The organism is Comamonas sp. 26, from assembly GCF_002754475.1.
Lineage (GTDB): Bacteria > Pseudomonadota > Gammaproteobacteria > Burkholderiales > Burkholderiaceae_C > Comamonas.
This window is the reverse complement of record NZ_PEFL01000001.1, coordinates 2169217-2399902: the sequence shown is the minus strand read 5'-3', so window position 1 is coordinate 2399902 and position 230686 is coordinate 2169217. Positions and strand designations below refer to the sequence as shown.

Below are 230686 nucleotides of genomic sequence, written 5' to 3'. Positions count from 1 at the left end.
AGACGTTGATTGCATCGCTTGAAACACCGGATGCGCTGTCACTGACCGTGCAGCCCATGCTTTTCACGACAGATACTGGTATGAAAAGGCGTTGTGAGGCATCTCTATCACTGCGCACTGCGACGGGTGAAGCCTTGATGGGCTCGCTGTTTCTTCCCGTAGCCGTGCGCTTGGGCATGTCGGCAGATTGCGACTTGCGTGCGGTGGCACTGGGGCTTGATTGGTTGGAGGAAGGGGATGCTGAACTGGTTGTTCGTGTCTCGTTGCCATCACTGGCGCAGCCAGATTTTCTGGGGCGTTTGAATGAGATTCTGAAAGCCCCAAAGTGGGAGCGGCGACTGCCGTTGCTGTGCCTGGAGCTGGATACGCACGGGTTGATGGCCTATCCTGGTGAGATGACTGACTTTTGCCAATCCATGGCCGAGCTGGGTGTAGGCGTGGGTTTGCGCCGCCTGGATCAGCAGCCTATGGTGCTGGCTAAACTGCACACTTTGCCGGTGCGCTATGTGAAGCTGGGCGGCAGTTTTGCTGAGCAGTCTGTGCAAAGCCCCGGTGCCTTGCATTTGCTGGAAGCCATGGCCGTAACGGCTGCACAGCTAGGCATTCAGGTGGTGGTGACCGACACGGTGAATGCGCAAGCGCAAGAGTTGTTGCGCAAGCATCATGCGTTGACACTTTTTTCTTGAGGCAAGACGTTCTCACAAAAAAGGGGCGCCGATGGCACCCTTTTGTCTGAATTGTGTGAGCGGCATGTTACTGCCAACCCAAAACCGACCAGCTAAAGCGCAAAGAGCCAATTGGACTGCCTAGGGGCAGTCCGGTGATGTACGACTTTATTGCGATTTCTACGAGTTCATTCCCACAGAACACAAGGTGTCTCCTGTGGGTTCGATGTCATCAGGGAAGATGCCGTCTGTTAAATATTGCCACTTGCTTATATTTGTGATGACAAAAGCATTCACAAATAAGGCAAGCGCTAGTGCGGGTCTCACAGGGCCGCTGCATTGGCCGTCAAGCGAGGCAAGGGTATATGGCAAGGACCGATTCAGGATGGGTAAGAGATGCAGTGAGCGTTGCGGTGTGTACAGCACTGATGTGGGTGGGGGCTGCTGCGGCGCATGACGCCAGCGTGCCTGCCAGAGCACAGGCCAGCAAGGCGCAGCCATTTTCCGATGTCTCCGCTATGCGGCTGCAGAAGGTCGCTGCCCATGTGTACTTTGTGCAAGGTGAATCGGCGCTGGGCAGCGCAGCCAATCGCAACTTCATCTCTAACGCGGGTTTTGTGATCACCAAGGACAGTGTGGTGGTGATCGATGCACTGGGTTCACCGGCCCTGGCGGAGGAGCTGGTCAAGCAGATCAAAACGGTCACCAGCAAGCCCATCAGCCATGTGCTGCTGACCCACTATCACGCCGACCATATCTACGGGCTGCAGGTGTTTGAGGCGCTGGGCGCAAAGATTGTGGCCAACGCTCAGGCGCGGGAATACATCAACTCTGAAACAGCGCACCTGCGGCTGGATGCTTCGCGAAAAGACTTGGCTCCTTGGGTCAACGACAGCACACGCATGGTGGCCGCCAGCCAGTGGCTTTCTGCCGATAGCTCACAGTTGACGGTGGGCGGCGTGGACTTTGTGCTGCAGCACATGGGGCCTGCGCATACGCCTGAAGACACGGCAGTCTTTTTGCCGCAAAGCGGAGTGCTTTTCATCGGCGATGTGGTGTTTCGCAACCGCATTCCGTATGTAGGTCAGGCTGACAGTCGCCACTGGATTGCAGCGCTGGATGGGCTGCTCAAGCTGCCCGTCAAAATCATGGTGCCCGGTCATGGCCCGGCTTCAGACAATCCGCGCCAAGACATGCAGTTGACGCGTGACTATTTGCGATTTCTGCGCGATGCCATGGACAAGGCCGCAGCCAATCTGGACCCGTTTGACGAGGCCTACCAGAACACCGACTGGTCAAAGTTTGCAGGCTACCCGCTGTTCAAGGAAGCCAATCGCATGAATGCCTACAACACCTTCTTGCTGATGGAGCAGGAAAAGCCGTGATGCCGTACCTTGAGGCTTTTCACGGCACGCGCAGGCTCTGGCTGCAAGGTCTGGCGGTCATCGCTGGCCCTGCCTTGGCGGCACCTGATGCCTCTGAGCAATGGCTGCCCAGCAGTCAGAGCCTGCAGCGTGATCTGGCTGTCGCACTGGCCAAAAAACAGCCGCTGGTGGTGATGGCGACTTTGCACGGCTGCCCATTCTGCAAGGTGGTGCGAGAGCATCACTTGCTACCGTTGCAACAGGCGGGAGCGTTTGTCACGCAGATTCATTTCTTGTCCGGTGAGCCTTTGCTGGACTGGCAAGGCAAGGTCAGCACGCATGGTGGCCAGGTCAAGCAGCTGGGGATTGACGTGGCACCCACTGTGCTTTTTTATGGCGCGGGAAATAAAGAAGTGGCCGAGCGCTTGGCTGGTAGCTCCATCCCAGACTTCTACGGTGCTTATCTGGATGAGCGTATGAAGACAGCGCGTGCAGCGATTCTGAAGCGCTGAGTTGTGATAAGTGGATGTCGTTGTTCTAAATTTGAATAACGAGGGTTAGCGCCAGATTTCAAATCGTGACCTGTGTCAGATACTTTAAATAACAACATGCTTATATATAAATATAAGGAGACAAAGAGATGAGGCTTGCATCCTGGATGAGTGGTTTGACGGTGGTGCTGGGACTGGTCGCTCCGGCGGTGGCTGCAGCCGATCAGGCACTGGCGCAGAAGAACGCCTGCTTGGCTTGCCATGCGGTGGACAAGAAGCTGGTTGGCCCTGCCTTCCAGGATGTGGCCAAAAAATATGCCGCGCAATCCGATGCGCAGGCACAACTGGCCAAGAGCATCAAGGCCGGCGGCGCAGGCAAGTGGGGCCCTGTACCCATGCCAGCGCAGCCTGCACTCAGTGATGCGGATGCCGGACTGCTGGCTGCCTGGATTCTTAAAGGCTCCAAATGAAAACAGCTTGTAGCGTATATCTGATGTGCGCTTTAAGCTATTAAAAAGGGAGCTTATGCAAGAGCAGATAACAGGGACGGTGCGCAAGGCACCTGAGAATTTTGTACGCCCTGCAGATGTCGGTACTGTGTTTGCCGAAGCCAAGGCGGGCCGCCGCAGCTTTATTCGCGGGGCTTTTGCTGCAGCGACGGCGGCCGCTGGGACGGTTGCCATGCATGCGCAGGCGCAAGCAAAGGGAGACCCCAATATTCTGGAGCTGCCCGCCCACACCAAGGGGCTGGGCCAGGCGGTGGTGACGGATGGCTATGGCAAGCCTTCCCAATACGAGGCCAATGTGCAGCGCCGCCAGAGCCCGGGTCTGACGCAGACCAAGCAGGCATCGGTGTCGTTTGCGCCGCTGCAGTCGCTGTTCGGCATCATCACGCCCAGTGGCCTGCACTTTGAGCGCCACCATCAAGGCTGGTGGGACATTGATCCTTCCAAGCATCGTTTGATGATCAACGGTCTGGTGAAGAGCTCCAAGGTCTTCACCATGGACGAGATCATGCGACTGCCGTCGGTGTCTCGCTTTCATTTCATCGAATGCGGCGCTAACACGGGCATGGAATGGGGCAATGTGGCCGTGCCCACAGTGCAGTACACGCACGGCATGCTGTCTTGCAGCGAGTTTACGGGCGTGCCGCTGATCACCTTGCTGGAGATGGCCGGGGCGGATCTGAAAAAAGGCAAGTTCATTCTGGCCGAAGGGGCGGACGGCTCATCGATGACGCGCACCATCCCCATCGAGCTGATCACCTCGGGTGAAGTGCTGGTAGCCTATGGCCAGAATGGCGAGATGCTGCGGCCCGAGCAGGGCTACCCGCTGCGGCTTGTCGTGCCAGGAGTGCAGGGCGTGAGCTGGGTGAAATATCTGCGCCGCATTGAGGTGGGCGACATGCCTTATGCGGCCAAGGATGAGGCGATTCACTATGTGGATCTGATGCCTGACGGCCAGCACCGCCAGTACTCCAGCATTCAGGAGTGCAAGAGTGTGGTGACCACACCGTCCGGCGGGCAGATGCTGATGGACAAGGGTTTCTACAACATCACGGGCCTGGCGTGGTCGGGGCGCGGCAAGGTCAAGCGTGTGGATGTGAGCGTGGATGGTGGCCGCAACTGGCGTACAGCCCGCCTGGAAGGGCCGGTGATGAGCAAATGCCTGACCCGCTTCAATCTGGACTGGGTCTGGAATGGCGAGGAATGCATTATTCAAAGCCGCGCCATGGATGACACCGGCTACGTGCAGCCCACATCGCAGCAACTGCGCGCCGTGCGTGGCACGCGCTCCATTTATCACAACAACTCCATCCAGTCCTGGGCGGTACACGCTAACGGGGAGGTCGCCAATGTTCAGCTTGCGTAAACCTCTGGCCGTGCTGGCACTGGCCGCGATGAGCACGGCTGCCATGACCTCTGCCGCGCAGACCAAGACCCCGGATCAGCGCTTTCCGGGTGTGGGGCGCAATGCGACCACGCAGGAAGTGCAGGCCTGGGATATTGATGTGCGCCCGGATTTCAAGGGCCTGCCTGCAGGCTCGGGTTCGGTGCAAAAGGGCATGGATGTGTGGGAGGCTAAATGCGCCTCCTGTCACGGCGTGTTTGGTGAGTCCAATGAGGTCTTCAGTCCGCTGGTGGGCGGCACGACGGCCGATGACATCAAGACCGGCCATGCCGCGCGGCTCAAGGACCCGGCCTTTCCCGGCCGCACGACCATGATGAAGGTGGCCACGGTCTCCACCTTGTGGGATTACATCAACCGCGCCATGCCGTGGAATGCGCCCAAGTCGCTCTCCACTGAAGAGGTGTATGCCGTCACCGCCTACTTGCTCAATCTGGGTGGGGTAGTGCCTGAAAACTTCACGCTCAGTGACAAGAACATTGCCGAGGTGCAGCAAAAACTGCCCAACCGCAATGGCATGACGACGCAGCACGCGCTGTGGCCTAGCAATGAATTCAGCAAAAATGCCAAGCCCGATGTGCAGGCCGCTGCCTGCATGAGCAACTGCGGCCCAGTGCCCAAGGTGCGATCAGCCTTGCCCGAGCATGCCAGTAACAACCACGGCAATCTGGCCCAGCAAAACCGATCTGTAGGTGCGCAGCACGGCATTGAAACGGATGGCGGGGCCAGCAAGGCGGCAAAACCTGCCGCCGCAAACCCTAAAGCTGCCGTGCCCACAGCGCTGCTGGAGAAAAACGCCTGTATTGCCTGCCACGGCATGGAGCAAAAAATCGTAGGCCCGGCCTTCAGCGATATCGCCAAAAAATACGGCGGCCAACTGGACTATGTGCTGGGAAAGGTCAAGGCCGGTGGCACGGGTGTCTGGGGTTCTATCCCTATGCCGGCTCAGCCCCAGTTGAGTGATGCTGATGCCAAGGTCATCGCCCAGTGGCTGGCTGGCAGCAAGCCTTAAACAGAAGTGCAAGAAGCAGGCGCGCAGCGCATGTGTGACCGTTAATGAGAAGGAGACAACGATGAAACGTAGAGATGCCCTGAAAAACAGCGCTGCCGTACTCGGCATGCTGATGGCTGCTGGTCTGTTGCCGCAGGCCGCGCATGCTGCCTATAACAAGTCTGCATTTGATGCCAAGACGGTGGCCGAAGTTCTCAAGGCCTTGGGTGCATCAGCCCCGGCTGAGAGCAAGGATGTGACGCTGACAGCTCCCGATATTGCGGAGAACGGCGCTGTCGTGCCCTTGGGCGCAGCAACTACTTTGCCCAATGTGAAGCAGATGCTGGTGCTGGTGGAAAAGAACCCCAACACGCTGGTGGCGTCTTTTGCCGTCAATGACGCGGTGGAGGCCAACTTTCTGACCCGTGCCAAGCTGGGCCAGTCTTCGGATGTATATGCCGTGGCCATCACCAACGATGGCAAGGCCTTCTACGCCAAGAAGGAAGTCAAGGTCACTCTGGGTGGCTGCGGCGGTTAATTCATCAAAGACAAGGAGAAGAACATGGCAGATCCGATGCGAATTCGCGCTCAGGCCGCAGGCGACAAGACAACTGTGCGTGTGCTGATGTCCCACGAGATGGAGACCGGTCAGCGCAAGGATGCGGAAGGCAAGACCGTGCCCGCCTGGTTTATTCAGGAAGTGACGGCTGCCCACAACGGCAAGCAGGTGCTGCAGGCAGAGTGGGGGCCAGCGGTGTCAAAGAATCCGTTTTTGCAGTTTGTCGTCAAGGGGGCCAAGGCGGGCGACAAGATCTCGGTCAGCTGGAAGGACAACAAGGGCGAGACCCGTACTGACGAGGCCACGGTCAGCTGAAACCGTTGATTGGGCGAGGCCGCTGTGAGCCACCTGCCTCGCCAGAATCCAAATCCATAAAGAGAGGTGCCCCATGAGACATAGCCCCTTGAGAGGGTCGCTGGCTGCGGTGCTCGCGCTGTGCGTCAGCGCGCCGGTGCTGGCGCAAAAAAGTACGGCGGACGGCATTGCCGAGTACCGGGAGATGCTGCAGGACGGCAACCCCGCCGAGCTGTTCGAGATGAAGGGCGAGGAGCTGTGGAAGCAAAAGCGTGGCCCTAAGAAAATGTCCATGGAGCAGTGTGATCTGGGTAAGGGCGCTGGCGTGGTCAAGGGCGTGTTTGTCGAGTTGCCGCGCTACTTTGCAGACACGGGCAAGGTGCAGGATCTGGAGTCGCGCCTGCTGACCTGCATGGAAAAGCAGCAGGGGCTGGATGCGCAAAAGATTGCTGCCACGCCTTTTGGCAAGGATGAGCAAAAGAACATGGAAGGCCTGGTGGCCTGGATCTCTTCCCAGTCCAAGGGCATGAAGTTTGACCTGCCCCAGAGCCATGCCCAGGAAAAGCAGATGTACGAAGCGGGCAAGCGCCTGTTTTACATGCGCGGCGGCCCGCACGACTTTGCCTGTGCCTCCTGCCACGGTGCAGATGGCAAGCGCATTCGCATGCAGGACCTACCCAACCTGACCAGAAACCCCGGTGCGGCCGAAGGCTTTGGAGCATGGCCTGCCTACCGCGTGTCTTCGGGCGAGCTGTGGAGCATGCAGCGCCGCTTGAATGACTGCTTCCGCCAGCAGCGCTTTCCGTATCCCGGTTATGCCAGTGATGTGACCGTGGCGCTGAGCGTGTTCATGGGTGTCAATGGCAAGGGCGGCGCTTCTACGGCACCGGCCATCAAGCGATAAGGAGGACAGCATGAAAACACAAAAATATGTGCCTTATCTGGCAGTCGCTGCATCGTTTGCGGTGCTGGGCTGCGCCTCGGTCGATAGCGGTGCGGATATGGACGCTTTGACGGCCAAGATGGTGCAGACCTCTTTTCGTGATCAGGGCATTGCCAAGGTGGACAGGCTGACGCAGGACGAATCGAACGCGGCCTGCAGCGCGTCCGATGCAACTGGTGTGCCGCTTGCGCCTGCACGTGCGCAGGCCATTGAAGCTGCCAATCTTAAAACCGTGCAGTGGCCCAAGGACGGCAAGTGGGTTGGTGACTGGAAAGAGGGTGAAAAAATTGCCCAGAATGGCCGCGGCATGACCTGGAGTGACAAGGCAGGCAGCGCCAATGGTGGCAATTGCTACAACTGCCACCAGATCAGCAAGGAAGAAATCTCTTACGGCACGCTGGGCCCCAGCCTCTACAACTACGGCAAGATTCGCGGCATTCAGAACCCAGACAGTCCTGAATCCAAAGCCATCGTCGAATACACCTGGGGCAAGATCTGGAATGCCAAGGCCTACAACGCCTGCTCGGGCATGCCCCGCTTTGGTCACTCGGGCATCCTGACCGAAGCGCAGACGCGCGATCTGGTTGCATTGCTGGTTGATCCCCAATCGCCCGTAAACAAATAGCTTCACCTGAACGGCTGTGCCGCCTCCCCTCTTACTTTGCTTCGCAGTTGGGGGAGGGGGCGACGCCTGCGCTGCGGGGGCTGCCTTTGTCCGTAGCCACCAGAGCTACATGCGGCGCACAGCACCATGGATAACTGATATTGATATGAGCCTTTCCAAACGCGAATTTTTGCAGGTGCTGGCTGCGGCCAGCGTCACAGGCATGGGGTTGCAGCGTTACGCTTATGCGGACCAAAAGCTGGCTGACAAGGCTTTGTATGAGGTTGCACCCTTCGGTAATGTGTCTTTGCTGCACATGACGGATTGCCATGCCCAGCTCAACCCCATTTACTTCCGCGAGCCCAGTGTCAACTTGGGCGTGGGGGCGATGAAAGATCAGCGCCCGCATTTGGTGGGCGAGCATTTGCTCAAGTCTGTGGGTCTCAAGCCGGGCACAGCATCGGCCTATGCCTTCAGCTATCTGGACTTTGAAGCAGCAGCCAAACGCTACGGCAAGGTGGGTGGCTTTGCGCATCTTTCCACGCTGGTCAAGCGCATGCGAGCTTCACGCCCCGGTGCGCTGTTGCTCGATGGTGGTGATACCTGGCAGGGATCGGCCACATCGCTGTGGACGAATGCTCAGGACATGGTGGATGCCTGCAAGCTGCTGGGCGTGGATGTGATGACCGGCCACTGGGAATTCACCTACGGCATGCAGCGCGTGCAGGAGATCATTGACAAAGATTTCGGCAACAAGCTCGACTTTGTGGCACAGAACGTCAAGACGGCGGACTTTGGTGACCCGGTGTTCAAACCCTATGTGATCCGCGAGATTAACGGCGTGCCCGTGGCCATCATCGGCCAGGCCTTCCCGTACACGCCGATTGCCAACCCACGCTATATGGTGGCGGACTGGAGCTTTGGCATTCAGGATGAGAACCTGCAGAAGATGGTGGACGAGGCCCGTGGCAAGGGCGCCAAGGTCGTGGTCGTGCTTTCGCACAACGGCATGGATGTGGACCTGAAAATGGCCAGCCGCGTGCGCGGAATCGACGCCATTCTGGGCGGTCATACCCATGACGGTATGCCCGTGCCCACGATTGTGCAGAACGCAGGTGGCAAGACCATCGTGACCAATGCGGGCTCCAACGGCAAGTTTCTGGGCGTGCTGGACTTTGACGTCAAAGACGGCAAGGTGCGTGACTTCAAATACCGTCTGCTGCCAGTGTTCTCCAACATTCTTCCGGCTGATGCCGAGATGCAGGCGCTGATTACCAAGGTGCGCGCACCGTATGAGAGCAAGCTGGCCGAGGTGCTGGCGACGACGGATGGCACGCTGTACCGCCGTGGCAACTTCAACGGCACGGGCGATCAACTGCTGCTGGATGCCATGATGGCGGTGCAGGGTGCTCCGATTGCCTTCTCGCCAGGTTTCCGCTGGGGAACTTCACTGCTGGCTGGGCAGGACATCACCCGCGAGTGGCTGATGGACATGACGGCGACGACGTATTCCTACGCCACGGTGACGGAGATGACTGGCACCACCATCAAGACCGTGCTGGAAGATGTTGCCGACAATCTTTTTAACCCTGACCCCTATTACCAGCAGGGCGGCGATATGGTACGCGTGGGTGGTTTGCAGTATCAGTGTGAGCCGACGGCTGGTGCTGGCAAGCGCATCAGCGAGATGCGGCTGAATGGGCAACTGCTGGAGGCCGATAAAAAGTACAAGGTAGCGGGCTGGGCACCTGTGGCAGAAGATGCCAAGAGCGCTGGCCACAAGCAAATCTGGGAAGTGGTTGAGCCCTGGCTTAAGGCACAAAAAACCATCAAGCCACGTCAGCTCAATGTGCCGAAACTGATCAATATCGGCAGCAATTACGGTTTGGCAAAAGCGTGATTAAGACAGCGTTATTGCACGGGCAGGGGTATGTTCCATTGCTCGATTGCAGTGCGCGCCTTCCAATGCGCGCATGAGCCTTGCCGAGTTTGAATCCCTGAAAGCCACCGTTCTGGTGGCCATTTTTTTGCTGGCCGCCGCCCTGGGCTTTGTAATGCGCGAGACGCGCTTTTGCACCATGGGTGCCATCAGTGATGTGGTCTATCTGCAAGATTGGACGCGTGTGCGGCAATGGTGTGCGGCGATTGCCGTAGCCATGCTGGGCTTTGCAGCGCTGGCGTTGTGGGGGCAGTTGCAGGTGGGCGATGCGCTCTATGCCAGCCGCCGGCTGCTGTGGTTGTCTGCCTTGGTGGGTGGCGTCTTGTTTGGTGCGGGCATGGTGCTGGCATCGGGTTGCAGTGCCAGAAATCTGACCCGGCTGGGCGGCGGTAGCCTCAAAGCGCTGGTCGTGCTGCTGGTCATGGCTGTGGCGGCCTTTGCCACGCTCAAAGGCATTACGGCCGTGGCGCGTGTGCGCTGGCTCGATAGCGTACAACTGGAGCTCACCACGCTGGCCTTGCTGCCGGAGATGTTGTCTGACGCAGCGCAGTGGTCGCTGTTTGCCACTCGCGCAGCTCTGGGTTTTGGCGCGGCCCTGGTGCTGCTGGTGATGGCCATCAACCCCATGCGTGGAGCGGATCGCCGCTGGGGCGTATTGCTGGGCGGCGTTCTGGTTGGCTTGTGCGTGACGGTGGCCTGGTGGCTCAGCGGTCATCTGGGGCTAGTGGCCGAGCACCCCGAAACTCTGGAGCAAGTTTATGCCACGACCTATAGCGGGCGCATCGAGGCATTCAGCTTTGTCTCGCCCATTGCGCATACGCTGGACTGGCTGATGTTCTTCAGCGACCGCAGCAAGGTCGTGACCTGGGGCATCGCATCGGTGGCGGGCATGGTGCTGGGCAGCTTCATTCATGCGCTGTGGCGCAGAGATTTTCAGTGGCAAGGCTTTGCGGACAGATTGGACTTGTCTCGTCACTTGACCGGGGCCGTGCTGATGGGCGTGGGCGGCGTAACAGCCATGGGCTGCACTATAGGCCAGGGAATCAGCGCGATTTCCATGCTCAGTCTGGGCAGCTTTATCGCTATTGCGGGCATTGTGCTGGGGGCGGTGCTGATGCTGCGCTATCTGGCATCCAGGGTTTGAATATTTGATAGCTGCTTGCGCTTGCGAAGCATAGGTTTCAGCATTAAAGAGGTCTGAAAACAAAAAAAGGAGCGCGATAGGCGCTCCTTTTTATGAGACGAAAGGCTTTACAGCTTGCGCAGTCTGGCTGCTGCTTCGATCAAGGTTTCATCCTTTTTGGCGAAGCAGAAACGCACCACACGCTGATCGAAACCGTCGCCGTAGAAGGCCGACAGCGGAATGGCGGCGACGCCGACTTCTTTGACCAGCCACTGGCAGAACTCGGCTTCGTTGAGGTCAGAGACCGAGGAAATATCGGCACAGAGGAAGTATGTGCCAGCGGTGGGCAATAGCTTCAGGCGTGAGCCTTGCAGGCCATTCAGGAACAGGTCGCGCTTGGCTTGGTAAAAGGCCGAGAGGTTCATGTAAGGCGCGGGGTCTTGCATGTATTGCGCCAGACCAGCCTGCATGGGCGTGTTCACCGTGAATACGTTGAACTGGTGGACTTTGCGAAACTCGGATGTCAGCGCAGCGGGGGCCGCCACGGTGCCAACTTTCCAGCCGGTGACGTGGAAGGTCTTGCCAAAGCTGGAGACGATAAAAGCGCGCTCTGCCAGGCCCGGGTAGCGGGCGCTGCTCAGGTGCTGGGCACCGTCGTAAACCATGTGCTCATACACCTCGTCGCTGATGAGAAGCACATTGGTCGGGGCGAGCAGTGCTTCCAGCTGGCGCATCTCCGCATCAGTCCAGATGGTGGCGCTGGGGTTGTGCGGGCTGTTGATGATCAAGAGGCGCGTGCGCGGCGTGATGGCGGCAGCGATCTTGTCGAAGTCCGGGCGGAAACTGCCTGGCGTGAGAGGCACGCGTACAGGCACACCGCCAGCCATTTCGATATTGGGCACGTAGCTGTCGTAGCAGGGGTCGAGCACGATGACTTCATCACCTGCATGGACGGTGGCCAGAATGATGGTGAGGATGGCCTGCGTGGCACCGGCGGTAATGGTGATTTCGCTGCCAGCGTCGTAGCGGCGAGCGTGCAGTGCTTCAATTTTTGAAGCAACGGCTTCGCGCAGCGCAGGCCAGCCTGTCATGGGCGGGTACTGGTTGTGGCCTGCGCGCATGGCGTCGTTCACGGCGTCAAGCAACTTTGGGTCGCAGCCAAAGTCCGGAAAGCCCTGACCGAGGTTGACGGCCTTGTGCTCGGCGGCCAGCGCCGACATGACAGTGAAGATGGTGGTGCCCACATTGGGCAGCTTGCTGGGAAAGGTCGGGGTCACGGTAGTCTTGCAGTGCAGGCACGGGGCCGTGCCGGTGAAATTACAGTCCGAAGTCGTCCACGCTGCCATTCATGGCGCGGATGATGAGGTCGCGCGAGAGGCGATCGCTGAGCAGTTCGGCAAACTTGTAGACGAAGTTGCGCAAGTATGCGCCGCGCTTGATGGCCACGCGGGCTACGCTGGTGCCGAACAGATGGCCGACGGGGCGCACGACGAGGTCGTTGACGGGATCATCGCGCATGGCCATTTCAGCCACGATACCGATGCCCAGACCCAGGCGCACATAGGTCTTGATGACGTCAGAGTCAATGGCTTCCAGCACGATGCGCGGGTGCAGGCGACGCATTTCAAAGGCGCGGTCAATCTTGCCGCGACCGGTGAAGGACGGGTGGTAGGTGATCAGCGCTTCCTGCGCAATGTCTTCCAGCGTGATGCGCTCTTTTTGGGCCAGTGGGTGGCCTGTGGGAAACACCAGAACATGCTGCCATTCATAGCAGGGCAGAGTGACCAGCTCGGGGTAATCGGCCAGCGATTCGGTTGCCATGCCAATTTCGGCGACCTCGTCGATCACCATGCGTGCTACTTCTGCAGGCGTGGCCTGGTGCAGGCTGATGGTGACTTTTGGATATTGCTCACGCAGGCGGGCCACTGCCGGGGGCAGCACATAACGCGCCTGAGTGTGGGTAGTGGCAATGCTGAGTGTGCCGCTGTCTTGCGCGCTGTACTGCTCGCCGATGCGCTTGAGGTTGCCCACTTCGCGCATGATGAGTTCAATGCTTTTGAGGACTTCCTGACCCGGCTCGGTGATGCGCTTGAGGCGCTTGCCATGGCGGGCAAAGATGTCAATGCCCAGCTCTTCTTCAAGCTCGATGATGGCTTTGGAGACACCTGGCTGAGAGGTGTGAAGGGCCTTGGCCGCCTCTGTCAGGTTGAGATTGCGGCGGGCGGCTTCTTGAACGAAGCGGAATTGATGCAGGTTCATGACGGCATGGACTAAGAACTTGCATCATTATGCTTCAAATATCTAAAGAATCTATTTTTTATCTAAATTCTGTATGTTTGAACCTGAATTGTCACTTTGAGGCGCAATCGCTTCAATGGCTAGCTGGGCCAGCAGCGCCGTGACTCTGGGGTTCTCGCCTGCAGCGGTTTGCAGATCGAATTGGCAAGCGGGGTGCTGCAGTCGCAATTCGTTCAGCAGGCGCGGAATGTCTTCACGGGCATGTTTGCCTGTGCCGAGAAACAGGGGGAGCACCGTAATCCGGTTGATGCCTTGCGCGATCAGCGTGTTGGCGGCAGTAGGCAGGTCGGGTGCACAGGCATCGAGATAGGCGCAGGCGCAGGGCAGATCGGGTTGGCTGGCCTGAACTGCGAGCAGCACGGCCTCAATCGGCTGGCGCCAGAGTGGGTCTCTGGAGCCATGGGCCAGCAAGATCATGCCAGCCCGGTTTGATGGAGAGAGCTTATCGCCTGACATGATTTAGCGCCTGAGTACCAGCCAGCCAAAGGCTGAGAGAGATAGCGCCGTATAAAGCATGCCCGGCGCTGCCGCCGCCAGCCATGGCCACCACGATTGCAACGTGCCGATATAGCCAAACACGTTGTTGAGTAGGAAGAAGCTGATGCCCGCCATCACGCCGCCAAACACATAAGCCGTGATGCCGCCCGAGCGGAAGTGCAGATAGGCAAAGGGCAGCGCCAGTACCACCATCACAAGGCAACTGAGTGGGTAGAAGACCTTGCGCCAGAACTCAATTTCGTACTTTTGTGCAGCCTGACCGTTGTCCTGCAAGTGTTGAATAAACTGAAACAGCGCAACCGTGGTCATGCGATCAGGCTTGAGCAGGGCACCAGAGACCATGGACGCCGTGACCTTGGTAGGCCAGTTCATGCTCTCTTCATTGCTGCGAGTCATCTTGGTGTTATCTCCGTCTTGTGTGACCTGGGTGGCCTGCACGCCTTGCAGCGTCCACTGATCGTTTTCCTCGTCCACCTGTGCGGACTGGGCATTGATTTGCGCGGCGATGCGGCCGTTGGCATCAAACTCGAAGATGCGCACGTTCACAAATTCGCCAGGCTTTTTAATGGCACCGACATTGATGGCGACAGAGTGCTTGCCTTGCTTTTCTTTGAGCCAGGCACCGGTTGCTCCGCTAGAAATCTGGCCTTTACCAAGAACGCGCAATTTCTGACTGATGTTGTCAGCAGCCGGGGCGATATAGTCGCCCACCGCCACAGTGAGAACCACAAAGCTCATGCCCAGCACCAGCAGCGTGCGCAGAGCAAGCCAGGGACCCATGCCACTGGTTCGCATGATGGTGAACTCCGAGCTTTGCGCAAACTTGGCCATCACAAAAATGGCACCAATCAGCACGGCAATGGGCATCAGCTCGTAAAGGTGGCCGGGAATGGCAAGTGCCACCAACAGCAGGGCATGTGTGGTGGTGTAGCCAGCGTTGCCACTGCCCACCCAGCGCATTTCATCGACCAGGTCAAAGAAAAAGAACAGCGCAAGAAAGGCCAGCGTGACATAGAGCACTGCCTGAATGACTTCGCGGTAGATCAGATTGCGAAGAACTTTCATCGTGCAGCCTCCTGGCGAGCATGGGCGCGGTGCAGTAGATCGCGTGGCGACCAGCGGAAATGGCGTGCCAGCAGCACGAGGGTGCTACAGACCAGAATGCTTCCGTGCAGCAGGCCAAGAATGCCCCACATGCCAATTTTGTCGGCGCTGACCCAGCTTTCGCCCAGCGTCATGAGGTTGTAGTAAACGATGAAGGCAAACAGGGCAATCATCAGGCTGGTGCTGTTGCCAGCGCGTGGGTTTACGCTGGAGATGGCGAGGCCCAGAATGACAAAGTTCAGCGCGGCAAAAGGCAGGCCCAGTCGCCATGCCAGCACCGAGCGTGCAATCGGCTCATCGCGGCCCAGCAGTTCCTTGGTGGGCATGCTGCGTGCTGCTATTTCTTGCATGGTCACGGGGTTGTCGTTGTCCACCTTGACGCCGTATTCCTTGAAGTCAGTCACGCGAACCGAGCCATCGTCGGTACGGGTTTCCATGCGCTGGCCGTCTTCCAGAATGACCATGCGCTGGCCTTTGACGGTAGCAATGTGCGCGCCTTTGGCGGATGTCACGGATTCCTTGCCGGGGTCACGCGAGACCACAAAGACGTTGCTGGCTGCCATGTCCGATGGGGATTCCTTGTCCACAAAGAACACGCGCGTGCCGCCAGCGGACTCCTGAAACTCACCGGGTGCGATGCGATCCAAGTCGCTGCGCTGCTGAAATTGGGTCTTAATCTGCTCAATTTGCTGATAAGACCAGGGCAGAACGCCAAGAGCAAGTACGGCTGTGATCAGAATCACGGGCCAGGCAAAGCGCAGCAAGGGGCGCAGCAGGCTGGCCAGACCTTGGCCTGCGGCAAACCAGATGACCATCTCGCTGTCGCGATACATGCGCGATAGTGAGCCCACAATGGCCACAAACAGGCTCAGACCCAGAATGGTAGGGAGTTGCCCGAGCACGGTGAAACCCATGACCAGCATCACGTCGGAAGGGCTGACACTGCCCTTGTAAGCCTGACCGAGCGTGCGAATCAGCATCATGGTCATCACCACAGTGATCAGGACCACAGCCGTCGCACCAAAGCTGCGAGCCAGCTCTTTGCGTATGGATGAATCGAATAACATTGGCTAAAAGGAAAACACCGATTATGAACTTTGAACTGAAGGCTCTGACCGCTGCTGCAGCAGCACGGGAAAAATGTGACCTGCTGCTGGTGCTGGTTTCCGAGCACGCTGCGCTGGGCAGCGATGCGCTGGGAGCCATGGCAGCCCACGCCGTCAAACAGGGTGATTTTGCCCTGTCTTGCGGCAAGCAACTGGCTTTGTACCAAGTGCCCGCGATTGCAGCGCGCCGCGTGGTGCTGCTGGGTGTGGGTGCCGGTACGGTCAAGGATGTGCGCAATGCACTGGCTAGCTGCGCTTCCGCACTCAAGTCTGAGGGCGTCACCAAGGCCGTTGTGAGTCTGACGTTCGAGGTCAATGCGCAGATCGTTGCTGCTGCCGTGCAGGCCGTGGCAGATGCAACCTATATTTATACCCATACCAAATCGCAGGCCAAGCCCATCGGTCTGGCCAAGGTGGTGTTGGGTGTCACCTCTAAAAATGCAGCCGTGGCTTCTGCTTTTGAGACTGCCATTGCTCAGCAAGAAGGCGTGGCTGTGGCGCGTGAATGGGCCAATCGCCCTGCCAACCATTCAACCCCCACGATGCTGGCCAATGCAGCCAAGAGCATTGCCAGGGCAGCGCGCATGAGCTGCAAGATTCATGGCCCGGTGGAAGTTGCCAAGCTGGGCATGGGTGCTTTCATGGCCGTAGCTCAGGGCTCGCGTGAGCCGCTGCGCTTTATCGAGCTGCACTACAACGGCGCGGCCAAGACCGAAGCGCCTATTGTGCTGGTGGGCAAGGGCATTACGTTTGATACTGGTGGTATCTCGCTCAAGCCTGCTGCCGAGATGGACGAGATGAAGTACGACATGGGCGGCGCTGCCAGCGTGCTCGGCGTGTTCCAGTCTCTGGCCAAGCTGCAGCCCGCCATTAATGTCGTCGGCCTGATTCCTGCCTGCGAAAACATGCCAGACGGCGCAGCCGTTAAACCCGGCGATGTGGTCACAAGCATGAGCGGTCAGACCATTGAAATTCTTAACACCGACGCCGAAGGCCGTCTGGTTTTGTGCGATGTGCTGCACTATGCCGCCCGCTTCAAACCTACGGCGCTGGTGGATATGGCCACGTTGACAGGTGCTTGCGTGATTGCGCTGGGCAGTCTGCGCAGCGGCCTGTTCTCTACCAATGATGAGCTGGCTGCTGCGCTGCAAAGCGCTGGTGATGCGGCGCTGGATCCCTGCTGGCGCATGCCGCTGGACGATGAGTACGCAGACGGCCTCAAGAGCAATTTTGCTGACATGGGCAACGTGGCCGGCCGCGCTGGGGGGGCGGTAACTGCTGCCAAGTTCTTGCAGAAGTTTGTGGGCAACATTCCCTGGGCGCATCTGGACATTGCTGGCACCGCCTGGAAAAGTGGCGCAGCCAAGGGGGCAACTGGCCGTCCCGTGGGCTTGCTGGTTCAATATCTGCTGAATCAGGCCCAAGCCCATCGTACGGTACAACCAGCCAAGACTGCTGCACGCAAGAGTGCCGCAAAACCAGCGACCTCGCGTCGCACTACAGCCAAGGCATCGGCTTAAGGAAGGTGGCTGGCGCGGCCTTGAAAGAGTCCGTAGCCAGCTGCAAGTGATGTGACAGAAATTGCCTTTCATTTCAATGCTCCAGATAAGCTGGGCTACGTGTGCCGATTTGCGCGCAAGGCCTTGCGCCATGGTGCTCGTCTGGTCGTCGTGGGAGATGCCTCTATGCTGAGTCGGCTGTCAACGCGGCTCTGGAGCGTATCGGCCACGGACTTTCTGGCTCATGCCGCCGCTGCTGATGGTGGAGCGCTTCTGGCGGTATCGCCCATCGTACTGGCCGCGCAGTTGCAGGATCTGCCGCACCACGAGGTGCTGATCAACCTCACGGCGCAGGTGCTGGAGGGTTTTGAGCGCTTTGAGCGTGTGGTGGAAATCGTCTCGTCCAGCGATGAAATGGACCGCCATGAGGCCCGCACGCGCTGGCGTGATTACGAAGCGCGTGGTTTTTCCATCGTTCGGCATGATCTGAATCTCAAGGGCTAGGCCATGAACTCTTCATCCAAAGTCCCTCCGCGTTTTGTACCCACGCTGACCGACGTGGTGTCGCCAGCGGTTGATGCAAAGACAGTGAGTGACTTAAGCGAGCGAAGTACGGAAAGTGAAGAGGGTGGAGTCAGTAGCCGAGACTGGGCGCTGGAGGAGTCCCTGGGGCGCGTAGCGCATGTGCCAAGCCAGTCAGAGGTGCTGGAGAATGCAGAGCCTGCCGTTCCCAGTGCTTCCGCTGCACCCATTTCACGTCCGTCTTTTCACTCCCCGTGGCTGGCTGATGGGCTTTATGTTCGCAGCAAACCGGCAACCATTCCTCACCAGTTGCCGCCACTGCCAGAGTCGTTGCCGCCGCAGCAGCCTTTTGCCGAAAGCGCTGAAATGGATGTGGTGAGTGAGCAAGTCGCTACATTGACCGAAGCGCACGAACAGGCAGAGACAGATGCGAGTGGCGTGGCAGAGCCCGATTTGCCTGTCGCATTTGACGCTGAAGCCTTGCCGTTGCTGTCGGATGAGTATGTGGAGAGCACAGAGCCTGTCGCTTCTGAGGAGACTCCCGTTGCAGTTCCAGCGGCTCAGACCTTGAATGCGGATGGGGTCGCAATTTCTGAAGTTTCAAGTCTGAATCAAAATTGGGACGAGCCGCAGACGCAGATTGCACAGACTACGCAGCTTACCGAGGAGTATCTGGTTCATCGCCTGATGCAGCGTGTCGATCTGGTGCTGGAAAAGCGCCTGAAAAAGGCGATTGAGCAGGTGGTGGAGGCTCAGACTCGTTCTCTCGTGCTGCGCTTGCGCGAAGAGCTTGAGCCCGTGCTGCGGCAATCGGTGTATGAAGCCGCTGAGGCTGAGCTTGCGTTGCAAGCTCAGCAGAAAAACGAGAAATAAATCTAGATTTAGCGGTTCAGTCGAATCGGGCCGCTGAAAATTTCCGGGTTCAGAATGTTGGTGGGCTGTCCATTAACAAAGTTCACCACGTTCTCAAAAGCTGCGCGGAAATACAGCTCATAGCTGTCCTGCTCTACATAACCAATGTGGGGCGTGCAAATGCAATTCTCCAGTCGCAGCAAAGCATGTCCCTGCAAAATGGGTTCGCTCTCGAACACGTCAATCGCAGCCAGGCCTGGGCGGCCACGGTTCAGCGCACAAAGCAGGGCCTCTGGCTCGACCAGTTCAGCGCGCGAGGTGTTGACGAACAAGGCCGTGGGCTTCATGCGTGCCAGGTCTTGCGAAGTCACCGCACTGCGCGTGGCCTCATGAAGGCGAAGGTGAAGCGAGATCACATCGCATTGCTCAAAAAATGCTTCCTTGCTTGGGGCGGACAGAAAACCATCGGCTTCGGCTTTTTTGCGCGAAGCCTCGCTACCCCAGACGCAAACCTGCATGCCAAAAGCCTTGCCATAGCCTGCCACCAGCTGGCCAATACGTCCATAGCCCCAAAGACCCAGCATGCGCCCGCGCAGCACGGAGCCCAGTCCAAAATTTGGCGGCATGGATGCGGCCTTGAGGCCGGACTGCTGCCATGCACCGTGCTTAAGGTTGGCGACGTACTGCGGAAGGCGGCGCATGGACGCCATGATCAAAGCCCAAGTCAGCTCTGCCGGGGCAACCGGGGAGCCCACCCCTTCGGCAATCGCCACGCCGCGCTCGGTGCAGGCCTGCACATCGATGTGCGCGCCGGCCTTGCCTGTCTGGGCAATCAGCTTCAGGCGTGGAAGCTTTTCGAGCAATTGGCGGGAGATTTGGGTACGCTCACGAATCAGGACAATTACATCGGCATCGCGCAGACGCACGGAAAGTTGGCCCACGCCCTTGATCGTGTTGGTGTAGACCTTGGCGTTGAAGGTGTCCAGCAACTTGGCGCAATCGAGCTTGCGGACTGCATCTTGGTAATCGTCCAGAATAACTATATTCACCACTGAAATCCTTTAGTAAGTGGCTGAATTGATTGAAACATTTTCAATGTTATCAACGCTTTACTCATAATTTTTCGATAGCCTAGGCTGGACGCTACGCCAGCTCATAACCGTTGCATACCCTATACACTCCAATATCTAGCGTAGGTTTTGAAAGCTACGCCGTTAAAGAAGTGTGCATGTATTTTGATGCCCGTGCTGCGAAAGCATTGCCCGCAGGTTCCTCTATTGTTATTCAAGGATGCCCCGGTTTGCGTCTTGAGGCAACGGCGTCAGGGAAAAGTTGGGTTTACAGATTCAAGTCGCCCCTTGATGAGAGGATGCGGCAAGTGAAATTTGCTAGTTGGCCTGCTCAGACTTTGTGGACGCGACTAGGTTCTGGAGGGAACTGAGACAGATCCGCGAGGAGGGAAGAGATCCATCCTTGGAGCGGAAGCAAGCGCGACTCACTTAAAATTCTGCGACTCAAGCTGCGAAGTAAGGCATCTACACTGTCGGTAAGCTGGTCGAGGATTATTTAAACAGCTATATAGAAAAGCAGCGTGATCCGTCCAATGCCAGAGCGCTGCGTTCTCGCATGGCAAGGGGAGTTGGGCCGATTGCCCATCTTGCGCCATCCAGCGTAACTCGCAGCGTAGCTTTTGAAACCATTCAGGCGTTGTCGGACACTCCTACGGTGGCCACCAGCGTGAGGCGAGAGTTAGGCGGAGCTTGGGAATACGCCTATGACTCAGGAAACTTGGCTGACGATGTTCCTAATTGGTGGAACCAGGTTCTCAAGGGGAAACTAAAGAGCAAGGGCGCGCTGAGGGATGGGGAGCGCAAGGGAACCGACAAGCGCGTTCTAACGGACGTGGAGATTGGGCGACTTTTCACAGTCGACTTCCGGCTATTCTCGCCCGCCATTCAGGATGTCCTGTGTATGTGGACAGGAGTCCGAGGGGGGCGAGATCTGCGCATTGCACGCAAGCCATATTGAAAATGATGAAGGCTTCTTGTGGGCGACTCTGCTAAAGAGTCAGACGAAGAACAAGAAGCGGGACAGGGCGACGGATTTTCGTATCCCTCTTGTCGTCCGTGCGGCAGAAGTTGTGCGGCGGCGACTTCAGGAGAGTCCGGAAGGATATTTATTCCTAGGAAAGCATGCTTCTGGGCATATCCAGCAGACCAATGTGCAGACACAGGTCCATTCCAAACAGCCATACAGCAGGACCCGCCCAGACTGGGAGCGTGAGCGCTTGACAGTGACTCATTGGTTGCCGCATGACCTGCGCCGCACTGCGCGAACACTTTTGGCCCGCCTGAGCTGCCCGGAAGACGTGGGAGAGGCTGTCCTTGGACATATGATTCCGGGCGTGGCGGGCATCTACAACCGGCACAAATATGATTCGGAGAAGCTGCAATGGCTCCAGACTCTGGCAAAGAGGCTGTTCCATTGTTCAGCCTGCTGGGACAAGAAGTGGTCCCAGTGGTTTGAGCAACTCAACCCAGTGCCTAAGCGAGGTCCTCGGGACTATGCAGCTTGCATTGGTGCAAACGGCAATGCTGCAAAGTACACCTCATCAGGGGTGGCTTGGTGCACGTATTTCGCAATTCCACAGCGTGCGGCACGCACGCTGTCATAGGCTTGAAGGTAGACCTCTTCGTACTTGATGGAACGCCACAGGCGCTCCACAAAGACGTTGTCACGCCAAGCCCCCTTGCGATGTCCATGGCCCAGACTTGATTGGCATGCGTGACCGTCTTGTTGCGCAGCAGATAGGGATAGACCTTGTGCTGCGGATGACGCGCACTGGTGCGGGGCTTGCAATACAGCGGTGTCATGCACATGCGTTTCATCAGCGTCCGTATATGCCTGCGGCCCACTCAATGCCCCTGACGCTGCAGCAGCCCTTTGAGCATGCGGGAGCCTGCAAAGGGATGGGCCACATGCAAAGCATCCAAGCTGTGCATCAACTGCACTTGGCCATCACATGGTGGCTTGCGGCGGTAATAGACAGAGCCTCGGCTGATGCGCATGAGCTGTGCCTGGCGACTGATTGGCAGGCCATGGCGACGGTCAATCATCGCTTGTCGCTGAGCAATCCCGCCTTGCTCAGCGCACCGTGCAAAAAATCCTTCTCCAAGGTCAGCTGTCCAATTTTGGCATGCAGCTTTTTGAGATCCACCGCAGGTGCTGCGGGAGCCAGCGCTGCACCGAAGACATCGGCAGCCAGCTCCTGCAGTAGCCGCTTCCAATCGGCAATCTGGCTGGGGTGGACTTTATACAGCTGAGCCAGCTCAGCCACGGTGCACTCACCGCGCACCGCCTCGAGTGCGACCTTGGCTTTGAAGGTGGCGCTGTGTTTACGTCTTGATTTGATGCTCATAGATCTCTCCAAATTCGGCCCTGTTCCAGGGCCATTTTTACGGAAAGATCTCGCTTAGCTACTTGTTCAAAAAACCGGAGCCACTTCTCATTGAGGCTGCACAACGCGTTGCGCAACGTATTCGCGTCGGCATTAGTGAAAGTCTTCCTCCTTTGCCAGATGGTTGCCGTGTCACGCTGAGTCTGGGAGTCGCTGCTTACCCTTTCGGCAGCGATCTGCGTGAAGCGGTAATGCAGGCCGACAGAAAGCACTTCAGGGCCAAAGAGTCTGGTCGCGATCAGGTTGTTGTTAGCCCGCTGGTCAATGATGTATGAGTGATCATGTCGCCGAGGCTAGCACCTCATCTGTAGGCAGGGTGTACTCAAAACAAATGTCTGGGTAGAAGCGGCCTTCTACATGTACGCGATCACGACCAGCATTCTTGGCGCTGTACAGGAGTTCGTCGGCCTGCTTCAACGCACCGTCTAGCTGGTTTGCATTGGCGATGGACGTAATTCCAAAGCTCAGCGTCAAGCCAGCCCCTTGACTGAGAACTTGTTTTTCACTGCTAAGCTCCTGGCGAATGCGTTGCGCAACTTGCTCGGCGCCTTGCAAATCCAGATGCGTCAAGAGAAGCACGAACTCTTCGCCGCCGAAGCGGGCAACTAGGTCCTTGCTGCGCACATTGCGCTTGAGGATGCTCGACACAAGCTGCAGTACTTCATCTCCCCGATCATGGCCCCACGTATCGTTGATGCGTTTGAAGTGATCAATATCGCCCGCCAGAATTGCCATGGGGTACAGGCGCTGGTCACCCAGCCGCTGCTGTGCAGCTTCATGAAATGCCCGCCTATTCAGAATCTGGGTCAGCGCGTCCATGTCGCGTTCCGTGCGCAGCTGAGTGACAGTCTCCCTGATGGTGACTGCACAGATCAGAACCGTGAAGAGCAATCCGAATAACAGAATGCTCATCAGCGTCGTCAGCCAGTAAGTCGAATTGGCCTGCATGGAATCGCTGAGCCCGTGCCGCCCAAAAAATGCAACCAGGGTGGGGCGCAGCATGGTGAAGACTGCATAAGACACGTAGGACCACAGCAAAGCCCGATCCAGCCAGTCCCTGGAGAGACCTTTTTTCAGGGCTGCTGGGACTGGCAGCAGGAGAATCATAGCCACGCCGATGCTGAATGCATGAAGGCGTCTGATTATGTTTTGCTCAAACAGCGCGAAGTAATAAAGCGACGCCAGCGTTGCTGCACACAAGACAAGCGCCACCAAGGGATGCGCTACTACCCGCCGACGCTCCGAGAAACTCTTGGACATGCACCACGCACCGGCCAGAAACAATGCATTGACGAACACTACATAGTGACTGAGAACCTCAAGCTTCAGCACGCTGCGAATGCTGATAGACACTGCAGTCAGCAGATAAGCGGAGCAAAGCCAAAGTAAGAATCTCTGCCGACGCTGTGTTACCCAGCAGACGCCCAGCAGACCAGCCAGGAAAAGCAGGGAGAGTGATGGCATCAGCACATAGATGTGCTCGTTGCTCGTATGCATACATGCAGCCCTTCTGCTAGTGATAACCAACAGACAGACCAGACTGGCCATATCTCAAGTCGAATCTAAATGCCAAGGCGTTTGGTAATGTGTCACTTACTGACCTTGCTGATCAGAAAGTAACAAATTCTTGCGACTCCTGACAGTTTGCTCTGAGGTTTTGGCGATGAAATCACTAAAAGTGACACTTGTTGACAGCGTTTGCCAGCATTGCGAGACAAATCCTTACCCCGGCGGCAAAGAAACTGATCTGAATCATGACTTTATGCGTTCGCTTCAGAGGCCAGGCATTTGCTACATTGAGTCCATGAAAAAAGCACTCGGAACCATAGGTGCAGGCCTTTCGACGTTAGCGATCGGCGGCTGCGCACAGCATGAGCCCGCAGCACCTGAGGCACCAATGCTTAGCATGGCAAACCCCGCCTTGGTGTACTGCGCCAAGCTGGGCGGAAAGACCCGCATTGAGAAAACTACGGCCGGAGAGCGCGGTATTTGTGTGCTACATGACGTCATAGCAATCGGCGAGTAGGAGCTCTTTTGAAGTAGTCGTTTCCAATCAGCAATTTGGCTGAGGTGCACTTCATATGGCTGAGTCAGCTCAGCAACGGTGCACTCACCGCGGAACTCCGCCGGATCACCCTGGCTTTGAATGCTGGGCTGTGCTCGCGTCGTGATTTGATGGTCATCGACCTCTCCAGGTTCGGTCTGCACCCATGTCATTTTTACGGAAATATCTTGCCTAGTTAATTGTTCAAAAAATGGAGCTACCTCTCTGCTGAGCTTGTTTTTCATTGCTGCACTTCTAGCCATCGGCATGGTGAAAAGTGAGTCAAGCCATGCAATTTATTTGATAGCTGCTTGCTCTTTAATTGCAATGAAATTATTGCTCATAGCTTTTGAAAGTCATTAGACAAGTGCGTAAGCAGCTACTGTTTTCAGAGCGCCAATGCACCTTGCATTCGCTGAGCAGGGTGATTGCTGGCTTTTACCCTTACGGCGTTATGTGATTAGAAATCGTGACGACTGTTCTTTTAGGTAAATTGTCTGTAGGAGAAATTCGATATTTGGTAAAAGAGGTTCTATCTTCTTATATGCCTTGAATGTTGATACAGATGCTTCATCCCTTTCCCTATAGCTTTTCCGCTCGCCTTGATGCTTGGATACGGCATATGAAGGCGGGAAGGCCTTGCGGCTCGCGGCAGGTGGCTTATGAACTCGTGATCAGCAGCTGGGTAAAGGCCAATGCGGATCTTGGCGCTTCGCCAGAGTTTTTGAAAGCGTTGAGCTGCCGTCGCCTTTGTGAGGAGCATGGCTGGCACGGACTGAAGACGGATGTGGCGTACTGGGATCTGGATGAGGAGCAGTCCGTGCGGATTTATCTGCACTTCGATGGTTCCATCGTGGCGCAGCAGATGGATGCGCAGAATCTGCAGATTCTTTTTACCTTGCCCAGCCTGCATGGGCACCCGCAGGAAATTTCCTCGCAGAGCGTTTAGCCATTCAAAAAAATGCCCGCACAAGGCGGGCAAGTTTTGGGGACCTCTCCATCGAGTCCTGCGGCGCGAAGTCAATGCGTTTGAATACTTGGCAAAGGACATTCATGCGTCCCAAGCTCGCCTTTAATCGCATTTGCACTGGCGCTGATCGAATTGAACTGCGGACAGGTTGCCCCGTGGGGTGCAGGCTGTAACTCTCCTTACTGGCTCTGCATTCGGTAGTAAGCGGCGCTCTGCAAACCGTTTCTTTCATTGCTGCTGCTGTTGTTGCTTCCTCCTTAACTTGTTTCGCTAGCCACGTCGGGACGGTGAACAAGCACCGGGATGTGGGTATGTGTCAGTACACGCTGAGTTTCGCTGCCCAGCAAAATACCGCTGATGCCTTTTCGCCCGTGAGAGGCCATACAAATTAGATCGCAATGGCGCTCTTGCGCTTGCTGAACAATGGTTTGATAGACAGAGCTGCTGGCGATGCGGACAAACTCGCAGGGAACGCCCTCCGGCCTGGCAATCTGGTCGACGAACTGAAGCGCGGTGTCGGCGTTGCTGTTCGTGCTGCGCTCAAATTCTGCGCTGTTATAGGTGAGCAAGGCATCTGCGCCATAGATGATGGCGCGGTAGTCGGGCATCACATACAGGGCGGTGACCCTGGCATCATTCTCGCGGGCTAGGCTGATGCCAGCGCGAATGGCAGCTTCAGACAGTTTGCTGCCATCTGTAGGAATGAGCAGGTGCTTGAACATGTTCAATCTCCTGAAGCCGCTGGGTGTTTGTTGTGGCTAATTTATTCCGATGTGTTTGGCGCTGCAATACGTGTGCAGGGAATGCGGTATGTGGCGATAAGTCAGGGGCGAAATTCTGTAACGTTAAGGCCTTGATTCAGTAAACATAGGGCAGCATTTAGCCCACAAAATGCCTGCTTTATGTGCGCGCTGTGCTGTCGCATTTAGTTTCATTCTTTACGAGCTGCTGATAGGAATGGTTTGGGTTGGACCACTTTTAGAGACGCTAACACTGCCCTTGATACGTCGTTGCTTAACCTTGTTTCAACCGAAAAGCTACAACGTTCTGGGTGGCTTTCACGCCTCTTATTCGCTCTGAGGGGGTTGCACGCGGTTGAGAATTTCGCCAGTAGTTTCGATCTCGAACTGCTTTTCATTGAGCCAGTTTATCTTCAGGTGATCAGTCGTCTCGAAGTGCTTGGCGGAGGGGCGAAGGGAGACGCCATGCGGCAGATCGACCTCGTCAAAATCCTGATAAACCAGAATCAAACGCAGATTGCCGCTGGCATCTTTCGCCTGTATGTGCTCCGTGAGCTTGCGATAGGCACTCATTGCGACCCCTTCGTTGGCACGTGTATACGAATGTTTCCATTGGTATGAGGGGGCTGCAATACCCTGAATTGAGTATTTTGACAGGCCAAATTGCACGTTGAACTGCGCATGAAAAGCGCTATATCGCTTTATTCATTAGCGCTTGCAGCTATCAAAATCTAATTGCTCATCGACGGGCAATTTACATTGCGTTGCCAGTGCATTTGTTGCTGGCGCTGTGGGTTTAGCTTGTGCTTCAGGCTTGTTGTGCTTGCTCATTGAGGGCCATACGCTCCAGTGCGGCGCAGACATCGGCCATACGGCCGGAGATGAACATGCATTCGGGCTGCTTACGGGGTTCGCGTTGCAGGATTTTCAGCTGGCGAGTGGCGGCGGGGGCTGCTTCAGCCGGTAATGCGAGAGACAACTGGGGGCTGGCAGTGTTCGCTTTGGCTTTGTTGTTAAAACGTGTGCTGGTGTTGCGGCGGCGCGAGCGGTTGGCGCGCATGACGGGGATGCTGGTGTACGTCAGCTTGAAGCCTTCGGGCTCATAAGAGCTGGGGATGAACGGTGCGGGTTCTTCAGGGGTGTCGTGCGAGTCGCTTGAGAGAATTTGGGTGCAGGCCTTGAAGCTCAGGCTTGCGGGTGGTGCGAAGGGCAGGACTTTAAGGCTCAGGCGAGTCAAAGACTGCAAAGATGCGGCGAATCCCATGTGGCAACTCCTCAATAGCCTTGCGGCAAAGATAAGGGCAGGATTGCGTTTTAAGGCAAAGCTCCGCCCAGCGCGAAGCAAGACTGCTTCGCGCCTACCACCTGGACTGGAGAGGGAAAAGGGTTCAGCGTGCAGTCATCCGGTGACGATTGCGCTGAGGGATAGCCTGTTGGCTACATAAACATGCTGTTACGGATCAGGCCGACTGCCAGGCCTTCGATGGCAAATGGTTCTTCAGGAGCCACATGAATCACCTTGTAGTCGGGGTTTTCGGGCAGCAGCTCAATGCCTTGGGGTGTGCGCTTGAAGCGCTTGACGGTGACATCGTCGCCGAGGCGGGCGACCACAATCTGGCCGTTGCGCGCTTCGTGGGTTGCTTGCACGGCCAGCAGGTCGCCGTCCATGATGCCGGCGTCGCGCATGGACATGCCGCGTACCTTGAGCAGGTAGTCGGGCTTGGCGGCGAACAGGCTGGGTTCTACCGAATAGCTCTGGTCGATATGTTCCTGCGCCAGAATGGGTGAGCCCGCAGCTACTCTGCCGACCAGAGGCAGTACCAGCTGCGCCATGCTGGAGAGCGGCAGAGCAAAGCTGTTGCCGCGCGCTGCATTGATGTTGCGCACGGTATCAGCCCGCAGGCGAATGCCGCGTGAGGTTCCGCTGACCAGATCAATCACGCCCTTGCGAGCCAGCGCCTGCAGATGCTCTTCGGCGGCGTTGGCGGATTTGAAGCCGAAGCTGCTGGCAATCTCGGCCCGGGTAGGGGGCGCGCCGGTGCGGGCGATGCTGGACTGGATGAGGTCCAGAATCTGCTGCTGGCGGGGAGTGAGCTTGGGGTGATCTAGCATGTCTGGCTTCCGGTCATTCATCAGGCTGGGCCTAGTGAGATTTTTGATCTGTGTGTTTATACAGTACCTGTATTTTTGATCAGTTTTTTATGGAGAGCAAGTGGCGCAAGAAAAGATTGTGATTTTGGGCACCGGCGGCACGATTGCGGGGCAGGCCCAGAACAGTACACAGGGCGTGGGCTACAAGGCGGGGCAGATCAGTGTGGCGGGCTTGCTGGCCGCTGTGCCGGATTTGTCACAGCTGGCCGCTGGCCGAACGGGCGCGGTACTGGATGCCTTGCAAATTGCCCAGATCGACAGCAAGGACATGGACTGGCCGGTCTGGCGCAGCCTGCTGCAGGCCGTGAAGGCGGGGCTGGAGGATACGGCCACGCGGGCGCTGGTGATTACGCACGGCACGGATACGCTGGAAGAGACTGCCTGGCTGCTTCAGGCTGTGCTGCAGCCCACCAAGGCCGTGGTGCTGACCTGTGCCATGCGGCCTGCCACATCGCTGCAGGCAGATGGCCCGCAGAACCTGCGCGATGCCGTGGCGGTGGCTGCTGGCGATGTGCCCGGCGTGTGGGTGGTGGCGGCAGGTGAGGTGCATGCGGCGCGCGAGGTGCTCAAGGTGCACCCCTACCGTTTGAATGCGCTGCGTTCTTACGAGGGCGGGCCATGCGCCTATGTAGAAGAAAGCCGTGTGCGCTGGCTGGGGCGCGCTGCGGTGCAGTATCCGGGCTGGACTGCGGCGCGGCTTGAGCAGTTGCTGGCCTGCGAAGAGCTGCCTTGGGTGGAAATTGTGCAGTCAGGCTCCTTGCAAAGCGCGCGTGCTGTGCAGGCCTTGCTGGCGGCCGGCGTGCAGGGGCTGGTAGTCGCCGGTACGGGCAATGGCACGATTCATCAGGCCATGGAGCAGGCGCTGCTGCAGGCAAGGGCGCAGGGCGTGAGCGTCTGGTACAGCACGCGTTGCCTGGAGGGTCAACTGGTCGGTTTGCCGGTGGGGCAGGGCGTGCCTGCGGTGCAGGCTAGTAGTCATGAGATTGCAGCCCATGTCATTCAGGTAGAGGCTGAGGGCGGTCTGGACGCCGTGCTTTTGCCGCCGAGCAAGGCGCGTATTGCAATGATGCTGCAACTGGCTTGCTATTGAATGAATAGCTGGTAGTGCTTGTTGCATAAGCGCTGGAAAGCAAAAAAAAGCACCTGAAAAGGTGCTTTTTTTTGTGGGTGATCAGGATCGGCTTATTGGGCCAGAGCTGCGAAGGCGCGCTCGGTGATCTCTTCCACGGTGCCAGTGCCGCTGATGGCGCGGTACTTGGGGGCCGCTTCAGCATCGGCCTTGGCCCAGTTGCTGTAGTAATCCACCAGAGGGCGGGTCTGGTTGCTGTAGACCTCCAGGCGCTTCTTGACGGTTTCTTCCTTGTCGTCTTCGCGCTGCACCAGGTCTTCACCGGTCACGTCGTCCTTGCCTTCCACCTTGGGTGGGTTGAACTTGACGTGGTAAGTGCGGCCGGAGGCGGGGTGGCTGCGGCGGCCGCTCATGCGCTCGATGATGGCTTCAAAGGGCACGTCGATTTCCAGCACGTAGTCCAGCTTCACGCCAGCAGCCTTCATGGCATCAGCCTGAGGAATGGTGCGGGGGAAGCCGTCAAACAGGAAGCCCTTGGCGCAGTCTTCCTGGGCAATACGCTCCTTGACCAGGTTGATGATCAGATCGTCGCTGACCAGCTGACCTGCATCCATCACTGCCTTGGCTTCCAGTCCCAGAGGAGTGCCGGCCTTGACAGCAGCACGCAGCATGTCGCCAGTGGAGATTTGAGGGATACCGTACTTTTGGCAAATGAAGGCCGCCTGAGTGCCTTTGCCGGCGCCGGGAGCACCCAACAAAATCAGTTTCATGGAAATCCTTGAGGAGAGTAAAAATTCTTGGCTAGCCCAGGCAAACGGGTGGACGTCTGTAGTCCCCGAGCTGTTTTTTTTCGCGGGCAAGGATAGCACGCACAAGACCAACAGAGGCTTACATCTGACAGTCAAAACTGTCGCCAATGCGGCCTATCCAAGGCATGTATTCGCTGCCAACGCGATAGTTGTAGTTGTAAGGCAGGTGTGCTTGTGACCACATGCGCTGTTTGGACTAGATGGAAAGTATAGCTAGCAGCGCTTGCCACGACTGGGCTTGGGCTCTTTTTGAGTCGCAACTGCGCGGATGAGTTACATATCCAGTCACCGGAGGGGGAAAGTGAGAAAAGCCTGCGGCACCATGGTGCGCAGGCTTTTTCTTAATTCGCTTAATTCGCAAACACAGCGCGCACACGCTCCAGGTCTTCGGGTGTGTCTACGCCAGCGCCGGGTGCATCGGGTGTGATGTGCACGGCAATTCGGTGGCCATGCCACAGGGCGCGCAGTTGCTCCAGCTGCTCCATGGCCTCGGTCGGTGCGGGCGAGAGCTGCGGAAATTCGCGCAGAAAACCGGCCTTGTAGCTGTAGATGCCGATGTGGCGCAGCGGCGTAAAGCCCGCGTGGCCGGCCTTGGGCGCAGCCGTGTCCCACCAGGCCTCATCGGCATGATCGCGCGAGAAGGGAATGGGTGCGCGGCTGAAATAGCTGGCCAGACCCTTGGCGTCGCAAACCACCTTCACCACATTCGGGTTGCGGTAGTCGATCAGGCTGTCGATAGGGTGGGCGGCGGTGCCCATGCTGGCCTCGGGGCGGCTGAGAAGCAGCATTGCCACGGCATCGATCAAGGCGGGGTCAATCAGGGGCTCATCGCCCTGCACATTGACCACCACATCGTCGCCAGTCAGGCCTAGCTGTGCGCAGGCCTCTGCCAGGCGGTCGCTGCCGCTGGGGTGGTCTTTGCGGGTGAGTATGGCTTCAATGCCGTGCTGGGTGCAGGCGGCAACAATGCTTTCATCGTCAGCCGCCACCACGCAGCGCGCGGCCCCGGCCAGCGCTGCGCGCTGGGCCACGCGCACGACCATGGGCAGGCCCGCAATGTCGGCCAGCGGCTTGCCGGGCAGGCGGGTGGAGGACAGGCGGGCGGGAATCAGTACCGTGTAGCTCATGGCTTAGTACTGGCTGTCGTCCAGCTCGTCGTCGCTGAGGGTGCGGGCTTCGTTTTCCAGCAAGACGGGAATGCCGTCACGCACGGGGTAGGCCAGGCGCGCGCTGTGGCTGATCAGCTCTTGGTGCTCGCGGTCAAAGCGCAGTGGGCCCTTGGTGACGGGGCAGACCAGCAGTTCAAGAAGTTTGGCGTCCATGGGGAATTCCTGCAAAACGAGATGAGGGCGCCAGCACAGAGCTGGCGCGACAAAGAGGGCAATCAATGGGGGTCAATGATAGTCAGGCTGCGTCGCCCTGATGGCGAATATGGGCGCTGGATGCTGCAAGTTCGGCATACAGCAAGTCCCAGAATGCCTGCGGCAGCTGCAATTGCAGCGGCACTGCCCAGGCCTCAGGGTAGTTGCGCCAGAGCTTGACGGCATCTTTTTCGGTACAAATCAGCGGAGAGTCATTGCCTAGATTGCGCGAGAAGCTCTCAAAATCATAGTGATCTGGCAATGCCTGCGTTGCGACGGGCGCAAGGCCCTTGTCCTCCAGCATGGAAAAAAAAGATTCAGGGCGGGCTACGGCGGCCACGGCTTCTGCCTGTTGGCCGGCCAGCTCGCTTAACTGAATACTTTGCCCATGGCCGTTGAGGGCCACATCCGCCAGACTGCGCTGCAGGGCAAAAACCGGTGACGAACCTTGCGGTTGGGGTGGCTGGCCCGCATAGAGCGTAGCTGTGACCGGGCGCGGCCAGGGCTCGCGCAGCGGGCCTGCAGGCAATAAAAATCCGTTACCCACGCCTTCGTCGTTGAAAACGCACAACTCGACATCTCGTGCCAGTTCCAGGTGCTGCAAGCCGTCATCACTCACGATGACATTGACCTGTGGATACTTCTGGCGCAGCGCCCGCGCCGCTTCAATGCGTTTGCTGGCCACAAAGACCGGCACGCCCGTGCTGCGGGCCAGCAGTGCGGGCTCGTCCCCCACCTCGCTGGCGGGACTGTCCTGCAACGCCTCGCGGCAGTCCAGCCCTTCCTGCACCTTGCGGCCATAGCCGCGCGAGATGATGCCCGGCTGCCAGCCTTGGGCCTTGAGGTGTGCCACCACCGCCTGAGTTACCGGCGTTTTGCCCGCGCCACCCGCAATCACATTGCCGACCACGACGACGGGCACGCCCGTGCTTTGTTGCTGGCGGCGCATGCGCTGCGCATTCCAGCCCTGCAAAGCGCCGTAAAGCTGTGACACAGGCCAAAGCAGCCACGCACCCGCTCCCCGCTGACGCCAGATGGCGCGCAAACCGTGTTGACTGGATGAAGCGGGGGCAGAGGAGCTAGGCATGGCGGCTCGAATCATAAGAGCAAGGCGGGTACTTCATTGGGAGTGGCGTGGGTGAGAAATGGTGTTGGCGGCTTTAAGTCAGCAAGCCTCGGACAGCTCAAAACTATCCGGGCTTCAAGTTTTAGACCTGTTTCGCTGCCGTTCTGGCAGCCCATAGATGCTGAGTCCACATGCCTGCCAGCATGGCTGCGACAAACATCCAGACCTGCGGGGTGAGGGTGGACAGGTTCATGAGCGCAGGGCCGGGGCAGAAACCAGCCAGACCCCAGCCAATCCCAAACAAAGCCGAGCCGGTGAGCAGTTGGCGGTCAATAACGGTGCTGGTGGGCAGTTGCATGGCATCGCCCAGCAAAGCGGTCTTGCGGCGCTTGGCCCAGCTAAAAGCGACCATGCCCACCGCAATGGCGCCGCCCATGACGAGGGCCAGCGATGGATCCCATTGACCGAAGAAGTCCAGAAAATTCTGCACCTTTGCGGGGTTGCCCATGCCTGAAAGAATCAGACCCAGACCAAAAACAAGACCGGAGAGCAGGGCAGCGATATTGGTAATCATGGTGACTCCTGTGGGCTTAGCCGAAGACGTGGCGCATCACAAAAACGGTGATGGCTCCAGTAGCGATAAAGGTTAGGGTGGCGGCAAGTGAGCGTACGGAAAGGCGCGAGAGGCCGCAGACGCCGTGGCCGCTGGTGCAGCCCGAGCCCATGCGCGTGCCAAAGCCCACTAGCAGACCGGCGACGATGACGACGACGGGGTTAGACGGCATCTCCATCGCAGGCAGTGGCGCGAACAACTGCCACACCAAGGGCGCGGCGACCATGCCCGCAATGAAGGCTAAGCGCCAGCCCCATTGCTTGACGGCTGACCAGGTAGGCATTTGCAGCAAAGCGCCGGTAATGCCGCTGATGCCTGCGACACGGCCCAGCAGTGCAATCAGCAGGGCGGCAGACAGGCCAATCAGCAAGCCGCCAGCGAGAGATGTCCAGGGTGTGAATTCATTCCACAAAATACTCATGCGATTTCTCCTTGTTGGCAGAACAGCTGATGCACGGCCTGCATGAGCTGCAGGGCGCGCTTGTCGGCCAGTTGGTACCAGATGAACTTGCCTTCGCGGCGCGTGATGACCAGACCTTCACGGCGAAAAATGCCCAGTTGCTGGGACAGGGTGGGTTGCGATACGCCGGTAAGTTGCTCCAGCTCTCCCACTGTGCGCTCTTGTTGTGAGAGCTGGCACAGCAGCAGCAGCCGGTCTTCGTTGCCCAGAAGCTTGAGCATGGCCACGGCTTCGCCAGCGTGGGCTCGCATGGCTTGCAGGTCGAGCGCAGCTTGCGGTTCGTCTAGTGGTTGTGTGGACATGATCTCGCTTATCAAATTGTTTTTATATATTATATAAAAAAGTAAATTAATTTAAGTGTTGATCCAAACACCATCTTTCAGGAGTTGTCATGTCAGTCAGTGCGATGCATATCGAACCATTTTTTGATGCCGCCACGGGCACTGTCAGCTATGTGCTTGCCGATACGACCAGCGGCCAAGCGGCAGTGATCGACCCTGTGCTGGACTTTGACCCCAAGTCCGGCACTTTGAGCAGTCGCTCTGCCGACCAACTGATCGCCTATGTGAGCGGCCAGGGCTGGCAACTGCAGTGGATTCTGGAAACCCATGCCCATGCGGATCACCTCTCAGCGGCCCAGCATATTCGGCACCATCTAGGCGGCAAGGTCGCGATTGGTGAGCATATTCGAGCCGTGCAGAAAGTATTTAGCAAGATCTTCCACTTTGAACCAAGCTTTCTGCCCGACGGCAGCCAGTTTGATCATCTGGTTGAAGATGGAGAGCGCCTGATGCTGGGCCGGCTTGAGCTGCTAGCCATGCATGTGCCCGGTCATACACCGGCGGATATGGCTTACCTGGTGGAAGATGCCGTGTTTGTGGGCGATACCCTGTTCATGCCAGATGTCGGCACGGCGCGCGCCGACTTTCCCGGGGGCGATGCGCCCACGCTTTACCAGTCCATGCATCGTATTCTGGCGCTGCCCGGGCAGACGCGCATTTTTGTCTGTCACGACTACCCGCCCGCAGGCCGCGTGCCCGCATGGCAGACCACGGTGCAGGCGCAGCGCGACGGCAATATTCATGTACGCGATGGTGTGAGTGAAGCTGATTTTGTGCAGATGCGCACAGCACGAGACGCCACGCTGGATATGCCCACGCTGCTGCTACCCGCCGTTCAGGTCAACGTGCGCGCCGGCAAACTGCCACCAGCGCAGGATGATGGGCGCACCTGCGTGCAACTGCCCATCAATGCGTTTGTGAAGAATGTGCCTGTGCCAGATGGTGTTTGGCAGTAATGTTTATTCCGGTTTGACCAGCTCGACGGGTTCAAGAATCCATGAAGGATCCAGAACCTCAGGCCAGGGCTGGTAGGCACGTGCCATCAGATAAAACAGATTTTTTTCTGGCGTAGGCAGCCAGTTGGTGCGTTTTGCCGGGCCTGGATCGGTGGGCTGCAGCCAGATGTCCAGACTGCCGTCGGCATTGCGTTTCATGTCCTTGGTACGGTCGCCGATGGAGTAGCGGTTGATGGGGTTGTCCACCATGTACTGGCCGCCTGTCACAAACTCATAGAGCGAGATGGACCAGAAAGCATCGGCGGGCAGGCGACCTTGTGGCAGGTGCAGGCGGTAGCTCTGGCCCATGCCTAGCGGCTGGTTGCTGCCATCCACGCTGGCGGCAAAGTAGGTGGCTTCTGCAGCCTCCAGCCCCAGAATTCCGCCGGACATGGCGGCTGACTGCGCGCGCATGGTGTAGTTGCTGCCAAAGCCGTCTGGCAGGCGGTAAGGCGTCCAGCCGTTGCGGCGATTGGGGTCTGGGGTCTTGCGGTCGGCGTTCAGGCGGTTTTTGAGTTCGTTTTTCTCGATCTCGGGGGCCAGGACCAGCCAGCGCTGCTGCACGGTGGCTGGCAGCTTGTCCCAGCTGCAGCCTGCACCGCAAATGCCCACGCTGGCAAAGCGTTGCAGCAGCTTTTGCTCTGTGCCGGGCGGCGGATTACGAACCAGTGCTTCATTGGCAACATCGACAAAACGGCTCCAGTTCTGGGCCAGTGGCTTGATGCGTGGGCTGTCTTCAGCAGTCTTCAGCAAAGGCTTGATGAGAAAGCCGTCTTGAACCGCATGGGCAGACTTGAGGTCGTCTTCACCGGTGACGATGACGCGCAGATTCAGATATACATCACGTGTGGGTGCCCGAATGATCTGATCCACTTTGGGAATTTCGCCCTTCCAGTGCGGGCCCACCAGGGCGACCTTGCGTGCCGAGGTGCCGCCAATGCGTCGGCCCACATAGGAGAAGGTGTTGAGGTCTGCGCCAATCATGGTGATGACGTAGTACCGGCCATGGGTCTCGGGCAGAGACAGAACAAGAGGCGAGTGCTCCAGGTCCAGCCAGTTAGTTGAGTAGAACGTGTCGCGTATCGGGCCGTTGGCCCAGCGGTCCTTGGGTGTGGCCAGATGGCGCGAGTGGCGGAAATGATTGAGCGTGGTGGCTGTTGCTGAGTCTTTGACCTCCAGGGCTTCATGACGCATTTTCATGAATTCCTGATAGGGGTAGGCGTAGAGCATGGCCTCACGGATCAGGCCGTCCAGTGCAAGGCCTTCGGCAGGCGCAGCGTCCTGTGCATGCGCGCTGCCAAGGCAAAGACACAATGCAGCGGCGGCCAGGGCGCGCAGCCCAGGCAGGTTTATCTTTGGCATGAGCAAGTGTTTTTGGAAGGAGAGGTGCCACCGAGCATGTCGGCGTGCCCGGTGGGCTTGGGGGGAGCGCAATTGCTGCGCTCCCCTGTGAACTCGGCGCGAGTTCGGAGCTCAGGTACCCGCGTTGCGCGTGGCTTCTGGTGTGAACATGGCCGGGGTCATGTCACCCTTGTTCAGAATAGGGCCCTTGGGGCGTTCCTGGAACATGTTGTAGGCCACATAGCCGCCACCGATCAGGTCGTGATAGAAGCTGGTGCCGGCGTGCCAGGCATTGGCATCAAAGGCGTAGTAATAGTTGATCAAGGCGTGTTGCCACAGGGTGCCACGGGCGTCGTAATAGTCGCCCATCACCGCCTGGCCGGTGTCTTCATCAAGGAACATGACGCGCTTGCCGTACAGGTGGCGGTAGCCTTGCTTGAGCGTGGCTTCCAGCACCCAGACGCGGCGCAGTTCATAGCGCATGAATTCGGGTGTGGCATGGCCGGGCTTGAGCAGGTCTGCGTATTTGACGGTGTTGGCGTGAATCTTGTAGGCATTGGCTGGAATGAAAATTTCCTTCTTGCCCAGATTCTTCCAGCTGTAGCGCTCTGGCGAGCCATTGAACAGACGGTCGGAGTCGATTGTCATCTTGGCGCCAACGCCGCCGCCCATGGGCTGGTCAAAGCCATATTCAGGAATCTGACGCACGCGGCGGGTGCCGGGGTCGTAGCTCCAGCCCAGGCGCTTGTCCTTGCCGAAATTGACAGGTTCCATGCTCACGCTGACGCCGCCTTTTTCACGCTCTGGCAGCTTCACGGCATTCATGCCCTGTGCCATCGTGCCTTCCAGTGGCTTGCCGGCCTGGTCAGGCGAATTCAGCAAGCTCATGCTGCGGTTGTCGGCGCGGCCAAAGACGGCCGATCCGTCTTGCATCACATAGGCGTTGTCGCGCAGCGTATGTTCAGTGAACGAACGGAAGGGGAACAGGTTGTTGAAAGCCAGCTCGATCCCGCTCTTGGGGAAGGGGAAGGGGATGCCGCCCTTGACCGCATTGTCTGCGCCCATGCCGTCGGCGCTCATGACGGCATTCTGAGCATTGGACTTGACCGAGGCGCAGACAAAGTCGGCATAGCGGAAGTCGCGGTGTCCCGGGTAGACGGGAATGCTGAAAGTCTTGGGGTAGCGAGTAAGCATGCCCTTCTGACCATCGGTCAGATTAGCTGCGTACTTGGCCATGTTCTCTGCCGTGATGGAGAACAGCGGCTTTTCATTGGCGTAGGGGTCTACGGGGTGCTGGCCCACATGGGGCGTGTACTGAACGCCGGGGGGCGTGCCCAGCCATTTGCCGGTGTACTCGGGCACGCCGCTGGCGGTGCCGGCCTTTTCTGCGCCCACGCAGGTCAGAGACTTGCTCAGCTTTTCAATCTCTTCAGGGGTTCCTTTGGCTGCGGCAGTACCGGCCATTACGGCGGCGACTGCAAAGGCGATCAATGCACGGTAGCTCACTGTTGTCTCCATGACGCGTCCTTCTCGATATGTCTGTGAATGCCTGCGAAGTCGACCTGCCTTTCAATGGGCAGGTGGCTAGTCCAATGCGATTAGTTCTGGGACCCCAATCGACAGACACATTGTTCAGGTGACATTTGCGAGCAACCATCGCGTGACGGGACTACTGCAGATGGCCTAGGTAGTCGCCTTTGAGACAGGCGGTAAATCAATGCCGGCTTTTTGAGAGCGGAAACCAAGGGAAAGTGTGTAGTGAGAAAGTCTGTATAGACCCGAAAAAATTCCGGGAATCAGGGCCGGAAATGAATATTTTTGCGCAGGCAGAAACACGCCAGTGGCGTTGCTTAGATTGAATGGACTATCGGGTGTTCCCCATGCCATGAAAGCGCCATAAACAGTGCCCCATCACATGCCAAACAAATCATGTGCATCCAGCAAGGCCCAGGCAATTTCGGGTTGGCGCTCAAGGCCTTTGCGGATGGCGGCTGGAATGCTCTGGCGGGTTTTGCGGCATAGGCCCGGCATGTTGGGCATCTCAATGTGAATGCCGCGCATGGTGCGTACCTCGTTGCTGCCAGGTGCGACCACAATGGCGACGCCTAACTGTTGCTCTATGCGCAGCAGCATCTGCTCCAGATCACTCAGGCTGTTGATGCGCTCCAGACGCTCAAGCAGTTTCTTTTCTTCTTCGCGGGTCAGCATCAGAATGCGCTGATCGGCTCCCGGCTGGCTCAGCAGCAGCTCGCGCTGGCAGGTGCAGGCGCCGGGTGGGCATTCAACGCGAACGGGGAAGCTGGGCTGCATGGCGGGCGTTTGAGCAGGGCGGGGTGATTCGCCCATGCTAAGGGCTGAAGCCCGGTTTGCCATCAGGCTTTGGCGCATCAATACGGCCGCATTGCCAGGTGAGTACGTGAATACACTTGCCCCGGTTGGCTTCAGGTTTGCCTAGACTCAGGCATCATTGAGGGTTACTACTAAAAGTAGGCAAGCTTTGATCAGCCTGCATCTACCAGAATGAAAGCTTGCGGCGCTTGCATAGACAGGCGCTGCAGGTGGGATGGGATCAATCACTTTTTTATAGCGGCTACCGCATTATTCATGCGCGATACGCGATATTTTTCATGATAGAAATTCGGGATTTATCCCTGACATACCAAGGCCCCAAGGGCCCGGTGCACGCCTTGCGTGGCATCAACCTGGAAATCGCCTCCGGCGAAGTGTTCGGCATTATTGGCCGCTCCGGTGCGGGTAAAAGCTCGCTGGTGCGCTGCCTGAATTTGCTCAACCGCCCTACCGAGGGCAGCGTTGTGGTGCATGGCCGCGACTTGATGCAACTGTCCAATGCCGAGCTGCGTGCCGCGCGGCGCGACATTGGCATGGTGTTCCAGCACTTCAACTTGCTGTCATCGCGCACCGTGTATGACAACGTGGCGCTGCCGCTGGAGCTGGCCGGTGTTTCCAAGGAGGAGATTTACCGGCGCGTCACGCCGCTGCTGGAGCTGGTGGGCCTTGATCACCTGTCTGATCGCTATCCTGCACAAATCTCTGGTGGTCAAAAGCAGCGCGTGGGTATTGCCCGTGCGCTGGCCAGCAACCCCAAGGTGCTGCTCAGCGATGAAGCCACTTCGGCGCTGGACCCTGAAACCACGCGTTCGATTCTGGACTTGCTGCGCAAGGTCAACCGTGAGCTGGGCGTGACCGTGGTGTTGATTACGCACCAGATGCTGGTCATCAAGCAGATTGCCGACCGCGTGGCCGTGATTGATGGCGGCGAGATTGCCGAGCTGGGCTCGGTCATCGATGTGTTCACAAGGCCTCAGCAAGCCATTACCAAGAGCCTGATTGACGAAATCGTGCCCCAGCAGCTGCCTGAGTCAGTGATGAAGCGCGTGGCCGATCTTGCTGCCCAGCTGCAGCCCGGCCAGCAAGGCCAGCTGCTGCGTCTGTCCTATGCGGGCGAGAGCGCTTATCAGCCCATTTTGTCGCACCTGATTCGTGAACTGGGTCTGGATCTGTCGATCCTGCATGGCCAGATTGACGAAATTCAGGAGCAGACCTTTGGCTCGCTGGCGGTGTATGCCAGCGGTGAGGGCACCAAGATTGATGCCGCCGTGACCCATTTGCGTGCCAGTGGTGTGCAGGTGCAGATTGTGCCCAGCAAGGACTAAGAGCAATGTTTGAGAACTTTTCGGAAATGATGCTCCAGCTGCTGCTGGACTCCTTTTGGGAGACGCTGATCATGGTCGGCATCTCGGGCCTGATCGGCGGCGTGATCGGTATTCCACTAGGCGTGTTTTTGCGCCTGACGGATCATGGCGGCATTCTGCAAAACAGCCCCGCCAACAAAATCGTTGGCTGGATTGTAAACGCGCTGCGCTCCACGCCCTTCATCATCTTGCTGGTCGCCATCATCCCGCTGACGCGCTTTATCACCGGTTCTTCCATCGGGACCTGGGCGGCCGTTGTGCCGCTGACGATTGCCGCAGCACCCTTTGTGGCCCGTCTGGTTGAAACCGCTTTGCGTGAAGTCGATAGCGGCCTGATCGAAGCGGCTCAGTCCATGGGCGCAAGCACCAGTCAGATTGTCTGGAAAGTGCTGCTGCCCGAGGCATTGCCTGGCATCGTCGCTGGCCTGACCATCAGCTTTGTGAGCCTGACCGGCTACTCGGCCATGGCTGGGGCCATTGGCGGCGGCGGCCTCGGTGACCTGGGTATTCGCTACGGCTACCAGCGCTTCTTGCCAGATGTGATGCTGGTCGTGGTCATCATCCTGATTTTCTTTGTGCAGATCATTCAGAGCCTGGGCGACTGGGCGGTGCGCCGTCTCAGTCATCGCTGAGCCATACAGCTGCATTACGAAAATATTAGGAAATATTGGAAAGGGGGCTGATCCAGCAGGCTGGGGCAGCCCCTAGAATGAAGCTTCAAACTTTTTTTGATAGGGCCGCTCTCAAACAAGAGTGGCCATGATTTTTTTGGATAGATAACAGCAAATGATGGATGGTTTGATTACCGGCCGATTGACCGGCATTCCTGAGAGTCGCGTAGACCGCAACCGCCGCCCCTATATGGTGGCTCGCATGCGAGCGAACGCGGGTGATGGTTCGTCGATTCCTGTGAACATCGTCGCTTTTGACAATGCCCCCTGCGCCGTGCTGCGCAGCTTGGCTGAAGGTGATGCGATTGCATTGCGCGGTACCTTGACGCCCAAGGTCTGGATCGATCGCCAGGAAGAATCCCACGCCGTGCTCGACGTGGTGGCTCAGCAAGTCTTGGCAGCGCCTACGCTGTCAGATCTCTGATCGCATAGCCATCAAAAAATGCCCGCTACCGCTCTGGAGCGGGCTTTTTTGTGGGTGTCAAAGCTGCAAACTGCCAATGTGTTGCTTGCAAGTGAGCAATCTGTCTAAAGCACTGGCTTTTGATGGTCGAATCAGGCGCTACATTCAGGGTTATCCGAATTTTTGGTACAAGGAAATTTCATGCTGAACAAGCGCTCGCTTTTGCGCACAACACTGGCTGTCGCTGCGACCGCCACGCTGGGCTTTGCTGCACAGGCACAGGACAAGACCATCAAGATCGGCGTTACAGCCGGCCCCCACGCTCAGATCATGGAAGTGGTCAAGAAGGTGGCCGTCAAGAACGGTCTGAACCTCAAGATCGTTGAGTTTGGCGACTATGTTCAGCCCAATGCGGCGCTGTCTGCCGGCGACCTCGATGCCAACAGCTACCAGCACCGCCCTTACCTGGACGCGCAGCTCAAAGACCGTGGCTACAAGATCAGCTGGGTGGCTGATACCGTGAATTTCCCCATCGGCATCTATTCCAAGAAGATCAAGACGCTGGCCGAATTGCCCACGGGCGCCAAGTTCGGCATCCCCAACGACCCCACCAACGGTGGCCGCGCGCTGCTGCTGCTGCAGTCGCATGGCCTTATCAAGCTAAAAGAGGGGGCGGGCCTGAAGTCCACGCCGCTGGATATCGTGTCCAACCCCAAGAAGCTCAAATTCATTGAACTGGATGCCGCCCAACTGCCGCGCTCCCTCGATGATCTGGAGGCCTCTACCGTCAACACCAACTTCGCCATCTCTGCGGGCCTGAACCCCAAGAAGGATGCTATTGCGCTGGAGTCGGCCAAGAACCCCTATGTGAACATCATGGTGGTGCGCGAGGCGGATAAGAACCAGCCCTGGGTGGCCCAGTTGATCAAGTCCTACCATTCGGAAGAAGTGCGTCAGTTTATTGATAAAGAGTTCAAGGGCTCCGTCTTTCCGGCGTTTTGATAGTTACCCCCTGAGCCGCTTTGCGGCTTCCCCCAAGGGGGATGGCACCTTCGCCGCGAGGCGGCTCTTGCTTGGTGCCTCTTTGTTGGGGCGTGCCTGATTCGCGAGTATTTATCTAAGCGCTGCACTTGCAGCGCTTTTTTTATTGATAGCTGCTTGCGCTTGCTGCTCTTGGTTTTTGGTATGGTTTCTCTACAGAGCCTTTGAGTAGCAGGCGCTGGCAGCTATTGTTTTTGCGACTACTCCATCACTTGAAACCACTCGGCAAGCGGCGCGCGGGTGGTTTGTGTCTGGTTGACGGGGGCGGCTTCATCGGCCCAGCCGATGGCCAGACCGCAGACGATGTGCTTGTTCTCGGCCAAGCCCAGCACGCGGCGTACGGTGGCGGGGTAGGAGGCGAGGGCTCCAATGGCGCAGCTGCCCAGGCCCATGGCTGCGGCGGCGAGTTGCAGGCCGTAGAGCGTCATGCCCAGGTCCATATAGCCGCCAGGGCCGTAGTGGGAGTCGATGGTGACAACCAGCGCCACGGGGGCATCAAAGAACTGGTAGTTGCGCGCAAACTGTGCCTCGCGCCCAGCGCGGTCATCGCGGGCCACGCCTAAAGCGCCATACAGGGCCTGGGCTGAGGCCACCTGACGCTTGCGCAACTGCATAGGCATAGGGCGGGGAAAGTAGGCGTAGTCCTCGCATTCAGGCACCTGGTTTGCAACGTCTTGCAGCAGGGCACTGCTCAATTGCTCGCGCAGCGCACCGCGTACGGCAATTAACTGGCCGGGCTGCAGATTGCCACCGCTGGGGGCCTGGCGTGCGGTCAGCAGCAGTTGCTCAAGCAGGGCATCGGGCACGGCATCCGGCAGAAAGGCGCGGGTAGAGCGGCGCTGCTGCATGAAAGCAAGTGCTTGTGCATTTGCAGGTGAAATTTCGGTATTACCTAGGCTGGGCATGCGGTTGCAGCTATCAAAATAAATATTCAAAAAACGGAGCGATCTTTGCCTAGCCATTGCACCAGCGTAGCTGCACCAATGCCACCCGCGCCGGCAATGGCGGCCATGCCTAGCATCTGAGACTGGGCATCAGTCTGAGCCTTTGCTTGAAGCTGTGCCAGGCAGCGCACCAGTGCAATGGCGCCAGAGGCGCCTATGGGGTGGCCGCGGGCCAGTCCGCCGCCTTGCAGGTTGATGGACTCCGGTGCAAGGCTCAGCGCATCGCAAAAGGCCAGTCCTTGCACGGCAAAGGCATCATGCAGCTCCAGCGCAGACAAATCTTGCACAAGCAGCTCTGGTTTTGATAGCGATTTTGCGCCACGCAGCAGTGCCATGCGAGCTGCGGCAATGGCTGCCAGCAGCGGGGTTTCGGGTGCTGCGCCAATAGAAACGCTGGCCAGCCACTGGGCGCGGGGCTGCAGATTCCAGTGCACACAAGCCTCAGGCGTGGCCAGCAAAATCAGCGCCGCGCCATCTGCCTTGGCAGAGATGGTTAGAGCACTGAGGACGTGGGCATTGATATCGGCTTGGCTGGCGCTGGAGTCGTTTCCATGGGCCACCACCGGCATGCGCGCTGCACGCTCGGCTTTAATCGTGCGTGGATAGCTGTCGTGGGCTATGCCTGCCACGGCCGTAATTTCTGCACTCAGGCGCCCTTGCGCTGCCACGGCCTGGGCATGGCTGCGCAGTGCGTATTGCTCTTGCGCGCTGCGGGTGTAGCCATGCTGCAGTGCATAGTCGGCGGCGGACTGCAGCATGTCCGGGTCACGCGCCGGGTCCGGGGCAAAAGGCGGGCGTTCATAGCTTTGGGGGGCATCATCGCTGCGCATGGGGCGGGTCTGGCGTATGGGTGAGCGGCTCCAGGCTTCGGCACCGCCCGCAATCACCACCTCGGCTTGACCGGATTGCAGCAGGCCTACGGCTATGGCGATGGCATCCAGCCCTGAGCAGCATTGCGTATTGATGCTGTGCGCGGCGCAGCTGTCGGGCAGACCTGCGGCGAGCGTCAGCATGCGGGCGGGGTTGCCGCCTGCGCCCAGTGCGTTGCCAAGTACCACCGCATCTACCGCCGTTGCTGGCAGACCGCTTTGTGCCAGCAGCGACTGCAACAGCGGCGCGGCCAGTTCATGCGCCTGCAAGTGGCTGAGCGAGCCGCCCACGGGGGCGACCGGGCTTCGAGCCCAGGCAATGATGGGGGTGTGGCGGTGCATGGTGATGCGATTCTCAGCCTTGCAGTGGCAGGAGTTGGGGTAGGTCGCTTGCAGAGCAGGCGGCTTGCAATGCAAGGCCCAGTGTGCCGTGATCTGTCTTGCCGCTGGCCGTGTGGGGCCAGTCTGGGCAGATCCACCATTGGCGCGGTACCTTGAAGGCCTCGGTGCGCTCGCGCAGCCACTGGCTCAGCGCCATTGCGCCGGGATGTGGTTCCTGCATATCTGGTTTCCATTGCACGACGGCCTGCACCTGCATGCCGCGCAGTGCATCGGAGCTGCCGTGCAGCGAGACATGGGCGATGTGCGGGTGTTGGCCCAGCAGGTTTTCGATTTCTTCGGGAAACAGGTTTTTGCCCTGCGTGACGATCATACGGCTCTGGCGGCCTGCCAGGCATAGCATGCCGCGCTCGTCGATATGGCCCATGTCGCGCACGGAAAGCCAGTTCCCATCGCGCAGCACGGCTGTGGGGTCGTGGGCGTCGCCCACATAGTCCATGAACAGCATGGGACTGCGGATATAGATCAGCCCATCGCCCTCTTGGCTGCGGCTTGCTTCGGCCACGCTATGGTCTGTCGTGCTGCGAATATCAATTTGCACATTGCTGAAGGGCCGGCCCACGGCCTGCGGGCTGCTGGCTTCGTCGGCATCCATCCACGCCACAAAGCTGGCTTCTGATGCGCCATAAAACTCAATGATGCGGGCCTTGGGGAACAGCGCACGCAGCGCAGGCGTGTGGTCGCGCATCCAGCGTGCGCCGCTGATGGTGATGAGTTCCACCTCGGGGATAGGGCACAGCTTGCGGTGCTCGGCCCATTGCAGCATCAGCAGCAACTGGCTGGGCACGGCGATGAGGCAGGGCGTGTCGCCTTGGGCCAGAGTGCTCAGACAGCGCGAGGCGGAAAACTTCTCTTGCATGACGGCGCCGCAGCCATACCAGATGCCTTGCATGGCACCGAACAGAAACAGCGAGTGCGAGATGCGCCCTGGTGCCAGCGTGCGCTGGGCCACTACCGGGCCAAAGTCTTGCAGACCGACGCGAAAGCTCTCTGTCCACGACTGATGGTGGCGCTTGAAGCCTTTGGGCACGCCCGTGCTGCCTGAGGTAAAGCCGGTATAGAAGGGCGCGAGGGGCGAGGCTGCATTCAGGTTGCTTGGGGCATTGGGCAGCCAGCTTTCAATGCGCTGGCGCACGGCAGGCTGCCAGTCTGGGTCAGCCACTGCGGCGCAGCGGCCGCTGTGAATGACGGCCAGAAAGTCCACCAGCCGTTCCAGCGTGGACTGGCTGGCATCCAGCAGCACCATCTGCGGTGCGTGCTGGGCAATGAGCTTGGCTGATCGCTGCTCTACGGCGGTGTGCAACTGCGCAAAGGTCCACGCGCCTGCTTCGCTTTCAAGCGCAATGGCGTCGGGCCGCTGCTGCGCCCAGTGGGCCAGGGGGCCGTGAACCAGCTGCCAGAAACCTTCTAGCGGAGCGGATACAGGCAATGCGCTCATCGACGGCCGCCGAAGCGCCAGTCAGGCATGCCGCGCGCCACGGTGTGGACGATGATGGCGCAGAGAATGCATTTGATGAAGTCGCCGGGCACAAAGGCCAGCGTCACTTTGAAGGCCTGCACAAAGCTCATATTGGCCAGTTGCATGAGGCCCAACACGCCAAAGGCATGCAGACACAGCAGACCACCGACCACGGAGGCGATAAAGGCGCTGAAGGCTGTGCGGCGGGGCGTGCTTTGCGGCAGGGTCGCCATGATGGCACCCGTAATGCCAGCGGCCAGCGCATAACCGATGAGATAACCGGCAGACGGTGCCATGAACACGCCAATACCGCCGCGCCCGCCAGACAAAAGGGGCAAGCCCACGGCCACGGCAGCGAGGAATAGCAGCATGGACTGCAGACCGCGCCACGGGCCGAGCATGACGCCTGCCAGCATCACGCCCAGCGACTGGATGGTGATGGGCACGCCAAACGGCAGGTCAATCTTGGGGATCAGGCCCATCACGGCCATCAGCGCCGCGAACAGCGAGACCTGAGCCATGGAGCGTGCGCCTTGGCGCGATACGGTGTGGGAGGAAGAAGTGTTCATCATGTCTCCGAAAAATTTAGAAGCCCAGTCGTGCCCAGAGGGCGTCGGCCACACGACGCGTGGCCTGCAGCATGTGAATCGTCAGCGGTGCAATCAGGCGCAGGCCGCCGCTTTTGCCGGTGCGCAGGCGGTAGGCGTCGTCCAGATTTTTCCATTGCACAAAAAAGTGTTCGGTAAAGCGCAGCATCAGCGCAATTTGCATGGCCACGCGCTCGGTAGGAATCCCCAGTTTGGCAAGCGGCGAGAGCAGCCACTCCAGCACCTCCACCAGATCGCTGGGGCGGGTGGTAATGGTCAGAGCAATGCCCAACGTAGATGCGCAGATCAGCCGCAGGGCGCTGGCAGCGGCCAGTTCACGGTTGCCCATGAAAACATGAAAGCCCGCCACCAGCAGCGCCGCGATGATGACCGAGCGCATCAGCCTGCGGGCAATCTGCGTGGCCTGGCCTAGCGACAGCCACAGCATCATGCAAAACACGCCGCAGCCCGCCAGCAGCAAGGGGGAGGCTATTAAAAACAATAGCGTGCCAAACACGGCTAAAAGCAAGAGCTTGAGCCCGGCTGGCCAGCGGTGCAGCCAGGTGGCGTATTGGCTGTAGAGGCTACCCATGGTGTGGCTCGCCTGTGTGCGGGGTGGCTGCGCTTGAAGGATTCAGACTGGCAGCCAGTTCTGCGGAGATTTGTGCCGCAACCGCCTCTTCATAAGCGCTGCAGACCTCGCGGCCGGGGCCGTCGCCGCGCAGCTTGCCTTGTTCCAGCCAGATCACGCGCTCAAAGTCGCGCACATGCTCGAGTACGTGGGTAGAGACCAGAATTTGCTGGGGCGCAGCGGCAATGTCCCGCGCCAGCCGCGCCTGTCCGAGCAGGTCCAGGCTGGCAAAAGGTTCATCAAGCAGCAGCACCTGGGGCGATGCAATCAGCAGCGACAGCCAGCATACCTGCTGACGCTGGCCCTGGCTGAGACTGCTGACGGCGCGCTCGGCCCAGTGGGCCAGTCCGCGCTCAGTCAGCAGCTCGCGGGCTTTGGCCTTGGCTTGTTGCTTGTTCAAACCCTTGGGGCGCAGACCCAGTGCCAGTTCTTCCTCTACGGTGGGGAAGATGATCTGGTCATCGGGGTTTTGAAACATCAGGCCGACAAGGCCGGGGTTGTGCTGGCGTGCTTGCAGCAAATCTGCGCCGCCCATCAGCACCTGCCCGGTCTGTGGAATCTCCAGCCCACACAGCAGTCTGAACAGGCTGGATTTGCCTGCGCCGTTGTTGCCAATAACGCCGATGCGCTTTTGCTGCAGCGTCAGGTTCAGCCCATCAAACACCGTGGTCTGGCCGCGCTGCAGGCGGATATCGAGCAGTTGCATGCCGCTGCTCATGCGCAGACTCCTGCTGGCCGCTGAGGTGCGAGGACGGACGGGATTGGATGGGGAAAGTGAGGGCGAAGGACTGACATACAGAGCTGACTGGCGAAACCTTGGCCCTCAGCAGCAAAAACGGTCTGAGGGTTGCGATGCAGGCGGATTCTAGCGCTGTGAATTTGCTTTCAAAAGCATGCAATTGCTGCGCTTTTTATATGAATTTCCTATAAGAAATGATTTCTTCACTTTTGCGGCTTTGCGGTGAATGTTTAAAGGCACTTTGGCTTCAGTTAACAGATAGATCGTGCAAAGATGGCGGGAGAACGTTTTTTGTGCGTCTTTTATGCAGTCTTTGTCGCTCAATCTCGCTTAACTTGCGTATTAGTGCGTTTGAAGATCAATGCGTTTGGCCGTTGTTGCCGGTGTTTTGGCGCAGCTTGCCGCGCAGATCGGCGGTGGTGCTTTGAAAACCAGTATTTAAAAGCCTGATTGGAGGCTTGAAACGCTGTTTTTTGCTTTGCTGCAGGCAAAAACAGGGGGTGAAAAAAGTTGAAAAATTTCAGTAAGGGCAGTGGTTTTTATAAAAAACGGCTCCTGCGCTTGGGTGCTCAGGGTCAAAAGACTCCTAACTTCCATGTGGATGCAAGGTGTTGAGCACTATCGATATGGCTTGAGAAGCAATACCTGAGCCAGTTTCAGGGCACAGAGTCCTTTTGCTATGCGTGCGCAGCGCTTGATGGGGCAAGGCTAGCGCAGTCCGTACGCCCACCCGGTGAGTTAAGATGCTGCCGCGCTCCGGGGTGCACGCAAGTGCTGAGATCTACACCCGTGAACTTGATCCGGGTTATTCCGGCGGAAGAAGAGCTTGCACCCTGCACAATCCTGCTCAAGTGGCACTGGCAAGGGGGCCTTCGGAGCACCTCATCTCGCTCTCGAAGGAATTTCATGGACAAGGCCGCTTCACTGGTTGCAGACCTGCTGGCATTTATTGCGCAGGATGCTTGTACCGACGACCAGTTTGATCAACTCGCCCTGCGGCAGTTCGCCTATCAGTACGAATCTAATACCCCGTTTCGCAGCTTTTGCCAGCGACGCGGTGCCACGCTGCGCAATGTCAGGACCTGGAGCGATATTCCTGCTGTGCCCATTGATGCCTTCAAGGCAATGGAATTGCGCAGCCAACCCGCATCGGCCACAGAGCGCATTTTCATGACCAGCGGCACCACAGGCCGCGCGGCGCGCGGGCGGCACTTTCATCCGCAGCTGGATGTATATGACCTGTCGATGAAACGCTATTTTGCGCAGCGCTTTATGCAAGGGGCTGAGCGCCTGCCCATGGCTATTTTGTTCCCCGATGAACAGGCCATGCCCAATTCATCGCTGGCCCACTATCTGGCGCTGGCCAAATCAGAATTTGGCACGCCTGACAGTCGCTACTTTTTGGGCTCTGAAGGGCTGGATGTGCCGGGCCTGTGCGCCGCGCTGGAGGAGTCTCAGCGCAGCGGACAGCCTTATGCGCTGCTGGGTGCCAGCTTCAGTCTGGTGCATGTCATGGACGCTTTGCGTGCGCAGGGCCTGCGTTTTCAGCTGCCTGCAGGCAGCCGCATTCTGGATACGGGCGGCTACAAAGGGCAGTCGCGTGAGTTGCCGCTTGAAGAGTTCTATGCCGATCTGAGCGATCTGCTGGGCGTTCCGCGCACGCACTGCATCAATATGTATGGCATGACGGAGCTGAGCACGCAGTTCTATGACGACGGCAACGCAGTTCTGCCTTCGGTCAAGTCTGGCCCGCACTGGATTCGCTCGCGCCTGGTTGAGCCCATTACGGGACGCAGCGTGGCCGCTGGCGAACGCGGCATTCTGGTGCACTGCGATCTGGCCAATTACAACTCTGTCAGCACCATCCTGACGGAAGACGTGGGCCTGTGGGCAGATGGCGGCTTTTTGTTGCTGGGCCGTGCTGAGGGTGCTGCGGCCAAGGGCTGCTCTTTGGCCGTGGATGAATTTGTGAAAGCCGCCAGCGCATGACGGCCAACAGCAAGGTGCAGCAGATCAAGGCCGGTTATTTGCCGGGGCTGAGCGACGACGAGGTGCAGTGGCATGTGCTGCACTTTGAGCGCAATGGCACGCGGCTGGAAGTGTCTGTGCCTATGCTGACTGGCGAGCAGATGCAGGCGCTGGCAAACCGGGTGCGTAATGCTGCGGCCAAGCATCTGCGCAGCATGACAGTCGCCCAGATCATCGACGTGATTGACCGCGCCATGGCGCGCCTGCTCGACCGCAATGACGCTTATCGCCAGCAGGCCGAGGCCTGGCTGCCCGTGGTCAGCGGCTATGACGCAGATATGGTTCGCCTTGGCCTGACGGGATTTTTCAAGACCTTTCGCGCCGCGCAGCTCAAACGCTTTGTGGCCGAGGACTTTGCCAACCCTGCGGTGCTGGATGGTTTTCAGCCCGCGCCAAAGGGTGGTGCTGTGCGTGCCTTCGGGCCTGATTTGCTGGTGCACAGCTGGGCGGGCAATGTGCCTGCGCTGTCGCTGTGGAGCCTGATTTGTGGGCTGCTGGTCAAAGCCCCTGCCGTGGGCAAGCTGGCCAGTGCCGAGCCCTTGTTTGCAGGCTGGTTTGCACGCTTGCTGGCCGAAATTCATCCGCCGCTGGCCGATTGTCTGGCTGTGGTGTGGTGGCGCGGAGCGGGCGGCGAGGAGGCTGATGCGCTGTATGCGCAGGCCGATACGGTGCTGGCCTATGGCGGCAACCAGACGCTGGATACGCTGCGCAAGCGCCTGCCGGTGACAACACGCTTTTTACCCCATGGCCACAAGCTGGGCTTTGGCCTGATTGGCACTGCGGCGCTGGATGCTCTCAAAGCTCCGGCAGTCGCCCGGCTGGCGGCGTGGGACGTGATGCGCTACGACCAGCAAGGCTGCTACTCGCCCCATGTCTTTTATGTAGAGCGTGGCGCGCCCGTGCCGCCGCGTGCGTTTGCCGACTATCTGGCTGCCGAGCTGGCCAATCTGCAGCGCCGCTTTGCGCGCCGTGAGCTGGACCTGGAAGAGGGCGCTACGGTGGCCCGCTGGCAGCAGACTATGGAGTGGGCTGGCGATACACACCAGTTGCTGGGCCCGGTAGATGCCGCGTGGAGTGTGGCCTACAGCGACAGCTTGCAGCCGCTGGCACCCACGGCGCTGTACCGCACGATTGCGGTGGTGGCGGTGGACCGGCTTGACCACGTGCTACCCGTAGTTGCCGCACAGCGCGAGTTTTTGCAGACCGCAGGCATTGCCGCTGGACCTGAGGAGCTGTACCGGCTGGCCGATTTGCTGGGTGCTGCGGGTGTCACGCGCATCAGCGCCATTGGTTCCATGAGCATGCTTGAGGCAGGCTGGCACCACGACGGGCGCTTTAACCTGCTTGATCTGGTGCGCATGACCGAGATTGAACAGTCGGCCGAGCTGGCGGCGCAGCCGCTTGCAAGCTATGCAGATTGACGAGGGCAACGCCGCCATGGCTTTTCTGGATATTGAGCAGGCCGTCTTTACCTACCCGGGCCGACCGCCGGTAGTCGATGGGGTGAACTGGCGCATGCAGGCCGGTGAATTTCATTGCCTGCTGGGCAGAAGCGGCTGCGGCAAGACCACGCTGCTCAAGCTGGCAGCGGGTTTGCTGCGCCCGCAGTCGGGGCGCATTTTGCTGCGCGGGCAAGAGCTGGCAGAGCCGGGGCCGCAACTGGGCTTTATGTTTCAGGCCCCGACGCTGCTGGACTGGCATACGGTGCTCAGCAATGTGCTGCTGCCCGTGTCGCTGCAGCGCAAGCCTTCCCAGCAAGACGTGAGCAATGCGCTGAGTTTGCTGGAGCAACTGGGCCTGTCAGCCCATGCGCAGCATTACCCGCGCCAGCTTTCGGGCGGCCAGCAAAGCCGCGTTGCGCTGGCAAGAGCCTTGATTCTTGAGCCGCCGCTGCTGCTGCTGGATGAGCCGTTTGCGGCGCTGGATGCCATCACCCGTGCCGAGCTGCAAGACGATTTGCTGCGCACCTGCCGCGAGCATGGCACGACGGTGCTGTTTGTGACGCATGACATTAACGAGGCCGTCTATCTGGGTGACCGCATCGCCCTCATGCATGCCGGGCGCATTGTGAATGACTGGGCGATTGAGCTGCCCGAGCCGCGCACGCAGGACATGCGCCATGGCGCCGTGTTCAACGAATACTGCGCGCGCGTGCGCGCAGCCATGGAAAAGGGCGTGGCATGAATGCTTTGCTGAACAGACCGCGCTTGCTATCTGCTTTGCTTTTGATAGCTACTCTCGCAATATGGGAGCTGGCTACAAGGCGATTTAACCTGTCTGCTCTGGTGCTGCCGCCGCCTTCTGCTGTGGCAGTGTCGCTGTGGTCTGGGCTGGTATCCGGCTACTTCTGGCCGCATTTGGTTTCCACATTGAAGGCGCTGCTGCTGGGGCTGGCCATGGGCAGTGCCGTGGGGCTGCTGGCTGGCATGGCACTGGCGGAGTCTGAGCTGCTGGAGCGCGTGCTCAAGCCTTATGTGGTGGTCAGTCAGGTTGTGCCCAAGCTGGCGCTTGCCCCGCTGTTTGTGCTGTGGTTTGGCTTTGGCATGCTGCCCACGGTGCTGATTACGGCACTGATCTGCTTTTTCCCTTTGATGGAAAACACGCTTACAGGGCTGCGCCAGGTCGATGCCCAGCGGCTGCAGCTGTTTCGCATGCTGGGGGCTACACGCCTGCAGACCTTGCTGCAGCTGAAACTGCCGACCGGGCTGCCCGCCATTCTTGCGGGCCTGCGCGTTGCCGTGGTGCTGGCGCTGGTCGGCGCGGTGGTGGCTGAATTCATGGGTGCCAGCCAAGGTCTGGGTGCCGTGGTGATTACGGCGCAGGGAATGATGGACACTCCCTTGATGTTTGCCGCGCTGGTGCTGATTGCGGCCATTGGCCTGCTGCTGTATCAGGCCTGCCTGATGCTGGAGCGGCGCTTGCTGCGCTCTCATCACTTCGTTGTTTCTGAAATTTCGCAAGTTGCTCAATTGGGCAGCAAGCTTTGATGGCTTTTACTGAACGCTTTTTATGCAGATATCGAACAAGCTCCCCACCATCTCCCGCCGCAGCCTGATCGGCGCTTGCGCAGGTCTGTCTGCGCTTTCTCTGACGAGTGCCAGCATGGCGAATCCCATGCAGGGCAAGATTCGGCTGGCAGGCTGGAGCAAGCCCATCAGCGAAATCACCAATCTTTTGGCTGAGCCTGAAAAAGGTTTCTTCAAGGGCCATGGCGTAGAGCTGGACTACCTGCCCGGCGCAGGTGGCGGTGATGCCATTCGCAATATTTTGAGCGGTCAGGCCGATGTGGCGTTTACCGACCCCGGCTCCTTCTTTATGGCGTTGGACAAGGGCGAGAAGCTGGTCGCCATCTACGACATCTACCCGCAAAACGTGTTCAACGTGGTCTCGCTCAAGACTTCTGGCATTCGCAAGCCGGCCGATCTCAAGGGTAAGAAGATTGGTGTCTACAGCCTGGCTAGCGGCACGCGCCAGAACCTGCTGGTGATGCTGCATCAGGCGGGCCTCAAGGAGTCAGACGTGACCATCGTCGTGACCGGTCTGCTCAACTTCGCGCCCTTGATGCAGGGGCAGGTTGATGCCACAGCCGCCACCGATACCGGCTTGGCCGTTGGCCTGCGCAAGGGGATTGGCGAGGTCAATGTGATGCAAGTGAGTGAGTACTTGAATATGTCCAGCGACATGTTTGTGGTGCGCGAAGAAGTGCTGCATCAGAAGAAAGACCTGCTCAAGGCCTTTGTGCGTGGCTACCGCGAGAGCGCTGCCTGGATGCTTGCCAACCCCGAAGAAGCCTCGGTTCTGGCCAGCAAATACGCGATTGATGGAACGCGCCGTGATATCAATCTGGATGTGATTCGCCTGCGCAACGCCTCTTCACTGCCTGCCGTGCAAGGGCAGGCCCTGGGCAGCTTTGATCTTGCTGCCTTGCAAAAGGGTGCTGATGCCTATCGTGCGCTGGGCATGGTGCAGCGGAAGATCAAGGTGTCCGATGTGGTGGTGGCGTTGTAATACCCCCTGAGGCGCTTTGCGCCTTCCCCTGAAACAGGAAGCAAGGGGACGACATCATCGCGGCGGGGCGGCTCTTGCTTGCTGTCTCTGGGGTGGTGAGCGCCAGTTTTTGACCGGAAATCAGAAAATATGAGTCAATCTTCTTTAATGGGTCTGCGCGGCAAAGTGGTGCTGGTGACGGGTGCCAGCCGCGGCATTGGTGCGGCGATTGCTCTGGCCTTTGCGCGTGAGGGCGCGACGGTGGTGGTGAACTATCTGTCTAACGATGCGGCGGCAGAGCAGACCGTGGCAGCCTGTCAGGCCGCAGGGGGCGATGCATGGGCGGTGAAGGCCGATGTGGGCAACGCGACTGAAGTTCAGGCCATGGTGGACAGCATCGTGCGCGATGCAGGCTGTATCGACATGGTGGTCAACAACGCCTTCAAGCCCTACACCTTTGACCCTGAGCAGCGTCGCCGCTTTGATGATCTAGAGTGGAGCGACTACCAAAGCCAGTTTGATGGTGCAGTGGGCGCGGCCTTCAATGTTTGCCGTGCGGTGCTACCGCAAATGCGCCAGCGGGCGCGGGGCAGCATTGTGAATATCGTCAGTAACTTGGTAGAGAACCCGGTCGTTCCTTATCACGACTACACCACGGCCAAGGCGTCTTTGGTGGGCTTTAGCCGCAATCTGGCCAGCGAGCTGGGGCCTGTGGGCATTCGCGTCAACTGCGTGGCGCCGGGGCTGGTCTACCCGACACAGGGCAGCCAGAGCACCAAAGAAGCATTTCGCGAATCACTGATGGCCGCCACGCCGCTGCGTCGCTTGGCCCGGCCCGAGGATGTAGCGGGGCCGGTGCTGTTTCTGGCATCGGATCTCAGTTGCTTTATGACCGGGCAGGTGCTGCTGGTCGATGGCGGGCTTGTGATGCGTTGACGATGTTGAAGGCTGGTCTAGCAAACCTTCGCCTCTTATTGCTTCTTATTGCTTCTTATTGCTTGGCCGTAGCTTGCGCATGCTCCATCGCATCAATGATGGCGACGCCGGTCTGTTGCACGCCGGGGGCGTTGAAGCCGGGGCCGGGGGTGACGGACGGGTGACTCAGCAGCTTTTCAGCCATGCTGGGTTGGGCGGGGGCTGCTTGTGATGCTTGTGCCGCCTGCGCAGGGGACGGGCCTTGAGCGGCTGGCGCTGGGGTGTCTTCCTGAGCGGATTTCAGGTAATCGTTGTAGCGTTTGTAGGCTTGGCGATCGTTGCGGGTCTGCGCTTGCTGCTCTGAGTGCTGCAGGTATTTATAGGTGGCCGTACCTAAGATAAGTGATGCCAGCAAAAACACGCCAATAGCGGTGACGACGTAGTTTTCGTCAGAACGCGGCGGTGAGTGTTGAATGGCAGCAGGTATGGAGCGAGTAGGGGGCATGGAAAGCGCAACCCTGAGTCAGCAGAGCCGCACCCAAGGGTTGAAAAGTATCTAACTGTTTTTAGAGTATCAAAAAACAGTAGTCCTACGATTGCATCTCGGCATTTTTTACAAACGATTGGTAGTAAATGCCTGCTGGATCAAGCTTGCGCAAGGTTTTGAATGCAAAAAAGCCGGTAGCGCTCAAGGTGTACCGGCTTTTTTGTGGGTGATGCTCTGACTATTGCTGACGATTAGGCAGCCACGATTTGAGCCTTGGCGGCTTGCAGGGCTGCAGCCTTGGCTTCTGGGCCCATGGCCACGCCTTCAGCGCGCACGATGGCGACGTCGGTCACGCCCATGAAGCCGAACATCACTTTCAGGTAGCTTTCCTGGTGTTCCATGGCTTGGCCGGCTTCGCTGCTGGAGTAAGCACCGCCGCGTGCCGAGGCCACGATGACTTTTTTGTCGCCAGCCAGACCCACGGGGCCTGTAGCGGTGTACTTGAAAGTACGGCCAGCCTGGGCGATGCGGTCCAGCCAGGCCTTCAGCTGGGTGGGAATGGTGAAGTTGTAGAAGGGGGCGCCCACGACGATCACGTCGGCGGCCAGGAACTGGCTGACCAGAGCTTCTGAGACAGCGTTTTCCTGGCGTTCGATTTCGGTGGCGGCAGCCTGGCCGGTGCGGAAGCCCATAGATTGAGCGCTCAGGTGGCTGGGGGCATTCACGGCCAGGTCCAGATAGTCCACTTGCGCTTCGGGTTTGGCTTGCTTGAGGCTGGCAACGATGTCGGCAGTCAGTTCACGAGTGATGGAGTTGGTGCCGGTGATGGAAGAGTCAATGTGCAGGATTTGCATGTCGGTTTCTATACGGTGAGTTAAAGAATACTTCTTGCCCAGCCCAGATGTTGCATTGCGGCAAAACAGCGTTTCGTTTCAAAGTGCGATGGGATAGATTGTAATTTTGAATAGAGTGATCGATAAGTCTGCAAAAATATGACGGATCGTTCCAGATATCAATTCAATCGAGCCCAAGGATGTTTGCATGGTGGATCTCAATGACATGCTGTATTTCGTAGAGGTCGTCGAGCGCGGCGGCTTCGCTGCGGCTGGGCGTGCGCTGGGCATTCCCAAATCCCGGCTCTCGCGCCGTGTGGCTGAGCTGGAGACCCGTCTGGGCGTGCGCTTGCTGCAGCGCACCACCCGCAAGCTCTCGCTGACGCAGGTGGGCGAGACCTTTTTGCGCCACGGCCAGGCCATGCGCGATGCGGCGCTGGCGGCATCCGATGCCGTCGCCGAGGTGCAGACCGAGCCGCGCGGCACGATTCGCGTGACCTGCCCGGTGACGCTGGCGCAGACCGTACTTGGCGAGCTGATGCCCGAATTTCTCAAGCGTTGCCCGCTAGTCCATGTGGAGATGCAGGTCACCAATCGTCCGGTGAACCCGGTGGAAGAGGGCATTGATGTGGCACTGCGCGTTCGCGCCAATCTGGACGACAGTGGCTCCATGGTGGTCAAGCGACTCGACAGCTCGCGCCAGATTCTGGTTGCCAGTCCTGATCTGCTGCAGCGTCAGGGGACGCCCAGATCGCTCGAAGACTTGCAACTACTTGACAGCCTTGCCATGTCGGCCGTCGATGGCCATTCAAACCTGCTGCTGGTCGGCCCCGAAGGCAAAGAGCACCGCCTGCAACTGCAGCCGCGCTATGTGGTGGATGATTTGCTGACGCTGAAGTTTGCCGCCATCGCGGGCAGCGGCATGTGCTGGCTGCCTGACTATATGTGTCAGGAGGAACTGATCCAAGGCACGCTGGTGCAGTTGCTGCCGCAGTGGGCGCCGCCTTTGGGGATTGTTCATGCCATCTTCCCATCGCGGCGCGGGCTGGCTCCGGCGGTGCGGCATTTTCTGGACTTTCTGGGTGAGCGCCTGCCCGGTAGCAGTATCTCTGCTACGCAAAAAATAGCGCAAAGCGCGCAATAGCATTAGCTTCTGGGCATAAGGTAACAACAAAACATTCGTTGGAATTTGGCTGTGCGCTGCTCACAATGCGCCTCTTACTAGCAGATCAAGAGCGTTGGGTCTTCCGTGCAGGGCCTTCACAGCGCTCCCAGACCGCAGGAGGCTGCATGAAATCCCCATTCCGTATCGTGATCGTTCCAGGCTGGCGCAACTCAGGCCCCGGCCACTGGCAAAGCCTGTGGGCTGAGCAGTTGCCCGATGCCGTGCGCGTAGAGCAGCAAGACTGGATAGTGCCCCACCGCGATGCGTGGGTCGCTGCGCTGGAAGAAGTGCTGCTGGCCGATGAGCGCCCGGCCGTCATCGTGGCCCATAGTCTGGGCTGCATCACCACCGTGCATCTGGGTGAAGCCGCTGCTGCGCGCGTGCATGGTGCTTTGCTCGTGGCCCCTGCAGACCCGGAGCGCCGCGCTCAGCTGGAAGACTTTGCCCCCGTGCCCTATGCGCCTTTGCCATATCGCAGCGTGCTGGTGGCGAGCAGCAATGACCCGTTTTGCCCCATACGCCGCGCTGGTGCCTATGCACGGGCCTGGGGCAGTGAGGTGGTGCGTCTGCAGAACGCCGGGCATATCAATGTTGAATCTGGCTATGGCGCATGGCCGCTGGGGCTGGCACTGCTGCAGTCGCTGATGGATGTGAGCAGCTGGGAGAACACTCTTGCCCATGCTGCTGTTGCCAGTGATGAATTAAGGCCCGCCCTTGCTGCCTGAGGCCAACCTCCTTCTGTATTTTTAACTTCTTGATAGCTGAAAGCGCTTGATGCATAAGCACTTTCAGCTATTTTTATGCATATCTCGCAGCTGAATTTTTTGATATATCAAATTTCAGAAAAACAAAGAAGAATATATTCTTTTGAGTTTTAAAGCCGATTTTGCACAATGTATACATCTATACACATTGCTCAAGAAAAGGCAGCGACCATGCATTCCGTGAAGCTCAAGACATTGCTGGCATCTATTGCACTGGCCGCCGCCGGTGCCGCATCGGCTCAGACGCAGCTGCTAAACGTCTCCTACGATGTGGCCCGGGAGTTCTATAAGGATTACAACGCAGCCTTCATCGCCCATTACAAGAAGACTAAGGGCGTGGACATCAAGGTCGATCAGTCGCACGGCGGCTCCAGCGCTCAGGCCCGTGCTGTCAACGATGGTCTGGCTGCCGATGTGGTGACTTTCAACACAACGACCGACGTGGACTTCCTGGCTTCCACCGGTGTGGTTGCCAAGGACTGGAACAAGAAGTTCGCTCACGATGCATCGCCCACTACATCGACCATGCTGTTCCTGGTGCGCAATGGCAACCCCAAGAACATCAAGGATTGGTCTGATCTGATTCGCCCCGACGTCAAGGTCGTGGTCGTCAACCCCAAGACCGGTGGCAATGGCCGCTATGCCTATCTGGCAGCTTGGGGCTCGGTGCGTGAAAAGGGTGGCACCGATGCGCAGGCTGCAGACTTTGTGCAAAAGCTCTACAAAAACGTCCCCGTGCTGGGCAAGGGCGGCCGCGATGCGACCAGCATCTTCTTGCAGCGCAATATTGGCGATGTGCTGATCACGTTTGAATCGGAAGTCGTGTCCGTGGACCGCGAATTCGGTCAGGGCAAGGTCGATGCCGTGTATCCATCCGTCAGCATCGTGGCCGAGAACCCCGTGGCCGTCGTAGAGCGCACCACGGCCAAAAAGGGCACAACCCAGTTGGCAACCGATTACCTGCAATGGCTGTATTCGGATGAAGCCCAGGAAATTGCGGCCAAGCACGCCATTCGCCCCCGCTCTGAAGCAGTGCTCAAAAAGCATGCCGATCAGTTCAAGCCCATCAAGCAGTTCACTGTGGCCAAGTACTTTGGCTCTCTGAGCGAAGCGCAGAAGGTTCACTTCAACGATGGCGGTCAGTTTGACAAGCTGTACGCACCGGGTAAGTAAGAACTCATCCTGAGCCGCTTTGCGGCTTCCCCCTCTCTCTTCGGGAGGGGACGACGCTCTCGCTGCGGAGCGGCCTTTGCTTGGCGTCCCAATGGGGCGCCTGCCTGTTCATAGGGCAGGGGCGATGCCTGCAGATCCACCTTTTTGAGTCGCTTTAATAAAAATATGACCTCTGCAGTTATAGCTCCAGGCAAGGTGCGTAGCGCCAAGCGAGTGTTACCCGGTTTCGGGTTGACGCTGGGCTACACCATCTTTTATCTCAGCATTGTCGTGCTCATCCCGCTGGTGGCCTTGCTGTCCGCCAGCTTCAGCCTGACTTGGGAGCAGTTCTGGAATGCCGTCTCGGCGCCTGCCGTGGTGGCGTCTTATGAGCTGTCCTTCACCATGTCGTTCATCGCGGCCTGCGTGAACGTGGTGTTTGGCATGCTGATCGCGTGGGTGCTGGTGCGCTATCAGTTTCCCGGCAAGAAGGTGGTGGATGCGCTGGTCGATTTGCCCTTTGCCCTGCCTACGGCGGTGGCTGGTATTTCCTTGTCGGCGCTGTATGCAGGCAATGGCTGGATTGGTCAGTACTTCGAGTCACTGGGCATTCAGATGGCCTACAACCCCAAGGGCATTGCCATTGCGCTGATCTTTATCGGCCTGCCTTTTGTGGTGCGTACCGTGCAGCCCGTGCTGGAAGACTTCGAGAAAGAGCTGGAAGAGGCCGCAACCAGCCTGGGCGCTTCGCGCTGGCAGATTTTCTACAAGGTCATCCTGCCGCATATCGGCCCGGCCTTGCTCACGGGTTTTGCCATGGCATTTGCCCGTGCCGTGGGCGAATACGGTTCGGTGATTTTTATCGCCGGCAATATTCCCATGGTTTCTGAAATCACTCCGCTGATCATCATGGCCAAGCTCGATCAGCATGATGTGGCCGGCGCGACCGCCGTGGCCGTGGTCATGCTGCTGATTTCTTTTGTATTGCTGCTGCTGATCAACGCTCTGCAAGCATGGCAGCGCAAGGCGCAGGGAGGCCGCTGATGTCTACGATTCACGCAGCCGTTCAGGCGCTGTTCCCCCATTTTCTGCCCATCTGGGTGCATCTCTTTACGGTCATCGCTGTGGCCGTCGTGGTGCTGCTTGTGCTTTTCAAGCTCACGGCACCGCGCAAAACCACCAAGCTTGAAAAGATGAGTACCACCGAGCCGCGTTGGGTGCGCTGGGTGCTGATCATCATTGCGCTGCTCTTTATGGGCCTGTTCCTCATCCTGCCGCTGCTGTCCGTCTTTGGCGAGGCATTGCGCAAGGGCTGGGATGTCTATGTGGCGGCTCTGGGCGAACCTGATGCGCTGTCGTCCATCAAGCTGACGCTGATTACGGCCTTGATCGCTGTTCCTCTGAACCTGGTGTTTGGTGTGGCTGCGGCCTGGTGTATTGCCAAGTACGAGTTCAAAGGCAAGGCCTTTTTGACCACGCTGATCGATCTGCCGTTTTCCATCTCGCCGGTGGTTGCTGGTTTGATGTATGTGCTGGTCTTTGGTGCCAATGGCTGGCTGGGCCCATGGCTTGCCGAGCACAATATTCAGATTATTTTTGCGGTGCCGGGCATTGTGCTGGCCACCATCTTTGTGACCTTCCCCTTCATTGCACGCGAGCTGATTCCGCTGATGCAGGCACAAGGCAGTGATGAAGAGCAGGCCGCTGTGGTGCTGGGCGCCTCGGGCTGGCAGACCTTCTGGCATGTGACCCTGCCCAATATCAAATGGGGTCTGGTCTATGGCGTGATTCTGTGTAACGCCCGTGCCATGGGTGAGTTTGGCGCGGTGTCCGTGGTCTCGGGCCATATCCGCGGTCAGACCAACACCATGCCGCTGCATGTAGAAGTGCTTTATGCCGACTATCAGGCTGCTGCTGCCTTTGCTGTGGCATCGCTGCTGGCGCTGCTGGCTTTGGTCACACTGGTGATCAAGTCCCTTGCCGAATGGCGCGCTGAACAACAAGCCAAGGCCGCTGCTGAAGCTCCGCCCGAGCGTCCGAGCCAGATCAGCACCACCCCTCATAAAACCGCCACGGCAGCCTGAGCTGTCTGGACTCCAAGCAGAGATTCATCATGAGTATCGAAATTCGTAATGTCAGCAAGCAGTTCGGCGACTTTCAGGCGCTGCGCGATGTCAGTCTGGACATCAAGTCGGGCGAGCTGATTGCCTTGCTCGGCCCATCGGGCTGCGGCAAGACCACGCTGCTGCGCATCATCGCGGGTCTGGAAACCGCCGACGTGGGCACCATCCACTTCAGCGGCGAAGACACTACCGATGTGCATGTGCGTGACCGCAACGTGGGCTTTGTGTTTCAGCACTACGCGCTGTTTCGGCACATGACCGTTTTTGAGAACGTGGCCTTTGGCCTGCGCATCAAGCCCCGCAAAGAGCGTCCGAGTGAGGCCGTGATCAAGGAAAAGGTCATGAAGTTGCTCAAGCTGGTGCAGCTGGACTGGATTGCCGATCGCTTCCCCTCGCAACTGTCTGGCGGTCAGCGTCAACGTATCGCGCTGGCCCGCGCGCTGGCCGTAGAGCCCAAGGTGCTGCTGCTGGACGAGCCCTTTGGCGCGCTGGATGCCAAGGTGCGCAAGGAACTGCGCCGCTGGCTGCGTCAACTGCACGATGAGCTGCATGTGACGTCCATCTTCGTGACCCACGACCAGGAGGAAGCGCTGGAAGTGGCCGACCGGGTGGTCGTCATCAACCAGGGCAAGATTGAGCAAGAAGGCACACCTCAGCAAGTCTGGGACAACCCGGCTACGCCGTTTGTCTATGGCTTCCTGGGTGATGTGAACCTGTTCAAGGGCCGCGCCAGAGATGGCCGCGTTTACCTGGACGATGGCATGCAAATGGACAGCAGCGACGCCAGCGGTGCCCATGACAGCCAGGCCTTTGCCTATGTGCGCCCCCATGATCTGGAGGTGGAGCGCTATTCGCCCGGCCAGAATCTGGATGCGCAGGGCCGCCCCACAGGCATCGTGGCCCAGCTTTCGCGTGCAATTGTGGTCGGCCCCATCGCAAGGCTGGAACTTATTCCCTCCGAGACCACACCAAACGCCAGCAATGCCGGAGAAGACGGACTTATCGAAGCCCAGATCCCCGCGCAGCAGTTCAAGGACATGGGCTTGCGCGAAGGTGAAACCCTGGTGGTGACACCACGCCGTGCCAAGGTGTTTCTGGATGAGGCTGCAGGCATTTAATTCCCCCTGAGGTGCTTTGCGCCTTCCCCCCAGAGGGGGACGACGACCTCGCCGCAAGGCGGCTTTGGCTCGTCGTCTCCTGCGAAAGGGAAGATGCATGCCACAGGGATGAATCCTCTGACTCTGCTCAGGGGCGTTATCCTTGGTTCAGGCATGATTCGGAAATTTCGCAGAAAGAATTTTGATGCTTCAATGGTTTACCACCGCGCCACGGCGCACTCTGGCCCTGATCTGCGCTGCCTGCGTAGCCATGCTGGCCTTTGGCCTGTATCTGCAGCATGTCGTTGGGCTTGAGCCTTGCCCGATGTGCATCGTGCAGCGCTATGCACTCATTTTGGTAGCTATCTTCACAGGTCTGGCAAGCGTCAGAGGCCAAAAAGGCTGGTGGATGAGTTTTAGCGTTCTGGCTTTGCTGGCCAGCGGTTTTGGTGCCTTTGTGGCTGCGCGCCAGAGCTGGTTGCAGTGGTATCCCCCAGAATTCGCTACCTGCGGCCGCGACTTCTACGGAATGATCGAGCATTACTCCTTCAGTCGCTCCATTCCTATGATCTTCCAGGGCTCGGGCGACTGCGCCGCGATTGACTGGACTTTCCTGGGTGGCTCGATCGCCAACTGGTCCTTCATCTGTTTTGCCGTGTTCTTTGTCGCCTTGCTGGTGCTGCTGATCAAGGCCGGGAAACGCTGAAAAGCGCTGAATCTGTACAGATAAAAAAGCCCCGGTGCCTTGCGGTACCGGGGCTTTTTTGCGAAACAGGCTTTCAGTCGCTTTGCACACTGCGGCTGACAAAGGTCGGCCCTGTGGTGCCGGGTACCCAGCCGGGGTAGGTTTCCATGATCTCGGCAAACAGGGCCGAATCAATCCAGCGTTGCAGCCAGTCCTGCAGATGCGGCCAGGGCTGCTCGTTCCACTGAGCCTCATCAATGCGGGCGTACTGGCGCACAAAGGGGCGCAGCGCCATGTCTGCAAGACTGGGGTGCAGGCCAAACAGGTAGCCGGTTTCTTCCAGCTGGTCGTTCAAATCCGCCAGCCAGGTCAGCGCGTTGGCCTGTGCCTGATTCACGACTTCGGCGTTGTGGCGCTCGGGGTATTTGCAGCGATCGAGTGCCCGTTTGAAGAAGCCGTCGTTGCGCTTGATCAGGGCCTGCATGTCTGCAAGACTGCCTTGCGTGGGCTGCAGCCAGCCGTCGGGGTCGTTGCTGCGCAGGGCGTGCAGCATGACGTCCAGACTTTGCTCGATCACTTGACCATCTTGGAGCACCAGTACAGGCACCGTGCCCTTGGGCGATACATCCAGCAGCGCCTGAGGTTTGTTGCGCAGATTGATCTCACGCAGCTCGCAGGCCAGACCCGCATGGGCCAGCGCCAGACGGGCGCGAATGGCGTAAGGGCAACGGCGGAAGGAGTACAGAACGGGCAGGGTGGAGGCGGCAGTCAAGGCAGGTGGTCAGATGAAATGGGTCAAAAAAAAGCGCCGTGGCGCTTAGAGCTAGGAGCACAAGCCTTGATACGTTGCTGCTTCGCCTTGTCGTACTTTTGTACTGCCTGCGGCTTCGCGCCTCGTCTCAAATGCAAACCTTCGGTTTACTGGGTAGTGCCAGCCGCTCTTACTGGATGGCTACTGTAACTGCTCACCTGAAGCCATGCAGTGGTGTCTGGCATCCTCTGTTTGAAATGCTCATTAATTAATAGCTGCTTGCGATTGATGAATAAGGGGATTGAAGGTGTTTGGTTTAAAGATTTTCAGAGTCCGCTTGCAGTTGTGCAATCAGCCACTGGCGAAAGATCTGTAGTGCGCCGCTAGCCGGGCGTGACTTGAGATGGGTCAGCCAGTAGGCGCCGGTATCGACCTCATGCGCAAATGGCCGTACCAGCCGCCCTTGCTGCAGCATGTGCTCGAACATGCGTGTGGGCAGCAGGGCAACTCCTGCGCCTTGCGCAGCGGCTTCGGCCAGTGTCAGCGATGAATCAAACATGGCGCCGCGTGCTAGTGGAGCGGTTTGCTCAAGCCCGGCAAACCAGCCTTCCCATTCCTGACTGCGATAGGAGCGCAGCAAACTCTGGTGGGTCAGGTCGGCGGGCTCGCGCAGCTGTTGGGCCAGCGCAGGCGTGCACATGGGCGAGAGCGGGGCGCGCAGCAGCATCTGCGCATGGGTACCGTGCCAGGCGCCATCGCCAAAGCGCACGGCGGCGTCCAGCCCTTCCCCGGCCAGATCAACGCGGTTGTTATTTGTCAGCAGGCGCAGGTCGATATGTGGCTGTAGTTGCTGGAACTGGTTCAATCTCGGAATCAGCCAGCCAATGGCAAAAGTGCCTACCACGCCCACAGTCAGAATCTCGCGCGGCCGTGGCTCGGCCACTTGCTGCAGCGACTGCTGTATGCGCTCAAAGCTCTGCGCCACCACGGGCCACAGGGCCTGCCCTTCATCGGTCAAGGCAAGCCCGCGCGGCAGTCGTCTGAATAGCGGCTTGCCCAGCCGTTCTTCCAGGTTGCGGATGTGCTGGCTGACGGCGGCCTGCGTCACATGCAGCTCCTGAGCGGCGCGGGTCAGGCTCAGGTGGCGGGCAGCGGCATCAAACATGCGCAAGGCGTTCAGAGGCAGTTGCATACAAGAGGGGATGTAAAAATTTTTCTAATGGCTTGCGTCAATTATTACTGCTGGTTCATGCAAAGTGTCCGCTATATGCTTTCAATCATGACCATGAAGCAAAAGAGGAACTTATGCAACGACGCAGCGTGCTGACAACAGGACTGGCCTTGGGTCTGAGTACCTGGGGTCTGTCGGGCTGTGCCTTTGTCGCCAGGCAGCAGGCAGCTGCGGCAAAGGTCTTGAGTGACGAGCTGGCCGCGCTGGAGGTACAGGCGCAGGGCCGACTGGGCTTGTATGCGCTGGACACGAGCAGCGGTGCGGCTGCGGGCTGGCGTAGCGATGAGCGCTTTGCCATGTGCAGCACCTTCAAGACCTTGCTGGTCGCACACGTGCTGTCGCTGGCGCAAAGCGGTCAGATCAAGCTGTGGCACAAGCGGTATTACGCAACTACTGAAGTCGTTGCCTGGTCGCCCGTATCTGCCAAGTGGGCGGGTGCCAATGGCGGCATGACGCTGCTGGACTTGTGCGAGGCTGCGGTGGTCGTCAGCGACAACACGGCGGCCAATGTGCTGCTGGAGTCAACGGGCGGCCCGGCGGCGCTGACGCAATGGCTGCGTAGTCTGGGCGACAGCATCACGCGTCTGGATCGCAACGAACCCACGCTGAACACGGCATTGACTGGTGACGAGCGCGACACCACCACGCCTGAGGCCATGCTGCTGAGCCTGCAAAAAATCTTGCTCGCAGACGTGCTGGATGGGTCATCCCGCGCGCTGCTGCACCAATGGCTGCTGGATAGCCGCACTGGAGACAAGCGTGTGCGCTTAGGCCTGCCCGCACAATGGACGATTGGCGGCAAGACGGGAAGCGGAGACAACGGCACCTCTTGCGACACCCTCATTGCCTGGCCTACCCAGCAGTCGGCGCCAGTGCTGGTAACGGCTTATCTGACCGGCAGCAAGCTCGACCTGGCTGGGCGTGAAGCGGTGCTGGCCAAGGCGGGTGAAGCGCTCAAGCGCTGGTATTACGCGAGCTGAATTTCCGTCTGCTGATCCTGGTTTTGCCGGCATTGCGTAGTGAAACAGGGACGGCCTTTGTTGTTTCAAATGGCTTGTTGTGGCTAATGCCGATGGGTTAGCTGGTCTCGCGGGCGCAGAATGTAGGCATTCACCCGCCAGCCCTCGACCGAAACGATTGCCCCGCCCATGCAGCAAGAGCCAGATTTCTTTCACAACCTCAATGAAGAAATGCGCGATGGCAAGCGCTGGCTGGAGCGGACGGTGGTGCTGGCCTATGCCGCCGCAGCGGGTCTCAGTGTGGTGGCATTCACACTGCTGGCCGAAGCAGCATTTGGCTTCTTTGAGAGCATCTATCACGGCACCAACGGCTGGCTGGTGCTGATCTGGATGCCAGCGGTGACGGCTGCTGCGGTCTGGGCCACGCGCAAATGGGCTCCCGGTGCCAGCGGCTCCGGCATTCCACAGGTAATCGCCACGCTGGAGCCCGGCGTCAGCGCCACTTTGCGCAGCCGCTTTGTGTCCTTGTGGCTGTCGTTTGCCAAAATCATCTTGGCCAGTGCCGGCTTCCTGGCTGGCTTGTCGATAGGGCGTGAAGGGCCTTCGGTGCAGGTGGCTGCAGGCGTCATGCATTCGGCGCGGCGCTGGCTGGGTCCCAAGTCCGTCATCAACACCCATGCGCTGCTGGTGGCTGGCGGTGCAGCAGGCATTGCTGCAGCCTTCAATGCACCGCTGGCGGGTGTGGTGTTTGCGATTGAGGAGCTGTCACGCAAGCTGGAGTCGCGCTCGAGCGGGCTGATCATCGCGGCCATTGTGCTGGCAGGCCTGATGGGGGTTTCGATGTTCGGCAATCTCAGCTACTTCGGCCGCATTCGGGTGCAGGAGCTGAGCTGGCATGACCTGCTGCCTTGTCTTGCAGTAGCGCTGACCTGCGGTGTGCTGGGCGGCTTGTTTGCCAAGCTGATGACGGTGTCGCTGACTTCATCGACAGAGCGTTTGAACAAGCTGAGGTCTCGTTTTCCCATTCGCTTTGCAGCCGCTCTGGCATTGCTGATTGCCGTTATCGGTGTCGTCACTGGCGGTGCCACCTTTGGCGCAGGCTCCGAAGCGGTCAAGCACATGTTGCAGGGCGAAGCCGATGTCCCCGAGTTCTATGTGACCCTCAAATTTATTGCCACCTGGCTATCGGCCTGGGTGGGGGTGCCTGGCGGAATTTTTGCGCCTTCGCTATCGATTGGTGCGGGGGTGGGTAATAACGTGGCATCCATTGTCGGGACTACGGATATTGCTCCGGCCTTGATCGCCATGGGCATGGCAGCCTTTCTGGCTGCCGTCACTCAGGCTCCGTTGACCGCCTTCATCATCGTGATGGAGATGGTGGATGGCCATTCACTGGTGCTCAGCCTCATGGCTTCGGCCATGATCGCCAGCATGATCTCGCGCATGATTGCGCGGCCTCTCTATGAGTCGCTGGCTCTGCATATGCTCAATGTGGCGAGGGCAACCTTGCCAAAGGAGCCGGAAGCCACAGCGGCTCAGGCAGAGCCTGCGCAGCCAGTGTCGCCAGTTGAGCCATCTGAACCTTTTTCTACAAACAAGCGCAGTTAAAGCTGGCTGTCAGAGGGCGGTTAAGCGATGAAGGCGACCTGAGCAGATTGTTAGCAATTTTCTCGATATCTGTGTATGCAGTTCGCTGAATGAGCTTGAGTCACCGAATTCTGTGGGCATTGGGCGTGGCACTCACCTGCAAGACTCTTAAGAAATTGGTAAGTTTTTGAACTTAGATTGCCGCCAGCGATAACAGCCGATGAGCTGCCATGTTGAATGCATCGCGACCTGTTTAATCAAAGGAGTCAGTGATGCTGCCGGTGGGGATGCAATGGTTTGAAGGTATGGCCCAAGCAAGATCAGTCGAAGCTCTCTATAGAGGGTCAGGTATAGCCCATGCAAACCGCCATTAATGTGGACATGAAGGCTTCACGCCGCAAGATCGACGACGCATTCCTTTGGGCCCTGTTAATCGGACTATGGCTCTTGGCCTTGGCATGGATTCGTCCATTGAGTGACCCGGATGAAGGGCGCTATGCCATGGTCGCGCTGGACATGCTGCGCAACGGCAATTGGGTGACGCCCCAACTTAACGGTCTTCCCTTTTTTCACAAACCACCGCTTTACTACTGGCTCGCAGCTGGTGGTTATGAATTGTTTGGTGTACATGAATGGGTTGCCCGCCTGCCGTCGATGCTTGGGGCATGGCTGGCGGCAATGAGTCTGCTGGTTCTGCTGAAGCGCTATACGAGGCACTCAACCGCAATCGCTGCGGTGCTCATCTTCCTCACCATGCCTTTCGCCTACTTGGCCGCTCAGTACGCCAACATGGACATGCTGCTGGCAGGCTGCATGTCCGCCTGCACCGCTTGCGCGTTCATTGCCACGATAGAGTGTGGTCCTGGCAAATTTTGGCGGGCATGGATCACCGCAGCCGGGGCCTTTGCAGGTTTGGGCTTTTTAGCCAAAGGATTGATTGGCTTGGTTTTGCCGGGCTTGGTGTGGTGCGTCTGGATGCTTTGGGAGCGCCGTTGGAAGCAGTTGGCACTGCCCTTGTACCCGCCAGTATGGTTTGTCATGCTCCTGATTGCGGGGCCATGGGTTTGGCTTGCGCATAAGCAACACCCTCAATTTTTGCATTATTTTTTTGTCACCCAGCATTTCCAGCGCTATACCGAAACCGGCTTCAACAACCCCCAGCCATGGTGGTTCTACTTGGCTGTCATCGCGCTTGCATGTCTGCCATGGACTCTCGCTGGCATCTATATGCTCCTGAGACAATGGCGTGCGCGGCAAGGACTCATGTTGGAGTCTGACTTCCCTACGGCACAGACTAGTCTGGATCGCTATATGGGAGTCTGGCTTTTGGCTGTGGTGGCGTTTTTTTCCATTCCCAGCAGCAAGGTCGTAGGCTATGTGCTTCCAGCCCTGCCGCCTATGGCATACCTCATCGCTCGATTCTGGCAAACCGCATATGCCGACGATTGGCGAATGGTACAGCTCCGCTGGACGAAACTCACGGTCACAACCGCTTTTGCCGCGAGTCTTTGCGCCGCACTGGCTGTCGGCCTAGGCACCCAGGGCGTCCCGCATAAAGCTCGCTGGGATCGTCTCAGCATGCTGTCAGTGCAGCCAGAGGATCGGATCATGATGCTGGGGCAACTGTATTACGGCGCACCGTTTTATATACACAGCGGCCAGGTGGCTTGGGTTGTCGATGACTGGCAAGCCGCCAAAGCATCGAAATCAGACAACTGGAGAAAAGAGCTGCTGGATGCCGCAGAGTTTGCGCCTAATACTGCAAGCCAATTCTTGCTGGAAAAGCAGGAGGCAAACCATATTTTGTGTAGCACCCAACATAGGGTATGGGTGATTGGAGAGCGGGAGGCGGCAAAGGATATGACGCCAGCGCTATCCAATGCCAAACCAGTGCTTGAGCTGGGATCACGTGCTATCTGGCTCTGGACCCCAAGCCAGCAAAATTGTTGAGCATCGGCGGGAAGCAGGTTGGGGCGCAGATTGGTTTTTGATTTTGGCGTCTGTTTTCTGCCGAGCACAGGCCATGCAGCAGTGCTGTCCAGCGCTCTAACGATTCAAACTTTAAGAGTTTCATCCGCAAGATCCCATATGGCCGCAGGCCGTGCAGAACTGGCAGCCATCTTTTTTGATCATGGCGTGCGCGCCGCAGTCCGGGCATTTTTTGCCGCTGACAGGGGCTGTTATCTCTGGCTCGGGTGCTGATGCGGGCGTGGCCTCCCTACTGGGTGCTGGCTGGGGCAGACCCCGGTTGGCGATGATGCTTTGAATGGCATAGGCCAGAAGGGCCACTTCGCTGTCATGCCACAGCGGAATGCGGCTGCCATCGTCGCGCAGCTTGTTGCCGTAGCGCACGGGGCCGCGGTCCCAGGCGACCTTGCGCAGATCGGCCAGTGCTTTGTCCAGAAAACCGCCGCGCGCGGCCAGGCTCAGGCTGCGCATGGTGGCTGTGATCCATTGCTGGCTCTCGCCCGTCTGGCCCACGGGCATGAAAAATTCGATGGGGCGCTCCACGCCATCCACCACCATGAAGCTGACGACCAGATACAGCCGCCGCGCACCGTCGTGGGTGAAGTATTCGATCTTGTCGACTACGGCGTTGAGCGGGCCTTCGGGGCGGCGCTCGATCACGGCGCCCATGCCGCTGTTGATTCCTGAATTGATAGCTGCTTGCGCTTGTCTAGATTGCGGTGCAGGCACTTTTTCTTCGGATTCCACTGACAGCACAGCACCCAGTGTGTCGTTGGGGCGGTAGGTGGCACAGCCTTTGAGGCCTGCCTCCCAGCATTCCATATAAAGATTTTTGAAGTCCTCAAACGGATAGTCGGCGGGAATGTTGACGGTCTTGGAAATCGAAGTGTCGATAAAAGGCTGCACGCAGCGCATCATGGCCACATGCTCGCTGGCGCTCATCTCTAAAGCGCTGACAAAGTAGTCGGGCAGGGGGGCGTCGTCGCCATGCATGGCCTTGTAGAGCCGGTATGCATGGTCTTGCACGGTGTAGAACTGCTCGCCGCCATCAGCCGTGCGCTTTTTGCGAGTGTAGGTCCACGAGAATGCGGGCTCTATACCGTTCGACGCGTTGTCGGCAAAGGCCAGCGATACCGTGCCCGTGGGCGCGATGGACAGCAGGTGGCTGTTGCGAAGGCCATGCTTTTTGATGTCTGCGCGCAGGTCTTTGGGCAGGCGTTTAGCAAAGCCGCTTTTCAGGTACTGCCTGGCGTTGAAGAGCGGGAAGGCTCCTTTTTCCTGCGCCAGCTCCACAGACGCAGCGTAGGCGGCATCGCGCATGGCGCGGGCGATGGTCTCCGCTTGCTTGAGTCCATCGTCGCTTGCATAGCGCAGACCCAGCAAGATCAGCGTATCTCCCAGCCCCGTAAAGCCCACGCCGATGCGGCGCTTTTGCTGGGCTTCGCGCTGCTGCTCTGGCAGGGGCCAGACAGCGGCGTCCAGAACGTTGTCCAGCATGCGCACCTGTATTGCGACGGAGGCACGGAAGGCCGCGAGGTCGAAATGCGCTTGTGGCGTGAACGGCTCGCGCACAAAGCGGGTGAGAATGATGGGCCCCAGATCGCAGCAGCCGTAAGGCGGCAGCGGCTGCTCGCCACAGGGGTTGGTGGCAGCGATCTGCTCGGCGTACCAGAGGTTGTTGTCGGCGTTGATGTTGTCGAGAAACAGAATGCCCGGCTCGGCAAAGTCATAGGCCGATTGCATGATGGCGTTCCACAACTCACGTGCGGGCGTGCTGCGATAGACCCAGAGCCCATCGCTGCGCAAATGTGCGCCAGCTTTTATTTGTGCATTGCTGGGGCTGGCGATGTGAACCAGCTCCCATGTCGCATCGTCTTTGACGGCCTGCATAAAGGCGCTGCTCACACCCACCGAGACATTGAAATTGTTCCAGCGGCCTTTTTGCCGCTTGGAGGTGATGAACTCCAGCACATCAGGGTGGTCAATGCGCAGCACACCCATCTGCGCACCGCGCCGCGCACCGGCGGATTCGACCGTGGTGCAAGACGCATCAAACACATCGATAAACGAGCAGGGTCCCGACGCATAGGAATTGGTGCCCCGCACCAGTGCGCCGCGCGGGCGCAGGTTGGAAAAATCATAGCCCACGCCCCCGCCGCGTCGCATGGTCTCGGCCGCCTGCGAGAGCGCGGTGTAAATGCCAGGGTTGCCCTGTGTGTCAAAGCCATTGGTTGCGTCAGCCACGGGCTGCACAAAGCAGTTGATCAGCGTGGCCTTGGTATCCAGCCCCGCCGCCGCCATGATGCGCCCCGCACCAATCGCTCCGCGCTGCAGGTTGTCCAGAAACTGCTGCTGCCAGTGGGCCTGCAGCTTGGGTTTTTCAACCGCAGCAAGCGCCCGCGCCACGCGGGCGAACAGGTCTTGCTCGGTCTGCTCGCCTGTGGCCAGGTATTTTTCGGCCAGCACGTCCTGGCTGATGGCTTGCGGAGGAAGGGGGGTCATGGCATCTCTCTTGCTCAAGTCAGATACGCCTTTGTAACCAGTTGGCACCCGAATGCTGTGACGCAACGCAACAAAGGCAAAGTGGTGATTTGGAAAAGGCCTCAAATATGCATAAGAAAAAATAGCAAACCTGCCTGAAAAACTGTGCTGAGCGCGTTTTTTGATGCCTTAGGCGCTACCAGCTACCAGCTTCGTTTTACGCCCAGAATGGCCTGCACTCCCGTCTTGACACGTGTATCGCCACCGTTGGCCCACAGCTTGTTCAATTCGGCATAAACGCTGGTCATGGGGTTCAACTTCAAGGTGCCGCCAACCGCAAGCTCGGTGCTGGTGTAGCCACCTCGGGCCGGGATGGCGGTGGTCGTTGACGAGGTCATAAAACTGGCCACATCCGTGGCGCGACTGGCATGGAAGAGATTGACCCGCACCGAAGGCTGGAACACACCGACGGAAGTCGGGAAGCGGCCTTTGATGCGAGCCCCCAGGCGCAAAAGCCAGTCATTGTCTGCGCGGATGCCGACCCGGGTGGTCCCCAAGGTGGTGTCGGCCAGGGACATGCTGCGGTAAATCAACTGCGCTTGCGGCTCAATCTGCCAGCCGCCGTGCAAGGGCAGAGGCTGACCAAGCTCCAGCGATGCCAGCCAGCCATGACCCTTGGTGAGCGCCCTGGCATTGCTGCGGGTGTAGAGCTCGCTTCGGTAGTCGGCGGCCTGCAGCACCGCATCCAGGTAGAAGTTCTGTGCATTCTGGTAGCTGCTATATACGCCGATATAGCGATTGCGAAGACTATTGAAGCCCACGTCCTGACCTTGTTGCCCGCCGGAAAAGCCTAGCACCTGCACGTCTCCGCTGAGTTGCCCCACATACAGGCCTGTTTTCCAGTCGCCATTCGCCCAGACATCGAGTCCCACCTGAAAACCTGTCAGCACGGCCCGACTTCGCGCGCTCACCAATCCCGGCTGACTGATGCGTGGCTCGCTTCGGATCAGCCGTCCCCAGGTCTGGCGAACTTGACGGCCATCACCGCCCTCGTTGATATCGTCGCCAACACGCTGCTGCCGGTTGCCTACCAAGGTCAGATCGGCTTGGCGCAGCTGTGAGGGCAATGAGCTGATCAACGAAGCCTCCGCTCGATAGGAGGTATCGATACCGTTGATGCTCGAATGCAGCGAGGCCCCTGAGGCATCACTTTTCAGACGGTATTCAAATGCACCGGCATCGACCTGCCCACCAGCGAGCGTAAAAGCACCCGGGCTCAGGCTGGCACCGTTTTCCGTGCCGACCACCACGATGCCCTTGGTATCGGTTTTCGCACCCAGGCCTCCTGCGTTGTTCACGACAAGTGTGGTGTTGCCACTCGCCACGGCATTTCTACCGCTGAGCAGCAGCATGTCGCTGGCGCTGCCCGGACCTTGCAGCTTTGCAGACAGGCTCAGCGCACCACTATTGCCCACATAAGGGCCGGTGATCTTGAGAACCGTGCCCGGCCTGCTGCTGTTCGGGTCGCTGAGCATCACCAGGCCGCTGTTGTTCAAGGCGGCAATGCTTTGGCTGCGGCCTGCAATATCCAGCACCGCACCGGCCGCCACTGTATGGGCCGAGCCCTGGCTCAGCACATTGGCGGCGCCCGCCAGCAGCCGTCCCTGTGCCACTTCGGTGGCCCCACTGTAAGTGCTGCTCACATTGTCCAGGCGCAGTGTTCCCAGACCCTGCTTGACCAGGCCTCCTCTGCCCACGATAGCCCCCGTCATGCCCAGTTCGGTATTGCTTGCGACCTGTACGCGCCCGGCTGCGGTGCTCAAGGTGATGGTGCGGCCGGTATCAAAGCTGGAGGTCGTGGCCAGCGTTCCGCCGTTCAGCTCTATGCCGCCCGATGCGGCACCCAGATTGGCATCGCTAGACACTGACAGCACACCGCTGTCGATTTTGCTGCCGCCAGAGTAGGTGTTGCGTCCTCCCAGCACCAAGGTGCCCATATCGGTTTTCACCAGCTGGCTCGCACCGGTCAGTGAAGCGGTGATGGTTGCGCTCATGCCTGCGCCTGCCGCCGTTCCATCGCCAACCCGCACCATAGTCATCCCATTCTCACCTTGCAAATCGATGCTGTCGCCGTCGATTCGGTAACCGTCGCTGGCAAACTGCGCACCCATGATGCCAATGGAGCCCGCCGAGCGGTCCACAGTCACGGTTCCCGCTGTGCCCTGGAAGATGACAAAGCCCGGATTGGGCTGGTAAGGCCCGTTCAGTGCACCGTCCACTTCCGTCCAGCTTGCGCCATCGGCGCGCCATGTCCCCGAGCCTCCGTCAATCACGCCGTTGTCATCCAGCGACGTATTGCCGCCATCCCAGGCGCGCAGCGTGGCACCCAGGGCCGATACCACGTTGATCTGTCCTTTTGCCTCGGTCTGAATATGCAACTCACCGGCGGGAATTCCCGTAGGGCTTGTCGAGATCAGCAGACCCTTGTCCGTCAGCGCACCGCCATAGTCAAACAAGCGATAGATTCCGCGACCAAAGCCGCCGATATCACTGACGTGCAGATTGCCGTCCAGCACCAGATCACCGCCGATCCGAAACAGTACCGTGCTGCCAGGGGCGCCGAAGGCAGCATTGATATCGCTTGCGCTGTCAAGGCTCAGATTGCCCACCACCGTCAAGGTCTGGCCTTGCACGCCAGACAGCACGCCACCGTTGGAAAACCTCACCGCACCATTGACCGTGCCGGACCCGGTCAACGTCCCGGTTTGCTCCACGCTGACCGGCCCAGCGAAACTTCCGTTCACCTGCAACTGCCCAGCGTTGACCAAGGCCGTCCCACCAAGCCGCTGATCCACAATCAGCGTGCCGCCCTGCACGCGGGTCTGGCCCAGGAAGCCAAGGCTGTCGCCGGTCAGGCGGGTCACGCCGGCATAGTGATTGATCTGGTGAGAGCCGGTAGGTGCAGAGGAAAGGGCTGCGGCAAAGGCATAGGCGCTGCCCGTGTGATTGAAGTTCAGCGTGCCCGAGCCTTCGCCAAAGCGCAGCTGCGCTGTCTCCAGCGTGCCTGGGGCCACTGCATCGCTTGGGTTGTTAGATGCTGCGCCGATATAAATCGCTCCCGATGCTGTGCTGTAGGTAGCGAGATCGACCCCGCTGCCAGAAACGGACATGCGACCACCGTCTCTGAGTTGCAAGCTTGCGGAACCTCCTACGCCTACCGATAAAGCCCCACTTTCCCAAAGCGCGCCACTGCCAGAAACCAAGCCAGTTCCCCGGCTTCCTTCAAAACTACCTATATAGGCCGTGTCGGTGCGCACTAGGCCGCCCTCCTTGACCAACAACTCGCCAAAGCCGCTGTCCCCAATCGTGATATCAAAGGCATTGAGCCAGGCCGAGCCTGCGCCCGACACGGCCACTTGGCCGCGGCCGCTTGAAAGGCCCAGGCTGGTGAAGTTGCTACTGACCACACCGCCGTTCTGTATGTTCAACAGGCCCGATCCTGAAATGCCGATGAGAAAACTGGAGTTAATACCCCAGCGCGAACCGACACCGGAAACCAGAACCTCACCGCTGCCGCTATCCCAATCGCCCAAAGTGCCGTCGCGGCTGACCACCTGGGCCTGGTCAAGAATGCTGAGCCTGCCGGTGCCGCGCTCACCGATAGTCAGCCCTCCAGCGCTAGTCCAGCTTGAGTCTTTGTCAGTGACTGTCACCGTGCCATTGCTGCCGGCCTGCTCGCCGATATGGCCATTGGCACCCTTGACTACGGCTCCATCCCGGATCGTCAGCGCACCTGTGCCCGCCTTCCCCACGGACAGGCTGCCGCCTATATTCCACACCGGCCCCGGTGATGGGGGCGGAAACGGGTCGACATCGCCCGATGCCTCGATCACTTGCGCCTGCACCAGTTGCACAGGCCCGCCGAACAGCAAAGCCGTAACAAGTGCCATGGGCCAAGCCCGCGCTTGAGGATGGAGGCACAAAGCACCGGCAAAAACAACTTTCAGCGTCATGTCCATGTCCTTGTGTTTTCTGGATCGCAGGAGCGATGGAGTCTGTGGGGTTGAAGTCAGGGAGCAGTTATCTCCAACTGCCCAGTGCTTCGTTTGAGCCTACACCGTGGACCAATTCCCTATGGATGTCGAACCGACGCTCAGGGCATGAATCGGCAACCCGTGCAGCCGCAGCGATATCGCGGACATCCCCACTGTCAACGAGCCTAAGGTTGTTCAGGGTGGCATGGCAAGGACCGATCAAAGCATTGGATTCAATTCCAGGCTGCCAATGACTGCGTTTTGCTGATCCAACGCGCATCTTGATCGTGGGAGCACTCTGGCCCTTCTTCGTCTGCTCATTGGCCCGCTTGGGCCAGGTGACGTTCAATGACCTGGGCAAGCCAATTCAGGCAGGCAGAGACTCGTGGAGCCATATGTTTGCGATGGGGATACAGCAATGAAACCGGCATGGGCGGGGCAGTAAAGTCGGGCATGACTTTGGCGAGCAAGCCTTGATTGACCAAGGCCTGGATGCCATGAACAGGAGCCTGGATCAGCCCCAGGCCGGCAACGCAGGCGGCTTCGTAAGCGTCAGCACCATTGACGACAAGTGCACAGCGCATGGGCTCTACCACCCGCTTGTGGCCGACTTGGTGTTCCCAGCCAGCCCCTTGGGTGCCGAGTTTGCTGGCGTAGTGAATGATTTGATGCTGTGCCAGGTCTGCAAGCGTGTGGGGCGTTCCGTGTCGGCTCAAATAAGCGGGGCTGGCCAGGTTGCACATTGCCATCATGCCTAGGGGGCGTGCAATCAAACCGGTATCTGCCAGCGTGCCGACACGCACCACGCAGTCGAAGCCGTCCTTGACCAAGTCGACCAGATAGTCGCTGGTACTGATGCCTACCTCCAGCAAGGGGTGCAAGGCCAGAAATTCGGGCAGCTGGGGCATGACGACATCGCGTGCCAGCGTGGTGGGCAACTCAATCCGTAAGCTCCCGCGCAAGCCGCTTGCAGCGGGCTGAAACATGCTTTTCAGCTGCTCCGCATCATTGAGTAGCGCCTTGCAGCCGTCCAGAAACTGTTCGCCATCGGTTGTGAGGCGTACCTGCCTTGTCGTGCGCTGTAGCAGGCGGGTGCCTATGTGCTGCTCCAGTTGTTGTACGACAGTGGAAACGCGACTTTTGGTCAAATTCAATTGCTCGGCAGCCTGAGTGAAGCTTTGCAGCTCGGCCACACGGTCAAAGATGCGAATTGAGTCAAGGTCCATAGACTGATTGTTTTTTTTCAATAAACAGTGTGATCTTTTTTGAAAGGTTTATTCTTTTTTTATGAATTATTAAAGTCACTCCATCGCAACCACGAACCTTCAGGAGATGAACATGACGACCTCCAACCCTCGCATTGCTCTGATTACTGGTGCCAGCCGTGGACTGGGCCGCAACGAAGCGCTCAAGCTGGCACAGCAAGGCGTGCATCTGATCATTACTTACAAAGACAATGAGCAGCAGGCCCTTGAGGTCGTGCAAGAGATTGAGGCTCGGGGCAGCCGAGCCGTGGCGCTGCGCTTGGACGTGGCAGACAGCAAGACGTTCGATGCTTTTATGGCAAAGGTTCAAAGCACACTGAAGGCGACCTGGCAGCGCGATCAATTCGATTACTTGGTCAATAACGCCGGAATTGGGCTCACGGCACCGTTTGCCGAAACCTCGGAAGAGCAGTTTGACCTGCTCGTCAGCATTCACCTCAAGGGTCCTTTTTTCCTGACCCAAAAGTTGCTGCCCTTGATCAAAGACGGTGGTCGAATCATCAACACCTCTACCGGTTTGACGCGCTTCACCTTCCCGGGCTATGCCGCCTACGCCGTAATGAAGGGCGGTGTTGAGGTGATGACGCGCTACATGGCCAAGGAGCTGGGAGCCCGTGGAATTAGCGTCAACACCATTGCTCCCGGCGCCATTGAAACCGACTTTGGTGGTGGCATGGTGCGCGATAACTCGCAAGTCAATGCGCATCTGAGCGGGCTCACGGCCATGGGGCGTGTAGGGCTGCCTGACGATGTGGGTGGCGCGTTAGCTGCAATGCTATCTGAAGGAAACAATTGGGTCACGGCGCAGCGCATTGAAGTGTCCGGCGGCATGATGCTCTGAGCTCAAAGCAATTGAGTCGCGCAAAAAAGCCAGCATTCGTGCCGGCTTTTTTGTGGGTTGAGCATTACAGGGGTCGAGACAGTTATTAAAAATTGCAAGCCGGCCCCCTAGGCCCAAGCTGCGTCTACAGTTTTTTGACCAGAACCTGGCTCTTGCGGCTCCAGTTGTATTTTGCCTTGCGCGCTTCGGGCAGCCATTCTGGGTCCACGGGCTGAAAGCCGCGCTTGATAAACCAGTGCATGGTGCGCGTGGTCAGCACGAACATGGTGTCGCAACCCAGGGCGCGGGCGCGTTGCTCTATGCGTTTAAGCAGTTTTTCGCCGTCGCCCGTGCCCTGGCTCTTGGGTGAGACGGTGACGGCGGCCATTTCTGCGGTCTTGGATTCGAGGTAGGGGTGCAGGGCTGCGCAGCCGAAGATGACGCCGTCATGCTCAATGATGGTGTAGCTGGCGATGTCGCTCTCGATCTCGGTGCGGTCGCGCTTGACCAGCGTGCCGTCGCGCTCGAAGGGCTCGATCAGCTGAATGATGCCGCCCACATCGTCAATCGTGGCTTCGCGCAGCTCTTCGAGCTTTTCGTCGATGACCATGGTACCGATGCCGTCGTGCACATAAATTTCCAGCAGCAGCGCGCCATCGGTGGAGAACGGCAGGATGTGGCTGCGCTCCACGCCATGCTCGCAGGCGTGCACGCAGTGCTGCAGGTAAAAGCCGACGTCGGTGGGTTCTTGTGCTGGGGGCAGCTTGGCCAGCATGCGGCGGGCGGCGTCCAGCGGCAGCTCGGTATCGATGGGGTTGTTTTCGTCGATGGTGCCGGTGGGATCCATGCGGATGCCAGGCACTTCGGTCAAGAACAAGAGCTTGTCGGCCTTGAGTTCAATGGCCACGCGGGTGGCGACTTCTTCCATGCTGAGGTTGAAGGCTTCGCCCGTGGGTGAGAAGCCAAAGGGCGACACCAGCACCATGGCTTCAGAGTTCAGCGCATTGCGAATACCTTCCACATCGACCTTGCGTACCAGGCCCGAATGCATGAAGTCCACGCCATCCACAATGCCCACGGGGCGGGCGGTGAGGAAGTTGCCCGAGATCACGCGGACGCGCGCGCCGGCCATGGGGGTGTTGGGCAGGCCCTGGCTGAAGGCCGCTTCAATCTCGTAGCGCAGCTGGCCTGCGGCTTCTTGCGCGCAGTCGAGAGCGATGGAGTCGGTCACGCGCATGCCGTTGTAGTAGCGCGGCTCCTGGCCTTTGAGGCGCAACTGCTCGTTCACCTGAGGGCGAAAGCCGTGCACCAGCACGATTTTGACGCCCATGGCCTGAATCATGGCCAGGTCTTGGACGATGGAGCTGAGCTTGCCTGCATCAATGGCTTCACCGGTCAGGCCCACCACAAAGGTCTGGTGTCGGAACTTGTGGATATAGGGGGCCACAGACCGGAACCAGGGGACAAAGGTGAAGTTGAAGACGGTGGACATGGCGGTGCGCGAAAACCTCGAAAAGGGTAAAAAAGGCCCGCGTTCCAATTATCGTGGTCACGCAGGCCTGCGGCGCAAAGTGTAGCGGCTACTTGCGGCTCTCGCCCGCTTGTGGCAAGGATTTGTGTGCGCAGATCGCGCAGACTGTGTGTTGGAGTAAGCCGTGCTTTCAAAAACGTAGCAGCATGCGCTCAATGTGGCGTTTGTTGAAGCCATTTAGTCCTTGAAATCATTTCATATCAGGAACAAGCAGCTTTTATATTGATAGCAAGCGAGGTGAGTCGAAGCGCTGTGCCAAAGTGGTGGGCTGTTGCGATGGGTTAAAGCCGTGGGTGATTGCGCGCAGACGTATCTCGTTGCGCGGTGTTCTCCAGATTCGAAAAACAGTCCTGGTCCGTATCTTCGAGCACCAGAAGGCTGCGGGATATATCTCAGCCGCGACGGCATGCGCGCGGTGGAAGAGGCGATGTCCGGCGAGTCAGGCTATGCACATGCAATCAGCCATGGATAATGCTTTTTGAAAAGAGCGGGTCGGATATGGTGTTTGCAGAGAGCGTGCTGCTTTGGGAAGACTGCCGGTGCTGCAATATTGTTTCGATCCGGACCCGGATATCTCGTTGTTTTCTCCCCAGTATTCAAGCGAGCCTCTAGCTATTCATGAATATCAGCTGCTTTTCCTTGACCTTAAGTCTGCTGATGGCGGCGGCATTGCCGACCTCGGTGCAGGCGCAGACAGCTCCGGCGGCCCATTCCCTGAGCTTTGAGCAGGCCAGGGCCGCTTTGTTGGAACGTTCGGATCAATTGGCAGCCTCCTCCAAGGCCGTGGACAGCGCACGTTTGCGCCGCGAAGGCATGGAAGGGCTGGGCGGCCCGTCAGTGGCCGTGATCGGCCTGGGCTACCGCTATTCGGCCAATGTCGATCTGGACCTGGACCCTGCACGGCGTGCTCTGGGTAACGGTATCTCGCTGCTGCCGCCGCAGCTCGGCGGGGCCGTGGCGCAGCTGCCCAGCCTGCCGTCCAACTACAACTTGCAGCGCAAGGACACAGCGGCTTCGGCCAGTCTGGCCGCTGTCTGGCCGCTTTACATGGGCGGACTGGGTAATGCCGTGCGCAGCGAGCTCGATGCCATGACCGACGAGGCGGTGGCCGATGCGGCCAGCAGTGCGGATCAGCTCCAGACCCTGCTGGTACAGCGCTATTTCACAACCCAGCTGGCCGAACGGGCTGCAACCTTACGCCAGCGCGCGCTGGAAGGCGTGCGTGCCCATGATGACGCGGCCCAACGCATGCTCAAGGCCGGCGTCATTGCCCAGGTCGAGCGATTGCAAGCCAGCGCGGCCCTGGCCGAGGCTCAGCAGCAGTCGCGCAAGGCCGATGACGATGCGCGGCTGGCCCGCAGTGCGTTGCTGCGCACCGTGCATGCCAATGTCGCTGTGCGACCCAGCTCGCCCTTGTTTGTCAGCAGCGAAGCATTGCCGCCGCTGCAGCGGTTTCTGGACTCGGCACAGAGTCATCATCCGGGTCTGAGCAAGATTGCTGCCAAGCGCCGCCAGGCCGAATCTTTGCACGATGCCACCGAGGCGCTGCGCAAGCCGCAGGTGCTGGCCTTTGGCATGCGTGAGGTCAACACCTCGGGCAAGCCCAACTGGGTGGCTGGTGTGGCGGTGCGCTGGGCGCTGTGGGACAGCATCGACCGTGACAAGCTTTCGGCAGCAGGCCAGCGCAAGGTGGAGCAGGCCGAGTTGACCGATGCCCAGGTGCGTTCCGACATCGGCTTGCTGGTCGAGAAGAACTGGCTGGCCGTGGAGCAGTCTCGCAGCCAGTATCTGGCTGGTCAGGCTCAGGAAAATCTGGCTCGCGAACTGTTGCGTCTGCGCCAGGCGGGGCTGAAAGAAGGCACAAGCACTGCACTGGACTTGATCGACGCCCAGCTCAATCTGGCCAAGGTGCAGACCGAGCGTGCCTCTGTTGCCAACCAGTATGTGCAGGCCCTGGCCGCCCTGCTTGAGAGTACAGGGCAGGCCGATGAGTTCAGCCGCTACATGGCCCGTGCCGATATCCAGATCACCTCAGACGCACCATGAATACACCTTTACCCAATCCGCCATCCGGCCATGATTCAAGCCCTGATTCCAGCCGAGCAGCCCAGAAGGACAGACGCCTTCCGGTCGTGGCGGTGATCGTCGCGGCTGCGGTGCTGATCTTTATCGTCTGGGGTTTCTGGCGCTCCGCCCAACCTGCCGCCCCTTTCTTTCAGGGGCAGATGGAGGCGCGTGAAACCGATATCGCACCCAAGGTGACGGCACGCATCTCCAAAGTGCTTGTGACCGAGGGGCAGCGTATTCAGCCGGGCGACTTGCTGGTGGAAATGGACAGCCCCGAGGTGCAGGCCAAGCTGGCCCAGGCGCAGGCTGCCCGCGATGCGGCGCAGGCCGTGGCCGCAAAGGCCAGCAACGGCGCGCGTCCCGAAGAAGTGCAGATGGCACGCCTGAGCTGGGAGCGCGCCCAGGCGGCGGCTGATCTGGCCAAGACTTCTTACGACCGGGTGCAAAGCCTGTTCAACCAGGGTCTGGTCTCTGCCCAGAAGCGTGACGAGGCACAGACCAACTGGCGCGCCTCGGATGCCCAGGCACGCGCCGCCAAGGCACAGTACGAGATGGCGGCCAGCGGCGCGCGCAAGGAAGACAAGAGCGCAGCGGACGCGCAGGTGCGCCAGGTCGATGGTGTGGTGGCCGAGGTCAAGGCCGCCGAAGCCGAGACGCAGCTGCGCAGCCCCGTGGGCGGCGAAGTGGCGAATGTGCTGGCCAAGCAGGGCGAGCTGTCGCCCCAGGGAGTGGCGGTGGTGACGGTGGTGGATCTGAGCGATCAGTGGGTGGTGCTCAATGTGCGGGAGGACCAGTTACAGCGCTTTGCCATGAAAAGCCGCTTTACCGGCAGGTTGCCGGCGTTGGGAAACCGGCAGGCCGAGTTCGAGGTGAACTTTCTCGGCGTGCTGCCCGACTTTGCCACCTGGCGCACTACACGTGGCAGCCAGGGTTTCGATGCGCGCACCTTTGAGGTGAAAGCCAAGCCCGTCCAGCCCATTGAGGGCGCGCGTCCTGGCATGAGCGTGATCGTCGAAGGCACTGTCAAAGGCATTGTCGGAGCCGGTGCGTGAGCGTTTTTACCGCCAGCTTGCGCCGCGAATGGGGTCGGCTCAGAGTCAGCCCCTGGGACTGGGCCATGGTCAGCTGGGTGCCTCTGCTGACGCTGGCGCTGATGTGCTGGATTTTTTCCGCAGGCCAGCCCTATCGCTTGCCGATTGCCGTCTGGAGCGAAGACCACTCTGCGCTGTCGCGCCAGCTGGTGCGCATGCTGCAGGCCACGCCGGGACTGGATGTGCGCCAGACCGTACTGAATCGGGGCGAGGCAGCGGACGCGCTGCTGCGCATGGAGGTCTATGGCGTGGTCCATATCCCGCCCGATCTGGAAACCCATGTCAAGCAGGGCCGTGGTGGCACGGTGACCCTGCTGCACAACGCGCAGCTGGCCACGGCATCCAGCCTGCTGCAGCGTGACTTGAAGCAGGTGGTCGGCACGCTGTCGGCCGGTGTGGAAATGCAGACGGCGGCCAAGCGCGGCTCGCCCCACCAGGTGCTGCAGGTGCAGATGGAGCCCATCAAGACTCAGTTGGTGGCGCTGTTCAATGTCTCCACCAATTACGAGCAGTTTCTGGCCGCTGCCCTGGTTCCTGCGCTGATTCATATTCTGGCCATGACGGCCGGTGCATGGTCCGTGGGGCGCGAGCTGCGTGAACGCACCCTGGGGGGCTGGCTGAGTCCTGGTGGTCAGTCAGCGGGCATGGCTTCGGTGGCTGCGGCGCTGCTGGGCAAGCTGCTGCTGCCTGCGCTGCTGCTGTGGGGCTGCGGCATGGCGGCTTTGCTGTATCTGGCGCAACTGCGGGGCTGGACGGTGGCAGGCAGCATCGGCTGGATTGCCGTGGGGCTGGCCGCGCTGGTGGCTGTGAGTCTGGCGGCCGGAGCCGCGCTGTCGGGCATAACGCTGTCGCTGCGCACGGCGCTGTCAGGCACAGGCCTGCTGTCGGCTCCTGCGTTTGCGTTCAGCGGCGTTGGCTTTCCCTTGCTGGCGATGACGGACAGTGCCAGGGGTTGGGCACTGGCCATGCCCTACACCCATTACGCCAGGCTGCAAATCGAGCAGTGGCAGATGGGCGCACCCGTGGCGCAGACCCTGCCCGTGGTTGCCGGCCTGCTGCTGGCTGCGCTGGTGTTGCTGGCGCTGGCCTCGGCGGGTTTGTTGCGCGGTCTGGGCAGGCCCGAAAAATGGGGAGGGCGCTAAGTCATGGACCGTTCCGACATCGGCTTTTTCAGGCTCTGGCTGGACAGTCTGATCCTCATGCTGCGCGACAAGGGCGCGCTTTTGCTGCTGGTGGGCGCACCGGTGCTTTACGGCTTTTTCTATCCCTGGTTCTACAGTACCCAGGTCGTGCAGCGTGTGCCCGTCGCCGTCGTGGTGCAGGACAACTCCAGTCTGGCGAGGCAAATGCTGCGCTTTGCCCATGCCAGTCCCCGCATCGATCCGCAACTGGTGACGGCCGATGAGGGCGAGGCCCGAGAGGCTTTGCTGCGCGGTGAGGTCATGGGCTATGCACTGCTGCCGCGCGATCTCAAGCGCGATGTGTTGCGCCGCGCGAATGTGGTCGTGCCCGTCTACGCGAATGGTGCTTATCCGCTGGTGAGCAAGCAGGTGCAATACGGCTTCGCCGAGGCTTTTGGCACCGTGTCTGCAGGCGTGGAAATCAAGCGACTGGAAGCGGGTGGGCAAAGTGCACCACAGGCGGCAGCGGGGCGTTCTCCCGTGAATTCGCAGGCCGTGGCCTTGTTCAACCTTACGGAAGGCTATGGCAGCTTTGTGGTGGCGGCCGTGGCCGTGCTGATCCTGCAGCAAACCTTGTTGATGGGCTGCGCGCTGCTGGTGGGAACCTGGCGTGAACAAGGCTCTGACCGTGCCGGTGCGCGCCAATGGCTGGCGCGGCTGCTGGCGCTGTGTGTGCCGGGCTGGCTGGCGGGACTGTTTTATTTTGGCTGGATCTTTGTCTGGCAGGACTTTCCGCATGGCGGCAACCCCTGGGGGGCACTTGCCTTGCTGGCCTGCTTTGTACCTGCTGTGGTGGGCTGTGCCACCCTGCTGGGCTGGTGGCTGGCCGACCGCGAGCGGGCCTTGCAGCTGGTGTTGTTCACCTCTATTCCCTTGGCCTTTCTCGGGGGCTTCACCTGGCCGGTCGAGGCTTTGCCCGAGCCGCTGCAGTGGCTGCGCTGGCTTTCGCCCAGCACGGCGGGGATAGAGGCCTCGCTGCGTTTCAATCAGCTGGGTGCGCCCTTGTTGGCAGGTTTGTCGCAACTGGCCTGGCTGGCCAGCATGGCATTGCTGACCTGGCTGGCCGTGCTCTGGCTGGGAGTGCGGCAGCCTGTTGAGAAAAAATGAGCCAAATCGGCCTCAAACCAATACAGGGTAAGCGCAAGAAGCTATGGTTTTAGCGGGCTACTGACTTTTGTCGCTGGGCTTGCAGGCCCAGCAGCACCACAGCTACTAGGGGCAGCATGCCGATGTTGATGCCGTTCCAGCCGGCGCTGTGCAGCAGCTGGCCTGAACCGAAAGAGGCCACGGCTACCGTGCCGAAGACCAGAAAGTCATTGAGCGCCTGTACCTTGGCGCGCTCCGAGGGGCGGTAGCACTCGGTGAGCATGGCCGTGGCGCCGATAAAGCCGAAGTTCCAGCCCACACCCAGCAGGATCAGCGAGCCCCAGAAATGGAAGATATCCAGGCCCATCAAAGCCAGCGCTCCCGCCGCGCCAATCATCAGCAGCCCCAAGGCGGTGATGGAACGTTTGCCAAAACGTGCAATCAGGCGGCCGGTGAAAAAGCTGGGCGCAAACATGGCCAGCACATGCCATTGAATGCCCATGGCCGCCTCGCCCACGCTGTGACCGCAGCCCACCATCGCCATGGGCGCTGCCGTCATCAAAAACGCCATCAGTCCATAGCTGACCACGCCGGCCGCGCAGGCGACGATGAACTGCGGCGTGCGGGCAATCTCGCGCAGCGGTCTGGCGTCGCCCTTGGCTAAGGTTTTGGACGGGGGCGGCGGCAGGCGCAGTGCCATCAGCAAGGGCAGGGCCAGCAGGGCCAGAAAGGCCTGGCTGTAAAAGCTGCCGGCAAACGGCGTGGCCGGTTGCAGATCGCGTGTCCAGATCACCACCTGCGGACCGATGATGGCGGCGATCAGCCCGCCAATCATCACGCGTGAAATGGCCTTGGCCTGCTCGCTGGGCTCGCCGACCAGGTCAGTGGCGGCAAAGCGATAGCTCTGCACGCAGGCTGCATAAAAACCGGCCAGCGCCGTACCGATGCAAAAGGTGATGAAGTTGCTGTGCGCAATGCCTTGCGCAGCGACCACGCCCGAGATCACGCCCAGAATGGCACCCAGGACATAGGCAGCGCGGCGGCCCATGCGGTTCATGATCCAGGCCGCAGGCAGGGTGGAGAGCGCCAGACCCAGCTGATAAATGCTGACCGGCAAGGTGGAGGCCGTGGGATTGCTCGACAGCTGCTGCCCCACCAGCCCGCCTAGCGAGATGATGATGGGCGGCGACGCCCCGCCTAGAGATTGGGCTGCGACCAGCAGGCCCATATTGCGATTTTGTTGTGTGTTTTTGTCTGATTGCATAAATCGTTTGGGCTGTGGATGCTAGAAGCCTGAATGACATCTTGCCGTATTCAAATTGACGGTGCACAACCGATTGGCATGCAAATAATAAATTGATGATGCAGGTACCTATGTCTTCTACGTATTTGAAATTTTCGTTGTGCAGCATTGGGGCCGCCTTGAGCGCTTTGTGTTTTCCTGCGCAGGCGCAGGAGGCTGTTCCCCCTATCCACGAGGCACCTGTCTGGTCCGCCAGCTATCGCGGCACGCTGGCCGGCAAGGCTGTGCAGCTTGAGCTGTGGCGGCTGGATGGTGCGGTGGGCGGCAGTTATTGCTATGAGCCCTGCAACCGTCCCGGCGCGATGATTGACCTGGAGGGCGCAGCCAGCGGGCAGCTGACCGAAACACCGATGACGGGCAGCAGCGATGCGAAACCCACGGGGCGCTGGTTACTGGCTGCCTTTTTCGGCATGCCGCCCACGCGTTTGCAGGGGCAGTGGCAGTCCATGAATGGCAAGCGGCGCTGGCCTGTGGATCTGGCGCTGCAGCCGCCAGCGTTTGCTCATGCCACGCGCTATGAGTTGCGGCTGATGCTGAATCAGCCCGTTCGCTCACTGGCCGACTGCGGTCAGCTCACGGAACTGGACGTTTCAGCCATCCATGTGTACGAGCAGGGGCGCTTGAAACAAAAGCTGCCCACCGCAGCGCAAGGCAGTTGCTGGCTGGTGCAGCCAAGCTGGGTAGATGCCAATTTTGATGGCTGGCCCGATCTGACACAGGCGCAGCAATTGCCTGCAGGGCCGAATATTCCGACTACGACCTGGCTCTATGACCCGGCCAAAAAGCAGTTTGTGCTGGGCCCGCAGGCTTTGCAGGGCATCACATCCCCTGTGTTTGATGCCAAGGCTCAGCGCATTTACAGCGAGTGGCGTGCCAGTTGCTGCAGCCATGGTGTGGATGTTTATGCATGGAAGCCACAGGGGCTGGAGCTGGTAGCGCAGGCCGAGAGTTATATGCTGCCCGTGCGCAAGGGCGGAAAGCTCATGGCTTGCTATCAAATGCCGCAATATGTTCAGGGCCAGATTCGCTGGCCCACAGGCCTGTACCAGCGAGCCGATGGCCTGAGTCTGGGGCGCGAGCCCAGCGGCGACTGGTGTGATGCGAACCCTGCAGAGACCATGGGGCAGAACCAGCTGCAGGTGCTGGCCGAGCCTGAGGAGGGCAAGCCCCCGCGCGTGCTCAAGGCCTATGGGTCCAGCTACCAGCAGGTAAATACACCGCAAGGGCCGCGTTACTGCCCGGATTTGATGGTGTTTGATGCCGATGCACGCAAGCTAGTGCGCGTGAAGTTGACGGAAAACGCCGAAGAGCTTTGCGAGGCGGAAAAGCCGTAGTTCTATCGAGCCGGGCATAAAAAAGGCATCCAAATGGATGCCTTTTGTTTTGTTTTGCTGGATTACTTCAGCTTGTGGCCGCATTCCCCGCAGAACATATCATCTGGCGCGATAGTGGCCTTACAGGCTGAGCAGTGGGTCAATGCCTGGCTTTGACGGGCTTTTTCCTCGGCCTGAGCCTGAGCTTGTGCCTGAGCTTGTGCCTGAGCTTCAGCTTTGACACGGGCCGCTTCACGCGCGGCGGCCTCTTGGCGCTCAGCCTCACGTTTTTCTGCTTCATGCTGGGATTGCAGCTCGCTTGCACGGCGCGCCGCATTAGCCTTTTCGCGGGCTTCTTCGGCTGCCTGTGCCGCTTGCGCGGCTGCTGCGCGTTCAGCGGCTTCGGCTTCGGCTTCGGCTTCGGCTTCGGCTTGCGCACGCTGGCGGGCCGCTTCAGCCGCTTGGGCTTCAACACGTTCCTGGGCTGCGCGCTCGGCTTGGGCTTGCTGAGCTTGGGCTTCTGCTTCAGCCGTCAGACGAGCGGCTTCCGCTTCGGCGCGTACACGGGCCACTTCTGCTTCGGTGCGCAGTCGCGCAGCTTCTTCTTCAGCGGCTTGGCGGGCGTGGGCCTCTGCCGCCGCAGCGGCTGCTGTGGTCGCTGCAATGATGGGGGCAAGCGATGCTGCTGGGGTAGCGGGTTCAGCATTCACTGCGGTATCGGCTGCTGTATCTGCTGTTGTATTTGCCGCTGCATTTTTGGCAGAGGCTTCTTGCAGGCGATCTGACGCGGCTTGTTTGGCACGCTCTGCAGCGGCCATGGTGCGTTCAGCGGCTGCCATGGTGTGGGCCTTGGCTTCTTCGGCTTTCTTGCGTACATCGCCAATCAGGCCATCGAGTGCGTCTTCGGCTTCCGTCGGGTCCACGCTTTCGCGGGCTTGCAGATAAATCAGGTTCATGCCCATCACGGCGACCTGGGCGAGCAAGGCGCCAATCACTGCGAACAGTACCCCCAGGCCTGAGATCAGACCCGTGCTGGCACCGCTGCCCATCATCATGCCCATCATGCTGCTGCCTATGCCGCCGCCGTAACCATAGCCGCCTAATCCGCCCATGCTGCTTGCGTTGGAGGTAATGCTCATGGCCATGCCTGTCAGCGACATGGTGGCTGGAACCAAGCCTGCAAACAGCATCACGCAAATCAGCGTGAGGATGATGTAGAGCACCACTTCCATCAGCACCACTTCAACCAGCCGCTTTCGGGCAATGCTCAATACGTTGGCCAGAGCCGCCTTGACGGACAGGCCGCTCCACAGGGCCGGGCCCATCAGCGGGCCAATGACCCAGATCATGGCGATCAGCAAAGCGGCGGCGACCAGAACCAGAATGGGGTGGGCTACAAAGGCCAAAATGCCGCCAAGAAACGGGATCTTGCAGACAAAGTAAATGATGGCTGCGACCAACCCATAAACCAGGGTGGCCGCAAATACGATCAGGCCGACCAGAATGAATTTGGGCAGGCACAGCAGACCGGCGGAAGCGGCCGCTGCAAAAGAGCGAATCGGTTCATTTTTTGCCTTGTCCATCAGCATGATGCCAACAGCCGATGAGCCAGCCATCAGCACTACCAGTGCGATGAGCATGATGATGCTGGATATAAAAACGGTTTTGGTGAGCATCGATGCACCAAGAGCGATCAGCAGGCTAAAGACCACCAGTGTCAGAAAGCTCATGAGCAGTGGTCGCCACTGAGTCAGCCCTTCTGCGGCTCTGGCAAGGGTGCCGAAACGAATATCTCCCAGTGATTGCTCTCTCATGTCGCGTCCTGTCTTATTGATGGATCTTGAGCCTTTGGATGTGACCTCAGGCCTTGGTTGCACCGCTCAGGCGGCGCTTGGAACTGGTAACACAACCCTTGATACGTCGTTTTCGCCTTGTCGTACTTCTGTACTGCCTGCGGCTTCGCGCCTCGTCTCAAACGCAAACCGTTGGTTTGCGGGGTAGTGTTAGCCGCTCTTAAAGCTTGCCGCGAATAGCACCTGCTTCGATGGTGTAGCGTTCCACGCCGCTAGGTACTCCGGCATCAATTCGCTTGATGACCGACACGGGCTTGCCGCCCTTGGACTGGGTGGTGCCTGTGGCGGTGTTCACACGTCCGGCTTTCACATCGGCATCGGCTTGGTCAACCACAATGCTGGAGGAGCCGCGGTTGTCGGCCAGTTCATTGGCCAGCTCTTTGAGCAGATCCATGGCACGGGTGTATTCCTTGCGGCCCTTGGCGGCCAGCGGCATCTCCACGCTCACAGAAGAGAAGGCGCGTACCTGCAGCGTCTGGCCGCTTTGCGCGTCGGCAATGGACACGGGCTGTGTCAGCACAGGCCCAGCCATGGCGCGCTGCTTGACGGGGAGAGACTGCATGGCTTGCACAGCCTGAGCCTGAATGCTTTGCGCTTGCTGAGTTTCTTGATTCAGCGCGGCTTGCAGGCGAGAGAAGCGCTCGCTGTGGCCGCCGGACATGGTGGTTGCCGCAGCCGCAGGGCCGCAGCTTGGGTCAGCCGCGCTGGTCACGCGCGAGAGCATGCAGCTCAGCGAGGTGGATGCCTCTTCCAGGGTGGCGCAGCCGCTCAGAATGGTGGCGGCGCAGGCGATGAGAGTGAGTTTGGCAATTTTCATGAGGTTCAATCCAGCAGGTCATCCAGCGAAGGGCCGCCGCTTTTCTTGGCGGGTTGCACCTTCACAGGGGCAGGCTTGTTAGGGGCGACTGCAGGTGCTGTTGGCGCTGCTGGTGGAGATGCCAGTTCAGGACTTGTGTTGATGACAGGAGCCGCTGGCGCTGGGTTTGTGACTGGTGACGGAGCAATGGTGACGCTGGATGGATCATTCAGCGGCGCAGCTGGTACTGCGGCTGCATTGCCACCTTGCGGGCCTACCAGTGCATCGGCCTTGGCTTTATCCTCGGGTGACACCGAATCCTTGCCCGCCTGCGATGCGGTGGGCGTGCTGTTCGCGCCGCTGAGTGTCTTCATGTTGCTGGCCATCAACACGCCGCCTGCGACGGCTGCCACGATCAGAACCAGCACGGCCCATTTGATCCATGCCTTGCTGCTGCGCACTGGCTCTTGAGGGAACGCCGGGGGGCTGTTATTGCGCTGCGGAAATACAGGCGCATTGATCGTGGCAGGCGGTGCTGCGGCCCAATCCATGGGCTCGATCAGTGGCGGCTCTGTGCGTGCAATAGACGCAGTAGGTGCATCAGAAGCAGTTGTCACTACTGGCATGGCTGAGATAGCTGGCGTTGAAACGGCAGATGTAGTCGCAGCAATAGATGAAGGAATGGCAGACGCCGCATTGGCAGGATTAGCTGCACCTTCAGCAAACACCGTGCCGCATTTGGGACAGAACTTGGCCTGTGGCTTGCACACTGCCTGGCAGTCGCCACAGATTTTTTCAATGGGGGCGGTTTCTGCCGCCGGAGTCTCTTGCCTGGCGCCGCAGTTCTTGCAGAACTTGGCGTTGGGGGTCAGCGGATTGCTGCATTGTGAACAATTCATTGTCTGCAATCGATGAAATAGGTTGCGGGCATTGGCTGCTCAGTCGTATTACTGCTGCTGGCAAAGCCCTGAATGAATAGGTGCTTGCCGCATCATGCTTGCTCAGGCAATGGTTTCAGTGCACCAGCGATGATTACGGCCTTGATAGCTGCTTTGTATCTTAGCTGCGCATTGGCAGGGACCCGGCGACTGATGCGACTTGGCTGTGCATCTAAGTGAGTGCGACAGCTTTTTGTCAGTGAGTGGTTTCGAGTTGCCCGGTTTTGATTCTATTTTTAAATTTCGAGCAATATAGATTCGCTTAAGCTAATGATATTTATAGGAGTATTGAACTCCTCATATTTCCGATCAGGAAAAATACAAAAAATGTAGAACCTGAGATGTGATTGATTTAAGCAAAATACTTTAAATGGTTGATAGTATTTTCTTTGTAAGAGTGCGAGGGTAATAGAGGCCTTGGTGATTGTGGTTTCCTGGAAAAACCAAGGCCGGTTTTTATTTCTCGGCAGTCAGTGTCAGAACCTCAATGCGCGGCAGCACTCCCAGTCGCACGGCAAAACCGGCCCATAGTCCTGCGCCGCTGCTGACAAACAGCTTCATATTCCCAATCTCATACTCGCCGCGCACAAAGCCGTTGTTGATAGGGGCGACCACCCATTGATCCAGTCCTGCAATCAGACCGCCATGTGTGTGGCCGGAAATTTGCAGGTTCACGCCCTTCGTCGCATTGAGACGAGCGAACTTGGGTTGATGCGCCAGCAGAATATGAAACTGCGCGCCTGCCTTGCGGGCCTGCTTGGCCACGGCATCCACATCGGGGGGATACCTTCGGGCACATTCGGGTTGGCGTTATTGGGCGATGTGCGGCCATAGACTGGGTCGCCAACGCCTGAGAGCGCCAGCTTGCTGCCCTTGATGTTGATGACCTGCATGCGGTTTTCAAGCAGGTTCAGACCCAGATTGCGGAACTCGGCCATCCAGCTGTTGTAGCCGCTGTAGTACTCATGATTGCCCGGCGCGGCCCACACGCCGTAGCGGGCACTGAGCCTGGCCAGTGGCGCCACATGGGCGCGTCCACTGGCAGCGTCGCCATCCACCAGATCGCCCGGCAGAACGATCAGATCGGGCGCGGCGCTCATGGTGCGATCCACAATGGTTTTGACATAGCGTGCATCGTTGACGGGGCTGGCATGAATATCGGCCAGCACGGCAACGCGCAGGCCTTCCAGTGCGGGGGGCAGGTGCCTGACAACCAGTGGCTGCTCAATCACTCTGGGCGGCTGCAGTGCATTGAAGATGCCAATGGCGCTCAGCCCCCCGCTACGACGAGTGCACCGACAGTGATGGCCGGAATATGAATGAGCTGCGCTAGGCCCTGACGGCCTGTGAGCGCAGCGAGCAGCCAGAGCAGATCGCGCAGCACGACAAAAACGGCCAGCATCAGCAAGATCGCCAGAATCCAGCCACTTGGCACTTGCCAGGGAGCGATATGGATGTATGGCACTGCACCTGTTTGTAGAAGCTGAAGAAGCATGGCCGGGAATATGCCCAGCATCGCTGTAAGCAAAGTGGCGAGAATTCGAGCTCGCAGCGACATGCGATTGAGGGGCCACCACAACCAGATGGCAAGCAAGGGAATGGCGAAGGTGGCGATTGAAACCATGAGTTAGGAGTCGCGGGAAAAGTACTGGTAGAAAAAAGAAACAGCGCGATGGAGATGCCATCAGGCGCAAAGCCTGAGGATGCAGTGGCGCCGAGCATAGCAACCGTCAATAACATCGAGTTACTGACGGTTTTGTCATTTTCCTGTCAGCGCAGTGACCGGCTCTGTTGCCTAGAGTAAAGCTCATCTTGTGAGGTGGCTTATGTGGACACGCAAGGCTGTGACAACTCAGTTGGCTGGACTATGGCAATCGCGCCGCTGGTCTGGCGTGCTGGCCGTGTTTGCCTTGTCTGCTTGCGCTGTGGGGCCCGACTATGTCAGGCCCGAGGCCCCCGATGGCGCCAGCAGCCAGCAAAGCTTCAAGGAAGATGGGCCTTGGCGCCAGGCCATGCCGGCGGCGCCTGATCCGCACACGCCCTGGTGGCAGGCCTATGGCGACCGCCGGCTCAATGCCTTGGTCGAGCAAGCCACGGCGGCCAACCAGACCGTAGCCCAGGCCCAGGCCCAGTATCAGGCGGCGCAAACGCTGGTGCAGGGCGCGCAAGCCAGTTACTTCCCCGTGGTTGGGATCAATGCGGCGGGGCAGAGGGCCAGGACTGTCAGCTCAGGCAGCAGCACGCTGGGTGATAGCCACAGCTGGTCTTTGAGTGCAGCCTGGGAACCCGATTTCTGGGGACGGGTGAGCCGCAATGTGGAATCGACCCAGGACACCGCCCAGGCCACGGCTGCCGATCTGGCAGCGGCGCAACTGGCTGTACAGGCTAGCGTGGTCAACGACTATTTGCAGCTGCGCATTTTGGATCGCCAGCAAGCGCTGTACACGCGCACCACGGCGGGCTATGGAAAATCGCTCCAGCTCACCGAAGCCCAGTTGCACGCCGGTGTGGCCACGCGAGCCGAAGTGTCGCTTGCTGAAAGCACGTTGGCCGCCGCCCAGGCCCAGGCGCTGGATGTGGACCTGATGCGACGGCAACTCGAACATGCGCTGGCGGTGCTGCTGGGGCGCACGCCGGCCGACTTCAGCTTGCCTGCCGATGAGACCGTCGTCCTGCCGGGTTTGCCCGGCATGCCCTTGGGCTTGCCGTCCCAATTACTGGAGCGTCGCCCAGATATCGCCGGTGCGGAGCGCCAGGCGGCTGCGGCCAACGCCCAGATCGGAGTGGCGCAAGCGGCCTTTTATCCCAACCTCACACTGAGTGCCTCTGGCGGTAACAGCGGCCCGGGTCTGGGCCTGCTGAGCTGGGCGGCCGCACCCGGCAAAGTCTGGGCGCTGGGCTTGGCCCTTGCCGGCACCCTGTTCGACGGAGGCGCGCGCAGTGCCAATCTGGCCCATGCGCGTGCCAGCTTTGAAGTTACGGCGGCCAGTTATCGCCAGACCGTGCTCAACGGTTTTCAGGAGGTGGAAGACAACCTGGCCGCCATGAATGACTTGCAGCAGGAATATACGGCTCAGCAACGCGCGAGCACCGCGGCCCAGACTGCAGAGCGCGTGGCGTTGAGTCAGTACCGTGCTGGCACCGTCACCTATATCAATGTGATCACCGCCCAGGCGCTGGCCCTGAGCAATGAGCGCGCCGCGCTGCAAGTGCAGGGTCGTGCATATGCAGCCAGCGTGGCGCTGATCAAGGCCTTGGGTGGTGGCTGGTGTACCGCGCAACTGCCGCCTGCAGGGGAAAAGCACCCAAAGAGTGCAGCGGTGGACCCCGACCTATGTGGCAGCGCCATCGCTGGGAGGGAAACGGCGGCCGTACCGACCACCGAACTGGAGAATGACCATGAGCAATGAAATACCGGTGGTTGCGCCAGGCCACTCGGGCAACAAGCCTGCTTCAACACAGTGCGTGCCGCGCAAGGTCTGGGGCCTGGTTGGCGTGGCGGCTGCTCTTGCGCTGGTGGTGGCTTGGCCGCATTGGCATGGGCAGTCCGCAGCCAGCACTGGATCGGCAGCAGCCGTCAAGGTGGGCGCAGCCAAGGTGCCGGTGCGCACTGCTTTGGTTACCACCCAAGATATGCCGCTGGCGGTGACAGGCATAGGCACGGTCCTGCCTGCGGCTTCGGTCACCATCCGCACCCGCGTCGACGGGCAACTCGATCAGGTCGCTTTCAAGGAGGGTCAGGATGTGAAGGCCGGTCAGGTGCTGGCGAAGCTCGATGCCCGTACCTTCCAGGCCCAGTTGCAGCAAGCACAGGCGCAAAAGGCCAAGGACGAAGCTCTGCTGACCAATGCCCAGACTGATTTGCAGCGCTATAACGAACTGATCCGAGACGAGGCCACCACGCGCCAAACACTGGAGACGCAGAAATCCCTGGTGCGCCAGTTGCAGGCCACGGTGCAAAACGATGCCGCGCTGGTCCATTACGCTCAGGTGCAATTGGGCTTTACCACCATCACCTCGCCGATTGCGGGTCGCGTGGGTGCCAGACTGGTGGATGCTGGCAACATCGTGCATGCCGCAGACACGGGCGGTTTGCTGGTGGTCAACCAGATCGACCCGATTGCCTTGCAGTTCAGCCTGCCGCAAGAGCAGTTCCAGGCGGTGAACCGCGCCATCAATACCGGACAGACGCTGGCCGTGCAGGCGCAAGACCAAAGCTCGCGCGCGCTGCTGGCCACGGGTGCGCTGACCTTGGTGAACAACCAGATCGACACCACTACGGGAACGATCACGCTTAAAGCTTATTTTGCGAATCCTGAGCACAAGCTGTGGCCTGGCCAGACGGCACTGGCAAGGCTGGTGCTGGACATGGCGTCCCAAGCGGTAGTCGTACCCAATGCGGCGGTGCAACGCGGCAGCAATGGTCTGTTTGCCTATGTGGTCGACAAAGACCATAGGGCACAGATGCAGCCTCTGGTGGCTGGAGACAGTGACGGCGAGCTGACGGTGATAAGTCAGGGCCTGAAGCCTGGCCAGCGCGTGGTGACCGATGGCCAGTACCGGCTGACCCCTGGTGCCCAGGTCGTGGATCAGGTCAGCAGCATCGGGTCGACCGGCAGCGCTGCTGACAAGGGGCATGCATCATGAATATCTCGGCTGCCTTCATCAAACGGCCTATTGGCACCTCGCTGCTGGCGCTAGCCTTGCTGCTGATCGGTCTCGCGGCTTGGCCCTTGCTGCCGGTCGCGCCGCTACCGCAGGTAGATTTCCCAACCATTCAGGTCACGGGCCGCCTGCCGGGTGCCAGTCCCGAGACCATGGCCTCGAACGTGGCCCAACCGCTGGAGCGCCAGTTCTCGCTGATCCCTAGTCTGACGCAGATGACTTCGACCAGCTCCCTGGGCATGTCGCAGATTACCTTGCAGTTCGATCTGGCCCGCGATATCGACGGAGCGGCGCTGGATGTGCAGTCCGCCATCAATGCAGCCACCGGTCAGTTGCCCAAGAACCTGCCCAGTCCGCCCAGCTTTCGCAAAATCAACCCGGCTGATGCGCCGGTCTTGATTCTGGGCGTGCAGTCCCAGGTGCTGCCCATTACCGAGGTTGATGACTCAGCCGAAAATATTCTGGCCCAGCAGATCTCGCGCATCGCCGGCGTGGGATTGGTCAATGTGTTTGGCCAGCAAAAACCTGCCGTGCGCATTCAGGCCGATCCTGCCAAGCTCAAGGCCCTTGGCCTGAGCCTGGAGGACCTTCGCGGTGTGATTGCCAACACGACGGTGAGTGCTGCCACGGGCACCGTGGATGGCGCCACGCAGGCCTTCAATGTCTATACCAATGACCAGTTGCTCAAGGCTGAGCCCTGGAACAACGTGATCCTCGCCTGGCGTAACGGCGCACCGATTCGCGTGCGCGATGTGGGCGTGGCGGTGGACGGCCCAGAAAACGCCAAGATTGCAGCCTGGGCCTATGCTGGGCCAGTTGCGCCCGAGGGGGCGAACATCGTCAACGGTCGCACCATTTTGCTGGCCATCACCAAGATGCCAGGGGCCAATGTGATCGACACGGTCAACCGCATTCGCGCCGCACTGCCCAAGCTCCAGGCTGGCATTCCGCCCAGCATCACCGTCAACACGCTGATTGACCGCACGCAGACCATTCGCGCTTCGGTGAAGGATGTCGAATTTACCTTGCTGCTATCGATCGCTCTGGTGGTGATGGTGATCTTCGTGTTCTTGCGCAATGTGATGGTCACGGTGATTCCCAGCGTCACTGTGCCGCTGGCTATTCTGGGCACGGCCGGAGTGATGTATGTGCTGGGTTACAGCCTGGACAATCTCTCGCTGATGGCCTTGACGATTGCCGTGGGCTTTGTGGTGGACGACGCCATCGTGATGCTCGAGAACATCTACCGCCACATCGAAGCCGGCATGGAGCCACTGCAGGCCGCGCTGCAAGGCTCGCGCGAGATCGGCTTCACCATCATCTCGATCTCGGTGTCGCTGGTGGCGGTGTTCATCCCCTTGCTGCTGATGGGGGGCATCGTGGGGCGTCTGTTTCGCGAGTTTGCGGTCACTGTCACCATCACCATTGCCGTGTCGGTGCTGGTGTCGCTCACTGTCACACCCATGATGTGCGCCAAGTTTCTGCGCGCCCGCCATGCTGCGGACGCACAGGGCGGCAACGACCACGGCGACGGCAACTCCGAGCACCATGGCCGTATCTATATGTGGTTTGAGCGCGGTTTTGACGCCATGCTGAATGGTTACCGCAAGGGACTGGAAGTGGTGTTGCGCCACCAGTTCATCACCTTGCTGAGTTTTATCGCCACGGTGGCGGCCACAGTCGTGCTGTATGCGGTGATTCCCAAAGGCTTCTTTCCGCAGCAAGACACGGGTTACATTTTTGGCTCGGCGATTGCGGGGCAGGACAGCTCGTCCGACGCCATGCACCAGCGCATGCTGGCGCTGGCCGACATCGTGCGTAAAGACCCTGATGTGACAGCCTTCGGCATGCAAGCCGGTGCCAGCACCTTCAATACCGGCAATATGTTTATCGGCCTGCGCCCGCTTGACGAAGGCCGAACGGCCACGGCCGACCAGGTGATTGGTCGGCTGCGTCCGCAACTGGCCCATATTCCGGGTGTGACCTTGTATATGCAGGCCGGGCAGGACATCAATGTGGGCGGGCGTCTGGCCAGCGCTCAGTACCAATACACGTTGACCGACAGCAATCTGCAGGAACTCAATGACTGGACGCCGAAGATTCTCGAGGCGCTGCGCGCTTTGCCGGGTCTGACCGACGTCACCTCGGACCAGCAAAACGCCGCCCCCACGGCCATGCTGACCATCGACCGCGATCTGGCGTCCAGCTACGGAATCACGCCAGCGCTGGTGGACGCCACCATCAACGACGCCGTAGGCCAGCGCCAAGTGGCGCAGTATTTCACCCAGCTCAATAGCTACAACGTGGTGCTGGAGGTCACACCCCAGCTGCAGCAAGATCCACAGCTGTTTGACAAGATCTTCCTGACCTCGCCCATCACCGGCCTGCAAATACCGCTATCCACGTTTGTGAAGCTGGACACCAGCCACACCGGCTATCTGGCCGTGAACCACCAAGGCCAGTTCCCGGCCGTGACGATTTCGTTCAACCTGCTGCCCGGCCATGCGTTGGGGCAGGCCGTGGATGCGATCGGCCAGACCCAGGCCCGGATGGGCGTGCCGCCCACGCTCAATGGCAATTTTCAGGGAACGGCCCAGGCCTTTGGTGATTCGCTGCGCACCCAGCCTTATCTGATCGCCGCGGCGCTGGTGGCGGTCTACATTGTGCTAGGCCTGTTGTACGAGAGCTATATCCATCCTCTGACGATTTTGTCCACTTTGCCGTCGGCCGGCGTTGGGGCGCTGTTGATTCTGATGGCCGGTGGTTATGACCTGAGCGTGATTGCGCTGATCGGTATCATTCTGTTGATCGGCATCGTCAAGAAGAACGGCATCATGATGGTGGACTTTGCCTTGCACGCGGAGCGCGATCAGGGCATGTCGCCACGCGATGCGATCTTTGAGGCCTGTATCCTGCGCTTTCGCCCCATCATGATGACCACCATGTGCGCGCTGCTCAGCGGCCTGCCGCTGATGCTGGGTCAAGGCGCTGGCTCCGAGCTGCGCCGCCCCTTGGGCTTTGCCATGGTCGGGGGCTTGCTGCTCTCGCAGTTGCTGACCTTGTTCACCACGCCCATCATTTATCTGTACCTGGACCGCGCGCATTACTGGATGGAGAGCCAACGTGCAGCCAGAGCGGCACGAAAGGCCCAGAAGGCCGGGCGCAACCCGTACACGACAGCAACGGCTTCTTCCTCTACGATGGTGAAGCCATGAAAGTTCTGATCATCGAAGACGAACGCAAGACCGCCGACTACCTGTGCCAGGGCCTGACCGAGCAGGGCTGGACGGTGGATGTGGCGCATGACGGCATCGACGGCCAGCACTTGGCGGTCAACTACGACTTTGATGTGGTGGTGCTCGATGTGATGCTGCCCGGTCTGAACGGTTTCGACATCCTGCGCTCCATGCGCGCCGTCAAGAACACACCTGTCATCATGCTCACGGCTCGCGATGGGGTGGACGACCGCATCAACGGTTTGCGTGCCGGGGCGGACGACTATTTGATCAAGCCCTTTTCCTTTCTGGAGTTGCTGGCGCGGCTGCAGGCTCTGACGCGGCGTGGTCGCGCGCAGGAGCAGACGCTGTTGCGCGTGGGCGAGCTGAACATCGACCTGATCCGGCGCAAGGTGGTGCGTGCCGACCAGCGCATTGATCTGACAGCCAAGGAGTTCGCTCTGCTGGAACTACTGGCCAGGCGCCAGGGCGAAATACTCTCCAAGACGGCGATTGCCGAGCTGGTGTGGGACATGAACTTCGACAGCAACACCAATGTGGTGGAGGTGGCCATCAAGCGGCTGCGCGCCAAGATCGACACGCCGTTTCATCCGCCGCTGCTGCACACCATCCGCGGCATGGGCTATGTGCTGGAAGAACGCGATGGCGCTTGAGCCCAACGCCATGCAGGCCAGCAACGTCAAGGGTGAGCGCTGGAGCATTGCGGCGCGCCTGGCCTGCATGTTTGCTTTGGCTGCAGTGGCCATCTTTGTGCTGATGGGCGCAGCCCTGATGCATGTGCTGGAGCGTGAACTGGATCATTACCAGCTGCAGCAGTTGCAAGGGCGCATGGAAGACCTGCGCTACATGCTGGTACACAGCCGCTCGCCCCAGCTGGCCGAGCATGCCAAGGAAAAGATACTGGATTTGCAGGCTGCTGATGGGCGCAACCGCTATTGGCTCTGGAGCGAGGACGCAGCCTACCGCCTCGGAGGCAGCGCCCAATGGGTGGCCCAGCAGCTGTCATCGTCGGTATTGAATGGGGTGCCATCAACTCTTTTGCACCTGACCGTGCCGGGTGAGGCGAAGGTCGTGGCTGTATTGGGTGCAAACTTGACGGCCAACGATGTGCGCCCAGCCGTGCAACTGATGGTGGGCATGGATGCCACCGGTTTGGCCAATACCCTGCATAGTTTTCGCACGGCTGTGCTGGGTTTGACCTTGCTGGCGGCTTTGCTTGTGGCTGCTCTTGGCTACTGGATTGCAGGCCTGGGTCTGCGGCCCTTGCAGCAACTGTCGAGCGAAACCCAGCGCATTGGCCGCAAACAGGCCGGAGAAAATAAGGTGGGACAAGGCAATGAACGCTTGCAACTGCCTGTCTTGCCCAAGGAGTTGTTGAATCTGGGCATTTCGATCAACGCCGCGCTGGACCGGCTCAGTGTCACTTACCTGCAACTGGAAACTTTCAACGCTGATGTGGCGCACGAGTTGCGCACCCCGGTGACCAACTTGATTGGTCAGACCCAGGTTGCATTGTCGCGCGAACGCTCAGCGCAAGAGTTGCGTGATATTTTGCAATCCAATCTCGAGGAGCTGGAGCGCTTGCGCGGCATTGTGGCCGACATGCTGTTTCTGGCCCGGGCCGAACAGGGAGCGCGCGCCTATGACGCTGTTCACGTTTCGCTTGCCGAGGAAATGGGCAAGATTGTCGAGTTCTTTGAGATGCTGCTCGATGATGCCGGCCTGCAGGTGCACTTAAGTGGCGATGCTCAAGTTATGGTGCAGCGCCCCTTGCTGCGGCGTGCCATGAGCAATCTGCTGCAAAACGCCATACAGCATGGCGTGGGCAAAGCGCTCATTGAGGTGAGGATTGAATCCGGCCTGGCGCAGAAAGGGGCAGAGCCGAGTATGGCCGAGCTGATCATCACCAATGCCAGCCAGATCATTGCCCCTGATCAGCTGGCACATTTGTTTGATCGCTTCTATCGCCTGGACGGCGCGCGTGCCAATAGCGGAGAAAACCATGGCCTGGGGTTGGCCATTGTCAGAGCCATCGCGGTGATGCATGGGGGAAAGGTCTGGGCCAAGCAGTCCGAAGCAGGTCTCAGCGTAGGGCTTCAATTGCCTTCAATGCCGCAGCATGATCCAGAGCAGGGGAGGGCGCAGATTTGAGCGCCTGGTTCAAGGCTTCTTCTCAATTCAGCCCAAGTGCCAGGTTTTGCCGGGGTCAGTGATCTTGCCCAAGCAACGGCCAATCCATTCTTCCAGACACTCCCGGGGCAAGAAGACATCTCTCAACGCCGCGCTCAGCAAAATGACGCTGACCAATAAAACTGCACGTTTGAGCTCCATGGGGATCTCCGTTCTTTTCGGACAGAAGAAGGTATGAGGTTCAGTCTAGAAATGCGGCGTTAATCAAATGTGACGGGCTTGTAAAGCTCAGCCAAAGCTTTGTGCGGGCAATGGTTCAAATCGTTAATTTCGTGTCTGCAGAAGCAACTGGGATCGGTGCCTTCGCAGCGAAGGTGGAGGGGCGCTCCATTCGCTTAAGTCTGGTCTAAGTTTGTTTTGCACAATGGACTTGTCATTCATGGGTTTCTCTATTTTCAGAACGCATTTACTTGAAGGACTGAAGCCATGCAAGCACCCACATTGGTTCATGTCGACCTTGAAGGTCGGCGCACTGGCCGCAGCCATCGGCAAGTCTGGGCTGTGACGGCCTTGGTCACTGCCGTGGCCTTGACAGGTTGTGTGGTGGCACCAACCGCACCGGCCTATGGTTATGGCGGTGACATTACCGCCAGCGTCGCGCCGCCAGCGCCCTATGTGGAGACCATTCCCGTGGCTCCTGTGGTTGGCAGCATCTGGATTGGCGGTTTCTGGGACTGGGAAGGAGGCCGTCACGTCTGGAGGCCTGGCCATTACGAACATGCGCGTCCCGGCTATACCTATCGTCAGCCAGCCTGGCGCCCAGGTGGAGGTGGGCAGTGGATGCTGCACCGGGGAGGCTGGGAGCGTCGCTGACGGCGCCAAGCTTGAGTCCTGACGCTGCAGTTTGAGGACTTGCCGCCATCTGTAAAAAGATGGCGGCTTTTTTGTCTTTCAGCCCCGGCGAATGGGATCGGCAGCAAGCACGGATCAACATATCGCGAGCGCATGGAGCCAAGGGCGGGGATAATCTCAGCCCTTATGCCTTTGAAGATCACCTTCCCCGAGTCGCTCCCCGTATCTGGCCGTCGCCAGGAAATCATGGAGGCCATGGACCGCCACCAAGTCATCATCGTCTGTGGTGAGACAGGCTCGGGCAAGACCACGCAGTTGCCCAAGATTGCGCTGGCGCTGGGGCGCGGCAAGATCAACGCCACGCCCGATGCGAACGGCCAAGTGCGCGGCCATTTGATCGGTCATACCCAGCCGCGTCGGATTGCGGCTTCCTCAGTGGCGAAGCGCATTGCCGAAGAGCTGAACACGCCGCAAGGCGAGGTGGTGGGCTACAAGGTGCGCTTTCAGGACACGCTGCAAAAAGGCGCTTCCGTCAAGCTGATGACCGACGGCATCTTGCTGGCAGAGACCCAGACCGATCCGCTGCTCAAGGCCTATGACACGCTGATCATCGACGAGGCGCATGAGCGCAGCCTGAACATTGACTTTTTGCTGGGCTATCTGCGCCAGATCTTGCCCAAGCGCCCCGACCTCAAAGTGGTGGTCACCTCGGCGACCATCGATGCGGACCGCTTTGCCAAGCACTTTGAAAACAAGGACGGCCCTGCGCCCGTCATCATGGTCTCCGGTCGCACCTACCCGGTGGAGATGCGCTATCGCCCGTTTGAAGGCGAAAAAGACAAGGATTTGAACGACGCCATTGCCGATGGCGTGGACGAACTCTGGCAAGGCGGTAAGGGCGGGGACATTCTGATCTTCCTGCCTGGTGAGCGCGAAATCCGCGAAGCCGCCGACCACCTGCGCAAGCATTTGCAGCATTCGCCTGTGTTGCGCAATGCCGAGGTGCTGCCACTGTTCTCGCGCCTGTCGCAAGCCGAGCAGGACAGAATTTTTGACGGCCACACGGGTCGGCGTATTGTGCTGGCGACGAATGTTGCCGAAACCTCGCTCACGGTTCCCGGCATCCGATACGTGATTGACGCTGGTACAGCGCGCGTTAAGCGCTATTCTTTCCGTAGCAAGGTGGAGCAACTGCTGGTCGAGCCTATCTCGCAGGCCGCTGCCAACCAGCGCGCGGGCCGCTGCGGTCGTGTGGCCAACGGTATCTGTATTCGCCTGTATGACGAGGTGAGCTTTACCAGCCGCGACAAGTTCACCGACCCTGAAATTCTGCGTTCTTCGCTGGCCGGTGTGATCTTGCGCATGAAGTCGCTGGGCTTGGGCGATGTGGTGAACTTCCCGTTTCTGGAAGCGCCGTCGGGCCGCGCCATTGCCGACGGCTACCAGTTGCTGGCTGAGCTGGGCGCGGTGGACGACCGTGGCAACCTGCTGTCTATGGGCAAGGAGCTGTCACGCCTGCCGCTGGACCCGCGCGTGGGTCGCATGATTTTGGAAGCGCGCGACCGCAAGGCCTTGGCCGAGGTGTTGATCATTGCCGCAGCCATATCGGTGCAAGACGTGCGCGACCGGCCTATGGAAGCGCAGCAGCAGGCCGATCAGGCTCACGCCAAGTTTGACGACGAAAAAAGCGAATTCACCGGCTATCTGCGCCTGTGGAAATGGCTACAGGATGCGCGTGGCGGCAAGGTGGTGGCCCAGTCGCGCAAGGAAATGGCGGCGCAAAACGCACCGGCATCCAGACCGAGCACACGCAGCCAGGCATTCTTGCCGGTGAGCCAGCGCAGCAGTGGTGCACAGGTCGAAGGCACGGTCGAAGAGCGCCTGGCGCTGTTCAACCCCTCCGAAGTGGAGCAAGCCGCCAGCCACAAAATCAGCAACCGCCAGTGGGAGCAGTTGCTGCGCCAGAACTTCATCAATATCCGCCGCGTGCGCGAATGGCGCGATATTCATTCGCAGCTGATGACGGTGGTGAAAGAGCAGAAATGGCTGCTCAATAACGAGGCGGCTGGCTACGACGCGCTGCACCTTTCCATGCTGGCGGGCCTTTTGGGCAATATCGGCTACAAGGCCGAGGAAAGCGAAACCTATCTGGGTGCACATGGCATCAAGTTTCATGCCCACCCCGGCGCCCATCTGAGCAAGAAGCCCGGCCGCTGGATTCTGGCGGCCGAGCAGGTTGAAACCTCGCGTCTGTATGGCCGGGGCATTGCAGCCATTGAGCCGCAGTGGCTGGAAGAAGTCGGCGGTCATCTTTTAAAGAAGCAGATGCTGGACCCGCACTGGTCCAAAAAGCAGGCCGATGTGGTGGCGCTGGAGCGCGCCACGCTGTACGGGCTGGTGGTCTACAACGGCCGTCGCGTGAGCTATGGCCGCATCGACCCGCACGAGGCACGCAACCTCTTCATCCGCCAGGCGCTGGTGGAGGGCGAGTGGGAAACCAAGTGGCATTTCTTGCCTGCCAACTTGAAGCTGATGCGCAAGGTGGAAGAGCTGGAGCACAAGAGCCGCCGTCAAGACGTACTGGTGGATGATGAACTGATCTTCGCCTTCTACGACCAGCAACTGCCCAAGGACGTCTACAGCGGTGCGACCTTCGACCAATGGTTCCGCGCCCAGAGCAAGGCCAACCCTGATCTGCTGCGCCTGTCGCGCGATGAGTTGATGCGCCATGAGGCCGCTGGCATCACCACTGACAACTTCCCCAAGCTGGTCAAGCTAGGCGGCGTGGACTGCGCCGCCGCCTATCTGCATAGCCCCGGCGATGCGCGTGATGGCGTGACCGTCACCGTGCCGCTGTTTGTGCTGAACCAGGTGAGTGACGAGCGTGCGGAATGGCTGGTGCCTGGCATGCTCAAGGACAAAATTCAGGCGCTTTTGAAGAGTCTGCCGCAGCGCCCGCGCAGCCGCTTTGTGCCGCTGCCCGAAAGTGCTGCGCGCTTGGCCGAGCTGTTCACCCAGAGTGAGCGCTGGGCTCAGGGAGGGCTGATCGACGCATTGCTCAAGCAGGTTCGCGACGAGACCTCGCTGGACGTCAAACGTGCGGACTTCAAGCTCGATATGCTGAGCCCGCATTTGTTCATGAACTTCCGTATCACCGACGAGCATGGTCGCCAGCTGGGCCAAAGCCGCAATCTGGGCGCGCTCAAGGCCGAGTGGGGCGCCAAGGCGCGTGGAGCGTTTCAGGCCCTTGCTTCATTAAAAGTAGCTGCTACCGTTGTTCAACAGGGCGATTCTGGCAAAAAAGAGGCTGAAACCAAGACAAATCAGGCGCAAGCAGCTCCTAAAAATGAGAAGGTACAGGCCGTCAATCAGGCCAGCAAGCCTCCTGCTCAGTCGCATGAAGCACGTTACAAGGACTGGAGCTTTGGCGAGCTGCCCGAGCTGATGGAAATCAAAAAGGGCGGCACGACGCTGATTGGTTTCCCGGCCTTGATCGATCACGGTGATGGGGTCGGCATTGAAGTGTTTGACGAGCCCGAAGCCGCTGCCGCTAAGCATCGAGTGGGCCTGCGCCGCCTTTTTGCGCTGCAGATTCGCGATGCGCTCAAGTACCTGGAAAAGAACATTCCCGATCTGCAGAAGATGGCCGTTGCCTTTATGCCGCTGGGCACGCAGGAAGAGCTGCGCGAGCAGATCATCAACGTGGCCATTGATCGCGCTTTCCTGCAAGAGCCGCTGCCTTCGAACGAAGCCGACTTCAAGCAGCGCGTGCAAGATGGCCGGGGTCGTCTGACCTTGATTGCCAACGAAGTGGCGCGCATGTCCGGCGTGATTTTGCTGGAATACGCGGCTGCCCAGCGCAAGATCAAAGACACGAAAAATGCGCCAGAAGCCACGAAAGACGCGGGTGAGCAGCTACAGAAGTTGATGCCCAAAAACTTCATCGCCATCGCGCCGTGGACGCAGCTGGGTCACTATGCCCGTTATCTCAAGGCCATCACCGTCCGTCTGGATAAATACCGCGCCGACCCAGCCCGCGATGCTGCCAAGCTCAAGGAGCTGCAGCCGCTGGAGCAGCGCTACTGGCGTCTGGTGGCAGAGCGCAAGGGCGCTGTGGATGCGCGCATGAAGGAGTACCGCTGGATGCTGGAAGAGCTGCGCGTGAGCTTCTTCGCGCAGGAGCTGCGCACGCCTTACCCGGTAAGTAGCAAGCGCCTGGATAAGGTGTGGGCGCAGCTGCAGCAGTGATGCCAGCTGGCGGCTTGAGATGCAGGGCAATGCACTGATGCTCTGGAGTCGCAGCCTGCTGCCGCCGGAGCATGAATTTGTGCTGCGCCATTTCGGCTATTCGCTGCAGTCGCTGCAGCCGCGCATACGGCTGCATCTGCGGCGTCTGGGTGATACGCGCCGCGCGCTATCCATGAACGGCGGGCGCATCTATCTGCCGCGCAGTTTCTTTGAGGCGGGTCAGCCTGAGCGGGTTTTGAAATTGAACCATCCTGCCGTTGCTGGTGTCTTTGCTCATGAGTTGCTGCACCAGTGGCAGCGGCTGCAGGGCGTGGCCGTGACGCGCAAGGCCTTGCTGCAGCATGCCAAGGCCCTTTGCCTGCGCCATGACCCCTACACCTATTGCGCCAGCGATGATGGTGTTGCCATGCTGGAGATTTTCCGAGCTGCATCGGTCGAGCAGCAAGGTCAGATGTGGGAAGACTATGTGCGGGCTGTCGTGTCCGGTGCCTCCATGCCCTGCATGGAGCAGGTCCGAGCATTTGTTGCCGGTGCAGGTGAAAGCTGCGGCCCGGAGGTCACGGACTCGCAGGGTTGAATGCCGCAATCAGGTCCTGATTCGAGACTTCACGCGCCGCGCCAAAACCTGCCACATGGCGGCCAGAACTTGGTGTGATGCATATGAAGCGAAAGTCTCCCAGCATGGTCATGGCTTCGGCTTCCGAAAAGCGGGCGAGGTAACTGGACTTGAGCGCCTGCCAGAGAGCGCTTTCACGCGGCGGCGTAGAGGCTATGCCCGCAATGCTGATGCGCTCCAGCGCATGCACGCCCTGGCCTGGCAGCTCTGCGGCCACCATCATCAGGCTGATGGCAGGGTGTGCCTGCATGGCGCTGGTGTGGCTGGCCAGACCGCTGACATGAATGACCAAGCAGGAAAAGTCGCTGCACCACGCCCAGGGCACAAAAGACAGGCCGGGTGCGGGCAGGGCAGACGCTGAAAAATCAGCAAGCGGCTGCACCGCCAAAGCCGCCGTGCGCTGGTTCAGGAGCAGTTCGCGCAGCGACTGCTGGAGTCTGGATTCATTAGGCATGGCGCCATGCTAAGCCAAGGTGCGCTGAATCGTAAGTCTGTGCATACGTCACCTGCGGGACGGGTTCTTGGGGGCATCCCGGATGCTGGATGAGTCTGTGCGGCCTAGTCTTGCGGGCTACTAGTCCTTTGGGACTAAGTGTTTCTCACGCCGCTTTTCAATTACGGATGACTGACTCATGCCTGCTCATTACGCCTTCTGGCCCACCCGCCTGCCTCACTCCATCACTGTTCCTGTCACCAGCATCTGGGAGAACCTGGCGATCAATGCCAAGCGCTACCCGGACAAGGCGGCGCTGGTGTTTCTTGGCCGCACCACCACATATGGGCAGCTGTGTGCCGGCACGGAGCGCATGGCCGCTTACTTGCACAGCCTGGGCGTTAGGAAAGGTGACCGTGTCATCTTGCTGATGCAAAACACCTCGCAGCTGGTGCTGGCACATTACGCTATCTTGCGTGCCAATGCGGTGGTGGTGCCGGTCAACCCCATGAATCTGGCCGAGGAGCTCAAGCACTACATCACAGACTCAGGCGCCAAGGTGGCGATTACCTCGGCGGATCTGGCGCTGGAGCTGGCCAAAGCCAGCAACGCTTTGCCGCAGGCCGATGCGCTGGAGCACATGGTCGTCACCCAGTTTGCCGATGGTTTTGATGCCAATGTGCAGGGGCCAGATGCGCCACCTGAGTCCTGGCGCAGCTGGCTGCTTGGCGAGCGCGAAGCGGCTCTGCTGAATCACGGAACGGTCCACCCTTGGGTGAAGGCGATGGCCTGTGCTGATGCAGCGCCGCAGCATACCGTGGGGCGCGATGACCTGGCGATTCTGCCTTATACCAGCGGCACCACGGGGCAGCCAAAGGGCTGCATGCACTTGCACCGCAGCATCAATCACAACTCCGTAGCCGGTACTTTATGGGGCACGGGCTCGCATGAAAGCGTGGTACTGGGCGTGGTGCCCATGTTCCACATCACGGGCATGGTGTCGGTATTGCACAGCGCCATCTACATGGGTGCCACGCTGATCATCATGCCCCGCTGGGATCGCGAGCTGGCCGGACGGCTGATCTCGCACTATCAGGTCACCAGCTGGACGAATATTCCGACCATGGTGATCGACCTGCTGGCCAGCCCCAACTTTGCGTCGTTTGATCTCTCCAGCCTCAAATACATTGGGGGTGGCGGGGCAGCCATGCCCCAGGCCGTGGCCCAGCGCTTGCTGGAGCAATATGGTTTGCGCTTCTGCGAAGGCTATGGGTTGACCGAGACCGCAGCGCCTTCGCACAGCAATCCGCCTGATCATCCTAAGCAGCAATGTCTTGGCATTCCCTTTATGAGTACCGATGCGCGGGTGGTCAGTCCCGATACGCTAAAGGAGGTTGCCCAAGGCGAGTCGGGCGAGATTGTGGTCAACGGCCCAGAGGTGTTTGAGGGTTACTGGAAGCGCCCAGAGGCAACTGAAGATGCTTTCATGGTGCTGGATGGCAAGCGATTCTTTCGCACCGGTGATCTAGGGCGGGTGGATGAGGAGGGCTACTTCTTCATTACCGACCGACTCAAACGCATGATCAATGCCAGCGGCTTCAAGGTCTGGCCTGCCGAGGTCGAATCGCTGATGTTTCGCCACCCCTCCATTCAGGAAGCATGCGTGATCTCTGCCAAGGACGCGTACCGCGGCGAAACCGTCAAAGCCGTGGTCGTGCTGCGCGCAGGTCATGAAGGCACAACGGCAGAAGACATTCTTGAATGGTGCCGCATCAATATGGCCGTCTACAAGGCGCCGCGCATCGTGCAATTTGTGCAGGCGTTGCCCAAGAGCGGCAGCGGCAAAGTAATGTGGCGAATGCTGCAGGAGCAGGACGCGGCTGCTTAAGTTCTGAGAGGGAAAGCACGGGAGGAGGATACTTTCGCCCCCTTGCTTTTCACTCTGACACTTCGCGAATAGACAAGAAAAAGCCGCCCGAAGGCGGCTTTGGAATCGGCCTGTACTCAGTTTTTGAGCACTTCTACGACGTAGCGACGTTGGCCCGTGGCATCTACCTCGACCTCTCGACCGTGGACATCCGATTCAAAGCCGGGAATCTGGGCATCCTGCTCTTCGGCAATGCGCAGGTAGTTGAAGATGGCATCGGCTTTTTCGTTGTAAAGCTCTCCGGGCATGATGAGTGGAATACCAGGCGGGTAAGGAACCAGCATGGTCGCGGCAATGCGGCCCTTGAGCTCTTTGACCTCCACTTTCTCGACATTGCCTTGCACCAGCTGGTTGTAGGCTTCTGCAGGAATCATGGCCATATCGGGCTGCTCTACATACATCTCGCGCATGACCTTGGGCACATTGTGCTGGCGGTTGAACTGGTGCAGGCGGTCACATAGTTCACGTAGCCCCGTGTCTGCATACACCTGCGGGTGATTTGCCACCAGGTCGGGCAGGACAAGCGCCAGTGGCGTATTGGCCTCGTAGTGCTGCTTGAAGCTCATCAGCTCGGCCACGAGCGTGCCCCATTTTCCCTTGGTGATACCCATGGAGAAAAGCACCAGCAGCGAGTAGAGGTTGGTCTTTTCCACCACGATCCCGCGAGACCAGAGGAATTTGCTGACCACGCTGGCAGGAATCCCTTGTTCGCCCATCTGTCCATCCATCTCCAATCCAGGCATGGTCAGCGTGACCTTGATCGGGTCGATCATCACAAAGTTGTCGCTGAGCTGGTCAAAACCATGCCATTTGCCGTCGGGGCGCAACTGCCAGTCCTTGGGCTGGGCGGGCGGAATATGGGTCGAGGCTTCCTGCAGATTCTTAGCCACGATTTCCGGCTGCCAGACCTTGAACCACCAGTCTTTCTTGTCCAGATCAGATTCAATCTGCAGCATGGCACGGCGAAACGCCAGTGATTCGTCGTGCATTTCCTGCACCAGCGACTCACCCGCCTTGCCTTCCATCATCTTCGAGGCAATATCGCAGGCTGCGATCACCGGGTACAGCGGACTGGTCGAGGTGTGCATCATGAAGGCTTCGTTGAAGCGCCCCATGTCCAGTTGACGTTTGCGGCTGTTGCGCACATGAACCATCGAGGCCTGAGAGAAGGCCGCCAGCAATTTGTGGGTCGAGTGCGTGGTGAAGACGATGGCATCCTGCTCGCGCGGCTTGCCCTTGGCCATGCCGTAGTAGTGCTCGTAGAAGGGATGAAAGGCCGCGTAGGCATACCAGGCCTCGTCGAAATGCAGATAGTCGACGGCATTGCCTATCTTTTTTGCAATGCTCTCGGCGTTGTAGCAAAGCCCGTCATAGGTGGAGTTGGTGACCACGGCGATGCGCAGCTTGGCTCCGTTCTTGATGGCTTGGGCAGCCAGCGGATTTTGCGCAATCTTGGCCTGCATGGCTTTGGGCGAGAACTGCTCTTCGCTGATGGGGCCGATGATGCCGTGGGCATTGCGGCTGGGCGAGAAATACACCGGTATGGCTCCGGTCATGATCAAGGAGTGCAGCAAGGACTTGTGACAGTTACGGTCGACAAACACCACGTCACCACGCGCCACCGTGCCATGCCAAACGATCTTGTTGGCCGTCGAGGTGCCGTTGGTGACAAAGAATGTATGGTCAGCACCGAAGTTTTTGGCGGCCTCGGTCTCGGCCTGGCGTATCGGGCCGCTGTGGTCCAGCAATGAGCCGAGTTCGGGCACGGAAATTGACAGATCGCTGCGCAGCGTGTTCTCGCCAAAGTACTGGTGAAAAGCCCGGCCCACGGAGGATTTGGTGAAGGCGACGCCACCGGCATGGCCGGGCGTGTACCAGGAGTAATTGGACTTGGCCGTGTGCTTGATCAGTGCCTTGAAAAACGGCGGCAGCAAATGTTCCATGTACTCATCGGCGGCACGCATCACCTGGCGGGCAATAAAGCTCTTGGTGTCTTCGAACAGGTAGAAGTAGCCACGGGCGTACTTCACCAGGTTGGTTGGCACTTTTTCTACCGAGCCGCGCTCGCCGTAAAAGAAGACCGGTAGATGGGGGTGGCGTGCCAGGTTTTCTTCAAGCAGTTGCTGGATTTGCTCAAACTGCTGAGTGGCATCCTCGTCGGCGTCTATGGAGATCAGCACGGCCGAAGCTGCCAGATAGGTGCGTGCTGCCACGCGCGCATCGTCCAGCGTGAGATTGGCCATTACGCGCTGATTGGAATTTTCCAGCTCTTCCGCCAATGATCGAATGATGGTGCCGCGCAGGCGCGGAGATTCAAACTCGCTGTCGATGATGACGGTCGGATAGTCCAGGGCTTTGAAAAACATGGTCAGGCTCCGTTGCAGGGGTCGAGGGATGGAAAGGGGGTAGGGGTGGTTCAGGCTGGCTTGCCGGCGGCGGCTGCGCGTTCTTGGTCCAAGCGCAGCATGCGGGTGCTCACAAAACCGTAGAGCGTGAAGCCAAAGATGGTCGCCACGCCGCCGAGCAGCAGGGCTTCACTGCCCGAGCTGTAAAGAGCCAGATAGCTGTAGGCGGCCGCCACCCAGGAGATGATGTTGACCATCAAGGCCTTTTTCGGGGGAACGCCGGCCACTTTCTGGATGGTCATCAGTGCGGCCATGGACAGCACATAGGGCACCAGATTTGTGACAACGGCCAGGTTTGTCAGGGTGTCGAATTGCTTGGTCAGATCAGGACTGATGGTCAGCAAGGCCAGACCGGTCTGGCCCGCCAGCAAAATCAGCATGGCCACGATGGGGGTTCCGGCTTTGTTGACCTTGGCAAAGATGGGCAGGAAATAGCCCGTGTCGGCCGAGCTTTTGAACACCTGAGCGATGGTGAATTGCCAGCCCAGCAGCGAGCCAATGCAGGCCAGCACCATCAGACCCATGATGATTTGACCGACCAGAGGTGTGAACATGTGGGCGAACACCAGGCCAAACGGGGCCGTAGATGCTGCTAGGTCAGGGTTGGAGACAATGCCGGCCATGACATTGGTCGAAGCGATGTAGATCACGGCGGCACCAATCGTGCCCCCGAGCACGGCAATCGGCACGTTCTTTTCGGGGTTCTCTACCGCATCGGAGTTGGCGCAAGCCGATTCCATACCCAGAAATGCCCACAACGTGATCGCCACCGAGGAGCTGGCAGCCTGGAAGTAGGATAAGCCATGGGGATTCCATGCTTCTGCATAGGTGCTGGGGCTGAACCAGAACCAGCCAAAGGTGGAGACGCCCACCACCGGCAAAATCACGCCCCAGACGGTGACGCTACCGATCTTGCCGGTGATACCCGCTCCGCCGAAGTTGGCGAAGGTGGTAATCCACAGCAAAGCGATGGTTGTCAAACCAACACCCATAGGGCTGAGCTTCATGCCGAAAAGCTCAGTCATATAACCGACCGCCGTAATACCAATGGCCACATTGGCAATCAGCAGCGAAGCGCCGTAGGTGTAGTTGACGATGTAGTTGCCGGAACGGCCAAACGCGTATTCGGCGTAACCACCCATGCCGCCAGATTTACGGCTCAGCATGCCGCATTGGGCAAAACAATAAGCCAGAGCGAGTGAGCCGGTGGCCGTCACCAGCCAGGAGAGAATGGAGATCGCACCGACTTCTGCCAACTTGGTGGGTAGCAGCACAATGCCAGACCCCAACATATTGACTACGGTGAGCATGGTGAGCTGCACCACCGTCATTTTTTTGCCTTGTGTCATTTTTTCCCTCTTGGACCTTAGTTGAAAAACCTAGTGGGTTTCAGATAAAGCGGAGTTGGGTAGCGATCTGTGGATCGTGCCTAAGTATCTGCGTCTCTTCGGTATGTTGGCGAAGGCGCTCAAAGATAAGAAGCCTTATTGATGCCTGTTTTGCTTGAAATCAAAAGGGCCTCACTAAAATTTTGATTTCTGCATAGCGTTGAAAAGACTGAAGTTAATCTACCAAAATACAATTTTTTTTCAAGAATTAACTTTTATTAAAAAGCTCTTTGCCTATTTTTCGAAATATTTGCTTGACTCGGACCGTATTACTAGCATGGGAAAAATTAAGCAACTGCGTATCAGGGGTTGCGTTAGTGGGTACGGACGCCTCCTTTTCCTGAAGCGTGTGCACTGAATAGTTCTGAGTCATAGTCTGGAGTCTTGATGCACAGGAGGCCGTCATGGGCCATGCCGTTATTGCAATCGACATTGCCAAGAAGTTAGGTGATGTATGGGTGCATGCTGCATAGCGCGGCTACCGGGCAAACTCACTTCAGAACGTGAAGTGAACACAGGTAGTTTTGGATTGGTCGCCCTCAGATGCCGTTGACTGGGGTTAATGCGTCAGAAGGTCGATACAGCACATGTTGCCCCTCAGTGGCCAGTGATATATGTTTCAAATCCGACCGCCGTAAGAATGTGTTCAAAGTATTCTGAGTAAAGCGCCGAGAAAGCCAGCTTCACGAACTGCAATCGGGTGTTGAATAGAAGCCCGCAGTTCCTCAATAACTGCCTGCTCTTTTCCAGTAACGAAAAATGGTGCTCGACGATACAGGGCTTAGGAATGATCTTGAAACTATGCAATTCACTGCTTATGCGCATGCTCTGTAAAAGAGCACTGATGCTCGAAAAAGGTTCGCGACTGATTTCGCTAAGGTGGCTTTTTTTACTACCTGAGCTTGTTGTAAATCAAGCAAGACTTTGAACGGTTTATTTGATGTTTCTTTGTATGGCGCTGTCTTTTAAAGGCTGTATCTTCTGATGGTGAGTCGCTGCGGCTTGTCACTTTTTGGTCCGGCGTGCACACTAAAAACAGTACGTATATTGCACGCTCTGGAGTCTCTGTGAATCCACCTACTGCCTGGCGATTGGCCTTGATAGGCCTCGCCGTCCTGTTTGCAACTGCCGCTCAAGCCCAAACCGGATCGCTGCAGATCTACGGTCGCATCAACGCTTCGGTAGAGCGGTTCAAGATCGGCGATCAGCCTGCTGTCTTCGGCTTGCGCGACAACGACTCGCTATTTGGCTTGCGCGGAGAAGAAGATCTTGGCGGAAATTTGCGCGCAGGATTTGTGCTTGAAGGCGGCGTAGCGGTGGACAGGGGCACCATCAGCAGTGACGGCTTTTTTGGACGCAAGAGCGAAGTCAACCTCAGCGGGCGCTTTGGCATGCTGCGTTTGGGCACGCTGATCAGCGAGGCCTACTATGCCACCGCTGACCGCGTGAACCCGCACAACTACGACACCGGAGCATCGGCCGACGCTCTCTACGCATACGTGTCCAATGGCAAAAACCATATCTCATGGCGCCTTCCATCCTGGCAGCAATTGACGGTAGAGGTCGGAAGCAGCTTGCACGAAAAAACTGCCAACCCAGCCAAGAATGCCTGGGACCTGGCCGCCAACTACGACTTTGGAGACTGGTCGTTTGGCCTGGGATATGGCCAGTGGGGGCCTGCGCGCCAGGCCACGCTGCGCGCCAACTACCACATCGGCGCCTGGACCTTTGGGGCCTACCACCAGCACAGCCGCAACTGGGATACCGTGCTTTATGCGGTGGATCCCACACGCGGCAGCCACCGCACCACGCGTGTTGCGGCCATGTACACCACCGGAGCCAACGAGCTTCATATCAATATTGGTCGTGCCAGCGCCGCTAACCACCGGCCTGAGAGCCAGGCCTTGCAATGGACCTTGGCCTATAACTACAACTTCAGCCAGCGCACCAAGGTCTATGCGCTCTACACCCGCATACACAACGGCGCGCAGGCCAGTTACCGTACGGGCGAGCCGGGCGTCAGCTTTCATTCCTTCGCCGTAGGCATACGACAGTTCTTCTGAGCGGATTGACTCATTGAGGGTTCAAGGCGATTTGGCCATCTGGCTGAACCGGGGCATGCCGTGGCTCGCATGCATCTAATCTCAATCGATTCACCCAGATGGGCCCCTAAAAACGGCGGCCATGCATGACTACGTCTGGGGTTGAGAAAAGCTTGGCTCAGTGGGAGTTGTGCAACAAAGCCCCGTTGATGAGTCACTTTGCTGTAACACCCAGGCGCGGTTTGGGTGGCGGAAAGCAGCTGGAGTCGAACCAACCCGGGAGCGGCTGACGCCCCCCACCGGGTTTGAAGCCCGGCCGCGCCACCGGGCACGATTGCCTTCCTTTCAGGCAAGAGCTGCAGTCGCAACTCTTGTAGAAGATAGAGGACTCATTGTAGCCAGCAATTGCATGGCCGTTGACACCTTTGTGGACATAGCCCCGCGTTGCATGTCTTTAAATTCATTATCAATTTGATAGTGCAAAGCGCAAGTTCTGCATGGGCTGCAGGCCTGCGGGGCATTAAATTCAATGCGCCGCGCTTTTCCATTGCACATCGGGGCGCAGCAGGTGGGCGTCACGCACGCGGCGCGTGTAGCCTATGCGGTCGAAGAACTCGAGGATCTGAATGGCGCGCTTGCGGCCAAGACCTGTGGCGTCTCGGAAGGCGCTGGCTTCCACTTCACCATTGCGGGTTTGCGCAGCGATGTCAGTGGTCAAGGCTGCCAGCTCATCCATGCGGGCGGGCGCATAGAACAAGTCCTTGACGACCTGAAACAGCAGGCCTTGGCGTGAGAGCTTTTTTAGTAGCTGTCGCACCACTTCTTCACCCGCACTGTGGTCGCGGGCCAGGTCGCGCACCCAGGGTGGGTCGAAGCGGGCTGCAGCAATGGCGGGCAGCAGTTGCTCGGCCAAGGCTTGCTCGGCACTGCTGAGCTGGATGGTGTGCTGCGGCAGGTGCAGCCAAGCCCCTGTGCTGCTGAGCTGTTTTTGCGCCAGCAGCGCATCGACGAGACCTTGATAAAGCGCGTCGTAGCCAGAATTTTGCAGGCCGGGCAGAGCCATGCGGCGCAGGCGAGCTGCGTTGACGCCTGGCTCGTCGGGGGATTTTTCGTGAAAGCGGGAAAGACTCTCCACCACCTGCGTTTGCAACTGCTGCCAGCGCTGCTCACCCAGTACCAGTGCATCGCCATTGGCGACGGGCAGCTGGATGGTGCGGGCAATGGTTGTGTCATTCAGCGCATGGCCGCTGAGGCGTATGAGTTGCGAGCGGGCAATGCCGTGCGGGGCTTGCGCCACCAATGCAGAGAAGTCATGGCGCGTGATGAGCTGCTCCATGGCGTCGAGATAGGCCATGCGCTCGGGGCTGCGGCGCTTGCGGGCCGGGGCGTAGGGGTCAAGAACCATGCCGCCCGCGATGGTGTGGCTGGCTTGTGCGTTACGCAGAATCAGGCGGTCACCGGGGAGGGTGAAGACGGGAGCATCCAGCACCAGTTGCACGCGGGCCTCGGTGCCCGGTTCTATGGATTCGTCTTGCAGCAGTGCGACATGGCCGGTGGTGCGCTTGGTGCCCAGATGAATATGCACGGGCGTCCATTGCGCAAGGCTCGGAGCTTCGCTGAGCAGGTGCAGGTGGATGTCCAGACGATCGGTGGCCTGTAGCAGGCGCGGGTCCATGATCCAGTCGCCGCGCTCGATATCTTCTTTGGCAAGGCCTGCGATGTTGAGGGCGCAGCGCTGACCGGCCACGCCAATGTCACTGCTCTGGTTTTGTGCATGAATACTGCGCACACGCACGGACTGGCCGCTGGCCGAATGCACCAGTGAATCGCCTACTTTGACCTGGCCGTTAAAAACGGTGCCGGTGACCACCGTACCCTGACCGGGCAGGGTGAACACGCGATCGACGGCGAGTCTGAACAGGCCATCCTGCGGGCGGGCACTCATCATCTGGGCTTGCACATGCAGGTGCTCGCGCAGCGCTTGCACGCCTGTATTGCCGGGCTGGGCGGCATTGGTTTCAAAGATGGGGCTATCGGCCAGCGCGGTGACGGCGAGGATGGCCGTGATTTCACGGCGGACATCGAGCAAGCGCTGGGGCAGAACGCGGTCGGCCTTGGTCAGCGCCACGGTGCCGCGCTTGACGCCCAGCAGCTGCAGAATTTCAAGGTGTTCAATGGTCTGGGGCATCACGCCGTCATCGGCGGCGACGACGAGCAGGGCGTGATCGATTCCCGCGGCACCAGCGGCCATGGTGTGCACGAATTTTTCGTGACCGGGCACGTCGATGATGCCCAGCACATCGCCATTGGGCAGTGGGCTGTAAGCGTAGCCTAGCTCGATGGAAATGCCGCGGGCTTTCTCTTCCTTGAGTCGGTCAGTTTCCACGCCGGTGAGGGCGCGGACCAAGGTGGTTTTGCCGTGGTCGATATGGCCGGCGGTTCCGATAATCATGAGTGTCAGTCTTATTTTGATAGCTGCTAGCGCTTATACATCAAGCGCTGCAAGGCATTTTTATATCAAGTCCTCAGCGGGCGCAGGCCTAGAGCTGTTTCAAGCCAGTTGGCCAAGCTGCTCGACAAACAGGGCTTGCGCAGCGCTTTCAAGGCAGCGCAGGTCCAGCCAGAAAGCGTCGTCATGCAGGCGGCCAATAACAGGGCGGGGCAGGGCGCGAAAGCGTGCTTCGAGCTGGGTGAGCTGGCGACCTGCCTGCTTGCCACTTGCCGGATACATCTTGAGACCAAAACTGGGCAGGTTTTCAACGGGAAGGGCGCCGCTGCCAATCTGGCTGTTCATGGCGGCAGTTTCCACCACAAAGCCTTGGCCCAGCGCTTGCTGCAGCAGCGGCAGCAAGGTTTCAGCCTGCGCCTGCATGTCGGCTGCCTTGCGGGTGAAGAGGCGCAGCGTGGTCAGTTCTTCAGCCAGCTTTTCGGGATTGAGGTATAGGCGCAGCGTGGGTTCCAGCGCGGCCAGCGTGATCTTGCCAACGCGCAGGGCGCGTTTGAGGGGGTTTTTCTTGATCTGGGCAATCAATTCCTTCTTGCCCACGATGATGCCGGCCTGAGGGCCACCCAGCAGTTTGTCGCCGCTGAAGGTGACGATGTCGGCGCCGGACTCCACAGTCTCGCGCACGGTCACTTCATAGGGCAGGCCCCAGTCGCGCATGTCGATCAGGGTGCCGCTGCCCAGGTCCACGATCATGGGTAGTTGGTGGCCGTGCGCAATGCCTGCCACATCGGCGTCGCTGACGGCTTTGGTAAAGCCGGTGATGGCGTAGTTGCTGCAATGCACCTTCATCAGCGCGCCGGTGTGCTCGCCGATAGCGCCTGCGTAGTCTTTCTCGTGGGTGCGGTTGGTGGTGCCGACTTCGATCAGCTTGGCGCCCGCGCGGGTCATCACGTCGGGGATGCGGAAGGCACCGCCAATCTCCACCAGCTCGCCGCGCGAGACAATGACTTCTTTGCCCATGGCCATGGTGGACAGCACCAGCAGCACGGCGGCGGCATTGTTGTTGACGACGGTTGCGGCTTCTGCACCGGTCAGCTCGCAGATCAACGATTCGACCAGGTCATCGCGGTCGCCGCGGCTACCGTCTTGCAAGTCATATTCAAGGTTGGCGGGGGAACTCAAGGCCTGCACGACGGCATCAATGGCGGCCTGCGGCAGCAGGGCTCGGCCCAGATTGGTGTGCAGCACGGTGCCGGTGAGGTTGAGCACTGGTTGCAGACGCGGTGCAAAGCGGGCCTGCAGCTGGCGTTGAGCACTTTGCACAATGCTGGTGAGGTCTGCTTGCACGGGCTGACCTGGTTGATCGGCTGAACCCAGCAACTGTTGGCGCAACTGCGTGAGCACATTGCGGGCGGCTTTGGTGCAGGCGTCCAGTCCGTAGGCTTCGCGCAGTGGCTGCATTTCAGCGACCAGCAAAACCTTGTCCACGGCGGGCAGCTGTGAGGGGTGCGAAATTTCGGCGGAGGTCGCTGCAGTGGTGCTCATGGACGGGATGTTTTGAATCTCTGGATATGGAAAAGGCGGCAGGTACCAGCCCTGCCGCCTTCATTATGGTGGCGGTTGGCCTTGGGTAGACTCAGGCGGCGGGGTCTACCAGCTCGTTGCTGAGTTCGCTCTCTTGCTCTTCGGCCACGGCCACAAATAGCAGAGGGTTGGCGCTGGCACGCTGGAACTTTGTTTCGCTCATCAGCAGGTCCAGCATCAGGCTGGCCAGGTCGTCAGCCAGAGGCTCGGCCATGGGGTTCTTTTCCTGATTGACGATCTTGCGGTAGCAGCCGCATTCCTCGCAGGTTTCTGCCAGAACTTCCTCACCAGCACCTTCAAGGCCCTGGTAGTGAATGCCTTTGGTGGATTCGCAGTGCGTGCACTTGACGCGCACCATGTGCCATTCGCAGGCGCAGGTGCCGCAGTGGGCATAGCGGTGGCCGGCCATCTTGCCGCCAATACGGACAACGCTGGCGACAGGTTCACTGGCGCAGATCGGGCAGATGCTGGCGGGGTCGGTATAGGGTACGTCGCGGGGGCTGAGGCTGGCCGAGCGCTTGGTGAAGGTGACTTGCAGCGCTGCCATGATGAAGGGGGCCATGCCTACGTGACGTGCGGCCACTTCTTTTTGCAGCAGCTTTTTGGCAATGTCGGCACGGGCTTCGGGGGCCAGTGCGCGCAGTTCTTTGAGCAGGGGCTGCAGTGGTGCGGGCAGGCCCTCGCTGCCTTGCAGCGTATCGAGCATATTGTCCAGCACTGTTTGCCAGACGGGATCAATGGTGTCCACTGCGGGCAGCAGGGGCATGGAATGCTCCTGGGCCCGGGCCATCAGTGCTGCATCAGGCGCGGTGATTTCCACTGCTGCGACGGCCTTGTGCTGCGCGTCCATGATCTGCGCTACAAATTGCAGGTAGTCAGCAATCGGGTTGCCATTGGCCAGTTGACGCAAGCGTGCAGCGCGCTCGGCGAACAGGCTGCTCACCTGGGGCAGCAAGATGCGGGGAAAGCTGGTGTGATCCAGTGCTTCGATTTCACCGGGTTGGAGGATGCGTTGCATTATTCATTCCCAAAAAATAAATGGCCGCCGACCACCATGATGGAGGTCGGCGGCTTCATTCAGGCGTAAGGCCTGAGGCCGGCTAGGGCAATTACTTGTCTTCGCCAGTGACCTTGCGGAACCACAGTGGGTGGTGGAAGCGTGCCCAGCTACGTGTCACGGTGCCACGGGTCATGGCGCGGATGGTGCCTTTGGTCCAGATCGCTGCGTAGATGTGCGCAATGATCAGGCCGATCAGGCCAAAGGCGCTGATGGCATGCACCAGAGAGCCGATGCGAACAACGGTCACGGGCAGATTCCACCAGGCGCGCCACATCAGCACACCGGTCACGGTCAGGCCGAGCATGCACAACACCAGCAACCAGAAGAGAACCTTCTGGCCGCCGTTGTACTTTTCAACGGGGGGCATTTTTTCATGCTCGCCATTGACCAGTGCACCTACGTTCTTGAGCCATTCCACATCGCGGTCCTTGATGATGTTCAACTGCCAGAAGCGGAAGAACATCATGATGAAACCGACGGCCATGACGACGCCGATGTAGGGGTGCAGGATGCGCGTCCAGGGGCCTCCACCGAACAGGTTCGTCATGAAGAAGAACGAGGGGTGAAAGAACGCCAGGCCGGACAGTGCCAGCAGCACAAAGCTGATGGCAACTACCCAGTGGTTGACGCGCTCGCCGGCGGTGTAGCGCTGGATGTCACGAGAGCGGCTTTTCATGAGCGGTTCTCCTTGCTCTGTTCAGCTTTGCGGGCTTCTTCGGCTTCCAGCTCCTCGGGCACTTCCAGAGGACCCTTGGTGATGTAGTGGAAGAAGCTGCCAACGGCCGCTGCACCCAGAGCTGCCAGAGCCAGAGGCTTGGCAACACCCTTCCACAGCGACACCATGGGGCTGATGGACGGATCGTCCGGCAGGCCCTTGTACAGCGAAGGCTTGTCCGCATGATGCAGAACGTACATCACGTGTGTGCCACCCACGCCTTGTGGGTCATAGAGGCCAGCCTTTTCGTAGCCGCGTTCCTTGAGGTCGACGACACGGCGGGACGCTTGTTCCTTCATGGCATCTTTGGTGCCGAACTGGATAGCGCCGGTGGGGCAGGTCTTGACGCAGGCAGGTTCCTGGCCAACAGCCACGCGGTCAGAACACAAGGTGCACTTGTACGCCTTGTTGTCCTTCTTGGAGATGCGCGGAATATTGAACGGGCAGCCCGTCACGCAGTAGCCGCAGCCCACGCACTGGTCTTGCTGAAAGTCCACGATGCCGTTGGCATATTGGACGATAGCGCCAGGCGAGGGGCAGGCTTTCAAGCAGCCTGGGTCTTCGCAGTGCATGCAGCCATCCTTGCGGATCAGCCACTCCAGGTTGCCTGTAGCTTCGTTTTCGTACTCGGTAAAGCGCATCACGGTCCACGACTGATCGGTCAGATCGGTCGGGTTGTCGTATACGCCGGCAGCTGCCGTACCGACTTCATCACGAAGGTCGTTCCACTCCATGCAGGCTGTCTGGCAAGCCTTGCAGCCAATGCATTTGGAGACGTCGATCAGCTTGGCGACTTCGCCCGCGTGCGCATCACGCGCACTGGGGGCAGGAGTCGTCGTGGCCGAGCGGCGCTTGATATCGAGAGACATGGTTGAGGACATCAGCGTGGCTCCTTAGATCTTTTCCACCTTCACGAGGAAGGTCTTGGATTCAGGGGTCAAGCTGTTACCGTCACCCACGGAGGCTGTCAGGTTGTTAGCCAGATAGCCCTTGCGTCCCGTTGTGGAGAAGCCCCAGTGAATCGGCACGCCCACGTGATGGATGGTCTTGCCATCAATCTGCATAGGCTTGATGCGCTTGGTCACTACAGCCACGGCCTTGATAAAGCCACGCTTTGACGAAACCTTGACGTTCTGCCCGGTGGCAATACCCAGCTCCTTGCCCAAGGCCTCGCCAATTTCCACAAACTGCTCGGGCTGAACAATGTTGTTCAGCTGAACGTGCTTGGTCCAGTAGTGGAAGTGCTCGGTCAGGCGGTAAGTCGTACCCACATGTGGATAGTCCTTGGGGTCGCCCTGCGTGCCCTTGGCGGTGTCGAGGATACGGATGATGGGGCTGATGACGGCCAGCTTGTTCTTGGGATACATGGGGTTGTATCCAAGCGGGTTGTCAAACGCCTCATAGTGCGTGGGGAACGGTCCTTCTATCAGACCCTTGCGGGCAAACAGGCGGGCCACCCCTTCGGGGTTCATGATGAACGGATTGGTGGTCTCCGGCGGCAAGGTCGGGGCGATATCTGGTACGTCAGCACCACCCCAGTTTTTGCCATTCCACTTGATCAGAACGCGGTCAGGGTTGAAAGGCTTGCCTTCACGGTCGCACGATGCACGGTTGTACAGCACGCGGCGGTTGGCAGGCCAGGCCCAGGCCCAGTTCAGCGTATTGCCAATGCCAGTTGGGTCGCTGTTGTCACGGCGAGCCATTTGGTTGCCAGACGAGGTCCAGGCACCAGCCCAGATCCAGCAGCCACCCAGCGTGGTGCCGTCATCGCGCATTTCGCCAAAACCGCCCAGTTGCTCGCCCGCTTTGCGGATGAGCTTGGTGGGGTCCTTAGGATCGAACAGATCTACCAGTGCACGGCCGTTGTATTCCTTGGCTACTTCCTCGGCAGAGGGGTGAGCGGATTCGGCGTAAGGCCAGAACAGGTTGGTAATGGGATCGGCAAACTTGCCGCCATCCTTCTGGTAGAGAGCCTTCAGGCGCAGATGCAGGCCCGACATGATCGCGATGTCAGTCTTGGCTTCTCCTGGTGGCTCTGCAGCCTTCCAGTGCCACTGCAGCACGCGTGAAGAACTGACCACGGCACCTTCTTCTTCAGCGAAGCAGGTGGTTGGCAGACGGAACACTTCGGTCTGAATCGAGGCCGAGTCCACATCGTTGAATTCGCCGTGGTTTCTCCAGAACTCGGAAGTTTCTGTGACCAGCGGATCCATGATGACGAGGAACTTCAGCTTCTTAAGGCCTTCGCGCACGCTGTTGCTGTTGGCCAGCGCTGCCAGCGGGTTAAAACCTTGGGCGATATAGCCGTTGATTTGACCCTTGGTCATCAGCTCAAACACCTGCAGCATGTCGTACTGCTTGTCCAGCTTGGGCAAATAGTCAAATGCCCAGTTGTTCTCAGCAGTTGCAGCGGGACCCCACCATGCCTTCATCAGGCTGACGTGGAACTTGGGCGTGTTCGACCAATAGTTCATCTGACCAGGACGCAGCAACTTTGGCGTGCGCGAGGCGATGTACTGGTCGTAGTCTTGCTCGGCTTCGTTTGGAAGCGTCAGGTACCCTGGAAGCGAAGCAGACAGAATGCCCAGGTCGGTCAGCCCCTGAATGTTGGAGTGGCCACGCAGCGCGTTCATGCCGCCGCCAGCGATACCGATATTGCCTAGCAGCAGCTGGATCATGGCGCCGGTACGCAGGATCTGCGCACCTGTGGTGTGCTGAGTCCAGCCTAGGGCGTACATGATGGTCGCAACGCGACCGGCTTCGGCGGTCGATGCCAGCTTCTCGCACACGTGCAGGAATTTTTCCTTGGGTGTGCCGCAGATGGATTCCACCTTTTCAGCGGTGTAGCCAGCGTAGTGCTTCTTGAGCCACTGATAGACGCAGCGGGGGTGCTCCAGAGTCGGATCCACCTTCACAAAGCCATCTTCACCCAGTTCGTAGTCCCACGACGCCTTGTCGTAAGTACGTTTTTCAGGGTTGTAGCCAGAGAAAATACCTTCGTCGAACGCAAAGTCCTCGCGCACGATGAACGAGAAGTCCGTGTAGTTCTTCACATACTCGTGATGAATCTTGTCGTTCGTGAGCAGGTAATTGATCACGCCACCAAGGAAGACGATGTCCGAGCCAGAGCGGATCGGTGCATAGAAGTCAGCCACGGATGCCGAACGGTTAAAGCGCGGATCGACCACCATGAAGTGAGCCTTGTTGTGCTCCTTCGCTTCGGTCACCCACTTAAAGCCGCAGGGGTGTGCTTCGGCGGCATTACCGCCCATGATCAAAATAACGTCCGCGTTCTTGATGTCGACCCAATGGTTCGTCATCGCTCCACGGCCAAACGTCGGGGCAAGACCTGCCACCGTCGGGCCGTGTCAGACACGTGCTTGGTTATCGAGTGCAAGAAGGCCCCAGGAACGGGCCACTTTGTGCGTGATGTAGCCGGCTTCATTGCTGGCAGCCGATGCGGCCAGCATGCCGGTGGTCAGCCAGCGGTTGACCTTCTGGCCTTTTTCGTTGGTTTCAACGAAGTTGGCGTCGCGGTCATCCTTGAGCAGCTTGGCAATGCGGTTCAGAGCATCGTCCCAGGACATGCGCTTCCACTCCGAAGAGCCTGGTGCGCGGTACTCTGGGTACTTGAGGCGGTTAGGGCTGTGGACGAAGTCCAGCAGCGATGCACCCTTGGGGCACAGTGTTCCGCGATTGACCGGGTGATCCGGGTCGCCTTCCACGTGCAGTACGGACAGACGGGTATTTTTGGCGCCGTCGCCCAAGGAGTACATCAAGATTCCGCAGCCTACTGAGCAGTAGGTGCAGGTTTGGCGAGTTACGGTGGTGGATGACAGTTTGTACTGCCGCACCTCAGCAAGAGCAGCTGTGGGTGAAAAACCCATCAGCGCCATACTGGAACCCGCCAGAGCCGAACCAGTCACTTTCATGAACTGGCGTCTGGAGAATTGGACCATCGTGGGGTACCTTTTCGGTTGAACGCTTATGTGAAAGCAAATTTTACGGCTTGGCCCTTTTTTGATAGCAGTAACAAACCCTTAATTGTTGAGTAAGGCTGAGCGTCTTTGATTGTTTTAATTCGCTTTTGTTTTTCTTAATGACCGCCATACCTTTTGGCTATGGAATGATTGCTGTCATTTACGGTCAATATTTAGGGCTCAACTCCGGGGTTTTCTGGCTTGATTTCAAGCGGTTTGCTGACTTCTTTTGTCTCTATTGTCTTGTCTTCGATTGCGCGTTTTTGATCGAATTCAGTGCTCAGCTGCTTTTCTTCTTGTTCCTGCATGGAGGTAAACAACTCCCAGGCGGCCATAAAGAGGGCGGCAATCGCAGGTCCGATGACAAAGCCAGAGAGTCCAAACAAGGCCATGCCGCCCAGCGTAGAGATCAAGACAACATAGTCCGGCATCTTGGTGTCTTTGCCGACCAGCAAAGGTCGAAGTACATTGTCTACCAGTCCAATCACCACAACCCCGTAAGCGGCAAGGATGACACCTTGGGTGACTTCGCCGGTGGCGAAAAAGTAGATCGCCACCGGGCCCCAGACCAGACCTGCCCCCACGGCAGGCAGCAGGGATAGAAAGGCCATGACAACGGCCCACAGCACGGCACCTTGAATGCCAAGAATCCAGAAAATCAGACCACCCAATGCACCCTGTGCCGCAGCAACAGCCAGGTTGCCTTTGACCGTGGCGCGGATGACGGTAATGAACTTGGTAGCAAGCTCGCGTTTGTGGTCGGGCGCCAGAGGGGTAGCAACCCAGATACGGGCGACCAGCGCTTTGCCATCACGCAGCAAAAAGAAGATCAGATACAGCATTACGCCGAAGCCGACCACGAAGCCCAGTGTGTTCTGACCGAGGCCCACGGCCTTGGTGGCCGCCAGCTTGCTCACTTGCAGCGCAATATTGGAAAGCTTGTTCTGAATCTCGGCCAAAGTGCCCAGATGCAGCTTATCCATCCAGGGCGTCATCCATGAGGGCAGGGCGTTGAAGACCTGCTCCACGTAGCTGCCTGCGGACAGGTTACCGCTGTTGATGCGGTCGTAAATGGCGGCAGTCTCTTTGATGAGGGACAGGCTGATCAAGACCAGCGGAAAAATCACCATTACCAGACTGATCAGCAGGGTTGCAAGTGCTGCCAGTGTTGGTTTTTGGGGCATTCGCGCCAGCAGCTTTCGGTGCAGGGGGGCAAAGACAATGGCAAACGTGACACCCCAGAAAATAGCTACGGCATATTCCTGCAGAACCAAGCCGAAACCTAGGGTAACTGCTATCAAAAGAAGAATAAATGCACGTTTGTGAAGCGGCAGAAGCGGCATGCGAATCCTTGTTTGTAGGGTTCACGCAATGTAAGCGAGTCCGTGGCTTGTAAACATCATGTCTTTTATAAGACTCGGGCTTTGAACGGTGGCACAATGTCTCTCGCAACTTCAGGCCTTCCCTTGCCACAGTCGCATCCGCCAACCGGTACAGCCGTGTCGCGGAAGGTACTACAAACCAGCTAATGCTCTCCAAAGGAGAGCGGAGGTCAGCGAAACATGAGCGATCAGTCAACGATCTATCAAGCCTATGAAGGCAACACTTACCTTTTCGGCGGCAATGCGCCTTATGTCGAAGAGATGTATGAGAACTACCTGGCCAACCCCAGCAGCGTTCCCGATTCCTGGCGCGAGTACTTCGACGCTCTGCAGCATGTGCCTGCAGTCGACGGTACCGACAACAAGGACATCCCACACCTGCCTGTGATCAATGCTTTTGCCGAACGTGCAAAGCAAGGTGGCACCAAGGTGGTCGTGGCTTCCGGTGCCGACTCTGAACTGGGTCGCAAGCGCACTGCCGTGCAGCAGCTGATTGCTGCGTACCGCAATGTGGGCCAGCGCTGGGCTGATCTGGATCCTCTGAAGCGCACTGAGCGCCCCGAAATTCCCGAGCTGGAGCTGTCTTTCTACGGCTTCACCGATGCCGACCAAGAAGTGGTGTTCAACACCAGCAACACCTTCTTCGGCAAGGAAACCATGACACTGCGCGAGCTGATGAATGCTTTGCGCGAGACATACTGCGGCACTCTGGGTGCTGAGTACATGTATGCCACCAATCAAAACCAGAAACGCTGGTGGCAACAACGCCTGGAATCCATCCGTTCCAAGCCCACTTTCAACGCCGACGAAAAGAAGCGCATTCTGGATCGTCTGACGGCTGCTGAAGGTCTGGAGCGTTACCTGCACACCAAGTATGTGGGCCAGAAGCGCTTCTCGCTGGAAGGTGGTGAGTCCTTCATCGCTGCTATGGATGAGCTGATCAACTCTGCCAGCGCCAAGGGCGTGCAGGAAGTCGTGATCGGTATGGCTCACCGTGGCCGTTTGAACGTGCTGGTCAACACCCTGGGCAAGATGCCTAAGGATCTGTTCGCCGAGTTCGATCACACCGCTCCTGAAGATCTGCCTTCCGGTGACGTGAAGTACCACCAGGGTTTCAGCTCTGATGTGTCCGCCAAGGGTGGCCCTGTTCACCTGTCGCTGGCGTTCAACCCCTCTCACCTGGAAATCGTCAACCCCGTGGTTGAAGGCTCTGTGCGCTCGCGCATGGACCGTCGTGATGACCCCCACGGCAAGCAAGTGCTGCCCGTGCTGGTTCACGGTGATGCCGCTTTTGCCGGTCAGGGCGTGAATCAGGAAACTTTGGCTCTGTCCGAAACCCGTGGCTACACCACTGGCGGTACGGTCCACATCATCATCAACAATCAGATCGGCTTCACCACCTCTGACCCCCGCGACCTGCGCTCCACGATGTATTGCACCGACATCGTCAAGATGATCGAGTCGCCCGTCCTGCACGTGAACGGTGATGATCCTGAAGCAGTGTGCCTGGCCATGCAACTGGCTCTGGAATTCCGTATGGAATTCTCCAAGGACGTGGTTGTTGACATCATCTGCTTCCGCAAGCTGGGTCACAACGAGCAAGACACTCCTGCCCTGACACAGCCTCTGATGTACAAGAAGATCGGTGCCCACCCCGGCACGCGCAAGCTGTACGCTGACAAGCTGGCCACTCAAGGTCTGGGCGATACGCTGGGCGACGAGATGGTCAAGGCCTACCGCGCTGCCATGGACGAAGGTCGTCACACACAAGATGTGGTGTTGACCAACTTCAAGAGCAAGTACGCCGTGGACTGGAGCCCGTTTGTGGGCAAGACCTGGACTGACGCTGGCGACACCGCCATTCCTCTGGCCGAGTGGAAGCGTCTGGCCGAGAAGATCACCACCCTGCCAGCCAGCGTGAATCCTCATGCACTGGTCAAGAAGGTGTATGACGACCGCGCAGCCATGGGTCGCGGCGATGTGAACGTGGACTGGGGTATGGGTGAAACCATGGCTTTCGGCTCGCTGGCTGCCTCGGGCTTCCCCGTGCGTCTGTCGGGTGAAGACTCCGGTCGCGGCACATTTACCCACCGCCACGCTGTGGTTCACGATCAAAAGCGTGAAAAGTGGGACGAGGGCACATATATCCCTCTGCAAAACGTGGCCGACAACCAGGCTCCGTTCGTCGTGATCGACTCCATCCTGTCTGAAGAGGCAGTGCTGGGCTTCGAATACGGCTACGCATCGAATGATCCCAACACTCTGGTGGTCTGGGAAGCTCAGTTCGGCGACTTCGCCAACGGCGCCCAAGTGGTGATCGACCAGTTCATCGCCTCCGGTGAAGTGAAGTGGGGTCGTGTGAACGGCCTGACTCTGATGCTGCCACACGGCTATGAAGGCCAGGGCCCTGAGCACAGCTCGGCTCGCCTGGAACGCTTCATGCAGCTGGCTGCTGACGCCAACATGCAGATCGTGCAGCCCACAACGGCCAGCCAGATCTTCCACGTGCTGCGTCGTCAGATGGTGCGCAACCTGCGCAAGCCACTGATCATCATGACTCCCAAGTCGTTGCTGCGTAACAAGGACGCCACTTCGCCTCTGTCCGAGTTCACCTCTGGTGGTTTCCAGACCGTGATCCCCGAGCAGGACGAGTCCATCGTCAAGAACGCCGCCAAGGTCAAGCGCATCATCGCCTGCTCGGGCAAGGTGTACTACGATCTGGTGAAGAAGCGTACAGAGAAGGAAGCCAAGGACGTGGCCATCATCCGCGTCGAACAGCTGTATCCCTTCCCCCACAAGGCATTCGCTGCCGAAGTGAAGAAGTACGCCAACGCTGCTGACATCGTGTGGTGCCAGGATGAGCCTCAGAACCAGGGTGCCTGGTTCTTCATTCAGCACAATATTCACGAAAACATGCGTGAAGGCCAGAAGCTGGGCTATTCCGGTCGCGCTGCGTCCGCTTCGCCTGCTGTGGGCTACTCGCATCTGCACCAAGAGCAACAAAAGGCACTGGTGGAAGGCGCATTCGCCAAACTCAAGGGTTTTGTTCTGACCAAATAAGGCAGTCAAACCGCTTCTCTACGTTTGTTCGTATCAGACAAAACACTTTTGGAAAGAAATAAAATGGCTATCGTTGAAGTCAAAGTCCCCCAGTTGTCCGAATCCATCGCTGAAGCAACCATGCTGACCTGGAAGAAAAAGGTTGGCGAGGCTGTGGCCGTGGACGAAATCCTCATCGAAATCGAAACCGACAAGGTCGTGCTCGAAGTGCCTGCTCCTTCTGCTGGCGTGATCACCGAAATCCTGCAAGGCGACGGTGCAACCGTGGTAGCTGAGCAGCTGATCGCCAAGATCGACTCCAACGCTGTGGCGGGTGCCGTGGCTGCAGCTCCGGCTGCCTCGGCTCCTGCTGCTGCTCCCGTGGCAGCGCCTGCCAGTGCAGACAAGAGCGGTGTGGCCATGCCTGCCGCCGCCAAGATCCTGGCCGACAACAACCTGTCCGCAGCCAATGTGGCTGGTTCCGGCAAGGACGGCCGCGTGACCAAGGGTGATGCACTGACCGCCATCAAGGCTGGCGCTGCCATCCCAACCGGCGCACCCAAGGCTGCACTGGCTCAGGCGGCTTCGCCTGCCGCTCCCGCAATTCTGGGCGAGCGCCCAGAGCAGCGCGTGCCCATGACACGTCTGCGTGCCCGTATTGCCGAGCGCCTGCTGCAGTCGCAAGCCACCAACGCCATCCTGACCACGTTCAATGAAGTGAACATGGCTCCCGTGATGGACATGCGCAAGAAGTTCCAGGACCAGTTCACCAAGGAACATGGCGTGAAGCTGGGCTTCATGTCCTTCTTTGTCAAGGCTGCTGTACACGCTCTGAAGAAGTTCCCTGCGGTGAACGCTTCGGTGGACGGCAACGACATCATCTATCACGGTTACTTCGATATCGGTATCGCTGTGAGCTCGCCTCGCGGTCTGGTGGTGCCCATCCTGCGCAATGCAGACCAGATGAGCTTCGCTGACATCGAAAAGAAGATCGCCGAGTTCGGTCAAAAGGCCAAGGAAGGCAAGCTGGGCATTGAAGAAATGACCGGCGGTACTTTCTCCATCTCCAATGGCGGTACCTTCGGCTCGATGATGTCTACCCCCATCATCAACCCTCCTCAGTCCGCCATTCTGGGTGTGCACGCCACCAAGGACCGCGCTGTGGTCGAAAACGGTCAGATCGTGATTCGCCCCATGAACTACTTGGCCATGTCTTATGACCACCGCATCATCGACGGCCGCGAAGCTGTTCTGAGCCTGGTGGCCATGAAGGACGCGCTGGAAGACCCATCCCGTCTGCTGTTTGATCTGTAATTCCCCGCAGGTCGAGATTCGATAAGGCCCACCACCAAAAGCGGTGGGCTTTTTTGCAGCTAAACAGAGTAAAGATTTAAATCATGAGCAAGCAATTTGACGTCGTCGTTATCGGCGCAGGCCCTGGCGGCTACATCGCTGCAATCCGTGCAGCACAACTGGGTTTCAACGTCGCCTGTATCGACGAGTGGAAGAATGCTGCGGGCGGCGCTGCTCCCGGCGGTACTTGCACCAACGTGGGTTGTATCCCTTCCAAGGCACTGCTGCAGTCTTCCGAGCATTTCGAACATGCCAAGCTGCACTTTGCTGACCACGGTATCTCCACCGGCAAGGTTGAGATGGATGTGGCCAAGATGATTGGTCGCAAGGAAGCCATTGTTAAGCAGAACAACGACGGCATCTTGTACCTGTTCAAGAAGAACAAGGTCACTTTCTTCCACGGCCGTGGCTCCTTCGTCAAAGCTGCTGAAGGCAGCTATGAAATCAAGGTGGCTGGCAAGGAAGAAGAAATCATCACCGGCAAGCAAATCGTTGTGGCCACAGGCTCCAACGCCCGTGCTCTGCCCGGCGTACCTTTCGATGAAGAGAACATCCTCTCCAACGACGGCGCTTTGAGCCTGGGCAAGGCTCCCAAGAAACTGGGCCTGATTGGCGCTGGCGTGATCGGTTTGGAAATGGGTTCGGTCTGGCGTCGCCTGGGCACGGAAGTGACCGTGCTGGAAGGCATGGACAAGTTCCTGCCCGTGGTGGACGAGCAAATCGCCAAGGAAGCCAAGAAGGCTTTCGACAAGCAAGGTCTGAAGATCGAGCTGGGCGTGAAGATCGGCGAAGTCAAGACCGGCAAGAAGGGCGTGTCCGTTGCCTACACCAACGCCAAGGGCGAAGCCCAGACGCTGGATGTGGACAAGCTGATCATCTCGATTGGTCGTACCGCTAACACCATCGGCCTGAACGCTGAAGCCGTGGGCCTGGCTCTGGATGAGCGCGGTGCCATTGTGGTGGACGATCTGTGCAAGACCAATCTGCCAGGTGTGTGGGCTGTGGGCGACGTGGTGCGTGGACCCATGCTTGCACACAAGGCAGAAGAAGAAGCTGTGGCTGTGGCCGAACGCATCGCTGGTCAGCATGGCCATGTGAACTTCGCCACCATCCCATGGGTAATCTACACCAGCCCTGAAATCGCATGGGTGGGCCGCACCGAGCAGCAACTAAAGGCTGACGGCGTCAAGTACAAGGCGGGCACCTTCCCGTTCCTGGCCAACGGCCGCGCTCGTGCTCTGGGCGACACGACCGGCATGGTCAAGTTCCTGGCCGATGCCGAGACTGATGAAATTCTGGGCGTGCACATGGTTGGTCCCATGGTGTCCGAGCTGATCTCTGAAGCCGTGGTGGCCATGGAGTTCAAGGCATCGAGCGAAGACATCGCCCGTATCTGCCACGCACACCCCTCGCTGTCGGAATCCACCAAGGAAGCCGCTCTGGCCGTGGACAAGCGCACACTGAATTTCTAAAGTTTTATCAGTCTTGCGCGCAGGTTGTTGACATGGCTGTGAAGTACCAGCGCGCAAGCTGAGTTTCTTTTAGAATTTGGACCAAAATGGCTGCTAGCGCTTAATACATAAGCGGTAGCAGCTATTATTTTTTGAGCATCTGGAGACGACGGTGAATGTAAAACAGGCCTATGAGGCAGAACTGGCCGCCAAGGGATTCAAAAGCGATCCTGCACAACTGCATGCTGTTGAGGCGTTGCAGCGCTGCGCTGATGAATGGACGGCCTACAAAGGCAAGCGCTCCAATGCTCTCAAGAAACTGATCAATCACCCGAACCTGCCCAAGGGCGTCTATATGTACGGCGGGGTGGGGCGCGGCAAGAGCTTTCTGATGGAATGCTTTTTCAACGCCGTGCCCATCAAGCGCAAGGTGCGTCTGCACTTTCACGAATTCATGCGTGAGGTGCATCGCGAGATGCATCTCATGCAAGGCACGCAGAACCCGTTGGATGCGCTGGGTGCCAAGATCTCCAAGAAGTACAAGCTGATCTGTTTTGACGAATTTCATGTGGCCGATATCACGGACGCCATGATTCTCTACAAGCTGCTGGAATCGCTGTTTGCCAATGGCGTGGGCTTTGTGACGACCTCCAATTTCGAGCCGGACGGACTCTACCCTGGCGGCCTGCACCGGGACCGCATCCTGCCTGCGATTGCCTTGCTCAAGGAGCGCATGGAAGTGGTGAATGTGGACAACGGCACTGACTATCGTCGCCGCACGCTGGAAGACGCCAAGCTCTACCATTGCCCGCTGGGAGCCGAGGCTGAAGCGGCCATGACGGACACCTTCAATCGTCTGGCCGAAGCCCATGACGAAGAGCCAGTGATGCAGATCGAGACCCGAAAAATTGCGGCCAAGCGCCGTGCAGGTGGCGTGGTCTGGTTTGATTTTCGCGAGCTGTGCGGCGGCCCGCGCTCGCAAAACGATTACCTTGAAATTGCCACGCAGTTCCATACTGTCTTGTTGTCTGATGTGCCTGAACTGCATGTCAACATGGCATCGGCCGCGCGGCGTTTTACGCTGCTGGTGGATGTGCTGTATGACCGCCATGTCAAGCTCATCATGTCGGCGGCGGTGCCGCCCGAGCAAATTTATACTGAGGGTCCGTTGTCCCATGAATTTCCGCGCACCGTTTCGCGTTTGAACGAGATGCGCTCCAAGGAATATCTGGCGCTGGAGCGCCGCGTGGTCGACACCAGCTTGACCTGACAGTCAAGCGCTGCGGCCAGGCGTTTTAAGATGCCTGGATACCTGTCTGTACTAAAGCCTCAAGTTGATGAAGATGCCTACTCCTTTTGCCCAGCTGACCAGCCTCCGCTTTACTGCTCTGGCACTTACCCCCATTGCTGCGGTCTGGGTGCTTTGCGCGCCAGCCAATGCTCAGGTGCCGGGCGAGGGGCAGCAGACGCAAAAAGCTGCGGCGCAGCAGCAGCGCGAGCAGTTGCTGAAAGAGCATGAAGCAGAGCGCGCAGAAATTGTGCGACAGCGAGCGCTGATTGAGCAGCAGCATGTGGCAGAGGACAAGCTGTGCTACCAGAAGTTCTCTGTCGAAGGCTGCCTGGCCGATGCGCGAGAGAAAGCTCGCCTCAGGGATGTCCCGCTGCGCGCACGCGAGCTGGAGCTCAACGATATCGAGCGCAAGGAAAGAGCGACGACCAAGCTCAAGGATATTGAGGATAAAAAAGCCAAAAATGCAGCTGTGCCTATGAAGGCGCAAAAACGCGATGACGCTGGCAAGAACCCGCCATCACCGACGGGCGTGGGCGCCAAGCCGCCTGTGGATGAGCAGGCGGTGCAGGCCCAGCGCCAGAGCGAGGCCCAGCAGCGTGCGAGCAAACAGGCGGACTACCAGCGCCGCCATGATCAAAGCCGTGCGCATGCCGATCAAGGCAGAGAAGAAAGGGAAGCCAAGGCCACAGCGGCCCGTGAGGCCAAGCTCAAAGAAGCGGCTGACCATAAGGCTCGTGCTTTGAAACAGGCTCAGGAGCGAGGCAAAACCTCTGCGCCGCTGCCTGCACCTGCGCCTTGAGCATCTTTAAAGACTCTGGCTAAAGAGACTAAGATTTCGGCCGCAGTCATAGAAGTTGCTATTGAAAGCATTGCTGTAAGCGCTTGTATTTAAAGCACTAACGACTGTTTTTATCTGGTATTGAGGGGCTGATCAGCTGGCGTTTTCTGGTTCAGCCAGCTTCAAGATTGCCAGCGACAGGTTGTCGCCCCCGCCCGCTGCACGCTGGCGGGCTTTTTCAATCAGAAACTCCGAAGCCTCGCGGGGAGAGAGTCCATCAAGCACGGTGGCCAGCTCTTGCGTGGTGAAGTAGTGCCAGACACCATCGGAGCAGGCCATCAGCGTATCGCCTGGCTGCATTGTTTCGAGGAGATGGTGAACCATGGGCGGCGGGCTTTCCGCACCCAGGCAGCCCAGCAAGATATTTGATTGCGGGTGGTTGTTGGCTTCTTCTTCCGTGATGTCGCCGCGGTCCACCAACGCCTGCACATAGGAATGGTCAAGCGAGCGGTGCAGGAGACGATCGCCCCGGAAGTGATAGAGCCGCGAATCGCCAGAATGTATGAAGTGGCAGACACCGTCGGGCAGCACCACAAAGGCGGCGAGGGTGCTGTGAGGCTCTTGCTCTGAAGCGATGGCAGTGAGGCGAATGACGGTGTGTGCATCCTGCACAATGGTGCGCAACATGCGCATGCAGTCTTCCTTGGCTGGTTCAAAACGCTCAAACAACTGGCGCGCCGTGAGCATCACCTGGTCTGATGCCTTGCGCCCGCCGCTGCGCCCACCCATGCCGTCTGCCACGATGCCAAGAATGCAGCCTTTGGCATAGGGGTGGCTCATCAGCAGAACTTGGTCTTGCTGATATTCCCGGTCGCCACGATGTATGCCGGTTGCGGCCTGGATGCGATAGCTGGATGACATGAGTGAATTAGACGGGCTGGAATGGCGTTGCTTTACGTTGAGTTACATTTTATCGGCCGGATGCCTGTTTTAAATGGATATTTGCAATCTTATGTGAGGTTGCACTGACTTTGCTTGTATGAAGGTAAAACGGTTTGACTCAGTTGCTGGATGCGGTCGCACAAGTGTTTTCTGCGGACGGGGCGCTGTCCCTGGCTGAGCCCGCTTTTTTGCCGCGCTCGGGCCAGACCCGCATGGCGTTGGCTGTGGCGCAGGCCATTGAAGAGGGCGATGTACTGGTGGTCGAGGCGGGCACGGGCGTTGGCAAGACCTATGCATATCTGGTCCCCGCACTGCTCAGCGGCCAGCGCGTGCTGGTGTCTACCGCTACCAAGGCCTTGCAGGATCAGTTGTTTGCGCGTGACTTGCCAAGGTTGGTGCATGGCCTTGGCCTGCCGCTGCGCATGGCGCGGCTCAAGGGCCGAGCGTCTTATCTGTGCATTGAACGGCTTGAGCGAGTGCGCCAAGGCCGCACGGCACCGCAAGACCCTCAGGTGCTGCGCACCGTGGCGGATGTGGAGCGCTGGGCCAGAATCACTCGCACGGGTGACCTGGCGGAGATGACGGCGTTGGACGAGCGCTCGCCAGCCGTGCCGCTGGTCACCTCGACCAAAGATAACTGCCTGGGCTCGGACTGCCCGCACTGGCAGGCCTGCCATGTCAATCTGGCGCGCCAGCAGGCGCTGGACGCCGATGTGGTGGTCGTCAATCACCACCTCCTGTTTGCCGATCTGGATGTGCGCGACAGTGGCATGGCGAATCTTCTGCCTAACACCGGCGTGGTCGTGGTCGATGAAGCCCATCAGCTCAACGATATTGGCGTGCAGTTTGCGGGCGATGCATTGTCCAGTCAGCAACTGGTGGGCTATGCACGCGATGCGCTGCGCGTGACGCAGGAGCATGCACGCGGCATGGCGGACTGGCTGGTGCTGTGCGCTACGCTGGAGCAGGCCATGCGCGAGTTGCGGCTGCAGGCCGGAAAGCCCACGGTGGGTGGCCGCCTGCCCTGGCAGGGCATTACACCGCAGGGGCTGGATGGTGCGAAATGGCGTGCGGCGCTGGTACGACTGGGGCAAAGCCTGCGCGCGCTGCTCAAGCCTCTGGCAGTCATGGAGGCCATGGCAGCCGAACTGCAGCGACTTTATGAACGCGGCGTTGAATTGCTGGCTAGGCTTGCCCGGTTTGCAGCGCCTGCCGACGATGACTGCGTGCGCTGGCTGGAAGTGGGTACGCAACACCTGCGCATGCTGGAGTCACCGCTGTCGATTGCCCGCATCATGCAGCAGCGCTTGCTGCAGCGCACGCTGGATAAGGATGTCAATAATGAGAGCGAAGACCGCAATACAAGCGCGCGCAAGACATGGATTTTTACTTCTGCCACCCTGGGTAATGATGCGCGGCTGAGCTGGTTTACGGACTCCTGCGGGCTGCACGGCGCAAAGGTGCTACAGGTTGAAAGCCCGTTTGACTATCACCATCAGGCGGGTGTCTATGTGCCCCAGCCTTTTGCGGCGGCGGGTAGCGCACAGCACAGCCCGCAGGTGGCGCAACTGGTACTGGATGCAGCGCAGCGCATTGGTGGGCGCACGCTGGTGCTGACCACGACTCTCAAGGCCTTGCATGCGATCAGGGAATCGCTGCGCTCTGCCTTGGGCCTGTTTGCTGATCTGGATGTGCTAGTGCAGGGTGAAGCACCCAAATTGGCGCTGATTCAGCGTTTTATGGCTGCAGGTGCCAGCCAGTCTGCCCAGCAGCGGGGTGCAATTCTCGTGGCATCAGCTACGTTCTGGGAAGGCGTGGATCTGCCTGGCGATGTGCTGCAACTAGTGGTGATCGACAAGCTGCCATTCCCTCCGCCCGATGATCCTCTGGTTGAAGCACGTTCGCGGCAGCTGGAGCGCGTGGGGCGGGCAGCTTTTCATGACTACATGATTCCCGAGGCTGCGCTGGCACTCAAGCAGGGGGCGGGACGTTTGATTCGCAGTGAGTCTGATCGCGGCGTGCTGGTGATTTGCGACAGTCGGCTGGTCAGCATGGGCTATGGCGGCCAGCTGATGGCGGCGTTGCCACCCATGCGGGTGCTGGGCAGTCAGTCCGAGTTTGAAGAAGCGCTGGAACAACTGGCCGCAGAACGCAGCCACGGCAAGCGTTGAATCCACATTGAACCCTGCGCATAAACAAAAAAGGATACGCAATGCGTATCCTTTTTTGGGCCAGCCTGGGCGACTAAGTTGGTAGCTATGCAGCGCGAGCGCTTACCAGAGCTTCCACCAGGAGGCCTTTTTTTGCTCAACGGGTGTGGAGGCCGCGTTGCCGTAGCTGCTTTCCAGCACGCGCTTGGCATCGTCGCGCAGTTGGGTCATGCCTAGTGCGTCATAGGAGTTGACGAGGATGACCATGGCTTCGCGCACGGCAGGCACGTTCTGGTAGTCGCGCACGGCGGTCTGCGCACGGGCGATGGCGGCCACATAAGCACCGCGGCCATAGTAGTACTTGGCCACATGGACTTCATACTGGGCCAGCGAGTTCACGATGTACTGCATGCGCTGGCGGGCATCTTCCGAGTACTTGGAGTCGGGAAAGCGTGTGATCAGCTCACGGAAGGCTTCAAACGAATCCTTGGCGGCCTTCTGGTCGCGTTCGGACAGGTCCTGGCGCGTCAGCCAGCCGAACATGCCCAGGTTGTCGTTGAAGTTGACCAGGCCCTTCAGATAGAGGGCATAGTCCATGGCGGGGCTTGCGGGATGCAGCTTGGTAAAGCGGTCCAGTGTGGCCAGAGCCTGCACTTTTTCGCCGCCTTTGTACTGGGCGTAGGCTTTTTCCAGCTGGGCTTGCTGAGCTAAAGGCGTGCCCGCCGCGCGGCCTTCGAGCTTTTCAAACAGGGGCACGGCCTTGTCAAAAGCACCCGAAGAAGACTCTTCACGCGCTTCGGTGTAGATGCGTTCGGGGGTCCACTTGGCCGTCGGGTCGTCCTTGGTGCTGGAGCATCCCGCCAAAGCGGCGGCAATTAACACGGCAGAGACAAGAGTCAGTGAAATACGCGGCATGGTGGACAGTTTTCTGACAATCATTAGCGGTAGTTGGAGGTAGGCCCAGCAGATATTTTTTGGTTGGGCGAAAGCTTTACACCATACACCACCAGACCCTGACCTTCCCGAAAAAGGATCGACGCATTGTAATGGGCAGTCGCGTTGCCGCAGTAAGTTACTGGCCTCTTTACGCTGGACTGGCAGCGCATTGCGCTGCAAACATGCAAACAGAAGCATTGAGCCCGCAGGGATGACGCGCTCTTTCTACAATAGCTACCATGTTTGTCCATCTGCGCCTGCACACCGAATTTTCCGTGGTTGACGGAACCACCCGCATCAACGCCATGATCAAGGCCGCTGCTGAAGATGGGCAGGTGGCAATGGCCATCACCGACTTCAACAACCTGTTTGGCGGCATCAAGTTTTATCGCGAAGGCCGAGCCAAGGGCGTCAAGCCTGTGCTGGGGGCCGAAATTGTGCTGGAAGGGCTGGGCGATTCGCCGGCCTCGCGTGTCATTGTGCTGGTGCAAAGCAAGCAGGGCTATCACAACCTGGCCGAGTTGCTGGCCCGCGGCTGGACGCGTAATGTGGTGCGCGATCAGGCTCAGCACAAATGGGAATGGCTGGAAGAGCTGGGCGAAGGCCTCATTGCACTGGCGGGCGCACAGGCCGGCCCCGTAGGCATTGCCTTGACCCGTGGTGATGAAAAAAGCGCAGGCGAGATTGCGCAGCGCTTGGCTACCATCTTCCCCCATCGCTTTTACATGGAAATTCAGCGTGCGGGTCGTGCGGATGACGAGTCGCATTTGATGGCGGCCGTCAAGCTGGCCAGTCGTTTGAATTTGCCTGTGGTTGCTACCCACCCGATTCAGTTTTCCAAGCCCGACGATTATGAGTCGCACGAGGCCAGGGTGTGTATTTCCGAAGGCGAAATTCTGGGCAACGCCAAGCGTGTGCGCAAGTTCACGCGCCAGCAGTATTTCAAGACCGCTGCGGAAATGGAGCAGCTGTTTGCCGATATCCCCAGCGCGATTGAAAACACGCTGGAAATTGCCCGCCGCTGCAGCCTGACGCTGGAGCTGGGCAACCCGCAGTTGCCCAACTTCCCCGTGCCAGAAGGCATGACCATGGACGAGTTCTTTCGCCATGAGTCTTATCAGGGGCTGGAGGAGCGCCTGGCGCATCTCTATCGCGATCCTGCCAAGCGCGATGCGGAGCGCCCGCGCTACGTAGAGCGGCTGGAGTTTGAACTGGGCACCATCATGAAGATGGGCTTCCCCGGCTACTTCCTGATCGTGTCGGACTTTATCAAGTGGGCCAAGGCTAACGGCTGCCCGGTGGGGCCGGGTCGTGGATCGGGTGCCGGCTCGCTGGTGGCTTATGTGCTCAAGGTGACCGACCTTGATCCGCTGGAATACAACCTGCTGTTTGAGCGCTTTCTGAACCCAGAGCGCGTCTCCATGCCAGACTTTGACATCGACTTTTGCCAGGGCAATCGTGACCGGGTCATCGACTATGTGAAGGACAAGTACGGCCGCAATGCGGTCAGCCAGATTGCCACTTTCGGCACCATGGCTGCGCGTGCGGCGATTCGCGACGTGGGCCGTGTCATGGACATGAGCTACATGTTCGTCGACGGCATCTCCAAGCTCATTCCCAACAAGCCCGGCTTACACGTCACTCTCAAGTACCCGCCCAACCCAAAAAAGGAAGGCGACAAGTACACCTATGCCATTGAGGCCGAGCCGATTCTGGCCGAGCGCATTGAGAGGGAGGAAGACGTCAAGACCGTCATCGAGATGGCGCAAAAGCTAGAAGGCATGTGCCGCAACATCGGCATGCACGCCGGTGGTGTGGTGATTGCGCCTGGCCGTCTGGCTGACTTCTGCCCCCTGTATCAGCAGCCCGGCAGCACTTCTGCCGTGGCCATGTATGACAAGGATGACGTCGAACTGGTCGGCTTGGTCAAGTTCGACTTTTTGGGCCTGGCCACGCTGACCATTCTGGAAATTGCGCGCGAATTCATCATGAAGCGCCACAAGGGTCAGGAGAATTTCCAGTTCGAGAACATTCCGCTGGATGACTACCCGACCTACAAACTGTTCTCGGACGGCAAGACCGAAGCCGTGTTCCAGTTTGAATCGCGCGGCATGCAGCAGATGTTGAAGGAAGCCAAGCCTTCGCGTCTGGAAGACCTGATTGCGCTGAACGCCCTTTACCGTCCCGGCCCCATGGACCTGATTCCCAGCTTTATTGCCCGCAAGCACGGTCAGGAAGTGGTGGAGTACCCGCACCCCATGGTCGAAAAGGTGCTGGCCGAGACCTACGGCATCATGGTCTACCAGGAGCAGGTGATGCAGACCGCTCAGGTGCTGGGTGGTTACAGCCTGGGCGGCGCTGACTTGCTGCGCCGTGCCATGGGCAAGAAAAAAGTCGAGGAAATGGCCAAGCACCGTACCTTGTTCCGCGAAGGCGCGGCCAAGAACGGTCTGAACGAGGCCAAGGCCGACGAAGTTTTTGACTTGATGGAAAAGTTTGCGGGCTATGGCTTCAACAAGTCGCACGCCGCTGCTTACTCCCTGCTGGCCTATCACACCGGCTGGCTCAAGGTGCATTACACGGCTGAGTTCTACTGCGGCAATATGACCGTGGAAATGGACAACACCGACAAGCTCAAGGTGCTGTATGAAGACGCGCTGCGCATGGGCATGACCTTCGAGATGCCCGATGTGAACCGCGGCGTGCACCGCTTTGAGCCGGTGACCGACAAAGTCATACGTTATGGGTTGGGGGCCATTAAGGGTACTGGGCAAGCTGCTATCGAAGCGATAGTCGCTGCGCGCAACGGCGTGGGCACAGGGCCGAACGGCCATGAAAAAGGTCCGTTCAAGAGCCTGTTCGACTTCTGTCTGCGTGTGGACCGCAGCCGTCTGAACAAGCGCACGGTAGAGGCGCTGATTAAGGGGGTGCCTTTGATTCGATTGACCTCAATCGCGCATCGCTAATCGCTACGCTCGATGTTGCAATGGGCTTTGCTGCCAAATCGATTGCCAATGCCGATCAAGGCGGTCTGTTTGACATGATGGGCGACGACGCCGTGGGCTCCAGTACTGCTGAGCCGCCTATGGCCGATGTGTTGCCCTGGGGTGTGAAGGAGAAGCTGACGCTGGAGAAAACCGCCATCGGCTTTTACCTGACGGGCCACCTGTTTGACGAGGTTGAGGCCGAGGTGCGCCGTTTTGTGCGCACTCCCATTGCCGAGATGCGCGACAGCCGCGAGGCGCAGACCATGGCCGGCATCATCAGCGGGCTGCGCACTATCAACGGTCAGCGTGGCAAGCTCAGCATTTTCACCATCGACGACAAATCGATGGCGATTGAGGCCTCCGTGGATGAAAAAACCATGGCCGCCTGCGTCGATGTGCTCAAGGAAGACGAATTTGTCGTCGTCACGGGCCGCCTGCAGCCGGATCGCTTCAGCGGTGGTTTGCGTATGAAGGTGCAGCAAATGTGGGCGCTGTCCGATGCCCGCTGCCGCTACGCCCGCTATCTGCAGGTCAGCGTGGGTGAAAACATGCCTGATGTGCCGGGCCTGCTGCGCCAGTTTCCGGCCAAGGTAGAAGAGACCGAGAGCGGCAATGTTACCCATGGCGTGAAGGTGCGACTCGATCTGGTCTGCAAAGACGATCGCGGCGCAGCCAGCTGCGAGCTGGAGCTGGGCGAGGGCAGCCGCTTCTATCCCTCAGATGCCGCGCTGGCCGCCTGGTACGGCTCGGTGGGTGCAGGCCAGGTGAAGGTGATTTATAAGTAAAAAATCTATAGCCATCGTTTGAATGCGCATCAACCGGTGGCTTGATTTTTTGATAGCGTTCAGCGCTTGCTGGGCATGGGATTTCAATGGATTTCCCTTGGTTTGCCTATATTTGCGTTTGACCCGCTTGAAATCCCTAACAATGCTATGCATATGCCAGCGCAAAAACATTGCAACGGCTCGCTAGAATGGATTTCATGGCAACCCAACCCCCATCAATTCCCCCGGTCTCGCCAGCGATCAGAACGCCTGACGGTGGTGACGCTTTGGTGCTGGAGCGCCGCCGTCAACGGCTTCAGCCGCCGCGCATGTATCAGGTCGTGATGCTCAACGATGACTTCACGCCCATGGAGTTTGTGATTGCAGTGCTGCAGGAGCTTTTCAACAAAGACCGCGAATCCGCCACACAAATCATGCTCAAAATTCATCTGGACGGTCGCGGTATCTGCGGCGTCTATAGCCAGGATGTTGCTGCGACCAAGGTCGAGCAGGTGCTTCAGGCGGCCCACAAAGCCGGGCATCCGCTTCAAGCGACATTCGAGCCTGTTGAATAAGCGCAGACCGCCCCCAGATTAGTTAGCAGTGAGTCAAACCAAGCAAGCCGAAAGGAGTCGCACATGATCGCTCAGGAACTGGAAGTCAGCTTGCACATGGCGTTTGTCGAGGCCCGTCAGCAGCGCCACGAGTTCATTACCGTGGAACATCTGCTGCTCGCCTTGCTGGACAATCCCAGTGCAGCCGAGGTGCTGCGCGCATGCGCGGCCAATATTGACGACCTGCGTTCATCGCTGTCCAACTTCATCAAGGACAACACGCCGCAGGTGGATGGCACCGACGAGGTGGATACACAGCCCACGCTGGGATTCCAGCGTGTGATTCAGCGCGCCATCATGCATGTGCAGTCCACAGGCAATGGCAAAAAAGAGGTGACGGGTGCCAACGTGCTCGTGGCCATCTTTGGTGAAAAGGACTCGCATGCCGTGTACTACCTGCACCAGCAGGGCGTGACACGTCTGGACGTGGTCAACTTCATCGCCCATGGCATCAAAAAGGGTGAGCCACCAGAGCCCGCCAAGGCTGATTCTCCTTCGGAGAGTGAAGAAGGTGGCGGCAGCGAGCGCAGTGAAAAAGCCTCGCCGCTGGAGCAGTTCACGCTCAACCTGAACGTGGCCGCCAAGGAAGGCAAGATTGATCCGCTGATCGGGCGCGAATACGAAGTCGAGCGCACGATCCAGATCCTTTGCCGCCGCCGCAAGAACAACCCGCTGCTGGTGGGTGAAGCGGGCGTGGGCAAGACCGCCATTGCCGAAGGTCTGGCATGGCGCATTACTGAAGGCACGGTGCCTGATGTGCTCAAGGACGGCGTAGTCTATTCCCTGGACATGGGCGCGTTGCTGGCAGGTACCAAGTACCGTGGTGACTTCGAGCAGCGCCTGAAGGGCGTGCTCAAGTCCCTCAAGGACAAGCCGCACGCGATTTTGTTCATCGACGAAATCCACACGCTGATCGGTGCCGGTGCGGCATCGGGCGGCACGCTGGATGCGTCCAATCTGCTCAAGCCTGCGCTGTCCAGCGGTCAGTTGCGCTGCATTGGTGCGACCACCTTCACGGAATACCGTGGCATCTTCGAAAAAGACGCGGCCCTGTCGCGCCGTTTCCAGAAGGTGGATGTGGTCGAGCCTACCGTGGCTGAAACCGTGGACATCTTGAAGGGCCTGAAGTCGCGCTTTGAGGAGCACCACAGCATTCAATACGCTGCGGAGGCCCTGCAGGCTGCGGCTGAGTTGTCGGCCAAGTACATCAACGACCGTCACTTGCCCGACAAGGCGATTGACGTGATCGATGAAGCCGGTGCCGCCCAGCGCATTGCCCCTGAGGACAAGCGCAAGACCTTGATTGGCAAGGCCGAGATCGAAGCCATTGTGGCCAAGATTGCACGCATTCCCCCTGCCAATGTCAGCAACGACGACCGCAGCAAGCTGCAGACGCTGGAGCGTGACCTGAAGAGCGTGGTCTTTGGTCAGGACAAGGCGCTGGAAGTGCTGGCGTCCGCCGTCAAGATGGCGCGCTCGGGTCTGGGCAAGCCGGACAAGCCGATTGGCTCTTTCCTTTTCTCCGGCCCCACGGGCGTCGGCAAGACGGAAGCTGCCAAACAGCTGGCCTACATCCTGGGTGTGGACCTGATCCGCTTCGACATGTCCGAGTACATGGAGCGCCATGCGGTGTCGCGCCTGATTGGTGCGCCTCCCGGTTACGTGGGCTTTGACCAGGGTGGTCTGCTGACCGAAGCCGTCACCAAGAAGCCGCACTCTGTGCTGCTGCTGGACGAAATCGAGAAGGCACATCCCGACATCTTCAACGTGCTGCTGCAGGTCATGGACCACGGCACGCTGACGGACAACAACGGACGCAAGGCCGACTTCCGCAACGTGATCATCATCATGACCACGAACGCGGGTGCCGAGACCATGAACAAGGCCAGCATTGGCTTTACCAATGCGCGAGAGGCGGGCGACGAGATGGCCGACATCAAGCGCCTGTTCACGCCTGAGTTCCGCAACCGTCTGGACTCGACTGTCAGCTTCAAGGCTCTCGACGAGCAGATCATTCTGCGCGTGGTGGACAAGTTCCTGCTGCAACTGGAGCAGCAACTGGCCGAGAAGAAGGTGGAAGTGACCTTTACCGACGAGCTGCGCAAGCATCTGGCCAAGAAGGGCTTTGACCCGCTGATGGGTGCACGTCCGATGCAGCGCCTGATTCAGGACACCATCCGCCGCTCTCTGGCTGATGAGCTGCTGTTCGGTCGTTTGACCAATGGCGGCCGTCTGGAAGTGGACTGGGATGATGCTGGCAACGAAGGTAAGGGTGATATCAAGCTCACCATTACCGAGCTGCCTAAAGAGGACCCCTCCAAGGCCGAGCCTGAGAACGCAGTCGCTGAATAATCAGCACCGCCAAAAAAAGCCGACAGTGTCAAAGCTGTCGGCTTTTTCTTTGGGCTGAATTTTATGGATAGCGGCTAGCGCTTGTTCTGACTCGATTTCAAGCTTGATGATGTTTGAAGTCTAATGAAATTAGGTGCTAGTAGTTATCAAAATCATTGCGTTATTGAGAACTACAGCTGCTGGAGTTGCCTATTTGACCTGCCGTTTTTCTAACTTGCGCGCCAGTGTTCGGCGGTGCATGCCCAGCCGGCGGGCAGCTTCGGAGATGTTGAAGCCGGATTCGGCCAGTGTCTCGTGAATATGCTCCCACTCCAGCGTCTTGATAGAGGTGGTGTGGTTGCTGACCTCGACATCGGTACGGCCCTCGACGCGGCCAAAGGCGGCTTCTATGTCGTCGGTGTTGGAGGGCTTGGCGAGATAGTGGCAGGCACCCAGTTTGACGGCTTCCACGGCGGTGGCAATGCTGGCGTAGCCGGTGAGCACGACGATGAGCGCTTCTGGGTTCAGCTGGTGCAGCATCTGCACGCAGTTCAGACCCGAAGCGTTGCCGGCCAGCTTCAGGTCCATGACTGCATATTGCGGCAGCTGCCCAGTCAGCAGTGCCTGCACTTCTTCGCCGCTGGCAGCATGCAGCACGCGGTAACCCCTGCGCTCGAAGGAGCGTTTGAGGGTGCGGGCAAAGGCTGCATCATCTTCAACCAGCAGCAGTAATCGGTCTTCTTCCATGCAATCAACAATGCTTTAAATCGCGAGGGCAGACTGGGGCAGGCTGACTTCCACCAGCGCACCGCCGCCTTGCTGGGCGGGCAGATTGCTGGCCTGAACTCGGCCGCCCAGGGCGCGAGCCACGTTAGTGACGAGGAACAGACCCAGACCACGGCCCGGGCGCTCCTGTTTGGTGGAGACATGGCACTGGCCCAGTAGCTGCAGCACGGCGGCATCGAAGCCGGGGCCGTGGTCGCGCACCTGGATGTGTACCTGCTCCTTGTCGCTGGACAGACTCAGCTCCACCCAGCTGGGGGAGGCTTCGAGTGCATTGTCCAGTAAATTGCATATCATCTGCTGCAGTGCAGTATCTGAGAGCATGGCAAAGTCCGCTGTACCCTCATTGCGCAGAGCAAAGTGCTGCAGGCTGTTGTGGCTTTGCCAGTGGCTGACCACGCCGTCCACAAAGCTTACAAAGGTGGTGCTTTCCGTGCCTTCGGCGCGGGTTTCGCCGGCCGATAGCAGCACGCCCGAGACGATGGATTTGCAGCGCAGCAACTGGCGCTGCATTTCCTGCAAGTCTTCGCGCAGATCTTGGTCTTGCATGAGTGCGGGCATGTGCTGCCAGTCGCCCAGGATCACCGACATGGTGGCCATGGGCGTGCCCAGCTCGTGGGCGGCACCGGTGGCCAGCAGACCCAGTCGCACGATGTGTTCTTCCTCGCTGGCGCGCTGGCGCATGTTGGAAATGCGGCTGTCACGGCGGCGCATATTCTCCACAATGCGGGTCAGAAAAACGATGGTCAGAATGCTGGTCAGCGCAAAGCTGATGAGTACACCCACCACGTAGAGGCTGGGCAGCCCTTGCTGGGAGGCGAATTTGACGTGCAGCGGCTGGTTGAAGATGGTCAGCCCTGTCACGCCTACAAAGGATGCGGCCACCACCACCCATGTGTAGTGCGACTGCAGCAGCACCGCACTCAGAATGCCTTGCAGCAGGTAAAGGTAGATAAAGGGGTTGCTGGTGCCGCCGCTGAGGTACAGCTGAATGGTGAGAGCCAGCACATCGGCCAGCAGCGCATAAAAGACGCTGCGCGAGGTGACAGGGCGGTGCAGGCCCTGACTCCAGTAGATATAGGCGAGGTTGGTGGCTACCAGTGCAACCAGCACCAAGGCCATTGGCAGCAAGGGCAGGGTGATATGAAAACCATAGTGCACCAGCGAGATGGTGATGACCTGGCCCACCACGGCAATCCAGCGCAGCTGAATCAGCAGCTGCATGTTTTGCCTCTCGGTCAGGCGCTGTACGCGGAACAGGGAATCAGAATTTTGGCTCACAGCGCAATTGTCACTGAGCAGGCCTTCCGTGGACTGATTGGGGCTATGCCATTCTGATGTATGAGGGGCGTCAATAAAAAACGCCCCGAAGGGCGTTTGGTGAGTGGTGAGACTCAGCGACTGGTTCAGTGACCAGCGCTGGCTTTGTCGTGCTTGCGCACCAGCCAGGCAGCCCCTAAAACCATAGCTGCAAGCCCATACCAGGTAAGGGCGTAGACCAGATGGCTGTTGGAGAACTTGATGACAGTCATGCCTGACTTGAGCGCCGCATCAAACATGGGGCTCTGTTGGGACTGCGCGAAGGCGGGGTTGCTGGCGGGCACGCCCAGGTCGATGAAGTAAGGCGCGGCATTGTTCAAGCCCTGAGCCTGCGCAATGGCCGCCACATCGCGAGAGAACCACTGGCCGTTGGCCGAATCGTTCTTGCGCAAAAAACCGCCTCCGGGCTCGCTCATGCGCATCAGGCCGATCACCGTGATGATTTCGGTCGATGGTCCGGCTTCGCTGATCTGCTTGAGCCAGCTGGCGCGCATTTTTTCAGGCGTGAAGCCGCGGTTGACCAGAACCTGTGAGCCATCGGCGCGCTGCAGCGGGGTCATCACCCAGAAGCCTGCACCGTCCTCGGTCAGCGCCTTGGCCAGCACGCTTTGCCGGTCCAGCCATACGCCTTGAGCCTGCACGGGCAGGTATTCGTAGTTGGCGGCGTTGATCTTGGGCCACAGGCTTTGGTCGGGTGCGGCGACCGGGGCGCTGTGCACGCGCTGGTCTACGCGCTCGATCAGGTCGAGCTTCCATGCGCGGCGCTGCACCTGCCAGGTGCCCAGCGTCATGAACCCTAAAAACAAGGCGATGCCCACTATCGCGAGCATCGCCTTGGTGAAGGGAGAGCGCTGCCGCGCAGCGCTCTGATTCTTCATGTATTCAGTCAAGGGGTGACTGCAGCAGGAGCTGTGTGACCCGCATGATCTGCATGGCTGGCTGCCGGGTGCATCTCATGGCCGGGCATCATGTTGGCGTTCATGTGGAACATGACCCACAAGGTGCCAGCAATCGCGATGGACAGGAAGATGACTGTGAAGATGGTGGACAGCATGGTCCAGCCGCCCTGGATCTTGCCGTTCATGTGCAGGAAGTACACCATGTGCACCAGCACCTGAATGATGGCGAACAGACCCAGCACGCCGACAGCGGTGGCGCGGTCGGTGATGACGCCATTCATGACCAGATAGAAGGGGATGGCTGTCAGGATGACGGCCAGGATGAAGCCCTTCACATAGTCACCCATGGTGACGTGCAGGTCATCGTGATCGTGGTGATCGTCGTGGCCAGCGTGGATATCGTGTGCGCTCATTTACAGCACCCCCATCAGATACACAAAGGTGAACACGCCGATCCAGACCACGTCCAAGAAGTGCCAGAACATGGACAGGCAGTTAATACGGCGCACGTTCTCGTTGATCAGGCCGTGCTTCTTGATCTGGATCATCAGGGTGATCAGCCAGACCAGGCCGAAGGTCACGTGGATACCGTGGGTGCCCACCAGCGTGAAGAAGGACGACAGGAAGGCGCTGCTCTGAGGCGTTGCACCTTGATGGATCAGATGGTGGAACTCATAGAGTTCCACTGCCAGGAAGGCAGCGCCCAGCAGGCCGGTGATGGCCAGCCACAGCAGAGTGCCGTTGACGTTCTTCTTCTGCTTTTGCAGCATGGCAAAGCCGAAGGTGATCGACGACATCAGCAGGAAGGCCGTGTTGACGGCCACCAGGCTCAGATCAAACAGATCCTTGCCGCTGGGGCCGCCAGCATAGTTGCGGCCCAGCACGCCGTAGGTGGCGAACAGCGCTGCAAAGATCAAGCAGTCGCTCATCAGGTAGAGCCAGAAGCCCAGCGAGGTCCCGTTTTCTGGGTGGGGCTCATGCGCGAGGTGGTACTCGCGCTTGGCCAGGGCGGCAGCGCCGCCAGCGTGGATATGTGTATTAGACATGGGCTGCTGCAAGCTGCTTGGTACGTGCTTCTTCCGTCGCTGCCACAACGGCTGCGGGGATGTAGTAGTCACGCTTGTAGTTGAAGGTATGGATGATCGAAGCCAGCACGGTTGCGATGAACGAAGCGATCGTCAGCGGCCACATGTGCCAGATCAGAGCAAAGCCCAGAACGGTGGACAGGCCAGCAATCACCACGCCAGCGCCAGTATTGGCAGGCATGTGAACGGGCTCGAAACCGGACAGCTTGCGCTCATAGCCGTGCTTCTTCATGTCGTGCCAGGCGTCGATGTCATGCACCACGGGGGTGAAGGCAAAGTTGTACTGGGGAGGAGGCGAGGAAGTTGCCCACTCCAGCGTACGGCCTTCCCATGGGTCGCCAGTCACGTCGCGCAGTTCGTCACGCTTCCAGATGGACACGGCCAGTTGGATGAAGAAGCAGCCAATACCAGCGGCAATCAAGGCAGCGCCGAAGGCGGCAATGATGAACCAGATTTGCAGCGAAGGATCGTCAAAGTGGTTGGCGCGGCGAGTGACGCCCATCAGACCCAGGATGTACAGGGGTGTGAAAGCAACCCAGAAACCGACCAGCCAGAACCAGAACGATGCCTTGCCCCAGAACTCATTGAGCTTGAAGCCAAAAGCCTTGGGGAACCAGTAGTTGATACCGGCAAACACGGCAAACACCACGCCGCCAATGATCACGTTGTGGAAGTGGGCGATCAGGAACAGCGAGTTGTGCAGCACAAAGTCAGCAGGTGGCACGGCCAGCAGAACACCGGTCATACCGCCGATGGCGAAGGTCACCATGAAGCCCACGGTCCACAGCATAGGCACTGTGAAGCGGATGCGGCCCTTGTACATGGTGAACAGCCAGTTGAAGATCTTCGCGCCCGTAGGGATCGAAATAATCATCGTGGTGATACCGAAGAAGGTATTCACACTGGCACCCGAACCCATGGTGAAGAAGTGGTGCAGCCACACCAGGTAGGACAGGATGGTGATACACACGGTGGCGTAAACCATCGAGGTGTAGCCAAACAGACGCTTGCGGCTGAACGTCGCCACGATTTCGGAGAACACACCGAAGCAGGGCAGGATCAGGATGTAGACCTCAGGGTGACCCCAGATCCAGATCAGGTTCACGTACAACATCGGGTTGCCACCGAAGTCGTTCGAGAAGAAGTGCGTACCCATGTAGCGGTCCAGCGACATGAGCACCAGAGCGGCGGTCAGCACGGGGAACGAAGCCACGATCAGGGCGTTGGTGCACAGGGCAGTCCATGTGAAGACGGGCATCTTCATCAGGTTCATGCCAGGAGCGCGCATCTTGATGATGGTCACGATCAGGTTGATACCTGAAAGTGTCGTACCGACACCGGCGACCTGAAGGCCCCAGATGTAGTAGTCAAGACCCGTACTTCCGCTCTGGTGCCCCAGATTGGACAGAGCCAGCCAGCCGGAGGTGGAGAACTCGCCCAGGAACAGGGAGATCATCACCAGCACGGCGCCGCCAGTGGTCATCCAGAAGCTGAAGTTGTTCAGGAACGGGAAGGACACGTCACGTGCACCGATCTGCAGAGGAACCAGATAGTTCATCAGACCGGTCACGAAGGGCATCGCCACGAAGAAGATCATGATCACGCCGTGGGCTGTGAAGATCTGGTCGTAGTGGTGGGGAGGCAGGTAGCCGAGGTTTTCACCGAAGGCCATGGACTGCTGGATACGCATCATCACCGCATCGGCAAAGCCGCGCAGGAACATGACCAGACCGAGGATCATGTACATGATGCCGATCTTCTTGTGGTCAATGGAGGTGATCCAGTCGTTCCAGAGTGGGGCCCAGAGGCGGAACTTGGTCAGGCCGCCAACCACCACGAGGCCGCCAAGCACCACGGCGATAAAGGTCATGAGCACGATGGGCTCATGCGTCATGGGAATCTGATCCCATGTGATGCGGCCCAGCAGCCAGTGTGCGGCCGGGGTTGTTGTTTCAGACATGTTGAGTCACTTTTGTCGTATTGGAGTGGCGGGGCCTAAGCTCATCCGCTCCGTAAGCTACTTATTGCTGTGCGACAGCTCCGGAGGCTGCGACTTCGTCGAGCAAAGCCACAACGCGGTCAGCGTCCTTGGATGTGCAAACGTCCAGGGGCAGGCTCACGCTGGAGGTCTTGCCGTGCGAGGCATGGCCGCCACCACCGGCAGCATCAATGGCCATGATTTCGTTCATGCACTTTTTGCCGTCTTCCACGCAGCGGTTCAGGACCTTGGTGTACAGGCCTTCATCCACGGCGGCGAAGCGTTCGACAGGGTTACGCTCGCTGGGCTTGACCAGGTCGAGGTAGGCATTGCGAGTCAGAGTCTTGCCTTCAGTCTTGGCCTTGGCCACCCACTGGTCAAACTCTTCATTGCTCACGCCATGGAACTTGAAGTTCATGCCTGCAAAGCCTGCGCCGCTGTAGTGCGAGGCCATGCCCTTGTACACGCCAGGTTTGTTGACCACGGCGTTCAGCTCTGTCTGCATGCCGGGCATGGTGTAGATCATGCCGGCCAGATCAGGCACGTAGAAAGCGCTCATGGTGTTGGACGCTGTCAGCTTGAAATGAATGGGGCGATCCACAGGAGCAGCCAGTTCATTCACCGAGGCAATACCTTGCTCGGGGTAGAAGAACAGCCACTTCCAGTCCATGGAAACGACTTGCACTTCCAGAGGCTTGACGTCAGCAGACAGGGCCTTGGTTGAGGAGACGCGGTCCAGAGGGCGGTAAGGGTCCAGCTTGTGGGTACTGATCCAGGTGATGGCACCCAGAGCAATAACGATGAGCAGAGGAACGGTCCAGATCACCAGTTCCAGCGCTGTGGAATGGTGCCATTCGGGGTCGTACGTGGCTTCTGTGTTGGACTGGCGGTATTTCCAGGCGAACAGCAGCGTCAAAAAGATGACGGGGACGATGATGAGCAGCATCAGCAAGGTGGCCGTAATGACCAGATCGCCCTGTTGCTTGGCAATATCGCCAGCTGGGTTGAGCACGACAAGTTTGCTGCAACCGGCGAGGGTCGCAGTCAAAGCAGCCGCTGCGAGCCACGCGGGCCCACGGATTTCCTTGATTTTTAACATTGCTTTAGGCGTGACAAAGTCGCGCTTAGGTGTAAACGCGGATTACTGGATCTCCGCAAATGTAATACCTGAGTGTCATTTGTCTATTGGACATTTTGTCTCAGGTCAATGTAGTGGTTTTAAAAATACGCTATGTGACAATGAGTTAGCAGGCATTTGACGGGCCTGAAAAGATGGCCAAACAGGGCTTGTAATTGTCAAATCAGCCCTCAAAGCTCATCTGCTTGTCGGTTGGCTGACAGTACTGAGGGCAAAAACTCTATTGCAGCTGCACATTCTTGGGCGTAGAACGGAAAGCGTCCCCGGGACTGAACAGCAAGACAAGGAGTAGACCCTTTATGACAAGCTTGAACCCGTCCATTGGTCTTACTCAGCAAGACTATGAGAACTCGGAAACCCTGGCCTACGCGGATACTGATGAAGATGTGACCCCCGGTGAAATCGCGGTGGGCGTCATCATTGGGCGCTCTTCCGAGTATTTTGATTTCTTTGTGTTTGGCATTGCCTGCGTGCTGGTGTTCCCCACGCTGCTATTCCCCTACCTGTCCAAGCTCGATGGCACGCTGGCCGCGTTTGCCATCTTCTCGCTGGCCTTCATTGCCCGCCCCATCGGTACGGCGCTATCCATGGCCGTGCAGCGCCGCTGGGGCCGTGCCACCAAGCTGACACTGGCGCTGTTGCTGCTGGGTGTGTGCACAGTGAGCATGACGTTTTTGCCCAGCTATGCCGATGCGGGCATGAAGGCAGTCTGGGCGTTGGTCGTGCTGCGTATCGGCCAGGGTTTGGCGATGGGCGGCTCCTGGGATGGTCTGCCTTCGCTGCTGGCCATGTCGGCTCCGCAGGACAAGCGCGGTTGGTATTCAATGATTGGGCAGTTGGGGGCACCTCTGGGCTTTGTCCTTGCTGCTGCACTGTTTGCCTTTCTGTACTCAAGCCTGACGGCTGATGAGTTTCTGAGCTATGGCTGGCGCTACCCCTTCTGCGTGGCTTTTGCTGTGAATGTTGTAGCGCTCTTCGCCCGTCTGCGCTTGGTTGTAGGCCAATCCTATACACAGCTGCTGCAAGAGCGCGAGCTGGAACCCGTCAGCGTGACACGCCTTCTCAGCAATGAAGGCCGCAATGTAATGATTGGCGCTTTTGCCGCGCTGGCCAGCTTTGCACTGTTCCATCTGGTGACGGTGTTTCCGCTGTCCTGGATCTCGATGTACTCCGATCAGTCGGTCATCTCGGTGCTGGTGGTGCAGATTATTGGCGCGCTGCTGGCGGGTGTGGCCATCATGGTGTCGGGCTGGCTGGCAGACAGGGTAGGGCGCCGCAACACGCTGGGTGCCATGGCCTGCCTGATTGGTATCTTCAGCTTTCTGGCTCCCTGGCTGCTGGGTAGCGGCACTACGGGCAACAATGTGTTCATCATTGTGGGCTTTGTTTTGCTGGGTCTGTCCTATGGTCAGGCATCGGGCACGGTGACTTCCAACTTCTCCTCGCGCTACCGTTACACCGGCGCTGCACTGACCACGGATATGGCTTGGCTGATTGGCGCGGCCTTTGCACCACTGGTGGCGCTGGGTGTGTCGGCCAAGTTTGGTCTGGTGGCACTAGGTATCTACTTGCTGTCGGGCGCGCTGTGCACCTTGGTGGCTCTGGGTATCAACCGCGCGCTGGAGACTCGTGATCAGTAAGTCATAGCGCTAAGCGCTTAATGCAAAACGCCTGGCTGGTTCCGGGCGTTTTGTTTGGGATAAATGACTCAATGTTCAGGCAAGAAAAAGCCGCCTTCAAGAGGCGGCTTTTTTACAGGTGAGATGGCTGTTGAAATTAATCCAGAGCCAGGCCCGCCTTCTTGATAACTTCGCCAAAGCGCTTGCTTTCAGCGGCCATGAAGGCCTTGAATTCAGCGGGCGTGGGGTTGAAGGATTCGTAGCCGAAGGCGGTGAACTTGTCCTTGACGTCTTGACCGGTCAGAGCCAGACGGGTATCGGCTTGAATCTTCTCGATCACGGCAGCCGGTGTGCCGGGGCGCACGGCCAGGGCGTTCCAGCCGATCACAGCGTAGTCCTTAGGGCCACCCGATTCGGACACAGTCGGCACGTTCTCGAAACCGGCAATACGCTTGGGTCCGGCGACAGCCAGGAAGCGCAGCTTGCCACCACGCACCAGAGGGCCTGCGGTGCCCAGAGAGCCCAGAGCAAAGGTCAGCTCGCCATTGGCAACGCCTTGATACAGCTGGCTGGTTTCCTTGTAGATCACGTGCTCCATTTTGGTGCCGGTCTGGTTCTCCAGCAGGGCCGAACCCAGGTGCACGGGGTTGCCCACGGACCAGGAGCCATAGTTCAGCTTGCCGGGGTTGGCCTTGGCGTCTGCAATCAGGTCGCCAATGGTTTTGTAGGGGCTGTTGACTGGAACGCAAACAAAGAAGAAGTTGCGGAACAGGGGCAGCAGAATTTCGAAATCCTTGTTCAAGTCGTAAGGCAGCTTCTTGAACAGGTGGGGGTAGGCTGCGATGTGGACGTTGTCCAGCTGGATCATGTCCGTGCCGTCTGTAGCGCCACGCTTGAATTCGCTGATGGCGATGAAGCCGTTGCCGCCGGGGCGGTTTTCCACCACCACAGGCTGGCCCCAGGCTCGACCCAGCTTGTCGGCCACGAGGCGCGACAGGCCGTCAGGACCACCACCCACGGGGAAAGGGTTGATGATGCGCGAGGACTTGGTGGGCCACTTGGCGCTTTGCGCAAAGCTGGGGGATGCCACGGCAGCGGCAATCGCGCCCAGCGCGAATGCGGCTTTGCGACGGCTCATATTGAGCGATTGAGTCATTTTTTGTCTCCCTGGAAGGACTGTCAGTGATGAGCTGCGTGTTTTTGTCACGCATTGTTGATCTCGTCGGCTGTTATTTTTAGGTATTTATGCCCAGTTGATTACATTGTGTCACCGGGGCTTAAAACACCTAGGCCTAGCTGGGGCTAGCAGCTATAGCAAAATAGCATAGCTTGTATTGAGAGGTGGATGACATGAATTTGCAGCAAATTGAGACCTTTGTGCGAGTCGCCGAAGTGGGCAGCTTCAGCAAGGCCGCAGTGCTGCTGGACACCGCTCAGCCTGCGCTCAGCCGTCAGGTGCGGGCGCTTGAGACCGAGCTGCGCGAAACCTTGCTCATTCGCACGGGCCGGGGCGTCACGCTGACGGATGCGGGTCGACGCCTGCTGGAGCATGGCAACGCCATCATGCAGCGCGTGGCGCTGGCCAAGGAAGATTTAAGCAGTCAGCGCGATGAGCCTGTGGGCCGCATCACCGTGGGCTTGCCACCCAGTCTGGCGCGGCGGCTGACTCTGCCCTTGATTGATATTTTCAGCCGGGAAATGCCCAAGGCGCGGCTGGCCGTGGTGGAGGGCTTCTCGATGAATATCTCGGAGTGGCTGACCTCGGGACGCATGGATCTGGGCCTGGTCTACACGCCTGAGCCGCACCCGCAAATCGAAGTCACACCCGTGCTGGAAGAGCGCCTGTGTCTGATTGGCCCGGCCAGCGCCTTGGCGGGGCGCACCAGCATTCCGTTTGAGCATCTGGACGAATTTCCGCTCATCATGCCCCAGCATGGGCAGATTTTCCGCAAGCTGATGGAGGCGCAGGCCACGCTTTCTCAGGTCAAACTCAATGTGGTGTGGGAAGTTTCCAGCGTGCCGGCCATTCTGGACCTGGTACGTGGCGGCTATGGCTATGCGGCGCTGACCGATAGCGCCATGCATAGTCATGCCACAGATGCCGCTCTGGTCGAGGTGCCCATCAAGTCACCGCATATTGTCAGCACGCTGTGTCTGGTGCAGCCGGCCAAGAAAAAATCCACGCCTTTGATGCGGCGCACGGCTGAGTTGCTGCGCAGACTCAGCGTTCAGGTCTGCTCGGTGGAGAGTGGGCATATCTGATTTTGAGTCAAATATGCTTCTAGCCATTTAATTGAAAGCGCTAGTTGCTATAAAAAACATAGTTTTAGAGCAAAGGGCGCAGAGTTCTGGCGGCCTCCTGCAGCAGCGGCAAAATCTCTTGCTGCATGACTTGCGGGCTCATGCGCTTGGCGGACGTGACCACGTTCAGCGCTGCGATGGTGCGCCCCTGCATATTGCGCAGCGGCACGGCCACGGCCTGGATGGCCAGTTCATGCTCTTCAAGCGCCAGGCAGTAGTCGAGGCGGCGCACCTCGCTCAGCACCGTCTTCAAATCCGCCGTATCAGACACCGTATGCGCGGTGAGTTTGGGCAGGTCATAGGTGGCCAGCCAGTCTTCCAGTTCGGCAGGCGAGAGCGATGCCAGCAGCACCCGGCCGGTGGATGTGGCATGGGCGGGCAGGCGCGTGCCAAGGTGCAGGCCGTGGGCCATCAGTCGCTCCCCTTTTTCATGCACGGCGCTGCGCGCGACGATGACGACTTCGCTGCCCTCGCGCACCACGCATGAGTAGGAGAGGCCGGTTTGCGCGGCAAGCCTATGCAGCACGGGCTGCACGATGCGCGGCAACTGGGCTGATGCGAGATAGCTGCCAGACAGTCGCAGGACCTTGGGCGCCAGCCAGTAGTAGCTACCGTCGGTTTCAAGGTAGCCCAGATAGGCGAGGGTGAGTAAATGTCTGCGCGCTGCGGCGCGGGTAATACCCGCGCGATTGGCGGCCATGGTGGCATTCAGGCGCTGGCGCTCGGTGTCAAAGCTCTCCAGCACGGCCAGACCTTTGGCAAGGCCCGCAATAAAGTCGGCTGGGGCAATGGATGGGGGGCTTGGCTCACTCATGAATGTGCTTCAAATCTGTTTTTGTGCGATTGTCGTTCTTGTTGTGCGATTATCGCGCAAACAACGCTTCTGGGCTTTGTCTTGATGCAGCACAAAACTTAGTCTTGTGGCCGTACTCAATCAGCACCGCAATGCGGGCTGCTTGAAGAGTATTTAAGCCATAACAAGGAGTCACACATCATGCGTACACAAGTCGCCATCATCGGTGCCGGTCCCGCAGGCCTTTTGCTCGGCCAGCTGCTCTATAAGGCAGGCATCGACAACATCATCATCGAGCAGCGCAGCGCCGACTACGTGCTGGGCCGTATCCGCGCCGGTGTGCTGGAGCAGGTGACGGTTGACCTGCTCAAGCAGGCAGGTGCAGACAAGCGCATGAATGAGGAAGGCCTGCCGCACGACGGTATTGAGCTGCTGTTCAAGGGCCAGCGCCATCGCATCAATCTGCATGATCTGACCGGCGGCAAGCGCGTGATTGTCTATGGCCAGACCGAAGTGACGCGCGACCTGATGGCCGTGCGCGCCGAAGAAGGTCTGACTACGGTTTATGAAGCCAGCAACGTGCAGCCTGTTGACTTTGAGAGCGCCAAGCCCAAGGTTCGCTACGAAAAAGATGGCCAGGTGCATGAAATCGAATGCGATTTCATCGCTGGTTGCGACGGCTTTCATGGCATCTGCCGTGCAAGCGCCCCTCAGGACAAGATCAAGACCTTTGAAAAGGTGTACCCGTTTGGCTGGCTGGGTCTGCTGTCCGATACGCCTCCGGTGTCGCACGAGCTGATTTACGCCAACACCGAGCGCGGTTTTGCCCTGTGCAGCCAGCGCAGCGCCACCCGAAGCCGTTACTACCTGCAAGTGCCGTTGACCGACAAGGTCGAAGACTGGAGTGACGAGGCCTTCTGGGAAGAACTCAAAAAGCGCCTGGACCCCGAAGCCCGTGCCAATCTGGTGACCGGCCCCTCGCTGGAAAAGAGCATTGCACCCCTGCGCAGTTTTGTGACCGAGCCCATGCGCTTTGGCCGCATGTTCCTGGCCGGCGATGCGGCGCACATCGTGCCTCCCACCGGAGCCAAGGGCCTGAATCTGGCGGCTTCCGACGTGGGCTATCTGTCGCAAGCCTTTACCGAGTACTACAAGGACAACTCCGAAGCCGGTATTGACCGTTACTCCGAGCAATGCCTGCGCCGTGTCTGGAAGGCTGAGCGCTTCTCGTGGTGGATGACTTCCATGCTGCACAACTTCCCCAATGAGGGCGAGTTCAACACCAAGGTGCAAGAGGCCGAGCTGGACTACATCGTCAACTCCGTCGCTGGCTCCACCTCGCTGGCCGAAAACTACGTGGGCCTGCCACTGGTTTAAGCCTGTGAGCCGATAGCTCTCGTCACTGCCCTGATGAGTGCCCAGGCGTCTGAGCAGGCACCGGGCTTTGACTGCCTGCATTGCTATGAGTGATGCAGGCAGTTTTTTCATCCATGCAATTTGGTTGCTGCAGCCTTGCGTAAATATCGATGCTGGACAAGATGTCAGCGCGTGCTACGAGGAGTAAGCTTGCCCACCTTATGGCGCACATCATGTTCTCTCCTCCCTATATCCCGCCAGCTCAGGCGGCCCAGTCCTTGCGCACGCACGGTTATGCCGTGCTGCAGCCCGAGGATTTTGCCCAGTGGATGGGCTTGAGTGTGAATGATCTGCAGGCCATGGATGCCGACTGGCAGGGTCTGCCTCCCGATGCGTTTCTTAAAGACGGTGGCCGCTACCGTCGCCGCCGCCACTCCTGCTTTGTGAGCGATGGCGATCATGTGCAGCAGGTGCCTCACCGCGCCCACTGGCAGCCTGTGGAATACAACGCGCTGCACGGCGGCATGCAGCGCATGTTCGACCCCATGCTGGATGCCACCACGCACAGCCCTGCATGGCTGGAGATGATCAATGCGCTGGGCCAGCTGGCCGATCAGGTCTTTTGCGCCGATGACTTGCACGAGCGCTGGTTTGTGGAGGCGCATCAGTTTCGCATCGACACCACCGACGGCATTGGCCGCCCCACACCTGAAGGCGCGCACCGTGATGGCGTAGATCTGGTCGCCGTGCTGCTGGTGAACCGCAAGGGCGTGAAGGGGGGCGAGACCCGCGTGTTTGAAGCCACTGGTCCCAATGGCCAGCGTTTCACGCTGACCGAGCCCTGGTCCATCATGCTGCTCGATGATGCGCGCATGATTCATGAAACCACGCCGATTCAACCGGCAGAGCCCGGCGGCGTGCGCGATACGCTGGTGCTGACCTACCGCCGTGGCAATTTTCAGGGTGCGGACTTGCAGGAGGCGGCTTCTTGATTGGTGCAATCAGCGGGGTTTAAAAAGTTGATTAAAACTGTAATGTACTCAGGTCATTAAAGTGACTTACGTGACGCTGCATGATGCGCGTCCGAGGGTGAAGAGAGGAGAGGCAGCTTCACCAAGCCATCCAACAAATTTAAAAGTAACTGGCCAACACCACGCCCCGCAGGCGTGGTTTTTTGTTATGAATCGTCTTTACGCCCTTAGCCTGTCTACGCTGACTGCTCTTGTAACGATAGTGGCTTGCTCGCCCACTGAGAACCCGCCGCCGCAGGCCCATATCAAGGAGCCCACCATTTACTTTCGTAATGGTCTAGAGATTCAGGTCGGCGAAAATGCTGTGCCCATTCATGGCGTGGAAGCATGTCCCTATGGTCTGGCCGCACCGGGTGGCTCCGTGGTCAATATGAATGATGCCAAGTGCCTTCGCTTGGCAGATGACACCGAGCAAATCGTGGTGATGCTGGATATGCCAGGCGGCATCGTGCAGGAAGAATGGACCGTGCGCCGCGATGCTCCCAGCAAGCCTTATGAGCCGGCTTTCAAGCATGTCTCACTGCTGCGTCCCGATGGAACGCGCATCACGATTACTGAAAAATCGGACAAACTGCTGGACAAGTGCTACGAATACGAAGCGGCTCACGTCTGCATCTGATTGGAATCTGATGGGGCTTGGGGCGGGACTTCAGGGTTGATTCAGATCAACACGCTGAGGCATGATGCAGTCAGACTGAACGTATCACACGGCGGTATTGTCTGATTCATTTGCCGCCACAACCCAAAAGGAGACGCATATGTCCATGTTCAATCACATTCTGGTTCCGGTCGATGGCTCCAAGCCTTCCTTGCTGGCCGCACGCAAGGCGGCAGAGCTTTCCAAGGTGTTTGGCAGCGCCGTCACGGCCGTCTATGTGGTGGACCCCTACCCCTTCACCGGTGTAGGTGCAGACTTTGCCTATGGCCAGTCGCAGTATCTGAGCGCAGCCACGGCTGAAGCCAATACGGCACTGGATGCTGTCAAGAGCATCATGGAAGAAGCGGGTGTGGCCGTGAAAACGCTGGTGGGCGAAGGCCACGCCGTGCATGAAGGTATTGTGAACACCATGGTCAGCGTGGGTGCCGATCTGATCGTTATGGGTTCGCAAGGCCGCCGTGGTCTTGAAAAGCTGATGCTCGGCAGCGTGACCCAGCGCGTGCTGGGTGCTGTCAAAATCCCCGTTCTTGTCGTGCGCGAATAAGCGAATAAAAGCAGCTCGTATATAAAAAAGACCTCCGATGGAGGTCTTTTGCATTGCGAGGCGTAAAGCGCTTAGTAGGATTACTGAATACTCGCGCCCGAGGCTTCAACGATGGCCTTGTTAGCCTTGAAGTCGGTCTGGAAGAATTGCTCAAATGCCTGCACGCTCATGGCCTTGGGCTCGGCACCCTGCGTCAGGATGGCTTCCTTGACTTCAGGCATGGCCAGCAGCTTGTTCACTTCGGCGTTGACCTTGTTCACGATAGGTGTGGGCGTGTTGCGGGGCATGAAGATGCCATACCAGGTGCTCACGTTAAAGCCCTTGAGGCCAGACTCCGCCAGCGTCGGTGTCTCAGGCAGCGAAGTGGAGCGGGCTGCAGATGTGACCGCAATGGCGCGCATCTTGCCGGCCTTGATCTGGCCGATGGCTGAGGGCACGGAAGACACCAGCAGGTCCACATTGCCAGACAGTGCATCCATCATTGCGGGGTTGGAGCCCTTGTAGGGGACGTGAGTCAGCTGAATGCCAGCGGCTTTTTCCAGCATCACGCCGGCCAGATGAATGCTGGTGCCGTTGCCGGGCGATCCGTAGGTAATCTTGGATGGATTCTTTTTAGCTGCCGCCACCACATCCGCCAGCGTTTTGTAAGGCGAGTTGGCTGCCGTTGCAATCACGATGGGGGTGTAGGCCACGTGGGCTACGGGGGTCAGATCTCGAGTGGGGTTCCAGGGCAGGCTTTTATACAGATAAGGGCCCAGAACCACATTGTCTTTTTGACCCATCACCATGTCATAGCCGGTGGGGGCAGATTTCACGGCTTCGGTAATGCCAATGGTGCCGCCTGCGCCAGCGCGGTTGTCGGGCACGACAGACCATTTGCTGACTTCGGTGAGCTTGCTGGCAATCACGCGCGAAAGAATGTCGGTGCCGCCGCCCGGTGGGAAGGGCACGATCATGCGCACAGGCTTGTTCGGATAATCCTTGGCGAGATCTTGTGCTGCGGCGGAGAAGCTCAGGCCCGTGCTTGCGATCACGGCTGTGCTGATGAGGATTTGGCGAAACATGAAAAAGAAACTCCAGAGACGAACGGGGGAGCGCTGGCCCGCATAAAAGGGCGGCGCAGTCGCTGCTGGTGTCACGGGCTGATAAGCCTGAAACCAGCGTCACGGAAGGTGGGCTTTTCGATGATCGGGGAGGGTGGTTCCGCCATCAATGGGTATTTGTCTTTACCGGAGAGCGCAAGCCATGCAGTACGGACATGGCAAGCCAGCATTCGCGCGCGCTGCACGGCAGGGTTGCTGCATGTACTAGCACGGAGGCAGCGTACCGATCGGGTGTCGCTGCCGTTGTGGCCCACGGGCGCGGATTGCGGCTCTTCGCAGCCTTGCAGCTGCTCAGAAGCAGTAGAAACATTCTGCCACGCATGCAGGGCTTGCAAGGGCTTACCTCGCGAATAGCTTGCCGCGCCACACAGATTTTTGCTTTGTTCATTAGTTCAAAGTAAAAAAGCCGCTAACGCTTATATATCAAGCGCTAGCAGCTATGTTTTTGAGGTTAGAAAAGCTCAGGCCTGGCGCACGTCGGCGACAACTTGATCGCCAAAATCAGTCCGTTCAAGCCAGGCCAGAACGCGGGCTGCGGCATCAGCTGCCGAGGTCAGCTGACCATTGGCATGCAGACCGGCAAAGCGCTCCACATCGGGGAAGTCGCCAGTGGCTGCACTGCGCAGTTGCACCTGCATGTTGGTATCAATCACACCAGGTGCCAGCGACACAATGCGCGCGCCGCTGGGCTTGGCCGCTTCTTCCAGTGCCACGCAGTTGCTGAACTGGTCCATGCCGGCCTTGGCTGTGCAGTAACTGGCCTGCGATGCCATGGCGCGGCGACCCAGACCGGAGGAAATATTGAGCACTTTGCGTGGAATGCTCCAGCTTTCGGTAGCCCCCAGAAAGGCGCCGGTCAGCGCCATGGGCGCCTCAAGCCCCACGCGCATGGCGTTGATCATGTCGGCTGCAGGCACTTGCGACAGCGGTGCAATCTGCGGAATGACGCCTGCGTTGTTGATCAGGGTGATGCTGGCCCAGTCGCTGCTTTCGAGCGTATCCAGCCAGGTGGCGAGCCGCTGCGCAGCCGCTGCGCTCTGGGACAGGTCTTGCTCCCATTGCAATAGCTGCTCGGGCTTGCTGGCGCTGGCAGCCAGCTCTGCGCTGGTCTTGCGGGCAATGCTCAGCACATGGTGGCCTTGCGTTAGAAGTTGTTGGCCCATGGCCAGGCCCATGCCGCGAGAGCCGCCGGTCAGAATCGTCAAATGCTTGGTCATGCCGACCATCTTACGGTTGATTGGCGACAGAAAAAACAGGCCCCGCGGATTTGCATCCGGCAGGGCCTGTGCATGGTGACGCTCGCTGCGCTCAGTGACTCAGTGCGTTATCAATGGCCCAGATAGGCCTTGCGCACATCATCATTGGTCAGCAGATTGGCTCCGGTATCTTCCAGCACCACTTTGCCGGTCTCCAGCACATAGCCCCGGTCGGCAATCTGCAAGGCGCGGTTGGCGTTTTGCTCGACGAGAAACACCGTCACACCCGCTGCGCGAATGGTCTGGATGATCTCGAAGATCTGCGCAATGATCAGCGGGGCCAGACCCAGCGTGGGTTCATCGAGCAACAGCAGGCGAGGCTTGCTCATCAGCGCGCGGCCAATGGCCAGCATCTGCTGCTCGCCGCCCGACATGGTGCCCGAGCGCTGCACGGCCCGCTCCTTGAGGCGCGGGAACAGCGTGAAGACATGCTCAATGCCATCGGCAATTTCGTTCTTGTTCAGAAAGAAGGCGCCCATTTGCAGGTTCTCGGTCACCGTCAGGTCTTTGAAGACACGGCGGCCTTCGGGCGAGATGGCGATGCCGCGGCGCATGATATGGTGGGTGGACATCTGGGTGATGTCCTCGCCCTCGAACGCAATGCGGCCGCTGCTGGCGCGTGGGTTGCCGCACACCGTCATCAACAGCGATGTCTTGCCCGCTCCATTGCTGCCGATCAGGGTGACGATCTCGCCCTGATTGACATGCAGGCTTACCTGATTGACGGCGCAGATCGCGCCGTAGTGGGTGGAGACTTGGCTTAGCTCCAGCATAGGCTTGCTCATCAGGCTTCTCCCAGATAGGCCTTGATGACCCGTTCATCATTGCGAATCGCTTCGGGCAGGCCCATGGCGATGGGCTTGCCGTATTCCATGACCAGAATGCGCTCGGACACGCCCATGACCAGACCCATATCGTGCTCAATTAGCAGCACGGTCACGCCATACTGCGTGCGCAACTGGTCAATGAGTTGCTGCAGGTCTTTTTTCTCCTGCGGATTCAGACCGGCGGCGGGCTCGTCCAGCATCAGCACGCGAGGCTTGGTGATCATGCAGCGCGCAATTTCAAGGCGGCGCTGGTGACCATAGGCCAGATTGCCCGCCTCGCGGTTGGCAAACTGGCGCAGGCCCATGACGTCCAGCCATTGCAGGGCGTTTTCCACCTTTGCTTCTTCGGCGCGGCGATAAGCGGGCGTGTTGAACAGGCCGCTGAGCAGGTTGACCCGGCCCGTGCTGTGCTGGGCGACCAGCAGGTTTTCCAGCGCGGTCATGCTCTTGAACAGGCGCACGTTCTGGAAGGTACGCACCACGCCGTGATTGGCCACCTGATGGCTGCTATGCCCGGCAATGCTTTGCCCATTGAGCACCACCGCCCCCCCGAGGGTTGATAGAAACCGCTGATGCAGTTGAATACGGTGGTCTTGCCCGCACCGTTGGGGCCGATGATGGCAAACACTTCCTGCGGGCGCACGTTGAAGCCCACGCTGTCCACGGCCAGCAGGCCGCCGAAGCGCATACACAGGTCTTTGACTTCTAGCAAATACTCGCTCATGCGCTTGTCCTGCCTGTGGTTGTAGTTATAAAAGTGATAGCGTTGATGGGCGGAGTCATGCTTTGATCTCCACCTGATGGCGCTTCATGGGCAGTAGACCTTGAGGGCGCCAGATCATCATCAAAATCATGACCAGACCGAAGATCAGCATGCGGTATTCAGAGAACTCGCGCGCCAGCTCGGGCAGCACGGTCAGGATGATGGCCGCCAGAATCACGCCCAGCTGCGAGCCCATGCCGCCCAGCACCACGATGGCCAAAATGAGTGCCGACTCAATAAAGGTAAAGGACTCTGGGTTCACGATGCCCTGGCGCGCCGCAAAAAAAGCACCGCCAAAACCTGCAAACATGGCACCCAGTGTGAAGGCCGAGAGCTTGATCTTCATGGGGTTCATGCCCAGAGAGCGGCAGGCAATTTCGTCTTCGCGCAGCGCTTCCCACGAGCGGCCAATGGGCATGCGAATCAGGCGGTTGCTGATGAACAGCGTCACCATGGCCAGCAGCAGCGCCATCAGGTATAGCGCAATCACCATGTGCATGGAGTTGAACTCCAGCCCGAAGAACTGGTGAAAGGTCGTGCCACCCTCAGTCACGGGGCTGCGTGTCATGGGCAGGCCGAATACCGTGGGTTTGGGAATGCTGGAGATGCCGTCAGGCCCGCCTGTGACGCTGGTCATATTGGTCAGCAGCAGGCGGATGATTTCGCCAAAGCCCAGCGTCACAATGGCCAGATAGTCACCGCGCAGGCGCAGGACTGGAAAGCCCAGCACAAAGCCAAAGAGGGCTGAAGCGGCACCAGCCAGCGGCAGGGCTTGCCAGAACGACCAGCCGGCCCAGTGGAACAGCAGCGCGTAGGTATAGGCACCTACGGCGTAGAAGCCCACAAAGCCCAGATCCAGCAGGCCGGCAAAGCCCACGACTACGTTCAGGCCCAGGCCCAGCATGACGTAAATCATGGCCAGAGTCGCAATGTCCACCGCGTTGCGTCCCGCGAAAAACGGCCAGGAGGCCGCCATCATCAGCACCACAAAGATGACGACGTTGCGCGTGCCCGACTTGATTTTCGGCATGGCTGGCAGGCTGACCTTGGGCATCTTGCCGGTGAGCAAGGGCTTGAGCATCTGGCCGATGAACACAATGACGCAGGCCCAGATGGTCCAGCGCCAGTCGGGGGCGATCTCGGTGCGCATGCCTGCGCGCTCAAGATGCAGGCTGAAGACGGGGGTGACGACGATGGCCGTCATCACCATGGCGATCAGCGCATCGCGAAAGGAAGCGGAAAAGCTGTATTTCATCAGACCTTCTCCACTTCAGGTTTGCCCAGCAGACCGGAGGGGCGGAACATCAAGATGGTGACCAGTAGGCCAAAGGCCACAATGTCCTTGTACTCCGACGAGATGTAGGCCGCAGCAAAGGTCTCGGCCACACCCAGAATCACGCCGCCCAGCATGGCGCCAGGAATGGAGCCAATGCCGCCCAGTACCGCTGCCGTAAACGCCTTGATGCCAGCCAGAAAGCCGATGAAGGGGTTGAGCTTGCCCACGGCCAGCGCAATCAGCACACCGCCCACAGCGGCCAGCACAGCGCCCAGCACAAAGGTGAAGGAGATGACTTTGTTGGTATCAATGCCCAGCAGATTGGCCATGTGCATGTCCTGCGCGCAGGCGCGCGAGGCGCGGCCCATGCGGGAATGCTTGATATACATGGTCAGGGCAATCATCAGCAGCACGGTCACCACGATGATGAGTACGCGGGTGTAGGGAATAAAGACCTCGAAATCACCCATATGAAAGTTGATGGCACCGGGCAACAGCGATGGCACGGCCATGTCGCGCGCGCCCTGGCCCAGCGCCACCCAGTTCTGCAAGAAGATGGACATACCGATGGCCGAGATCAGTGCCACGAGGCGCGGGCTCTGACGCACAGGCTTGTAGGCCACCTGTTCGACCACCAGGCCATAGACTCCGGTGACGAAGACGGAGACCACCAGCATCAGGCCGATGATGGCCCAGATGGGTAGGCCGCTTTGCGTGCCCACCGCCGAAAGTGTGACGAGGCCGATATAGGCCCCGAGCATGTAAATGTCACCGTGGGCGAAATTGATCATGCCGATGATGCCGTAGACCATGGTGTAGCCAATGGCGATCAGGGCGTAAATGGCTCCGAGTGAGAGCCCGTTGAATAGCTGTTGTATCAGCTGAGGAAGAAAATCTGACATGTAACGCCACCCTTGAAACAGGAAAAGGCCCGAGGGCCAGATATCAAACATCCGCAGGCGTGGCCCTCGCCACTGCCCCGGAAGATAGCGGTGGAATTACTTGGCCAGTGACTTGCTGCCGTCCTTGTGCCACTGGAAGACCTGGAAGTCGAAGGAGTTCAGATCGCCTTGCTTGTTCCAGGACACGGGGCCCAGCACGGTGTCTACAGTGGACTTGTGCATCCAGTCGGCCACCTTAGCGGGGTTGTCACCCGCAGCCTTGATAGCAGCCAGCAGAGACTGGGTGGCTGCAAACGAGGTCAGCTGGAAGGCACCCGAAGCATTGCGCTTCTTGTCTGCAAAGGCCTTCACCACGGCCGCGTTCTTGGGGTTGGCAGCGAAGTCTGCGGGCAGGGTCACCAGCATGCCTTCGACGGCAGGGCCGGCAATGGCGTTTACTTCAGGATTGCCCACACCTTCAGGGCCCATCATCTTGACCTTCAGGCCTTGTTCAGCAGCCTGGCGCAGCAGCAGACCCATTTCGGGGTGATAGCCGCCGTAGTAGACAAAGTCCACGCCAGCGCCCTTGAGCTTGGTGATGACGGCGGAGTAGTCGCTGTCGCCGGCGTTGATGCCTTCAAACAGAGCCACGGCAACGTTGGCCTTTTTCAGGTCGTCACGAACGGAAGAAGCAATGCCTTGGCCGTAGGACTGCTTGTCGTGCAGCACGGCAACCTTCTTGGGCTTGATGGTGTTGACGATGAACTTGGCAGCGGCTGGGCCTTGCTGGTCATCACGGCCAATCGTGCGGAAGACGAAATGGTAGTTCTTGCCATCTGTCAGCGCAGGTGATGTTGCGGATGGAGTCACTACCACCACGCCTTCGTTGTTGTAGATGGGAGCGGCGGCAATCGATGCGCCTGAGCAGACGGGGCCGACCACATAGCCGATCTTGCTGTTGACCACACGGTTGGCGGCCACGGGGCCTTGCTTGGGCTCGCAAGCGTCATCCACGGGCACCAGTTCGATCTTCTTGCCGCCGATACCGCCAGCCGCATTGGCCATTTCTACGGCGGTGGTTGCGCCTTCCTTGACCATGTCTCCGTACTGAGTCAGAGCGCCGGTGGTGGGGATGACCAAGGCGATCTTGATCTGGGCGTGTGCAGCCGTGGATACCAGAGCGGCACCAGCCAGACCCAGAGCGGCAACAACGGCTTGCATGCGGAACGGAATGCTCATGAGGACTTCCTTCGAAACTAGATGTTCGTGAAACGCAAAAACTGCACATGCAGCTTGCGCAAAGAAGCTCAGGTTAATCGAGTGGTTGCCGAAGGCAACAGGGTATGCAGGGGGTGGTGCAGGCGGGCGGTTTTTGCTATGTCAGGCATAGCAGCTAGTGCGCTATGGATATAGCTCTGCCTTCATTTGAACTGCTCAAACATGGCTGGCGCTGGAATTTTGCGTAAAGCGGTGGCCTTAGTGGCCTTCTTGGTGTTTTTGTAGCGCGGTGTGTAGCTGTTTCGCTGATTTTTGTGATTTGCTGAATTTTTGTGCAATTCGGCGAGGCCGTGGTATCTGCCTAGGGAAGAGGGCGCTTAAAAGTCAGGAGCGCTTTCGATTTTTAGCAGAGTCCCTTTGATGGGGTGTGTCATCTCCAGTGCTGCCGCATGCAGCAAAAGACGAGGACTTGCGCTGAGGGCCTCTCCGCTGGCATAAAGCGCATCGCCCAGAATGGCGTGGCCCGTGGCGGCCATGTGCAGGCGCAGTTGGTGGGTGCGGCCTGTCAGCGGGCTTAGCAGCACGCGGGTGGCGGGCAGGCCATAGTGGTTGACAGGCTCCAGCACCTTCCACAGCGTCTGGCTGCTTTTGCCGGTTTCATGGTTGATGATGCGCAGCGGGCGGCGCTCCCAGTCGGCGGCAATGGGCAGGTCAATCAGCTGCCAGCCCTCTTCATCGGCGGTAACGGGGACAGATGGCAGCTCGCCAGTGACAACCGCCACATAGCGCTTTTGGATTTGCCTCTCGGCAAAAGCCTGACTGAGCTGGCGCTGCACGGGCAGGTTGCGCGCCATGATGACTAGACCGGAGGTGGCCTGATCGAGACGGTGCACCACCAGCGCATCGCCAAAATGCTGCAGGGCGCGCAGGCTCAGGCAGTCTTGCTTGTCGGGGCCACGGCCGGGCACGCACAGCAGGCCGGAGGGCTTGTTCAGCACCAGCAGGTGCTCGTCCTCATAGACGCAGTTCAGTTCACTCATCAACGTCATCAAAAATTCAAGGGTTCAGCAGCTCATGCACGGTGGTGCAGAAGTCCTGCACATCATTGGGCTTGTGGATCAGCGCCTTGGCACCCGCGGCAATGGCGGCTTGCTCGATTTCGGCAGTGACATATCCCGATGCCAGTGCAATCGGCAACTGAGGGTTGATCTGCAGCGCTTGCTTGAGCAGATCTACGCCGCTGAAACCGGGCATGTTGTAGTCGGTCACGATCAGGTCATAACGGCTGGGCGCGCCCTGCAGTGCTTCCATGGCCTCGTGCGGGTCGGTAAAGCCCGAGACCTGATAGCCCCGGCGGCGCAGCAGGCGTTGAAAGAGAAAGACCAGTGCCTGATCGTCATCCACATACATCACATGGCGGGAGCCGCTGGGCTCGGGCGGCTCGGCGGGCAGGGCCACGGGCTTGGCAGCGATGGGCTCAGCGAAATCAAAATTAGCGTCGTGCTTGTCGCTCAAGGGGAAGTACAGCGTAAAGCAACTGCCCTGGCCCAGCTCACTGTGGACATCGACGGCACCGCCATGCGTACGCATCACGCCGTGCACCACCGACAGGCCAAGTCCCGTGCCCTGGCCAACGGGCTTGGTCGTAAAAAATGGCTCGAAGATGCGCCGCTGGGTGACCGCATCCATGCCGGGGCCGGAATCTTGCACGATGAAGGCCAGATATTCGGCCACGGGCAGTCCCAGACGCTCGCATTGATAACTGTCTGGCGCAATGCGCATGGCCTGCATCTGGATGATGCCGCGCTGGTTGCCAATGGCCTGCATGGCGTTGTTGCAGAGGTTGAACAGGGCTTGCTCTACCTGCGTGGGGTCGGCCATCAAAGGTGGCAGATTGTCGGGTTCAAGCAGCTGCAGTCCGATGAAGGGCGGCAAGGTCACGCGCAGCAGGCGGGCCGTGTCAGACATGACTTCCTGCACCTGCACGGGGCGGCGCTCGGGCTTGTCATTGCGGCTGAAGGTCAAAATCTGGCGCACCAGATCGCGGGCGCGGCGACCAGCTTTTTCAATCTCGCGCAGGCTTTCCATGGCGGCGGGGTTGCCCGTGCTGTCGGCCTTGGCCAGTTCCACATTGCCCAGAATGGCACCCACGATGTTGTTGAAGTCGTGGGCAATGCCGCCAGCCATGGTGCCCACCGCCTGCATTTTGTGGGACTCGCGCAGCTGCGTTTCCAGCGCGTTGCGCTGGGCATCAGCGCGCTTGCGGCTGGTCAGGTCGCGGGCAAAAATCGTGGTGGTGTCGCCGCTGCTGTGGTGCTCAAAGGAGACACTGACCTCGACCGGAATCTCGCGTCCGCTGACGGTCATGCCCGTCATTTCGCCCAGCACGGCCTGCGTGGTTAGAGAGGCAAATGCCAGCGCTTGGGTGGCGTCTGGCAGAAAGCGGTCCAGCGGGCTGCCCAGCGCATCTTGTGGTGAGCATAAAAATAGCGCGGCTGCCGTGGGGTTAAAGACGGTGATGCGCTGGCGCTGATCGATGCAGATGATGGCATCCAGCGAGGAGTTGATGACGGACTCCAGCCGCCGCTCGCTGGTGTGCAACTGTTGGTTGCGCTCTTGCAGCGTCTTGCGCTCGGCGAGCAGCGGGCCCTGGTTGACCACGGCGCACAGATACTGCCAGGTGGCGGGTCCGTTTTGCTGGTGCACGGCCACGGCGGAAATATGCAGGTCACCACACAGCTCGTACTGCTCGTTGATCTGAAACAGCACCTCATGCACTTCAGCGCGGCCCGTGGCCTTGGCTTGCTCAAACGCCATGGCCACGCGCTGGGTATCACTCTCGTGCACAAAGGGTTTGAAGTTGACCAGCAGCCGGTCTTTCTCGGTGGGTTGAAAGGCGCGGTGCGCCATGGCATTGGCCTGTACCACCATGTCAAACTCATCGAGCACCAGCAGGGGCAGCGGAATGCTGGCAAACAGGGTCTCGAAGCGCTCTGAGGCGCTTTCTGCCACAGCCTGGCTGTAGTTGAGCACCTCGTTTTGCAACTCGAGTTCATGCTGATAGTTGCGCAGCTCGGCCACCAGCGCCTGCAGCGGATCTTCATCCTCGGGCACCAGTGGAAGGGTCTCTGCGCTCAAGCCCAGGGGCGCGCCCCCCGGCGACAGCAGGGCATGCAGCGGCAGACCATCATCAATGGCGGGGGGCGGAGGCGGGAGGGGGCGTTCAGAAGAGCTCATGGACGGCAGGTGCCGGGTAGCGAGTAAGTCACCGGCAGTGTAAGCGGGGGCGCTGCTTGCAGCTTGCCAAAAGTCTCTTGGGCTTTGCTTAGGCCCAAGCGATGGCGCATTATTTGCTCATCAATTCATAGCTTGTTGCGCTTGATAGATGGGCGATAGAGGTGTTTTGACAAAAAAGCCAGTGCGCTAAAACACACTGGCTTTTGAGCTTCAGCACACTCTTAACGATCAGTCGTCGTAAGCGTCCATGGGCACGCAGCTGCAGAACAGGTTGCGGTCGCCATAGACGTTGTCCACCCGGCCCACGGGGCTCCAGTACTTGGCGCGGCGCAGGGCGGGCATGGGGTAGGCGGCAGTCTCGCGGCTGTAGCTGTGGTTCCACTCGCTGCTCAGCAGCGTCTCGGCCGTGTGCGGTGCGTTTTTGAGTGGGTTGTCATCCTGTGGCAGCTTGCCCGCTTCGATCTCGGCAATCTCGGCGCGGATGGCGATCATGGCGTCGATAAAGCGGTCCAGCTCGTACAGGTTCTCGCTCTCCGTCGGCTCCACCATCAGCGTGTTGGGCACGGGAAAGGACAGCGTTGGCGCGTGAAAGCCGTAGTCAATCAGGCGCTTGGCCACGTCTTCGGCCATCACGCCGCAGCTTTCCTTGAAGTGGCGCAGGTCCAGGATGCATTCGTGCGCCACATGACCGTGTTCGCCCGCGTACAGAGTGGGGAAGTGATCTTGAAGCCTGGCGCTGATGTAGTTGGCGTTGAGGATGGCGGTTTCGGTCGCCAGCTTCAAACTTGGCTCGCCCATCATGCGGATGTACATCCAGCTAATGGGTAAAACGGCTGCATTGCCCAAGGGCGCTGCGCTGACGGCTCCTACTTCGCGAGTATCTCCGCCCGTGGCATGGCCAGGCAGAAAGGGCACCAGATCTTCGACCACGCAGACGGGGCCCACGCCGGGGCCGCCACCGCCGTGGGGAATGCAGAAGGTTTTGTGCAGGTTCAGGTGACTTACATCGCCGCCAAACTCGCCGGGTGCGGCAAGGCCGACCAGTGCGTTCATGTTGGCACCATCTACATACACACGGCCGCCATGGCTGTGTACCAGCTGGCACAGCTCTTTGACCTGCGTCTCAAACACGCCATGCGTGCTGGGGTAGGTGATCATGATGCAGGCTAATTTTGAGCTGTACTTTTCGCAATGCACCTTCAGGTCATCCATGTCCACATTGCCGTTGTCGTCGCACTTGGTAACCACGACCTGCAGGCCCACCATTTGCGCAGATGCCGGGTTGGTGCCGTGGGCGCTGCTGGGAATCAGGCAGATATTGCGGTGCGCGTCACCCCTGGATTCATGGAAGGCCTTGATGGCCAGCAGACCGGCGTATTCACCTTGCGAGCCTGCATTGGGCTGCAGGCTGATGCCGGCGTAGCCCGTAGCCTGGCACAGCCAGCCGCGCAGCAACTCGTCCAGTTCCGCATAGCCTTGCAACTGGCTGGCGGGGGCGAACGGGTGGATGTTGGCGAACTCTGGCCAGGTGATGGGGATCATCTCGCTGGTGGCGTTGAGCTTCATGGTGCAGCTGCCCAGCGGGATCATGCTGCGGTCCAGTGCCAAGTCCTTGTCCGAGAGGCTGCGGATGTAGCGCAGCATGGCGGTTTCGGAATGGTGGGTGTTGAAGACCGGGTGGGTCAGGAAGGCGCTGCTGCGCTGCAGAGCCTCGGGAATGAGCGAGGGCGCACCTTCATCCATGGCTTCAATCGTGGGCAGGGCCTGGTCGTCTTTGGCGAAGATGCTCCAGATCAGCTCAACATCGGCGCGGGTCGTGGTTTCGTCCAGGCTGATGCACAGATAGTCATTAAAGGCTTTTCGCAGGTTTACGCCATTGGATACAGCGCGAGAAGCTATGGAATCCGTAGCGCCCTCGGTGTGCAGGCTTAACGTATCGAAGGCCGTGTCATGGTGATGGGCGCTGAATCCCAGTTGTGCCAGACCACGGCTCAGAATGGCGGTAAAGCGTGCCACGCGCTGGGCAATGCGCTTGAGGCCTTGCGGGCCGTGATAGACGGCGTACATGCTGGCGATGACTGCGGGCAGCACCTGCGCCGTACAGATATTGGACGTAGCCTTTTCGCGGCGAATATGCTGCTCGCGTGTTTGCAGGGCCAGACGGTAGGCGGGCTTGCCATGCACATCGACGCTGACGCCGACCAGGCGGCCGGGCAGAGAGCGTTTGTACTCGTCACGGCAAGCCATGAAGGCGGCGTGCGGGCCACCGGCGCCCATGGGCATGCCAAAGCGCTGGCTGTTGCCCACCACAATGTCGGCCCCCCATTCGCCGGGCGGTGTCAGCAGGGTCAGGGCCAGCAAATCGGTGGCCACAATGGCGGCGGCTTGCTTGGCGTGGATGGCGTCCACATCGGCCTTCCAGTCCACAATCCAGCCGCTGGAGGCCGGATACTGGATGACGGCGGCAAACAGATCGCCCGCCAGTGCGGCTTCCCATTCCTGTTGGCTGTTGGCGACCAGCACCTCAATGCCAATGGGCTGGGCACGGGTCTGGATGACTTCAATGGTCTGGGGGTGAACATCACCAGCCAGCACGATGCGGTTGCTTTTGGATTTGACCGAGCGCTTGGCCAGTGTCATTGCCTCGGCAGCGGCCGTGGCTTCGTCCAGCATGGATGCATTGGCAATCGGCATACCGGTCAGGTCAGTCACCATGGTCTGAAAGTTGACCAGTGCCTCCATGCGGCCTTGCGAGATTTCTGCCTGATACGGCGTGTAGGCTGTGTACCAAGCGGGATTTTCCAGAATATTGCGCAGAATGACGCCCGGCGTGTGTGTGCCGTAGTAGCCCTGACCGATAAAGCTTTTCAGCACCTGATTCTTGCTGGCAATGGCTTTGAGTTCAGCCAGCGCTGCCGCTTCAGTCACAGGCGGGGGCAAGTCCATGGGCTTGGGGCGGGCGATGGATGCGGGCACCACGTCACGAATCAGCGCATTCAGCGTGGGCTTGCCGATGACGTCCAGCATTTTTTGCTGCTCGTCGGTATCAGGGCCGATATGGCGGGGGAGGAACTCGCGGGAGTTTTCCAGAGACTCCAGCGAAGCAACGGGAGCGGGGGGCGACATCAGCATGGGAGGGACCTATTCTCGAAAGCTGTGACTGGCAAGCACCGGCAAGTGGTGTCGGACGTTTGCCATAAAAAAACGGCCTTCGCGTCTGCGAAGGCCGTGTGCCAATTAATTGTCCTTGGCGAAGTCGTTGTAAGCGGTTTCTTCCATCAGACCTTCGAGCTCGCTCACATCGCTCATCTTGACCTTGAAGAACCAGCCGGTGCTCAGCGGGTCGCTGTTGGCCAGTGCGGGGTCGTCGCGCAGGGCTTCGTTGACTTCGATGATTTCGCCGGTCACGGGCATGTAGACATCAGCGGCGGCCTTGACGGACTCAACCACGCCAGCGACATCGCCAGCCTTGAAGGTGGAGCCGACTGCGGGCAGGTCCACAAACACCACATCGCCCAGCGCGTCTTGCGCGTGGACGGTGATGCCGACGATGGCGGCATTGGTGTCAGCGACGTTGATCCATTCGTGTTCTTTGGAATACTTGATGCTCATGGAAGGCTCCAGATGGGGGATTCGGGGAATCAGATGTTTGAGAAAGGTCCAGCGCGCACTTTAGCGGCGTTCTGTGACCTGTTTGGCGAACTGGCCTGACTGTTCTGCGGTGGCAGCCTTAGCCGCGGTAGTAATGGGTGGGCACAAACGGCGTGGCAGCTACCTTCATGCGCACGGGCTTGCCGCGCACCATGGCGAAAATCTCGGTATCCACTGCCGCATAGTCGGGCTGCACATAGGCCAGCGCCACAGGCTGGTTCAGCGTGGGGCTGAGCAGGCCGCTGGTGATGTGGCCGATATGCTGGCCGTCCATGTTCTCCAGCACCGCAGGCTCGCGCACGGGAATGCGCTCAAGGGCCACAAGCCCCACACGCTTGCGCGTGAGCTGCTGCGGATTTTGCAGCTGCGCAAGCACAATGGCCGCGCCGGGAAAGCCGCCTTCGCGTTCACCGCCGGTGCGGCGTACCTTCTGGATAGCCCAGTTCAGCGCGCCTTCCACCGGGGTTGTGGTGGTGTCGATATCGTTGCCGTACAGGCACAGACCCGCTTCTAGACGCAAAGAGTTGCGCGCGCCCAGACCAATGGGTGCGACTTCGGGCTGGGCCAGCAATGTCTCGGCCAGAGCCTCGGCAGCGTCGCTGGGCACGGAAATTTCAAAACCGTCCTCGCCCGTATAGCCGCTGCGCGTGATGTAGAGCGCGTGGCCTTGCCAGTCAAAGTGATTGCCAGTCATGAAGACCAGATCGCTCACGCCGGGGATCAGCCGGGCCAGCGCAGTTACGGCTTGTGGGCCTTGCAGCGCCAGCAGGCCGCGGTCGGGCAGGGGCAGGACTTTGCAGCGCTGGCCTATGTGTTTTTGGATATGCGCAATATCGGCCGCCTTGCAGGCACCGTTGACGATGAGGAACAGGTCGTTGCCCCGGTTGACGAACATCAGGTCGTCCAGAATGCCGCCTTGCTCGTTGAGCAGCAGGCCGTAGCGTTGCTTGTGCAGACCAAGACCTATGATGTCAACGGGCATCAGCGATTCAAGCGCAGCCGCTGCGTCAGGGCCGCGCAGCAGCAACTGACCCATGTGCGAAACATCGAACAGGCCTGCGGCTTTGCGGGTGTGGAGATGCTCGGCCATCAGTCCCTGAGGGTACTGAACGGGCATGGAGTAACCGGCAAACGGCACCATGCGGGCGCCTAGTCTCTGGTGCAGGGCAAACAGCGGCGTGGTGCGCAGGTCGGAAGAAATATCGGCAACAGTCACAGGCAAGCGCTCCGGTCATTCAAACCAAGATGAGTGGCTATGCACGGCGGCTGCCATGCCTAGCGGGCTTGCCCTGCTGTCCGCTTTACCTGAGAGATTCGCCGCCGCAGTGAAGTCGGGCGGTTTGCTCCTTCGGTGGATGCCATCACCTAGCGCAATTGCGTAGTGCGGCATCTCTCTCCAGCAAGGAACGCTGCCTGCATTCAGCGCGGCAGCGCTTGTCAGTCCTTTTGCCTGAGCGTTTGGGCACCAGGTGGGGTGTCTGCGCCTTCGGCGGTGCGTTGCAGCGTGAAGCTGAGAGCACTCTCTCCTGACAGTGGCAATTCTAGTAGAACTGTCTGACCAGCCCTGAATAGTTTCTGGCAGGCTGGGGTTTACGATAGCTCTGGCACAGAGGCCGCAGTGAATGCGTTTTGGGGCATGCAGGCCCGCCACCAAGGGCTGCAGGCGTGGGGCTGGTTCAGGTCGATACGCTCGCCCATCATGGGTGTGGCGACGGGGATGGCTTGCTGCTGGCCCAGATACAAAATCTGCTCGAAGGGGTCCCACCACGCGTGCATGGCCAGATTGAAGGTGCCGTTGTGAATCGGCAGCAGCCAGCGGCCCTGCAGGTCCTGATGGGCTTGCAGCGTTTGCTGTGGGTGCATGTGAACATAGGGCCAGTGCTCGTCATAGGCACCGGTTTCCATCAGCGTCAGATCAAAGGGGCCAAAGCGCTGGCCTATCTCTTTAAAACCGTCAAAGTAGCCGCCATCGCCACTGAAGAAAACGCGCAGTGGCAATGCGCTCTGCAAATCTTCAATCACCCACGATGCCCACAGCGTACGGTTCCCGTCGCCAAGCCCACGGCCTGAAAAGTGCTGGGCGGGTGTGGCGGTCATGCGCAGGCCATTGACTTCGCTGCTCTGCCACCAGTCGTGCTGGCGGACTTTTGCGGCGGGAACGCCCCAGTCCATGAGTCGGTCACCCACGCCAAGCGTGCAAAGGAATACGCCCACTTTGGGAGCCAGCGCACGGATGGTGGCACGGTCCAGATGGTCGTAATGATCGTGCGAGAGGATGACGCCATGCAGCGGGGGTAGTTCATGCAGCGCAACTGGCGGTGCATGAAAACGTTTGGGCCCGGCAAAGGAAAACGGCGAAGCGCGCAGAGAGAAGACGGGGTCCGTCAGCCACCAGCCGCCGCGCAGCTTGATCAACACAGTGGAGTGACCTAGGCGGTACAGGCTGCGCTCAGGCGCGGCATCCAGCGCGGCGCGGCTGAGTTTTTGTAGGGGAAGTGCGCTGCCGGGCTCGGTGTTGGCGGGCTTGTTGAACAGAAATTTCCACAGCGTTCTGGCATCCGGCTTGGGGCCGTTGGCTGGGCGCGGATGGACGTTGTGAAAGAGCCCGTCCCGGTTCTGGGGCGATGCCTGATAGTCAGCGATTGAAGATGAAAAGCGAATCAAGTGCAGGGCCTGAAGTCAGTCAGAGTGAATAGTTGAGGCTGGGCTTGTGCACTGCAAGCACAAACTTGCAAGCAGCCGTATCTGAGTGAAAGGTTCGGATTAAGAGCGGCTAACGCTACCCAGCAAACCGGAGGTTTGCGTTTGAGGCGAAGCAACGACGTATTAAGGTGCTCTAAGGTGTATTCGCCACCGGTTCATTGATGGGCGGAAAGATCAATTCATAAGGCTGCTCGAAGCAGGTGGTGACGGGCTGGCCCTGGCGCATGCCGGGCTTGAACTTCCAGCGTGTAAGCGACGTCTGAATGGTTTTCACGATGCGTGGGTCGGTCTTGGCGGGTTGCCAGAGCACGCGGCCCAGCTCGCCTTGAGGAGTGACTTCAAGCAAGAAGGTGACGGTGGTGTGAAGCCCTTTGGGAAACCAGCTGGACTGGATGATCGGGCTTGTCTGGCGGCGCAGCTGGGGTTGCTGATCCAGCTGGGCCATAGGAATGCATTCTGTGCGTGTCCATTCTGGCCATGATGGCTGGCTCACCGTGGCTTGCGCGCTCTCCGTATTGCCGGGCTTATCCGGTGCAACCGTGGTGCAGGCACCAAGCACCACGGTTGCGAGGGTAATGGCGCAGATGGCCGCAGGGCGGGAGAAGTTTGAAATAGGCATGAAAGTATTCTTGCCCAAGTTCCAATAAGCGCCTTTTTCTCTCAAAAAAATAGCTACCAACGCTGATGGATAAAGCGCTGGCAGCTATTTTGGCTTGAAGCTTGGCGTTACTACTCTGTGCTTTTACTCTGCGTTTCTCAATGCGCGCCAGCGGCTGCGTCTGCTCCGCCACCGGCCTGCGGAGCAGGGCGCTTGGTGAACCAGATCAGCACGATCAGGCTCAGGAACAGAAAGGACGATGCCAGAAAGATATCGTCCGCAGCGCGGGTGAAGGCTTGCTGGTCAATCAGCCGGTTGATCTGTGCATAGGCCTGCTCTGCACTCATGCCCGCCGCCTGCAATTGCTTTACGGTGATGGCAAACGTGCCCTGGCCTTGCACCAGCAGCTCTGTGAGGTGAGCGTGGTGCATGGAGGCCCGGTTTTCCCACAGGGTCGTGGCAATGGAGGTGCCCATTGCACCCGCCGTAATCCGCACAAAGTTGGACAGGCCTGCGGCTGCCGGAATGCGATCTGGCGTCAGCCCGCTGAGCGTGATGGTGGTCAGCGGAATGAAGAAGAAGGCCATGGCGCCGCCCTGAATCAGCGTGGGAATCAGGATATGACCGAAGTCCGTCTCTACAGTGAACTTCGAGCGCATCCACAGTACCAGCGCAAACACCATGAAGGCAGCAGTCGCCATCTTGCGCGGGTCCCAGACGGCGACTTTGCGGCCGACGATGGGCGTCAGAATAATCGCCAGTATCCCCACGGGCGCCAGTGCCAGACCGGCTGAGGTGGAGGTGTAACCCATCCACTGCTGCAGCCACAGGGGCAGCAGCACCACATTGCCAAAGAACAGGCCGTAGGCAATCGACAGCGAAATCGAGCCGGCCGCAAAGTTGCGCCGCTTGAACAGGCGCAGGTCGACTACCGGGTGGGCATCGGTCAGTTCCCAGACCACGAACACGGCAAAGGCAACGACGGCGATCACGGCAAAAGCAATGATTTCATTGGAGGCAAACCAGTCCAGCTCCTTGCCCTTGTCCAGCATCAGCTGCAGCGCGGCGACCCAGAGCACCAGCAGGCTCAGGCCCACGGTGTCGATGGGCAGCTTGCGTGTCGGCGTCTCGCGGCTGCGGTACAGGCTCCAGGTCATGACAGCCGAGAGCAGGCCCACGGGCACGTTGATGTAGAAAATCCACGGCCAGGAGATGTTGTCTGTAATCCAGCCGCCCAAAAGCGGCCCTACCACGGGGGCCACCAGCGTGGTAACCCCCCAAAGTGATAGCGCCACCCCTGCCATGGCCGGGGGGTAGCTGGCTAAAAGCAGGGTTTGCGACAGCGGAATCATGGGCCCGGCGACCAGGCCTTGCAGCACGCGAAAGAACACCAGCATCTCTAGCGAGTGAGCAAAGCCGCAAAGCCAGGAGGTCAGCACGAACAGCAGCACGCTCATGGTGAACAGGCGCACGGCACCAAAGCGCTGCGTGAGCCAGCCGGTCAGCGGCACGGAGATGGCGTTGGCCACACCAAAGCTGGTGATGACCCAGGTGCCCTGGCTGGGGCTGACGCCTACATCGCCCGAGATGGCCGGAATGGCCACGTTGGCGATGGAGGAGTCCAGCACATTCATAAAGGTGGCCAGCGACAGGGCCAGCGTACCCAGCACCAATGGCGCTCCCTTGAGGGGCGGAATGGCGGGCATGGCCATGGGGCGCAGCGGCGGTGCCTTGCCGGGGCCAGTGGCTCCGGTGTCCTCGGGGGAGGCGGAAGAGGGGGAAGTCATGGCTGATTTCCGCCTCTTATTGGGCAGGCTGCTGCTCTTGTTTTGCGGGCTCGGCATTGGCTGGTGTGGCCGCTGCTTCTGATTGCGCGGCAGGCAGCTTGCTCAGCGATGTCAGTGCGGGCAGTTTGTCGCCTGAAATGATGTGCTGAATGCGCTCTTCGGCCTGCGCCAGCGTGCCGTCATACACCGCAGTCTGCGCCACGGGCGTGGTGCGGGGGGCGTTGGCCAGCGCCAGGCCATCCTTGTCGCGGATATCGACCTTGACATCCATGGACAGGCCCACGCGCAGGGGGTGCTGCTTGAGGGCTTCGGGCTCCAGGCTCACGCGCACGGGCACGCGCTGCACTACCTTGATCCAGTTGCCGGTGGCGTTCTGTGCTGGAAGCAGTGAGAACGCTGCGCCGGTGCCTGCGCCAAGGCCCACGACCTTGCCTTCATAGGGGGTCTTGTCGCCATACACATCGGCGGTCAGCTCTACCTTCTGGCCCATGCGCAGGTCGGCCAGCTGGCTTTCTTTGAAGTTGGCATCGACCCAGAGGTTGTGCAGATCCACGACCGTCATCATGGGTGCGCCTGCCGCCACGCGCTGGCCCAGTTGCACACCGCGCTTGGCGACAAAGCCATCCACGGGCGAGATCAGGCGTGTGCGCTGCAGCGACAGGTAAGCCTCGCGCACTTTGGCGGCGGCGGCCATCACGGCGGGGAAGTCTTCTGCCGTCGTGCCCTTGGTCTGCGCTTCAGCCGCGGCTAACTGGGCCTTTGCGGCGCGCACCGCGGCATCGGCGGCGACCACAGCGTTGCTGGCGGCTGTGGCTACGGCCTTGGCGTGGTCAAACTCCTCCTTGCCTACGGCACCGGTGGCGGTCAGGGGGCGACGGCGCTCCACATCGTCGCTGGCCTTGGCGGCATCGGCCTTCAGGCGCAGCAGGTCGGCTTCGCGCTGGGCGACTTGTGCGGCCAGCGGGGCGTTGTTGGCATACAAGGTGCGGGTCTGACGCGCGGTTTGCGACAGCTGGGCTTCGGCCTGCGCCAGCTGCACCAGATAGTCGGCAGGATCCAGTTGCACCAACACCTGACCGGCCTTGACGTAATCGGTATCGTCCGCGCCAATGCTGATGACGGTGCCGCCCACCTGAGGCGTGATTTGCACCACATTGCCTGCGACATATGCATTGTCTGTGGACTGGTAGTTGCGGGCCACCATCCAGTGCCAGCCACCCCAGGCAATGGCACCTACGGCCACGGCGGCGGCCACGATGGTCAGGCCTTTGCGGCGACCTGTAGGGTTGGCGGTGGGCGAGGCGGAAGCGGGAGCTTGAGGGGCTGCGTTGGTTGCGGTGCTTTGTGGCTTGGTGTTGTCGGTCATGATGTTTGGCGCTTTGTTATCTGTATGAGTGGTTTTGCTGCCAGGGCGCGCCTCTAAAGGCTGCGCCCAGTGAAAAGTGATGGACTCAGTTGCCGCTGACCTGCACGGCCTGCGTGTCGTCGCTCCAGCCTCCACCCAATGCGGCGGCCAGCGCCACGCGGGTGTCCAGCTCGCGGGCCCGAAGGTCCACGGCGAGGCGGCGCTGGGTGATGAGCTGGGTTTCGGTGTTCAGCACCGTGATCTGGTTGCCCAATCCGGCGCGGTAGCGCTGCACGGCAAAGTCATAAGCACGCTCGGCCTTGGCCAGTGATTCGGTCTGCAGCGATTGCTGGCGCTGCAGTGACTGAACCGAGGCAATGGAGTCCCCGGCCTGCTTGACGGCATCCAGCACCGCACCGTTGTACTGGGCAATGGCGGTATCCAGATCGGCCTGCTTGCCACGCAGTTGGGCGCGCAGGCGCTTGCCATCAAAAATGGGCAGGCGCAGAGCGGGCGTAATGCCCAGCTGACGTGAGCTGCCTTGAAACAGGTTGTCCAGCCCCAGCGCGTTCAGGCCAACAAAGGCGGTCAGGTTCACATCGGGGTAAAAGTCGGCCTTGGCGGCATCAATGCCCTGCGTCGCAGCTTCCACGCGCCAGCGTGCGGCCACGACATCGGGGCGACGGCCCAACAGGTCAGCGCCCAGAGTCTGGGGCACGTTCTGAAGGCGCAGTGCCGCCAGCTTGGGCGACAGCGCATTTTGCGCATCGGGTGCCTGCGCGCACAGCACGGCAATGGTGCGGCGCGTGAGGGTAATTTGCTCATTGAGCATTTCAATCTGCGTGCGGGCCTCAGGCATACCGGCCTGTGCTTGCGTCAGTTCGACCTGACTGTCCAGACCGGCTTTGGTGCGTTGCTCACTCAAACTTAAGAGCGACTGGCGCTGGCCCAGCGTGCGCTCGGCCACTTCTCGCTGTGCAATCAAACGGGCCAGAGCGACATAGCTGCGGGCCACTTGCGCGGCCAGCTGAGTCGCGGCTGCGGCTGAATCGGCTTTTGCTGCGCGTGCCTGGCCCAGGGCCGATTGCAGCTCGGCCGAATGCTTGCCAAAAAAGTCGGGGGCCCAGGACAGGCCGGCCTGTACATTGCCGCTGTTATAGAAATTGCCGGCGATAGGCGCGGGAATCATGCCGTTGGCCGTATAGCGCTGGCGGGTCAGGTCTACGCCTAGCTGACCGCGAATATCGCTGGCCGTGCTGCTCGCGGTGGCAAGGGCCGCTGCTTTTTCAAAGCGGGCATTGCTGGCTGCCAGGCTGGGGCTGCCAGTCAGCGCCTGATTGATGAGCTGGTTGAGCTGGGCATCACCCAGCCCTGTCCACCACTGGGGGGAGCTCAGGGCTGTGGCGTCTGCGGCGCTGATGGCCGAGATGCCCGTCAGGCCTGTATCTGCCGCTGAGATCTGCGCCAGCGGTGTGTGGACCGGGCCTTGGGAGGCGCAACCAGCCAGTGCCAGTGCGGCGACCAGGGTCGCGAGCGCGACGGTGTTGCGTTGAGTGCGTTGGGTCATGGAAAAGTGCCAGTGGTTTTTATTGAAATGGGGCAGTGAGGTCAGTCGTTTCAGGCCTGCTGAGGTGATGCAAGCCCGAGCCGGTTTATTCGGTGGGATCTGGCGGTGCGTGCTGCAGCGCTTCTCGCAGGGCATCTCCATTGGCCAGCATGCGTTGCAGCATGGAGAGCATCAGCGCGCATTCGCTATGGCTGAAACCGCTGAGGTGGCCGTTGAGCACCTGGGTCAGCACCTTGGGAACCTGTGTGGCCACGCTGCGGCCTTCGTCGGTCAGCACCAGGTGCACCACGCGGCGGTCGGTGGTGGAGCGTTCACGGCGCAGCAGGCCCTTGGCTTCAATGCGGTCCAGCGCGCGGGTCACAGAGGCCGGGTCCATGCCCAGCGCCTTGGCCAGATCGCTGCTATTGGTGTCGGCGCACAACAGCAGCTTGTACAGCGGCAGCCATTGCACATAGGTCAGTCCATGCTCGGCCAGTTGTGCATCGGCCTGCTGCAGGATGGAGCTGAGTACGCGGCGCATCAGAAAGCCAATGCTTTTGTCTGGCGAATAGACGCCAGCTCTATAGAAAAAGCTGGATTCGTCTTGTGGGTCGATGAAGGTGTCGGATGGGGTTTGCACTTGCACCACCAATATTTGTTTGGTCAATGATTGAGTTGGCAATTATTGTGCAAGTGCAAAAAAAAGTCAGCAGGATTTTTTACCTGTGCAGCGTGAGGCAGAGGCTCGGATAATCCATTTGCTATGAAAATGGAAGCTTTTTGCGCTTGATGGATAAGCGATTAGTGCTTGTTAAATCAAAAAAAGCCCAGCTATGAACAGGCCGGGCTTGGGCGGGTGAAGGTCGGGGTGCGAGTTACAGCGGCACGCGCAGCACCACCACAATCACCAGGCCGATGGCCAGATTGAGGGACACTAATTTGCGAATGCTGTCGAGCGCCTTGCCGCCTGCGGGCCAGTCTTTGGCCTGAACGGCCGCATCAAGGCGCTTGAACAGCGCAAAGCGGATGTGGCCGAACACGGCCATCATCACCACGCCGAGAATGCTCATCACAATCCAGCTGACGGGCATATTGAACTGCCCACCCGCCTTGGCGGCCATGGCATGAATGCTGCCAATCATGCCTATGCCCGAGGCCAGAACCACGACGACTAGTACCAGCACCCAGGCAAAAAAGCGCTGTAGCACGCCGTGCATCAGCTTGACGCGTTCTGGCGGCTGCAGCACTTGTAGGGACGGGCGCAGAAAGAAATGGGCAAAAAACATGCCGCCTACCCAGATGAGTACGGCCAGAAGGTGCAGAAGTTTGAGCAGAATAAAAAGCATGGGCTGTGGGGCTTGAGTGGGAGAACGCTGCAAGCCTAACGGAGATCGTCCTGCCGGTGGAGCGCAGAGACTAAATAGCGTGTCTCTCAGCTTGTTCAAGGCTGATTAAGCTGAGCCTCAAAGAATCGAGAGAAGGGTTCGATTGTCAGATTCAGCGAAAGTAGGTAGAACCAGTTGCAAGTCTTTGTACGGGGGCTGGGCTTTTCTCAATAAGCCATGGATCTGGAATGTGACTTGTGGATCTAAGGCTTCAAAAAATTCTGCCACTATCAAAAAAATAGCTGTCAGCGCTTTACTTATAAGCACTGACAGCTATTTTTTTCAAAATTTACAGATCCCTCAGATATGCGATGCGCTGATTCCAGGGTTGGGCATGGTGTGCTCAAAGCCAATGTTCTGGTAGTTGTTGCCCGAGACATGGACTTGATCGCGCCCCGCATGCTTGGCGGCATACAGCAGGTCATCGGCCTCCTTGAGTGCAGTTTCAAGCTGCTTGGCGTTTTCGATGGGGGCAACACCAAAGCTCATGGTCAGTGTGGCGTTTTTGGGCAGCACGGAATGATCGGATCGAAGCTCAAGCCGTATGCGCTGGGCGACCTGTTCTGCCTCTGTCAGGTCTATGCGTGTCAGCAGCATGACAAATTCTTCACCGCCAAAGCGGGCAACCAGGTCAAAGCCGCGCACATTGCGCTGCAAGGTGGCAGAGATTAGTTTGAGCACCTCGTCGCCGCGGCTATGGCCCCAGGTGTCGTTGATGCGCTTGAAGTGATCAATATCGCCCGCCAGTATGGCCATGGGGAACAAACGCTTGTCCTGCAGTCGGCGGCGCGCCAGTTCATAAAAAGCCCGGCGATTGAGAATCTGGGTCAATGAATCCTGATCGCGTTCGTTGCGCAACTGGCGAATGGTGGCGCGGATGGCAATGGCAGCCATCAAGACGGTGAAGAAAATGGCAAAAAACAAAGTACTCATCGCACTAGCGAACCAGTAGACCGAGTTTGCAAATTTCTCGAACTCTGAATGGCCCAGCACTGTAATGATCATGGGCCGGGTGATGGTTATCACGGAATAGATGAAGGCGCTGGTGAGCAAAACCTTGTCCAGCCAGTCTGGTGAATGTCTGTGCCGCAGTGCTGACAGCACGGGTAGCAGCATGATGAGGCCTATGCCTGCGCTGGAGATGTGCACGCGCGCCAAAAGGTTGTTGCTGTAGTAAATAGCGCTGAGGAGGGTGAGCAGGGCGATCCCAAGACTGACTCTGGTCTGAATGGGGACACGCCAATGCTCGGCCCAGCACTTGGCCAAAAACCAGCCGCCCAGCAGGTAAAGCGTGCAGCTGACGGCTGCGTAGCGATACAGCATCTCTGTGGATGCCGTACTTTGAAAAGCGAAGGGCAGGGCGGTGAGTGCGTAGGCGCAGCATTGCCAGAGCAGGAAACGTTGCTGGCGTTGAAAAACCCAGCATAGAAGCAGCAAGCCGGACAGGAACAGCAATGTCAGGGCCGGAGCCAGTACATAAAGGTGTTCCTTGCCCATGATTATTTCAGGCCTCGCTGACGACGAATCTAAAACTGCTCAAGCACATGGTGGACCCTTGCTTCAAGGTGCTTGCTGGCGGTGAGCGCAAGCTTTGCGACGTTTTTCATGAGAATTAACAATTAAATACGAAGGATGTGCAATAGGGTTTTGACTTTTCTTTAAAAGCCTGAACGGTGACATCAATGGGTGGAATGGGGATCAAGTTCAGCAAAATGCGAAGGCATTCATCTGAGCGCAAAAAGCACTCCGAAGAGTGCTTTTGAGAGGCATGTTTTTGGGTGAGTGAGGTCTATGCCTCATACACCTCTTGCGTCGTCAGACCTTTTTCAGATCAAAGCGGTCTAGGTTCATCACCTTGGTCCAGGCAGCCACAAAGTCCTTGTAGAACTTGTCCTGGTTACCCGTTTCTGCATACACCTCGGTCAGGGCGCGCAGGATGGCGTTGGAGCCAAACACCAGGTCAACGCGGGTACCTGTCCACTTCTTGGCGCCGGTCTTGCGGTCTACGCCTTCGTAAGTGCCATCCTGCAGGTCAGTCCACTGGGTGGCCATGTCCAGAATGTTTACGAAGAAGTCGGTTGTCAGCTGGCCGGGCTTTTCCGTCAGCACGCCGTGCTGGCTGCCATCGGTGTTGATGTTGATGGCGCGCAAGCCGCCGATCAGTACGGTCATCTCGGGGGCGGTCAAGGTCAACAACTGCGCCTTGTCGATCAACAGTGCCTCTGGCGACGCTGGGAACTTGCCTTGCAGATGGTTGCGGAAGCCGTCAGCCTTGGGCTCCAGATACTTGATCGAATCCGCATCGGTTTGCGCGGCAGACGCGTCGGTGCGACCTGCGGTAAAAGGCACGGCAATGGTCACGCCAGCGTCGGCAGCGGCTTTTTCCACGCCCACGCCACCCGCCAGAACGATCAGGTCAGCCAGCGATATCTTGAACTCGGCACGGATGCTTTCCAGCTTTTCCAGAACCTTGGCCAATTGCGCGGGGTTGTTTGCCGCCCAGTCTTTTTGGGGGGCCAGGCGAATGCGGGCCCCGTTGGCACCACCGCGCTTGTCGGAGCCGCGGAAGGTGGAGGCCGAGGCCCAGGCTGTGCCAACCAGCTCCTGCACACTCAGGCCAGAGGCCAGAATTTTGGCCTTGATGGCATTGACAGTGGCTTCGTTCACCGGTGCTTCTGTGGCGGCAGGCACCACGTCTTGCCACAGCAGCTCTTCCTTGGGGACTTCTGGGCCGATGTAGCGCGAGCGGGGGCCCAGATCGCGGTGAGTCAGCTTGAACCAGGCACGGGCAAAGGCTTCAGCAAATGCCTGTGGGTTCTCCAGAAAACGACGAGAAATTTTTTCGTAGACAGGGTCCACGCGCAAAGCGATGTCTGAGGTCAGCATGGTGGGCTTGCGCATTGCGCCGCCAGCGTCGGGGGCGGGAATGATGTGGCCTGCATCCTTGGCTACCCACTGACCGGCACCGGCGGGGCTCTTCTCGCGCTCCCACTCAAAGCCGAAAAGGTTGTCAAAGAAGAAATTGCTCCACTGCGTGGGGGTCTGTGTCCAGGTCACTTCCAGGCCGGAGGTGATGGCGTCTGCCCCCTTTCCCGATCGGAATGAGCTGGCCCAGCCCAGGCCTTGTGCTTCCAGACCGGCTGCTTCAGGGGCGGCGCCTACGTGGGATGCGTCGCCTGCGCCATGGGTCTTGCCGAAGGTGTGGCCACCCGCGATCAGGGCGACGGTTTCTTCGTCGTCCATGGCCATGCGGGCAAAGGTCTCGCGAATATCGCGGGCCGAAGCCAGCGGGTCGCCGTTACCGTCCGGGCCTTCCGGGTTCACGTAAATCAGGCCCATCTGAACGGCAGCCAGCGGGTTTTCCAGTTCGCGGTCGCCAGAGTAGCGGCTGTTGGCCTTTTCGCTGGTGGCCAGCCATTCTTTTTCAGCGCCCCAGTACACGTCCTGATCGGGCTCCCAGGTGTCGGTGCGACCGCCGGAGAAGCCGAAGGTTCGAAAGCCCATGGTTTCCAGTGCGACGTTACCGCACAGCATCATCAGGTCGCCCCAGGAGATTTTGTTGCCGTACTTTTGCTTGAGCGGCCACAGCAGGCGGCGAGATTTGTCGATGTTGACGTTGTCGGGCCAGCTATTCAGCGGCGCAAAGCGCTGCTGAGCACGGGCTGCGCCACCACGGCCGTCTTGCACGCGGTAGGTGCCGGCTGCGTGCCAGGCCATGCGGATGAACTGAGGGCCGTAGTGACCGTAGTCGGCAGGCCACCAGTCCTGAGAGTCCGTCATCAGCTTACGCAGATCGCGCTTGAGACCCTCATAGTCCAGCTTCTGGAATTCTTCAGCGTAGTTGAAGTCTTCGCCCAGAGGGTTGCTCTTGGCGGAGTGCTGGCTCAGCAGCTCCACCCGCAAGCGATCTGGCCACCAGTGATCGTTGGTAGTCCCATTGCCGACGGCAGCGGTTGCACTGTTCTGGCCTTGGTGGAAGGGGCACTTGGATTCTGTAGTCATGGGGCTCTCCGTTTCAACGATCCGACAAGTCGGTGGGGTTAGAAAACTGATACCAATCATGATTTGGTATCGATCAATTAGATTCGATAGCTGTTTGCAATTGATTGAGGTGAATTATCAGTGCAGGGCAGGCAAAACAAGCGTTTTGCGCTATTGAAATTACTAAGCCGCGTCATAGTAATAAATGTGATGGAGGCTTTTTTGAGGGGCTTGCCGCAGTGCTTTGCTGCTTCAGATAACAGGCAGGGCTTGAGCTTTCAAGCCTATGCGAGCGTGCGCATTTGCACAAGCGCGAGATGTCAAATGCCGTGCTTGACCTACCGCTTGAGCGGCCTCACCCAGCCACCAGTTTGTGCACCAGATCGGCGGCCGTGGATGCACCGTATTTGCGCATCAGGCGGGCTCGATAAATTTCTACCGTACGGTGGCTGATGGCCAGCGCCTTGCCAATTTCCTTGCTGGTCATGCCTTCGAGCAGGCGCGCCGCTACTTCGCGCTCGCGGCCTGTGAGCTCGGCTTTGACAGGGCGCTGGGCCGAGAGATCTTCAAAGCTCCAGATGCCCGAAGCATGCGGGTCATCGCGATCGAGGGTGCGGCCGCTGACATGGCACCAGAAGACCTCGCCATTGGCGCGCTTCATGATGCGGTTGTCGGAATAGATGCCTGTGGTATTGAGAATGGGGGCGATGCGCGCGCCCAGCCGCTCGTATTCATCGACACTGGGGTAAAGCACCTGGAACGTCTGGCCTATGAGTACCTCGCGCGATGCATGGAACATTTCACATAACTGTCGATTGCAGTCGATCATGATGCGGTTGCGCGAAATGACAAGACCGACGGGGGCTGAGTCAAACGCCAACTGGTAATCCACATTCATAGTACTGCTCTTTACGAAAAACTACTTACTTGAGTACGTAGTATCGTAGAGCATCCCAAATAAAGGAGACATGTGTGAAAAAGCTCTACCCATCCGCAGATGCGGCGCTGCAAGGCGTTGTGGCTGACGGGCAATTGCTGGCCGTTGGCGGCTTTGGCTTGTGCGGCATTCCTGAAGCCCTGATCGACGCTGTGTGCGCCAGTGGCGTCAAGAATCTCACTGTGGCTTCCAACAACGCTGGCGTGGACGGTATTGGTCTGGGCAAGCTGCTGGACACCCGCCAGATCAAGCGCATGATCGCCAGCTACGTGGGCGAGAACAAGGAGTTCGAGCGCCAGTATCTGGCCGGTGAGCTGGAGCTGGAATTCACTCCCCAAGGCACGCTGGCCGAGAAGATGCGCGCTGGCGGCGCAGGCATCCCTGCGTTCTTTACCAAGACCGGTGTGGGTACGCTGGTGGCTGAGGGTAAAGAGCTGCGCGAGTTTGATGGCGAAACCTATGTGATGGAGCGCTCCCTCGTGGCCGATGTGTCCCTGGTCAAGGCCTGGCGCGCGGACAAGAGCGGCAACTTGCAGTTCCGCCTGACGGCGCGCAACTTCAACCCTGCTGCGGCAACCTGCGGCAAGGTCTGCGTGGTGGAAGTGGAAGAGCTGGTGGAAGTGGGCGAGATCGCGCCTGACGACATCCACCTGCCGGGCATCTATGTGCACCGCATCGTGCACAACGCCAATCCCGAAAAGCGCATCGAAAAGCGCACCATCACTGAGAAGAAATAAGGAGCTGTCATGCCTTGGACCCAAGACCAGATGGCCGCGCGCGCGGCCCAAGAACTCGAAGACGGCTTCTACGTCAACCTCGGTATCGGCATTCCTACGCTGGTGGCCAACCACACCGGTGACAAGGAAGTGTGGCTGCAGTCTGAAAACGGCATGCTGGGCATTGGCCCCTTCCCGACAGAAGACCAGGTCGACGCCGACCTGATCAACGCCGGCAAGCAGACCGTGACCACGATCCCCGGCTCAGCCATTTTTGGTTCCGACCAATCATTTGCCATGATTCGTGGCGGCAAGATCAACCTGTCCATTCTGGGTGCCATGCAGGTGTCCGAAAAGGGTGACCTGGCCAACTGGATGATTCCCGGCAAGATGGTCAAGGGCATGGGCGGTGCCATGGACCTGGTGGCGGGCGTCAAGCGCGTCATCGTGCTGATGGAGCATGTGGCCAAGAAAAAGGACGGCACTACCGATTTGAAGATCTTGCCCGCCTGCACCCTGCCGCTGACTGGCGTGGGCGTGGTGGGCCGCATCATCACCGATCTGGGTGTGATGGATGTGACCCCCGAAGGCCTGAAGCTGGTGGAGCTGGCTGACGGCGTGAGCTTTGAAGAAATTCAATCCAAGACTGGCGTGACGCTGATCAAGTAAAGGTGTCGGCAGGACCTTGACCCCGTTGACCGCGTCCAAGTCAAAGAACCGCCAAGGCGGTTCTTTTTTTATGCTGAATCTGCATATTTGATAGCTGCAATCGCAAGTGGATAAAGCGTTGTAAGCGGTTTATGCTGAATAAAGTTACAAAAAATAATGCAATCTGCAACAATTGGGTTTGATTGAGCAGACAGAAACAGAGCACTTTGATGAGTGAGAACGCTGGTGCGGCAGGGCACGAGACCGATGTACATTTTTTGCGCGCAGTCACCGATATGGCCGAACATACGGAGGTGATGACAGGCGATGCAATCTATACCGAGAAGGGCATGAAGTTGGTGGACAAAGGCACACGTGTGGACAGTCGTCTCTATGACCGTCTGGTCATGCACAAGCTGCGTGACCCGATTGATGCCAACCTGATCACGGGTAATTTGGTTGATGTGGCGTCTCTGGTGACCTTGGCACGACAGCAATGCGAGCAGGTCGAGTTGCTGCATCGCATGGTCAGTTCCGTGGGGGATCTGGAGCGCCTGCTGGCACCCATCAAGGGCTTGCTGCTGCCTCAGGCCATCGCCTTCAAGCTCACCGTGATGCGTGAGCAGCGCGAGGACCTCTATCACCACAGCCTGCAGATGGCGCTGGTGTCGATTTTTCTGGCCCTCAAAAACGGCTGGACCGAGCGTGAATGCGTGCCGCTGGCCACGGCGGCGCTGCTGCACGATGTGGGCATGCTCTATATGGACCCGGTCTGGACCGATCCGGATCATCGCTTGAGCGGCGAGGAACGCAAGCATCTGGTCGCGCATTCCGTCACCGCCATGCTGGTGGTGCGCAGCACCGAGCTGTACTCGCGTGCCGTCGAAATCGCCGTACTGGAACACCATGAGCGCATGGACGGCTCCGGCTATCCGCGCGGCATCAAGGGCAACGCCATCTCGCCCATGGGGCAGGTGCTGTTACTGGCCGAGGTGGTGTCGGCCTTCTTCGAGAAGTTCACCGATATGCCCGGTCAGCGCCTGTCACTGATGCTGCGCATGAACCACAAATGCTATCCGGCCGATCTGGTGCACCTGATCCTGCCGCTGCTCTACGACGAAATCAGCCCTGGTCAGCCGCTTGAGCCGCTGCAGGCCGAGTTCTCGCACAGCATCGCCGCACTCGAAGCTGCACTGCGCAAATGGACGGAACTCAAAAGCGACTTCCCCGAGCAATGGCAGCAAATGCCCGATGCACAGGCTGCGGTTTTGGTGGAAGCGAGCCTGGCGCAGCTGCAAAAACAACTGGCCGAAGCGGGCTCACACCCCAGCCAGCAGATGGATGTGCTGAGCTACCTCAAGGACGACGCGCTGGGCATGAGCGAGCTGGCGTTGCTCAACCGTGAGGCCCTGTGGCAGCTGCAGGCCATCATGAACGACTGTTTGCGTCGTCGGCCAGTGCCGGATCATGGCGGGTCGATGTTTGATCTCGCCGCGGTCGACTGGTGCGAGGCCTGTGCCCAGCTGATGCCGCATGCGGGTGCGGCAAGAATGCATGCTGCAAAGCAGTCGCTGAACTGACCGAGTTACGGCGAAAGAGCAGAGTCTGTCAACTCAAGTTTGATAGCTGAAAGCGCTTGATCAGAAAGCGCAAAGCCGTGATTTCAATCGGAATTTTTTGCATCACGCCGCCATGCGGCGTGCTTTCCCATTCTGGCTTTCGGGTTTTTGAGAATTCTATTTTGATAGTGCATGGCTGTTGAGGCCAAAGGGCTGCGGGCATCTGCGGCCTTGCATCAGGCCTTGTTTTGCGGAAAAACACAGATAACTGTATATTTGTACAGTACTCTGGAGTTGCCGCATGAACACCCAATCTTTGACCTCTTTTGCACGCTCCGGCGCACGGCCCGGTATGGCCGTGTCTGGCCTGCTGCGGGCCGATGCTGAGCAGGGCACACAAGTGGGTTCACGGCCTGCGGGTGCGTCGGCCATACAGATTCCCGGTGTCTGGCGTGGCACGGACTGCCAGCTGGACAGCGGCCAGACTGTCTGGCCCAGCGGCCATGCGGCTCTGGACCGGGAGCTGCCCGGTGGCGGCTGGCCGGGCAATGCCTTGATTCAGGTGCAGCAGCCAGTGCATTGCCATGCGGAATGGTCCTTGCTGCTGCCCGCACTGGCGAATCGGGTGCATCGGCTGGCGGGGCTGCGGACCGAGCATGTGGTGCTGGTGGCTCCGCCTTATCTGCCGTTTGCCCCTGCCTTGCAGGCAGCAGGTCTGGACTCTGAGCGCCTGTGCTGCGTTCGGCCGGGTCGTTCTACCCAGGAGCTGGCCTGGGCCTGCGAGCAGGCTCTGCATTGCCACGATGTGCTGGCGGTGCTGGCCTGGCTGCCCGATCTTTCTTTATCGGTACAGCGGCGCTTGCAGCTGGCGGCGGCCTCTCAGGGCCGACCGATCTGGTTATGGCAAGGTCTGCAGGCCGAGTCGCACAGCTCGCCTGCCGCCTTGCGGCTGAGGCTGGAAAGACGCGCGCCAGACCCCGCAGCTCGCCATGTGCCGGGTTTGCAGCTTCAGATACTCAAGCGCCGCGGCCCTTTGCTGGAAAAGCCGGTGCAGCTATCACTTCTGCAATGGGCATGGCTGCCAGTGCTTCAGGCCCAGGCAGACAGGCAGGCGCGCCAAAGCGAGGACGCCGCAATGCTGATGCAAGGACGGGTGGCTGCGCCTGTGATGGCTTCCAACTGGGCGGCGGAGGCATGAGATGGATTGCCGAGCTCACTGGATTGCCTGGCCTGCCGCCTGCTTGAGCGAGTCAAGCCCGATTCCCGACAGCGTCTGCTGGTGGGCGCTGGAGTTCTCGCCGCGCGTTGTTCTGCTCGAAGACGCACTGCTCATGGAAACCAGCATGGTGCAGCGCCTGTGGGGCGGCATCGAGGCCATGCTGGAGCGGCTTGACCAGTCTTTTGCCCAAGTCTGTGTGCCAGCACCCGGGCAGGCATCGGTGCAGCAATCGCTGCGCGCACAAGGCCTCACTGCCTGGCAGGCTCTGGCCCGGCTCAGACTGCAGCAAAAATGCCTAGAGCAAGGGCAAAGGCGTGTTTCACTGGAGGGAATCGATGCGCTGCCCTTGTGGACCCTGACGGCTTTGCAGCAGCACAGTGCCCTGCTGTCGCGCCTGGGCTGCCAGACCTGGGGCGATGTCCGCGCCTTGCCGCGCGCAGGCCTGTCGCGTCGCCTTGGGGCCAGGACTTTGCGCGTGCTCGACGAGGCTTATGGCGTGCTGCCTCAGCCGCTGGACTGGTTGCAGCTGCCGCAGCAATTCATACAGCGCCATGATCTGGGTTACCCGGCTCACAGCGCCGATGCGGTACTCCAGGCTGCTCAGCCGCTGCTGCGAGCGCTGCAGACATGGCTGCAGGCCAGGCACCATGCGGTGCTGGCACTGCAATTGCGCTGGCATCATGATCTGCGCCGTATCGATGGGCAGGAGCTGCCGCCCTGGGATGGGCTTTGTATCCGCACGGCCCAGCCCACACAAGGCATGGATCATTTACAGCGCCTGTTGCGTGAACAGCTGGCGCAGCGGCGCTGGCGCGCGCCCGTGGATATGCTGGAGCTGCAGGCGCTGGAGACCATGCCCTGGTCTGCCGAGCCACAGAGCTGCCTGCCGGTGTCGCAGGGGCAGGGCATGCCCGACAGCCTGGCCTGGCATGAGTGGGTGGAGCGCCTGAGCGCCCGCTGGGGTGACGATGCCGTGCAAATGGTTCAGCCTCTTGCCGATCATCGGCCTGAGGCCATGCAGCGCTGTCAAAGTGCGATGAACCTGCTGCAAAACCCCAAACCCGTTGGGACGAAAAATAGCCAAACCGGCTGCGCCGACCCCTGGCAAGCTCTGTGGCCGCCCTGGTTGCTGCCACAGCCCCAGGCCTTGGATGTTGAGGGCAATCGCCCGCAGTGGCTTGGGCCGCTGCAGCTCAAGGCGGGCCCGTATCGCCTGGAGGCGGGGTGGTGGGATGGCGAGAACAAAGGGCAAGAGGGCGCGCAGTCTGGCTCACAGACCGGGCTGGCGGTACGCGACTATTTCGTGGCCTACAACGCCGTGGTCGGTCATGTCTGGATTTATCGCGAGCGTGTCCGGGCCGATACTCCCATGCGCATGGCAATCGGCTCCGTCAACTGGTTTGCCCAGGGCATCTATGGCTGAGTTGATCATGACCGAGTTGCTCGCTCCCGCACTGCTGCCTTCCGCACCACCGCCCGCTGTCACACCAGCAAGTCCCCAGACCCAGGCCATGGGCAGGAGGGGGCCTTTGGTCTATGCGGAGTTGCATTGCTTGTCGCATTTCAGCTTTATGCGTGGCGCATCCTCTCCGGCCGAACTGGTGCACCGCGCCAAAAGTCTGGGCTATGCGGCGCTGGCGTTGACCGATGAATGCTCGGTGGCCGGAGCTGTGCGTGCTTTCGAGGCGGCGCGGGACTGCGACCTGCATCTGATCTACGGCAGCGAATTTGTCTGGGGAGCACTCAAGATCGTGGCGCTGGCGCGTGATCTGCAGGGCTGGGGCAATCTCTGCGAATTCATTACCGTTGCCCGCAGTCGGGCCGGCAAAGGTGCTTATGTGCTTGATGACACCAGTCCCTGGCATTTGCTGCGTCAGGGCTGTGAATGCCTGCTGCTGCCGCAGCGCAGCCAGTTGAATGCTTCTGATTGGATAGCTATCAGCGCTTGCCTGAAAAGGGTCTCAGGCTATTTCAATGCTGAAAACCTATGGCTGGGAGTGGAGCTGCATCTGGCACCCGATGACAGCCTGTGGCTGCAGAGTCTGCAGCAAGTGGGTACAGAGCTGGGGCTGCCGTTGCTGGCCTGCGGCGATGTCCATATGCATGCACGCTCGCGCAAGCCGCTGCAGGACGTGGTGACTGCTGTTCGTCTGGGCAGGATGGTTGCCGAGTGCGGTTTTGCCCTGCAGCCGAATGCCGAGCGGCATCTGCGTTCGCGTCTGCGGCTGGCTTCGCTCTATCCCAAGGCCATGCTGGAGGCGACGCTGGACTTGGCCAGGCGTTGCAGCTTCAGTCTTGACGAGATTCGTTACCACTATCCGCAGGAGAGCGTACTGCCCGGCATTACGGCCACGCAGACCCTGGCCTGGCTGACCTGGGAGGGCGCGGCAGGCCGCTATCCCCAAGGTATTCCGGAAGACGTGCATACCCAGCTTCTCAAGGAGCTGGCGCTGATCGCGGATCAAAAGTACGAGATGTACTTTCTCACCGTGCATGACATCGTGCGCTATGCGCGCAGTATTGGCATTCTTTGCCAGGGGCGCGGCTCGGCGGCCAATTCGGCGGTCTGCTACTGCCTGGGCATCACGGCGGTGGACCCAAAAGGCAACCATCTGCTGTTCGAGCGCTTTATCAGCAAGGAGCGCAAGGAGCCGCCCGATATCGATGTGGACTTCGAGCATGCGCGGCGCGAGGAGGTGATTCAGTACATCTATGACAAATACGGGCGCGACCGCGCCGCGCTCACGGCAGTGGTCAGCTGCTGGCGCAGCCGCAGTGCGCTGCGCGATGTGGGCAAGGCGCTGGGTCTGCCAGCGGACTTGATCGATGCCCTGGCCAAGGGGCAGTACTGGTTCAGCGAGCATGCCCAGGCCGAGGCGGTGGATTCGGCCGAGGAGGAGCATGCCCCTGAAGTCCTGCCCGAAGACTGGGTGGAGCGCAAGCTCAAGGAGGCCCAGGTACTGGCTCAGGAAAAAGACTGGGCCGTCGGCGCCCACCAGTTGCGTCTCTGGATAGAACTGGCCTGGCAGCTCAAGGACTGCCCGCGTCACCTGAGCCAGCATGTAGGCGGTTTTGTACTGACCGAGGGCAAGCTCACGCGCCTGGTACCCGTGGAGCCTGCCACCATGGACAAGCGCTCAATCATTCAGTGGGACAAGGACGATCTCGATATCGTGGGTCTGCTCAAGGTCGATGTGCTGGCCCTGGGCATGCTCACCATGCTGCGCAATGCATTGAATGAGCGCGCGCGTTGGCGCGGCGAGTTATGGGAGCTGCACCAGATTCCCCAGGAGGACCCGGCCACCTACGCCATGATTTGCCGCGCCGATACCGTGGGCACTTTCCAGATCGAGAGTCGGGCCCAGATGAGCATGCTGCCGCGCCTGCTGCCTCGCACTTTTTATGATCTGGTGGTCGAGGTCGCCATCGTGCGGCCCGGCCCTATTCAGGGCGGCATGGTCCACCCCTATCTGCTGGCGCGCGAGCGTGCACGCCGGAATCTGCCGCTCAAGCTTGAAAAGCCGGAGCTTGAAGATGCGCTCAAGCGCACCTTTGGCGTGCCCATTTTTCAGGAGCAGGTGATGCAGATCGCCATCGTTGCCGCGGGTTTTTCACCGGGCAGGGCGGACGAGCTGCGCCGCTCCATGGCCGCCTGGAAGCGAAAGGGTGGCGTGCATCGCTTTCGAGATGAGCTCGTTGGCGGCATGCTGGCCAAAGATTACAGCCCCGAATTTGCCAATGCCATCTTTGCGCAGATGCTGGGCTTTGGCGAATATGGCTTTCCTGAAAGCCATGCCTACAGTTTTGCGCTGCTGGCCTATGCCAGTGCCTGGCTCAAGCGCCATGAGCCGGCGATATTTCTGCAGGCTCTGCTCAACGCCCAGCCCATGGGCTTTTACTCACCCTCGCAACTTGTGCAGGATGCGCGCCGTCATGGTGTGCGCGTGCTGCCCGTGGATGTTTGCCACAGCCACTGGCTATGCACGCTGGAGGCACCTTTGCAGACCCTGCGCGGCGTGGAGCAGCCCCAGCCTGCCGTGCGCCTGGGGCTGAACCGGGTCGCCAGGCTGAGCAGTGCTGCAGCGCTACGCATTGAGGAGCAGGCAGCGCAATCCCCATGGGCGGATGTTGCCGATTTGGCCATCAGAGCCAGGCTAGACAGGACTGATATGGAAGCCCTGGCCGCTGCCGATGCGCTGCGCAGCCTAGCCGGTCACCGCCGCCAGCAGATGTGGGATGCTGCGGCCCAGACCACTCTGCCGCCCATTTTTTCCCAGGCACCGATTCTCGAGCCGCAACTGGCGTTGCCGCCGGCGAAAGAGGGCGAGGAAATCATGTTCGACTACGCCGCCACGGGGCTGAGCCTGCGCCGCCACCCGCTAGCTCTGCTGCGCCCCAGGCTAGCACGTCATGGCCTGAAAACTGCAGTCGAGCTGCGTCAGATGCTGCCCGGGCAGAAGGTGCGGGCCTGCGGCATCGTCACCGTGCGCCAGCGCCCGCCCACGGCCAAGGGCACGCTGTTCATCACCCTGGAAGATGAGACTGGCGTTATCAATCTCGTAGTCTGGGCCAAGACCTTTGCACGCTGGCAAGCGCCGCTGCTGGCCTCGCGCTTGCTGGCCGTGGAAGGCGTATGGCAGACAAGTACGGCTCCGCAGCTGAATGCCGAGGAATACAAGGGAAAACATGCTCATGCCCAATCAGATAAAGCGCCAACTGCTCACCATTTGGTAGTGCTGCGTGCCAGGGATATGACGCGCTGGCTGGGGCGTTTTGCGCAAGTGGGATTGAGCAGCCGCGATTTTCATTGAGGCCGTTGCTTTGATGGCACCGGCTGTGGCGAAAGCGCTTGCGCTGTACGGCTGTCAACAAGAAAACAGAGTGGGCGCTTGTCGAAACAGTCCGAAAACACAAACCAATTCGGCAATGAGCTGCCTTGATCAACAGAGAAACCGGTGCGGCAGTAAGAACGCAGTCGGCTTGCCATGCTCTGGTTTCTATGTATTCCAAATCTTGAATTAAAAAGGACAATGAAATAAATTTTGTTGAGCAATCAATTGTGTTTCGATGATGGATTGCTTGTGATCCTTGCTGAATATTGCACACCATGAATCTGAGTCCAGCCGCCTTCTCTCGACGCACCTTGTTTGCCTGTGCCACAGCCTTGTTGGGAGGCTCGCTGCATGCGCAAACCGCCTATCCCAGCAAGCCGATTCGCATTGTGGTGGCCTACGCTCCCGGTGGCTCGGTCGATATGGTGGGGCGCGTGATTGGCGATGTCTTGGCCAAGCAGCTGGGCACCACCGTGGTAATCGAGAACGTGCCCGGAGCCGCAGGTGTGGTGGGCGCGCAGCGTGTGGTGTCTGCCAAGCCCGATGGCTATACCTTGCTGGCAGGATCCAGCAACGAGATGGCCGGTACCAAGTTTGTCAACGCCGCGCAAAAGTACGATCCGGCGGTCGACCTGACACCAATTGCGCTGACTGCCTCAGCCCCCAATCTGTGGGTGGCGGGTGCCCATGTGCCGGTCAAGAATATTGATGAATTCATCAAGCTGGCCAAGGCCAATCCCGGCAAGTACAGCTATGGCAGCCCTGGCATTGGCTCCACACCGCATTTTTCGGGTGAGCTGATCAAGAAGACAGCCGGTGTCCATCTGGTTCACATCCCCTATAAGGGATCGCCTGCGATGACTGCCGATCTGGGTGGAGGCAATCTGGATTTCGCCATTCTCTCGCCTATGGCCTCGGCGCCTCTGGTGCAGTCAGGCAAGATCAAAATTCTGGGTGCCACCACGGCCGAGCGCATCAGCACGCTGAAGAACGTGCCCGCGCTGGCTGAACATCCTACGCTCAAAGGCTATGCGCTTAGCGGCTGGTTTGCGCTGGCAGCCCCCAAGGGCATTCCCGCAGACATCGTTGCCAGCCTGCAAAAAGCGGTACAGGCCGGTCTGGCCGATCCTGCTATCCGTCAGAGGCTGGAGGTTGCAGGTACCCCGCCAGCCAGCGGCACCGAAAGCCTCGCTCAGGTCATTCGCACCGACATGGGCAAATATGCCGAACTGGTGAAGTTCGCCAAGATTACGCCAGATAACTGAGCGATATTTCGCTGTACAAAAAACGCCTCCTTGAGAGGCGTTTTTTGTTTTAGAGCTACTTGGCGGGCGCTCATATTGCTTATGTCAGCAGCTATCAAATAAATAGTGCATGAATCCCACGGGGCCGGGGTCTGCAACATCGTGCTTGCGTGCACCGTCTCTGGGCCTGTCTGCAGTTTGTGCCCCGTATGCGGGCAGCTTGTTTGATAGCTCTGCACCAAGGCAGGGAGGCACTTGGATTTCATACCTGCAAGTCAAGACTGATCGTCTCTGAAGTGGCGGAAATCTCAAGGGAATACCCTCTTCTGGCACGGCTTTCGCTTATCTACATTCTTGCATACAAGTTTTTAATGAACTTGCATACAAGAATCTCTAACATGCGAAAGACGACTATGCGCCGCTTTGCCAAATCACTTTTCGGACAGGTGGTGATCGCACTCATTCTGGGTGTGCTCGCCGGATTATTGGCCCCTGAGTGGGCCGCCAAACTCAAGCCCTTGGGCGATGGCTTCATCAAACTCATCAAGATGATCATCCCCGTGCTGGTGTTCTGTGTGGTGGTGCATGGCATCGCGGGCGCAGGCGACCTCAAGCGCGTGGGCCGTGTCGGCGTCAAGGCGCTGATCTACTTTGAAGTGCTGACTACCGTCGCCCTGGCGCTGGGCCTGGTGCTGGCCTTTGTCTTTCAGCCGGGCACGGGCATGAATGTGGACACGAGCAAATTGGATGCCTCGGCCATGAGCGCGTACGCCAGCAATGCCGACAAGCTGACCAGCGGCGGTACGGTGGACTTTTTGATGAAGCTCATCCCGACCACGGTGGTGCAGGCCTTCGCCACGGGCGATGTGCTGCAGGTGCTGTTGTTTGCCGTGTTGTTCGGCTGTGGCCTGAGCATGCTGGGCGAGCGAGGCGCTCCGGTGAGCGCCTTTATCGACACGCTGTCGCATGTGCTGTTCAAGATCATGGGCATCATCATCAAGCTGGCGCCTCTGGGCGTGCTGGGAGCGATCTCGTTTACCGTGGGCCAGTACGGCATTGGCTCGCTTAAGCAGCTGGGCATGCTGGTGCTGCTGTTCTATGTGGCCGTGGCCTTTTTCGTCTTCGTGGTGCTGGGCCTGGTGATGCGCCTGTCGGGCTTCAGCCTGATCAAGCTGCTGCGCTATCTGCGTGAGGAACTGGCCGTGGTCTTTGCGACCACATCGTCCGACAGCGTGCTGCCCCAGATCATGGCCAAGCTGCGTAACATGGGTGTGCGTGATTCCACCGTAGGTCTGGTGATCCCCACGGGATATTCCTTCAATCTTGACGCCTTCTCGATCTACATTACGCTGGCTGCCGTGTTCATCGCTCAGGCAACGAATACGCCCATCGGCATGGCCGATCTGCTGACCATTCTGGCCATCGCCCTGGTCACGTCCAAGGGTGCCCATGGTGTGCCGGGCTCGGCCATTGTGGTTCTGGCTGCCACCCTGCATGCGATTCCTGCGATTCCCGCCATCGGACTGGTGCTGGTATTGTCTGTAGACTGGTTCATGGGCATTGCCCGTGCTGTCGGCAATCTGATCGGCAACTGTGTGGCCACCGTGGCCATCGCAGCCTGGGAAGGTGATATCGATCGTGAACGCGCTCATGCGGTGCTTGATGGTCTGGTTGACAATCCTGAGCCTGCCGATGTCCTCAGCCCGGCACCGCTTGTCCAGTCGGCTTCTCCCATCCTTCCTGCCCACCCGGTCGTCTAATGAACCCTGTATCCCCCTACATATCGCCGAGCGCGTGGTGGAATCCATCCTGGCCCAGAAACTGGCGCCCGGCGAACGCCTGGGGGAGCAGGAGCTGGCCGACAATTTCGCCGTCAGCCGCACCATGGTGCGTGAAGCGCTGATGCAGTTGCAGGCGCGCGGCTTTGTACAGGTTCAGCCAAGGCGGGGCTGGTATGTGGTTCAGCCCACGGTGGAAGAGGCACAGGACGCCTTTGCCGCGCGGCGCATCATCGAGACCGGCATCTTGAGCGAAGCCGGTCGCCCCATGCAAAGTGTGATCGGCCAGTTGCGCCGCCACATCGCCCAGGAGCAGCAGGTCATAGAGGGCGCAGATGCGGCCACGCGTGCCTTTTTGCTGGCCGATTTCCATGTCTGCCTGGCCGAGCAAATGGGTCATCGTTTGCTGGCATTAACGCTGCGCGATCTCACGGCCCGCACCACGCTGGCCGCCACGCTCTACCAGTCCACGCACAGCGCGAATCAGTCGTGTGCCGAGCACGAGCGCATCGTGGCTGCGCTGGAGCGAGGGGATACCGAAGCGGCCAAGACCTTGATGCTGGAGCATATCGGCATGGTGGAGCGCTCGCTGGATATCCGTCCACCCAAGCCTCCTCCTGTCGCCGGTGACCGACTGCGTGCCACGCTGGCACCGGTCAGCGCAGAGCTACTTGCGGATTCTGCGTTGACCAGTATGGAAAAGCCGGTTGTCTAAGGTCTCGGTGGTCTTGTTCGGGCAGACGGCTGGGGTGATGGGGTACAAGTCGTTGGAGGCCCCTTCGCGCACTAAAATTGTGCGCCATGCACAACTCTCATGATCCCAAAGTCTTGCCGCAGCGCGATGGCATCAGTCCCAGCTGCGTGGTGGCTCCCAGTCAGGGTGAGGGCTTGTTGATCGATTTTCTGTGTGAACGCCTGCACACGGTGGGCCGCGTTGAATGGCTGCGCCGCATGGCGGTGGGCGAGGTGGTGTGCGAGACGGGGGAGCAAGCCGGGCAGGGCAGCTTGTTTGCCCCCGGCCTGCGCTATTACTACTACCGCAAGCTGGATAGTGAGCCCGAGATTCCGTTTGTGGCCGAGGTGGTCTACCGCGACGAGCATTTGCTGGTTGCAGACAAGCCGCATTTTCTGCCCGTGGTGCCTGCGGGCCAGTATCTGCAAAACACCTTGCTGGTGCGCTTGAAACGCGATTTTGATGTGCCTGAGCTCTCGCCCATTCACCGCATAGACCGCGACACGGCGGGGCTGGTGGTGTTTTCGGTGCAGCGCGCTACGCGGGGCGTGTATCAGGCCTTGTTTCGAGAGCGGAGCATTCACAAGAGCTATGAGGCGGTGGCGCCTTACCGGGCTGATCTAGCATTCCCGCGTGAGCATGTGAGCCGCATGGAAGAAAGCAGCCAGTTCTTTCGCATGCATGAAGTGGCGGGCGAGCCCAATAGCCGCACGCAGATGGACATCATCGAGCACAACGACGCATGGGCGCGTTACCGGCTCAGCCCGGTATCCGGCAAGCGCCACCAGTTGCGCGTGCATATGCTGGCGCTGGGCCTGCCGTTGAAGGGCGATGCGCTGTATCCCGAGGTCAACGATGCGCTGCCGGGTGACTACTCCAACCCTTTGCAATTGCTGGCGCGCAGCCTGGCATTTGATGACCCGCTGACCGGGTTACGCCGTGAATTTTTCAGCCGTCGTAACCTGCTGCCGCTGATTTAAAAACCACTTTTTCTGACCCTGAACCGACAAGGGGAAAATGTAGGTGCAGCCATTATCGGACAAAGTTGTCCGATAATGGCTGCAATGTCCACACCACGCCCCCCATCCGCCGAACGCCGCGCCCAGTTGCTGGATGCGGCCGATGCCGTATTTGCCGAGCATGGCGTGACTGCGCCATTGGACTTGATTGTGGAACGCGCCCAGGTGGGCCGAGCCACGCTGTACCGCCAGTTCCCAGATCGTCAGGCCATCATGCTGGCGCTGCTGGAGCGTTCGGTAGAGAAGACTCGCACCGCTGCCTTTGCGCTGCGCGATGACGATATGGCCTTCTTCAAGTTGCTGGCGCTGGTGGCGGATCGCATCGCTGTGTCTGCCACGCTGGTCGATTACTGGCGCACGGTAGAGCAAGGCGACGAGGAAATCGCACGGGCACGCCACCAGATGTGGCTGGTGTTTGAAGAGCCCATGAAGCGCGCCGTGGTCAAAGGCCTGTGCAAGCAGACGCTGAACTCCAAAGAGCTTTCGCTGGTGTTTGGCATGCTGGGCGGTGCACTTCGCGGCGAAACCCCTGCGCAGCGCAAACAACTGGCCCGCCGCGCTTTGCAAATCATTCTGGATGGAATCAAGGCCTGAGACGGTATGAGCCAAGCCGCAGCACCAACCCCCAGTACTGCTTCCGCAGCGCCGGCCATCCCTCTGGGCCCTGTCATCTTGCTGCGTCGCCCGCCGGACTGGGCCGAGCATGAAAAACCTGCGCTGCCCGGCTCGCCGGCCATGCCGCATCACCTGCCATGGGTGCGCGTTTGCTATGGGTTGATTGCCGTTTTGCTCGGGCTGACCGGTGGTCTTGGGAATGCTTTGTTTAGCGCCAACCTGCCAACAATTCAGGGGCAAATGGGCCTGACTTCGGTCGAAGCCGCATGGCTGAGCGGCGCTTACGTCATGTTCAATATGACGGCCAATCTGCTGGTCTACAAATTTCGCCAGCAATACGGCATGCGCTTGTTTACGGAGATCGGGTTGGGTGTTTACGCCGCGCTGAGCGTGCTGCATCTGGTGCTGGGCAGCTATGAAAGCCTGATTTTGCTGCGCGCTGCCAGCGGCTTGGCGGCGGCAGCCTGCACCTCGCTGTGCACGCTCTACATGCTGCAGGCAGCGCCGCGCACCTATGTGCTCAAGATGCTAGTGCTGGGCGTGGGCGTGGTTCAACTGGCCACACCACTGGCCTGGATCATGTCGCCGGGGCTGCTCTACAACAGCGAATGGCAAAACCTCTACCTGTTTGAAGCCGGGCTGGCGCTGCTTTCATTTGCTGCCGTGGTAGTGCTCAAGCTGCCCTCGGGCATGTATATCAAAGCCTTTGAAAAGCTGGACTTCGTCACTTTTTGTCTCATGGTGCCAGGCCTTGGCCTGCTGATTGCCGTGCTGGTTCAGGGCTATTCGCGCTGGTGGTTTGATGCACCCAGTCTGGCCTGGATGCTGGTGGGCGCAATTGCGCTGCTCAGCACAGCGCTCTACATCGAGCACCACCGCACCAACCCCATGGTTCATACGCGCTGGTTTATGCAGTGGCCTACCGTGCGTTTTGTGGTCGGCGCCATCTTGCTGCGTTTTTTAACGGCTGAGCAAAGCTATGGCGTGGTGGGCTTGATGCGCACACTGGGCATGACCACCGACCAGATGCAGCCGCTGTTCGGCGTCATCTTGCTGGGTACCATGATAGGGATTGGCTTGTCTGCGGCCACCTTCGGCATTCCTCATTTAGGCAAGCAGATTCTGGCTGCTCTGGTGTTGCTGGCGCTGGCCGCTTTTCTGGACTTGCACCACACCAGTCTGGATCGGCCCGCAGACTTTTTCTTCAGCCAGTTTGTGCTGGCCGTCGGCACAGGCATCTTCATGGGACCGCTGATGATGATGGGGCTAGCACTGGGCCTCAAATACGGTGCCAACCACATGCTCACCGTGGTGCTGACTTTTTCCATGACGCAGGCCATGGGCGGGCTGATCGGCTCGGCTTTGCTGAGCACTTATCAGGTGCACCGGCAGCAGGTTTACTCCGTCGCGCTGGTCGATCAGCTCAGGCCCACCGACCCCGTGGTGGCCGAGCGGCTCAAGCTGCAAGCGCAGGTCTATGGCCGCGTTACCCCAGACACAGCCATGCGCACCAATCAAGGCACGCTACAGCTATCGCAAGTCGTGCGGCGCGAGGCCAATATGCGCGCCTATAACGATGTATTTGCACTGACCGCTTGCATCGCCATGGGTTATTTGCTCTGGCTGCTGTGGGGTGCTTTGAACGTGCGCCGTGCCATGGCCCGGCTGCGCGCCCTGACGCGGCTCAGCGGCAATCAAGTGGTGGCTGCAGCGGGTACGGATGGCGTACCCCAGCGTGCGCCATCGGTCGCCAGCACTGCTGCCAGCACTATTGCCACGGCTGCAGAGAGATCAGCCGAGCCACCCCATGCCGGCCGCGTGACCTTCGTCGTGCAGCCCACAGAAACCGATGCTCGGGGCGATGTGGAGGAGGGCCAGCAAACCCCTTGTGCCAGCCCCGTGCGAACGGTCGTGATTGAAGGCGAGCAGGCACAGCAGCTGTCTGCCGCAGCGCAAGCGGCAGAGGCGGGTGAACAGGCCGTTCTGGCCAGCCGCGACCCGCTGCAAGACAACCCTCAGGCCCTTGCGCTTGAAGAAGCGCTGGAGCGAAAAATCACCCCGCAAGCCCCGGCCAATGAACTCAAACCGATAACACCAAGAGATTGAGCATGAGCGACAGTCAAAAAAACACATCTTCCGCCCAGGCGTCCGCACCATCGCCTGCACCGGCTCCGGCCTCAACTCCGGCTGCGGCTTTGCCCCCTACGCCCAAGAAAATCAGCCCCTCACTGCGCAGTGTGCTCATCATGGCGCTGGTGGCGCTGGTCGGCATCTTGCTGGTGCTGCGTGCCTGGAATCTTTTCCCCTTCAACAGCTCGGTGGTGACCACGGACAACGCCTATGTGCGCGGCGCTGTCACCGTGCTGGCGCCGCAGGTCAATGGTTATGTGACCGAGGTGCTGGTCAAAGACTACGAGCAGGTCAAGGCGGGCCAGCCGCTGGTGCGTATTGACAGTCGCACTTATGAAGCTGCAGTGGCGCAGGCCCAGGCCCAATTGGCTAATGCACAGGCGCAGCTCAGCAACTCCGAACAGGCGCAGGCCCAGAACAGGGCCACGCTGGGTGCCAGCCGCGCAGGCCTGGCGGCGGTGCAGGCTGAGGCAGAACGCTCGCAGGCTGAACTCAAGCGCGTGCAGGAGCTGGCCGAGCGCGGCTCGGTTTCATTGAATGAACGGGACAAAGTACGCGCCACCTCCCGCATGGCCAGCACCAATGTGGCCAAGGCGCAGGCCGATATCGAAATCAATCAAGAAAAAATCAAGGCCACCATCGTGGGCCGCGATTCGCTCAAGGCGCAGGTGCAGATGGCAGAGGCCCAGCTGCGCCAGGCCCAGATCAATCTGGACAACACCGTGGTTCACGCGCCCAGCAACGGGCAGGTCAGCGAAGTGTCCGTGCGCATGGGCCAGTACGTGGCGGCGGGGACCCAGCTCATGTATGTGGTGCCGCCCACCTTCTGGGTGGTGGCCAATTTCAAGGAAACGCAGACTGCTCATGTGCAGATGGGTCAGACCGTGCGCTTTAGCGTGGATGCGCTGGGCGGCGTGTACCTGAATGGTCATGTGCAGGAGATCGCTCCGGCCACGGGCTCTGAGTTCAGCGTGCTCAAGGCCGATAACGCCACTGGCAATTTCACCAAGGTGGTGCAGCGCCTGCCCATCAAGATATCCATTGATGAAGGCCAGAGCGAAGCCGCACGCCTGCGCCCCGGCATGTCGGTGATCGTGCGCCTCGATACGGCACAAAATACGGCGCAAAAAGTAGAGCGCCCTGCGCTTTCCCAGAAAGCGGCTGAGGCCGATTTGACTCAAAAATCTGCAGCGCCTGCTGCCGAGCAGGTCAAGCCATGAAGCGTTCCATGAATGACCTGATGCGGCGTGCCGTGCCCATGGCCGCAGCGCTGCTGCTGACCGCTTGCAGCGTACCCAGTCTGACCCATGCCCCCAGCAGCGCTCAGCCCGCCGTGCCTGCAAGCTGGAGTCAGTCTGGCAACAAGGCCGCGGCCGTTCAAGCCCTGTGGTGGCAAGCCTTTTCAGATGCGCAATTGAGTCGCTGGGTAGAGCTGGCGCTGGAACGCAATAACGACGTACTCACCGCCATGGCTCGTGTCGATGAGGCGCGTGCCAATGTCGATGTGGCCGGTGCGGGCGCCATGCCTCAGCTCGCCGTCAGTGCGCCGGGCTCGGCAAACCGCAGCCTGAGCGCCAGAACTGGCCAGATGGTGCATGTGCGCTCGGCCCAGCCTGTGCTGCAAGCCAGTTGGGAGCTGGATTTGTGGAACCGTCTGGGCAGCCTGAGCAAAGCGGCTGATCTGCGCCTGCAAGCCAGTCAGGCCGATCGCGATGCTGTGCAGCTCATGGTGGCCGCCACCACGGCCCAGGCCTATATCGGCCTGCGATCGCTGCAGGCACAAATCGCTGTAGCTCAGTCCACCGTGCATTCGCGTGAAGAGGCCGTGCGCCTGCTCACCGATCAGGTGCGTGTGGGCTATATCTCGCAGTTGCAGCAAAGTCAGGCGCTGGCGGAGCTGGAAAGCGTCAAGCAATCGCTGGAGCAGCTCACTCTGGCGTTGCAGCGTCAGCGCATTGCGCTGATGCAGCTGGTGGGGGGCTCTGGTGATGCGCAGGCGCAAGAGCTGGTGCAGGCGACGATGGCTGATGGTGCCGCTTTCAGCTCCATGGCCTTGCCTGTGATGCCAGCACCGGGCTTGCCTTCCAGCTTGCTGGAGCGCCGCCCCGACATCGCCCGTGCCCAGCTGCAACTGGCCGCCAGCGACAGCAACCTGGCCGCCCAGCGTGCCGCCTTTTTGCCACAAGTGAGTTTGAGTGCCAACCTGGGCAGCCTGTTCATCAACGCGCTGGATTACAACCCGGCGCGGATCTGGTCACTGGGCGGCAGCATTCTCGCGCCACTCTTTAGCGGTGGGCGTTTGCAAGGCCAGTTCGATGCCGCCAGCGCCCAGCGCGATCAGGCGGCCTACGCCTATCGCGGCGTAGTCATCAAAGCCTTTGGCGATGTGGAGACGGCGCTGGTCAGCACCGAGCATCTGCAAACCCAGTGGCAGCGAGCCAAAGAGCGTGAAAAAGTGCTGAGCCAGACGCTGGGCTTTGCCAAAGATCGCTATGACGCAGGTTACGCCAGCTATCTGGACCAGCTGGATGCACAGCGCAATCTGTTCGGCGTGCAACAAGAAGTGGTGCGCCTGCGCCAGTCACAGCTGGAAAATGCCGTGGCGCTGTATCAGGCGCTGGGCGGCGGCTGGCAGAATGCGGCGCAGTCGCCAGAGACTCAGGCCGCCTTGAAATAAAACCACGCGCCCCAGGCCAGCGCCACCAGTATCAGCGCGAGCCAGAGGATGCCGTGGCTGCTCTTGACCTCACCCGGCGCGCTTGAGGCGGCATTGGGTGGGGTGGGTTGATGCAGGGCTGTTTCCAGGTTCAAGGGTTCGCCCTGCATGGCTTCGTCTATACGCTCCTTGGCTTCGGCCAGTCCAAGCCCTGTGGCTTCTTTGAGCAGCTTGACGGCTTCCAGCTTGTTGCCGCTGGCCATGGCGGCGTGAATGCGCAGCTCGACGCTGGCGGGGATGGCGCTGTTCAATGTCGGCGGTGAATCTGCGGCATCGGCATCGGCGTCGGTAGATTCAAGCAGCTGCTTGGCCTCGGCCAGCCCCAGGCCGCTTTGCTCGCGCAGCAGCTTGATGGCCAGCACCTTGCTGCCACTGTTCCAGATGGAGAGTATTTCGGCGGGAACCGGTGTGCTCATGCGCGCTTTCCTTTTGAGGCCGGGCCGGCCGGCGGTTGATATGCCAAGGCTTGCAGCTTAACTTCTGTCTGGTTCTGAGCTGTCATTGCCCATGCTTAGGAATTCATAGCGTCATGCGCAGGTAATCACTGGACTTGAGCCTGATTTTATCGAAAGTGGAAGCCGCGACTGGTACTGATACGGGTCGATCCAGGTTGGCTGTCCAGGCTCCGTAGGTGCGCAAAGCCATGGTGTGCAAGGCGGCGATATGCAGCGGCAACTGGGCCAGAATCTGGGCTTTGCTTTGCACCGCTGGGCCTTGGGCCTGGAGCAACTCGTCATGACCGTCGCTGCACCATTGGCGCACGCTGGCTTCGGTCACCTCCAGATGGCCTTGAAACGCCCAGTGGCGACCATGGACAAAGCCTTTGTTCAGGCAATGCTGTCCGTACATGGTGCGCGTGGCGGCCTGGGTAATCTCGAAGGTGTCGTAATGCCAGTTAAACAGGATGGCTTGTGCGGGCAAATCCATTAGCTGCTGGGCGCATGGCGTGATGTGGACCTGGCTCCAGCCGATATTGGGGCAGGGGTTGCGCCAGACGCGGGCACCCATGGCACGGGCCAGCATCTGGGCCCCAAAGCAGTGACCAAGCACAGGAACATCGTGCTGCAGCGCGCTTTGCAGCAGGCAGCGCTCATCGTCTATCCAGCGCAGCTGCTCGTTGGCGCAGTGGTTGCTGCCCAGTACGATGATGCCGCGATAGTCGCGTGCATCGGCTGGCGCCGAGCCTTCGGCGCAGGGGTCCAGCAACACATGGGCAATGTCTTGCTGACGCAGATGGTCTAGCAGGATGCCGGGGCCTTGCGAGGCTTCATGCTGGAGGATGGCGACAGGCTTCATACGAAAGCGGGCTTGAAGACTCAAGCCGGTGGTTGTGATGCCTTGAATCTAGGGATTCGGGTCTCAAGCCCTTATATGGTTTGCGCTGCCTGCTATCAAGATTGCATCAAGAGCAAGGGTTCTGAGTCCTGAATGACAGAGGCTTTTCAATTTCTCAAGCCATGCCATACTGACCCGAAGCCGCGCGCCGGAACGCGGCCTTTATCACTGTAAAGCACCGCTATGTCACAGAACAATCATGGGCTTCAGGGGGATGGAAGCAAGGGGCAGGGCAGCAGCCAGTCGGCTTTGACGCTGGCGGCTCTGGGGGTGGTTTTTGGCGATATCGGCACCAGTCCGCTTTACGCCTTCAAAGAGGCGTTTGTCGGCGGCCACGGGCTGGGGGTCTCGCCAGAGAATGTGCTGGCCGCGCTTTCGGCGCTGCTGTGGGCTTTGATCATCATCGTGGCAATCAAATATGTCTGGCTGGTACTCAGCCATGACAACGATGGCGAAGGTGGCGTGCTGGCCCTGACCGCGCTGGCGCATCGGGTGATGGGTGATGAGTCTCGGCGCTCGCGCTTTGTTGTAGGGGCGGGCGTGTTTGCCGCGGCGCTGTTCTATGGCGATGCCATCATCACCCCGGCCATTTCGGTGCTGTCGGCCGTTGAAGGCATGAGCATTGCCACGCCAGAGTTTGAGCATTTCATCGTGCCCATCACCATCGGTATTTTGATCGGCCTGTTTTCCATTCAGATGAAGGGCACCAGCGTAGTGGGCAAGCTGTTTGGGCCGGTCACCGTCGTCTGGTTTCTCTGTATTGCCTGGGTGGGTGTGGCCAGTATTTTGCAAACGCCGATGGTGCTGCAGGCCGTCAACCCGGTGCATGCGCTGCGCTTTGCGGTGCAGCACACGGACAAGGCTTTCTTCCTGCTCTCCGCCGTATTTCTGGCCATGACCGGGGCCGAGGCGCTGTATGCCGATATGGGCCACTTCGGCAGCCGCGCCGTGCGGCTGGGCTGGTACGGGCTGGTGTTTCCCAGCCTGATTCTGAATTACTTCGGTCAGGGCGCGCTGATACTGCGTGATGCGGCGGCGGCCAGCAATCCCTTCTTTTTGCTGGCTTCGCCCTCGTGGCTGCTGGTCTTTGTGGTGCTGGCCACGGCGGCGACGGTGATTGCCTCGCAGGCCACCATCTCGGGCGCGTACTCCATGACGCTGCAGGCCAGCCGCCTCGGTTATCTGCCGCGCGTGCGTGTGCTGCACACCTCGGACCAGGAGCAGGGCCAGATCTACATTCCCAGTGTGAACTGGCTAATGCTGCTGGCGGTGATTGCGCTGGTGCTGGCCTTCAAATCCTCGGGTGCGCTGGCGGCGGCCTATGGCATTGCGGTATCGGGCACCATGCTCATAACCACCATGCTGGTGGGCTTTGTGGTGTATCTGGGAAGGCGCCCCTTCAGGCGGGTGACGCTGGCTGCGCTGGCCTGCTTTGCACTGCTGGAGATTGGATTTTTTGCCTCCAACCTGACCAAGCTGGAGCAGGGCGGCTGGCTGCCGCTGACGCTGGGTGCACTGATCTTTATTGCGCTGACGACCTGGCGCGACGGCACGCAGCGAGTGGCCGAGCATCGGCGGCGTCTTGATATACCCATGGCCGATTTTCTGAGCACGCCCATGAAAGGCGTGCCCGTGGTGTCTGGCACGGCTGTGTATCTGACTTCAGACCCCAAGCTAGTGCCTAACGCGCTGTTCCACAACCTCAAACACTTCAAGGTCATGCATGAGCAAACGGTGTTTTTGCACGTGGTCAACGAGAACACGCCGTATGTGCACACCGCGCAGCGCCTGCAGCTCAAGCGCCTGTGCAGTGGCGTGTGGACGCTGGACATGCATTTTGGTTTTCGCGAGCAGCCCGACATTCCCACCGCTCTGAAGCTGATCACACCGGATGCGAAAGGCGAAACCCCCAACCTCAACCCCATGACCACCAGCTTCTTTGTGGCCCGAGTGCAGGTGATGAACGGGCCTGGCGGTCTGCCCAGCTGGCGCTGCGCCCTGTTTGGCTGGATGACGCGGCAGTCCGCCAGTGCGACCACGTATTTCAAGCTGCCTGCGAACCAGGTGGTGGAGCTGGGTACGCAGGTCGTGCTTTAAATCAATCAATAAATTTGCCTATAGCAGCGCAGGCCCAAGCAGATCAAGCGTTGGCTGCTATTGTGTTTAGGGCTTATTCACCCAGTGCGTCCAGTGCGCGGGCCGAGTACACCATGGCCGCACCGGCATTCAGCGCCACGGCGACGCCCAGCGCTTCGGCAATTTCTTCCTTGCTGGCACCGGCAGCCTTGGCGGCCTTGGTATGCACAGCAATGCAACCGTCGCAGCGCGTGGTCACGCCCACGGCAATGGCGATCAGCTCACGGGTCTTGGCGTCCAGGTGGCCGGTCTTCCTGCCAGCGCTAGACAGCGCCTTGTAGCCCTCCATGGTGCCGGGGCTCAGTTCAGCAAATTCACCCAATCGGCCAGCCAGTTCCTTGCGGTATTCGTTCCAGTCCAGCATATGTTGCTCCTTGTGAAGAAAGTGTTGATTGTGTGCCTTAGCTATAGGGCGTTCAAGCGCCATGTGGTGAGGGCTGAGCAGGCTTGAAAGCCATGTAGGCGCGAAACGCTCGCTCACATTTCCGTTTGTAACCCCGCTCAAGCGGCTTTCTCCTGCATGGATACTCAGTGCAAAGGAGAAAAAGCCATGAATTCCCGCAATACCCACGACTCTGCCCCTCAGAACCCTGAGGAAGAGGGCTGCCAGGGCTGGGGTGCAATCGACGCCGCATTGCAGATGGTTTATGGCGACCAGCAGCCGGCGCATTACGGCACGGCCATCAGGTTCCGTCTGGGTGGGGCTGACCCGCTGGACGGTATCAGCGTCTACCGCAGCGAGCATGGCGGGCCTCACTGGCATTACGTCACCTACGGCTTCAGCGACCTGTATGGCGATCTGGACGACAGCTATGATATCGCTCCGGAAAAGCCTAGCGGCTACGGTTTTGAGATGACCTTCAGGCTGGCGCGTGATGTGGACGAGCAAGAACCACCGGCTTGGCCTCTGAATTTTCTGCAAAACATGGCGCGCTATGTCTTTCGCACCGGCAACGTCTTCGCGCCCGGCCACTGGATGACGGCCAACGGCCCCATCAAGACCGGAGCCGATACGCTGCTGACCGAAATGGGCTTTGTGCCAGACCCCGAACTGGCCCCCATCCACACTCCCTATGGCGACCTGATATTTTTGCAACTGGTGGCGCTGACCAGCGATGAGCTGCGCGAAGTGGGCCGCTGGAATGTGCAGGGCGCGTTGCAAGCCATGCTGCCCTATATGCCGCTGTGGATTGCCAACCTGGCCCGCCCCAGTCTGCACGAGCTGCCCGATGTGCAGGCCGCCATTGATGCTGGCGCTGCCCGTGATGGCTCCAAGACTGGCGTGCTCTATAACGATGTGCTGGGCTTTACCCAGCGCAAGCGCCTGCTGCGCAGCCCGCAGACCGTCATCAAGCTCGGCAGTCTGGGCGTGCGCGACCTCAAAGCCATGCTGCCTGCGCGCCTGCCGCATGGTCGTCCCTTGATACTGGCGGGCGACGGCTCCACGCTGGAGCTGGTGCCTGCAGGCGACAGCGAAGGCGGTCTGCTCGACTGGCATAGCGACCATGAGCTCAAGCTCAGCCTGACCCCCGCGCAAATGCAGGCGTGGAAGCAAGCCGTTAAAGGCCGCGACGGCGAATACACCGTGCCCGGGTTGGCTGGCTTGGTCTGGCAGGTCAAAACCAGCATGATCACCGACGACCACGGCAAGGTCACTGGAGCTTATGTAGAGCAATAAATCATCAAACTTGATAGCTGCTTACGCCTGATAGATAAGCGCCAGAGACTTATTTGGCTTCAATTAAGAAAGCAGCCCGCTCTGTGCAGTTAACGGGAGCTTAATTCACGTAACTGCCTATTTGCCCCCGCGTTGCTGCCGATAATAGGCAGCCAGCAAGCCTGCCGCCCGTGAGCATTGGGGCAGGGCCACGCTGCCGGAGAAACAATGAACGACCTGCAAATAGTGCAATGCACGCACCAGCGCCACGCCGCCGCCATTCTGGACATTTTTAACGACGCCATAGCCAACTCCACCGCGCTCTACGACTACCAGCCGCGCACCGCGCAAAACATGGTCAGCTGGTTTGATGCGAAGAGCGCTGGTGGCTTTCCCGTAATTGGTATAGAAGACGCCGCTGGCGAGCTTCTGGGCTTTTGCTGCTGGGGCAGCTTTCGCGCCTACCCGGCGTATAAGTACACGGTCGAGCATTCTGTCTATGTTCACCCCGCGCATCGCGGCAAGGGTCTGGGCCTGCGGTTGATGGAGCTATTGATTGCAGAGGCAAAGCGCAGGGGCGATGTGCATGTGCTGGTCGGCGCGATTGACGCGGCCAATGCCGCAAGCATTGCACTGCACCAGCGACTAAGCTTTCAGCATGTGGGCAATATGCCTCAAGTCGGCTTCAAGTTTGGCCGCTGGTTGGACCTGGCGTTCTACCAGTTGCTGCTGGATACGCCCCTGCAGCCCGTTGACGGCTGAGCCCGGATGTCAGGTCTCTAGTGATTTGCTGCTTAAAAAAACAAGCACACCTTTTTCAGAAGTGGCTCCGGTTTTTTGAACAAGTAGCTAAGCGAGATCTTTCCGTAAAAATGGCCCTGGGACAGGGCCGAATTTGGAGAGATCTATGAGCATCAAATCAAGACGTAAACACAGCGCCACCTTCAAAGCCAAGGTCGCACTCGAGGCGGTGCGCGGTGAGTGCACCGTGGCTGAGCTGGCTCAGCTGTATAAAGTCCACCCCAGCCAGATTGCCGATTGGAAGCGGCTACTGCAGGAGCTGGCTGCCGATGTCTTCGGTGCAGCGCTGGCTCCCGCAGCACCTGCGGTGGATCTCAAAAAGCTGCATGCCAAAATTGGACAGCTGACCTTGGAGAAGGATTTTTTGCACGGTGCGCTGAGCAAGGCGGGATTGCTCAGCGACAAGTGATGATTGACCGTCGCCATGGCCTGCCAATCAGTCGCCAGGCACAGCTCATGCGCATCAGCCGAGGCTCTGTCTATTACCGCCGCAAGCCACCATGTGATGGCCAAGTGCAGTTGATGCACAGCTTGGATGCTTTGCATGTGGCCCATCCCTTTGCAGGCTCCCGCATGCTCAAAGGGCTGCTGCAGCGTCAGGGGCATTGAGTGGGCCGCAGGCATATACGGACGCTGATGAAACGCATGTGCATGACACCGCTGTATTGCAAGCCCCGCACCAGTGCACGTCATCCGCAGCACAAGGTCTATCCCTATCTGCTGCGCAACAAGACGGTCACGCATGCCAATCAAGTCTGGGCCATGGACATCACCTATGTGCGCATTTATAAAGGCTGGCTCTACCTGTGCGCCGTGATCGATTGGTACAGCCGCAAGGTGCTTGCCTGGCGGCTGTCCAGCACCATGGATGTGGAGTTTTGCGTGCAGGCAGTGCAAGAGGCCATTACCCGCTGGGGAACACCTGCCCTCTTCAACACGGATCAAGGTAGCCAATTCACCAGTGATGCCTTCACCGCACAGCTCGGGTGCCATGGCATACGCATCTCCAGGGATGGCAAGGGGGCTTGGCGTGACAACGTCTTTGTGGAGCGCCTGTGGCGTTCCATCAAGTACGAAGAGATCTACCTTAAAGCCTATGACAGCGTGCGTGCCGCACGCTGTGGAATTGCGAAATACGTGCAGTTCTACAATTCAAACCGCCCTCATCAGGCGTACTTTGCAGCATTGCCGTTTGCACCAATGCAAGCTGCATAGCCCCGAGGATCTCGCTTAGGCACTGGGTTGAGTTGTTCAAACCACTGGGACCACTTCTCACGTCGTCGGGAGATGTTTAGGGGGAACTTTAGGAAGTTGACCGGGCGACGCGAAGCCGCACTGCCTTTACTAGGTCCTCAGGCTCCACTGCTAAAGCTTCGGCCAACTGAAACGTGACGCTAAGCGACGGCTGTGTGCTAGCAACTTCCAACCTCGCGATATACGTGCGATGAACTCCTGCCCTAAAAGCGAGTTCTTCTTGGCTGATCCCGATCAGACCACGAAGCGCTTTTACCTCAGCGGCGACGGCTTGACGGAAATTGAGATCGGAAACACTTGGCACCCGCCCACTATCGCGGCCCTGAATCACTTATGCACCAGCATTAATGATACATAATTACCGCCCGCACACCTAGCCAGGGTCCTCTGGGCTTGGATGTGCAAGTTATCTGCGCAATTTCATGTTTCTCACTACAGACGCCAACAAGCATCCTCTTTCAACAATTTACGGTAAAGGCAAACATCTTTGGACAGGTATCGATGTTCAGATACGTCGCCCATGGCTCCTTGTCGATTTCCAGTTAACGCTACGCGATGAAGATGGCGACGAGCTCACATGCACAAACACCGTTCTACTCTCCGGTTCAGAAGACGTATTGGGTTTGGCAGCGCAGAACGTCCGGATACTTGCAGTGCAATTGTTGACCCCGCACCATAACTTCAGAAGTGGTGGTTGGGCCATAGATCGCCTGACAGGTATCTGGGAGTGTGATGATCCGGCAGACGTTCGCATCAAGGCCAGGGTCTACGCAAAAGAAGATGGCAGCAACCACCTAGACTCCCTGTTTGGGGGGCAGTTGATCACGCTGACAGCTGGAAATTGCTTCTGGATCTACCTTAATGCGCTGCAGATGATGAAGGCGGAGTTAATGAGTTCAACTGATCATTTGTGCTGTAGCTAAGAAAATTCTCGTGTCCTTACCGCACGTGGGCGGAAAGTGGATTGAGCTCACTTTGACTTAATGCAACAGGGCAGGGGCGTTCTTGGACAAATTGCTGTTCAGCACGCGATAGTCTTACCGCATGAGTCGGCCCTGTAAGTCACGCTAACGCACCACCAACTGGAAACAGTACAACGCAGCCCTTAAACCCGGCGTGATTCATTCCTATAGACTCCTATTTGAACGGAAATAGGAGGCTTTGAACTATCTACAAAACGCTGGTCGATTCAGTTCTATCCAACAGGTGGAGGGAACACAATTACAGCTGTTTCCACGGCCGCCGAAAGCGGGATGATCGCCCTTCATATTGGCGAGAAAATGGTGAGGATTTTGAAACCGGCGAAGCTCACCTTCGAGTCCTTTGGAAACGGCACGAGATGGAGCTACTTCCGACTCGAAGCTGCGTCGGTAGCACCAAGTGGCGTCAAAAGTGCGCTCAATCTTGAGAGAACCTCTGAGGCGTTGACTGAGATCTCGCCAGGGCACTACGAATCTTACGATATGCTAGGCATATGGCGAGTACAACGGAGAGCCGTTGCCCGACTCGGCCAGGCCTGCCGCTCGCTATCTCAAAGGTGCATTTGTCTTCTTTAGCACACGCTCTGCTTACAACACTGATCCCAGCACCTACGATGCAAGGCACAACAAAATGTCCGAAGAGCAGTTCAGGACTTACATCGCGCGGAATTTACAAAGCGACGAATCAACTTGTGTAGGGCTGTATAGATGACCGATTTAGGGCAATGAGCTCATGAGAGCAAACGTCTCTTGAGGGTCGAACAGCGACAGCCGCAAACGGCCAGAAGCGGTCACGTAGGTTCATCAAATGAATGACGGCTTCTGACGGTGTCCAGTTAACCTACTTTTGTGATTAATTGCTCAAGATACGCTCATTTCAGTGGGCGTGGTCTGAAAGGCAATCTGACGCCACTGGCCCTCGTGTTGGGTCCAGACTTGAAGAACTTGAGAGTCAATCCGAACGGTGCCGCTTCCATCTTTTCTGACTGCGACCAGTAACTGTCGGCCAGTCATCACGGCAGTTTCTCCCAGCACCTGGACGCGAAGATTGGAACGATTGATCTGCTCATAGTTGACGTGCGTTCCGCCAGAGCGGAAATAGCTTTCGTAGCTATCCACTTGGCCTTTCGCGTGGACATGTGTGAGGTCCGGGTGCAACAACTGCTTGAGCCGATCAAAGTCGCCCCTTTTCATGGCATCGCAGCGTAGCTTTTCGCGTTCAAGAATTTGGGCTTCGACTTGGGTTGAATTAGCTTCGGTATTAGGCATATTTGGGACTAGGTGTATGTGAATCTTGAACTCGATGGCAGTTGAACTGCCTGCTCAGGCACAGGTGTACGAAGTTTTGACAACAGTGAAAAATTCCTGGGAGTAGCGACCTTGTTCGCGGGGCCCATAGCTCGAACCCTTGCGTCCACCGAAAGGAACGTGATAGTCCACTCCCGCGGTGGGCAGGTTGACCATCACCATCCCGGCTTGGCTATGGCGCTTGAAATGGGTTGCGTGCTTCAAGGAGGTCGTGGCGATCCCCGATGCCAGACCAAAAACCGTATCGTTGGCTGTGGCCAGTGCATCCTCATAGTTCTTCACGCGGATCACGCTGGCCACCGGGCCAAAAATTTCCTCGTTGTTGATGCTCATTTCAGAGGATGACTCGCTGAACAAGGCTGGCGACATGTAGTAGCCATCGTTGACGAGCTTCAATCGCTCGCCTCCTGTTGCCAGAGTGGCGCCTTCGCTCTTGCCGATCTCGACATAAGCGAGGTTCTGCTCCAACTGCGACAAAGAGGAAACCGGTCCGATGTCAGTACCTGGGTCAAGTGCATCACCAATCCTGATATGAGTCATGCGGGCCTTCATCGCCTCGATGAACTGTGGGTAGATGCCATCTGTCACGATCAAACGGCTCGAAGCGGTACAGCGTTGACCGGTCGAGTAAAAGGAACTTTGTACGCATAGTTCAACAGCCTGGCTGAGATCGGCATCATCCAGCACAACTTGCGGGTTCTTGCCTCCCAACTCCAACTGCACTTTCTTGTGAGTTGCAACGCATCGAGCCGCAATATGACGGCCGACACCCGCAGATCCCGTGAAGCTGATGGCATGAATGCCTGAGTGCTCAACCAATGCGCTGCCAATCACGCTGCCGCGGCCCATGACAAGATTGAACACGCCGACCGGTACGCCGGAGCGGTGGATGATGTCCGCCAGGGCCCAGGCGCTGGCAGGTACCAGTTCGGCTGGCTTGAGAACCACACAGTTCCCGAAGGCCAACGCAGGTGCAATCTTCCATGCAGGAATCGCCATCGGAAAGTTCCAGGGGGTGATGAGGCCGATCACGCCCACAGGTTCGCGCGTAATCTCGATACCGACACCCGGACGTACCGAAGGCAGCACCTCCCCAGAAAGCCGAAGGCACTCGCCAGCAAAGAACTTGAAGATCTGGCCTGCTCGGGTCACTTCGCTCACACCTTCGGTCTTGGTTTTGCCTTCTTCGCGTGAAAGTAGCGTTCCAAGCTCCTCCTTGCGTGCAAGAAGTTCATTGCCGATCTTGTCCAGCGCGTCCGAGCGCACTTGGATGTTGCTGGTTGCCCAGGCTGGAAAGGCTTGCGTCGCAGCAGCGACTGCGACGTCGACATCCGCTGCGCCACCTTGCGCATATTCAGCGATGACGTCCTCCAGGTTGGAGGGGTTGATGTTCGGTGAATAGCTCGCCCCTCTTGTCCATTCTCCGTTTATCAATAGATCGTGCTGATTCACACATAGCTCCGTTCGGGTTGTGAAAGACCAAGACGCCGGTGCGCGAGGTCTGAATGCCGCTGCTCGACTGCCGAGACAACGCTAAAAACAAGCCATTGAGTAGCACGCTGCCGGCCCGCGCGGGGATTAAGAGGTCAGCGTATGGATTCAATGTTTATGCGTAATATGAATTTTATGCACAAAATTAATTTTCGACAAAGCTCTTCTCAGGTTGGAAAACCTGCATGGCGTCTTATGGCGATAGGGCGTTGGGAGAGAATCAGCGGTGAGCTGACAGGTCCAGCGATCTGACCTCTGCGGGCATCAATGGCTTGGGCGCATCAAGCCTCTGGGCTGCGAAAAACATTCATCGCGAGAATGGCGAGAATCCGATGTCGGATGTTCTGCAAAGCCGGGCGCCAGGAATACGTGGCACCGGCGATGCATGGATACGAGGGCTCGCCCTTTGGCAAATGCGAAACAGCTTTCAATAGAGCCCTCGTAGACGAGGCTGAATCAGTCCTGCTTTGTCCGTGCAGTTTGCCAGCGGATTTCATTGATCAGATCGTCCAAGCCTGCTTTGATGAAGTTCAGGGTCGACTCGTCCACCAGCTTTCCATCTTGAATACGGGTCGCGACACTGGCAATGGCGATGTGCTGGCGCACCAATGGACGAGCAAGCGTAGCGGATAGGGCGTCCCGGATCTGGGCCTGGGCTCGAACGCCTCCAGCCGTGCCAGGTGATGCGGTCATGATGAGTGCCAGCTTATCCTTGAGCGGCGATGCAAACCCAGGGCGCGAGGCCCAATCGATTGCATTCTTGAGCACACCAGGGATGCCGTAGTTGTACTCGGGCGAGCAGATCACCAGACCATCCGCTTCTGCAATCGCAGTCTTGAGCCGTTTCACTGCTGGCGGTGGCGTGTCCCCGTCGAGGTCACCGTTATATAGGGGGACGTCATCCAGGGGCAACAACTCCATGGTGACCGTTGGTGGAAGCAGGGGGGTGAGGCTGCGAAGTACTGCTCTGCAGTGGGATGCACTGCGAATACTGCCTGAAATCGCAACGAGGCGAAGCGGGGTGTTGATGTCTACTTTCACTGAGGTTTACTCCTTCTTTCAATCTCCCAAGTTTATGCATAAAATCAAAAACATGTATAAAAAAGATGCCCCCACCAAAGCCCCAACCTTGATCGATCAGGCATTTGCACAACTGCGTCAGGATGTGCTCAACGGCACATATGGTGGCGGCGTGAAGCTCAAGCTCGATGAGTTGCAGACAGCCTACGGCTTTTCAAGCAGTCCGCTGCGCGAGGCTCTGAGCCGCTTGGCTCAAGAGGGATTGATACGCGCCGACGAGCGCCGAGGTTTTCGCGTTACCGCCATTTCTGCCGACGATCTGGCCGATATCACGCGCATGCGCATCATGTTGGATTCGCAAGCGCTTCGTGAATCAATTGCCTATGGCGATGACGCATGGGAGGCGTCGGTTGTAGGAGCTTTTCACCGCTTGGAAAAAGTGGAAAGCCGACTCAGTGACGGCCCCGTAGTGCTGGATCAGGGGTGGACCGATATGCACACGTCGTTCCACATGGCGCTGCTTTCGGCCACTCCTTCCGAGCGGCTGCGCACTTTGAGTGCCAGCCTGTTCGACCAGGCTGAACGATATCGCCGCTATTCAGCTCGCTTTCGCAAGACCTTCAAGCACAAATCAAATGAGCACCGCAAGCTCATGGATGCCACGCTGCGAAGGGACGCAGACACAGCGTGCGCGCTACTGGAGGAACATATTCTCAGTACGCAGCGGAATGTGATGGAGGTTTTGGAGAAGGTGGAGAAGCAGCCAAGCTGATTCCATATTTCAGCGAAATGCCCGTCGAATTATCTCCTGACGTAGAGGCCGCTCTCTTAGCTAGCCGGTGCCAGGCGAACGCTGTTGAAGCCATCCTCATGCTGATCATGTCGGCATGGCTGCCCCCTGCTGTTCCCCCCAATGTCGATGTCTAGCTGCTAGCTGGCTGCATCTTAAAAATTCCTCCTCGAATCAATGCTCACGCTCACGGGTCGTGAGCATTTTTTTTGCGAATTTTTTGGCACATGGGGCAAACCCTATGCATTAAAACTATTTTTGTGCATAAAAATAAGTTTATGCATAAAGTGGCTTTGGCGCAAAATTGCACCCAAGCCACATCCTTTTCACCACTCCTTATCGCTTGAAGGAATCCCATGAAACTGATGTCTTATTCGCTCGCCGGCCGTGAAACCTGGGGCGTCGTGATTGCCGATGGTGTCGCTGAGCTTGCTGCTCGTACGGGCTATGCCACGCTTGCCGATTTCATCGCCAGCCCTGACTTCGCGCGCCGCGATGCATTGACAGATGGTCTGGCCGCAGATGCAAGGTTGGCCGACGTGACGTTCTTGCCGGTCATTCCTCGTCCAGAAAAGATCGTTTGCGCAGTGCGCAACTACATGGATCACCACCAGGAAGTGCTGGCTGCAGGGATGCAGCGAGAACTATCCGAGGAGCCCCCGATTTTTCTGCGCGTGTGGCGTTCTCAGACTGCACACCAAGGCCCGATCGTGCGTCCCCATGTCTCCGACTCGTTGGACTGGGAGGGAGAGCTTGCCGTCATCATTGGCCAGGGAGGTCGCGACATCGCCGAGGCGGATGCCTGGGAGCACATTGCCGGCTATAGCTGCTACAACGATGCGAGCGTGCGGGAATGGCAGTTCCATGCCAAACAGATCGCATCAGGCAAGAATTTCGAGTCCACCGGCGCCTTCGGCCCCTGGATGGTGACATCCGATGAAATCTCGCCAGGCCGTGAATTGAAGCTCGAGACACGCCTGAATGGTGCCGTGGTGCAGTCTAGCCACACAGGACACATGATCTTCTCGATCCCGCGCTTGATCGCCTATGCCTCCACCATCTTCACGCTGGTCCCGGGCGATGTGATCATCACAGGCACTCCAGCTGGCGTGGGCTGGAGCAAGAAGCCTCAGCAGTTCATGAAGGTGGGTGACGTCGTGGAAGTGGAGATCGAAGCCATTGGTTTGCTGCGCAACCCAGTGATAGCGCAGTCCTAATCCATCCCCTTAAGACTTCATCCACTTCACACGGGTAGAGCCAGGCCCAAAGAGGCCGCCGCCCATGGAGACAAACATGCATAGAAGACACTTCCTTGCCGCCAGCAGTGCGACGGCCTTGTCTTGGTCAACACTTCCGGTTATGGCTCAGACTTATCCGGATCGGGCGATCAAGCTGTATCAGGGCTTTGCAGCTGGCGGAAATGCTGATTCCATCGCCCGCGCCGTGGGTACGGAGATTGGAAAGGCCCTGGGACAACCCGTGATAGTGGAGGCCCAAACCGGGGCCGGCGGGACCATTGCGGCAACCACGGTGGCTCGCGCCAAGCCCGATGGCTACACCTTGTTGATGGCGACTGGCGGTCACGCAGTGGCCGGTGCTTTGTACAACAAGCTCCCTTACAACTCGGTAAGTGATTTTGAGATGATCTCGACGGTCACTTTCTTTCCGTTCCTGTTGGTGGTCAATACAAAGTCCAAGTTTCAAAGCCTGCGCGAGGTGCTTGCCAGGGCCCAGGCTGAACCGGGTACCGTGGCATATGGCACAGCGGGAGTCGGCTCTACACACCATTTAGCCGGGGAGTTGCTGGCCAAGCTGGGGCGCGTAAGCTTGATGCATGTGCCTTATCGAGGCGACGCCGCGGCCGTCACCGCCCTGCTGGGGGATGAAGTGCCCTTCATCATCGCTCCGCCAACAGCCGTTCTTTCCAACATCCAAGCAGGCAAGCTGCGTGTGATCGCAACCAGCGGTGCACAGCGCTGGCCAGGTTTGCCCAATGTCCCCACAGTGTCGGAGCAGGGTGTGGCTGGGTACGACGTGCGCTCCTGGGCAGGGCTGATGGCGCCTGCCGGCACTGCGCGCGCGGTGGTCGAGCGTCTGAATGCCGAGACGCTGCGGGCGCTTCAACTGGCCTCTGTGCGCAAACGTCTGGAAGACATCGGTGGTGAAGCGCGAGGCAGCACGCCTGAAGAAATGAAAGCCATGGTTGGTAATGAGCTTGAGAAGTGGCGCCAGATTGTAGCCGACGCCAAGATTCCTAAACAATAAATGCACTCACCGAAAGTTCAGTCATGACTTTGATAGCAATTCGCAAACGCAGCCTCAATATCGAGACGATCTACCACGAAGGTGGCCCACAAGCAGACCAACCTTTGCGCGTGGCATCTGCTTGTGCTGTGATTCGCAATCCCTATGCAGGCCGCTACGAGCCCGACTTGTTGCCCTTTATGGCAGAGCTACGCGGCTTGGGCACCTTGCTCGCAGAGGAGTTGGTAGACACTTTGGGCAAAGAAAACGTCCAAGCCTATAGCAAAGCGGCGATTGTGGGAGTTAACGGAGAGCTGGAGCATGGCGCAGTTTGGCACGAGGCTGGTGGCTGGGCTATGCGCCATGTACTGGGTGAGCCCAAAGCCATCGTTCCATCGGCAAAAGCTGTGGCTGCCTCGGGCTACCGGTTGATGGTTCCTCTGCACTACATTCATGCAGCTTACGTGCGAAGCCACTACAACAGCGCGGAAGTCGGAATCCAGGACGCCCCCCGCCCCGACGAAATCCTTTTTGCCCTAGTGATGGCCGACGGTGGCCGTATTCATTCGCGTCTGGGTGGACTGACTCGCGAGCAAGTCTCGGTGCATGACGGGCAGCGCTGATCATGGAGACAAGCACTATGACGATTAAAGCCGTGCAGCTGCAAACCACTGGCGGACCCGAAGTGTTGTCTCTGGTCGACTTGCCTCTGCCCCAGCCAGGTGCTGGTCAGGTGCGCGTGAAGGCTCATGCCATCGGAGCAGGCGGCCCTGACGTGTTGATTCGCAACGGCACCTACAAGTGGATGCCACCATTGCCCGCTATTCCTGGTAACGAACTGGCAGGTATTGTGGATGCGGTGGGTCAAGGCGTGAGTCGCCTCTCTATCGGCGATCGGGTACTGGTCAGCGCACGGGAGCTGCCTCAGCGCGGGGGCTGCTATGCGCAGGCCATCTGCGTTGCGGAGTCGGTTCCGTTCGTACTCCCAGACACCATTGCCTTTGATGATGCAGTGAGCCTTGGCAACTTCCAGCTCGCGTTGGCTTTGCTGGCCAGCAATGGCAATTTGCCGGCGCAATCCATTCTGGTGCCTGGCGCCGCAGGTGGCGTGGCGACGGCCCTGGCACAGGTGGCCAGATCTCGTGGCTTACGTGTCATTGGCACGGCCTCCACCTCTGAAAAGCAGGCATTTGCAATAGAAAACGGTGTCACAGACTTGGTGAGCGGCGACGTGAAGACGCTGCCTCAGCATGTGATGGAGCTTACTGGTGGACGAGGCGTTGATTTGGCCTTTGACCATGTGGGTGCCGATCTCTTTATCGCCTGTCTGCGCTCTCTGGCTCCGTCAGGTATGGCGGTGTCGTACAACATTCTGGCAGGCCCCCCGTCTGCTGACGTTTTCGACGAGCTGCGCAAATTGCTAGCCAGAAGCTTGGCCATTCGCACTTTCTCTATCCATGCGGTGGATGCAGACATCACGCAACGCCGAGGATTGATGGAGGAAGCCATAAGGCTCATGGCGAGCGGCTCTGTGCGTGCACCACGTGCCATGCGTATGCAGCTGGCACAAGCTCGACAGGCTCACGAGCTGCTCGATAGCGGTGGCACTCTGGGCAAGCTCGTCCTCATTCCCTGATTCCGTGGAGCTCGCTAGCATGAACCAACTCTATACCGCCAACCTGTCCCACTTCGGTATCTTTTGCCGCGATCTGGAAGTGATGAAGTCCTTCTACACGGGCGTATTCGATATGCAGGAAACCGACCGTGGGGTCGGCGTGACCTTTCGCTTCGAGATCGTGTTTCTGAGCGGACGAAATGATCAGCACCATCAATTGGTGTTGGCCGGAGGACGCGGTGCCGATTCACCGAGCACCGTGATGCAACTGTCTTTCAAGGTCCAGTCCATCGACCAGCTGCGCGAAGCGCGGCGTCGAGCACTGGCTTTGGGGGCAACGAAGATGCGCGGTCTCAACCATGGCAATGCGCTTTCGATCTACTGCATGGACCCTGAGGACAACACCGTGGAGGTCTACCTGGACACGCCTTGGTATGTGAGTCAGCCCCATGGAGACCCGTTAGATCTGGAGCAGAGCGATGAAGCCATTTGGGCGCAGACTGAACAGGTCGTGCGCACAGACCCGAGCTTTATGCCTGTTACAGAGTGGGCAGCCCAGTTTGAGCTGCGTCGTCAGGCTGCCAGGAACGCCTAGCAAGCAAGGCACCAATACGAGTTGCGTCCCCGAAAGCTCAGGTCGGCCAGCACTTGGAGACGCGGCAAGCCATCGGTATTGAGCAATGTCCTCAATGCTTTATTGGCTTTCCCCTTCCAGTGGCGGGAAGTTGTGCCGCTGCAGTCGACAAGCAGTTGCATGTTTTGCTTGCTCCTTGGCGTCAGGCGTCGAGAGCCAGCAGCACAAGCACTTAGGCTCTTAGCAAGACCTTCCCTTTGCGGCCCGGCTGCAGGCTTGCGGCTGCGGCCTGAGCAGCATCATTGAGATCAAAAATGGCCTCGGCCGTCAGTTTTAGCTCACCCGACAACACCCGCTGCAGCAGTTCGCCAATCAAGCGCCGCTTGTTGTCAGGCGTCATGGCTTGACTGACCTTGCTGCCCCAGAAGCCCTTCACCGTAGCTTGCTTGAAGATCAGAGATCCGGAGTCGATCTGCATGGGCTCTCGTGCCATGGTGCCGAAGGAAACCAAGGTGCCCGCCTCACCCAATAGACCGAGCAAGGATGCACTGGCGGAGCCTCCGATGGAGTCCACGGCCGCACGAGCTAGCGGACCGCCAAGAATAGCGCGGGCGCGCTCCTGCCAGTCTGGTTGTGCCGTGGACAAGGCATTGCCGATGCCCAGGGCGGCAAGCTCCTGTACAGCTGCATCGCGCCGAACTAGGTTCAAGACGTGCACGCCGCGTGCTTTCGCCAGCATTGCCACAGTTTTTCCGACCGCTCCATTCGCCGTGTTCTGCACGATCCATTGTCCCGGCTCAACATTGAGAAACTCCAGCAACATCAATGCGCTCAGTGGCATCGCAATGATTTGCGCTGCGGCTTCATCGGGAATAGCTGGCGGCATCGGCACCAGCACATTGGCAGGCGCAAGAAAGTACTCCGCCCAGGTGTTGTGGACTCCTGCGACTGCGACCCGCTGTCCCACTGCCGGGCCTGAGACGCCTTCGCCAAGCGCATCGACGATGCCCACGGCCTCGCTGCCGCCAATCGCGGGAAGTTCAGGCTTGTAACCATAGCTGCCACGGATCGTCCAGAGGTCATGGTTGTGGATTGGCGCCAGCAAAGTCTTGATGCGTACTTCACCGGCACCTGGTTGCGGGATGGGACGATCTATGAGCTCGAGAACCTCGGAAGGTTCGCCAAAAGTGGTATGGATAGCACTGCGCATGACTTATTTCTCCTGATGAGCGAGCATGGACAACAAGGCATGGGCCACGCCCTCGGAGCTGGCCGGATTCTGTCCCGTGATCAGACGTCCATCCGTTACGACATGCACCTGCCAATCCGGCGCTTTTTTGTAGTGAGCACCCAAGCGCAAGAACTCGTCTTCGATCAGAAAGGGTACGACGGTGGTTAGGCCGACCGCCGCTTCTTCGCTGTTGGTGAAGCCTGTGACATGGCGACGGGCAACTAATGCTTGTCCATCAGCGGCCCGGACATTGATCAGAGCACCTGGCGCATGGCAGACAAGCGCGAGTGGCTTGTTCGAACGCTCGAAAGCTTCGAGCAGTGCAATGGAGTTGGGATCGTTGGCCAAGTCCCACAAGGGTCCATGTCCACCCGGGTAGAACACGGCATCGAAATCGGTGGCGCTGACCTGATTCAGCGGTACTGTCGACGCCAGAGCGGCCTGTGCGTCGGTGTCCTGGCGAAACCGCTCGGTCGCGGAAGTCTGGGCTGCTGGCTCATCGCTCTTCGGATCGAGTGGCGGTTGACCTCCGGCAGGCGAAGCCAGCGTGATCATGGCTCCCGCATCTTTCAATGCGTAGTAGGGGGCCGCGAATTCCTCCAACCAGAACCCCGTCTTGTGATCGGTGCTGCCCAGCTTGTCGTGGGACGTGAGTACAAACAGAACTTTCATCAATGACTCCTTAGGTGTCGGAAATACAGTGACTCTTTGCTTCCATGATTCAGGATGCAGAGGTACAAGTGAGCAACCGCTCGGTGGTGTCGCGTGCCTCCAGCAACGGCAATTTGTCTTGACTCAACTTGGCCAGAAGCGCTGCCCCCAACCACATTTGATACAGCGCGCGGGCAAGCGCAGGTGACGGCTTGCCGGCGGGCAGGGACCCATCTTCACGGGCTTCGTCGATCAGCGAGGCGATTCTCGCCAGCAGACGCTGCACGCCGGCGTCGAGCACCAGGCGCATGTCTTCGGAGAGGTCGGCCACTTCGGCAGCGAGCTTCACCACAAGACATTCTTCGGCCCATCCAAGCGTGGGATTGCTGGGTGCTGAAATCCAGGCATCCCAGTACCGCATCAGACGCTCACGGCCATTGCCTGCTTCGCCGAGCAAGTCATTGAGCTTTTGTCCGTAGCCTTCCACATACTGCTGTAGCAGCGCGCAGCCAAAGGCTTCCTTTGACGAGAAATAGTGGTAGAACGAACCCTTGGGCACATTGCAGGCTTTGAGAATTTCGAGCAGGCCCAGCCCTGCAAAGCCCTTGTGCAGCACCAATCGATACCCGGTATCGAGAATGTGCTGACGTGTCGATTCGGCTTTCTTGCTAAGAGTCATTGCTTGGATTATAAAATAGACCGGTCGTCTATAAATGCTTCCAGCATGAACCATGATTGCCACATGGCTTTGTTAGAGGCTGTTGAAGGCCACGGAGGATTGGATCCGATAGCTGATCCAGGGCATTGGATAGATCCGAGACTGCCGCTCAGTCGCCATTCCAGAGTGGTCCGAGCATGTGTTGTCGCATCTTTTCGCTGCTGCAGCCTCGATTTCCATTTCATAGGCCACTGTCAAATGGCCTCGCACCAAGTTGAAGTCGATCTGAAGGATTTGTTGGTGTTCTTGTTCAAGCCAGGGCGTAGTGGTTGAGTACGCATCGATGAAAGGTTTGTTGCCCAAGGATACTTGGCACGGGACTGGCCAATTCGTCGCTCAATCAGCCAGTTGCTGCTCGGAGTCGGTTGCATTGTGAGATGAACTAATGTGCTGGCCACGGAGTGTGACCCACTTGCCGCAGAACGACGTGACATCTGCAATGCACACCAAACCGGAAGGCCGCATGTAATTGCCAGAAATTGCTAGAGGCTGTGTGAAAACCCGCTCGAAAAACTTTGACCGCGCCGGTAGAGTCCTCAGACATATTGAACACCGAGGTCAGTATGTCCAGATACATCGAAGGTCAAGACCGGCAGCAAGTCACGTTGCTGCCAGAGTGCCTGGATGACTTCATTGCAGAGGACAACACGGTTCGAATTGTTGATGCCTTCATCAACGAGCTGGACCTGGTGGTTCTGGAGTTCCAGGGCTTGCAGCCTGCATCAACCGGTAGGCCCTCGTATCACCCGTCGGTGCTCCTGAAGCTGTATCTCTACGGCTACCTCAACCGCATTCAGTCCAGTCGTAGGCTGGAACGTGAATGCCAGAGGAATGTGGAACTGATGTGGCTGACTGGCCGGCTCGCTCCCGACTTCAAGACCATTGCAGACTTCCGTCGAGACAACGGCAAAGGCATCCGCAATGTCTGCCGTCGCTTTGTAATGCTGTGTCGAGATCTGAAGCTGTTCACCGAATCCGTGGTGGCCATCGACGGCAGCAAGTTCAAGGCCGTCAACAACCGTGAGCGCAACTACACGCCCGGCAAGATCGAGCGTCGTGAGAGGGAATTGGAAGAGAGTATCCAGCGTTATCTGGATGCCTTGGAGACTGCAGACCGGACTCAGCCTGAGGAGATGCAGGTCAAGACCGAGCGACTGCACGGCAAGATTCAAAAGATGCGTCAGCGCCTGCAAGATCTGCAAGTGATCAAAGCGCAGTTAGAGACGGTGCCTGACCGGCAGATCTCCCAGACAGATCCTGATGCACGCGCCATGACCACCTACAGCGCCAAAGGAACGGCCATGGTGGGCTACAACGTGCAAGCGGCAGTGGATACCAAGCACCACCTCATCGTCGCCCATAAGGTCACAAACAACGGCAGCGACCGGGCACAGCTCAGCCCAATGGCCTTGGCTGCCCGCAATGCAATGGGCAAGAGAAAATTGAAAGCCATCGCTGATCGTGGTTACTACAGCGGCCAAGGTCTCAAGATTTGTGAAGACGCTGGAGTTGCGGTGCTTGTTCCCAAACCCATGACGTCCAATGCCAGAGCCGAGGGCCGGTTCGATAAAACAGACTTCGTCTATATCCCTGCCGATGACCAATATCAATGTCCAGCAGGTCAACGAGCAATCCGCCGCTTCAGTCGCGAAGAGGCTGGGTTGCAGATCAGTATTTATTGGTCAAGTGCTTGTCCTGACTGTTCGATGAAGGCTCAATGCACGACAGGCCAATACCGGCGCATCAGACGCTGGGAGCACGAGGAAGTCATGGAAAGGGTTCAGCAACGGCTGGACCGGATGCCCAATGCCATGACGGTGCGAAAAAGCACCGTCGAACACGTCTTCGGCACGCTCAAGCACTGGATGGGCTGGACGCACTTCCTAACCCGAGGCATCCAGAATGTGGCGACTGAAATGAGCCTGAACGTGTTGGCGTACAACTTCAAACGCGTCCTCAACATCCTGGGGTTTGAGAGGACAAGGCAAGCGATGCAGTTGTTGGGTGCATAGGCGCCGTTTGCGCTTGCTCCAGGCCCGATCAACGGCCCCAAACGGGACAAAGGACCAGTTTAGTGAAGCCCAGACGAAGTCTGGTTTACTCAAACTGGCAAAGTCGCGCTTTGTGTCTGACTCAAGCAGGTTCCCCGAGAGTTATCACACAGCCTCGCTACATAGCAGTCATAGAAAGGCGAAGCTCAAATGGCCGCAACGGGTCGTCAGCACCTGTTCGCAGCTTGCGAGAGCTGCCGTTCAGGTTGTCTGGGTACTGCGACCTAGCAAGTTTCCGGTTTGAGGCTCATAGCGGACGTCTGACCAGATAGCGGGTCAACGTCTGGTCTTGGCGGCAGCGGTCACAAGCGTTTCCAACGCTCAGCGGCTGCAACCAGCCTAAAGCAGGCCACCAAGTACCAACTCGGCTTTGCAACGGGAGCGGCCGTTGCAGGCTGGCCTGAAGGCTGACAGCTATGGGCCAGTTTCTGACTGTAACGAGTGACCGCTATAAGTTAGTCCATGTCCTTGTTCACATAATTTGACTGTTTGGGCCTCATAAGCATCGGCAGACCAAATTCACGCCTATCTGTGCCCATATCGGATTAGCACACCGTACTGCGAAGAGGGAATGACGCTTCTTCTACACTTTGTGCCGGCTCACATATTCGACCAATGCTTTCAGCTTCGAAGGCTGGTCATGCCTGCTCGAGTAGTACAAATAGAAGCCAGGGAATGTCGGAGAAAAGTCGGTCAACACACGCTGCAGGCGCCCAGCTTGAATGTGGGGCTCCGCCAACTCTACGAAGGTAT

The 230686-nt window shown here is 59.0% G+C and carries 193 protein-coding genes, 1 tRNA gene, 4 pseudogenes and 3 riboswitches (2 of these 201 running past the window's edge); of the genes and pseudogenes, 98 read left to right on the top strand and 100 right to left on the bottom strand.

Going from position 1 to position 230686, the window contains the following annotated elements; all coding sequences use genetic code 11:
- From CLU84_RS11015 to CLU84_RS10960, 12 genes are all read left to right on the top strand, one after another.
- Positions 1–686, top strand: partial view of a LapD/MoxY N-terminal periplasmic domain-containing protein gene (locus tag CLU84_RS11015; RefSeq protein ID WP_099737206.1) — the 3' end only. The gene continues 1303 nt to the left of window position 1, outside the view; 686 of the gene's 1989 nt are visible here — the last part of the coding sequence; its start codon lies off the left edge, out of view; its stop codon occupies positions 684–686.
- Positions 687–1183: 497 nt separating this feature from the next.
- Positions 1184–2050, top strand: a complete 867-nt coding sequence (locus CLU84_RS11010) for an MBL fold metallo-hydrolase (protein ID WP_199173775.1) — start codon at positions 1184–1186, stop codon at positions 2048–2050.
- Positions 2050–2541, top strand: a complete 492-nt coding sequence (locus CLU84_RS11005; protein WP_099737204.1) for a hypothetical protein — start codon at positions 2050–2052, stop codon at positions 2539–2541. Before CLU84_RS11010 ends, CLU84_RS11005 begins: the two co-directional genes overlap by 1 nt.
- A gap of 128 nt (positions 2542–2669) precedes the next feature.
- Positions 2670–2990, top strand: coding sequence for a c-type cytochrome (locus CLU84_RS11000; protein ID WP_099737203.1), 321 nt, complete (start codon positions 2670–2672; stop codon positions 2988–2990).
- Positions 2991–3045: 55 nt separating this feature from the next.
- Positions 3046–4392, top strand: a complete 1347-nt coding sequence (gene soxC / locus CLU84_RS10995; RefSeq protein ID WP_099737202.1) for a sulfite dehydrogenase — start codon at positions 3046–3048, stop codon at positions 4390–4392.
- Complete coding sequence (locus tag CLU84_RS10990; RefSeq protein ID WP_099737201.1) at positions 4376–5440, top strand: c-type cytochrome; 1065 nt, start codon at positions 4376–4378, stop codon at positions 5438–5440. Before soxC ends, CLU84_RS10990 begins: the two co-directional genes overlap by 17 nt.
- Before the next feature lie 61 nt (positions 5441–5501).
- Entirely contained in the window at positions 5502–5957 is a 456-nt protein-coding gene (gene soxY, locus CLU84_RS10985) for a thiosulfate oxidation carrier protein SoxY (RefSeq protein WP_099737200.1), read from the top strand.
- Between the two features lie 24 nt (positions 5958–5981).
- Positions 5982–6293, top strand: coding sequence for a thiosulfate oxidation carrier complex protein SoxZ (gene soxZ / locus CLU84_RS10980; protein WP_003053938.1), 312 nt, complete (start codon positions 5982–5984; stop codon positions 6291–6293).
- Between the two features lie 73 nt (positions 6294–6366).
- On the top strand, positions 6367–7176 hold the full coding sequence (gene soxA, locus CLU84_RS10975; RefSeq protein ID WP_099737199.1) for a sulfur oxidation c-type cytochrome SoxA: 810 nt from the start codon (positions 6367–6369) through the stop codon (positions 7174–7176).
- Between the two features lie 10 nt (positions 7177–7186).
- Complete coding sequence (gene soxX, locus CLU84_RS10970) at positions 7187–7840, top strand: sulfur oxidation c-type cytochrome SoxX (RefSeq protein WP_099737198.1); 654 nt, start codon at positions 7187–7189, stop codon at positions 7838–7840.
- A gap of 145 nt (positions 7841–7985) precedes the next feature.
- A complete protein-coding gene (gene soxB, locus CLU84_RS10965; RefSeq protein ID WP_099737197.1) occupies positions 7986–9719 on the top strand; it encodes a thiosulfohydrolase SoxB in 1734 nt (577 codons plus the stop codon).
- A gap of 73 nt (positions 9720–9792) precedes the next feature.
- The gene (locus tag CLU84_RS10960; protein WP_099737196.1) at positions 9793–10902 is read left to right on the top strand and encodes a YeeE/YedE family protein; all 1110 of its coding nucleotides are present in this window, start codon (positions 9793–9795) and stop codon (positions 10900–10902) included.
- A 107-nt stretch (positions 10903–11009) separates the two neighbouring features.
- Here the strand turns inward: CLU84_RS10960 and CLU84_RS10955 are convergent, their stop codons facing one another.
- Genes CLU84_RS10955 through lptF form a run of 5 tightly spaced genes read right to left on the bottom strand, consistent with a single transcriptional unit; the run spans position 11010 to position 15848 of the window.
- A complete protein-coding gene (locus CLU84_RS10955) occupies positions 11010–12176 on the bottom strand; it encodes a pyridoxal phosphate-dependent aminotransferase (RefSeq protein ID WP_099737986.1) in 1167 nt (388 codons plus the stop codon).
- A 22-nt stretch (positions 12177–12198) separates the two neighbouring features.
- Positions 12199–13140 (bottom strand): CysB family HTH-type transcriptional regulator, encoded by a 942-nt coding sequence (locus tag CLU84_RS10950; protein WP_099737195.1) that lies wholly within the window; start codon positions 13138–13140, stop codon positions 12199–12201.
- A gap of 51 nt (positions 13141–13191) precedes the next feature.
- Entirely contained in the window at positions 13192–13635 is a 444-nt protein-coding gene (locus CLU84_RS10945) for a sirohydrochlorin chelatase (RefSeq protein ID WP_099737194.1), read from the bottom strand.
- 3 nt (positions 13636–13638) lie between these two features.
- The gene (gene lptG, locus CLU84_RS10940) at positions 13639–14742 is read right to left on the bottom strand and encodes an LPS export ABC transporter permease LptG (protein WP_099737193.1); all 1104 of its coding nucleotides are present in this window, start codon (positions 14740–14742) and stop codon (positions 13639–13641) included.
- A complete protein-coding gene (gene lptF / locus CLU84_RS10935) occupies positions 14739–15848 on the bottom strand; it encodes an LPS export ABC transporter permease LptF (RefSeq protein ID WP_099737192.1) in 1110 nt (369 codons plus the stop codon). The genes lptG and lptF overlap by 4 nt, the downstream gene beginning before the upstream one ends.
- A gap of 23 nt (positions 15849–15871) precedes the next feature.
- Here lptF and CLU84_RS10930 point away from each other — a divergent pair, with 23 nt between their 5' ends.
- From CLU84_RS10930 to CLU84_RS10920, 3 genes are read left to right on the top strand one after another with little or no spacing between them, the layout of a single operon-like run.
- Positions 15872–17407 (top strand): leucyl aminopeptidase, encoded by a 1536-nt coding sequence (locus tag CLU84_RS10930; RefSeq protein ID WP_099737191.1) that lies wholly within the window; start codon positions 15872–15874, stop codon positions 17405–17407.
- A 51-nt stretch (positions 17408–17458) separates the two neighbouring features.
- On the top strand, positions 17459–17890 hold the full coding sequence (locus tag CLU84_RS10925) for a DNA polymerase III subunit chi (protein ID WP_099737190.1): 432 nt from the start codon (positions 17459–17461) through the stop codon (positions 17888–17890).
- A gap of 3 nt (positions 17891–17893) precedes the next feature.
- Positions 17894–18781 carry a hypothetical protein gene (locus CLU84_RS10920; protein ID WP_099737189.1) on the top strand — a complete coding sequence of 296 codons (888 nt, stop codon included), beginning with the start codon at positions 17894–17896 and terminating at the stop codon, positions 18779–18781.
- Between the two features lie 8 nt (positions 18782–18789).
- On the opposite strand, the gene CLU84_RS10915 is transcribed toward CLU84_RS10920, so the two are convergent.
- Positions 18790–19809 carry a D-2-hydroxyacid dehydrogenase family protein gene (locus tag CLU84_RS10915; protein WP_099737985.1) on the bottom strand — a complete coding sequence of 340 codons (1020 nt, stop codon included), beginning with the start codon at positions 19807–19809 and terminating at the stop codon, positions 18790–18792.
- 911 nt (positions 19810–20720) lie between these two features.
- On the opposite strand from CLU84_RS10915, the gene CLU84_RS22675 reads away from it, so the two are divergent.
- On the top strand, positions 20721–21434 hold the full coding sequence (locus CLU84_RS22675; RefSeq protein ID WP_099737188.1) for a tyrosine-type recombinase/integrase: 714 nt from the start codon (positions 20721–20723) through the stop codon (positions 21432–21434).
- Here the strand turns inward: CLU84_RS22675 and CLU84_RS10905 are convergent.
- Positions 21323–22178: pseudogene (locus tag CLU84_RS10905) on the bottom strand (helix-turn-helix domain-containing protein). The gene CLU84_RS22675 and the pseudogene CLU84_RS10905 overlap by 112 nt on opposite strands.
- Before the next feature lie 62 nt (positions 22179–22240).
- Here CLU84_RS10905 and CLU84_RS10900 point away from each other — a divergent pair.
- Positions 22241–22492 carry a hypothetical protein gene (locus CLU84_RS10900; protein ID WP_233210004.1) on the top strand — a complete coding sequence of 84 codons (252 nt, stop codon included), beginning with the start codon at positions 22241–22243 and terminating at the stop codon, positions 22490–22492.
- Positions 22493–22496: 4 nt separating this feature from the next.
- Here CLU84_RS10900 and CLU84_RS10895 read toward each other — a convergent pair whose 3' ends face one another.
- Positions 22497–23714 carry a diguanylate cyclase gene (locus CLU84_RS10895; RefSeq protein WP_099737187.1) on the bottom strand — a complete coding sequence of 406 codons (1218 nt, stop codon included), beginning with the start codon at positions 23712–23714 and terminating at the stop codon, positions 22497–22499.
- Between the two features lie 166 nt (positions 23715–23880).
- On the opposite strand from CLU84_RS10895, the gene CLU84_RS22670 reads away from it, so the two are divergent.
- Positions 23881–24243, top strand: a complete 363-nt coding sequence (locus tag CLU84_RS22670) for a DUF333 domain-containing protein (RefSeq protein ID WP_369826834.1) — start codon at positions 23881–23883, stop codon at positions 24241–24243.
- A gap of 640 nt (positions 24244–24883) precedes the next feature.
- A complete protein-coding gene (locus tag CLU84_RS10885) occupies positions 24884–25210 on the top strand; it encodes a hypothetical protein (RefSeq protein ID WP_233210003.1) in 327 nt (108 codons plus the stop codon).
- Positions 25211–25488: 278 nt separating this feature from the next.
- Here CLU84_RS10885 and CLU84_RS10880 read toward each other — a convergent pair whose 3' ends face one another.
- The 4 genes from CLU84_RS10880 to lexA all read right to left on the bottom strand — a co-directional run bounded on the left by CLU84_RS10880 (position 25489) and on the right by lexA (position 28083).
- Positions 25489–25953 carry a universal stress protein gene (locus CLU84_RS10880; RefSeq protein WP_099737184.1) on the bottom strand — a complete coding sequence of 155 codons (465 nt, stop codon included), beginning with the start codon at positions 25951–25953 and terminating at the stop codon, positions 25489–25491.
- A gap of 345 nt (positions 25954–26298) precedes the next feature.
- Complete coding sequence (locus CLU84_RS10875) at positions 26299–26544, bottom strand: hypothetical protein (protein ID WP_099737183.1); 246 nt, start codon at positions 26542–26544, stop codon at positions 26299–26301.
- 235 nt (positions 26545–26779) lie between these two features.
- Complete coding sequence (locus CLU84_RS10870; protein WP_099737182.1) at positions 26780–27235, bottom strand: hypothetical protein; 456 nt, start codon at positions 27233–27235, stop codon at positions 26780–26782.
- Between the two features lie 173 nt (positions 27236–27408).
- Complete coding sequence (gene lexA / locus CLU84_RS10865; protein WP_099737984.1) at positions 27409–28083, bottom strand: transcriptional repressor LexA; 675 nt, start codon at positions 28081–28083, stop codon at positions 27409–27411.
- A 100-nt stretch (positions 28084–28183) separates the two neighbouring features.
- Between lexA and CLU84_RS10860 the strand changes: the two genes are divergently transcribed.
- On the top strand, positions 28184–29212 hold the full coding sequence (locus CLU84_RS10860; protein WP_099737181.1) for an asparaginase: 1029 nt from the start codon (positions 28184–28186) through the stop codon (positions 29210–29212).
- A gap of 92 nt (positions 29213–29304) precedes the next feature.
- Here the strand turns inward: CLU84_RS10860 and adk are convergent, their stop codons facing one another.
- From adk to CLU84_RS10820, 7 genes are all read right to left on the bottom strand, one after another.
- Positions 29305–29961, bottom strand: a complete 657-nt coding sequence (gene adk, locus CLU84_RS10855; protein ID WP_099737180.1) for an adenylate kinase — start codon at positions 29959–29961, stop codon at positions 29305–29307.
- Positions 29962–30350: 389 nt separating this feature from the next.
- Entirely contained in the window at positions 30351–31127 is a 777-nt protein-coding gene (gene kdsB, locus CLU84_RS10845) for a 3-deoxy-manno-octulosonate cytidylyltransferase (RefSeq protein ID WP_099737178.1), read from the bottom strand.
- A gap of 3 nt (positions 31128–31130) precedes the next feature.
- Complete coding sequence (locus tag CLU84_RS10840; protein WP_099737177.1) at positions 31131–31322, bottom strand: Trm112 family protein; 192 nt, start codon at positions 31320–31322, stop codon at positions 31131–31133.
- 82 nt (positions 31323–31404) lie between these two features.
- On the bottom strand, positions 31405–32448 hold the full coding sequence (gene lpxK, locus CLU84_RS10835) for a tetraacyldisaccharide 4'-kinase (RefSeq protein ID WP_099737983.1): 1044 nt from the start codon (positions 32446–32448) through the stop codon (positions 31405–31407).
- Positions 32449–32569: 121 nt separating this feature from the next.
- Positions 32570–33001: a YeeE/YedE family protein gene (locus CLU84_RS10830; RefSeq protein WP_099737176.1), complete on the bottom strand. Its 432-nt coding sequence runs from the start codon at positions 32999–33001 to the stop codon at positions 32570–32572.
- A 16-nt stretch (positions 33002–33017) separates the two neighbouring features.
- The gene (locus CLU84_RS10825) at positions 33018–33461 is read right to left on the bottom strand and encodes a YeeE/YedE family protein (protein ID WP_099737175.1); all 444 of its coding nucleotides are present in this window, start codon (positions 33459–33461) and stop codon (positions 33018–33020) included.
- Positions 33458–33802: a helix-turn-helix transcriptional regulator gene (locus tag CLU84_RS10820; RefSeq protein WP_099737174.1), complete on the bottom strand. Its 345-nt coding sequence runs from the start codon at positions 33800–33802 to the stop codon at positions 33458–33460. Before CLU84_RS10820 ends, CLU84_RS10825 begins: the two co-directional genes overlap by 4 nt.
- An 89-nt stretch (positions 33803–33891) precedes the next feature.
- On the opposite strand from CLU84_RS10820, the gene CLU84_RS10815 reads away from it, so the two are divergent.
- Positions 33892–34797, top strand: coding sequence for an MBL fold metallo-hydrolase (locus CLU84_RS10815; protein ID WP_099737173.1), 906 nt, complete (start codon positions 33892–33894; stop codon positions 34795–34797).
- A gap of 3 nt (positions 34798–34800) precedes the next feature.
- Here the strand turns inward: CLU84_RS10815 and CLU84_RS10810 are convergent, their stop codons facing one another.
- From CLU84_RS10810 to CLU84_RS10800, 3 genes are all read right to left on the bottom strand, one after another.
- Entirely contained in the window at positions 34801–36198 is a 1398-nt protein-coding gene (locus CLU84_RS10810) for a DUF1254 domain-containing protein (protein ID WP_099737172.1), read from the bottom strand.
- A gap of 111 nt (positions 36199–36309) precedes the next feature.
- The gene (locus CLU84_RS10805) at positions 36310–37695 is read right to left on the bottom strand and encodes a DUF1329 domain-containing protein (RefSeq protein ID WP_099737171.1); all 1386 of its coding nucleotides are present in this window, start codon (positions 37693–37695) and stop codon (positions 36310–36312) included.
- 393 nt (positions 37696–38088) lie between these two features.
- Positions 38089–38523 (bottom strand): hypothetical protein, encoded by a 435-nt coding sequence (locus CLU84_RS10800; RefSeq protein WP_369826832.1) that lies wholly within the window; start codon positions 38521–38523, stop codon positions 38089–38091.
- Between the two features lie 281 nt (positions 38524–38804).
- On the opposite strand from CLU84_RS10800, the gene CLU84_RS10795 reads away from it, so the two are divergent.
- The 4 genes from CLU84_RS10795 to CLU84_RS10780 all read left to right on the top strand — a co-directional run bounded on the left by CLU84_RS10795 (position 38805) and on the right by CLU84_RS10780 (position 41966).
- Complete coding sequence (locus tag CLU84_RS10795) at positions 38805–39851, top strand: methionine ABC transporter ATP-binding protein (RefSeq protein ID WP_099737170.1); 1047 nt, start codon at positions 38805–38807, stop codon at positions 39849–39851.
- A 5-nt stretch (positions 39852–39856) separates the two neighbouring features.
- Complete coding sequence (locus CLU84_RS10790) at positions 39857–40522, top strand: methionine ABC transporter permease (protein ID WP_099737169.1); 666 nt, start codon at positions 39857–39859, stop codon at positions 40520–40522.
- Positions 40523–40676: 154 nt separating this feature from the next.
- Complete coding sequence (locus CLU84_RS10785) at positions 40677–40985, top strand: single-stranded DNA-binding protein (protein ID WP_099737168.1); 309 nt, start codon at positions 40677–40679, stop codon at positions 40983–40985.
- A gap of 180 nt (positions 40986–41165) precedes the next feature.
- Positions 41166–41966, top strand: coding sequence for a MetQ/NlpA family ABC transporter substrate-binding protein (locus CLU84_RS10780; RefSeq protein ID WP_099737167.1), 801 nt, complete (start codon positions 41166–41168; stop codon positions 41964–41966).
- Positions 41967–42205: 239 nt separating this feature from the next.
- Here CLU84_RS10780 and CLU84_RS10775 read toward each other — a convergent pair whose 3' ends face one another.
- From CLU84_RS10775 to CLU84_RS10750, 6 genes are read right to left on the bottom strand one after another with little or no spacing between them, the layout of a single operon-like run.
- Complete coding sequence (locus CLU84_RS10775; protein WP_099737981.1) at positions 42206–42910, bottom strand: nitroreductase; 705 nt, start codon at positions 42908–42910, stop codon at positions 42206–42208.
- Between the two features lie 26 nt (positions 42911–42936).
- Positions 42937–44160, bottom strand: coding sequence for a thiolase family protein (locus tag CLU84_RS10770; protein ID WP_099737166.1), 1224 nt, complete (start codon positions 44158–44160; stop codon positions 42937–42939).
- A 13-nt stretch (positions 44161–44173) separates the two neighbouring features.
- Positions 44174–45655 carry an AMP-binding protein gene (locus CLU84_RS10765; RefSeq protein WP_099737165.1) on the bottom strand — a complete coding sequence of 494 codons (1482 nt, stop codon included), beginning with the start codon at positions 45653–45655 and terminating at the stop codon, positions 44174–44176.
- Positions 45652–46245: a biotin transporter BioY gene (locus tag CLU84_RS10760; protein WP_099737164.1), complete on the bottom strand. Its 594-nt coding sequence runs from the start codon at positions 46243–46245 to the stop codon at positions 45652–45654. The genes CLU84_RS10765 and CLU84_RS10760 overlap by 4 nt, the downstream gene beginning before the upstream one ends.
- 16 nt (positions 46246–46261) lie before the next feature.
- A complete protein-coding gene (locus tag CLU84_RS10755; RefSeq protein ID WP_099737163.1) occupies positions 46262–46855 on the bottom strand; it encodes an energy-coupling factor transporter transmembrane protein EcfT in 594 nt (197 codons plus the stop codon).
- Positions 46848–47612 (bottom strand): energy-coupling factor ABC transporter ATP-binding protein, encoded by a 765-nt coding sequence (locus CLU84_RS10750; RefSeq protein ID WP_099737162.1) that lies wholly within the window; start codon positions 47610–47612, stop codon positions 46848–46850. Before CLU84_RS10750 ends, CLU84_RS10755 begins: the two co-directional genes overlap by 8 nt.
- Positions 47613–48380: 768 nt before the next feature.
- Positions 48381–48472: riboswitch (TPP riboswitch) on the top strand.
- Positions 48473–48539: 67 nt separating this feature from the next.
- On the opposite strand from CLU84_RS10750, the gene CLU84_RS10745 reads away from it, so the two are divergent.
- From CLU84_RS10745 to CLU84_RS10720, 6 genes are all read left to right on the top strand, one after another.
- Positions 48540–49622: a long-chain fatty acid--CoA ligase gene (locus tag CLU84_RS10745; protein WP_099737161.1), complete on the top strand. Its 1083-nt coding sequence runs from the start codon at positions 48540–48542 to the stop codon at positions 49620–49622.
- Positions 49619–51082, top strand: coding sequence for an acyl-CoA reductase (locus CLU84_RS10740; RefSeq protein ID WP_099737160.1), 1464 nt, complete (start codon positions 49619–49621; stop codon positions 51080–51082). Before CLU84_RS10745 ends, CLU84_RS10740 begins: the two co-directional genes overlap by 4 nt.
- Positions 51072–51845, top strand: a complete 774-nt coding sequence (locus tag CLU84_RS10735; protein ID WP_099737159.1) for an ABC transporter ATP-binding protein — start codon at positions 51072–51074, stop codon at positions 51843–51845. Before CLU84_RS10740 ends, CLU84_RS10735 begins: the two co-directional genes overlap by 11 nt.
- Positions 51842–52648: an ABC transporter permease gene (locus tag CLU84_RS10730; protein WP_099737158.1), complete on the top strand. Its 807-nt coding sequence runs from the start codon at positions 51842–51844 to the stop codon at positions 52646–52648. Before CLU84_RS10735 ends, CLU84_RS10730 begins: the two co-directional genes overlap by 4 nt.
- A gap of 22 nt (positions 52649–52670) precedes the next feature.
- Positions 52671–53669 (top strand): ABC transporter substrate-binding protein, encoded by a 999-nt coding sequence (locus tag CLU84_RS10725; protein ID WP_099737157.1) that lies wholly within the window; start codon positions 52671–52673, stop codon positions 53667–53669.
- Positions 53670–53798: 129 nt separating this feature from the next.
- Positions 53799–54584: an SDR family oxidoreductase gene (locus tag CLU84_RS10720; RefSeq protein WP_099737156.1), complete on the top strand. Its 786-nt coding sequence runs from the start codon at positions 53799–53801 to the stop codon at positions 54582–54584.
- 55 nt (positions 54585–54639) lie between these two features.
- Here the strand turns inward: CLU84_RS10720 and CLU84_RS10715 are convergent, their stop codons facing one another.
- A complete protein-coding gene (locus tag CLU84_RS10715) occupies positions 54640–55068 on the bottom strand; it encodes a hypothetical protein (protein ID WP_233210001.1) in 429 nt (142 codons plus the stop codon).
- A 233-nt stretch (positions 55069–55301) separates the two neighbouring features.
- Positions 55302–55904 carry an FMN-dependent NADH-azoreductase gene (locus CLU84_RS10710; RefSeq protein ID WP_099737155.1) on the bottom strand — a complete coding sequence of 201 codons (603 nt, stop codon included), beginning with the start codon at positions 55902–55904 and terminating at the stop codon, positions 55302–55304.
- 187 nt (positions 55905–56091) lie between these two features.
- On the opposite strand from CLU84_RS10710, the gene CLU84_RS10705 reads away from it, so the two are divergent.
- The 7 genes from CLU84_RS10705 (at position 56092) to CLU84_RS10675 (ending at position 62890) form a co-directional block, all read left to right on the top strand.
- Positions 56092–57027 (top strand): LysR family transcriptional regulator, encoded by a 936-nt coding sequence (locus CLU84_RS10705; RefSeq protein WP_099737154.1) that lies wholly within the window; start codon positions 56092–56094, stop codon positions 57025–57027.
- 146 nt (positions 57028–57173) lie between these two features.
- Positions 57174–57773: an alpha/beta hydrolase gene (locus CLU84_RS10700; RefSeq protein ID WP_233210000.1), complete on the top strand. Its 600-nt coding sequence runs from the start codon at positions 57174–57176 to the stop codon at positions 57771–57773.
- A gap of 210 nt (positions 57774–57983) precedes the next feature.
- Positions 57984–58985 carry a sulfate ABC transporter substrate-binding protein gene (locus CLU84_RS10695; RefSeq protein WP_099737979.1) on the top strand — a complete coding sequence of 334 codons (1002 nt, stop codon included), beginning with the start codon at positions 57984–57986 and terminating at the stop codon, positions 58983–58985.
- Positions 58986–59150: 165 nt separating this feature from the next.
- Positions 59151–60008, top strand: coding sequence for a sulfate ABC transporter permease subunit CysT (cysT, locus tag CLU84_RS10690; RefSeq protein WP_099737153.1), 858 nt, complete (start codon positions 59151–59153; stop codon positions 60006–60008).
- Entirely contained in the window at positions 60008–61048 is a 1041-nt protein-coding gene (gene cysW, locus CLU84_RS10685; RefSeq protein ID WP_099737152.1) for a sulfate ABC transporter permease subunit CysW, read from the top strand. The genes cysT and cysW overlap by 1 nt, the downstream gene beginning before the upstream one ends.
- Before the next feature lie 29 nt (positions 61049–61077).
- Entirely contained in the window at positions 61078–62205 is a 1128-nt protein-coding gene (locus CLU84_RS10680) for a sulfate/molybdate ABC transporter ATP-binding protein (protein WP_099737151.1), read from the top strand.
- A gap of 184 nt (positions 62206–62389) precedes the next feature.
- Positions 62390–62890: a disulfide bond formation protein B gene (locus CLU84_RS10675; protein ID WP_099737150.1), complete on the top strand. Its 501-nt coding sequence runs from the start codon at positions 62390–62392 to the stop codon at positions 62888–62890.
- Positions 62891–62963: 73 nt separating this feature from the next.
- Here CLU84_RS10675 and CLU84_RS10670 read toward each other — a convergent pair whose 3' ends face one another.
- Together CLU84_RS10670 and CLU84_RS10665 are read right to left on the bottom strand one after the other, a co-directional pair.
- Entirely contained in the window at positions 62964–63641 is a 678-nt protein-coding gene (locus CLU84_RS10670; RefSeq protein ID WP_099737149.1) for a glutathione S-transferase, read from the bottom strand.
- Between the two features lie 295 nt (positions 63642–63936).
- Complete coding sequence (locus CLU84_RS10665; RefSeq protein ID WP_099737148.1) at positions 63937–64812, bottom strand: LysR family transcriptional regulator; 876 nt, start codon at positions 64810–64812, stop codon at positions 63937–63939.
- Between the two features lie 113 nt (positions 64813–64925).
- Between CLU84_RS10665 and bla the strand changes: the two genes are divergently transcribed.
- The 3 genes from bla (at position 64926) to CLU84_RS10650 (ending at position 69347) form a co-directional block, all read left to right on the top strand.
- Complete coding sequence (gene bla, locus CLU84_RS10660; protein ID WP_099737147.1) at positions 64926–65831, top strand: class A beta-lactamase; 906 nt, start codon at positions 64926–64928, stop codon at positions 65829–65831.
- 168 nt (positions 65832–65999) lie between these two features.
- A complete protein-coding gene (locus CLU84_RS10655) occupies positions 66000–67418 on the top strand; it encodes a chloride channel protein (RefSeq protein ID WP_099737146.1) in 1419 nt (472 codons plus the stop codon).
- Positions 67419–67754: 336 nt separating this feature from the next.
- A complete protein-coding gene (locus tag CLU84_RS10650) occupies positions 67755–69347 on the top strand; it encodes a glycosyltransferase family 39 protein (RefSeq protein ID WP_099737145.1) in 1593 nt (530 codons plus the stop codon).
- 120 nt (positions 69348–69467) lie between these two features.
- Here CLU84_RS10650 and CLU84_RS10645 read toward each other — a convergent pair whose 3' ends face one another.
- From CLU84_RS10645 to CLU84_RS10635, 3 genes are all read right to left on the bottom strand, one after another.
- Complete coding sequence (locus tag CLU84_RS10645) at positions 69468–71867, bottom strand: adenosylcobalamin-dependent ribonucleoside-diphosphate reductase (protein WP_099737144.1); 2400 nt, start codon at positions 71865–71867, stop codon at positions 69468–69470.
- A gap of 182 nt (positions 71868–72049) precedes the next feature.
- The gene (locus CLU84_RS10640; RefSeq protein WP_158235184.1) at positions 72050–75859 is read right to left on the bottom strand and encodes an autotransporter domain-containing protein; all 3810 of its coding nucleotides are present in this window, start codon (positions 75857–75859) and stop codon (positions 72050–72052) included.
- A gap of 338 nt (positions 75860–76197) precedes the next feature.
- Positions 76198–77106, bottom strand: a complete 909-nt coding sequence (locus tag CLU84_RS10635; RefSeq protein ID WP_099737142.1) for a LysR family transcriptional regulator — start codon at positions 77104–77106, stop codon at positions 76198–76200.
- Between the two features lie 112 nt (positions 77107–77218).
- Between CLU84_RS10635 and CLU84_RS10630 the strand changes: the two genes are divergently transcribed.
- Positions 77219–77986 carry an SDR family NAD(P)-dependent oxidoreductase gene (locus CLU84_RS10630; protein WP_099737141.1) on the top strand — a complete coding sequence of 256 codons (768 nt, stop codon included), beginning with the start codon at positions 77219–77221 and terminating at the stop codon, positions 77984–77986.
- 124 nt (positions 77987–78110) lie between these two features.
- On the opposite strand, the gene argA is transcribed toward CLU84_RS10630, so the two are convergent.
- On the bottom strand, positions 78111–79457 hold the full coding sequence (gene argA / locus CLU84_RS10625; protein WP_099737140.1) for an amino-acid N-acetyltransferase: 1347 nt from the start codon (positions 79455–79457) through the stop codon (positions 78111–78113).
- Positions 79458–80153: 696 nt separating this feature from the next.
- Here argA and CLU84_RS10620 point away from each other — a divergent pair.
- Genes CLU84_RS10620 through CLU84_RS10605 form a run of 4 tightly spaced genes read left to right on the top strand, consistent with a single transcriptional unit; the run spans position 80154 to position 84942 of the window.
- Positions 80154–81542 (top strand): TolC family protein, encoded by a 1389-nt coding sequence (locus CLU84_RS10620; RefSeq protein ID WP_369826859.1) that lies wholly within the window; start codon positions 80154–80156, stop codon positions 81540–81542.
- Entirely contained in the window at positions 81539–82615 is a 1077-nt protein-coding gene (locus CLU84_RS10615; RefSeq protein ID WP_099737138.1) for an HlyD family secretion protein, read from the top strand. The genes CLU84_RS10620 and CLU84_RS10615 overlap by 4 nt, the downstream gene beginning before the upstream one ends.
- Positions 82612–83796 carry an ABC transporter permease gene (locus CLU84_RS10610; RefSeq protein WP_099737137.1) on the top strand — a complete coding sequence of 395 codons (1185 nt, stop codon included), beginning with the start codon at positions 82612–82614 and terminating at the stop codon, positions 83794–83796. The genes CLU84_RS10615 and CLU84_RS10610 overlap by 4 nt, the downstream gene beginning before the upstream one ends.
- Positions 83797–83853: 57 nt before the next feature.
- Positions 83854–84942 (top strand): ABC transporter permease, encoded by a 1089-nt coding sequence (locus CLU84_RS10605; protein ID WP_369826858.1) that lies wholly within the window; start codon positions 83854–83856, stop codon positions 84940–84942.
- 49 nt (positions 84943–84991) lie between these two features.
- Here the strand turns inward: CLU84_RS10605 and CLU84_RS10600 are convergent, their stop codons facing one another.
- The gene (locus tag CLU84_RS10600) at positions 84992–86185 is read right to left on the bottom strand and encodes an MFS transporter (protein ID WP_099737135.1); all 1194 of its coding nucleotides are present in this window, start codon (positions 86183–86185) and stop codon (positions 84992–84994) included.
- 158 nt (positions 86186–86343) lie between these two features.
- Here CLU84_RS10600 and CLU84_RS10595 point away from each other — a divergent pair, with 158 nt between their 5' ends.
- A complete protein-coding gene (locus CLU84_RS10595; RefSeq protein ID WP_233209998.1) occupies positions 86344–87558 on the top strand; it encodes a hypothetical protein in 1215 nt (404 codons plus the stop codon).
- 62 nt (positions 87559–87620) lie between these two features.
- Here CLU84_RS10595 and CLU84_RS10590 read toward each other — a convergent pair whose 3' ends face one another.
- From CLU84_RS10590 to CLU84_RS22390, 6 genes are all read right to left on the bottom strand, one after another.
- Positions 87621–89351, bottom strand: coding sequence for a zinc ribbon domain-containing protein (locus tag CLU84_RS10590; RefSeq protein ID WP_099737134.1), 1731 nt, complete (start codon positions 89349–89351; stop codon positions 87621–87623).
- A 199-nt stretch (positions 89352–89550) separates the two neighbouring features.
- Complete coding sequence (locus CLU84_RS10585) at positions 89551–90207, bottom strand: hypothetical protein (RefSeq protein WP_099737133.1); 657 nt, start codon at positions 90205–90207, stop codon at positions 89551–89553.
- A gap of 5 nt (positions 90208–90212) precedes the next feature.
- Entirely contained in the window at positions 90213–91085 is an 873-nt protein-coding gene (locus CLU84_RS10580) for a zinc ribbon domain-containing protein (protein WP_099737132.1), read from the bottom strand.
- A 495-nt stretch (positions 91086–91580) separates the two neighbouring features.
- On the bottom strand, positions 91581–91799 hold the full coding sequence (locus CLU84_RS22400; protein WP_233209997.1) for a hypothetical protein: 219 nt from the start codon (positions 91797–91799) through the stop codon (positions 91581–91583).
- A complete protein-coding gene (locus tag CLU84_RS22395; protein WP_233209996.1) occupies positions 91796–92356 on the bottom strand; it encodes a metallophosphoesterase in 561 nt (186 codons plus the stop codon). The genes CLU84_RS22400 and CLU84_RS22395 overlap by 4 nt, the downstream gene beginning before the upstream one ends.
- Before the next feature lie 38 nt (positions 92357–92394).
- Positions 92395–92748: a hypothetical protein gene (locus tag CLU84_RS22390; protein WP_233209995.1), complete on the bottom strand. Its 354-nt coding sequence runs from the start codon at positions 92746–92748 to the stop codon at positions 92395–92397.
- 202 nt (positions 92749–92950) lie between these two features.
- Between CLU84_RS22390 and CLU84_RS10570 the strand changes: the two genes are divergently transcribed.
- From CLU84_RS10570 to CLU84_RS10550, 5 genes are read left to right on the top strand one after another with little or no spacing between them, the layout of a single operon-like run.
- Positions 92951–94534, top strand: a complete 1584-nt coding sequence (locus tag CLU84_RS10570) for an efflux transporter outer membrane subunit (protein WP_099737131.1) — start codon at positions 92951–92953, stop codon at positions 94532–94534.
- Entirely contained in the window at positions 94524–95771 is a 1248-nt protein-coding gene (locus CLU84_RS10565; protein ID WP_099737130.1) for an efflux RND transporter periplasmic adaptor subunit, read from the top strand. Before CLU84_RS10570 ends, CLU84_RS10565 begins: the two co-directional genes overlap by 11 nt.
- The gene (locus tag CLU84_RS10560; RefSeq protein ID WP_099737129.1) at positions 95768–99004 is read left to right on the top strand and encodes an efflux RND transporter permease subunit; all 3237 of its coding nucleotides are present in this window, start codon (positions 95768–95770) and stop codon (positions 99002–99004) included. Before CLU84_RS10565 ends, CLU84_RS10560 begins: the two co-directional genes overlap by 4 nt.
- Positions 99001–99678 (top strand): heavy metal response regulator transcription factor, encoded by a 678-nt coding sequence (locus CLU84_RS10555; protein WP_099737128.1) that lies wholly within the window; start codon positions 99001–99003, stop codon positions 99676–99678. Before CLU84_RS10560 ends, CLU84_RS10555 begins: the two co-directional genes overlap by 4 nt.
- A complete protein-coding gene (locus CLU84_RS10550) occupies positions 99668–101176 on the top strand; it encodes a heavy metal sensor histidine kinase (protein WP_158235183.1) in 1509 nt (502 codons plus the stop codon). Before CLU84_RS10555 ends, CLU84_RS10550 begins: the two co-directional genes overlap by 11 nt.
- A gap of 27 nt (positions 101177–101203) precedes the next feature.
- On the opposite strand, the gene CLU84_RS22035 is transcribed toward CLU84_RS10550, so the two are convergent.
- Positions 101204–101356, bottom strand: a complete 153-nt coding sequence (locus CLU84_RS22035; protein WP_158235182.1) for a hypothetical protein — start codon at positions 101354–101356, stop codon at positions 101204–101206.
- A gap of 285 nt (positions 101357–101641) precedes the next feature.
- On the opposite strand from CLU84_RS22035, the gene CLU84_RS10545 reads away from it, so the two are divergent.
- The 3 genes from CLU84_RS10545 (at position 101642) to CLU84_RS10535 (ending at position 106832) form a co-directional block, all read left to right on the top strand.
- Entirely contained in the window at positions 101642–102028 is a 387-nt protein-coding gene (locus CLU84_RS10545; RefSeq protein WP_099737126.1) for a YXWGXW repeat-containing protein, read from the top strand.
- A 165-nt stretch (positions 102029–102193) separates the two neighbouring features.
- Positions 102194–106255 carry an ATP-dependent RNA helicase HrpA gene (hrpA, locus tag CLU84_RS10540; protein ID WP_099737125.1) on the top strand — a complete coding sequence of 1354 codons (4062 nt, stop codon included), beginning with the start codon at positions 102194–102196 and terminating at the stop codon, positions 106253–106255.
- Positions 106256–106274: 19 nt separating this feature from the next.
- Positions 106275–106832 (top strand): hypothetical protein, encoded by a 558-nt coding sequence (locus CLU84_RS10535; protein WP_099737124.1) that lies wholly within the window; start codon positions 106275–106277, stop codon positions 106830–106832.
- Here CLU84_RS10535 and CLU84_RS10530 read toward each other — a convergent pair.
- Complete coding sequence (locus tag CLU84_RS10530) at positions 106813–107325, bottom strand: pyridoxamine 5'-phosphate oxidase (RefSeq protein ID WP_099737123.1); 513 nt, start codon at positions 107323–107325, stop codon at positions 106813–106815. The two genes, CLU84_RS10535 and CLU84_RS10530, sit on opposite strands and share 20 nt — an antisense overlap.
- Positions 107326–107503: 178 nt before the next feature.
- Here CLU84_RS10530 and CLU84_RS10525 point away from each other — a divergent pair, with 178 nt between their 5' ends.
- A complete protein-coding gene (locus tag CLU84_RS10525; RefSeq protein ID WP_099737122.1) occupies positions 107504–109192 on the top strand; it encodes a long-chain fatty acid--CoA ligase in 1689 nt (562 codons plus the stop codon).
- A gap of 116 nt (positions 109193–109308) precedes the next feature.
- Here the strand turns inward: CLU84_RS10525 and CLU84_RS10520 are convergent, their stop codons facing one another.
- Positions 109309–111597, bottom strand: a complete 2289-nt coding sequence (locus tag CLU84_RS10520) for an Orn/Lys/Arg decarboxylase N-terminal domain-containing protein (RefSeq protein ID WP_099737121.1) — start codon at positions 111595–111597, stop codon at positions 109309–109311.
- Positions 111598–111647: 50 nt separating this feature from the next.
- On the bottom strand, positions 111648–112985 hold the full coding sequence (gene potE / locus CLU84_RS10515; protein WP_099737120.1) for a putrescine-ornithine antiporter: 1338 nt from the start codon (positions 112983–112985) through the stop codon (positions 111648–111650).
- A 1106-nt stretch (positions 112986–114091) separates the two neighbouring features.
- On the opposite strand from potE, the gene CLU84_RS10500 reads away from it, so the two are divergent.
- On the top strand, positions 114092–115087 hold the full coding sequence (locus CLU84_RS10500; protein ID WP_099737117.1) for a porin: 996 nt from the start codon (positions 114092–114094) through the stop codon (positions 115085–115087).
- 226 nt (positions 115088–115313) lie between these two features.
- Here CLU84_RS10500 and CLU84_RS10495 read toward each other — a convergent pair.
- The 8 genes from CLU84_RS10495 to CLU84_RS10455 form a co-directional block, all read right to left on the bottom strand.
- Positions 115314–115409, bottom strand: a tRNA-Sec gene (locus CLU84_RS10495).
- A 183-nt stretch (positions 115410–115592) separates the two neighbouring features.
- Complete coding sequence (gene selB, locus CLU84_RS10490) at positions 115593–117518, bottom strand: selenocysteine-specific translation elongation factor (protein WP_099737116.1); 1926 nt, start codon at positions 117516–117518, stop codon at positions 115593–115595.
- 99 nt (positions 117519–117617) lie between these two features.
- Positions 117618–119057 carry an L-seryl-tRNA(Sec) selenium transferase gene (gene selA, locus CLU84_RS10485; RefSeq protein WP_099737115.1) on the bottom strand — a complete coding sequence of 480 codons (1440 nt, stop codon included), beginning with the start codon at positions 119055–119057 and terminating at the stop codon, positions 117618–117620.
- 91 nt (positions 119058–119148) lie between these two features.
- Complete coding sequence (gene fdhE, locus CLU84_RS10480) at positions 119149–120114, bottom strand: formate dehydrogenase accessory protein FdhE (protein WP_099737114.1); 966 nt, start codon at positions 120112–120114, stop codon at positions 119149–119151.
- 91 nt (positions 120115–120205) lie between these two features.
- Complete coding sequence (locus CLU84_RS10475) at positions 120206–120832, bottom strand: formate dehydrogenase subunit gamma (protein WP_099737113.1); 627 nt, start codon at positions 120830–120832, stop codon at positions 120206–120208.
- A complete protein-coding gene (gene fdxH / locus CLU84_RS10470; protein ID WP_099737112.1) occupies positions 120829–121752 on the bottom strand; it encodes a formate dehydrogenase subunit beta in 924 nt (307 codons plus the stop codon). Before fdxH ends, CLU84_RS10475 begins: the two co-directional genes overlap by 4 nt.
- A 12-nt stretch (positions 121753–121764) precedes the next feature.
- Positions 121765–124830 (bottom strand): formate dehydrogenase-N subunit alpha, encoded by a 3066-nt coding sequence (gene fdnG, locus CLU84_RS10465; RefSeq protein ID WP_144445439.1) that lies wholly within the window; start codon positions 124828–124830, stop codon positions 121765–121767.
- A gap of 194 nt (positions 124831–125024) precedes the next feature.
- Positions 125025–126194, bottom strand: a complete 1170-nt coding sequence (locus CLU84_RS10455; protein WP_099737109.1) for an AI-2E family transporter — start codon at positions 126192–126194, stop codon at positions 125025–125027.
- Between the two features lie 219 nt (positions 126195–126413).
- Here CLU84_RS10455 and CLU84_RS10450 point away from each other — a divergent pair, with 219 nt between their 5' ends.
- The 5 genes from CLU84_RS10450 to CLU84_RS10430 all read left to right on the top strand — a co-directional run bounded on the left by CLU84_RS10450 (position 126414) and on the right by CLU84_RS10430 (position 134166).
- Complete coding sequence (locus CLU84_RS10450) at positions 126414–129293, top strand: 2-oxoglutarate dehydrogenase E1 component (protein ID WP_099737108.1); 2880 nt, start codon at positions 126414–126416, stop codon at positions 129291–129293.
- A gap of 63 nt (positions 129294–129356) precedes the next feature.
- Positions 129357–130586, top strand: coding sequence for a 2-oxoglutarate dehydrogenase complex dihydrolipoyllysine-residue succinyltransferase (gene odhB / locus CLU84_RS10445; protein WP_099737107.1), 1230 nt, complete (start codon positions 129357–129359; stop codon positions 130584–130586).
- An 83-nt stretch (positions 130587–130669) separates the two neighbouring features.
- Positions 130670–132097: a dihydrolipoyl dehydrogenase gene (gene lpdA / locus CLU84_RS10440; RefSeq protein ID WP_099737106.1), complete on the top strand. Its 1428-nt coding sequence runs from the start codon at positions 130670–130672 to the stop codon at positions 132095–132097.
- Between the two features lie 151 nt (positions 132098–132248).
- Positions 132249–133346: a cell division protein ZapE gene (zapE, locus tag CLU84_RS10435; protein ID WP_099737105.1), complete on the top strand. Its 1098-nt coding sequence runs from the start codon at positions 132249–132251 to the stop codon at positions 133344–133346.
- Positions 133347–133419: 73 nt separating this feature from the next.
- A complete protein-coding gene (locus CLU84_RS10430; RefSeq protein ID WP_099737977.1) occupies positions 133420–134166 on the top strand; it encodes a hypothetical protein in 747 nt (248 codons plus the stop codon).
- A 132-nt stretch (positions 134167–134298) separates the two neighbouring features.
- Here the strand turns inward: CLU84_RS10430 and CLU84_RS10425 are convergent, their stop codons facing one another.
- On the bottom strand, positions 134299–135066 hold the full coding sequence (locus CLU84_RS10425; protein WP_099737104.1) for a PP2C family serine/threonine-protein phosphatase: 768 nt from the start codon (positions 135064–135066) through the stop codon (positions 134299–134301).
- A 134-nt stretch (positions 135067–135200) separates the two neighbouring features.
- Between CLU84_RS10425 and CLU84_RS10420 the strand changes: the two genes are divergently transcribed.
- Entirely contained in the window at positions 135201–137258 is a 2058-nt protein-coding gene (locus CLU84_RS10420) for an ATP-dependent DNA helicase (RefSeq protein WP_099737103.1), read from the top strand.
- 102 nt (positions 137259–137360) lie between these two features.
- Here the strand turns inward: CLU84_RS10420 and CLU84_RS10415 are convergent, their stop codons facing one another.
- On the bottom strand, positions 137361–138152 hold the full coding sequence (locus CLU84_RS10415) for an outer membrane protein assembly factor BamD (RefSeq protein WP_099737976.1): 792 nt from the start codon (positions 138150–138152) through the stop codon (positions 137361–137363).
- A 260-nt stretch (positions 138153–138412) separates the two neighbouring features.
- On the opposite strand from CLU84_RS10415, the pseudogene dnaE (CLU84_RS10410) reads away from it, so the two are divergent.
- From dnaE (CLU84_RS10410) to clpA, 3 genes and pseudogenes are all read left to right on the top strand, one after another.
- Positions 138413–141945, top strand: a pseudogene (gene dnaE, locus CLU84_RS10410) (DNA polymerase III subunit alpha).
- A gap of 188 nt (positions 141946–142133) precedes the next feature.
- Positions 142134–142499, top strand: coding sequence for an ATP-dependent Clp protease adapter ClpS (gene clpS / locus CLU84_RS10405; protein WP_099737102.1), 366 nt, complete (start codon positions 142134–142136; stop codon positions 142497–142499).
- A gap of 63 nt (positions 142500–142562) precedes the next feature.
- A complete protein-coding gene (clpA, locus tag CLU84_RS10400) occupies positions 142563–144890 on the top strand; it encodes an ATP-dependent Clp protease ATP-binding subunit ClpA (RefSeq protein ID WP_099737101.1) in 2328 nt (775 codons plus the stop codon).
- Between the two features lie 189 nt (positions 144891–145079).
- Here clpA and CLU84_RS10395 read toward each other — a convergent pair whose 3' ends face one another.
- From CLU84_RS10395 to cyoA, 7 genes are all read right to left on the bottom strand, one after another.
- Positions 145080–145616, bottom strand: a complete 537-nt coding sequence (locus CLU84_RS10395) for a response regulator transcription factor (protein WP_099737100.1) — start codon at positions 145614–145616, stop codon at positions 145080–145082.
- Positions 145617–145631: 15 nt separating this feature from the next.
- On the bottom strand, positions 145632–146933 hold the full coding sequence (locus CLU84_RS10390; RefSeq protein WP_099737099.1) for an ATP-binding protein: 1302 nt from the start codon (positions 146931–146933) through the stop codon (positions 145632–145634).
- Between the two features lie 125 nt (positions 146934–147058).
- On the bottom strand, positions 147059–147850 hold the full coding sequence (locus CLU84_RS10385; protein WP_099737098.1) for an SURF1 family protein: 792 nt from the start codon (positions 147848–147850) through the stop codon (positions 147059–147061).
- An 8-nt stretch (positions 147851–147858) separates the two neighbouring features.
- A complete protein-coding gene (gene cyoD, locus CLU84_RS10380) occupies positions 147859–148284 on the bottom strand; it encodes a cytochrome o ubiquinol oxidase subunit IV (RefSeq protein WP_099737097.1) in 426 nt (141 codons plus the stop codon).
- Complete coding sequence (gene cyoC, locus CLU84_RS10375) at positions 148285–148917, bottom strand: cytochrome o ubiquinol oxidase subunit III (protein WP_099737096.1); 633 nt, start codon at positions 148915–148917, stop codon at positions 148285–148287.
- Positions 148910–150916 (bottom strand): cytochrome o ubiquinol oxidase subunit I, encoded by a 2007-nt coding sequence (cyoB, locus tag CLU84_RS10370; RefSeq protein WP_099737095.1) that lies wholly within the window; start codon positions 150914–150916, stop codon positions 148910–148912. Before cyoB ends, cyoC begins: the two co-directional genes overlap by 8 nt.
- Before the next feature lie 61 nt (positions 150917–150977).
- Complete coding sequence (cyoA, locus tag CLU84_RS10365; protein ID WP_099737094.1) at positions 150978–152033, bottom strand: ubiquinol oxidase subunit II; 1056 nt, start codon at positions 152031–152033, stop codon at positions 150978–150980.
- Between the two features lie 338 nt (positions 152034–152371).
- Between cyoA and CLU84_RS10360 the strand changes: the two genes are divergently transcribed.
- On the top strand, positions 152372–153712 hold the full coding sequence (locus CLU84_RS10360) for an MFS transporter (RefSeq protein WP_099737093.1): 1341 nt from the start codon (positions 152372–152374) through the stop codon (positions 153710–153712).
- 136 nt (positions 153713–153848) lie between these two features.
- On the opposite strand, the gene CLU84_RS10355 is transcribed toward CLU84_RS10360, so the two are convergent.
- A complete protein-coding gene (locus tag CLU84_RS10355) occupies positions 153849–154847 on the bottom strand; it encodes a tripartite tricarboxylate transporter substrate binding protein (RefSeq protein ID WP_099737092.1) in 999 nt (332 codons plus the stop codon).
- Between the two features lie 194 nt (positions 154848–155041).
- Here CLU84_RS10355 and CLU84_RS10350 point away from each other — a divergent pair, with 194 nt between their 5' ends.
- Positions 155042–155953 (top strand): LysR family transcriptional regulator, encoded by a 912-nt coding sequence (locus tag CLU84_RS10350; protein ID WP_099737091.1) that lies wholly within the window; start codon positions 155042–155044, stop codon positions 155951–155953.
- A 64-nt stretch (positions 155954–156017) separates the two neighbouring features.
- Here CLU84_RS10350 and CLU84_RS10345 read toward each other — a convergent pair whose 3' ends face one another.
- Entirely contained in the window at positions 156018–156806 is a 789-nt protein-coding gene (locus CLU84_RS10345; protein ID WP_099737090.1) for an IclR family transcriptional regulator C-terminal domain-containing protein, read from the bottom strand.
- A 180-nt stretch (positions 156807–156986) separates the two neighbouring features.
- Between CLU84_RS10345 and pobA the strand changes: the two genes are divergently transcribed.
- From pobA to CLU84_RS10325, 4 genes are all read left to right on the top strand, one after another.
- Positions 156987–158162, top strand: a complete 1176-nt coding sequence (gene pobA / locus CLU84_RS10340) for a 4-hydroxybenzoate 3-monooxygenase (RefSeq protein WP_099737089.1) — start codon at positions 156987–156989, stop codon at positions 158160–158162.
- A 200-nt stretch (positions 158163–158362) separates the two neighbouring features.
- Entirely contained in the window at positions 158363–159133 is a 771-nt protein-coding gene (locus tag CLU84_RS10335) for a 2OG-Fe dioxygenase family protein (protein ID WP_099737088.1), read from the top strand.
- Positions 159134–159320: 187 nt separating this feature from the next.
- Positions 159321–159791 (top strand): hypothetical protein, encoded by a 471-nt coding sequence (locus CLU84_RS10330; RefSeq protein ID WP_099737087.1) that lies wholly within the window; start codon positions 159321–159323, stop codon positions 159789–159791.
- A 145-nt stretch (positions 159792–159936) separates the two neighbouring features.
- Positions 159937–160374: a universal stress protein gene (locus CLU84_RS10325; RefSeq protein WP_099737975.1), complete on the top strand. Its 438-nt coding sequence runs from the start codon at positions 159937–159939 to the stop codon at positions 160372–160374.
- An 80-nt stretch (positions 160375–160454) separates the two neighbouring features.
- Here CLU84_RS10325 and CLU84_RS10320 read toward each other — a convergent pair whose 3' ends face one another.
- The 22 genes and pseudogenes from CLU84_RS10320 to CLU84_RS10215 form a co-directional block, all read right to left on the bottom strand.
- On the bottom strand, positions 160455–161438 hold the full coding sequence (locus tag CLU84_RS10320; RefSeq protein WP_099737086.1) for a tripartite tricarboxylate transporter substrate binding protein: 984 nt from the start codon (positions 161436–161438) through the stop codon (positions 160455–160457).
- Positions 161439–161938: 500 nt separating this feature from the next.
- Complete coding sequence (locus CLU84_RS10315) at positions 161939–162703, bottom strand: SDR family NAD(P)-dependent oxidoreductase (RefSeq protein WP_099737085.1); 765 nt, start codon at positions 162701–162703, stop codon at positions 161939–161941.
- Positions 162704–162804: 101 nt separating this feature from the next.
- Positions 162805–163518 (bottom strand): ABC transporter ATP-binding protein, encoded by a 714-nt coding sequence (locus CLU84_RS10310; RefSeq protein WP_099737084.1) that lies wholly within the window; start codon positions 163516–163518, stop codon positions 162805–162807.
- A pseudogene (livG, locus tag CLU84_RS10305) lies at positions 163518–164284 on the bottom strand (high-affinity branched-chain amino acid ABC transporter ATP-binding protein LivG). Before livG ends, CLU84_RS10310 begins: the two are co-directional and overlap by 1 nt.
- A gap of 55 nt (positions 164285–164339) precedes the next feature.
- Positions 164340–165578 carry a high-affinity branched-chain amino acid ABC transporter permease LivM gene (locus CLU84_RS10300; protein ID WP_099737083.1) on the bottom strand — a complete coding sequence of 413 codons (1239 nt, stop codon included), beginning with the start codon at positions 165576–165578 and terminating at the stop codon, positions 164340–164342.
- Entirely contained in the window at positions 165578–166501 is a 924-nt protein-coding gene (livH, locus tag CLU84_RS10295) for a high-affinity branched-chain amino acid ABC transporter permease LivH (protein ID WP_099737974.1), read from the bottom strand. Before livH ends, CLU84_RS10300 begins: the two co-directional genes overlap by 1 nt.
- Positions 166502–166597: 96 nt before the next feature.
- On the bottom strand, positions 166598–167719 hold the full coding sequence (locus tag CLU84_RS10290) for a high-affinity branched-chain amino acid ABC transporter substrate-binding protein (protein WP_099737082.1): 1122 nt from the start codon (positions 167717–167719) through the stop codon (positions 166598–166600).
- A gap of 356 nt (positions 167720–168075) precedes the next feature.
- Positions 168076–168738, bottom strand: a complete 663-nt coding sequence (locus tag CLU84_RS10285) for an RluA family pseudouridine synthase (RefSeq protein WP_099737973.1) — start codon at positions 168736–168738, stop codon at positions 168076–168078.
- Positions 168739–168754: 16 nt separating this feature from the next.
- Positions 168755–170935 carry an ATP-binding protein gene (locus tag CLU84_RS10280; protein ID WP_099737081.1) on the bottom strand — a complete coding sequence of 727 codons (2181 nt, stop codon included), beginning with the start codon at positions 170933–170935 and terminating at the stop codon, positions 168755–168757.
- Between the two features lie 228 nt (positions 170936–171163).
- Positions 171164–174067 (bottom strand): aminomethyl-transferring glycine dehydrogenase, encoded by a 2904-nt coding sequence (gene gcvP, locus CLU84_RS10275; RefSeq protein WP_099737080.1) that lies wholly within the window; start codon positions 174065–174067, stop codon positions 171164–171166.
- A 105-nt stretch (positions 174068–174172) separates the two neighbouring features.
- Positions 174173–174547, bottom strand: a complete 375-nt coding sequence (gene gcvH, locus CLU84_RS10270; RefSeq protein WP_099737079.1) for a glycine cleavage system protein GcvH — start codon at positions 174545–174547, stop codon at positions 174173–174175.
- Between the two features lie 118 nt (positions 174548–174665).
- Positions 174666–175802, bottom strand: a complete 1137-nt coding sequence (gcvT, locus tag CLU84_RS10265; protein WP_099737972.1) for a glycine cleavage system aminomethyltransferase GcvT — start codon at positions 175800–175802, stop codon at positions 174666–174668.
- Between the two features lie 66 nt (positions 175803–175868).
- Positions 175869–175996, bottom strand: a riboswitch (glycine riboswitch).
- Between the two features lie 18 nt (positions 175997–176014).
- A riboswitch (glycine riboswitch) is annotated at positions 176015–176125 on the bottom strand.
- 51 nt (positions 176126–176176) lie between these two features.
- Positions 176177–177250, bottom strand: coding sequence for an MBL fold metallo-hydrolase (locus CLU84_RS10260; protein WP_369826829.1), 1074 nt, complete (start codon positions 177248–177250; stop codon positions 176177–176179).
- 172 nt (positions 177251–177422) lie between these two features.
- On the bottom strand, positions 177423–177908 hold the full coding sequence (locus tag CLU84_RS10255; RefSeq protein WP_199173720.1) for a hypothetical protein: 486 nt from the start codon (positions 177906–177908) through the stop codon (positions 177423–177425).
- A 137-nt stretch (positions 177909–178045) separates the two neighbouring features.
- Entirely contained in the window at positions 178046–179674 is a 1629-nt protein-coding gene (locus CLU84_RS10250) for a DHA2 family efflux MFS transporter permease subunit (RefSeq protein ID WP_099737076.1), read from the bottom strand.
- A gap of 16 nt (positions 179675–179690) precedes the next feature.
- On the bottom strand, positions 179691–181040 hold the full coding sequence (locus tag CLU84_RS10245) for an HlyD family efflux transporter periplasmic adaptor subunit (protein ID WP_099737075.1): 1350 nt from the start codon (positions 181038–181040) through the stop codon (positions 179691–179693).
- Positions 181041–181125: 85 nt separating this feature from the next.
- Complete coding sequence (locus CLU84_RS10240; protein WP_099737074.1) at positions 181126–182586, bottom strand: efflux transporter outer membrane subunit; 1461 nt, start codon at positions 182584–182586, stop codon at positions 181126–181128.
- 85 nt (positions 182587–182671) lie between these two features.
- Positions 182672–183205: a MarR family winged helix-turn-helix transcriptional regulator gene (locus CLU84_RS10235; RefSeq protein ID WP_233209994.1), complete on the bottom strand. Its 534-nt coding sequence runs from the start codon at positions 183203–183205 to the stop codon at positions 182672–182674.
- Positions 183206–183440: 235 nt separating this feature from the next.
- Positions 183441–183911, bottom strand: a complete 471-nt coding sequence (locus CLU84_RS10230) for a CopD family protein (RefSeq protein ID WP_099737073.1) — start codon at positions 183909–183911, stop codon at positions 183441–183443.
- A 339-nt stretch (positions 183912–184250) separates the two neighbouring features.
- Positions 184251–185453, bottom strand: coding sequence for a GGDEF domain-containing protein (locus tag CLU84_RS10225; RefSeq protein WP_369826857.1), 1203 nt, complete (start codon positions 185451–185453; stop codon positions 184251–184253).
- Positions 185454–185765: 312 nt separating this feature from the next.
- The gene (katG, locus tag CLU84_RS10220) at positions 185766–187952 is read right to left on the bottom strand and encodes a catalase/peroxidase HPI (protein WP_099737071.1); all 2187 of its coding nucleotides are present in this window, start codon (positions 187950–187952) and stop codon (positions 185766–185768) included.
- Positions 187953–188286: 334 nt separating this feature from the next.
- Positions 188287–188829, bottom strand: a complete 543-nt coding sequence (locus tag CLU84_RS10215; RefSeq protein ID WP_099737070.1) for a PAS and helix-turn-helix domain-containing protein — start codon at positions 188827–188829, stop codon at positions 188287–188289.
- 74 nt (positions 188830–188903) lie between these two features.
- On the opposite strand from CLU84_RS10215, the gene CLU84_RS10210 reads away from it, so the two are divergent.
- From CLU84_RS10210 to CLU84_RS10200, 3 genes are all read left to right on the top strand, one after another.
- Positions 188904–189605, top strand: coding sequence for a CoA transferase subunit A (locus CLU84_RS10210; protein ID WP_099737069.1), 702 nt, complete (start codon positions 188904–188906; stop codon positions 189603–189605).
- Positions 189606–189614: 9 nt separating this feature from the next.
- Positions 189615–190253: a 3-oxoacid CoA-transferase subunit B gene (locus CLU84_RS10205; RefSeq protein ID WP_099737068.1), complete on the top strand. Its 639-nt coding sequence runs from the start codon at positions 189615–189617 to the stop codon at positions 190251–190253.
- Between the two features lie 209 nt (positions 190254–190462).
- Positions 190463–191812, top strand: coding sequence for an HD-GYP domain-containing protein (locus CLU84_RS10200; protein WP_099737067.1), 1350 nt, complete (start codon positions 190463–190465; stop codon positions 191810–191812).
- Positions 191813–191840: 28 nt separating this feature from the next.
- Here CLU84_RS10200 and CLU84_RS22030 read toward each other — a convergent pair whose 3' ends face one another.
- Positions 191841–192014 (bottom strand): hypothetical protein, encoded by a 174-nt coding sequence (locus tag CLU84_RS22030; RefSeq protein ID WP_158235181.1) that lies wholly within the window; start codon positions 192012–192014, stop codon positions 191841–191843.
- A 78-nt stretch (positions 192015–192092) separates the two neighbouring features.
- Here CLU84_RS22030 and imuA point away from each other — a divergent pair, with 78 nt between their 5' ends.
- The 11 genes from imuA (at position 192093) to CLU84_RS10145 (ending at position 208038) form a co-directional block, all read left to right on the top strand.
- Positions 192093–192989 carry a translesion DNA synthesis-associated protein ImuA gene (imuA, locus tag CLU84_RS10195; RefSeq protein ID WP_099737066.1) on the top strand — a complete coding sequence of 299 codons (897 nt, stop codon included), beginning with the start codon at positions 192093–192095 and terminating at the stop codon, positions 192987–192989.
- 1 nt (position 192990) lies between these two features.
- Positions 192991–194433: a DNA polymerase Y family protein gene (locus tag CLU84_RS10190; protein WP_099737065.1), complete on the top strand. Its 1443-nt coding sequence runs from the start codon at positions 192991–192993 to the stop codon at positions 194431–194433.
- A complete protein-coding gene (gene dnaE, locus CLU84_RS10185; RefSeq protein ID WP_099737064.1) occupies positions 194426–197821 on the top strand; it encodes a DNA polymerase III subunit alpha in 3396 nt (1131 codons plus the stop codon). Before CLU84_RS10190 ends, dnaE (CLU84_RS10185) begins: the two co-directional genes overlap by 8 nt.
- 296 nt (positions 197822–198117) lie before the next feature.
- A complete protein-coding gene (locus CLU84_RS10180; RefSeq protein WP_099737063.1) occupies positions 198118–199107 on the top strand; it encodes a tripartite tricarboxylate transporter substrate binding protein in 990 nt (329 codons plus the stop codon).
- Positions 199108–199499: 392 nt separating this feature from the next.
- The gene (locus CLU84_RS10175) at positions 199500–200846 is read left to right on the top strand and encodes a C4-dicarboxylate transporter DctA (protein ID WP_233210123.1); all 1347 of its coding nucleotides are present in this window, start codon (positions 199500–199502) and stop codon (positions 200844–200846) included.
- Positions 200827–201579 (top strand): GntR family transcriptional regulator, encoded by a 753-nt coding sequence (locus CLU84_RS10170; RefSeq protein ID WP_369826856.1) that lies wholly within the window; start codon positions 200827–200829, stop codon positions 201577–201579. The genes CLU84_RS10175 and CLU84_RS10170 overlap by 20 nt, the downstream gene beginning before the upstream one ends.
- An 86-nt stretch (positions 201580–201665) precedes the next feature.
- Positions 201666–202577, top strand: coding sequence for a pseudouridine synthase (locus CLU84_RS10165; protein ID WP_099737061.1), 912 nt, complete (start codon positions 201666–201668; stop codon positions 202575–202577).
- An 84-nt stretch (positions 202578–202661) separates the two neighbouring features.
- Complete coding sequence (locus CLU84_RS10160) at positions 202662–203210, top strand: TetR/AcrR family transcriptional regulator (RefSeq protein WP_099737970.1); 549 nt, start codon at positions 202662–202664, stop codon at positions 203208–203210.
- 6 nt (positions 203211–203216) lie between these two features.
- A complete protein-coding gene (locus CLU84_RS10155) occupies positions 203217–205337 on the top strand; it encodes an MFS transporter (protein ID WP_099737060.1) in 2121 nt (706 codons plus the stop codon).
- A gap of 2 nt (positions 205338–205339) precedes the next feature.
- Positions 205340–206581, top strand: a complete 1242-nt coding sequence (locus CLU84_RS10150; RefSeq protein ID WP_099737059.1) for an HlyD family secretion protein — start codon at positions 205340–205342, stop codon at positions 206579–206581.
- On the top strand, positions 206578–208038 hold the full coding sequence (locus CLU84_RS10145) for an efflux transporter outer membrane subunit (RefSeq protein ID WP_099737058.1): 1461 nt from the start codon (positions 206578–206580) through the stop codon (positions 208036–208038). Before CLU84_RS10150 ends, CLU84_RS10145 begins: the two co-directional genes overlap by 4 nt.
- Here the strand turns inward: CLU84_RS10145 and CLU84_RS10140 are convergent.
- Both CLU84_RS10140 and CLU84_RS10135 read right to left on the bottom strand, forming a co-directional pair.
- Positions 208020–208493: a hypothetical protein gene (locus tag CLU84_RS10140; RefSeq protein ID WP_099737057.1), complete on the bottom strand. Its 474-nt coding sequence runs from the start codon at positions 208491–208493 to the stop codon at positions 208020–208022. The genes CLU84_RS10145 and CLU84_RS10140 overlap by 19 nt on opposite strands.
- Positions 208494–208596: 103 nt before the next feature.
- The gene (locus CLU84_RS10135; protein ID WP_099737056.1) at positions 208597–209373 is read right to left on the bottom strand and encodes a type 1 glutamine amidotransferase; all 777 of its coding nucleotides are present in this window, start codon (positions 209371–209373) and stop codon (positions 208597–208599) included.
- Between the two features lie 222 nt (positions 209374–209595).
- Here CLU84_RS10135 and CLU84_RS10130 point away from each other — a divergent pair, with 222 nt between their 5' ends.
- A complete protein-coding gene (locus CLU84_RS10130; RefSeq protein WP_199173719.1) occupies positions 209596–211509 on the top strand; it encodes a potassium transporter Kup in 1914 nt (637 codons plus the stop codon).
- Positions 211510–211582: 73 nt separating this feature from the next.
- On the opposite strand, the gene CLU84_RS10125 is transcribed toward CLU84_RS10130, so the two are convergent.
- Complete coding sequence (locus tag CLU84_RS10125; protein WP_099737055.1) at positions 211583–211912, bottom strand: carboxymuconolactone decarboxylase family protein; 330 nt, start codon at positions 211910–211912, stop codon at positions 211583–211585.
- 186 nt (positions 211913–212098) lie between these two features.
- On the opposite strand from CLU84_RS10125, the gene CLU84_RS10120 reads away from it, so the two are divergent.
- From CLU84_RS10120 to CLU84_RS10110, 3 genes and pseudogenes are all read left to right on the top strand, one after another.
- Positions 212099–213226, top strand: coding sequence for a suppressor of fused domain protein (locus CLU84_RS10120; RefSeq protein WP_099737054.1), 1128 nt, complete (start codon positions 212099–212101; stop codon positions 213224–213226).
- 207 nt (positions 213227–213433) lie between these two features.
- On the top strand, positions 213434–213967 hold the full coding sequence (locus tag CLU84_RS10115) for a GNAT family N-acetyltransferase (protein ID WP_099737053.1): 534 nt from the start codon (positions 213434–213436) through the stop codon (positions 213965–213967).
- 145 nt (positions 213968–214112) lie between these two features.
- Positions 214113–215221, top strand: a pseudogene (locus CLU84_RS10110) (IS3 family transposase).
- 88 nt (positions 215222–215309) lie between these two features.
- On the opposite strand, the gene CLU84_RS10105 reads toward CLU84_RS10110, so the two are convergent.
- On the bottom strand, positions 215310–215564 hold the full coding sequence (locus tag CLU84_RS10105; RefSeq protein WP_099737052.1) for a helix-turn-helix domain-containing protein: 255 nt from the start codon (positions 215562–215564) through the stop codon (positions 215310–215312).
- 118 nt (positions 215565–215682) lie between these two features.
- On the opposite strand from CLU84_RS10105, the gene CLU84_RS10100 reads away from it, so the two are divergent.
- Complete coding sequence (locus CLU84_RS10100; protein ID WP_099737051.1) at positions 215683–216183, top strand: hypothetical protein; 501 nt, start codon at positions 215683–215685, stop codon at positions 216181–216183.
- A 918-nt stretch (positions 216184–217101) separates the two neighbouring features.
- Here CLU84_RS10100 and CLU84_RS10095 read toward each other — a convergent pair.
- From CLU84_RS10095 to CLU84_RS10085, 3 genes are all read right to left on the bottom strand, one after another.
- Positions 217102–217509, bottom strand: coding sequence for a nuclear transport factor 2 family protein (locus CLU84_RS10095; protein WP_099737050.1), 408 nt, complete (start codon positions 217507–217509; stop codon positions 217102–217104).
- A gap of 54 nt (positions 217510–217563) precedes the next feature.
- A complete protein-coding gene (locus tag CLU84_RS10090; protein ID WP_099737049.1) occupies positions 217564–219000 on the bottom strand; it encodes an aldehyde dehydrogenase family protein in 1437 nt (478 codons plus the stop codon).
- 495 nt (positions 219001–219495) lie between these two features.
- On the bottom strand, positions 219496–220080 hold the full coding sequence (locus tag CLU84_RS10085; protein WP_099737048.1) for an NADPH-dependent FMN reductase: 585 nt from the start codon (positions 220078–220080) through the stop codon (positions 219496–219498).
- Positions 220081–220114: 34 nt separating this feature from the next.
- Here CLU84_RS10085 and CLU84_RS10080 point away from each other — a divergent pair, with 34 nt between their 5' ends.
- The 6 genes from CLU84_RS10080 (at position 220115) to CLU84_RS10055 (ending at position 225303) form a co-directional block, all read left to right on the top strand.
- The gene (locus tag CLU84_RS10080; RefSeq protein ID WP_099737047.1) at positions 220115–220831 is read left to right on the top strand and encodes a GntR family transcriptional regulator; all 717 of its coding nucleotides are present in this window, start codon (positions 220115–220117) and stop codon (positions 220829–220831) included.
- Positions 220832–221205: 374 nt separating this feature from the next.
- Positions 221206–222066 (top strand): fumarylacetoacetate hydrolase family protein, encoded by an 861-nt coding sequence (locus tag CLU84_RS10075; RefSeq protein WP_099737046.1) that lies wholly within the window; start codon positions 221206–221208, stop codon positions 222064–222066.
- A 76-nt stretch (positions 222067–222142) separates the two neighbouring features.
- The gene (locus CLU84_RS10070; RefSeq protein ID WP_099737045.1) at positions 222143–223114 is read left to right on the top strand and encodes a tripartite tricarboxylate transporter substrate binding protein; all 972 of its coding nucleotides are present in this window, start codon (positions 222143–222145) and stop codon (positions 223112–223114) included.
- Between the two features lie 23 nt (positions 223115–223137).
- On the top strand, positions 223138–223716 hold the full coding sequence (locus CLU84_RS10065) for an amino acid synthesis family protein (protein ID WP_099737044.1): 579 nt from the start codon (positions 223138–223140) through the stop codon (positions 223714–223716).
- A gap of 17 nt (positions 223717–223733) precedes the next feature.
- Entirely contained in the window at positions 223734–224729 is a 996-nt protein-coding gene (locus CLU84_RS10060; RefSeq protein ID WP_099737043.1) for a zinc-dependent alcohol dehydrogenase family protein, read from the top strand.
- Between the two features lie 19 nt (positions 224730–224748).
- Complete coding sequence (locus tag CLU84_RS10055) at positions 224749–225303, top strand: VOC family protein (protein ID WP_099737042.1); 555 nt, start codon at positions 224749–224751, stop codon at positions 225301–225303.
- A 211-nt stretch (positions 225304–225514) separates the two neighbouring features.
- On the opposite strand, the gene CLU84_RS10050 is transcribed toward CLU84_RS10055, so the two are convergent.
- From CLU84_RS10050 to CLU84_RS10040, 3 genes are read right to left on the bottom strand one after another with little or no spacing between them, the layout of a single operon-like run.
- Entirely contained in the window at positions 225515–226492 is a 978-nt protein-coding gene (locus CLU84_RS10050; protein WP_099737041.1) for a zinc-binding dehydrogenase, read from the bottom strand.
- A gap of 3 nt (positions 226493–226495) precedes the next feature.
- Positions 226496–227185 carry a type 1 glutamine amidotransferase domain-containing protein gene (locus CLU84_RS10045; RefSeq protein ID WP_099737040.1) on the bottom strand — a complete coding sequence of 230 codons (690 nt, stop codon included), beginning with the start codon at positions 227183–227185 and terminating at the stop codon, positions 226496–226498.
- A 49-nt stretch (positions 227186–227234) separates the two neighbouring features.
- Positions 227235–227843, bottom strand: a complete 609-nt coding sequence (locus CLU84_RS10040) for a TetR/AcrR family transcriptional regulator (protein WP_099737039.1) — start codon at positions 227841–227843, stop codon at positions 227235–227237.
- Between the two features lie 602 nt (positions 227844–228445).
- On the opposite strand from CLU84_RS10040, the gene CLU84_RS10030 reads away from it, so the two are divergent.
- Positions 228446–229894: an IS1182 family transposase gene (locus CLU84_RS10030; protein ID WP_099737037.1), complete on the top strand. Its 1449-nt coding sequence runs from the start codon at positions 228446–228448 to the stop codon at positions 229892–229894.
- A 622-nt stretch (positions 229895–230516) separates the two neighbouring features.
- Here the strand turns inward: CLU84_RS10030 and CLU84_RS10025 are convergent.
- Positions 230517–230686, bottom strand: partial view of a LysR family transcriptional regulator gene (locus CLU84_RS10025; RefSeq protein WP_099737036.1) — the 3' portion only. 727 nt of this gene lie beyond the right edge of the window; only the last 170 of its 897 coding nucleotides appear in the window; the start codon falls outside the window, past its right edge; it ends in the stop codon at positions 230517–230519.

Bases quoted from the DNA above. Each gene is read 5' to 3' on its own strand.
- CLU84_RS11010 (WP_199173775.1), top strand. From the start codon at position 1,184: ATGCGGCTGCAGAAGGTCGCTGCCCATGTGTACTTTGTGCAAGGTGAA.
- CLU84_RS11005 (WP_099737204.1), top strand. From the start codon at position 2,050: ATGCCGTACCTTGAGGCTTTTCACGGCACGCGCAGGCTCTGGCTGCAA.
- CLU84_RS11000 (WP_099737203.1), top strand. From the start codon at position 2,670: ATGAGGCTTGCATCCTGGATGAGTGGTTTGACGGTGGTGCTGGGACTG.
- soxC (WP_099737202.1), top strand. From the start codon at position 3,046: ATGCAAGAGCAGATAACAGGGACGGTGCGCAAGGCACCTGAGAATTTT.
- CLU84_RS10990 (WP_099737201.1), top strand. From the start codon at position 4,376: ATGTTCAGCTTGCGTAAACCTCTGGCCGTGCTGGCACTGGCCGCGATG.
- soxY (WP_099737200.1), top strand. From the start codon at position 5,502: ATGAAACGTAGAGATGCCCTGAAAAACAGCGCTGCCGTACTCGGCATG.
- soxZ (WP_003053938.1), top strand. From the start codon at position 5,982: ATGGCAGATCCGATGCGAATTCGCGCTCAGGCCGCAGGCGACAAGACA.
- soxA (WP_099737199.1), top strand. From the start codon at position 6,367: ATGAGACATAGCCCCTTGAGAGGGTCGCTGGCTGCGGTGCTCGCGCTG.
- soxX (WP_099737198.1), top strand. From the start codon at position 7,187: ATGAAAACACAAAAATATGTGCCTTATCTGGCAGTCGCTGCATCGTTT.
- soxB (WP_099737197.1), top strand. From the start codon at position 7,986: ATGAGCCTTTCCAAACGCGAATTTTTGCAGGTGCTGGCTGCGGCCAGC.
- CLU84_RS10960 (WP_099737196.1), top strand. From the start codon at position 9,793: ATGAGCCTTGCCGAGTTTGAATCCCTGAAAGCCACCGTTCTGGTGGCC.
- CLU84_RS10950 (WP_099737195.1), bottom strand. From the start codon at position 13,140: ATGAACCTGCATCAATTCCGCTTCGTTCAAGAAGCCGCCCGCCGCAAT.
- CLU84_RS10945 (WP_099737194.1), bottom strand. From the start codon at position 13,635: ATGTCAGGCGATAAGCTCTCTCCATCAAACCGGGCTGGCATGATCTTG.
- lptG (WP_099737193.1), bottom strand. From the start codon at position 14,742: ATGAAAGTTCTTCGCAATCTGATCTACCGCGAAGTCATTCAGGCAGTG.
- lptF (WP_099737192.1), bottom strand. From the start codon at position 15,848: ATGTTATTCGATTCATCCATACGCAAAGAGCTGGCTCGCAGCTTTGGT.
- CLU84_RS10930 (WP_099737191.1), top strand. From the start codon at position 15,872: ATGAACTTTGAACTGAAGGCTCTGACCGCTGCTGCAGCAGCACGGGAA.
- CLU84_RS10920 (WP_099737189.1), top strand. From the start codon at position 17,894: ATGAACTCTTCATCCAAAGTCCCTCCGCGTTTTGTACCCACGCTGACC.
- CLU84_RS22675 (WP_099737188.1), top strand. From the start codon at position 20,721: ATGTCCTGTGTATGTGGACAGGAGTCCGAGGGGGGCGAGATCTGCGCA.
- CLU84_RS10895 (WP_099737187.1), bottom strand. From the start codon at position 23,714: ATGCATACGAGCAACGAGCACATCTATGTGCTGATGCCATCACTCTCC.
- CLU84_RS22670 (WP_369826834.1), top strand. From the start codon at position 23,881: ATGAAATCACTAAAAGTGACACTTGTTGACAGCGTTTGCCAGCATTGC.
- CLU84_RS10885 (WP_233210003.1), top strand. From the start codon at position 24,884: ATGAAGGCGGGAAGGCCTTGCGGCTCGCGGCAGGTGGCTTATGAACTC.
- CLU84_RS10880 (WP_099737184.1), bottom strand. From the start codon at position 25,953: ATGTTCAAGCACCTGCTCATTCCTACAGATGGCAGCAAACTGTCTGAA.
- CLU84_RS10875 (WP_099737183.1), bottom strand. From the start codon at position 26,544: ATGAGTGCCTATCGCAAGCTCACGGAGCACATACAGGCGAAAGATGCC.
- CLU84_RS10870 (WP_099737182.1), bottom strand. From the start codon at position 27,235: ATGGGATTCGCCGCATCTTTGCAGTCTTTGACTCGCCTGAGCCTTAAA.
- lexA (WP_099737984.1), bottom strand. From the start codon at position 28,083: ATGCTAGATCACCCCAAGCTCACTCCCCGCCAGCAGCAGATTCTGGAC.
- adk (WP_099737180.1), bottom strand. From the start codon at position 29,961: ATGAAACTGATTTTGTTGGGTGCTCCCGGCGCCGGCAAAGGCACTCAG.
- kdsB (WP_099737178.1), bottom strand. From the start codon at position 31,127: ATGAGCTACACGGTACTGATTCCCGCCCGCCTGTCCTCCACCCGCCTG.
- CLU84_RS10840 (WP_099737177.1), bottom strand. From the start codon at position 31,322: ATGGACGCCAAACTTCTTGAACTGCTGGTCTGCCCCGTCACCAAGGGC.
- lpxK (WP_099737983.1), bottom strand. From the start codon at position 32,448: ATGCCTAGCTCCTCTGCCCCCGCTTCATCCAGTCAACACGGTTTGCGC.
- CLU84_RS10830 (WP_099737176.1), bottom strand. From the start codon at position 33,001: ATGATTACCAATATCGCTGCCCTGCTCTCCGGTCTTGTTTTTGGTCTG.
- CLU84_RS10825 (WP_099737175.1), bottom strand. From the start codon at position 33,461: ATGAGTATTTTGTGGAATGAATTCACACCCTGGACATCTCTCGCTGGC.
- CLU84_RS10820 (WP_099737174.1), bottom strand. From the start codon at position 33,802: ATGTCCACACAACCACTAGACGAACCGCAAGCTGCGCTCGACCTGCAA.
- CLU84_RS10815 (WP_099737173.1), top strand. From the start codon at position 33,892: ATGTCAGTCAGTGCGATGCATATCGAACCATTTTTTGATGCCGCCACG.
- CLU84_RS10810 (WP_099737172.1), bottom strand. From the start codon at position 36,198: ATGCCAAAGATAAACCTGCCTGGGCTGCGCGCCCTGGCCGCCGCTGCA.
- CLU84_RS10805 (WP_099737171.1), bottom strand. From the start codon at position 37,695: ATGGAGACAACAGTGAGCTACCGTGCATTGATCGCCTTTGCAGTCGCC.
- CLU84_RS10800 (WP_369826832.1), bottom strand. From the start codon at position 38,523: ATGGGCGAATCACCCCGCCCTGCTCAAACGCCCGCCATGCAGCCCAGC.
- CLU84_RS10795 (WP_099737170.1), top strand. From the start codon at position 38,805: ATGATAGAAATTCGGGATTTATCCCTGACATACCAAGGCCCCAAGGGC.
- CLU84_RS10790 (WP_099737169.1), top strand. From the start codon at position 39,857: ATGTTTGAGAACTTTTCGGAAATGATGCTCCAGCTGCTGCTGGACTCC.
- CLU84_RS10785 (WP_099737168.1), top strand. From the start codon at position 40,677: ATGATGGATGGTTTGATTACCGGCCGATTGACCGGCATTCCTGAGAGT.
- CLU84_RS10780 (WP_099737167.1), top strand. From the start codon at position 41,166: ATGCTGAACAAGCGCTCGCTTTTGCGCACAACACTGGCTGTCGCTGCG.
- CLU84_RS10775 (WP_099737981.1), bottom strand. From the start codon at position 42,910: ATGCCCAGCCTAGGTAATACCGAAATTTCACCTGCAAATGCACAAGCA.
- CLU84_RS10770 (WP_099737166.1), bottom strand. From the start codon at position 44,160: ATGCACCGCCACACCCCCATCATTGCCTGGGCTCGAAGCCCGGTCGCC.
- CLU84_RS10765 (WP_099737165.1), bottom strand. From the start codon at position 45,655: ATGAGCGCATTGCCTGTATCCGCTCCGCTAGAAGGTTTCTGGCAGCTG.
- CLU84_RS10760 (WP_099737164.1), bottom strand. From the start codon at position 46,245: ATGAACACTTCTTCCTCCCACACCGTATCGCGCCAAGGCGCACGCTCC.
- CLU84_RS10755 (WP_099737163.1), bottom strand. From the start codon at position 46,855: ATGGGTAGCCTCTACAGCCAATACGCCACCTGGCTGCACCGCTGGCCA.
- CLU84_RS10750 (WP_099737162.1), bottom strand. From the start codon at position 47,612: ATGAGCAGCGGCATGCAACTGCTCGATATCCGCCTGCAGCGCGGCCAG.
- CLU84_RS10745 (WP_099737161.1), top strand. From the start codon at position 48,540: ATGGACAAGGCCGCTTCACTGGTTGCAGACCTGCTGGCATTTATTGCG.
- CLU84_RS10740 (WP_099737160.1), top strand. From the start codon at position 49,619: ATGACGGCCAACAGCAAGGTGCAGCAGATCAAGGCCGGTTATTTGCCG.
- CLU84_RS10735 (WP_099737159.1), top strand. From the start codon at position 51,072: ATGCAGATTGACGAGGGCAACGCCGCCATGGCTTTTCTGGATATTGAG.
- CLU84_RS10730 (WP_099737158.1), top strand. From the start codon at position 51,842: ATGAATGCTTTGCTGAACAGACCGCGCTTGCTATCTGCTTTGCTTTTG.
- CLU84_RS10725 (WP_099737157.1), top strand. From the start codon at position 52,671: ATGCAGATATCGAACAAGCTCCCCACCATCTCCCGCCGCAGCCTGATC.
- CLU84_RS10720 (WP_099737156.1), top strand. From the start codon at position 53,799: ATGAGTCAATCTTCTTTAATGGGTCTGCGCGGCAAAGTGGTGCTGGTG.
- CLU84_RS10715 (WP_233210001.1), bottom strand. From the start codon at position 55,068: ATGCCCCCTACTCGCTCCATACCTGCTGCCATTCAACACTCACCGCCG.
- CLU84_RS10710 (WP_099737155.1), bottom strand. From the start codon at position 55,904: ATGCAAATCCTGCACATTGACTCTTCCATCACCGGCACCAACTCCATC.
- CLU84_RS10705 (WP_099737154.1), top strand. From the start codon at position 56,092: ATGGTGGATCTCAATGACATGCTGTATTTCGTAGAGGTCGTCGAGCGC.
- CLU84_RS10700 (WP_233210000.1), top strand. From the start codon at position 57,174: ATGAAATCCCCATTCCGTATCGTGATCGTTCCAGGCTGGCGCAACTCA.
- CLU84_RS10695 (WP_099737979.1), top strand. From the start codon at position 57,984: ATGCATTCCGTGAAGCTCAAGACATTGCTGGCATCTATTGCACTGGCC.
- cysT (WP_099737153.1), top strand. From the start codon at position 59,151: ATGACCTCTGCAGTTATAGCTCCAGGCAAGGTGCGTAGCGCCAAGCGA.
- cysW (WP_099737152.1), top strand. From the start codon at position 60,008: ATGTCTACGATTCACGCAGCCGTTCAGGCGCTGTTCCCCCATTTTCTG.
- CLU84_RS10680 (WP_099737151.1), top strand. From the start codon at position 61,078: ATGAGTATCGAAATTCGTAATGTCAGCAAGCAGTTCGGCGACTTTCAG.
- CLU84_RS10675 (WP_099737150.1), top strand. From the start codon at position 62,390: ATGCTTCAATGGTTTACCACCGCGCCACGGCGCACTCTGGCCCTGATC.
- CLU84_RS10665 (WP_099737148.1), bottom strand. From the start codon at position 64,812: ATGCAACTGCCTCTGAACGCCTTGCGCATGTTTGATGCCGCTGCCCGC.
- bla (WP_099737147.1), top strand. From the start codon at position 64,926: ATGCAACGACGCAGCGTGCTGACAACAGGACTGGCCTTGGGTCTGAGT.
- CLU84_RS10655 (WP_099737146.1), top strand. From the start codon at position 66,000: ATGCAGCAAGAGCCAGATTTCTTTCACAACCTCAATGAAGAAATGCGC.
- CLU84_RS10650 (WP_099737145.1), top strand. From the start codon at position 67,755: ATGCAAACCGCCATTAATGTGGACATGAAGGCTTCACGCCGCAAGATC.
- CLU84_RS10645 (WP_099737144.1), bottom strand. From the start codon at position 71,867: ATGACCCCCCTTCCTCCGCAAGCCATCAGCCAGGACGTGCTGGCCGAA.
- CLU84_RS10640 (WP_158235184.1), bottom strand. From the start codon at position 75,859: ATGACGCTGAAAGTTGTTTTTGCCGGTGCTTTGTGCCTCCATCCTCAA.
- CLU84_RS10635 (WP_099737142.1), bottom strand. From the start codon at position 77,106: ATGGACCTTGACTCAATTCGCATCTTTGACCGTGTGGCCGAGCTGCAA.
- CLU84_RS10630 (WP_099737141.1), top strand. From the start codon at position 77,219: ATGACGACCTCCAACCCTCGCATTGCTCTGATTACTGGTGCCAGCCGT.
- argA (WP_099737140.1), bottom strand. From the start codon at position 79,457: ATGTCCACCGTCTTCAACTTCACCTTTGTCCCCTGGTTCCGGTCTGTG.
- CLU84_RS10620 (WP_369826859.1), top strand. From the start codon at position 80,154: ATGGCGGCGGCATTGCCGACCTCGGTGCAGGCGCAGACAGCTCCGGCG.
- CLU84_RS10615 (WP_099737138.1), top strand. From the start codon at position 81,539: ATGAATACACCTTTACCCAATCCGCCATCCGGCCATGATTCAAGCCCT.
- CLU84_RS10605 (WP_369826858.1), top strand. From the start codon at position 83,854: ATGCTGCGCGACAAGGGCGCGCTTTTGCTGCTGGTGGGCGCACCGGTG.
- CLU84_RS10600 (WP_099737135.1), bottom strand. From the start codon at position 86,185: ATGCAATCAGACAAAAACACACAACAAAATCGCAATATGGGCCTGCTG.
- CLU84_RS10590 (WP_099737134.1), bottom strand. From the start codon at position 89,351: ATGAGAGAGCAATCACTGGGAGATATTCGTTTCGGCACCCTTGCCAGA.
- CLU84_RS10585 (WP_099737133.1), bottom strand. From the start codon at position 90,207: ATGAAAATTGCCAAACTCACTCTCATCGCCTGCGCCGCCACCATTCTG.
- CLU84_RS10580 (WP_099737132.1), bottom strand. From the start codon at position 91,085: ATGAATTGTTCACAATGCAGCAATCCGCTGACCCCCAACGCCAAGTTC.
- CLU84_RS22390 (WP_233209995.1), bottom strand. From the start codon at position 92,748: ATGGTTTCAATCGCCACCTTCGCCATTCCCTTGCTTGCCATCTGGTTG.
- CLU84_RS10570 (WP_099737131.1), top strand. From the start codon at position 92,951: ATGTGGACACGCAAGGCTGTGACAACTCAGTTGGCTGGACTATGGCAA.
- CLU84_RS10565 (WP_099737130.1), top strand. From the start codon at position 94,524: ATGAGCAATGAAATACCGGTGGTTGCGCCAGGCCACTCGGGCAACAAG.
- CLU84_RS10560 (WP_099737129.1), top strand. From the start codon at position 95,768: ATGAATATCTCGGCTGCCTTCATCAAACGGCCTATTGGCACCTCGCTG.
- CLU84_RS10555 (WP_099737128.1), top strand. From the start codon at position 99,001: ATGAAAGTTCTGATCATCGAAGACGAACGCAAGACCGCCGACTACCTG.
- CLU84_RS10550 (WP_158235183.1), top strand. From the start codon at position 99,668: ATGGCGCTTGAGCCCAACGCCATGCAGGCCAGCAACGTCAAGGGTGAG.
- CLU84_RS22035 (WP_158235182.1), bottom strand. From the start codon at position 101,356: ATGGAGCTCAAACGTGCAGTTTTATTGGTCAGCGTCATTTTGCTGAGC.
- CLU84_RS10545 (WP_099737126.1), top strand. From the start codon at position 101,642: ATGCAAGCACCCACATTGGTTCATGTCGACCTTGAAGGTCGGCGCACT.
- hrpA (WP_099737125.1), top strand. From the start codon at position 102,194: ATGCCTTTGAAGATCACCTTCCCCGAGTCGCTCCCCGTATCTGGCCGT.
- CLU84_RS10535 (WP_099737124.1), top strand. From the start codon at position 106,275: ATGCAGGGCAATGCACTGATGCTCTGGAGTCGCAGCCTGCTGCCGCCG.
- CLU84_RS10530 (WP_099737123.1), bottom strand. From the start codon at position 107,325: ATGCCTAATGAATCCAGACTCCAGCAGTCGCTGCGCGAACTGCTCCTG.
- CLU84_RS10525 (WP_099737122.1), top strand. From the start codon at position 107,504: ATGCCTGCTCATTACGCCTTCTGGCCCACCCGCCTGCCTCACTCCATC.
- CLU84_RS10520 (WP_099737121.1), bottom strand. From the start codon at position 111,597: ATGTTTTTCAAAGCCCTGGACTATCCGACCGTCATCATCGACAGCGAG.
- potE (WP_099737120.1), bottom strand. From the start codon at position 112,985: ATGACACAAGGCAAAAAAATGACGGTGGTGCAGCTCACCATGCTCACC.
- selB (WP_099737116.1), bottom strand. From the start codon at position 117,518: ATGATTATCGGAACCGCCGGCCATATCGACCACGGCAAAACCACCTTG.
- selA (WP_099737115.1), bottom strand. From the start codon at position 119,057: ATGAGCACCACTGCAGCGACCTCCGCCGAAATTTCGCACCCCTCACAG.
- fdhE (WP_099737114.1), bottom strand. From the start codon at position 120,114: ATGCAACGCATCCTCCAACCCGGTGAAATCGAAGCACTGGATCACACC.
- CLU84_RS10475 (WP_099737113.1), bottom strand. From the start codon at position 120,832: ATGAAAAGCCGCTCTCGTGACATCCAGCGCTACACCGCCGGCGAGCGC.
- fdxH (WP_099737112.1), bottom strand. From the start codon at position 121,752: ATGTCCTCAACCATGTCTCTCGATATCAAGCGCCGCTCGGCCACGACG.
- CLU84_RS10455 (WP_099737109.1), bottom strand. From the start codon at position 126,194: ATGCCGCTTCTGCCGCTTCACAAACGTGCATTTATTCTTCTTTTGATA.
- CLU84_RS10450 (WP_099737108.1), top strand. From the start codon at position 126,414: ATGAGCGATCAGTCAACGATCTATCAAGCCTATGAAGGCAACACTTAC.
- odhB (WP_099737107.1), top strand. From the start codon at position 129,357: ATGGCTATCGTTGAAGTCAAAGTCCCCCAGTTGTCCGAATCCATCGCT.
- lpdA (WP_099737106.1), top strand. From the start codon at position 130,670: ATGAGCAAGCAATTTGACGTCGTCGTTATCGGCGCAGGCCCTGGCGGC.
- CLU84_RS10430 (WP_099737977.1), top strand. From the start codon at position 133,420: ATGCCTACTCCTTTTGCCCAGCTGACCAGCCTCCGCTTTACTGCTCTG.
- CLU84_RS10425 (WP_099737104.1), bottom strand. From the start codon at position 135,066: ATGTCATCCAGCTATCGCATCCAGGCCGCAACCGGCATACATCGTGGC.
- CLU84_RS10415 (WP_099737976.1), bottom strand. From the start codon at position 138,152: ATGCCGCGTATTTCACTGACTCTTGTCTCTGCCGTGTTAATTGCCGCC.
- clpS (WP_099737102.1), top strand. From the start codon at position 142,134: ATGGATTTCATGGCAACCCAACCCCCATCAATTCCCCCGGTCTCGCCA.
- clpA (WP_099737101.1), top strand. From the start codon at position 142,563: ATGATCGCTCAGGAACTGGAAGTCAGCTTGCACATGGCGTTTGTCGAG.
- CLU84_RS10395 (WP_099737100.1), bottom strand. From the start codon at position 145,616: ATGGAAGAAGACCGATTACTGCTGCTGGTTGAAGATGATGCAGCCTTT.
- CLU84_RS10385 (WP_099737098.1), bottom strand. From the start codon at position 147,850: ATGAAGAATCAGAGCGCTGCGCGGCAGCGCTCTCCCTTCACCAAGGCG.
- cyoD (WP_099737097.1), bottom strand. From the start codon at position 148,284: ATGAGCGCACACGATATCCACGCTGGCCACGACGATCACCACGATCAC.
- cyoC (WP_099737096.1), bottom strand. From the start codon at position 148,917: ATGTCTAATACACATATCCACGCTGGCGGCGCTGCCGCCCTGGCCAAG.
- cyoB (WP_099737095.1), bottom strand. From the start codon at position 150,916: ATGTCTGAAACAACAACCCCGGCCGCACACTGGCTGCTGGGCCGCATC.
- cyoA (WP_099737094.1), bottom strand. From the start codon at position 152,033: ATGTTAAAAATCAAGGAAATCCGTGGGCCCGCGTGGCTCGCAGCGGCT.
- CLU84_RS10360 (WP_099737093.1), top strand. From the start codon at position 152,372: ATGACAAGCTTGAACCCGTCCATTGGTCTTACTCAGCAAGACTATGAG.
- CLU84_RS10355 (WP_099737092.1), bottom strand. From the start codon at position 154,847: ATGACTCAATCGCTCAATATGAGCCGTCGCAAAGCCGCATTCGCGCTG.
- CLU84_RS10350 (WP_099737091.1), top strand. From the start codon at position 155,042: ATGAATTTGCAGCAAATTGAGACCTTTGTGCGAGTCGCCGAAGTGGGC.
- CLU84_RS10345 (WP_099737090.1), bottom strand. From the start codon at position 156,806: ATGAGTGAGCCAAGCCCCCCATCCATTGCCCCAGCCGACTTTATTGCG.
- pobA (WP_099737089.1), top strand. From the start codon at position 156,987: ATGCGTACACAAGTCGCCATCATCGGTGCCGGTCCCGCAGGCCTTTTG.
- CLU84_RS10335 (WP_099737088.1), top strand. From the start codon at position 158,363: ATGGCGCACATCATGTTCTCTCCTCCCTATATCCCGCCAGCTCAGGCG.
- CLU84_RS10330 (WP_099737087.1), top strand. From the start codon at position 159,321: ATGAATCGTCTTTACGCCCTTAGCCTGTCTACGCTGACTGCTCTTGTA.
- CLU84_RS10325 (WP_099737975.1), top strand. From the start codon at position 159,937: ATGTTCAATCACATTCTGGTTCCGGTCGATGGCTCCAAGCCTTCCTTG.
- CLU84_RS10320 (WP_099737086.1), bottom strand. From the start codon at position 161,438: ATGTTTCGCCAAATCCTCATCAGCACAGCCGTGATCGCAAGCACGGGC.
- CLU84_RS10315 (WP_099737085.1), bottom strand. From the start codon at position 162,703: ATGGTCGGCATGACCAAGCATTTGACGATTCTGACCGGCGGCTCTCGC.
- CLU84_RS10310 (WP_099737084.1), bottom strand. From the start codon at position 163,518: ATGAGCAAGCCTATGCTGGAGCTAAGCCAAGTCTCCACCCACTACGGC.
- CLU84_RS10300 (WP_099737083.1), bottom strand. From the start codon at position 165,578: ATGAAATACAGCTTTTCCGCTTCCTTTCGCGATGCGCTGATCGCCATG.
- livH (WP_099737974.1), bottom strand. From the start codon at position 166,501: ATGTCAGATTTTCTTCCTCAGCTGATACAACAGCTATTCAACGGGCTC.
- CLU84_RS10290 (WP_099737082.1), bottom strand. From the start codon at position 167,719: ATGAGCATTCCGTTCCGCATGCAAGCCGTTGTTGCCGCTCTGGGTCTG.
- CLU84_RS10285 (WP_099737973.1), bottom strand. From the start codon at position 168,738: ATGAGTGAACTGAACTGCGTCTATGAGGACGAGCACCTGCTGGTGCTG.
- CLU84_RS10280 (WP_099737081.1), bottom strand. From the start codon at position 170,935: ATGAGCTCTTCTGAACGCCCCCTCCCGCCTCCGCCCCCCGCCATTGAT.
- gcvP (WP_099737080.1), bottom strand. From the start codon at position 174,067: ATGCTGATGTCGCCCCCCGCTCCCGTTGCTTCGCTGGAGTCTCTGGAA.
- gcvH (WP_099737079.1), bottom strand. From the start codon at position 174,547: ATGAGCATCAAGTATTCCAAAGAACACGAATGGATCAACGTCGCTGAC.
- CLU84_RS10255 (WP_199173720.1), bottom strand. From the start codon at position 177,908: ATGCCTATTTCAAACTTCTCCCGCCCTGCGGCCATCTGCGCCATTACC.
- CLU84_RS10250 (WP_099737076.1), bottom strand. From the start codon at position 179,674: ATGACTTCCCCCTCTTCCGCCTCCCCCGAGGACACCGGAGCCACTGGC.
- CLU84_RS10245 (WP_099737075.1), bottom strand. From the start codon at position 181,040: ATGACCGACAACACCAAGCCACAAAGCACCGCAACCAACGCAGCCCCT.
- CLU84_RS10240 (WP_099737074.1), bottom strand. From the start codon at position 182,586: ATGACCCAACGCACTCAACGCAACACCGTCGCGCTCGCGACCCTGGTC.
- CLU84_RS10230 (WP_099737073.1), bottom strand. From the start codon at position 183,911: ATGCTTTTTATTCTGCTCAAACTTCTGCACCTTCTGGCCGTACTCATC.
- katG (WP_099737071.1), bottom strand. From the start codon at position 187,952: ATGACTACAGAATCCAAGTGCCCCTTCCACCAAGGCCAGAACAGTGCA.
- CLU84_RS10215 (WP_099737070.1), bottom strand. From the start codon at position 188,829: ATGAATGTGGATTACCAGTTGGCGTTTGACTCAGCCCCCGTCGGTCTT.
- CLU84_RS10205 (WP_099737068.1), top strand. From the start codon at position 189,615: ATGCCTTGGACCCAAGACCAGATGGCCGCGCGCGCGGCCCAAGAACTC.
- CLU84_RS10200 (WP_099737067.1), top strand. From the start codon at position 190,463: ATGAGTGAGAACGCTGGTGCGGCAGGGCACGAGACCGATGTACATTTT.
- CLU84_RS22030 (WP_158235181.1), bottom strand. From the start codon at position 192,014: ATGCCCGCAGCCCTTTGGCCTCAACAGCCATGCACTATCAAAATAGAA.
- imuA (WP_099737066.1), top strand. From the start codon at position 192,093: ATGAACACCCAATCTTTGACCTCTTTTGCACGCTCCGGCGCACGGCCC.
- CLU84_RS10190 (WP_099737065.1), top strand. From the start codon at position 192,991: ATGGATTGCCGAGCTCACTGGATTGCCTGGCCTGCCGCCTGCTTGAGC.
- dnaE (WP_099737064.1), top strand. From the start codon at position 194,426: ATGGCTGAGTTGATCATGACCGAGTTGCTCGCTCCCGCACTGCTGCCT.
- CLU84_RS10180 (WP_099737063.1), top strand. From the start codon at position 198,118: ATGAATCTGAGTCCAGCCGCCTTCTCTCGACGCACCTTGTTTGCCTGT.
- CLU84_RS10175 (WP_233210123.1), top strand. From the start codon at position 199,500: ATGCGCCGCTTTGCCAAATCACTTTTCGGACAGGTGGTGATCGCACTC.
- CLU84_RS10165 (WP_099737061.1), top strand. From the start codon at position 201,666: ATGCACAACTCTCATGATCCCAAAGTCTTGCCGCAGCGCGATGGCATC.
- CLU84_RS10160 (WP_099737970.1), top strand. From the start codon at position 202,662: ATGTCCACACCACGCCCCCCATCCGCCGAACGCCGCGCCCAGTTGCTG.
- CLU84_RS10155 (WP_099737060.1), top strand. From the start codon at position 203,217: ATGAGCCAAGCCGCAGCACCAACCCCCAGTACTGCTTCCGCAGCGCCG.
- CLU84_RS10150 (WP_099737059.1), top strand. From the start codon at position 205,340: ATGAGCGACAGTCAAAAAAACACATCTTCCGCCCAGGCGTCCGCACCA.
- CLU84_RS10145 (WP_099737058.1), top strand. From the start codon at position 206,578: ATGAAGCGTTCCATGAATGACCTGATGCGGCGTGCCGTGCCCATGGCC.
- CLU84_RS10140 (WP_099737057.1), bottom strand. From the start codon at position 208,493: ATGAGCACACCGGTTCCCGCCGAAATACTCTCCATCTGGAACAGTGGC.
- CLU84_RS10135 (WP_099737056.1), bottom strand. From the start codon at position 209,373: ATGAAGCCTGTCGCCATCCTCCAGCATGAAGCCTCGCAAGGCCCCGGC.
- CLU84_RS10130 (WP_199173719.1), top strand. From the start codon at position 209,596: ATGTCACAGAACAATCATGGGCTTCAGGGGGATGGAAGCAAGGGGCAG.
- CLU84_RS10125 (WP_099737055.1), bottom strand. From the start codon at position 211,912: ATGCTGGACTGGAACGAATACCGCAAGGAACTGGCTGGCCGATTGGGT.
- CLU84_RS10120 (WP_099737054.1), top strand. From the start codon at position 212,099: ATGAATTCCCGCAATACCCACGACTCTGCCCCTCAGAACCCTGAGGAA.
- CLU84_RS10115 (WP_099737053.1), top strand. From the start codon at position 213,434: ATGAACGACCTGCAAATAGTGCAATGCACGCACCAGCGCCACGCCGCC.
- CLU84_RS10100 (WP_099737051.1), top strand. From the start codon at position 215,683: ATGTTTCTCACTACAGACGCCAACAAGCATCCTCTTTCAACAATTTAC.
- CLU84_RS10095 (WP_099737050.1), bottom strand. From the start codon at position 217,509: ATGCCTAATACCGAAGCTAATTCAACCCAAGTCGAAGCCCAAATTCTT.
- CLU84_RS10080 (WP_099737047.1), top strand. From the start codon at position 220,115: ATGCATAAAATCAAAAACATGTATAAAAAAGATGCCCCCACCAAAGCC.
- CLU84_RS10075 (WP_099737046.1), top strand. From the start codon at position 221,206: ATGAAACTGATGTCTTATTCGCTCGCCGGCCGTGAAACCTGGGGCGTC.
- CLU84_RS10070 (WP_099737045.1), top strand. From the start codon at position 222,143: ATGCATAGAAGACACTTCCTTGCCGCCAGCAGTGCGACGGCCTTGTCT.
- CLU84_RS10065 (WP_099737044.1), top strand. From the start codon at position 223,138: ATGACTTTGATAGCAATTCGCAAACGCAGCCTCAATATCGAGACGATC.
- CLU84_RS10060 (WP_099737043.1), top strand. From the start codon at position 223,734: ATGACGATTAAAGCCGTGCAGCTGCAAACCACTGGCGGACCCGAAGTG.
- CLU84_RS10055 (WP_099737042.1), top strand. From the start codon at position 224,749: ATGAACCAACTCTATACCGCCAACCTGTCCCACTTCGGTATCTTTTGC.
- CLU84_RS10050 (WP_099737041.1), bottom strand. From the start codon at position 226,492: ATGCGCAGTGCTATCCATACCACTTTTGGCGAACCTTCCGAGGTTCTC.
- CLU84_RS10045 (WP_099737040.1), bottom strand. From the start codon at position 227,185: ATGAAAGTTCTGTTTGTACTCACGTCCCACGACAAGCTGGGCAGCACC.
- CLU84_RS10040 (WP_099737039.1), bottom strand. From the start codon at position 227,843: ATGACTCTTAGCAAGAAAGCCGAATCGACACGTCAGCACATTCTCGAT.
- CLU84_RS10030 (WP_099737037.1), top strand. From the start codon at position 228,446: ATGTCCAGATACATCGAAGGTCAAGACCGGCAGCAAGTCACGTTGCTG.